218 protein-coding genes, 3 tRNA genes and 1 other RNA gene (2 of these 222 only partly in view) are annotated in these 225509 nt (G+C 66.2%); 111 read left to right on the forward strand and 111 right to left on the reverse strand.

Annotated features, from left to right (window positions below; genetic code table 11):
- On the forward strand, positions 1-1295 hold the 3' portion of the coding sequence (locus tag K3181_RS10775) for a sigma-54-dependent transcriptional regulator (protein WP_221603112.1). 124 nt of this gene lie to the left of the window's left edge; 1295 of the gene's 1419 nt are visible here — the last part of the coding sequence; its start codon lies off the left edge, out of view; its stop codon occupies positions 1293-1295.
- Between the two features lie 22 nt (positions 1296-1317).
- A complete protein-coding gene (locus tag K3181_RS10780) occupies positions 1318-2097 on the forward strand; it encodes an SDR family oxidoreductase (RefSeq protein ID WP_221603113.1) in 780 nt (259 codons plus the stop codon).
- On the opposite strand, the gene folP is transcribed toward K3181_RS10780, so the two are convergent.
- From folP to K3181_RS10810, 6 genes are all read right to left on the reverse strand, one after another.
- Positions 2094-3206 carry a dihydropteroate synthase gene (gene folP, locus K3181_RS10785; protein ID WP_221603114.1) on the reverse strand — a complete coding sequence of 371 codons (1113 nt, stop codon included), beginning with the start codon at positions 3204-3206 and terminating at the stop codon, positions 2094-2096. The genes K3181_RS10780 and folP overlap by 4 nt on opposite strands.
- A gap of 169 nt (positions 3207-3375) precedes the next feature.
- The gene (locus tag K3181_RS10790; protein ID WP_247715073.1) at positions 3376-4698 is read right to left on the reverse strand and encodes a chloride channel protein; all 1323 of its coding nucleotides are present in this window, start codon (positions 4696-4698) and stop codon (positions 3376-3378) included.
- A 51-nt stretch (positions 4699-4749) separates the two neighbouring features.
- Positions 4750-5043: a type II toxin-antitoxin system RelE/ParE family toxin gene (locus K3181_RS10795; protein ID WP_221603115.1), complete on the reverse strand. Its 294-nt coding sequence runs from the start codon at positions 5041-5043 to the stop codon at positions 4750-4752.
- Positions 5033-5287 (reverse strand): type II toxin-antitoxin system ParD family antitoxin, encoded by a 255-nt coding sequence (locus tag K3181_RS10800; protein WP_221603116.1) that lies wholly within the window; start codon positions 5285-5287, stop codon positions 5033-5035. The genes K3181_RS10795 and K3181_RS10800 overlap by 11 nt, the downstream gene beginning before the upstream one ends.
- Before the next feature lie 390 nt (positions 5288-5677).
- A complete protein-coding gene (locus tag K3181_RS10805; RefSeq protein WP_221603117.1) occupies positions 5678-5971 on the reverse strand; it encodes a hypothetical protein in 294 nt (97 codons plus the stop codon).
- A gap of 59 nt (positions 5972-6030) precedes the next feature.
- A complete protein-coding gene (locus K3181_RS10810; protein WP_221603496.1) occupies positions 6031-7170 on the reverse strand; it encodes a site-specific DNA-methyltransferase in 1140 nt (379 codons plus the stop codon).
- A gap of 372 nt (positions 7171-7542) precedes the next feature.
- Here K3181_RS10810 and K3181_RS10815 point away from each other — a divergent pair, with 372 nt between their 5' ends.
- The 3 genes from K3181_RS10815 (at position 7543) to K3181_RS10825 (ending at position 8451) form a co-directional block, all read left to right on the forward strand.
- Positions 7543-7752, forward strand: a complete 210-nt coding sequence (locus K3181_RS10815; protein WP_221603118.1) for a hypothetical protein — start codon at positions 7543-7545, stop codon at positions 7750-7752.
- A 205-nt stretch (positions 7753-7957) separates the two neighbouring features.
- The gene (locus K3181_RS10820) at positions 7958-8170 is read left to right on the forward strand and encodes a cold-shock protein (RefSeq protein WP_221603119.1); all 213 of its coding nucleotides are present in this window, start codon (positions 7958-7960) and stop codon (positions 8168-8170) included.
- 71 nt (positions 8171-8241) lie between these two features.
- The gene (locus K3181_RS10825; protein WP_221603120.1) at positions 8242-8451 is read left to right on the forward strand and encodes a hypothetical protein; all 210 of its coding nucleotides are present in this window, start codon (positions 8242-8244) and stop codon (positions 8449-8451) included.
- On the opposite strand, the gene K3181_RS10830 is transcribed toward K3181_RS10825, so the two are convergent.
- Positions 8448-9089 (reverse strand): ribonuclease HII, encoded by a 642-nt coding sequence (locus K3181_RS10830; protein ID WP_221603121.1) that lies wholly within the window; start codon positions 9087-9089, stop codon positions 8448-8450. The genes K3181_RS10825 and K3181_RS10830 overlap by 4 nt on opposite strands.
- Between K3181_RS10830 and K3181_RS10835 the strand changes: the two genes are divergently transcribed.
- The 6 genes from K3181_RS10835 (at position 9088) to K3181_RS10860 (ending at position 14130) form a co-directional block, all read left to right on the forward strand.
- Positions 9088-10266: a PQQ-dependent sugar dehydrogenase gene (locus tag K3181_RS10835; RefSeq protein WP_221603122.1), complete on the forward strand. Its 1179-nt coding sequence runs from the start codon at positions 9088-9090 to the stop codon at positions 10264-10266. The two genes, K3181_RS10830 and K3181_RS10835, sit on opposite strands and share 2 nt — an antisense overlap.
- A gap of 49 nt (positions 10267-10315) precedes the next feature.
- On the forward strand, positions 10316-10870 hold the full coding sequence (locus tag K3181_RS10840; protein ID WP_221603123.1) for a GNAT family N-acetyltransferase: 555 nt from the start codon (positions 10316-10318) through the stop codon (positions 10868-10870).
- A 145-nt stretch (positions 10871-11015) separates the two neighbouring features.
- Positions 11016-11564 (forward strand): DUF1285 domain-containing protein, encoded by a 549-nt coding sequence (locus K3181_RS10845; RefSeq protein WP_221603124.1) that lies wholly within the window; start codon positions 11016-11018, stop codon positions 11562-11564.
- Positions 11561-12163, forward strand: a complete 603-nt coding sequence (locus tag K3181_RS10850; protein WP_221603125.1) for a CoA pyrophosphatase — start codon at positions 11561-11563, stop codon at positions 12161-12163. The genes K3181_RS10845 and K3181_RS10850 overlap by 4 nt, the downstream gene beginning before the upstream one ends.
- Positions 12160-13338, forward strand: coding sequence for a CCA tRNA nucleotidyltransferase (locus tag K3181_RS10855; RefSeq protein ID WP_221603126.1), 1179 nt, complete (start codon positions 12160-12162; stop codon positions 13336-13338). The genes K3181_RS10850 and K3181_RS10855 overlap by 4 nt, the downstream gene beginning before the upstream one ends.
- 231 nt (positions 13339-13569) lie before the next feature.
- Entirely contained in the window at positions 13570-14130 is a 561-nt protein-coding gene (locus K3181_RS10860) for a hypothetical protein (protein WP_221603127.1), read from the forward strand.
- 96 nt (positions 14131-14226) lie between these two features.
- On the opposite strand, the gene parC is transcribed toward K3181_RS10860, so the two are convergent.
- Entirely contained in the window at positions 14227-16527 is a 2301-nt protein-coding gene (gene parC, locus K3181_RS10865) for a DNA topoisomerase IV subunit A (protein ID WP_221603128.1), read from the reverse strand.
- Positions 16528-16626: 99 nt separating this feature from the next.
- Here parC and K3181_RS10870 point away from each other — a divergent pair, with 99 nt between their 5' ends.
- From K3181_RS10870 to K3181_RS10880, 3 genes are all read left to right on the forward strand, one after another.
- Positions 16627-17184: a type 1 glutamine amidotransferase domain-containing protein gene (locus K3181_RS10870; protein WP_221603129.1), complete on the forward strand. Its 558-nt coding sequence runs from the start codon at positions 16627-16629 to the stop codon at positions 17182-17184.
- A 184-nt stretch (positions 17185-17368) separates the two neighbouring features.
- Complete coding sequence (locus K3181_RS10875; RefSeq protein ID WP_221603130.1) at positions 17369-18319, forward strand: DUF4349 domain-containing protein; 951 nt, start codon at positions 17369-17371, stop codon at positions 18317-18319.
- A 202-nt stretch (positions 18320-18521) separates the two neighbouring features.
- On the forward strand, positions 18522-19430 hold the full coding sequence (locus K3181_RS10880) for a DUF4349 domain-containing protein (protein ID WP_221603131.1): 909 nt from the start codon (positions 18522-18524) through the stop codon (positions 19428-19430).
- Here the strand turns inward: K3181_RS10880 and K3181_RS10885 are convergent.
- Genes K3181_RS10885 through K3181_RS10895 form a run of 3 tightly spaced genes read right to left on the reverse strand, consistent with a single transcriptional unit; the run spans position 19427 to position 21878 of the window.
- The gene (locus tag K3181_RS10885; RefSeq protein ID WP_221603132.1) at positions 19427-19756 is read right to left on the reverse strand and encodes a 2Fe-2S iron-sulfur cluster-binding protein; all 330 of its coding nucleotides are present in this window, start codon (positions 19754-19756) and stop codon (positions 19427-19429) included. The genes K3181_RS10880 and K3181_RS10885 overlap by 4 nt on opposite strands.
- Positions 19753-20829 carry a cysteine desulfurase family protein gene (locus K3181_RS10890; protein WP_221603133.1) on the reverse strand — a complete coding sequence of 359 codons (1077 nt, stop codon included), beginning with the start codon at positions 20827-20829 and terminating at the stop codon, positions 19753-19755. Before K3181_RS10890 ends, K3181_RS10885 begins: the two co-directional genes overlap by 4 nt.
- Positions 20826-21878, reverse strand: a complete 1053-nt coding sequence (locus tag K3181_RS10895; protein WP_345725504.1) for a cysteine desulfurase family protein — start codon at positions 21876-21878, stop codon at positions 20826-20828. Before K3181_RS10895 ends, K3181_RS10890 begins: the two co-directional genes overlap by 4 nt.
- A gap of 126 nt (positions 21879-22004) precedes the next feature.
- Here K3181_RS10895 and K3181_RS10900 point away from each other — a divergent pair, with 126 nt between their 5' ends.
- Together K3181_RS10900 and K3181_RS10905 are read left to right on the forward strand one after the other, a co-directional pair.
- Entirely contained in the window at positions 22005-22661 is a 657-nt protein-coding gene (locus K3181_RS10900; RefSeq protein ID WP_221603134.1) for an alpha/beta hydrolase, read from the forward strand.
- Between the two features lie 149 nt (positions 22662-22810).
- Complete coding sequence (locus K3181_RS10905; RefSeq protein ID WP_221603135.1) at positions 22811-23476, forward strand: energy transducer TonB; 666 nt, start codon at positions 22811-22813, stop codon at positions 23474-23476.
- Between the two features lie 7 nt (positions 23477-23483).
- On the opposite strand, the gene K3181_RS10910 is transcribed toward K3181_RS10905, so the two are convergent.
- Entirely contained in the window at positions 23484-23693 is a 210-nt protein-coding gene (locus tag K3181_RS10910) for a hypothetical protein (protein ID WP_221603136.1), read from the reverse strand.
- A 95-nt stretch (positions 23694-23788) separates the two neighbouring features.
- On the opposite strand from K3181_RS10910, the gene K3181_RS10915 reads away from it, so the two are divergent.
- Genes K3181_RS10915 through K3181_RS10925 form a run of 3 tightly spaced genes read left to right on the forward strand, consistent with a single transcriptional unit; the run spans position 23789 to position 27689 of the window.
- Positions 23789-24166 carry a DUF3597 domain-containing protein gene (locus tag K3181_RS10915; RefSeq protein WP_221603137.1) on the forward strand — a complete coding sequence of 126 codons (378 nt, stop codon included), beginning with the start codon at positions 23789-23791 and terminating at the stop codon, positions 24164-24166.
- Between the two features lie 36 nt (positions 24167-24202).
- A complete protein-coding gene (locus K3181_RS10920) occupies positions 24203-26068 on the forward strand; it encodes a DUF885 domain-containing protein (protein WP_221603138.1) in 1866 nt (621 codons plus the stop codon).
- A 55-nt stretch (positions 26069-26123) separates the two neighbouring features.
- Complete coding sequence (locus K3181_RS10925; protein ID WP_221603139.1) at positions 26124-27689, forward strand: DUF1570 domain-containing protein; 1566 nt, start codon at positions 26124-26126, stop codon at positions 27687-27689.
- A gap of 114 nt (positions 27690-27803) precedes the next feature.
- On the opposite strand, the gene K3181_RS10930 is transcribed toward K3181_RS10925, so the two are convergent.
- Positions 27804-29402 carry a phosphoenolpyruvate carboxykinase gene (locus tag K3181_RS10930; protein WP_221603140.1) on the reverse strand — a complete coding sequence of 533 codons (1599 nt, stop codon included), beginning with the start codon at positions 29400-29402 and terminating at the stop codon, positions 27804-27806.
- Positions 29403-29584: 182 nt separating this feature from the next.
- Between K3181_RS10930 and K3181_RS10935 the strand changes: the two genes are divergently transcribed.
- The 9 genes from K3181_RS10935 to K3181_RS10975 all read left to right on the forward strand — a co-directional run bounded on the left by K3181_RS10935 (position 29585) and on the right by K3181_RS10975 (position 36569).
- A complete protein-coding gene (locus K3181_RS10935; RefSeq protein WP_221603141.1) occupies positions 29585-30355 on the forward strand; it encodes a response regulator transcription factor in 771 nt (256 codons plus the stop codon).
- 17 nt (positions 30356-30372) lie between these two features.
- The gene (locus tag K3181_RS10940; protein ID WP_221603142.1) at positions 30373-31938 is read left to right on the forward strand and encodes an ATP-binding protein; all 1566 of its coding nucleotides are present in this window, start codon (positions 30373-30375) and stop codon (positions 31936-31938) included.
- Entirely contained in the window at positions 31935-32381 is a 447-nt protein-coding gene (locus tag K3181_RS10945) for an HPr kinase/phosphorylase (protein ID WP_221603143.1), read from the forward strand. Before K3181_RS10940 ends, K3181_RS10945 begins: the two co-directional genes overlap by 4 nt.
- Before the next feature lie 11 nt (positions 32382-32392).
- Entirely contained in the window at positions 32393-33289 is an 897-nt protein-coding gene (rapZ, locus tag K3181_RS10950; protein WP_221603144.1) for an RNase adapter RapZ, read from the forward strand.
- 72 nt (positions 33290-33361) lie between these two features.
- Positions 33362-33787 carry a PTS sugar transporter subunit IIA gene (locus K3181_RS10955; RefSeq protein WP_221603145.1) on the forward strand — a complete coding sequence of 142 codons (426 nt, stop codon included), beginning with the start codon at positions 33362-33364 and terminating at the stop codon, positions 33785-33787.
- A complete protein-coding gene (locus K3181_RS10960) occupies positions 33784-34062 on the forward strand; it encodes an HPr family phosphocarrier protein (protein ID WP_221603146.1) in 279 nt (92 codons plus the stop codon). Before K3181_RS10955 ends, K3181_RS10960 begins: the two co-directional genes overlap by 4 nt.
- A gap of 4 nt (positions 34063-34066) precedes the next feature.
- Complete coding sequence (locus K3181_RS10965) at positions 34067-34873, forward strand: TrmH family RNA methyltransferase (protein WP_221603147.1); 807 nt, start codon at positions 34067-34069, stop codon at positions 34871-34873.
- Positions 34870-35568 carry a tetratricopeptide repeat protein gene (locus K3181_RS10970; protein ID WP_221603148.1) on the forward strand — a complete coding sequence of 233 codons (699 nt, stop codon included), beginning with the start codon at positions 34870-34872 and terminating at the stop codon, positions 35566-35568. Before K3181_RS10965 ends, K3181_RS10970 begins: the two co-directional genes overlap by 4 nt.
- 32 nt (positions 35569-35600) lie before the next feature.
- Positions 35601-36569 carry an acyltransferase family protein gene (locus tag K3181_RS10975; RefSeq protein WP_221603149.1) on the forward strand — a complete coding sequence of 323 codons (969 nt, stop codon included), beginning with the start codon at positions 35601-35603 and terminating at the stop codon, positions 36567-36569.
- Positions 36570-36575: 6 nt separating this feature from the next.
- On the opposite strand, the gene K3181_RS10980 is transcribed toward K3181_RS10975, so the two are convergent.
- From K3181_RS10980 to recR, 3 genes are all read right to left on the reverse strand, one after another.
- A complete protein-coding gene (locus K3181_RS10980; protein WP_221603150.1) occupies positions 36576-38021 on the reverse strand; it encodes a DNA recombination protein RmuC in 1446 nt (481 codons plus the stop codon).
- 216 nt (positions 38022-38237) lie between these two features.
- Positions 38238-38804: a peptide deformylase gene (locus K3181_RS10985; RefSeq protein ID WP_221603151.1), complete on the reverse strand. Its 567-nt coding sequence runs from the start codon at positions 38802-38804 to the stop codon at positions 38238-38240.
- Positions 38805-39006: 202 nt separating this feature from the next.
- A complete protein-coding gene (recR, locus tag K3181_RS10990) occupies positions 39007-39603 on the reverse strand; it encodes a recombination mediator RecR (RefSeq protein ID WP_221603152.1) in 597 nt (198 codons plus the stop codon).
- A gap of 52 nt (positions 39604-39655) precedes the next feature.
- Between recR and fmt the strand changes: the two genes are divergently transcribed.
- The 3 genes from fmt to K3181_RS11005 all read left to right on the forward strand — a co-directional run bounded on the left by fmt (position 39656) and on the right by K3181_RS11005 (position 42615).
- Positions 39656-40564: a methionyl-tRNA formyltransferase gene (gene fmt / locus K3181_RS10995; RefSeq protein ID WP_221603498.1), complete on the forward strand. Its 909-nt coding sequence runs from the start codon at positions 39656-39658 to the stop codon at positions 40562-40564.
- Between the two features lie 106 nt (positions 40565-40670).
- Positions 40671-41420, forward strand: coding sequence for a tRNA pseudouridine(38-40) synthase TruA (truA, locus tag K3181_RS11000; protein WP_221603153.1), 750 nt, complete (start codon positions 40671-40673; stop codon positions 41418-41420).
- A gap of 82 nt (positions 41421-41502) precedes the next feature.
- On the forward strand, positions 41503-42615 hold the full coding sequence (locus tag K3181_RS11005) for a zinc-binding dehydrogenase (protein ID WP_221603154.1): 1113 nt from the start codon (positions 41503-41505) through the stop codon (positions 42613-42615).
- A gap of 3 nt (positions 42616-42618) precedes the next feature.
- On the opposite strand, the gene K3181_RS11010 is transcribed toward K3181_RS11005, so the two are convergent.
- Positions 42619-43596, reverse strand: a complete 978-nt coding sequence (locus K3181_RS11010) for an asparaginase (RefSeq protein ID WP_221603155.1) — start codon at positions 43594-43596, stop codon at positions 42619-42621.
- An 87-nt stretch (positions 43597-43683) separates the two neighbouring features.
- On the opposite strand from K3181_RS11010, the gene K3181_RS11015 reads away from it, so the two are divergent.
- A tRNA-Val gene (locus K3181_RS11015) sits at positions 43684-43759 on the forward strand.
- Between the two features lie 63 nt (positions 43760-43822).
- Positions 43823-45106 carry an FAD-dependent oxidoreductase gene (locus K3181_RS11020; RefSeq protein WP_345725505.1) on the forward strand — a complete coding sequence of 428 codons (1284 nt, stop codon included), beginning with the start codon at positions 43823-43825 and terminating at the stop codon, positions 45104-45106.
- Here the strand turns inward: K3181_RS11020 and K3181_RS11025 are convergent.
- A complete protein-coding gene (locus K3181_RS11025) occupies positions 45007-45564 on the reverse strand; it encodes a TlpA family protein disulfide reductase (RefSeq protein WP_345725491.1) in 558 nt (185 codons plus the stop codon). The two genes, K3181_RS11020 and K3181_RS11025, sit on opposite strands and share 100 nt — an antisense overlap.
- A 16-nt stretch (positions 45565-45580) precedes the next feature.
- On the opposite strand from K3181_RS11025, the gene argH reads away from it, so the two are divergent.
- From argH to K3181_RS11045, 4 genes are all read left to right on the forward strand, one after another.
- Positions 45581-46957: an argininosuccinate lyase gene (argH, locus tag K3181_RS11030; RefSeq protein ID WP_221603157.1), complete on the forward strand. Its 1377-nt coding sequence runs from the start codon at positions 45581-45583 to the stop codon at positions 46955-46957.
- Entirely contained in the window at positions 46954-47193 is a 240-nt protein-coding gene (lptM, locus tag K3181_RS11035; protein ID WP_247715076.1) for an LPS translocon maturation chaperone LptM, read from the forward strand. Before argH ends, lptM begins: the two co-directional genes overlap by 4 nt.
- Before the next feature lie 62 nt (positions 47194-47255).
- Positions 47256-48518, forward strand: a complete 1263-nt coding sequence (lysA, locus tag K3181_RS11040) for a diaminopimelate decarboxylase (RefSeq protein ID WP_221603158.1) — start codon at positions 47256-47258, stop codon at positions 48516-48518.
- Between the two features lie 12 nt (positions 48519-48530).
- On the forward strand, positions 48531-49301 hold the full coding sequence (locus K3181_RS11045) for a precorrin-2 dehydrogenase/sirohydrochlorin ferrochelatase family protein (protein ID WP_221603159.1): 771 nt from the start codon (positions 48531-48533) through the stop codon (positions 49299-49301).
- Here K3181_RS11045 and K3181_RS11050 read toward each other — a convergent pair.
- Complete coding sequence (locus K3181_RS11050; protein WP_221603160.1) at positions 49298-50266, reverse strand: MarR family transcriptional regulator; 969 nt, start codon at positions 50264-50266, stop codon at positions 49298-49300. The two genes, K3181_RS11045 and K3181_RS11050, sit on opposite strands and share 4 nt — an antisense overlap.
- Before the next feature lie 122 nt (positions 50267-50388).
- Between K3181_RS11050 and K3181_RS11055 the strand changes: the two genes are divergently transcribed.
- Together K3181_RS11055 and K3181_RS11060 are read left to right on the forward strand one after the other, a co-directional pair.
- Complete coding sequence (locus K3181_RS11055) at positions 50389-50949, forward strand: RNA polymerase sigma factor (RefSeq protein WP_221603161.1); 561 nt, start codon at positions 50389-50391, stop codon at positions 50947-50949.
- Positions 50946-51320, forward strand: coding sequence for a DUF6768 family protein (locus K3181_RS11060; protein WP_221603162.1), 375 nt, complete (start codon positions 50946-50948; stop codon positions 51318-51320). The genes K3181_RS11055 and K3181_RS11060 overlap by 4 nt, the downstream gene beginning before the upstream one ends.
- Here K3181_RS11060 and K3181_RS11065 read toward each other — a convergent pair.
- The gene (locus K3181_RS11065) at positions 51317-51829 is read right to left on the reverse strand and encodes a L,D-transpeptidase family protein (protein WP_221603163.1); all 513 of its coding nucleotides are present in this window, start codon (positions 51827-51829) and stop codon (positions 51317-51319) included. The two genes, K3181_RS11060 and K3181_RS11065, sit on opposite strands and share 4 nt — an antisense overlap.
- Positions 51830-51858: 29 nt before the next feature.
- The gene (locus tag K3181_RS11070) at positions 51859-53148 is read right to left on the reverse strand and encodes an adenylosuccinate synthase (protein WP_221603164.1); all 1290 of its coding nucleotides are present in this window, start codon (positions 53146-53148) and stop codon (positions 51859-51861) included.
- A gap of 182 nt (positions 53149-53330) precedes the next feature.
- Here K3181_RS11070 and K3181_RS11075 point away from each other — a divergent pair, with 182 nt between their 5' ends.
- The 6 genes from K3181_RS11075 to K3181_RS11100 all read left to right on the forward strand — a co-directional run bounded on the left by K3181_RS11075 (position 53331) and on the right by K3181_RS11100 (position 58208).
- Entirely contained in the window at positions 53331-54149 is an 819-nt protein-coding gene (locus tag K3181_RS11075) for an aldo/keto reductase (RefSeq protein WP_221603165.1), read from the forward strand.
- A gap of 71 nt (positions 54150-54220) precedes the next feature.
- Positions 54221-55315: a DUF5694 domain-containing protein gene (locus tag K3181_RS11080; RefSeq protein ID WP_221603166.1), complete on the forward strand. Its 1095-nt coding sequence runs from the start codon at positions 54221-54223 to the stop codon at positions 55313-55315.
- A 307-nt stretch (positions 55316-55622) separates the two neighbouring features.
- Positions 55623-56312 (forward strand): hypothetical protein, encoded by a 690-nt coding sequence (locus K3181_RS11085; protein WP_221603167.1) that lies wholly within the window; start codon positions 55623-55625, stop codon positions 56310-56312.
- Positions 56313-56319: 7 nt separating this feature from the next.
- On the forward strand, positions 56320-56565 hold the full coding sequence (locus K3181_RS11090) for a hypothetical protein (protein WP_247715077.1): 246 nt from the start codon (positions 56320-56322) through the stop codon (positions 56563-56565).
- A gap of 94 nt (positions 56566-56659) precedes the next feature.
- Entirely contained in the window at positions 56660-57610 is a 951-nt protein-coding gene (gene trhO, locus K3181_RS11095) for an oxygen-dependent tRNA uridine(34) hydroxylase TrhO (RefSeq protein ID WP_221603169.1), read from the forward strand.
- Positions 57603-58208, forward strand: a complete 606-nt coding sequence (locus K3181_RS11100) for a glutathione S-transferase (protein ID WP_221603170.1) — start codon at positions 57603-57605, stop codon at positions 58206-58208. Before trhO ends, K3181_RS11100 begins: the two co-directional genes overlap by 8 nt.
- Here the strand turns inward: K3181_RS11100 and K3181_RS11105 are convergent.
- From K3181_RS11105 to K3181_RS11115, 3 genes are all read right to left on the reverse strand, one after another.
- Complete coding sequence (locus K3181_RS11105) at positions 58205-59317, reverse strand: ATP phosphoribosyltransferase regulatory subunit (protein WP_221603171.1); 1113 nt, start codon at positions 59315-59317, stop codon at positions 58205-58207. The genes K3181_RS11100 and K3181_RS11105 overlap by 4 nt on opposite strands.
- A 27-nt stretch (positions 59318-59344) precedes the next feature.
- Positions 59345-60928 carry a phosphoglycerate dehydrogenase gene (gene serA, locus K3181_RS11110; RefSeq protein ID WP_221603172.1) on the reverse strand — a complete coding sequence of 528 codons (1584 nt, stop codon included), beginning with the start codon at positions 60926-60928 and terminating at the stop codon, positions 59345-59347.
- A gap of 91 nt (positions 60929-61019) precedes the next feature.
- Positions 61020-62177 carry a phosphoserine transaminase gene (locus K3181_RS11115; RefSeq protein WP_221603173.1) on the reverse strand — a complete coding sequence of 386 codons (1158 nt, stop codon included), beginning with the start codon at positions 62175-62177 and terminating at the stop codon, positions 61020-61022.
- A 173-nt stretch (positions 62178-62350) separates the two neighbouring features.
- On the opposite strand from K3181_RS11115, the gene K3181_RS11120 reads away from it, so the two are divergent.
- The gene (locus K3181_RS11120; protein ID WP_221603174.1) at positions 62351-63526 is read left to right on the forward strand and encodes a glycosyltransferase family 4 protein; all 1176 of its coding nucleotides are present in this window, start codon (positions 62351-62353) and stop codon (positions 63524-63526) included.
- Between the two features lies 1 nt (position 63527).
- Here the strand turns inward: K3181_RS11120 and K3181_RS11125 are convergent, their stop codons facing one another.
- Together K3181_RS11125 and K3181_RS11130 are read right to left on the reverse strand one after the other, a co-directional pair.
- Complete coding sequence (locus tag K3181_RS11125; RefSeq protein ID WP_221603175.1) at positions 63528-63983, reverse strand: hypothetical protein; 456 nt, start codon at positions 63981-63983, stop codon at positions 63528-63530.
- Between the two features lie 71 nt (positions 63984-64054).
- Positions 64055-64681 carry a PadR family transcriptional regulator gene (locus K3181_RS11130; RefSeq protein WP_247715078.1) on the reverse strand — a complete coding sequence of 209 codons (627 nt, stop codon included), beginning with the start codon at positions 64679-64681 and terminating at the stop codon, positions 64055-64057.
- Positions 64682-64787: 106 nt separating this feature from the next.
- On the opposite strand from K3181_RS11130, the gene K3181_RS11135 reads away from it, so the two are divergent.
- Genes K3181_RS11135 through K3181_RS11145 form a run of 3 tightly spaced genes read left to right on the forward strand, consistent with a single transcriptional unit; the run spans position 64788 to position 67755 of the window.
- A complete protein-coding gene (locus K3181_RS11135) occupies positions 64788-66146 on the forward strand; it encodes a replication-associated recombination protein A (protein ID WP_221603176.1) in 1359 nt (452 codons plus the stop codon).
- A complete protein-coding gene (locus tag K3181_RS11140; protein WP_221603177.1) occupies positions 66139-67017 on the forward strand; it encodes a hypothetical protein in 879 nt (292 codons plus the stop codon). The genes K3181_RS11135 and K3181_RS11140 overlap by 8 nt, the downstream gene beginning before the upstream one ends.
- A 24-nt stretch (positions 67018-67041) precedes the next feature.
- On the forward strand, positions 67042-67755 hold the full coding sequence (locus K3181_RS11145) for a hypothetical protein (RefSeq protein WP_221603178.1): 714 nt from the start codon (positions 67042-67044) through the stop codon (positions 67753-67755).
- 19 nt (positions 67756-67774) lie between these two features.
- On the opposite strand, the gene K3181_RS11150 is transcribed toward K3181_RS11145, so the two are convergent.
- The 25 genes from K3181_RS11150 to K3181_RS11270 form a co-directional block, all read right to left on the reverse strand.
- Positions 67775-67850: transfer RNA gene (locus tag K3181_RS11150), tRNA-Ala, on the reverse strand.
- 87 nt (positions 67851-67937) lie between these two features.
- Positions 67938-68870, reverse strand: coding sequence for a hypothetical protein (locus tag K3181_RS11155; RefSeq protein WP_247715079.1), 933 nt, complete (start codon positions 68868-68870; stop codon positions 67938-67940).
- 128 nt (positions 68871-68998) lie between these two features.
- Positions 68999-69739: a Bax inhibitor-1/YccA family protein gene (locus K3181_RS11160; protein ID WP_221603179.1), complete on the reverse strand. Its 741-nt coding sequence runs from the start codon at positions 69737-69739 to the stop codon at positions 68999-69001.
- A 134-nt stretch (positions 69740-69873) separates the two neighbouring features.
- Positions 69874-70377, reverse strand: a complete 504-nt coding sequence (locus tag K3181_RS11165; RefSeq protein ID WP_221603180.1) for a type III secretion system chaperone family protein — start codon at positions 70375-70377, stop codon at positions 69874-69876.
- 150 nt (positions 70378-70527) lie between these two features.
- A complete protein-coding gene (locus K3181_RS11170; protein ID WP_221603181.1) occupies positions 70528-72126 on the reverse strand; it encodes an SPOR domain-containing protein in 1599 nt (532 codons plus the stop codon).
- A gap of 49 nt (positions 72127-72175) precedes the next feature.
- Complete coding sequence (gene ftsZ, locus K3181_RS11175) at positions 72176-73909, reverse strand: cell division protein FtsZ (protein ID WP_221603182.1); 1734 nt, start codon at positions 73907-73909, stop codon at positions 72176-72178.
- Positions 73910-74043: 134 nt separating this feature from the next.
- Complete coding sequence (ftsA, locus tag K3181_RS11180) at positions 74044-75330, reverse strand: cell division protein FtsA (protein ID WP_221603183.1); 1287 nt, start codon at positions 75328-75330, stop codon at positions 74044-74046.
- On the reverse strand, positions 75330-76238 hold the full coding sequence (locus K3181_RS11185; RefSeq protein WP_221603184.1) for a cell division protein FtsQ/DivIB: 909 nt from the start codon (positions 76236-76238) through the stop codon (positions 75330-75332). The genes ftsA and K3181_RS11185 overlap by 1 nt, the downstream gene beginning before the upstream one ends.
- Complete coding sequence (locus K3181_RS11190) at positions 76231-77205, reverse strand: D-alanine--D-alanine ligase (RefSeq protein ID WP_221603185.1); 975 nt, start codon at positions 77203-77205, stop codon at positions 76231-76233. The genes K3181_RS11185 and K3181_RS11190 overlap by 8 nt, the downstream gene beginning before the upstream one ends.
- Positions 77206-77214: 9 nt before the next feature.
- Positions 77215-78120, reverse strand: a complete 906-nt coding sequence (murB, locus tag K3181_RS11195; RefSeq protein WP_221603186.1) for a UDP-N-acetylmuramate dehydrogenase — start codon at positions 78118-78120, stop codon at positions 77215-77217.
- Positions 78117-79541, reverse strand: coding sequence for a UDP-N-acetylmuramate--L-alanine ligase (murC, locus tag K3181_RS11200; protein WP_221603187.1), 1425 nt, complete (start codon positions 79539-79541; stop codon positions 78117-78119). Before murC ends, murB begins: the two co-directional genes overlap by 4 nt.
- Complete coding sequence (gene murG / locus K3181_RS11205; RefSeq protein WP_221603188.1) at positions 79538-80734, reverse strand: undecaprenyldiphospho-muramoylpentapeptide beta-N-acetylglucosaminyltransferase; 1197 nt, start codon at positions 80732-80734, stop codon at positions 79538-79540. Before murG ends, murC begins: the two co-directional genes overlap by 4 nt.
- Positions 80731-81996 carry an FtsW/RodA/SpoVE family cell cycle protein gene (locus K3181_RS11210; RefSeq protein ID WP_221603189.1) on the reverse strand — a complete coding sequence of 422 codons (1266 nt, stop codon included), beginning with the start codon at positions 81994-81996 and terminating at the stop codon, positions 80731-80733. The genes murG and K3181_RS11210 overlap by 4 nt, the downstream gene beginning before the upstream one ends.
- Positions 81993-83288 (reverse strand): UDP-N-acetylmuramoyl-L-alanine--D-glutamate ligase, encoded by a 1296-nt coding sequence (murD, locus tag K3181_RS11215; RefSeq protein WP_221603190.1) that lies wholly within the window; start codon positions 83286-83288, stop codon positions 81993-81995. The genes K3181_RS11210 and murD overlap by 4 nt, the downstream gene beginning before the upstream one ends.
- A complete protein-coding gene (gene mraY, locus K3181_RS11220) occupies positions 83285-84355 on the reverse strand; it encodes a phospho-N-acetylmuramoyl-pentapeptide-transferase (protein WP_221603191.1) in 1071 nt (356 codons plus the stop codon). Before mraY ends, murD begins: the two co-directional genes overlap by 4 nt.
- Positions 84356-84373: 18 nt before the next feature.
- On the reverse strand, positions 84374-85840 hold the full coding sequence (locus tag K3181_RS11225) for a UDP-N-acetylmuramoyl-tripeptide--D-alanyl-D-alanine ligase (protein WP_221603192.1): 1467 nt from the start codon (positions 85838-85840) through the stop codon (positions 84374-84376).
- Positions 85837-87309 carry a UDP-N-acetylmuramoyl-L-alanyl-D-glutamate--2,6-diaminopimelate ligase gene (locus K3181_RS11230; RefSeq protein ID WP_221603193.1) on the reverse strand — a complete coding sequence of 491 codons (1473 nt, stop codon included), beginning with the start codon at positions 87307-87309 and terminating at the stop codon, positions 85837-85839. The genes K3181_RS11225 and K3181_RS11230 overlap by 4 nt, the downstream gene beginning before the upstream one ends.
- The gene (locus K3181_RS11235) at positions 87306-89006 is read right to left on the reverse strand and encodes a peptidoglycan D,D-transpeptidase FtsI family protein (protein WP_221603503.1); all 1701 of its coding nucleotides are present in this window, start codon (positions 89004-89006) and stop codon (positions 87306-87308) included. Before K3181_RS11235 ends, K3181_RS11230 begins: the two co-directional genes overlap by 4 nt.
- 62 nt (positions 89007-89068) lie before the next feature.
- A complete protein-coding gene (locus K3181_RS11240) occupies positions 89069-89581 on the reverse strand; it encodes a hypothetical protein (protein WP_221603194.1) in 513 nt (170 codons plus the stop codon).
- The gene (rsmH, locus tag K3181_RS11245) at positions 89581-90519 is read right to left on the reverse strand and encodes a 16S rRNA (cytosine(1402)-N(4))-methyltransferase RsmH (protein ID WP_221603195.1); all 939 of its coding nucleotides are present in this window, start codon (positions 90517-90519) and stop codon (positions 89581-89583) included. The genes K3181_RS11240 and rsmH overlap by 1 nt, the downstream gene beginning before the upstream one ends.
- Complete coding sequence (locus K3181_RS11250; RefSeq protein WP_345725492.1) at positions 90516-91016, reverse strand: division/cell wall cluster transcriptional repressor MraZ; 501 nt, start codon at positions 91014-91016, stop codon at positions 90516-90518. The genes rsmH and K3181_RS11250 overlap by 4 nt, the downstream gene beginning before the upstream one ends.
- 343 nt (positions 91017-91359) lie before the next feature.
- On the reverse strand, positions 91360-92079 hold the full coding sequence (locus K3181_RS11255) for a GldG family protein (RefSeq protein ID WP_221603196.1): 720 nt from the start codon (positions 92077-92079) through the stop codon (positions 91360-91362).
- 22 nt (positions 92080-92101) lie between these two features.
- The gene (locus tag K3181_RS11260) at positions 92102-92464 is read right to left on the reverse strand and encodes a hypothetical protein (protein ID WP_221603197.1); all 363 of its coding nucleotides are present in this window, start codon (positions 92462-92464) and stop codon (positions 92102-92104) included.
- A gap of 31 nt (positions 92465-92495) precedes the next feature.
- A complete protein-coding gene (locus tag K3181_RS11265) occupies positions 92496-93512 on the reverse strand; it encodes a cysteine synthase A (RefSeq protein ID WP_221603198.1) in 1017 nt (338 codons plus the stop codon).
- Positions 93513-93659: 147 nt separating this feature from the next.
- On the reverse strand, positions 93660-93977 hold the full coding sequence (locus K3181_RS11270; protein ID WP_221603199.1) for a 2Fe-2S iron-sulfur cluster-binding protein: 318 nt from the start codon (positions 93975-93977) through the stop codon (positions 93660-93662).
- Between the two features lie 91 nt (positions 93978-94068).
- Here K3181_RS11270 and K3181_RS11275 point away from each other — a divergent pair, with 91 nt between their 5' ends.
- From K3181_RS11275 to K3181_RS11285, 3 genes are read left to right on the forward strand one after another with little or no spacing between them, the layout of a single operon-like run.
- Positions 94069-94686: a DNA-3-methyladenine glycosylase family protein gene (locus tag K3181_RS11275; protein WP_221603200.1), complete on the forward strand. Its 618-nt coding sequence runs from the start codon at positions 94069-94071 to the stop codon at positions 94684-94686.
- Between the two features lie 26 nt (positions 94687-94712).
- Positions 94713-95519 (forward strand): SDR family oxidoreductase, encoded by an 807-nt coding sequence (locus K3181_RS11280; protein ID WP_221603201.1) that lies wholly within the window; start codon positions 94713-94715, stop codon positions 95517-95519.
- A 22-nt stretch (positions 95520-95541) separates the two neighbouring features.
- Complete coding sequence (locus tag K3181_RS11285; protein WP_221603202.1) at positions 95542-96588, forward strand: alpha/beta hydrolase; 1047 nt, start codon at positions 95542-95544, stop codon at positions 96586-96588.
- Here the strand turns inward: K3181_RS11285 and K3181_RS11290 are convergent.
- The gene (locus K3181_RS11290) at positions 96577-96870 is read right to left on the reverse strand and encodes a 4a-hydroxytetrahydrobiopterin dehydratase (protein ID WP_221603203.1); all 294 of its coding nucleotides are present in this window, start codon (positions 96868-96870) and stop codon (positions 96577-96579) included. The genes K3181_RS11285 and K3181_RS11290 overlap by 12 nt on opposite strands.
- 57 nt (positions 96871-96927) lie before the next feature.
- Between K3181_RS11290 and ccmA the strand changes: the two genes are divergently transcribed.
- The 3 genes from ccmA (at position 96928) to K3181_RS11305 (ending at position 99933) form a co-directional block, all read left to right on the forward strand.
- Positions 96928-97509: a heme ABC exporter ATP-binding protein CcmA gene (gene ccmA, locus K3181_RS11295; RefSeq protein WP_221603204.1), complete on the forward strand. Its 582-nt coding sequence runs from the start codon at positions 96928-96930 to the stop codon at positions 97507-97509.
- On the forward strand, positions 97506-98159 hold the full coding sequence (locus K3181_RS11300; protein ID WP_221603205.1) for a heme exporter protein CcmB: 654 nt from the start codon (positions 97506-97508) through the stop codon (positions 98157-98159). Before ccmA ends, K3181_RS11300 begins: the two co-directional genes overlap by 4 nt.
- A 61-nt stretch (positions 98160-98220) precedes the next feature.
- Entirely contained in the window at positions 98221-99933 is a 1713-nt protein-coding gene (locus K3181_RS11305; protein ID WP_221603206.1) for a bifunctional sulfate adenylyltransferase/adenylylsulfate kinase, read from the forward strand.
- Positions 99934-99945: 12 nt separating this feature from the next.
- Here the strand turns inward: K3181_RS11305 and map are convergent, their stop codons facing one another.
- Both map and K3181_RS11315 read right to left on the reverse strand, forming a co-directional pair.
- Positions 99946-100773 (reverse strand): type I methionyl aminopeptidase, encoded by an 828-nt coding sequence (gene map, locus K3181_RS11310; protein WP_221603207.1) that lies wholly within the window; start codon positions 100771-100773, stop codon positions 99946-99948.
- Between the two features lie 41 nt (positions 100774-100814).
- Positions 100815-101621, reverse strand: a complete 807-nt coding sequence (locus K3181_RS11315) for a PdaC/SigV domain-containing protein (protein ID WP_221603208.1) — start codon at positions 101619-101621, stop codon at positions 100815-100817.
- 47 nt (positions 101622-101668) lie between these two features.
- Here K3181_RS11315 and K3181_RS11320 point away from each other — a divergent pair, with 47 nt between their 5' ends.
- From K3181_RS11320 to K3181_RS11355, 8 genes are all read left to right on the forward strand, one after another.
- Entirely contained in the window at positions 101669-103057 is a 1389-nt protein-coding gene (locus K3181_RS11320) for a leucyl aminopeptidase family protein (protein ID WP_221603209.1), read from the forward strand.
- A 74-nt stretch (positions 103058-103131) separates the two neighbouring features.
- Positions 103132-103485, forward strand: coding sequence for a hypothetical protein (locus tag K3181_RS11325; RefSeq protein WP_221603210.1), 354 nt, complete (start codon positions 103132-103134; stop codon positions 103483-103485).
- Complete coding sequence (gene argC, locus K3181_RS11330) at positions 103475-104413, forward strand: N-acetyl-gamma-glutamyl-phosphate reductase (RefSeq protein WP_221603211.1); 939 nt, start codon at positions 103475-103477, stop codon at positions 104411-104413. The genes K3181_RS11325 and argC overlap by 11 nt, the downstream gene beginning before the upstream one ends.
- Before the next feature lie 213 nt (positions 104414-104626).
- Positions 104627-104965, forward strand: a complete 339-nt coding sequence (locus K3181_RS11335) for a P-II family nitrogen regulator (protein ID WP_221603212.1) — start codon at positions 104627-104629, stop codon at positions 104963-104965.
- Positions 104966-105023: 58 nt separating this feature from the next.
- Entirely contained in the window at positions 105024-106433 is a 1410-nt protein-coding gene (glnA, locus tag K3181_RS11340) for a type I glutamate--ammonia ligase (RefSeq protein ID WP_221603213.1), read from the forward strand.
- Positions 106434-106664: 231 nt separating this feature from the next.
- On the forward strand, positions 106665-110138 hold the full coding sequence (locus K3181_RS11345; protein WP_247715082.1) for an autotransporter domain-containing protein: 3474 nt from the start codon (positions 106665-106667) through the stop codon (positions 110136-110138).
- A 214-nt stretch (positions 110139-110352) separates the two neighbouring features.
- Positions 110353-111324, forward strand: a complete 972-nt coding sequence (locus K3181_RS11350) for a hypothetical protein (protein WP_221603215.1) — start codon at positions 110353-110355, stop codon at positions 111322-111324.
- 11 nt (positions 111325-111335) lie between these two features.
- Entirely contained in the window at positions 111336-111914 is a 579-nt protein-coding gene (locus K3181_RS11355) for a fasciclin domain-containing protein (protein ID WP_221603216.1), read from the forward strand.
- On the opposite strand, the gene K3181_RS11360 is transcribed toward K3181_RS11355, so the two are convergent.
- The 4 genes from K3181_RS11360 to K3181_RS11375 form a co-directional block, all read right to left on the reverse strand.
- Positions 111911-116119 (reverse strand): translocation/assembly module TamB domain-containing protein, encoded by a 4209-nt coding sequence (locus K3181_RS11360; protein WP_221603217.1) that lies wholly within the window; start codon positions 116117-116119, stop codon positions 111911-111913. The genes K3181_RS11355 and K3181_RS11360 overlap by 4 nt on opposite strands.
- Positions 116119-118224 carry an autotransporter assembly complex protein TamA gene (locus K3181_RS11365; RefSeq protein WP_345725493.1) on the reverse strand — a complete coding sequence of 702 codons (2106 nt, stop codon included), beginning with the start codon at positions 118222-118224 and terminating at the stop codon, positions 116119-116121. The genes K3181_RS11360 and K3181_RS11365 overlap by 1 nt, the downstream gene beginning before the upstream one ends.
- Positions 118225-118258: 34 nt before the next feature.
- Positions 118259-119101, reverse strand: coding sequence for an arginyltransferase (locus K3181_RS11370; RefSeq protein WP_221603219.1), 843 nt, complete (start codon positions 119099-119101; stop codon positions 118259-118261).
- A 125-nt stretch (positions 119102-119226) separates the two neighbouring features.
- Positions 119227-120480, reverse strand: a complete 1254-nt coding sequence (locus tag K3181_RS11375; RefSeq protein WP_221603220.1) for a threonine ammonia-lyase — start codon at positions 120478-120480, stop codon at positions 119227-119229.
- 110 nt (positions 120481-120590) lie between these two features.
- On the opposite strand from K3181_RS11375, the gene K3181_RS11380 reads away from it, so the two are divergent.
- Complete coding sequence (locus K3181_RS11380) at positions 120591-122240, forward strand: amidohydrolase (protein WP_221603221.1); 1650 nt, start codon at positions 120591-120593, stop codon at positions 122238-122240.
- On the opposite strand, the gene tatC is transcribed toward K3181_RS11380, so the two are convergent.
- The 9 genes from tatC to K3181_RS11425 all read right to left on the reverse strand — a co-directional run bounded on the left by tatC (position 122225) and on the right by K3181_RS11425 (position 129422).
- On the reverse strand, positions 122225-123019 hold the full coding sequence (gene tatC / locus K3181_RS11385; RefSeq protein WP_221603222.1) for a twin-arginine translocase subunit TatC: 795 nt from the start codon (positions 123017-123019) through the stop codon (positions 122225-122227). The two genes, K3181_RS11380 and tatC, sit on opposite strands and share 16 nt — an antisense overlap.
- 1 nt (position 123020) lies before the next feature.
- Complete coding sequence (tatB, locus tag K3181_RS11390) at positions 123021-123455, reverse strand: Sec-independent protein translocase protein TatB (protein WP_221603223.1); 435 nt, start codon at positions 123453-123455, stop codon at positions 123021-123023.
- Positions 123456-123479: 24 nt separating this feature from the next.
- Entirely contained in the window at positions 123480-123707 is a 228-nt protein-coding gene (gene tatA / locus K3181_RS11395; RefSeq protein ID WP_221603224.1) for a twin-arginine translocase TatA/TatE family subunit, read from the reverse strand.
- A gap of 59 nt (positions 123708-123766) precedes the next feature.
- Positions 123767-124375: an SMC-Scp complex subunit ScpB gene (scpB, locus tag K3181_RS11400; RefSeq protein WP_221603225.1), complete on the reverse strand. Its 609-nt coding sequence runs from the start codon at positions 124373-124375 to the stop codon at positions 123767-123769.
- Positions 124375-125184 (reverse strand): segregation and condensation protein A, encoded by an 810-nt coding sequence (locus tag K3181_RS11405; protein WP_221603226.1) that lies wholly within the window; start codon positions 125182-125184, stop codon positions 124375-124377. Before K3181_RS11405 ends, scpB begins: the two co-directional genes overlap by 1 nt.
- Positions 125181-126203, reverse strand: a complete 1023-nt coding sequence (gene nagZ / locus K3181_RS11410; protein WP_221603227.1) for a beta-N-acetylhexosaminidase — start codon at positions 126201-126203, stop codon at positions 125181-125183. Before nagZ ends, K3181_RS11405 begins: the two co-directional genes overlap by 4 nt.
- 81 nt (positions 126204-126284) lie before the next feature.
- A complete protein-coding gene (locus K3181_RS11415) occupies positions 126285-126980 on the reverse strand; it encodes an SPOR domain-containing protein (protein WP_221603228.1) in 696 nt (231 codons plus the stop codon).
- A gap of 2 nt (positions 126981-126982) precedes the next feature.
- Entirely contained in the window at positions 126983-128722 is a 1740-nt protein-coding gene (gene argS, locus K3181_RS11420; protein WP_221603229.1) for an arginine--tRNA ligase, read from the reverse strand.
- Positions 128723-128768: 46 nt separating this feature from the next.
- Positions 128769-129422, reverse strand: a complete 654-nt coding sequence (locus K3181_RS11425) for a hypothetical protein (RefSeq protein ID WP_221603230.1) — start codon at positions 129420-129422, stop codon at positions 128769-128771.
- A 97-nt stretch (positions 129423-129519) separates the two neighbouring features.
- Between K3181_RS11425 and ispH the strand changes: the two genes are divergently transcribed.
- The 3 genes from ispH to rnhA are packed head-to-tail and all read left to right on the forward strand — an operon-like array spanning position 129520 to position 131904.
- The gene (gene ispH / locus K3181_RS11430; RefSeq protein ID WP_221603231.1) at positions 129520-130503 is read left to right on the forward strand and encodes a 4-hydroxy-3-methylbut-2-enyl diphosphate reductase; all 984 of its coding nucleotides are present in this window, start codon (positions 129520-129522) and stop codon (positions 130501-130503) included.
- Position 130504: 1 nt separating this feature from the next.
- Positions 130505-131461 carry a homoserine kinase gene (locus tag K3181_RS11435; protein WP_221603232.1) on the forward strand — a complete coding sequence of 319 codons (957 nt, stop codon included), beginning with the start codon at positions 130505-130507 and terminating at the stop codon, positions 131459-131461.
- The gene (rnhA, locus tag K3181_RS11440; protein WP_221603233.1) at positions 131458-131904 is read left to right on the forward strand and encodes a ribonuclease HI; all 447 of its coding nucleotides are present in this window, start codon (positions 131458-131460) and stop codon (positions 131902-131904) included. The genes K3181_RS11435 and rnhA overlap by 4 nt, the downstream gene beginning before the upstream one ends.
- Before the next feature lie 18 nt (positions 131905-131922).
- Here rnhA and K3181_RS11445 read toward each other — a convergent pair whose 3' ends face one another.
- On the reverse strand, positions 131923-133020 hold the full coding sequence (locus K3181_RS11445; RefSeq protein WP_221603234.1) for an NAD(P)/FAD-dependent oxidoreductase: 1098 nt from the start codon (positions 133018-133020) through the stop codon (positions 131923-131925).
- Positions 133017-133982 carry an alpha/beta fold hydrolase gene (locus K3181_RS11450; protein WP_221603235.1) on the reverse strand — a complete coding sequence of 322 codons (966 nt, stop codon included), beginning with the start codon at positions 133980-133982 and terminating at the stop codon, positions 133017-133019. Before K3181_RS11450 ends, K3181_RS11445 begins: the two co-directional genes overlap by 4 nt.
- Before the next feature lie 85 nt (positions 133983-134067).
- Between K3181_RS11450 and K3181_RS11455 the strand changes: the two genes are divergently transcribed.
- The 7 genes from K3181_RS11455 (at position 134068) to K3181_RS11485 (ending at position 141526) form a co-directional block, all read left to right on the forward strand.
- Positions 134068-134784: an A24 family peptidase gene (locus K3181_RS11455; RefSeq protein ID WP_221603236.1), complete on the forward strand. Its 717-nt coding sequence runs from the start codon at positions 134068-134070 to the stop codon at positions 134782-134784.
- A 91-nt stretch (positions 134785-134875) separates the two neighbouring features.
- Complete coding sequence (cpaB, locus tag K3181_RS11460) at positions 134876-135895, forward strand: Flp pilus assembly protein CpaB (protein WP_221603237.1); 1020 nt, start codon at positions 134876-134878, stop codon at positions 135893-135895.
- A 41-nt stretch (positions 135896-135936) separates the two neighbouring features.
- A complete protein-coding gene (locus K3181_RS11465) occupies positions 135937-137520 on the forward strand; it encodes a type II and III secretion system protein family protein (protein ID WP_221603238.1) in 1584 nt (527 codons plus the stop codon).
- A gap of 12 nt (positions 137521-137532) precedes the next feature.
- Positions 137533-138186 (forward strand): CpaD family pilus assembly protein, encoded by a 654-nt coding sequence (locus tag K3181_RS11470; RefSeq protein WP_221603239.1) that lies wholly within the window; start codon positions 137533-137535, stop codon positions 138184-138186.
- Positions 138187-138192: 6 nt separating this feature from the next.
- Positions 138193-139482: a pilus assembly protein CpaE gene (locus K3181_RS11475; protein ID WP_221603240.1), complete on the forward strand. Its 1290-nt coding sequence runs from the start codon at positions 138193-138195 to the stop codon at positions 139480-139482.
- Positions 139483-139536: 54 nt separating this feature from the next.
- Positions 139537-140508, forward strand: a complete 972-nt coding sequence (locus K3181_RS11480; RefSeq protein WP_221603241.1) for a type II secretion system F family protein — start codon at positions 139537-139539, stop codon at positions 140506-140508.
- Between the two features lie 19 nt (positions 140509-140527).
- Positions 140528-141526: a type II secretion system F family protein gene (locus K3181_RS11485; protein WP_221603242.1), complete on the forward strand. Its 999-nt coding sequence runs from the start codon at positions 140528-140530 to the stop codon at positions 141524-141526.
- Positions 141527-141570: 44 nt separating this feature from the next.
- On the opposite strand, the gene K3181_RS11490 is transcribed toward K3181_RS11485, so the two are convergent.
- The 4 genes from K3181_RS11490 to K3181_RS11505 all read right to left on the reverse strand — a co-directional run bounded on the left by K3181_RS11490 (position 141571) and on the right by K3181_RS11505 (position 145175).
- Positions 141571-142041: a MarR family winged helix-turn-helix transcriptional regulator gene (locus K3181_RS11490; protein ID WP_221603243.1), complete on the reverse strand. Its 471-nt coding sequence runs from the start codon at positions 142039-142041 to the stop codon at positions 141571-141573.
- A gap of 68 nt (positions 142042-142109) precedes the next feature.
- Positions 142110-142979: a crotonase/enoyl-CoA hydratase family protein gene (locus tag K3181_RS11495; protein ID WP_221603244.1), complete on the reverse strand. Its 870-nt coding sequence runs from the start codon at positions 142977-142979 to the stop codon at positions 142110-142112.
- A gap of 178 nt (positions 142980-143157) precedes the next feature.
- A complete protein-coding gene (locus K3181_RS11500) occupies positions 143158-143943 on the reverse strand; it encodes an SDR family NAD(P)-dependent oxidoreductase (RefSeq protein ID WP_221603245.1) in 786 nt (261 codons plus the stop codon).
- Between the two features lie 59 nt (positions 143944-144002).
- On the reverse strand, positions 144003-145175 hold the full coding sequence (locus K3181_RS11505) for an acetyl-CoA C-acetyltransferase (protein WP_221603505.1): 1173 nt from the start codon (positions 145173-145175) through the stop codon (positions 144003-144005).
- Positions 145176-145551: 376 nt separating this feature from the next.
- Between K3181_RS11505 and K3181_RS11510 the strand changes: the two genes are divergently transcribed.
- Entirely contained in the window at positions 145552-148575 is a 3024-nt protein-coding gene (locus tag K3181_RS11510) for a TonB-dependent receptor domain-containing protein (protein ID WP_221603246.1), read from the forward strand.
- Positions 148576-148715: 140 nt separating this feature from the next.
- Here the strand turns inward: K3181_RS11510 and K3181_RS11515 are convergent, their stop codons facing one another.
- From K3181_RS11515 to clpB, 3 genes are all read right to left on the reverse strand, one after another.
- The gene (locus K3181_RS11515; RefSeq protein ID WP_221603247.1) at positions 148716-150500 is read right to left on the reverse strand and encodes a putative 2OG-Fe(II) oxygenase; all 1785 of its coding nucleotides are present in this window, start codon (positions 150498-150500) and stop codon (positions 148716-148718) included.
- On the reverse strand, positions 150500-150973 hold the full coding sequence (locus tag K3181_RS11520) for a hypothetical protein (protein WP_221603248.1): 474 nt from the start codon (positions 150971-150973) through the stop codon (positions 150500-150502). Before K3181_RS11520 ends, K3181_RS11515 begins: the two co-directional genes overlap by 1 nt.
- Positions 150974-151170: 197 nt before the next feature.
- Positions 151171-153747 (reverse strand): ATP-dependent chaperone ClpB, encoded by a 2577-nt coding sequence (gene clpB / locus K3181_RS11525; RefSeq protein WP_221603249.1) that lies wholly within the window; start codon positions 153745-153747, stop codon positions 151171-151173.
- Positions 153748-153931: 184 nt separating this feature from the next.
- Between clpB and K3181_RS11530 the strand changes: the two genes are divergently transcribed.
- A complete protein-coding gene (locus K3181_RS11530; protein WP_221603250.1) occupies positions 153932-155107 on the forward strand; it encodes an acyl-CoA dehydrogenase family protein in 1176 nt (391 codons plus the stop codon).
- Positions 155108-155110: 3 nt separating this feature from the next.
- Here the strand turns inward: K3181_RS11530 and K3181_RS11535 are convergent, their stop codons facing one another.
- Positions 155111-156556 (reverse strand): ATP-binding protein, encoded by a 1446-nt coding sequence (locus tag K3181_RS11535; protein ID WP_221603251.1) that lies wholly within the window; start codon positions 156554-156556, stop codon positions 155111-155113.
- Positions 156557-156675: 119 nt separating this feature from the next.
- Here K3181_RS11535 and K3181_RS11540 point away from each other — a divergent pair, with 119 nt between their 5' ends.
- Genes K3181_RS11540 through K3181_RS11550 form a run of 3 tightly spaced genes read left to right on the forward strand, consistent with a single transcriptional unit; the run spans position 156676 to position 162124 of the window.
- Entirely contained in the window at positions 156676-158904 is a 2229-nt protein-coding gene (locus tag K3181_RS11540; protein WP_221603252.1) for an acylase, read from the forward strand.
- Between the two features lie 13 nt (positions 158905-158917).
- On the forward strand, positions 158918-161785 hold the full coding sequence (locus K3181_RS11545; RefSeq protein WP_221603253.1) for a M16 family metallopeptidase: 2868 nt from the start codon (positions 158918-158920) through the stop codon (positions 161783-161785).
- A gap of 39 nt (positions 161786-161824) precedes the next feature.
- Positions 161825-162124, forward strand: coding sequence for a lipocalin/fatty acid-binding family protein (locus K3181_RS11550; protein WP_221603254.1), 300 nt, complete (start codon positions 161825-161827; stop codon positions 162122-162124).
- Positions 162125-162196: 72 nt separating this feature from the next.
- On the opposite strand, the gene K3181_RS11555 is transcribed toward K3181_RS11550, so the two are convergent.
- The 8 genes from K3181_RS11555 to rpsU all read right to left on the reverse strand — a co-directional run bounded on the left by K3181_RS11555 (position 162197) and on the right by rpsU (position 170742).
- Positions 162197-164359, reverse strand: coding sequence for a S46 family peptidase (locus K3181_RS11555; protein WP_221603255.1), 2163 nt, complete (start codon positions 164357-164359; stop codon positions 162197-162199).
- A 91-nt stretch (positions 164360-164450) separates the two neighbouring features.
- The gene (gatB, locus tag K3181_RS11560) at positions 164451-165947 is read right to left on the reverse strand and encodes an Asp-tRNA(Asn)/Glu-tRNA(Gln) amidotransferase subunit GatB (protein WP_221603256.1); all 1497 of its coding nucleotides are present in this window, start codon (positions 165945-165947) and stop codon (positions 164451-164453) included.
- Entirely contained in the window at positions 165940-166131 is a 192-nt protein-coding gene (locus K3181_RS11565) for a hypothetical protein (protein ID WP_221603257.1), read from the reverse strand. The genes gatB and K3181_RS11565 overlap by 8 nt, the downstream gene beginning before the upstream one ends.
- Positions 166131-167615: an Asp-tRNA(Asn)/Glu-tRNA(Gln) amidotransferase subunit GatA gene (gatA, locus tag K3181_RS11570; protein WP_221603258.1), complete on the reverse strand. Its 1485-nt coding sequence runs from the start codon at positions 167613-167615 to the stop codon at positions 166131-166133. Before gatA ends, K3181_RS11565 begins: the two co-directional genes overlap by 1 nt.
- A gap of 118 nt (positions 167616-167733) precedes the next feature.
- A complete protein-coding gene (gene gatC, locus K3181_RS11575; protein WP_221603259.1) occupies positions 167734-168036 on the reverse strand; it encodes an Asp-tRNA(Asn)/Glu-tRNA(Gln) amidotransferase subunit GatC in 303 nt (100 codons plus the stop codon).
- Positions 168037-168093: 57 nt separating this feature from the next.
- Positions 168094-169806 carry a DUF4153 domain-containing protein gene (locus K3181_RS11580; RefSeq protein ID WP_221603260.1) on the reverse strand — a complete coding sequence of 571 codons (1713 nt, stop codon included), beginning with the start codon at positions 169804-169806 and terminating at the stop codon, positions 168094-168096.
- Positions 169807-169889: 83 nt separating this feature from the next.
- Positions 169890-170459, reverse strand: a complete 570-nt coding sequence (locus K3181_RS11585; RefSeq protein ID WP_221603261.1) for an FKBP-type peptidyl-prolyl cis-trans isomerase — start codon at positions 170457-170459, stop codon at positions 169890-169892.
- A 76-nt stretch (positions 170460-170535) separates the two neighbouring features.
- Positions 170536-170742, reverse strand: coding sequence for a 30S ribosomal protein S21 (gene rpsU / locus K3181_RS11590; protein ID WP_007011585.1), 207 nt, complete (start codon positions 170740-170742; stop codon positions 170536-170538).
- Positions 170743-170969: 227 nt separating this feature from the next.
- On the opposite strand from rpsU, the gene crcB reads away from it, so the two are divergent.
- Genes crcB through K3181_RS11620 form a run of 6 tightly spaced genes read left to right on the forward strand, consistent with a single transcriptional unit; the run spans position 170970 to position 174665 of the window.
- Positions 170970-171380, forward strand: coding sequence for a fluoride efflux transporter CrcB (gene crcB / locus K3181_RS11595; protein ID WP_221603262.1), 411 nt, complete (start codon positions 170970-170972; stop codon positions 171378-171380).
- Positions 171377-172507, forward strand: a complete 1131-nt coding sequence (locus K3181_RS11600; RefSeq protein WP_221603263.1) for an RluA family pseudouridine synthase — start codon at positions 171377-171379, stop codon at positions 172505-172507. The genes crcB and K3181_RS11600 overlap by 4 nt, the downstream gene beginning before the upstream one ends.
- Positions 172507-173106 (forward strand): FMN-binding negative transcriptional regulator, encoded by a 600-nt coding sequence (locus K3181_RS11605; protein WP_221603264.1) that lies wholly within the window; start codon positions 172507-172509, stop codon positions 173104-173106. The genes K3181_RS11600 and K3181_RS11605 overlap by 1 nt, the downstream gene beginning before the upstream one ends.
- Complete coding sequence (locus tag K3181_RS11610) at positions 173103-173762, forward strand: HAD-IA family hydrolase (RefSeq protein ID WP_221603265.1); 660 nt, start codon at positions 173103-173105, stop codon at positions 173760-173762. The genes K3181_RS11605 and K3181_RS11610 overlap by 4 nt, the downstream gene beginning before the upstream one ends.
- Positions 173749-173973, forward strand: a complete 225-nt coding sequence (locus tag K3181_RS11615) for a hypothetical protein (protein ID WP_221603266.1) — start codon at positions 173749-173751, stop codon at positions 173971-173973. The genes K3181_RS11610 and K3181_RS11615 overlap by 14 nt, the downstream gene beginning before the upstream one ends.
- Positions 173970-174665 carry an ATP12 family chaperone protein gene (locus tag K3181_RS11620; RefSeq protein ID WP_221603267.1) on the forward strand — a complete coding sequence of 232 codons (696 nt, stop codon included), beginning with the start codon at positions 173970-173972 and terminating at the stop codon, positions 174663-174665. Before K3181_RS11615 ends, K3181_RS11620 begins: the two co-directional genes overlap by 4 nt.
- Positions 174666-174672: 7 nt before the next feature.
- Here K3181_RS11620 and K3181_RS11625 read toward each other — a convergent pair whose 3' ends face one another.
- The 4 genes from K3181_RS11625 to K3181_RS11640 all read right to left on the reverse strand — a co-directional run bounded on the left by K3181_RS11625 (position 174673) and on the right by K3181_RS11640 (position 178511).
- The gene (locus K3181_RS11625) at positions 174673-175257 is read right to left on the reverse strand and encodes an ABC-type transport auxiliary lipoprotein family protein (RefSeq protein ID WP_221603268.1); all 585 of its coding nucleotides are present in this window, start codon (positions 175255-175257) and stop codon (positions 174673-174675) included.
- An 11-nt stretch (positions 175258-175268) separates the two neighbouring features.
- Entirely contained in the window at positions 175269-176219 is a 951-nt protein-coding gene (locus K3181_RS11630) for an MlaD family protein (RefSeq protein ID WP_221603269.1), read from the reverse strand.
- 277 nt (positions 176220-176496) lie between these two features.
- Positions 176497-177399, reverse strand: a complete 903-nt coding sequence (locus K3181_RS11635; RefSeq protein ID WP_221603270.1) for an ABC transporter ATP-binding protein — start codon at positions 177397-177399, stop codon at positions 176497-176499.
- Positions 177399-178511 (reverse strand): ABC transporter permease, encoded by a 1113-nt coding sequence (locus K3181_RS11640; protein WP_221603271.1) that lies wholly within the window; start codon positions 178509-178511, stop codon positions 177399-177401. Before K3181_RS11640 ends, K3181_RS11635 begins: the two co-directional genes overlap by 1 nt.
- A 216-nt stretch (positions 178512-178727) precedes the next feature.
- Here K3181_RS11640 and K3181_RS11645 point away from each other — a divergent pair, with 216 nt between their 5' ends.
- The 3 genes from K3181_RS11645 to K3181_RS11655 all read left to right on the forward strand — a co-directional run bounded on the left by K3181_RS11645 (position 178728) and on the right by K3181_RS11655 (position 183258).
- Positions 178728-181436 (forward strand): valine--tRNA ligase, encoded by a 2709-nt coding sequence (locus tag K3181_RS11645; protein WP_221603272.1) that lies wholly within the window; start codon positions 178728-178730, stop codon positions 181434-181436.
- A gap of 43 nt (positions 181437-181479) precedes the next feature.
- A complete protein-coding gene (locus K3181_RS11650; protein WP_221603273.1) occupies positions 181480-182313 on the forward strand; it encodes a M90 family metallopeptidase in 834 nt (277 codons plus the stop codon).
- Between the two features lie 210 nt (positions 182314-182523).
- On the forward strand, positions 182524-183258 hold the full coding sequence (locus K3181_RS11655; protein WP_221603274.1) for a 7-carboxy-7-deazaguanine synthase QueE: 735 nt from the start codon (positions 182524-182526) through the stop codon (positions 183256-183258).
- Between the two features lie 18 nt (positions 183259-183276).
- Here the strand turns inward: K3181_RS11655 and K3181_RS11660 are convergent, their stop codons facing one another.
- The 5 genes from K3181_RS11660 to K3181_RS11680 all read right to left on the reverse strand — a co-directional run bounded on the left by K3181_RS11660 (position 183277) and on the right by K3181_RS11680 (position 189538).
- Entirely contained in the window at positions 183277-185211 is a 1935-nt protein-coding gene (locus tag K3181_RS11660; RefSeq protein WP_247715084.1) for an ATP-binding protein, read from the reverse strand.
- Positions 185212-185312: 101 nt separating this feature from the next.
- Positions 185313-186065, reverse strand: coding sequence for a TIGR02186 family protein (locus tag K3181_RS11665; RefSeq protein ID WP_370032755.1), 753 nt, complete (start codon positions 186063-186065; stop codon positions 185313-185315).
- Positions 186062-186967 carry a sulfite exporter TauE/SafE family protein gene (locus K3181_RS11670; RefSeq protein ID WP_221603276.1) on the reverse strand — a complete coding sequence of 302 codons (906 nt, stop codon included), beginning with the start codon at positions 186965-186967 and terminating at the stop codon, positions 186062-186064. The genes K3181_RS11665 and K3181_RS11670 overlap by 4 nt, the downstream gene beginning before the upstream one ends.
- A 46-nt stretch (positions 186968-187013) precedes the next feature.
- Entirely contained in the window at positions 187014-188138 is a 1125-nt protein-coding gene (locus K3181_RS11675) for a hypothetical protein (RefSeq protein WP_221603277.1), read from the reverse strand.
- Complete coding sequence (locus tag K3181_RS11680; RefSeq protein WP_221603278.1) at positions 188135-189538, reverse strand: glycosyl transferase family protein; 1404 nt, start codon at positions 189536-189538, stop codon at positions 188135-188137. The genes K3181_RS11675 and K3181_RS11680 overlap by 4 nt, the downstream gene beginning before the upstream one ends.
- 82 nt (positions 189539-189620) lie before the next feature.
- Here K3181_RS11680 and nhaA point away from each other — a divergent pair, with 82 nt between their 5' ends.
- Complete coding sequence (gene nhaA, locus K3181_RS11685; protein WP_221603279.1) at positions 189621-190832, forward strand: Na+/H+ antiporter NhaA; 1212 nt, start codon at positions 189621-189623, stop codon at positions 190830-190832.
- Between the two features lie 10 nt (positions 190833-190842).
- On the opposite strand, the gene K3181_RS11690 is transcribed toward nhaA, so the two are convergent.
- The gene (locus K3181_RS11690; protein WP_221603280.1) at positions 190843-191280 is read right to left on the reverse strand and encodes a VOC family protein; all 438 of its coding nucleotides are present in this window, start codon (positions 191278-191280) and stop codon (positions 190843-190845) included.
- Between the two features lie 136 nt (positions 191281-191416).
- Here K3181_RS11690 and K3181_RS11695 point away from each other — a divergent pair, with 136 nt between their 5' ends.
- The gene (locus K3181_RS11695; protein WP_370032745.1) at positions 191417-192121 is read left to right on the forward strand and encodes an SIMPL domain-containing protein; all 705 of its coding nucleotides are present in this window, start codon (positions 191417-191419) and stop codon (positions 192119-192121) included.
- A 58-nt stretch (positions 192122-192179) separates the two neighbouring features.
- Here K3181_RS11695 and K3181_RS11700 read toward each other — a convergent pair whose 3' ends face one another.
- Positions 192180-192926, reverse strand: a complete 747-nt coding sequence (locus K3181_RS11700; protein WP_221603282.1) for a TorF family putative porin — start codon at positions 192924-192926, stop codon at positions 192180-192182.
- A 273-nt stretch (positions 192927-193199) separates the two neighbouring features.
- Here K3181_RS11700 and K3181_RS11705 point away from each other — a divergent pair, with 273 nt between their 5' ends.
- Positions 193200-194000: a metallophosphoesterase gene (locus K3181_RS11705; protein ID WP_221603283.1), complete on the forward strand. Its 801-nt coding sequence runs from the start codon at positions 193200-193202 to the stop codon at positions 193998-194000.
- Positions 194001-194082: 82 nt separating this feature from the next.
- On the opposite strand, the gene K3181_RS11710 is transcribed toward K3181_RS11705, so the two are convergent.
- Together K3181_RS11710 and rnpB are read right to left on the reverse strand one after the other, a co-directional pair.
- On the reverse strand, positions 194083-194451 hold the full coding sequence (locus K3181_RS11710; RefSeq protein ID WP_221603284.1) for a hypothetical protein: 369 nt from the start codon (positions 194449-194451) through the stop codon (positions 194083-194085).
- A 116-nt stretch (positions 194452-194567) separates the two neighbouring features.
- Positions 194568-194985: RNase P RNA component class A (gene rnpB / locus K3181_RS11715), an RNA gene on the reverse strand.
- Between the two features lie 177 nt (positions 194986-195162).
- Here rnpB and K3181_RS11720 point away from each other — a divergent pair.
- Both K3181_RS11720 and K3181_RS11725 read left to right on the forward strand, forming a co-directional pair.
- A complete protein-coding gene (locus K3181_RS11720; RefSeq protein ID WP_221603285.1) occupies positions 195163-197199 on the forward strand; it encodes a putative bifunctional diguanylate cyclase/phosphodiesterase in 2037 nt (678 codons plus the stop codon).
- 15 nt (positions 197200-197214) lie between these two features.
- Complete coding sequence (locus K3181_RS11725) at positions 197215-197682, forward strand: BLUF domain-containing protein (RefSeq protein ID WP_221603286.1); 468 nt, start codon at positions 197215-197217, stop codon at positions 197680-197682.
- On the opposite strand, the gene K3181_RS11730 is transcribed toward K3181_RS11725, so the two are convergent.
- The 3 genes from K3181_RS11730 to K3181_RS11740 are packed head-to-tail and all read right to left on the reverse strand — an operon-like array spanning position 197679 to position 199514.
- Positions 197679-198428 carry an N-acetylmuramoyl-L-alanine amidase gene (locus K3181_RS11730; protein ID WP_345725494.1) on the reverse strand — a complete coding sequence of 250 codons (750 nt, stop codon included), beginning with the start codon at positions 198426-198428 and terminating at the stop codon, positions 197679-197681. The two genes, K3181_RS11725 and K3181_RS11730, sit on opposite strands and share 4 nt — an antisense overlap.
- Positions 198425-199084, reverse strand: coding sequence for a histidine phosphotransferase family protein (locus K3181_RS11735; protein ID WP_221603287.1), 660 nt, complete (start codon positions 199082-199084; stop codon positions 198425-198427). The genes K3181_RS11730 and K3181_RS11735 overlap by 4 nt, the downstream gene beginning before the upstream one ends.
- 34 nt (positions 199085-199118) lie before the next feature.
- A complete protein-coding gene (locus tag K3181_RS11740) occupies positions 199119-199514 on the reverse strand; it encodes a M67 family metallopeptidase (protein ID WP_221603288.1) in 396 nt (131 codons plus the stop codon).
- 16 nt (positions 199515-199530) lie between these two features.
- Here K3181_RS11740 and K3181_RS11745 point away from each other — a divergent pair, with 16 nt between their 5' ends.
- Positions 199531-200475: an RluA family pseudouridine synthase gene (locus K3181_RS11745; RefSeq protein WP_221603289.1), complete on the forward strand. Its 945-nt coding sequence runs from the start codon at positions 199531-199533 to the stop codon at positions 200473-200475.
- A gap of 122 nt (positions 200476-200597) precedes the next feature.
- The gene (rpoH, locus tag K3181_RS11750; protein ID WP_221603290.1) at positions 200598-201503 is read left to right on the forward strand and encodes an RNA polymerase sigma factor RpoH; all 906 of its coding nucleotides are present in this window, start codon (positions 200598-200600) and stop codon (positions 201501-201503) included.
- A gap of 73 nt (positions 201504-201576) precedes the next feature.
- Here rpoH and K3181_RS11755 read toward each other — a convergent pair whose 3' ends face one another.
- Positions 201577-202917 carry an amidohydrolase gene (locus K3181_RS11755; RefSeq protein WP_221603291.1) on the reverse strand — a complete coding sequence of 447 codons (1341 nt, stop codon included), beginning with the start codon at positions 202915-202917 and terminating at the stop codon, positions 201577-201579.
- A gap of 109 nt (positions 202918-203026) precedes the next feature.
- On the opposite strand from K3181_RS11755, the gene mtgA reads away from it, so the two are divergent.
- The 5 genes from mtgA to K3181_RS11780 all read left to right on the forward strand — a co-directional run bounded on the left by mtgA (position 203027) and on the right by K3181_RS11780 (position 206734).
- Entirely contained in the window at positions 203027-203695 is a 669-nt protein-coding gene (gene mtgA, locus K3181_RS11760) for a monofunctional biosynthetic peptidoglycan transglycosylase (protein ID WP_221603292.1), read from the forward strand.
- Positions 203696-203874: 179 nt separating this feature from the next.
- Complete coding sequence (locus K3181_RS11765) at positions 203875-204786, forward strand: cation diffusion facilitator family transporter (RefSeq protein ID WP_221603508.1); 912 nt, start codon at positions 203875-203877, stop codon at positions 204784-204786.
- Positions 204786-205355 carry a sigma-70 family RNA polymerase sigma factor gene (locus K3181_RS11770; protein WP_221603293.1) on the forward strand — a complete coding sequence of 190 codons (570 nt, stop codon included), beginning with the start codon at positions 204786-204788 and terminating at the stop codon, positions 205353-205355. The genes K3181_RS11765 and K3181_RS11770 overlap by 1 nt, the downstream gene beginning before the upstream one ends.
- Positions 205352-206071, forward strand: a complete 720-nt coding sequence (locus K3181_RS11775; protein ID WP_221603294.1) for an anti-sigma factor — start codon at positions 205352-205354, stop codon at positions 206069-206071. The genes K3181_RS11770 and K3181_RS11775 overlap by 4 nt, the downstream gene beginning before the upstream one ends.
- 93 nt (positions 206072-206164) lie before the next feature.
- Positions 206165-206734, forward strand: coding sequence for a fasciclin domain-containing protein (locus K3181_RS11780; protein WP_221603295.1), 570 nt, complete (start codon positions 206165-206167; stop codon positions 206732-206734).
- A 167-nt stretch (positions 206735-206901) separates the two neighbouring features.
- Here the strand turns inward: K3181_RS11780 and clpX are convergent, their stop codons facing one another.
- Both clpX and K3181_RS11790 read right to left on the reverse strand, forming a co-directional pair.
- Positions 206902-208170, reverse strand: coding sequence for an ATP-dependent Clp protease ATP-binding subunit ClpX (clpX, locus tag K3181_RS11785; protein ID WP_221603296.1), 1269 nt, complete (start codon positions 208168-208170; stop codon positions 206902-206904).
- A gap of 188 nt (positions 208171-208358) precedes the next feature.
- Positions 208359-209054: an ATP-dependent Clp protease proteolytic subunit gene (locus tag K3181_RS11790; RefSeq protein WP_221603297.1), complete on the reverse strand. Its 696-nt coding sequence runs from the start codon at positions 209052-209054 to the stop codon at positions 208359-208361.
- Positions 209055-209318: 264 nt separating this feature from the next.
- Here K3181_RS11790 and K3181_RS11795 point away from each other — a divergent pair, with 264 nt between their 5' ends.
- Complete coding sequence (locus tag K3181_RS11795) at positions 209319-211406, forward strand: TonB-dependent receptor plug domain-containing protein (protein ID WP_221603298.1); 2088 nt, start codon at positions 209319-209321, stop codon at positions 211404-211406.
- Between the two features lie 54 nt (positions 211407-211460).
- A complete protein-coding gene (locus K3181_RS11800) occupies positions 211461-212825 on the forward strand; it encodes a cation:proton antiporter (protein WP_247715086.1) in 1365 nt (454 codons plus the stop codon).
- Positions 212826-212882: 57 nt separating this feature from the next.
- On the opposite strand, the gene tig is transcribed toward K3181_RS11800, so the two are convergent.
- Both tig and K3181_RS11810 read right to left on the reverse strand, forming a co-directional pair.
- A complete protein-coding gene (tig, locus tag K3181_RS11805; RefSeq protein WP_221603299.1) occupies positions 212883-214445 on the reverse strand; it encodes a trigger factor in 1563 nt (520 codons plus the stop codon).
- A gap of 63 nt (positions 214446-214508) precedes the next feature.
- Positions 214509-214593: transfer RNA gene (locus tag K3181_RS11810), tRNA-Leu, on the reverse strand.
- Between the two features lie 160 nt (positions 214594-214753).
- Between K3181_RS11810 and K3181_RS11815 the strand changes: the two genes are divergently transcribed.
- Together K3181_RS11815 and K3181_RS11820 are read left to right on the forward strand one after the other, a co-directional pair.
- The gene (locus tag K3181_RS11815) at positions 214754-214933 is read left to right on the forward strand and encodes a hypothetical protein (RefSeq protein WP_221603300.1); all 180 of its coding nucleotides are present in this window, start codon (positions 214754-214756) and stop codon (positions 214931-214933) included.
- A 39-nt stretch (positions 214934-214972) separates the two neighbouring features.
- Positions 214973-215257, forward strand: coding sequence for a DUF3297 family protein (locus K3181_RS11820; protein ID WP_221603301.1), 285 nt, complete (start codon positions 214973-214975; stop codon positions 215255-215257).
- Here the strand turns inward: K3181_RS11820 and K3181_RS11825 are convergent, their stop codons facing one another.
- The gene (locus tag K3181_RS11825; RefSeq protein WP_247715087.1) at positions 215258-215785 is read right to left on the reverse strand and encodes a CHAP domain-containing protein; all 528 of its coding nucleotides are present in this window, start codon (positions 215783-215785) and stop codon (positions 215258-215260) included.
- A 171-nt stretch (positions 215786-215956) separates the two neighbouring features.
- Here K3181_RS11825 and der point away from each other — a divergent pair, with 171 nt between their 5' ends.
- The 4 genes from der to K3181_RS11845 all read left to right on the forward strand — a co-directional run bounded on the left by der (position 215957) and on the right by K3181_RS11845 (position 220021).
- Entirely contained in the window at positions 215957-217357 is a 1401-nt protein-coding gene (gene der, locus K3181_RS11830) for a ribosome biogenesis GTPase Der (RefSeq protein WP_221603303.1), read from the forward strand.
- Between the two features lie 8 nt (positions 217358-217365).
- Entirely contained in the window at positions 217366-217863 is a 498-nt protein-coding gene (locus K3181_RS11835; protein WP_221603304.1) for a DUF2721 domain-containing protein, read from the forward strand.
- Between the two features lie 106 nt (positions 217864-217969).
- On the forward strand, positions 217970-218176 hold the full coding sequence (locus tag K3181_RS11840) for a hypothetical protein (protein ID WP_221603305.1): 207 nt from the start codon (positions 217970-217972) through the stop codon (positions 218174-218176).
- A gap of 63 nt (positions 218177-218239) precedes the next feature.
- Entirely contained in the window at positions 218240-220021 is a 1782-nt protein-coding gene (locus K3181_RS11845) for a tetratricopeptide repeat protein (RefSeq protein ID WP_221603306.1), read from the forward strand.
- A gap of 1 nt (position 220022) precedes the next feature.
- On the opposite strand, the gene bfr is transcribed toward K3181_RS11845, so the two are convergent.
- The 4 genes from bfr to K3181_RS11865 all read right to left on the reverse strand — a co-directional run bounded on the left by bfr (position 220023) and on the right by K3181_RS11865 (position 223330).
- A complete protein-coding gene (bfr, locus tag K3181_RS11850; RefSeq protein WP_221603307.1) occupies positions 220023-220514 on the reverse strand; it encodes a bacterioferritin in 492 nt (163 codons plus the stop codon).
- Between the two features lie 124 nt (positions 220515-220638).
- A complete protein-coding gene (locus tag K3181_RS11855) occupies positions 220639-220827 on the reverse strand; it encodes a (2Fe-2S)-binding protein (protein ID WP_221603308.1) in 189 nt (62 codons plus the stop codon).
- 70 nt (positions 220828-220897) lie between these two features.
- Complete coding sequence (locus tag K3181_RS11860) at positions 220898-222190, reverse strand: DUF418 domain-containing protein (RefSeq protein WP_247715088.1); 1293 nt, start codon at positions 222188-222190, stop codon at positions 220898-220900.
- A gap of 45 nt (positions 222191-222235) precedes the next feature.
- Positions 222236-223330, reverse strand: a complete 1095-nt coding sequence (locus tag K3181_RS11865) for an SPOR domain-containing protein (RefSeq protein WP_221603309.1) — start codon at positions 223328-223330, stop codon at positions 222236-222238.
- Positions 223331-223585: 255 nt separating this feature from the next.
- Between K3181_RS11865 and K3181_RS11870 the strand changes: the two genes are divergently transcribed.
- The 3 genes in view from K3181_RS11870 to K3181_RS11880 are tightly spaced (at most 38 nt apart) and all read left to right on the forward strand, a layout consistent with a single transcriptional unit that may run on beyond the window.
- Complete coding sequence (locus tag K3181_RS11870) at positions 223586-224302, forward strand: ParA family protein (protein ID WP_221603310.1); 717 nt, start codon at positions 223586-223588, stop codon at positions 224300-224302.
- A gap of 24 nt (positions 224303-224326) precedes the next feature.
- Positions 224327-224845 carry a hypothetical protein gene (locus K3181_RS11875; RefSeq protein ID WP_221603311.1) on the forward strand — a complete coding sequence of 173 codons (519 nt, stop codon included), beginning with the start codon at positions 224327-224329 and terminating at the stop codon, positions 224843-224845.
- 38 nt (positions 224846-224883) lie between these two features.
- Positions 224884-225509, forward strand: the beginning of a protein-coding gene (locus K3181_RS11880) for an SPOR domain-containing protein (protein WP_221603312.1). It continues 721 nt past the right edge of the window; the window shows 626 of its 1347 coding nt (coding positions 1-626); the start codon lies at positions 224884-224886; its stop codon lies off the right edge, out of view.

The following is a 225509-nucleotide window of genomic DNA, read 5'->3' on the forward strand; positions in this document are numbered from 1 at the left end:
CCCTCGCCACGCTCGCCTCCCCCGAAGGTGCCGATGTCCAGGCGATCCTGCTCGACCAGTGGGTCCCCGGCGATGCCGCCTGCGACCTCATTCGCGAATTGCGCACGGCGCGGCCGCAGGCCCCGCTGCTGATGCTCACCGCCAGCACCTCGCCGCTGCTGGCGGTCGAGGCGATGCGCGCGGGTGCAACCGATTATCTCGTGAAGCCGGTCGGCCCCGATCGCTTGCTCCAGGCGCTCGCCAGCGCGAGGAACGCCGCGCGCCCCCGCGCCGAACTCCAGCCGCTGACAGAGAAGCTGCCGCATCCGGTCGATTTCGACGCCATGGTCGGCACCGCCGCGCCGTTCCGCACCGCGCTGGCCAAGGCGGCGACAGCTGCGCGCAGCCATGCGCATGTGCTGGTCGAGGGTGAGAGCGGGACGGGCAAGGACATGCTCACCCGCGCGATGCACGCGGCCAGCACTCGCGCCAAGGCGCCGATGCAGGTAGTCCATTGCGGCGGCATGGCACCCGCCTCGCTCGAATCGCTGCTCTTCGGCCACGAGAAGGGCGCCATCGCGGGCGCCTTCGACCGCCAGACCGGGCTGATCGAGCAATGCGACGGCGGCACGCTGATCCTCGACGAGGTCGACCGCATCCCCTTCGACCAGCAGGAACGCCTCGCCGAGTGCCTCGCCAGCGGCATCGTCCGCCCGACCGGTGCCTCGCACGGCTTCCGCATCGACCTGCGCGTCTTCGCCGCGAGCGATTGCGCGCTCGACGATCTCGTCGCGGCAGGCGGCTTCTCGCAGGCGCTGCTCGAGCAATTGTCCGCCACGCGCATCCGCCTCCCGGCGCTGCGCGAGCGGCTCGGCGACGTCCCTGCGCTGACGCGCTATTTCCTCAGCCGGATCGGCGAACAGCCGGGGCTCAAGCACCATTCGATCGCCGACAGCGCGCTGTCGCTGCTCGAGGCCTACGACTGGCCGGGCAACGTCCGCCAGCTGCAGGCAGTGCTGTTCCGCGCCTGCGTGTTCGAACAGCGCGAGGCATTGACCGCGCACAGCTTCCCCCAGCTCGCCGAACTGCTCGGCGACAATCCCGATCGCGGCGAGAGCCGCTCGCGCGGGCTCGGCGTGCTGCTCTACACCGACGACGGCAACGTTCGCCCGCTCGAGGAGATCGAGGCCGACATCATCCGCCTCGCCATCGGCCACTATCGCGGCCGCATGACCGAGGTCGCCCGCCGGCTCGGCATCGGCCGGTCGACGCTGTACCGCAAGCTCTCCGAACTCGGGATCGACAACGCCGCCTGACCTGCGGTACCCCGCCGGGGTCATGATGAAGCTCGACAATCTGCTCTGCGTCGTCACCGGCGGCGCGCGCGGCATCGGCCGCGCCGTATGCCAAGCCTTCCTGGCCGAGGGCGCGCGTGTCGTGCTCACCGATATCGACGAGGAGGCGGGCAGGCAGGCCGCCGCGGAGCTCGGCTGCGAATGGCACCGGCTCGACGTCGCCAGCGAGGCCGGTTGGGACGCGCTCGCCGAGGCCTTTCCCGCCATCGACGTGCTGGTCAACAATGCCGGCATCACCGGCTTCGAGGACGGCCCCGCCGCGCACGACCCGGAGAACGCCAGCCTCGCCGAATGGCACCGGGTCCACGCGGTCAACACCGACGGCTGCTTCCTCGGCTGCCGCTATGCCCTGCGCGCGATGAAGGCCAAGGGCACCGGCTCGATCATCAACATGTCCTCACGCTCGGGCCTCGTCGGCATTCCCGGCGCGGCGGCCTATGCCGCGAGCAAGGCGGCGATGCGCAACCACAGCAAGTCGGTCGCGCTCTATGCCGCGCAGCAGGGCTGGCAGATCCGCTGCAACTCGATCCATCCCGCCGCGATCCTGACCGAGATCTGGGAGCCGATGCTGGGCGACGGCCCCGACCGCGAGGCCAAGATGGCCAGGCTCGTCGCCGACACGCCATTGAAGCGCTTCGGCACGGTCAAGGAGGTCGCCGCGCTGTGCGTCTTCCTCGCGAGCCCCGAGAGCGCCTATATGACCGGCGCCGAGCTCACGCTCGACGGCGGGCTGCTCGCGGGCAGCGCCGCCTCCCCGGGCTAGCCCGGAAGATCCCCGAAATCGGTCAGTGCGGCGTCGCGCAGGCCGCGCCAGACATTGCGCGCCTGGACGGTTTCCGGGACGTCGTGGACGCGGTGGAGCTGGACGCCCGCGCGCATGCCCTCGAGCGCCAGCGCGAGGCTGCCGCCGAGCCGGTCGCCCGCCTCCGCCTCGTTCGACAGCGCGCCGACCATGCGCTTGCGGCTCGCGCCGAGCAGCAGCGGGTGGCCGAGCGCGTGGAACAGCGGCAGCGCGTTGATCAGCGCGAGATTGTCGGCGAGGCTCTTGCCGAAACCGATGCCCGGATCGAGCAGGATCTTGCCCGCCGCAATCCCGGCCTCGAGCGCGGCATCGCGGCGCGCACGCAGCGCGTCGAACACGTCGAGCACGACGTTGTCGTAGCTCCCGCCTTCGTGGAGGTCCTCGCCCGCGGCACCGGGCGCATGCATCAGCACCACGGGGCAACCGGCGCGCGCAACCACCTCGGCGCTGCGCGGATCATGCGCGAGGCCCGAGACGTCGTTGACCAGATGCGCGCCCGCCTCGAGCGCGGCCTCCATCACCGCGGCCTTGCGCGTGTCGACGCTGATCGCCGCGCCCATGCCGGCGCAGGCTTCGATCGCGGGCACGACGCGCGCGATCTCGTCGCCTTCCCACAAGGGCTTGGCTCCGGGCCGCGTGCTCTCGCCGCCCACGTCGATGATCGCCGCCCCCGCCTCGAGCATCGCCGCGGCATGCGCGCGCGCGCCGTCGGGCCCGTCATGCGCGCCGCCGTCGCTGAAGCTGTCGGGGGTGACGTTGAGAATTCCCATCACCTGTGGCTGGTCGAGCCGCACGGTCCGCGCGCCGAGTTCGAGCGGCGGATGCGCGAGCGTGAGATTGCTCCATTGCGCCTCCGCATCGGCGCCGCAGCCATCGGGCAATTGCCCGAGCACCCCGGCCATGGTGTCGGGCGCGGCGAGCCAGCGTTCGGCGACCACGCCGTCCCTGCGCAGGATCACCGCGAAGCGGCTGGCATAGGCCATCCCGCCGGCGAGGCGGACGGCATTGCCGTGCTCGCTCTGCGGGCCGGGCACGAAGCCGATCGGGCGGATATAGGCCTGCTGGATCATTGTTGGAGCGCCCCGGGGCAAGTCCCGTGACATGGACCGGGTGTTACACGGTCCGGGCGGACAAAAGCCGGGGGCCGAATTCCGGCCGTCCGGAGGTGCGGGCTGGTGGCAGGCGAGCGCGAGGTCATGCGCACAGGTGTAGCGCCGCAAACCCGTGTAGGACAGCGGCTCAGGCCGGCTTTTCCTCGCCCTTCTCGGGCGGCAGGAAACCGCGCGAGAGCACGAGATAGAGCTTGTCGCGGCAGACCATGCTGCCCGCCCAGTCGCCGATCAGAGCGGTGGCGAAGAGCGGCAGGATCACATGGCTCGATCCGGTCGCCTCGCTGAGGATGATGACGGCAGTCAGCGGCGCGCGCACCACGCCGGTGAAATAGCCCGCCATGCCGAGCAGCACGATCACGCCCGCCTGGTCGGCCGGGAACAGCGGGGTGAGCAATTGCCCGAAGCCCGCCCCCGCCGCCAGCGAGGGTGCGAAGATGCCGCCGGGAATGCCGCTGGCGCTGGTCGCCAGCGCGGCGACGAACTTGGCCGGGCCGAACCAGTAATCGCCCTTCTCGCCTTCGAGCAGCGCGGTGGTCGCCTCGTAGCCGGTGCCCGCGGCATTGCCGTCGGTGAGATAGATCAGCAGTCCGACGAGCGTGCCGCAGGCCAGTGCGGTGACCATCGGCCAGCGGTCGAGCAGCGGCGCCCAGCGCCCGTCGGGCCCGCGCAGCATCAGGAACAGGCGCGAGAACAGTCCGCCCAGCACCCCGCCGATGAGCCCGGCAAGCGGCGCAGCCACCAGCACGCTGGTAATCGGCAGGCTGCCGTCGAGCAGGCCGAAATAGACATAGTCGCCCGCCAGCCCCTGCGCGGTCAGGCCGGCGATCATCACCGCGCCCATCACCAGCACCGCGAGCCGCTGTTCATAGGCGACCGCGAGTTCCTCGATGGCGAAGGCGATCCCCGCGAGCGGGGTGTTGAAGGCCGCCGCAACGCCCGCCGCGCCGCCCGCGATAACCACGCCCGGCGTCACGCGCAGGCGGAAGAGCCGGTGGACCTGGACCATGATCGCGCCCGCGAGCTGCACCGTCGGCCCCTCGCGCCCGACCGAGGCCCCGCCCAGCAGCGCGACCACGGTGAGGACGATCTTGGCGATCGCCGCGCGCAGCGACAGCAGCGCCCGCGCGGTGCGCCCCATCGGCTTGCGGCTCGCCGCCATGACCTGCGGAATGCCCGATCCGCGCGCCTCGCGGGCGAAGCGCCGGGTCAGCACGGAGACCACCAGGAAGGTCAGCGGGGTGAGCACCAGCGGCAGGTACACATAGTCCTGCCGGACCGAGAGGAAGAGCGCCTGCGCCGCGTCACCGAGCCGGGCGAAGAGCAGCGCGGCGAGCCCGATCAGCACCGCCGAAACGAGCATGGCGATGCGGCGATGCCAGTCGTCCGCCCTGACCAGTTCCTGCGGCATCTTGCCGGAGAGGAATTCGGGTCTGCGGGGAAGGAGCGCCATCGCGGCGCTCTCTATGGCGATGGCGATGGGGAGTCGAGGGGAGAGTGACGGTTAGAGGTGGCGATCGAAATCCATGCGATGATGCAGCACGCGAACGATCAGCACCGCGTCCGCATCCGCCCGATAGAACACCACATGCGCCTGCTGCCGGATGCAGCGCAGGCCCAGTGCGAGCTCGTCGGCACTGCGGCCGAGCATGGGATTGTCGACCAAGGAATCGAAGCAGCGTTGGAACTGGTCGCGGTATTTTCTCGCCTGTTCGACACCGAAGGCAGCAATGGTGAAGTCGGCTATCCCGGAAAGATCGTCTGCTGCCTTTCCACTGAGACGAAGCCTACGCGCCAACTGCGCCGGCCCGATCCTCCGCCTCTGCCCAGATCGCATCGAGCGACCGATCCGAAAGGTCGCTTTCCAGCCCCTCGGCAATCGCCTGCTTCAGCCCAGCAAGCTTCGCCTGCGCTTCCTGATCGCGGCGCACGAGATCGCGAATGTATTCGCTGTCATTGGTGAACGCCCCTCGCGCGATTTGCCGCTTGATCCAGGCATCCTGCGTATCGCTGAGCGTGATGGTCTTGCGGATGGTGGGCATGGGTTGCTCCTTTGCGGAGCAAGGTATCATACTATTGGTGCACAAGGCAACGGACAGCACGTAAGTGCGGGTGTCCCAACATTCTTAAGGTTCAGATACTTGTGCCGATATCGTGGGTGCGGCTGCCCTAGCTTAGGCGATGTGACCGTCGCGCAGTAGCGGAGCCAATCGCGAAAAGTATTCAGAAATCGCCCATGCTTTCGATTCCAGCTCCGTCTGTCGAGATAGATTTGGAATGCTGAAGCCAGCTTTCTGATAGGCGATCAAGAGTGAGAAAGCCTCACTGACTATGTTCGCCATAGGGTCTAATCTTTCTGCAAGAACGAGCGAGTTCTTGTGCTCATTGAGGCGCCGGACGATGAACATCCCTCTTGTTGCCAAATTCGCAGCTTACTCTTCGATGGTGGGCCTAGAAACTGCTCTTGATGACCAGCCGCTCGCGGCGATGGCACGGCCCACTTGCGGAGCGAATGAAATCAGCAATATGATTGCGATGGTCCACACTAGTGCCGGATGAAATACGAGATTCTCGGTGGCAGCCGCTGCTTTCTGCCATCCGATAACTGAGAGCCAATGGCTGATGTTCGACGTGGCTTCGTCCGGGCCAACGCCCGCTGCAAAGAGCAATACGGCAAGTATTACTCTGACGCTCCAGATAGCGAACTTGCGCACTTCGGTTTGCACCTTAAGCAAGCGGCAAGACCTCGTCGACCCAGTGGTGTGCCAATGGGCCCAAACGCCCCTCAATCCTCCACCGCCAGCAAATACAGCTGCCGCGCGGCGTCGATCGGCTTGACCTCGCCGCCGTTCTCGTAGTGCCAGAAGGTCCAGCCGTTGCAGCTGGGCGCACCTTGCAGCTCCTTGCCGAGGCCGTGGATGCTGCCGGTCTGCTTCTCACAGGCGAGCGAGCCGTCGGCGCGCACGGTGGCGACCCAGCGGCGCTTCTTGTCGAAAACCTGCGTGCCCGGCGCGATAAAGCCGTTCTCGACCAGCGAGCCGAAGGCGACCTTGGGCGCGGCCTTGCGGCTCTGCATGGTGGTGAGTGCGCTTTCGTCGAGCGGCAGCTCCTTCTCGATCCGCTTGTAGGCGGCATCGCGATAGACGGTCTCGCGCTCGCAGCCGATCCATTCGCGACCCAGGCGCTTGGCCACCGCACCGGTGGTGCCGGTGCCGAAGAAGGGATCGAGCACCACGTCGCCGCGCTCGGTGGTCGAGAGCAGGACGCGGTAGAGCAGCGCCTCGGGCTTCTGCGTCGGGTGGACTTTGTGCCCGCCCTCCTTGAGCCTCTCGCCGCCGTTGCAGATCGGCAGGACCCAGTCGCTGCGCATCTGCAATTCGTCGTTCAGCGTCTTCATCGCGCGATAGTTGAACTGGTATTTCGCCTTCTCGCCCTGCGAGCACCACAGCAGCGTCTCGTGTGCATTTGTGAAGCGCGTGCCCTTGAAATTGGGCATGGGGTTCGACTTGCGCCAGACGATGTCGTTGAGGATCCAGAAACCGAGGTCCTGCAGGATCGCGCCGACGCGGTAGATGTTGTGGTAGCTGCCGATCACCCACAGCGCGCCGTCGGGCTTGAGCACGCGCTTGGCCTCGGTCAGCCAGTCGCGGGTGAAGGTGTCGTAGAGCGCGAAGCTGTCGAACTGGTCCCAGTGGTCGGTCACCGCATCGACATGGCTGCCGTCGGGCCGGTTGAGGTCGCCGCCGAGCTGGAGGTTGTAGGGCGGGTCGGCGAAGACGAGATCCACGCTGGCATCGGGAAGCGAGCGCATCGCCTCGACGCAATCGCCGTCGAGGATGCGGCCGAGCGGCAGCAGTTCCTTGGGCGTTTCCGCGGTTTTCACAGTCGCTTTCGCGCGACTCTTCGTGGTCGTGATGACCCCCATCATATGCTTCCCTGTCCTGAGTTATCCACAGGGTGAGTCGAAACCGAGGCGGGGTCAAGCACGAAAATTTCGACGCCTTTCCAATATCTGGACCAGCGCAGAGAGAACAGAAGGTGTCCGCCACAAGATATTGAGTCTGCATCGAATCCGGGGACTCAAGATCGTGCGGTGTGGCGCGGAGGACTCTATCGGATCGCGATTGCGGCCAGGATTAGGTGCCTGTGGCGATCTGTGCTATCCGCTCCGTCGCTATCTGTCGCAATCGATGGCTCTGGGTGTCCGATAGCACCGGCACCCGCTCCCTCCTTTCCGCCTCCTAGCCGCAACCGCGCCACGTGGGCCCGATTGCTTTGCTAACCGAAAGGAATTGTCATGAAACTGAGCCAGCGTCTCGCCACCTTCTTTCGAGCTTCGCGGCTCGATCAGGATCGAGTCAGCGCAAATGATTCGCGACCCTGGGTCGCAAGCGGAGACGACTTCGACCGCCAGATCGCCGAATGGACCGAATTGATCGAGGGCGGCGTTCCGCCCGCCTCGCTCGACGCACCAGCGAGTCCGCGAAACGACAATCATTGCGAATGATCATTAGGTATTGTGCCCGCTGCATGCTAATGCCGCTGCGCTGACGTCGAAATTTGCGACGGACTTCGGATTTTGCCAACCGCCGCTTGCCTTCATTGGCCCCGGCGCAAACCAGACGACGACTTCCTTTCATCGGACGATTTGACGCACGACCACGCCGCATGTCGCGGCGCGGCAACCCCATGCGTTCTTGAAAGGAACCATCATGAGCAAGACCGGAACCGTAAAGTTCTTCAACACCGACAAGGGCTATGGCTTCATCCAGCCCGACGACGGTTCGGACGACAGCTTCGTCCACATCAGCGCCGTGCAGGCCGCCGGCATGCACTCGCTCGATAAGGACCAGCGCCTGAACTACGAGGTCGAGACCGGCCGCAATGGCAAGGCCAGCGCGGTGAACCTCTCGGCCGCCGACTGATTTTCGCCGCGCGCCGCTTCCTCCTCGGATGGCGGCGCGCGGTATCCTCAATATCTTGGCGGAGCACGCAAATGGTAAGCCAGACTTACGAATTCTATGCAGCCCGCGCGCAAGAATCCGCGGCCGAGGCCGAAGCGGCGACGCTCGACAACGTGCGTGAGCGCGCGCTGCGATCGGAAGCCACCTGGCAGACGCTGGCGAAGCAGGCGCGCGATGTCGCCAACCAGCGGCGCAAGCTCGAAGAGCAGAAGGCTGCCGAGCGCGAGAGCGCCGCTTCCTAGGCCGCTTCTCCAGCGAACAAGTCGACCTGCGCGACCGGTGCGAAGCTGCGCCGGTGGAGTGGCGTCGGGCCGTGCGTACGAAGCGCGGCCATATGTTCCGCCGTGCCGTAGCCCATGTTGCGATCCCATCCGTAATGCGGGTGCGCCTCCGCCGCCGCGCGCATCAGCCGGTCGCGGTGCTCCTTGGCGAGGATGCTCGCCGCGCCGATGCATTTCTCCTTGCCATCGCCCCCCACGATCGGGCGCGCCTGCGCCCAGCGCCAGTCGGGATGGCGGCCATGCGGGGTCATATTGCCGTCGATGAGGACTTGCGAGGGCTCGCAACCGAGCGCCTCGACCAGCCGCGCGACGGCCAGCGTCATCGCCAGCATGGTCGCCTGGAAGATGTTGATCCGGTCGATCTCCGCGGGCTCGACAACCGCCAGCCCCCAGCCGCAACGCGCACGGATCTGCGGCTCGAGCTCGGCGCGTCTTTTCGACGAAAGCCGTTTCGAATCGTCCAACCCGGCAGGGCATGGCTTGCACAGCACCACCGCGGCTGCAACTACCGGTCCGGCCAAGGGCCCGCGCCCCGCCTCGTCCACGCCGATGATCAGCGGCGCGGCACCCAGACCTGTCTCGGGAGTTGCACTCAACATGACCCATTTTCCGCAGTTCGCCGCCACCCTAGCGCTCGCCATCGGCCTCGCAAGCTGCGGCAATGCCGCGAGTGTGGATACGCAGCCCGTCTCTTCCCCGACCGTGACCGATCCGGCCCCCTTCGACGGCGACTTCGCGATCGAGGAGATCGGCAGCTACGCCGAACCCTGGGCGGTGGCGGTGATCCCGGGCACCGAGATCGTCGTGGTCACCGAAAAGGCGGGCGGGCTCAAGGGCTATGACGCCGCCAGCGGCAAGGCGTTGTTCTTCACCGGCGCCCCGCGGGTCGATTACGGCGGCCAGGGCGGCATGGGCGACGTCGCCTTCCTGCCGTCCGAAGCCGGCGCTCCGCTGTCGGGCCGCGCGATCTATCTGAGCTGGGTCGAGGCCGGGGAGAACAATACGCGCGGCGCGGTGGTCGGGCGCGGCACGCTGTCGTGCGAGGATCACCAGACCTGCGCAATCGAAGGGCTCGAGGTCATCTGGCGGCAGGACAAGGTGACGGGGCGCGGGCATTATTCGCATCGCATCGCCTTCAGCCCCGACGGCCAGCACATCTTCGTCGCCAGCGGCGAGCGGCAGAAGATGGAGCCGGCGCAGGACACGACCAACAATCTCGGCAGCATCGTCCGCCTCGATCTCGACGGCACGCCCGCGAGCGACAATCCGCTGGCCGGGCAGGACGGTGCTTCAGTCGACATCTGGAGCTGGGGCCACCGCAACATCCTCGGCCTCGCCTTCGATGCACAGGGGCGGCTGTGGGACATGGAACACGGCCCGCGCGGCGGCGACGAGCTCAACCTCGTGCGGCAGGGCGAAAACTACGGCTGGCCGCGCGTCTCGGACGGGATGCATTACGACGGCACCCCGATCCCCAACCACGACACCAGCGATGCCTATGCGCGTCCCGCGATCACCTGGACGCCGGTCATCGCGCCGGGATCGATGATCTTCTATCGCGGCGCGCTGTTCCCGGGGATGCAGGGTGACGCGCTGATCGCAGGCCTGTCGTCCAACGCGATCATCCGGGTCGAGATCGACGGCGAACGCGCGCGGGAAGTCGCGCGCTATCCGATGGGCGCGCGCATTCGCGGCGTCACCGAAGGCCCCGACGGGGCGCTGTGGGTGATCGAGGATGGCGAAGGCGGGCGCTTGCTGAGGCTCACCCCGGGCTAGATAATTTTGATCGACTTGAACCGGTCGCGCCCCTAATCGGCGCGCGCCCATGGCCACGCTCGTCCCCCTTGCCGCGATCGACCCGCACTTGGTCGAAGACCTGCTCGACACCGCTTTCGGTGAAGGCCGTCACGCACGCACCGCCTATCGCATCCGCGAAGGCATGGACTGGCTCGAGGCGCTGAGCTTCGCCGCACTCGACGACGAAGACTATCTCGCGGGCACGATCCAGTGCTGGCCGGTGGCGCTGACCGATCCGAAGGGCCGTGCGCATCCGATGATCATGGTCGGCCCGGTCGCGGTGATGCCCGGGCGGCAGGGCGAAGGCTTCGGCAAGGCATTGATGGCCGCCAGCCTCGGCGCGATCGATGCCGGCTTCGACGGTGGTGCCGCACCGCTGCCGCAGGTGATGATCGGCGACCCCGACTATTACGACCGCTGGGACTTCACCGCCGCCCACACCGGCGGCTGGCACTGCCCCGGCCCCTTCGAGCAGCACCGCCTGCTGGCAAGGTCCGGCAATCCGGCGATCCTGTCTGCCGAGGGCATGCTGGGGCCGTGGGCAACCTCCCCCACCGGGGGAGGGGGACCGCGAGACGCGTAGCGGCTCGGGGTGGAGGGGCACGTGCCCCGATCCGGACCTCCGAGCTCTTGAACTATCGACAATGCCCCTCCACCAGCTGCGCCGGTCCCCCTCCCCGGTCCGGGGAGGATTGAGTCCGCCTCTCCCATATGCCATCGCGCTCGCCGTGCCCTACACTCCGCCCCCCGAACTCGCCGGCATGTCGCTCGCCCAGATCGCAGAGGCGGTCGCCGCGCGCAAGCTACCCCCGGTGGAGCAGTGGTCGCCCGACAATGTCGACGAGAGCCACATGCGCATCGCGGCGGACGGGACCTGGTACCATGAAGGCTCGCCGATCAAGCGCCCCGGCATGGTGCGCGCCTTCGCCGGGCTGCTGAACCACGAGGAGGACGGCAGCTACTGGCTGGTCGTTCCCTACCAGAAGCTCAGCATCGAGGTCGAAGACGCCTGCTTCATCGCCACCGATGTCAGCGAGACCGAAGGCGACCTCGCCTTTCGCCTCAATACCGACGAACTGGTGGTCGCCGGACCCGACAATCGCATTCGCGCCGCGGGCGATCCCGACCAGCCCGCCATCTACCTCCATGTCCGCCGGGGGTGCGAGGCGCGGCTCAACCGTTCGACCTACGAACAGCTCGCCCGCATCGCCCTCGCGCGGGGCGACGACTGGACCGTAACCAGCGGCGGCGAGACCTTCTCGCTGCTGCCCGCATGAGTGCCGTCTTCGACCGGCTGACGCAGCTCTTCGAGCACGGCCACGCACGCGATGTCGCCGATCTCATGTCAGATCGCCGCTTTGCGGACGCCGAACGCACCGCCGATGCCGCCGTGCTGATCGCGGTCACCGAACAGCCCGATCCGACCGTGATCCTGACCCAGCGCCCGCGCACGATGCGCGACCATCCCGGCCAGGTCGCCTTCCCCGGCGGCAAGCTCGACCATGGCGAGGACGCGGTGCAGGCGGCGCTGCGCGAGGCGTGGGAGGAACTGCACATCGCGCCCGAACAGGTGCGCGTGATCGGCACGACCGACCGTTACCAGACGGGCACCGGCTTCGACATCACCCCGGTCCTCGCCACCGTGCCGCCCGACCTGCCGATCCGCCCCGATCCGCGCGAGGTCGAAAGCTGGTTCACCTGCCCGCTCGACAAGCTGATGGATGCATCGCAATGGGGCCGCAACGAAGTCTTCTGGAAAGGGGCCATGCGCGAATATCTCGAGATGGATCACGAGGGGTACAGGATCTGGGGCGTGACCGCGGCGATCTGCTGGAACCTGTCGCGCCGTATCGCCTGGCTGGAGCCGCGCGGATGAGCGAACGCCTGCCCGAGACCGAGTGGACCCGGCGCAAGAGCCTGGCGAGGCTGGTCGCGGCCCTTGGGGTCGAGGACATCCGCTGGGTCGGCGGCTGCGTCCGCGACACGCTGCTCGGCTACCCGGTGAACGATATCGACGCGGCGACGCGGCACCTGCCCGCCGCGGTGATCGACCGCTGCAAGGACGCCGGCATCCGTACCATACCTACCGGTATCGATCACGGCACCGTCACCGCGATCCTCGAGGACGGCAATGTCGAGATCACCACGCTGCGGCGCGACGTCGCGACCGACGGGCGGCGCGCGACCATCGCCTTTTCGGAAGAATGGAAGGACGATGCCGCACGGCGCGATTTCACCATCAACGCGCTCTATGCGCATCCGGAAACGCTGGAGATTTCCGATTATTTCGGCGGTCTCGACGACCTCGCCAAACGGCGCGTGCGCTTCATCGGCGATGCCGCGACCAGGATCAGGGAGGACCACCTGCGGATCCTGCGCTACTTCCGCTTCGCCACCCGCTTCGGCGACAGCTGGGACGACGAGGCGAGCGACGCCTGCAGCTCGCTCGCCCCGACGCTGAAGGGTCTCAGTCGCGAACGCGTGGGGTGGGAAATGCAGAACCTGCTTGTCCTGCCCGATCCGGCCGCAACGCTCGCCAGGATGCGCGAACTCGGCGTGCTGAAGGAGGTGCTGCCCGAGAGCGGCGCGCGCGAGGTCGAACAGCTCGCCACGCTGATCGAGGCGGAAAAGGCAGCAAAGATCGATCCCGATGCGATGCGCCGCATGGCTGCGTTGCTCCCCGCGATCCCGCCGGTGGCGGAGGCGGTTTCGGCCCGGCTGCGGCTGTCGCGCAGCCAGCGCGACCGGCTGGTGTGCGTCGCCAGGCGCGACATGCGCGATGGCGAACATCCGCAGGCGCTCGCCTATGAGGTCGGCCGCGACTGCGCGATCGACCGGCTGCTGCTCACCCATGCCGATCCGGCACCGATCCGCGAGTGGGAAGCGCCCGTCTTTCCCTTGAAGGGCGGCGAGATCGTCGCTCGCGGGGTCGGCAAGGGGCCCGAGGTCGCGCGCATGCTGCAGCGCATCGAGAAACGCTGGGTGGCCGAGCAATTCCCCCCGCGCGAGCGCGTCGAGCAAATGCTCGATGAAGAGCTCGCAGCCCGCTGAACGGGTGTCACGGAGCATCTTCAGCCTGGCTTAAGGTGCAATGCAGCATAAGGGGCTCGCGGTTGCAAAAAACCGCAACCCGTGAGATAGAGCACCCCGTTCTCTCAGGGGGACTTGCGGGTGGCGCTGATTTCCACTCTCGCCCGCTCTTTCCAGTCCAGTCGGTTCGATCGCGCGTTTCGCGTGTGGGAGAGCCGCGTGTTTCGAATAATCAAGTCTTGGAGTTGCCACATGAAAACCGCGAAGCTGGCGCTTGCCGCCATCGCTCTCACCACCGCCGCCGCCATGCCGACCATGGCCGCCGCACAGGAAGCCTCGGCTTCCGTGACTGCCGGCGCGACCGTTTACGGCAATGACGGTGCGGAAATCGGCACGCTCGAACGCATCGAAGGCGAAACCGCCATTCTCGTCGTCGACGGCATGAAGGCGCCGGTTCCGGCCAATGCCTTCGGTACCGGTGAAAAGGGTGCGACGCTCAACGCCACCAAGGCGCAGATCGTCGGCATGCTCCAGGCTGCCAAGCAGCAGGCCATCGCCGCGCGCGACGCCGCGCTGGTCGTCGGCGCCGAAGCCATGACCGCCCAGCATGCGCCGCTCGGCACCGTGCTCGAAATCAACGGCAACAACGTCATCATCGCTCGCGGTGGCGACGAAGCCAACAAGATCACCCTGCTGCGCGAACACTTCGCGGCGGACGCCGACGGCATGCTGATGGCGCTGCTGACCAACGCCCAGATCGACGCTGCCATGGCCGCCCAGGCCGGCGCACCGGCGGGCGGCACCGGCGAGTAATACGCCTTACCCTTGGACGGGTCGCACGAAGGCCGGGGACGAGCGATCGTCCCCGGCCTTTTGCGTTAAGGCGGCAGTTGCGCCAGAGCGCTCCTATCAGCCGAAGCTGTTGTCGCGCGGGAAGCCCTGCGGCGGCATGCGGCCGGCGCCGCCCCGCGCGACCTTCCACTGCCACATCTCGCCTTCGGTCCGCGTGCGCCCTTCCTTGCCGCCCATGGTCCAGCTGAGCCCCTCGGCCAGCGTGAAGGTGGTGGCATCGGACAACCCGCCGTCGCGGTAGCGCTGCAGCGTCACGCCCTGCCCGCGCGCGAGCTGCGGCAGTTCCTCGAGATTGAACACCACCAGCTTGCGGTTGTCGCCGACGCAGGCGACGTGGTCGTGCCCTTCGGCGATCGGGCGCGCGACCACCAGCTTGGAATCTCCCTTGAGATTGACCACCTGGCGCCCCTTGCGGGTTTCGGCGAGCAGCTCGTCGGTGGTCGCGCCGAAGCCCTTGCCGGTATCGGCGGCGAGCAGCAGGCGCTGGCCGGGCCTGTGCACGATCACCGCGATGATCTGCGCGCTGGCATCGATGTCGAGCGTGTTGCGCACCGGCTCGCCGAAGCCGCGCGCGCCGGGCAGCTTGTCGGCGCCGAGCGTGAAGAAACGGCCCTTGTCGGTCGCCAGCAGCAGCTTGTCGGTGGTCTGCGCATGGAGCACGAAGGCGGGTCCGTCGCCTTCCTTGTACTTGAAGTCCTGGTCGAGCGGGAGGTGCCCCTTGGCGCCGCGCACCCAGCCCTTCTGCGAGAGGATCACCGTCACCGGCTCCTTCTCGATCATCGCATCCATGCTGAATTCGACCGCCGGAGCGGCTTCCTCGATGGTCGTGCGGCGCGCTCCGAGCGCGGTATCCTCGCCATACTCCTTGCGCAATTGGTTCAAATCGCGCTTCAGCCGCGTGCGCTGGCGCGCCGGGCTGGCGAGCAGCTTCTCGAGCTCGTCCTGTTCCTTGAGCAGCTCGTCGCGTTCGTTCCGCAGCTGCATTTCCTCGAGCTTGCGCAAGCTGCGCAGGCGCATGTTGAGGATCGCCTCGGCCTGGCGGTCGGTGAGCTCGAACTCCGCCATCATCACCGCCTTGGGATCGTCCTCGTAGCGGATGATCTCGATCACCCGGTCGAGGTTGAGGAAGGCGATGATGTAGCCCTCGACCAGTTCGAGCCGCCGCGCGATCTGGTCGAGCCTATGCTGGCTGCGGCGCTGGAGGATGTCGATCTGGCTGGCGATCCAGTGGGTGAGGACTTCCTTGATCCCCATCACCATCGGCGTGCGTCCGGCATCGAGGACGTTGAGGTTGAGCCCGAAGCGCGTTTCGAGATCGGTCAGCTTGTAGAGGCTTTCCTTGAGCAGTTCGGGATCGACGTTGCGGCTGCGCGGGACGAGCACGATGCGGATCGCCTCGTCGCTCTCGTCGCGCACGTCCTCGAGGATCGGCAGCTTCTTGTCGGCGATTGCCTGCGCGATCTGCTCGATCAGCTTGCCCTTGGCGACCTGGTAGGGGATCTCGCTGATCACCAGCTGCCACTGCCCGCCGCCGAGACGCTCGATGCCCGCGTCGCGATCCTCGGGTTTCTCGGCCTCGGCCGCGTGGAAGCGGCCGCGCACGCGGAACGACCCGCGTCCGGTCTCGTAGGCGGCGGCGATGGTCTCGGCGCTCTCGGCGAGGATCCCGCCGGTGGCGAAATCGGGGCCCTTGAACAGCTCCATCAACCGCGCATGCTCGACATGCGGATTGTCGATCACCTCGAGCGTCGCATCGACGATCTCGGCGACATTGTGGCTCGGGATATTGGTCGCCATGCCCACCGCGATGCCGCTGGCACCGTTGGCGAGCAGATTGGGGAACAGGCCGGGGAAGATTTCCGGCTCCTGCTCCTCGCCATTGTAAGTGGGGACGAAATCGACCGTGCCCTCGTCGAGCCCCTCCATCAGCCGCAGCGCGGTCTTGGTCAGGCGGGCTTCGGTGTAGCGGTAGGCGGCGGCGTTATCGCCGTCGATATTGCCGAAATTCCCCTGCCCCTCGACCAGCGGGTAGCGCAGCGCGAAATCCTGCGCGAGGCGGACCATGGCGTCGTAGACCGAAGCATCGCCATGCGGGTGGTACTTGCCGATCACGTCGCCGACGACGCGGGCCGACTTCTTGAAGGCTGAACTTGGATCGAGCTTGAGCTGTCGCATGGCCCACAGCAGGCGGCGGTGGACCGGCTTCAGCCCGTCGCGCAGATCGGGCAGCGAGCGCGCGGTGATCGTCGACAGCGCATAGACGAGATAGCGCTCGGACAAAGCGCTGTCGAAAGGGGCATCGACGATCGCGTCGAACGGGTCTTTTTCGTTGTCGAGTGTGGTGTCGTTTGCGGCCATACGCCCTGCCCTATCACCGCCACGGCTCGCCTAGAAGAACGGAACGGAGCGCTTTCCCCACGCATTGCAAGAGCAACACCAACTCCAAGGAGGCAAAGCATGACCAAGCGCGTAATGATCCTCGCCACCGACGGCTTCGAACAGTCGGAACTCGAAAAGCCCAAGGCCAATCTCGAGAAGGCCGGAATCGCCACCGAGGTGGTCAGCCTCGAGAAAGGCATGATCCGCGGCTGGAAGGACAAGGACTGGGGCGACGCGATCAAGGTCGACAAAACCGTCGACGATGTGGCGAACTGCGAAGGCTACGACGCCCTGCTGCTACCCGGGGGCCAGATGAACCCCGACATCCTGCGCATGAACGAGCGCGCCATCGCCATCGTCCGCGAATTCGGCATGGCGGGCAAACCGGTCGCCGCGATCTGCCACGCTCCGTGGCTGCTCGCCGAGGCAGGCCTGATCGACGGCAAGACCGTCACCGGCTGGCCCTCGATCCGCACCGATCTGAAGAACGCCGGCGCGAACGTCGTCGACCAGGAGGTCGCGACCGACGGAAATCTTATCACCAGCCGCAATCCCGACGACATCCCCGCCTTCAGCAAGGCGCTGATCGACATGCTCGGCGAAAGCGTCGCGCAGGACCAGCTCGAAGCCGCCTGATCGGCTAGACGGACACTACGAACCGGAGCCCCGTCGCAGCGATGCGGCGGGGCTTTCGCATGCGGGCACGAGAGACCTTGCCCAAATTACGATATGTTGTAACATCTTTATTATGTTTTGATTGTGTTCATATTGTGGCGAAAATAAGGCGCAATTGGGACGGGTGATTTGAGAGGAGTCGGAAATGCGGAAATTTCTCCTGGCTGGTGTCGCCTCGACGCTGGTCCTCGCCGGATGCAGCGGATCCAAGAACGAAGCGACCGAGCGTATGTCCACGGTCGACGGCGAAGCCGAATCGATGGCCAGCTACGACATCGCGGAACCGCCTCCCGCTCCGGCGGCCGTGGTCGAAGAGGCGCGATACGGCGACTCCGGGAGCATGGCCGGGGCAGGCACGATCCCCGTCGGCGTGCCGCAGGTGGCCTATCGCTACGCCTATGGCTTCCGCCTTCCCTCCGACGCGATCCGCCCCCTGCAGGAACGCCATGCCGACATGTGCGAGGCCAAGGGCCCCGACGTCTGCCGGATCATCTCGATGGACCAGGCGGAAAACGAGGGCGACTATGCCCAGGGCAGCCTGACACTCGCTGTCCGCGCCCGCGACGCGCGCACCTTCGGCAAGGAGCTCGCCAATGCGAGCGGCAGGGTGGACGGCGAACTCGTCTCCTCCTCGATCGAGGGCGAGGACCTGTCGAAGAACATCGTCGACACCGAGGCGCGGCTGCGCGCCCGCACCGTCCTGCGCGACCGGCTGATGGAGGTGCTGCGCAATCGCAAGGGCACCGTCTCCGAACTCGTCGCCGCCGAACGCGGCGTGGCGCAGGTCAACGAGGAGATCGACCAGGCGACCAGCTGGCTCACCGAAATGCGCGGCCGCGTCGCCTATTCGAACATGACCGTCACCTATGAAAGCGGCAAGCCCGCCACCGGCAGCTTCGCCGAGCCGATCCGCAGCGCGTGGAATTCGCTGGGCGGCATCTTCGGCACGATGATCAGCCTGCTGATCGTGCTGCTCGCCGTGGTCGTGCCGCTCGGGCTGCTGGTGTGGCTCGGCGCCAAGGCGTCGCGGAAGCTCGGCCTGACGACCGGCATCGGCGCGGGATGGACCCGGCCCGAAGAAGCCGAAAGCGCCTGATCGGAGATTCAACCTGACACAAGGAGCCTCGCCGCAGCGATGCGGCGGGGCTTTTTGAATAGTTGTATCCAGACCGTTCTGTGGCAAAAACATTGCGTAAGCGGAGGGAAATGTGAAGAAATCGATCTGTGTGGCCACACTCGCCCTCGCTCTAATCACAGGATGCAACGACACTTCGGAAGACGAGGCCTCGCCGCGCGCGATGATCGCTCAGGTCGATCCTGATTCAGGGAGAGAGGGTGCTCCGCGGAATTCGTTCGGCTTCATGGAAGCGATGGAACAAGGCGGGGTGGACGTTACAGGCAGGGAAAGCCAGGCGCTCCGCAAGGCTACGCTGCGCAATGCCGTCGACATAATTGAAGAGGACACGCCCACCCTTCCCCAGGCAGAGCGGCCCGAGAAGGGCCAAATCGCCTATTCTTATGGCTTCGGTTTCCGGATCGACGGAGACAAGATCGGCCGGTTGCAGGCGGCCCATGTCGCTATGTGCGAAGCGATGGGGCCAAATTGCCGGATCCTGCGCATGTCAGCGGCGAGCATGGACAGCTGGGACGGCTATGGTGAACTGCAGCTCCAGATCGCAAGCGACAAAGTCAGGACTTTCGGGGACGGTATTGCCGAGCCGGCGGAAGATATTGGCGGGGAACTCGTCTCCTCGGTTCGCGATGGCGAGGATTTGTCCGAACAGATCATCGACACCGAGGCGCGGCTCGCTTCGAGGCTGTTGCTACGCGACAAGCTGACCGCCATTCTCGCCGGCAACCGCGGCTCGGTCGACGAACTGGTCAAGGCCGAGAAAGCGGTCGCCGAAGTCAACGAGGAAATCGACGCCACTCGCACCAAGCTGGAGAAATTCCGCAACCGCATCCGCTTCAGCGACGTGAAGATCGAATACGAGCCATATTTTGGCCAGTCGCAGGTGGGATTCGGGATGCCGGTGATGCAGGCGCTGCGATCGATTGGCTCGACGCTCGGGGGAGCCACCGCAGCGCTGATCTACGCGCTGACCGCGCTTGTTCCGTTTATCCTGTTCGTCCTGTTGCTGCGCTGGGTGCTACACCGGTTCGGAATGCGGCTTCGCTTCTGGAAGGACCGCAGAAACGAGGCCTAGAACCGGCGCATATCGTGGCTTTCCGCGGGGATGCGCACGGTGAGGCCGTCCATCTCCGCAGTGAGGTCGATCTGGCAGGAGAGACGGCTGGTGCGCGCGACGCCGGCGGCGAGGTCGAGCATGTCCTCTTCCTCCTCGCTCGCCTCCTCGAGCCGGTCGAACCATTCCGGGGCGACCACCACGTGGCAGGTCGAGCAGGCCATCTGGCCCTCGCAGGTACCCTCGAGCGGGAGGCCCGCCGCCTGCGCGACGCGCAGGAGGTTGTCGCCGGGTTCGGCCTCGGCTGTGACGGTCTCACCCTTCGAGGTGACGAATTCGATCTTCACAGTCCCTGCGCCTCCGCTGCGGCGTTGATCTTGCCCGCTGCCTGTTCGATGTCCTCGAGCGTGGTGTAGCGGCCGAAGCCGAGCCGGATCGAGCTCTTCGCCTGCTTGTCGCTCAGCCCGATGGCCTTGAGCACATGGCTCGGGCGGCCCGAGCCGCTAGCGCAGGCCGATCCGGCGGAGAACATCACATCGCGCACCTCGCTCATCAGCCGCCCGACGTCGAGCCCCTTGCGGCGGATGTTGAGATTGCCGTGCCAGCGCGCCTCGTCGCTGCCATTCAATGTCCAGTCGCCGAAGAGATCGCGCGCGCGGTGCCAGAGCTTTTCGACATGGTCGCGGTCCTGCTCCATCCGGTCCTTCGCCTCGGCCGCCGCGGCGCCCATCCCCGCGATCAGCGCAGGGCTGAGCGTGCCCGAGCGCAGGCCGAATTCCTGCCCGCCGCCGGTCTGGACCTCGTGCAGGTCGAGCCCGTTCCGCAGCCACAGCGCGCCGATGCCCTTGGGGCCGTGGAACTTGTGCGCCGATATGGCGATCATGTCGGCCCCGGTCAGCTCGATCTTGCCATAGGCCTGCACCGCATCGCACAGGAACAGCGCGTTGTTTTCCTTGGCCTTGCGATGCCACTCGACGGTGGGCTGGATGGTGCCGATCTCGTTGTTGACCTGCATCACGCAGACCAGCCGCGTATCGGCGGGCAGGTCTTGCCTGGTGTTGCACTGGCCGTTCTTCGCGACATTGAGCATGTGGCTCGCCCCCGCATCCTGCGCGGTATCGCCGACCGCCGAATGCTCGATGGCCGAGTAGGAGACTGTACCACCCCGACCCGATCCGCGGATCGCCAGATTGAGCGCTTCGGTCGCGCCGGAGGTGAAGATCACGCGGCCATTGGGCGGGAACAGCGCGGCGACCTGGTCACGCGCCAGTTCGATCGCGGCCTTCGCCTGGCGGCCCATGCGATGCGCGCTATGCGGATTGCCGAAGCCGGTGCCGCCCGGCCCGTCGAGCCAGCGCAGCATGGCATCGCGCGCCTCGGGAGCGAGCGGGGTGGTGGCCTGGTAGTCGAGGTAGATCATGCCTTCGCCAACTCAAGCCATACCTCGCAGAAGCGTTCCACCTCTTCGCGGGTCGTGTTCCAGCCGAGCGAGACGCGGATCGTGTTGGCAGCAACCTCGGGCTCGACCTGCATCGCTTCGAGCACGCGGCTGGTCTTCATCGTCCCGCTCGAGCAGGCGCTACCCTGCGAAACCGCGATCCCCGCCATGTCGAAGCGCATCACCTGCGCTGTGGCGCTCATCTTGGGCATGGCGATGGCGCGGATGAACATGGATGTCATGCCGTTACCATCGACGATTGCCCCCCCTGAGTTCCAGACCGCGTCGGCAAGATCGATGAGAGCGTCGCCAACGCCTTCACTGTCTTCCAAATAGGCCGGAGAACACGCTTCCAAGGCGGCCGCAAAACCAAGTGCCCCCGGCAAATTCTCGGTTCCCTGTCGGTACCCACGCTCGTGGCCACCACTCGGCTCGAGCATGGCAAAATCCTTGACGAGCAACGCCCCGATTCCAATCGGCCCGCCCAACTTGTGCGCTGAAACCACCGCCATGTCGCAATCCGGCATTTCATGCTTGCCCGCATTCTGAGAGCAGTCGCACAGCAGGAGCGAACCGTGCATTTGGGTAATCGGATAATAGTCGAACATCGGCTGGATAACGCCGGTCTCCGAATTGACTGCTTGTATCGCAACCACCGCTTCGCTGCCCTTGGATAGCAAGCCACCAAGGTAGTCAGGGTCGATAAGGGGGATGGCGCCAAATTTCAGGATCTCCGCGCTTGGCGCTGCGCGACCAACGGCATCGTGTTCGATCGGACTGATAATCTGTCGGGAGGGTTTTGCACGCTGCAAGCCGATAGCCAACGCCTCGCTCGCACCCGAGGTGAAGATCACCTCGCCCTGCCAGCCGAGCGTCGCCTTTACCCGCTCGCGCGCGTCCTCGAGCAGGCTGCGCGCCTTGCGGCCCTCGGCATGCGGGCTGCTCGGATTGGCCCACAGCGCGAAGCCCTCCTCCATCGCCTTGCGCGCCTCGGGGCGCAGCGGGCTGGTGGCGGCGTGGTCGAGATAGATGCGGTTCGCGATGGGACATGCTCGAAATGATTGCGATTTGGGCAACAAACCCTATATAGCGCGCAACCTCGCGCAAGCCCTCTCGGGGGCCGAGCCCATGAAAATTTCGACCAGGGTACACCTCCCATGCCGACCGTGATCTTTCCCGGCCCCGAAGGCCGTCTCGAAGGCCGTTTCTCCCCCGCGCCGCGCCCGCGCGCGCCGGTGGCAATGATCCTCCACCCGCACCCGCAGGGCGGCGGCACGATGAACGAGCAGATCACGCAGCGGCTCTACAAGACCTTCGTCAACCGCGGCTTCGCGACGCTGCGCTTCAACTTCCGCGGCGTCGGCCGCAGCCAAGGCAGCTTCGACAACGGCATCGGCGAACTGTCCGATGCCGCCAGTGCGCTCGACTGGGTGCAGCAGGTCCATCCCGAAGCGCAGGTGACCTGGGTCGCGGGCGTGAGCTTCGGCGCGCTGATCGGCATGCAGCTGCTCATGCGCCGCCCCGAGATCCGCGGCTGGATTTCGGTCGGCGCACCGGCGAGCATGTACGATTTCTCCTTCCTCGCCCCCTGCCCGGCGAGCGGCATCTTCATCCACGGCGCGCAGGACACGGTGGTCCAGCCGCAGGCGGTGACCAAGCTGGTCGAGAAGCTGCGCACGCAGAAGCACATCACCGTGCATCACGAGGAAATCCCGCGCGCCAACCACTTCTTCGAGAACGAACAGGCCGAGCTGATGAAGTCGGTCGACAACTATCTCGATTTCCGCCTCGACCCGAGCTGCCCGATCAAGTGATCGGGCGGGCCGCGCGCCCTCCTGACAGTCCGGCAACCCCAAGGTTGCGGAATGCAACGCGAAAACGCTTGCCTCTTGTATGTTACGTTGTAACATTGCTCACATGGAGTCGCACGAACGGCTCCGGCGTTGGAAGAGGAGCACTACCCATGTCCTATATCGACCAGACCCGCAGGCCCTCGCCCGCCAGCATGGCGGCGGTCGTCGGGGTGCATGCGGCGATCGCGGCGGCGCTGATCGCCGGGCTGACGGTGAGCGGGGTAATCGCCACCGAAGACGGACCGCTCGTGTCGACCGAGTACGATCTGCCCAAGCCCCCGCCGCCCGAACGCATCGACCCTATCGAACCGAGCGCGACGCGGCCCGCCAACCCTGTGGTCCACGTACCCAAGCCCAAGTTCGACATCGCCCCGGTCGAACCGACCATCCCCACCACGCCCTTCGTGTTGCCGCCGGTCCCCACCCCGCAGCCGGGCCTCAACCGCGAATTGCCCAAGCCGTTGCCGCAGCCGGGCTTCGATCCGGTCGGTGCCAAGCCGCGCAACGACCCGGCAAGCTGGCTGAGCGACAACGACTACCGGCCCAGCTGGGCGCGGCGCGAACTGACCGGGCTGGCGCGCTTCCGGCTCGAGATCGCCGCCAGTGGCAAGGTCACCCGCTGCACCGTGACCGGCTCGACCGGCCACGACGAACTCGACCAGGCGACCTGCGCGCTGGTCACGCGGCGGGCGCGCTTCGAACCCGCGCGCGGCACCAGCGGCGAACCCGTCGCCGGCAGCTATGCCGGCGCGGTGCAATGGGAGTTGCCGCGCTAGGCGCGGGTCAGCGGGCGCCCTGCTCGAGCTTGTCGAGCGGGGCCTCGCCGCCCGCATCGGGCAGCGTCCAGATCGCGACATTGACCAGCGCGATCGCCGCCAGGAGCACCATCAGCAGGGCGTTCTTCGCATTGCCCGTACGGCGCCAGAGGAAGAAGGCGCCGACGAGCAGGGCCAGCGCAGCGAGAACGGTGATCGAGAGCACGGCATCGAGCATGTGATCGCATTAACCGGTTGCGCTCCTGCGGCAAGTCTCCTCACCGGAACACGGCCATCCTTCACCCGTTCGATTGGGGCAAAGGAGACAATCCCATGAGCATTTTCAGCAAGATCAAGGACGCGATTTTCGGCAAGAAGGCCGAAGCGCGCGAAGCCCCCCGAACTCAGCCTTCCGGCCATGGCACGACCGACGCGCCTGTCATAGAGGCCCAGCCAAGGCCGGTCATCGACGTTGAAAACCACCTCGATTCGATGCCCGGCGCGGACAGCCTCAACTGGCGGACCTCGATCGTCGACCTGATGAAGCTGCTCGGCATCGATTCCGATTACGAAGCACGCAAGGCGCTTGCGATCGAGATGGGCCGCGAGGACTACGCGGGCACCGCGGAAGACAACATATGGCTCCACCGGCGCGTGATGAACGGCCTCGCGGCCAATGGCGGCAAGGTCCCCGCAGAATTCCTCGATTGATTTGACAGGCATGCGCGCGGCCCGCACACCGCGCGCATGACCCAGACCAGCTTCGACATCACCCGTCGCCAGGCCCTTGCCGGGCTCGGCGCCACCTCCGCCCTCGCGCTCACCGGTTGCGCGGCGACCGCGCGCCCCGAGGCCATCGTCCGTGCGCAGGCGATCGGGGCCGAGCGGCTGCTCGAAGTGGTCGGTTACAACCTGCTCGAGCACGAGCCCGGACGGGCCACCGAGCTGGGTGTCGATACTGGCGCGCACTACCATTTGCGCGGCAAGCTCGAGGACCAGTCGCCCGAGGGCCAGCAGGCCTATGCCGCCACGCTGCGACAGGACCTCGCCCGCGTCCGCGCCTTCCCGCGCGAGGGGCTCGACGATGCGACGCTGACCAGCCTCGAGGTGGTCGAGAGCGCCTATGCGCTCGCGCTCGACGGTTTCGCCCTTCCCTATGGCGACACGCCGGTCGGCAACTGGCGGACCGCCCCCTATGTCGTGATCCAGAACGTCGGCGAGTATCTTGCGCTGCCGCGTTTCATGCAGTCGAACCACAAGGTCGAGAACGGCGACGATGCCGACGCCTATATCGAGCGCATGGAGCAAATGCCCGCGACCTTCGCAGGCGAACTCGAGCGCATTCGCGCCGCGCGCGGCATGGGAGTCGTCCCACCCGGCTTCCTGCTCGACAAGGCCATGCGCCAGATGGAACAGACCATCGCCAGCGCGGGGAAGGGCGAACTCTTCGCCGACGACCTGCGCACCAAGCTCAAGGCCAAGGGCATGCCCGAAAGCCATGCCAACCGCGCGCTCACTCTCGAAAGCGGGCCAATCGCCGAAGCGCTGAATAGCCAGCTTGAAGAACTACGCGCGGAGCGCGCGGTGGCGAGCGACGATCCGGGAATTTCGGCGCGGCCGCATGGCGAGCAGTTCTACGACTGGGCGCTGCGGTCGAGCACCACCACGCAGCTCTCGCCCGACGAGGTCCACCGGCAGGGGCTCGAGGAACTCGAGGCGCTGCACGCACGGATGGATCCGATCCTGCGCGATATCGGCTACACCACCGGCTCGGTAGGCGAACGCATGCAAGCGCTCGCAGCGGACCCGCGCTACCAGTTTCCCGAAGGCGATGTAGGCCGGGCCGAGATCATGGATTTCATCCACGAGCGGATCGACTGGATCAGGGCGCAGATGCCGCGCGCCTTCCACACGCTGGTCGACCCCAATCTAGAAGTGGTCCGCATCCCGCCGGCCGAGGAAGTCGGTGCCCCGGGCGCCTATGGCGGCGCGGGCAGCAAGGACGGGACGATCCCCGGCCGCTTCTGGATCAACCTCCGCACGACCGACCTGCATCGGAAGTACGACCTTGCCGACCTGACCTTCCACGAGACCATCCCCGGCCATGTATGGGAGGGCGAATTCTCCAACCGCCTTCCGCTGATCCGCTCGATCCTTGCCTTCAACCCCTTCAGCGAAGGCTGGGCGCTGTACGGCGAACAGCTTGGCGACGAACTCGGCGCCTATGACGATTTCGCGGTCGGACGCCTCGGCTATCTCCAGAGCCTCGCCTTCCGCGCCTGCCGCATGGTCGTCGACACGGGCCTCCACGCCAAGGGCTGGAGCCGCGCGCAGGCGGTCGATTTCTTCGTCACCCGCAACGGCAACAAGCCGACCGAGGTCGACAGCGAGGTCGATCGCTATTGCAGCTGGCCGGGCCAGGCGACCGGCTACAAGCTCGGCCACAGCCGCATCGTCGGCCAGCGCGAGCGTGCGCAGCGAGAACTGGGCCCGGCCTATGATTTCAAGGGCTTCAACGACGCGGTCGTGCTCGGCGGCAATGTCCCGATGGACGTGCTGGAAAAGACCATCACGCGCCATATCGAGCATGCGAAGATGACGCATTCGTCATAGATTTTTCGCGTTCCCCGGCTAGTCTCTACGTCGATACACAGACGGGGGTCGCACCATGCTGAGGATTTTCGCTGCGGTTGCAGCACTTTCGCTCGCTGTACCGGCGCAGGCGGAATGGCACCGCGCCGACAGCCAACACTTCGTCATCTATGCCGACGATAGCGCAAAGGATGTCGCGCGCTTCTCCGAAATGCTCGAACGCTATCACGCAGCCATGGCCTTCGTGACCCAGCGCGAGGTCGAAACGCCCAGCCCTTCGAACCGGTTGACGATCTATGCGGTCGGAAGCGCGCGCAAGATGCTGAAGCTCGCCGGGTCGCGAAACGTCGCCGGGTTCTACTTCGCGCGCGCCGGCGGTTCGGTGGCCTTCGTGCCCGATGTCAGGGCCTCCAGCGGCCAACTCGACTTCTCGATGATCACGCTGCTGCACGAATATGCCCATCACTTCCTGATCGGCAGTTCGCGCTTCGCCATGCCCCGCTGGATGGATGAAGGCGGGGCCGAATTCTTCGCCCCCGCGCGCTTTCCCAGCGATGGCGAGGTGCAGATCGGTCGCCCGGCGCTCCACCGCACCTACGAGTTGAAAAACGCTCCCGACGTCTCCATCGCCCAATTGTTCGAGCGCGGCGGATTTCGGCTCGGCGACGGCATTCCAGAAGACAATTTCTACGGGCGCAGCTGGGCGCTCTACCACTATCTGACCTTCGAGCCGGCACGCAAAGGCCAGCTGCTCGACTACGCGCGCCGGATCGCGGCTGGCGAAGCATCGGGCGTGGCTGCCAAAGGCGCTTTTGGCGATCTCGTCGCCCTCGACCACGAGCTCGACCGATATGTCAAGCAACGCAGGCTCAAGGGCTTCGTCCTGCCACCCGAGCTCATACCGATCCGCCCGATCACGGTAGTGCAGGTAAGTCCGGGCATGGACGAGATGCTTCCCGTGATCATCCGCTCGAAGCGCGGGGTGGACCGGGAAACGGCGCTCGAGATCCTAGAAGACGCGCGCGAGGTCGCGGCGCGTTATCCCGGCGACGCCGGCGTCCTCGCAGCGCTAGCAGAAGCCGAATACGACGCAGGCAACGACGATGCCGCCATCGCGGCCGCCGACGCCGCGCTGGCGATCGACGCCACGGTCAAGAATGCGCTGGTACAAAAGGGATTCGCCCTGTTCCGCAAGGCCGAGGAGGCGGACGACGAAGAGGCCGCCTTCGCCGCCGCGATGCAGCCTTTCTCGGCGCTCAACCAGCTCGAGCAGGACCATCCGCTGCCACTGATCTACTACTACCGCAGCTTCGTCGAACGCGGCGCCGCACCCAACGAAACCGCGCGCCACGCGCTTGAACGCGCAGCACAGCTGTCGCCCTTCGATCGCAGGCTGGCAATGAATGCGGGGTTGATGCAGGCGCGCGAGGGCAAGGTCGCGATTGCCCGCAGCACGCTGGGTCCGGTCGCGGCGAACCCGCATGGCGGACGCATGGCACGCGAGGCGCAGCGCTACATCGATGAACTGGCCGAAGTCGCCGAAGGGACCGAATGGCGTCCAGGCAGCATGGTCGACCTGACCGACGTGCTCGCGGCGATCACCCGCAAGTATGACGAGTACGACGAAGACGAGGGCGAATGACCGCGCTTGGGCGCCCGATCGTCATGGCCTGAAATTTTCGGCCCCCGGTCCGCGATCGCTCGCGGCCGGGGGCCTCCTCTCCAACTCGAGGGCTCCCTTGGGGAGCCGATCTCGTCAGGCGGCGACGGCCGTGTTCGGCGCCGCATCGCGCACGCCCTGGTCGACATGCGCTGCAAAGGGTTCGAAATTGTCGACGAAGAGCTGCACCAGCTTGCTCGCGGTGCGGTCGTATTCGTCCTTGTCTGCCCAGGTCGAACGCGGGTCGAGAATGCCGCTGTCGACGCCATCGACGCTGACGGGCACTTCGAAGCCGAAGTTCGGGTCCTTGCGGAATTCCGCATCGTTGAGCGATCCGTCGAGCGCGGCGTTGAGCAGCGCGCGGGTCGCCTTGATCGGCATGCGGTTGCCGGTCCCGTACTTGCCCCCGGTCCAGCCGGTGTTGACCAGCCAGCAGGCCACTTCGCCCTTGGCGATGCGCTCTTTCAGGAGGTTGCCGTAGACGCTCGGGTGGCGCGGCATGAAGGGCGCGCCGAAGCAGGTGCTGAAGGTGGCCTCGGGCTCGGTCACGCCGATTTCGGTACCCGCGACCTTGGCGGTGTAGCCCGAAAGGAAGTGGTACATCGCGTGGTCGGGCGTGAGCCGCGCGATCGGTGGCAGAACGCCGAAGGCATCGGCGGTCAGCATGATCACGTTCGACGGCGGCGGGCCCATGTTCTCGGCGCTCGTGTTGGGAATCGAAGACAGCGGATAGGCGCCGCGCGTGTTCTCGGCGAGGCTGTTGTCGTCGAGATCGATCTCGCCCGCGTCGTTCATCACGACGTTTTCGAGCACGGTGCCTTCCATCTTGGTGGTGGCGTAGATCTCCGGCTCGGCCTCGGGGTTGAGGCGGATCATCTTGGCGTAGCAGCCGCCTTCGAAATTGAAGACCGCCGTGTCCGACCAGCCGTGCTCGTCGTCACCGATCAGCGTGCGGCTGGCATCGGCCGACAGCGTCGTCTTGCCGGTGCCCGAGAGGCCGAAGAAGACCGCGCTCTTGCCGTCGGGGCCGATATTGGCCGAGCAGTGCATCGGCATGACGCCCTTGGTCGGCAGCAGGTAGTTGAGGATGCCGAAGACGCTCTTCTTCATTTCGCCGGCGTATTTGGTGCCGCCGATCAGGATCAGCTTTTCCGACAGATTGACCGCGATCACGGTCTCGCTGCGCGTGCCGTGGCGTTCGGGGTCGGCCTGGAAGGTCGGAAGGTCGATGATCGTGTATTCGGGCGTGAAGCCCTCGAGCTCGGCCTCGGTCGGGCGGACCAGAAGCGTACGGATGAACTGGTTGTGCCAGGCGAGTTCGTTGATGACGCGCACGTTCACGCGATATTCGGGCTGCGAACCCCCGAACAGGTCGGCGACGTAGAGGTCGCTCTTGTCGGCCACCGCCTTGAGGAAATCTTCCTTGAGCGCGGCGAAATGCGCGCTCGTCATCGAGGCGTTGTTGTCCCACCACACGGTGTTCTCGGTCTCGGCGTCGCGGACGATGAACTTGTCCTTCGCGCTGCGTCCCGTGTGCTTGCCGGTCTCGACCACCAGCGGACCGTCCTTGGCGCGGCGACCTTCGCCATTGGCGAGCGCAGCGGCGGTCAGCTCTTCCGAGGTGAGGTTGGGGTGGATCGTGGCGGCAGTCTCGATGCCCTGGGCGGCAAGCGAGTGGGAAAGCGGAAAGGTCACTGAATTCTCCAGCGCATGGTGCGGGTTCGTCCGGGAATCGCCTGCGCATACGAATGCGCGGCTCTCGCTATCGCCAATAGTCCCGCCGCGCCGCTCCGTCAAACGGCTGCGCGACAACTTGTCTTGAGGAGGGACATGGCCTGCGTTGTTTTGCCTGATTATTGCGGCTAACCAGCATGACGATGGACAGCACAAGCCCAGAGCCCGCACAGGGGCCCGCAAAGGGAATCGAGGAAAACCGCACGGTCATCGCGCTGGTCGACGACGATCGCAACATCCTCACCACGGTCTCGATCGCGCTGCAGGCCGAGGGCTTCGCCACGCGCGTCTATTCGGACGGCGAAGCGGCGCTGAGCGCGCTGCTCTCCAACCCTCCCGACCTCGCCATCTTCGACATCAAGATGCCCAAGATGGACGGGATGGAACTGCTCCGCCGCCTGCGCGAGAAATCGCCGCTGCCGGTCATCTTCCTGACCAGCAAGGACGACGAGACCGACGAGGAAGCCGGTTTCGAGATGGGCGCCGACGACTATATCGCCAAGCCCTTCAGCCTGCGGCTGCTGCTCGCCCGCATCCGCGCGATCCTGCGGCGCAGCGGGGACGATCACCACCCCTTGCTGCTGTCCGAGCAGTTCGACGACACGCCGGGCGAAGTGCTCGAGCGCGGACGGCTCTACATGGATCCGGCGCGGCACCATGCCACCTGGGACGGGCAGGCGGTCTCGCTCACCGTGACCGAGTTCCTCCTGCTCGAGGCGCTCGCCGCGCGGCCCGGAGTGATCAAGAGCCGCAACCAGCTGATGGATGCCGCCTACCCCGACGACGTCTTCGTCGACGACCGCACGGTCGACAGCCACATCAAGCGCATGCGGCGCAAGTTCCGCAGCGTCGATTCCACCTTCTCGGCCATCGAGACGCTGTACGGCGCCGGCTACAGCTTCAACGAAGGCTGAGGCGGGGCAGCCGCGCCATGTCCGAAATCGGCAGCGTCCTCAAAGGCGATCCGCGGCTCGACAAGCTGCGCTGGTCGCGGCGGCTCTCGCTCACCAGCCGTATCCTGTTCGTCAACGTCCTGCCGCTGGTCCTGCTCGGCGGCGGGGTGATCTATGTCGACGCCTATCGCAAGCAGCTGCTCGACGAGCGCTTCAAGCTGGCGTTGGTCGAGGCGCAGATCACCGCCGAGGCGCTTGCCGGGGCGACGCCGCAGCGGCAGGAGGCGCTGCTGATCCAGATCGGCAAGGAACAGCGCCTGCGGCTGCGAGTCTACGGACCCGACGGCAAGCTCGAATCCGACAGTTTCCAGCTTGCCCCGCCGAGCTTCACCCTGCCCGACGCGAGCGAGATCGACCGCGATGCCTTCGCGCTGCGGCTCGATCGCTGGTTCGACCGCATCGTCGGCGCGCCCGCCCTGCCCGACTATGTCGAGCCCGAAAGCGACGATGTCGAGGACTGGCCCGAGCTGACAAGGGCGCGCGAGGACAGCCTCACCCAGATCGTGCTGCGCGACGCGCCCGACGGCACGCATGTGATCAACGCCGCGGCCCCGGTCGGGCTCGACGGCGACACGCTGCTGCTCACACGCAACCCGATCGACATCACCGAACGCGTGCGCGAGGCGCGCTCGACCGTCGCGCTGATCGTGCTGCTGGCGCTGGCGATCTCGACCTTCCTGTCGCTGTTCCTCGCGCAGACCATCGTGCGCCCCCTGCGCGAGCTGGTCCAGGCAGCGGTGCGCGTGCGGCAGGGGCGCGACCGCCAGGTCGAAGTGCCGCGCCTGCCCCAGAGGCGCGACGAGATCGGCATGCTCGCGCGCTCGATCTCGGACATGACCGCGGCGCTGCGCCAGAGGATCGACGCGGTCGAGCATTTCGCCGCCGACGTCGCGCACGAGATCAAGAACCCGCTGGCATCTTTGCGCAGCGCGACCGAATCGCTCGCCAAGGTCGAGGACCCGGACCTGCGCGCGCAATTGCTCGACATCGCCACGCACGACGTCCGGCGGATCGACCGGCTGGTGACCGAGATTTCCGACGCCAGCCGGATCGATGCCGAAATGTCGCGCACCGACTTCGAGCCGGTCGATCTCGCGCACCTGCTCTGTACCATCGCCGAAAGCCGCGCGGCGCGCGACGAGAACGAGGGCCGCCGACTCGAGATTTCGGGCGCCGACCATCCGGCCTGGGTCATGGGCGTGCCCGTGCGGCTCGAGCGCGTGATCCAGAACCTGCTCGACAACGCGGTCTCCTTCTCGCCCGCCGACGGGCGGATCTGGGCCGATATCGTGCGGCGCGACGACTGGATCACGCTGTCGATCTGCGACGAAGGCCCCGGAATCCCCGAGGAAAAGCGCGAGAAGGTGTTCCAGCGGTTCCATTCGGACCGCCCGGCGGACGAGGATTTCGGCAACCACTCGGGCCTCGGCCTCGCCATCGCGCGGACCATCGCCGAGGCCCATGAGGGAACGCTCATCGCGACCTCGCGCGCCAATGACGAGGACGGCGCCTGCCTCGAGCTCGGCCTCCCGGCCAAGCGATGAGCGACCGCGTCCTCGCCAATGTCACCGGCGTGGCGCTGGGCGGTCGGGTGCTGCTGATCGAGGGGCCGCCGGGTGCGGGAAAATCCTCGCTCGCCCTGGCGCTGATCGATCGCGGCGCGGTGCTCGTGGGCGACGATGCGGTGGCCGTAACTGTGCGCGACGGGCGTCTGGTCGCCACGCCTCCACCCAACACTGCGGGGCTGATCGAGATCCGCAATGTCGGAATCGTGGAAATGCCGGTTGCGAAGGGCCCGGTGGCGCTGGTCCTCTCGCTCGATCCCGCCGCGCCGCGCTTCCCGATGGAGGTCGCCACGCGCGAGATCGAGGGTTGCGCAGTGCCCGTGCTGCCCTTCGCCCCGGGCGATGCCATCCAGGCCTTGCGGGCCGAGCAGGCGCTGGCGGTACACGGTCTCCCCCTCCCCAAGCCCGGCGAAAAGGCATAGGCAGCCCGCCGATGGCCGACGATTCGCCCCCCTCGCAACGCATCCTGCTGGTCACCGGCCTGTCAGGTGCGGGAAAATCGACCGCATTGCAGGTGATCGAGGATCTCGGCTGGGAGACGATAGACAATTTCCCCATCCGCCTGCTCGGCGGGCTCGTCGCGAGCGGCGATGCCAATACGCGGCTGGCGATCGGCTTCGATTCGCGCACCCGCGGCTTCGTTCCGGCGGAGATCATCGAACTGTGCCGCCAGTTCTCCGCGCGCGACGACATCGAGCTGACCACGCTGTTCATCGACTGCACCAGCGCCGAGCTCGAGCGGCGCTACAACGAGACGCGCCGTCCTCATCCCATGGCGCGGGGGCGGCCCGCGCTCGAGGGGATCAAGGCCGAACGCGAGCTCCTCGAACCGCTGCGGCGTTGGGCCGACAGCGTCATCGACACTTCCGATTACGCGTCCAACCAGCTGCAGCAGGTGGTGCGCGAGCGCTTCGCCGAGGAGACCGCGCGGCCGATGACGGTCACGGTCTCCAGCTTCGGCTTCGCACGCGGCATGCCGCCGCTGGCCGACCTCCTGTTCGACATGCGCTTTCTCGACAATCCGCACTGGATCGAGGGCCTGCGCGAGAAGACCGGGCTCGACGAGGCGGTGGCCGACCATATCGCCGCCGACCCCGCCTTTGCGCCCGCCTTCGAGCGGATCGTCGCGCTGCTGCAGGAGGTCATGCCGCGTTATGCCGCGCAGGGACGCAGCTATCTCAACATCGCCTTCGGCTGTACCGGAGGGAGACACCGCTCAGTATACAGTGCGGAACGCGCCGCCGAGGTCTTGCGCGAGGCCGGATTTTCGCCCACGGTCATCCACCGAAACCTCGGATCGCGTCCCGCCGACCCGCTCGAGCGCCGCTAGACCCGGGGGCAAGGAATGGTTAAGCGCCACGCAGGCACACTCTTCGGGCATCGCAAACGGAACTGAAGCTGCATGATCGGCATGATCCTCGTCACCCACGGCAAACTGGCCGAGCATTTCATCGATGCGATGGAGCATGTCGTCGGCAAACAGGACGGCGTGGCCACCATCTGCATCGGCCCCAATGACGACATGGAGCGCCGGCGCCAGGACATCGCCGACGCGATCAAGCAGGTCGACACCGGCCAGGGCGCGATCATCCTCACCGATTTGTTCGGCGGCACCCCCTCCAATCTCGCGATCTCGCTGCTCGATACGGGCCATATCGAGGTGATCGCGGGGATCAACCTGCCGATGCTCATCCGCCTCGCCGGCGCGCGCAAGAGCATGAACGTGGTCGATGCGGTCCACGCCGCGCAAACCGCAGGGCGCAACTACATCACCGTGGCCAGCGAATTTCTCGGCCAGGACCTCGCCAGCGCGCGGAAAGCCTCTTGAGCGAACTGCGCAAGAGCATCGAGGTGGTCAACCAGCGCGGCCTGCACGCGCGGGCGAGCGCGAAATTCGTCAACGCCGTCGCCGAGCTGCCGAATGGCTGCAGCGTGCGCGTCGCCAAGGGCGACAACGAGGCCGCGGGCGGCTCCATCCTCGGACTGATGATGCTCGGCGCGGCCAAGGGCGACACGATCGAGCTGATCGTCGCGGGCGACAACGCCGATGCGGTGATGGCCGAACTGTCCGCCATGGTCGAGGATGGCTTCGGGGAGCCGTAAATCCATGGCCGAGCGCCGCCACATCACCGGCTTTTCCAATCCCACCGTCAAGGCGCTGCGGGCGCTGCGCGAGAAGAAGCACCGCAAGGCTGCGGGCAAGTTCCTCGCCGAGGGGCTGCGCCTGCTCACCGACGCGCGCGAATGCGGGCATGTGCCCGAGGTGCTGGTGCTGGCCGACCGGCGCGACCCGCATCCGTTGCTCGACGCGCTCGAGGATGCCGTTGAGGCCGCCGGCGGCGAGGTGATCGAGACCAGCGCCGACATCCTCGCCAAGATCACCGGCAAGGACAATCCGCAGGCGGTCGCGGGCGTCTTCGCCGAATTCGATACCTCGCTCGCCGCGCTCGACCGGTCGGGCGCCGATATCTGGCTGGTCGCACAGGCGCTGCGCGATCCGGGCAATCTCGGCACCATGCTGCGCACCGGCGACGCGATCAGCGCGGGCGGGCTGATCCTGATCGACGATTGCGCCGATCCCTTCAGCGTCGAGGCGGTGCGCGCGAGCATGGGCGCAGTGTTCACGCAGAGGATCGCGCAGGCGCGGTGGGACGAGTTCGAACCCTGGCTTCGGTCGGGCGACGGACAACTCGTCGCGGCGAGCCTGCGCGAGGCGCAACCCTATCGCGGCGCGCCCTATGCCGCCCCCTGCTTCGTCATGGTCGGCAACGAAAGCCGCGGCCTGCCCGAGGACTACGAGATGGCCTGCGACCTGCGCGTGACCATGCCGATGAAGGGCCGCGCCGACAGCCTCAACGCGGCGGTGGCGGCGGCGGTGCTGGGTTACGAGGTGCTGGCGGGGCTCGAGGATTGAGCTTTCCGGAAATCCAGAAGGATTTGAAGCTGAGGCGCAAGGCGCTTTGGAACAGGGTCGATGAAATCGATGCTCGGTGCGGGAATTCGTCGACGATCCGGAGCGATTTGCCCGAACCCGTCAAAGAGATCGGAAGGCAAGCTCGCGAAGCCCTCGAGCGCGATCCCTCGTCCGCGCTCGCGCTCTATGAAGAGGCAGCCAGCCTGGGTGACCCCCATGCCATGGTCGCGGCGGGTTGGATGTACGAATACGCAATCGGAACCGAAAGAAATTCGGACAAGGCATATGACTACTACCACCAGGCGATGGGTCTGGGGTCATGGCAGGCGGTCATATACTACGCCCGGCAAATGGACCGCTTGGGGCACAGGGACATCTGCATCTCGATGCTGGAAGACGCTGTTGAGGTCGACCATCTGGGCGCCTATTTCTGGCTCGCATGGTTTCGCTACAAATATGATCCGACCCGCAGGACGGCAGCCTCGCTCCGGCCCCTTCTCGATCACGCGATCGGCGAAGGTCATCCCGGTGCAAAGTGGTTGCTGGCCCGATTGCTCGTGCGAGGGAAATACGGATTTACCCGCATCGGTGAAGGCATTCGGCTGATCTGGGATCTGAATCTGGACCTGCGGAACGAAGTGGATTTGAAGCTCCGACCCCAACCCGGCAGCGGCGGGTCGGCAAGCGGATCTTAACCACGCGGGGCTAGGCTTAGCGGTCACGGCCCATGAACCAGACCGATCGCTTCATCGCCCTCGACGGCCTGCGCGGGATCGCGGCGATCGCGGTCATGCTGTTCCACGTCTCGCGCGCGAGCATGCCCGGCGGCTATCTGGCGGTCGACTTCTTCTTCTGCCTCAGCGGCTTCGTCATGGCGCTCGCCTTCGGGGATCGCCTCGCGCAGGGCCTCTCCTTCCGTAGTTTCGCCAAGGCGCGCTTCGCCCGGCTCTACCCGATGATGCTGGTGGGCGGCCTGCTCGGCATCCTGCTCCATGGCGGGAATCCGAACATTCTGCTGCTCGTGCCGGACATCATGAGCGACGGTCTGTTCCCGACCAATCCGCCCTTCTGGTCGCTGCTCGCCGAGGTGCTGGCCAATGCGGCTTTTGCACTGGTGCTCGCGGGCCTGTCGACGCGGCGGCTCGTTGCGGTCGCCGCGGTGTCGGGCGCGCTACTCGCCTATGCCATTCTCTCCGGGCCCTGGCCGCGCGAGCTCGGCTCGCATTGGGTCGGCGCCGGCTGGGCGGTGCCGCGCACGCTCTATTCCTTCACCATGGGCATGCTGCTCTATCGCTGGCATGCGCAGGCCGCGCCCGTCCGCCGCAGCGCGAAGCTGGCGCTGGCGATGCCGCTCGTTCTCCTCGGCGCGAGCTGGTTCGGCGGAGCGGAACACGCGCTGTGGGACACGCTTGCGATCCTGGTGGTCCTGCCCGCGCTGGTCTGGGTGGGGACGCGCTACGAGATGCCGTTCCCGCGCTTCTGGCAGCGCATGGGCGCGCTGTCCTACCCGCTCTACTGCATCCACGTGCCGCTGATCGCGCTCGCGGACGACGTACCGACCCGGCTCGCCATCGCCGCACTGCTCGTGCCCGCCGCGCTGGCGCTCGATGCGCTCTACGACAGGCCGGTGCGGAGCTGGCTGGCGAGGCGCCTCGCCCGCCCCCGCCCGAGCCTGGCCGAAGCCGCCGCGACCTGACGCACGCTATTCGGCCGCGTCGCGCCGGTCCTCGATCTGCGCGGTTTCAGGGGGTCGGGGATTCGCTTCGATCATATCGACATCCGCGATCTCGCGCTTTCCGATTTCGATACCCTTGTCCTGCATCTTGCGGGCGGACACCAGCACCCGGCTTTCAAAGCTGCGGGTGAAATCGTTGTAGCTCGAAACTGCACGTCCGAGGTGCGTGCCCATCTTGCCAAGGTCTTCGGTGACCTTCGCCAGACGGTCGTAGAGCTCCGCCCCAAGTCGGCCGATATCCTTGGCTTCTTCTGCCATTTTATCCTGCCGCCAGACCTGCGCCACGGTGCGCGCGATGGCGACGAGATTGGTCGGCGTCGCCAGCAACACCTTGTTGCGGAAAGCGAAATCCCACAGTTCGGGATCGTGTTCGAGCGCTGCGGCCACGAAATGCTCGCCCGGCACGAACATCACGACATAGTCGGGCGTGTCGTCGAACTGGCTCTGGTAGTTCTTCGATCCGAGCGTCTGGACATGGTTGCGCATCGATTTCGCATGCAGGTCGAGATGGCGCACGCGCTCACCCTCGTCGTCGGCCTCGAAGGCTGCCTGGTAAGCGTTGAGCGACACCTTGGCGTCGATCACCAGCTTCTTCTGCCCGGGCACGTGGACCACGGCGTCGGGGCGCAGTCGGCCCTCCTCTGTCTCGATCGAGTGTTCGAGCTGGAAATCGGTGTGCTCGGACAGACCGCATTGTTCGAGGACGTTCTGCAACGCACGCTCGCCCCAGCGCCCGCGCGCCTTGGGCGCGTTGGTGAGGCTGTTGCCGAGCCGCTGCGCCTCGCGCCGGACCTCTTCCTGCCCGCGCTGCATCTCGGTGATCTGCTGGTAGAGCCGCCCGAAGGCGTCGGTGCGCTTTTCCTCCAGCGCGGCGACCTGCTTTTCATAGGCTTCGAGCCGCTTGCCGACCGGATCGAGCAACGCCTTGAGCTTCTCCTCGCTGGTCTTTTCCGAATGGCCCAGCCGCTCGTTGGCGCGTTCGAGAAAGGCCTCCTGCGCCTTGGTCAGGACGGCGGAGCCGGTGTTCTGGAACTCCTTGAGCAATTCCTCGCGCGCCTCGATCAGCAGGCGCTTCTGCTCGTCGAAATTGGCGGTCTTTTCCTTGAGCGTCGCGAGTTCGGCGGTCAGAGCGCCATTGCTGCGGCGCAATTCCTCCATCGCCCCCTCGTGGGTCTTGCGCGTCTCGCGCAGCTCGGCATCGAGCGCATCGGCCCGTTCGGCGCGCACGGTGGCATTCTCGAGGTCGACGATCGCCTGACGGAATTTCTCGTCGAGCGCCTTGGCCTCGGCATCGCGTTCGCCATGGCGAGCCTGCCAGTCCTTGGCGGGCGCAGAGCCAACGCGATTGCCGAGAAAATAGCCCAGCGCGAGACCGAGAAGGAGGGCGATGATGGCGAGAAGAGTGGGATCCATGCCGACACATTAGGCGGAACGGAGAGGGAACGCTAGAGGGTGGTGCGCCCTACCCACAGGCGTCATCCTGAACTCGTTTCAGGATCCATGGCGCAAAAAGCGACCGTACCAAAGAAGGTATGGACCCTGAAACAAGTTCAGGGTGACGGGTCGGTGGAAGCCGGACCCCGGATCAAGTCCGGGGTGACGACGATTTGGGGGTCGGGCGCTGCCAGCCTAGGCCGCTTCGCGCAGCTTTTTCAGCTTCTTCAGCGCCATGTTGCGCTTGAGGCGCGAGAGGTGGTCGATGAAGAGGATTCCCTCGAGATGGTCCATCTCGTGCTGGATGCAGGTCGCCATCAGCCCGTCCATGTCCTCCTCGTGGGTCTCGCCCTCGAGGTCCTGGTAACGCACGCGGCAGGTCGCCGGGCGGTCGACATCGGCGAAGATGTCGGGGACCGAGAGGCAGCCTTCCTGATAGGTCGCGAGGTGCTCCGCCGGGTCGAGGATCTCGGGGTTCACGAAAACCCGCGGTTCCTTCTTCGTCGGATAATGAACGTGTTCGTGCCCGCCGTGGTTGCAGACCTCGCCCTCGGCTTCCTCGTCCTCCGGCTGGAGGTCGATCACCAGCACGCGCAAGGGCACGCCGACCTGGATCGCGGCGAGGCCGATGCCGGGCGCGGCATACATGGTTTCGAACATGTCGGAGACGAGTTCGTTCAGTTCGTCGCCGAACTCGGTGACGGGTTCGGACACGACCTTGAGCCGGGGATCCGGCACTTCGAGGATTTCACGGATAGTCATGGGGTGTCAGATAGGCGCGGCGCGGGGATTCTTCAATTATTCGTTGCGTGCGTGATGCGCCTCCGCGCTTCCCTTGCGGCGGCACCGGCCCACGCCCCCACCCGACCACCCATAAGATACCGTGCCGTGGGTGGTCGGGTGGGGGGCGTGGGCCGGTGACGCAAGCCTTCGACGGAGGTCGAAGGCGCATCCGACAAAAACCCTACCCCACCGGCCGCCTTGCGCGCAAAGCCTGCGCCAGCGTGCCTTCGTCGAGATAATCCAGCTCGCCGCCGACCGGCAGGCCGTGCGCGAGCTGGGTGATCCGCAGCGGATGCTCCTCGAGCCGCTCGGCGAGGTAGTGCGCGGTGGTCTGGCCTTCGAGCGTGGCGTTCATCGCGAGGACGACCTCGTCGACCCCGCCCTCCTCGATCCGCGCCAGCAGGCTGGCGATATTGAGGTCCTCGGGCCGCACGCCGTCGAGCGCCGAGAGCTTGCCGCCGAGGACATGGTAGCGACCGGTGAAGAGTTTCGCCCGGTCGAGCGCCCAGAGATCGGCGACGTCCTCCACCACGCAGAGCGCTTTCGTATCGCGGCGCGGGTCGGCGCAGATGCCGCAGGGGTTGGTGGTGTCGACATTGCCGCAAGTGTCGCATTCGACCAGCGCCTCGCCCACCGTCGCCAGCGCCTCGAGTAAAGCGGGCAGCGCGCTCTCGCGCCGTTTGACCAGCCACAGCACCGCGCGCCGCGCCGAGCGCGGGCCGAGGCCGGGGAGGCGGGCCAGCGCGGCGGCCAGCGTCTCGATCTCTTGCGATGCCATGGCGGCACAGATAGGGGCGCGGGCGGAACAGAGAAAGACCACAAGGCCCTTCATGCGCATAATCTTCATGGGTAGCCCCGAATTCGCGGTGCCGACACTGCAGGCGCTGGTCGATGCCGCGCATGAGGTGGTCTGCGTCTACACCCAGCCGCCCCGCCCCGGCGGGCGCCGCGGGAAGGAGTTGACCCCCACCCCTGTCCACCAGCGCGCGAGCGACCTGGGGATCGAGGTGCGCCATCCGACATCGCTCAAATCCACCGAGGAGCAGGAGGCTTTCGCCGCGCTCGATGCCGACATCGCAGTGGTCGCGGCCTATGGGCTGATCCTGCCGCAGGCCATTCTCGACGCGCCCCGGCTCGGCTGCCTCAACGTCCATGCCTCGATCCTGCCGCACTGGCGCGGCGCGGCGCCGATCCACCGCGCGGTGATGGCGGGCGACCCAGTGACCGGCGTCACCATCATGCAGATGGAGGCCGGGCTCGACACCGGCCCGATGATCGCCTTCGCGCGCACGCCGATCGAGGACAAGACCACCGGCGAGCTGACCGAGGAACTGGCCGAGATCGGCGCGCAGTTGATGGTCGGCACGCTGATCGACTTGAAGGCGCTGCACCCGCTGCCGCAGGACGATGCGGAGGCGACCTATGCCGCCAAGATCGACAAGGCCGAGGCACGGATCGACTGGAGCCGGTCCGCGGAGGAAGTGGTGCGCCAAATCCACGGCCTCTCCCCCTTTCCCGGCGCATGGTGCGAAATGGACGGCCAGCGCGTGAAGCTGCTCCGCGCCGAATTGGTCGAGGGTTCGGGCAAGCCCGGCGAAGTGCTCGACGAACGGCTCGCAATCGCCTGCGGCGAGGGCGCGCTGCGTCCGGTCGAGCTGCAACGCGCGGGCAAGCCGAGGATGGACCTCGACACCTTCCTGCGCGGCAATGCGGTGGCCAAGGGCACGGTGCTGGGGTGAGGTTTGCGACTATGCTTCGACAGGCTCAGCATGAGCGGATGGGGGTACATCGCCAAAACCCGCTCAGCCTGAGCCTGTCGAAGGCCACGCGCCGACGGTTGGACCGATGACCCGTTTCGCGCTCACCCTCGAATTCGACGGCACGCCCTTCTACGGCCTCCAGCGCCAGAAGGACGGGCCGAGCGTGCAGCAGGCGGTGGAGGACGCCGCCTTCCGCGTGCTGGGCGAGGAAGTGCGGCTGCACAGCGCGGGCCGGACCGACACCGGCGTCCACGCGCTCGCCATGCGCAGCCACATGGATATCGCTAAGGACATCAAGCCCTTCCGCCTGATGGAGGCGCTCAATGCGCATCTGCGACCCGATCCCGTCGCGGTGACGCAGTGCGAGGTGGTGCCCGACGACTGGCACGCGCGCTTCTCCTGCATCGGGCGCGCCTATGTCTATCGCATCGCCAACCGCCGCGCACCGCTGACGCTCGACCGCGACCGGCTGTGGCTCGTCCCTCAGGAACTCGACCACGAGGCCATGCACCGCGCCGCGCAGGCACTGGTCGGGCTGCACGATTTCACCACCTTCCGCTCGGTCCATTGCCAGTCGGACAGCCCGGTCAAGACGCTCGACCGGCTCGACGTCGAGCGTGAAGGCGAGGAAGTGCGCATCCATGCCGAGGCGCGCAGCTTCCTCCACCACCAGGTACGCAGCATGGTCGGCTGCCTCGCGCTCGTGGGCATGGGCCGCTGGCGCGAGGAACAGCTCGCCGAGGCGCTCGCAGCGCGCGACCGGCAGGCGCTGGGCCTCAACGCGCCGTCGGCTGGCCTCTACTTCGTCCGGGCGGTCTATCCCGAGGACGATTGACCTAACGTCACCCTAGCCAAGCCCGGTTTCGGGGCGTAGCGAGACGCTCAAAGAGTTTCGTATCGCAACGAAAGGGACCAGGATGACCACCACCGGCAAGCAGCTTTTCACCACGCTCGAAAGCGACGGCACGCTCACCGTAGAGATCGCCACCAGCGAGTTTCCCGATCCCACCGGCAACCAGGTTCTGGTCAAGATGGAAGCCGCGCCGATCAACCCCAGCGACCTCGCGATCCTCACCGGAGCGGCCGATTTCGAGAATGCGGAATACTCGCCGGGCAAGGTCGTCGCCAAGATGCCCGAACCCTTCAACAGCGGCCAGAAGGCGCGCCACGGCCAGCGCCTGCCCGCGGGCAATGAGGGCGCGGGCACCGTCGTCGCCACCGGCGATTCCGACATGGCCAAGGCGCTGATGGGCCAGCGCGTCGCCTGCGTGCCGGGCAGCGCCTATGCCGAATACGCCCTGGCCGATGCGGCCATGTGCCTGCCGCTAGGCGATCACAGCGCCGAGGAAGGCGCCTCGAGCTTCGTCAACCCGATGACCGCGCTGGGCTTTGCCGAGAATGCCAAGATGGACGGCCAGAAGGCGATCCTCCACACGGTCGGCGCCTCGAACCTCGGCCAGATGCTGGTCAAGATCTGCCAGGAGGACGGGCTCGGTCTCGTCAACATCGTGCGCAAGCACGAGCAGGCCGACCTGCTCAAGGGGCTCGGCGCCACGCATGTGGTCGATTCATCCGACGGCGACTTCATGGCGCAGCTCAAGGCGGCGATCGACGAGACCGACGCCTTCTACGGCTTCGATCCCATCGGCGGCGGGCAGATGGTCGACACCTGCTTCAAGGCGATGGAACAGGTCGCGGTGTCGAAGATGACCGAATATTCGCGTTACGGCTCGAACCAGCAGAAGCGCATGTTCATCTATGGCCGCCTCGATTTCGGGCCGACCACGCTGACGCCGAGCTACGGCTTCGGCTGGACGCTGTCGGGCTGGCTGCTGACGCCGTTCCTCCAGACCGCAGGCATGGAAACGGTGATGCGGATGCGCCAGCGCGTGCTCGACAACCTCACCACTACCTTCGCCAGCAGCTACAAGACCAAGGTCGATCTCGAAGGCATGCTGACCAAGGACGCGATCCTCGACTATCGCCGGATGAAGACCGGCGAGAAATACCTCGTCACGCCCAACGGCTGACGATCAGCGCCCGTCGAAGGCGCGCTGGATGGCGGCGGGATCGCTGGTCCCGCCCGCCAGCAGCATCTGCAGCAGGATGCGCGCTTTTTGCGGGTTGAGCGCGCGCGCGGCGACGAAGCCATTGGCCTCGTCCTCGGGCTCGCGGTCGACCAGCCCCTCGTCGAGGCGGCTCGCCCGCACCACCGGAATGCCCTGCGCGGCCAGCTCGACGAGCACGGAGCGTGCATCCTCTGCCATATTGCCCTCACCCACCCCGGCGACCACGATCCCGCGGGTCTCGGGACCGACTTGCCGCCGTACGCTGGCACCGTCGAAACCGGCATAGGCATAGAGGATCACGACCTCGGGCAGGCTGTCGGGCAGCGCGTAGGCGGCGGCGCTGTCGCTGCGCCAAGGTGCACCGAACCATTCGAGCGACGCTGGCGTGACCAGCCCGACCGATTCGCGCGGGAAGCCGCGGAAGGCCTCGGTCCCGCGTGTGCGCACCTTGTGCACGTCGCGCGCGGCGAAAACGCGGTCGCCCATCACCACCAGCACGCCGCGCCCGGCAGCCTGCGGATCGCTCGCCACGCGCACCGCATTGGCGAAATTCCTGAGCCCGTCATAGCCCACCGCATCGGCGGGCCGCATCGCGCCGACCACCACAACAGGCTTGGTTGCGGGCAATGTCAGGTCGAGCAGGAAGGCGGTTTCCTCGAGCGTGTCGGTGCCGTGGGTGACGATCACACCGTGGCAGCCCTCGTCATCCAGCGCCGCCAGCGCGGCGGCATGGAGCGGGTGCCACACCGCGGGCCCGATATCCGCCGAATCGATATTGGCGATCTGCGTGCCCGACAGCTCAGCCCCGAGGCCGAGCCCGCCGACGCGCTCGAGATAGTCCTCGATCCCGATCTCGCCCGCGCGATAATCCTGCGCGATGGCGGAGCCGGCGATCCCGGCGATGGTGCCGCCGGTGGCGAGAACGGTGAGCCTGGTGGTCATGCCGCGCGGCCTAGCCCCCGCGGCGCGATCTCGGCAATTGATTTTGAAGATTTGGACGTTATGTGCAGCACTCCCGCGGAACGGTGCGGGCGCTTAGCTCAGTTGGTAGAGCATCTCGTTTACACCGAGAGGGTCGGCGGTTCGAGCCCGTCAGCGCCCACCATTCCCTGGCAGGAACCCGGAGGCGGCAGCGGGAGGGGGTATCCGCCAGTCATACGACATCGCGATAGTCGGATGCGGCCCGGCCGGGCTTGCCGCCGCGCTGTTGCTGCATCGCGACGGGCACAGGGTCACGCTGTTCGAGCGTTTCGACGAGCCTCAGCCGCTCGGGTCGGGTCTGATGCTGCAACCATCGGGCATGGCGGTTCTCCAGAGGATGGGGCTGGCTGATGACATCGCGGCGCGCGGTGCGCGGATCGATGCCCTGCTCGGCCGCGAAGAGAATGGCCGCATCGCGCTCGACGCGCCCTACGCGAAGCTGGGCCTTGGCGAGGCTTTCGGTATCGGCATCCACCGCGCCGGCCTGTTCAGTGTGCTCTACCAGCGCGTTCAAGAGGCTGGGATCACGATTCTGACTGGTCACGAGGCGCGCGGCAGCACCGTCGACGGCGGAAAGCGCAGACTGACCTTCTTCGACGGCGCTGCATCAGAGCCCTTCGATCTCGTTGTCGATGCCAGCGGGTGGGCGTCACGCATCGAGTTGGGCGACCGGCAGGGCCTCCTTCCCTACGGCGCCTTGTGGGCGACCGTACCGGTTCAGCCGGACGATCCGCATGCGAGGAACCTCCTCGAACAGCGCTATCGCCGTGCATCGCAAATGGTCGGGGTACTGCCGATCGGATCGCGAGGACCGGGCCTACCCGACGAAGTCGCCTTCTTCTGGTCGCTCCGGCGCAGCGACTACCAACGCTGGCGTGCCGCCCCGATCGAGGGGTGGAAGGAGGAAGTTCTGCGCCTCTGGCCCGAGGTAGATTTCCTGCTCGACCGCATTTCCAGTCACGCCGATCTCACCTTCGCGCGCTACGCCCATCGGAGCGCGCATCGCCCGTATCGCGAGCGCCTGGTGCGGATAGGCGATGCCTGGCATTCGGCCAGCCCCCAGCTCGGACAAGGCGCGAACATGGCCCTGCTCGATGCCTGGAGTCTTGCCGCCGGCCTGCGCGAGGGGCGGATCCTGCAGGAAGGCCTGCGCCTGTCGGCCAGCTGGCGGCGCGACCATGTGGCGCTCTATCAGGCGGTCACCGCGGCCTTCACGCCGCTTTTCCAGTCGGACGCGGCACTGTGGCCGTGGCTGCGCGACCGGATCGTCGCGCCGCTTTCTCGCCTTGGACCGGTGGCGCGGTTGCAGGCGCAGCTGATGAGCGGGCTGTTCGGCTTCCCGCTAGCGATGCTCGGACTGGACCTGCCCGACTACTCCGCAATCGCCGCGTCGATGGCGGCGCGCGCTTCTTCGCTTTCCCAGTCGAATTCGCCCTGTACGCGCCACACTTCCTTGCCATCACCATCGTAGAGGACCGTGGTCGGCATCACCCCGCCGCCGATCGCGAAGCCCAGGTTGTTTTCGGGGTCCATCCACGGTTCGAGCCGGGCGAAGCCGCCCTGCGCGAAGAAGGGCTCAACCTTTTCCGCCCCCTGCATGTCCTGGCTGACCGTCACCACCCTCAGGCGCCCATCATATTCGCCCGCCAGGGCGTCGAGAAGCGGCATTTCCTTGACGCAGGGCGCGCACCAGGTGGCCCAGAGATTGAGCAGCACCGGAGTGCCGCGCAGGCTGCCCAGATTGAGGACGCGCCCGTCGGGATCGGCCACATTGGCGGCGGGCATCGGCGCGCCCGCTTCGCCCGTGTCGATTTCGGCCTTTGGCGCCGAAGAAGCGGTGCTTTCTTGCGCCGTCTCGGGTGCGCCCCTATCGCAGCCGGCGACAGCAAGACCGAGGACGATGGCTAGCGTGAACGATAAGCGGGACACCAAGGGCTCCAATTCGATGTGGGGCGGCAGGTTCGCCGAAGGCCCTAGCGCGATCATGCGCGAAATCAACGCCTCGATTCCGTTCGACAAGGCGCTGTGGCGCGAGGATATCGCGGGCAGCCGCGCGCATGTCGCCATGTTGGCGCAGCAGGGCATCGTCAGCGCGGCGGATGCCAAGGCCATCGACGAGGGGCTCCAGCAGGTCGCCGAGGAATACGAACGCGACGGCGTGCCCGAGGACTGGGACCTCGAGGACATCCACATGACGGTCGAGGCGCGGCTGACCGAGATCGTCGGCCCGGCGGCGGGGCGCCTGCATACCGCGCGCAGCCGCAACGACCAGGTGGCGACCGATTTCCGCATCTGGGTGCGCAGTGCGATGCGGCGCGCCGTAGCCGGGATCGACGCGGTGCTCGGTGCGCTGGTCACGCGCGCCGAGGAACATGCCGAGAGCATCATGCCCGGCTTCACCCATCTGCAGACCGCGCAGCCGGTGACGCTTGGCCATCACCTGCTCGCCTATTTCGAGATGCTGATGCGCGACCGCTCGCGCTTCGCCGACGCGCTGGCACGGATGGACGAGTGCCCGCTCGGTTCGGCGGCGCTCGCCGGGACCGGCTTCCACCTCGATCGCGAGATGACCGCCACGGCGCTCGGCTTCGCGCGCCCGACGCGCAACAGCCTCGATGCCGTGTCCGACCGCGACTTCGCGCTCGACTACCTGATGGCGGCGAGCCAGTGCTCGCTCCACCTCAGCCGGCTGGCCGAGGAATTCATCATCTGGGCGAGCCAGCCCTTCGGCTTCGTCAAGCTGCCCGACACGCTCTCGACGGGCAGCTCGATCATGCCGCAGAAGCGCAATCCCGACGCCGCCGAGCTGGTGCGCGGGCACGCCGGGCGCGTGATCGGCTGCGCGACCAGCCTGATGGTGACCATGAAGGGGCTCCCGCTCGCCTATTCGAAGGACATGCAGGACGACAAGCCGCCAGTTTTCGAGGCGGCCGGCCTGCTCGACCTCAGCCTCGCCGCCATGGCGGGCATGGTCGCCGACAGCGCGTTCCAGACCGCGCGCATGCGCAAGGCTGCCGAGGCCGGCCACGCCACCGCCACCGACCTCGCCGACTGGCTGGTGCGGCAGGCCGACATCCCCTTTCGCGAGGCGCACCACATCACCGGCGCGGCGGTCAAGCTGGCCGACGAGAAGGGTGTCGCGCTCGACGGGCTCTCGATCGAGGACCTCAAGGCCATCGACGCGCGGATCGACGAACGGGTCTTCGATGCGCTGTCGGTCGATGCCTCGGTCGCCGCGCGCGCCTCCTATGGCGGGACCGCGCCGGTTCGCGTAAGGGAGCAGGTGGCCGCGGCGAAACAGCGCCTCGGCATGGAGAAATGATGCGCCGCACCCTCGCCCTTGCCGCCCTGCTGAGCCTGTGTGCCTGCGGCCAGAAGACCGCGCTCGAACCGGTCGAGGGGACCGCACTGCCGCCCGCGCCCTATGGCGCGGAGGCGCAGCCGACCTCAGAGGAATTGCTCGCGCTCCCGCCCACCGCAGCGCCCGACCGCAGCGTCGAACTGCGCACGCGGTCGGAAGAACGCGAGGACGACCCCTTCGACCTGCCGCCCGAGTAATTTCGGCGGGGCAAGCAAGGCTTGCTCGACAGGCCGCGCGTCATTGGGCAGAGGCGGCAGCCATGGACCATTTCCAGCTCAGGGACGGCGTGCTCCACGCCGAGGACGTGCCGCTGCCGCGCATCGCGCAAGAGGTCGGCACGCCCGTCTACATCTATTCGCGCGCCACGCTCGAGCGGCATGCACGCGTGTTCCGCGAGGCGCTCGGCGCGCTCGACAATCCGCATATCGCCTTCGCGGTTAAGGCCAATCCCAATCTCGCCGTGCTCAAGGTGCTCGCCAACGAGGGCTATGGCGCCGATGTCGTCTCGGGCGGCGAGCTGACCCGCGCGCTGGCGGCGGGGATGAAGCCGGAGGACATCGTCTTCTCGGGTGTCGGCAAGACGCATGCCGAGCTGCTCCAGGGGCTCGAGGCCGATATCGGCCAGTTCAACATCGAGAGCGAGGAAGAGGGCTACGAACTCGCCGCCATCGCCGCGCGGCATGGCAAGCGCGCGGCCTGCGCGCTGCGGGTCAACCCGGATGTCGATGCGCGCACGCATGAGAAGATCTCGACCGGCAAGCGCGAGAACAAGTTCGGCGTGCCTCTCGACCGCGCGGCAGAGATCTACGCCCGGCTGGCGGAGGAAGACGGCCTCGATATGCGCGGCGTCGCGGTGCATATCGGCAGCCAGCTGGCCGATCTCGAACCGCTCGAGACCGCCTTCGGCAAGGTCGGCGCGCTGATCGCAGAGCTACGCGCTGCGGGTTGCAGCGTGACGCATGCCGACCTCGGCGGCGGGCTCGGCGTGCCCTACAAGGCGGGCGAGGAACTGCCCGCCCCGGCCGAGTACGGCGCCATGGTCGCGCGCGTCACCAGGGACTGGGACGTGCGGCTGATGTTCGAACCCGGCCGCGTCATCGCGGGCAATGCCGGCGTGCTGCTGACCCGCGTGATCCGCGCCAAGCGCAGCGGCAACGGCCCACCCTTCGTGGTGGTCGACGCGGCGATGAACGACCTCGCCCGGCCCGCCATGTATGGCGCGTGGCACGATTTCGACGCGGTCGAACCCAGCGGCGAGCGGATGACCGCGCATATCGTCGGCCCGATCTGCGAGACCGGCGACACTTTCGCCATGGACCGCAACTGCGACGCGCTGGTCGCCGGCGATCTCGCGGTGTTCCGCACCGCGGGCGCCTATGGCGCGACCATGGCCTCGTCCTACAATTCGCGCGGCTTCGTCGCCGAAGTGCTGGTCGATGGCGACCGCCATGCCGTCGTCGCCGACCGCATCGCGGCCTCGGCGATCATGGATGCCGAGCGCGTGCCGGAGTGGCTCGCCTGATGCCCAAGAGCCATGCATAGCCTGCCGCTCTTCCACCGGATCGCGAGGGAGCGCGTCGTGGTGGTCGGCAGCGGCGAGATGGCGGCGGCCAAGGCGCGGCTGGTGACGCGCGCGGGCGGAATTCCCTGCGCCGAGACCGAGGCGCATCACGCGCGGCTCGGCTTCGTCGCGCTGGAGGACCCGCGCGCGGCGGAGGCCGCCGCGCTGCGGCTCAAGCGCGCCGGGCTCCTGGTCAATGTCGCCGACCGCCCCGAGCTGTGCGACTTCACCCTGCCGAGCGTGCTCGACCGCGACCCGGTGCTGGTGGCGGTGAGCACCGGCGGGGCGTCTGCGGGGCTCGCCAAGCATGTCAGGCTGCGGCTCGAAGCGCTGCTGCCGCAAGGGCTTGGCGCGCTCGCGCGTGCGCTCGAGGCGGCACGCGAGACCATCCGCGCGCGCTTCCCGCAGGCCGATGCCCGCCGCCGCGCGCTCGACGAGGCCCTGCGGCAGGGCGGCGCGCTCGACCCCTTCGACGAGCAGGATAACGACGTGGTCGACCGTTGGCTCGCTGGACGCAGCGCGGCGCGCGATGGCGAGGTGCTCGATGTCACCCTCGCCAGCGACGATCCGGACGATCTGACTTTGCGCCAGGCACGCGCGCTGGGCATGGCCGATACCGTGCTGCACGATCCGGACGTCCCCGAAGCGCTGCTGGTCCGCGCGCGCGCCGATGCGACGCGCCTGCCGCTGCCTGCCGATCCGCCCGCCAGCGGGCTGACCGTGATCCTGCAGCGGAAGCCCTAGACCACCGCCAGTTCGCTCGCGCCGACCTCGGCGAAATAGCGCGCCAGCGCATCGGCGGTATTGTCGGCGAGCGCGATATAGGCGCGGCGGCGGTCGTGCGGGTCGGACACGCGCACCAGCAAATCGGCCTCGACCATCTGCCCGATCCAGCGCAGCGCGGTTGTCGCCGGCACGCCCGCGGCAATGCACAGCGAGGTCACGCAGACCTGCTTGCGCTCCGCCCGCGCGGCGGCGAGATCGAGCAATATGTCCCAGGCGGGATCGGCGAACAGTTCGGCATCGAAGAAACGCATCCGCGCCTGGCGCGCCTTGATCAGTTGGCGGATCGTCGCCGCATCGGGCAGCCGCGGCCGCTCGTCCTTGCCCGACACCGCGTAATCCTGCCCTTCGCCGCGCCATCCCGGCGATGGCGTCTCGAGCCGGAAGGCGCCGCCGCCTTCGCGCTGGCCGGGCGAAAGCCGCTCCAGCCGCTCGGCGATCCGACCGACCTGTTCGGTCAGCCGCAGCAGCATCAGCCGATCTTCCTCGCCCATTTCGCGCAGCCGCAAATTGGGAATCCGCGCGAGCACGCGGCCGATGGCGATCACCCGTTCGGCGCGCGCGGGATCGACGAGGATCTGCGGCGCAGACATCGAGAAACAACCGAACACGTCGTCGAGCGCGCCCATGGTGGTCGAGACCACCAGTTGCGCCCCCGCCTTGCCCCCGCGCATGTCGAGCCGCGAGAGCAGCGCCAGCGCGTCGGCGCTCGCCTCTGCGCAATCGACCAGCACGAGGTCGCCCAGCGCGGCCAGCGGCCCCTGCGCATATTCCTCGAGGCTGCAGCAATCGCGCAGGCGAAACCCGGCGGCGAGCGCATCCTCGCGCATTTCCGCCCGCACATGGTCGCGATCCGCGAGGACGGTGACCGACAGCTGGCACCCCGACGCATCGCGCGCCGGCTCATACTCGAAATCCGCCTGCATCGACTCGCACTCCTTGCTCCGATACGGAACATGATGAGAACAAAAAGCGGACAGGTCAAGAAGTGGGGCAAAATGGCCACGGGCGATTGAACCTTTCGGCCCGCTGCTGCGACTATCGCATCATGACAACGACGGGCAGCACGGCCGGACCACCCGCTTCGGCGCGGATCTATGACGAGCTGCTCGTCACGCTGGTGCAGTCGGGCGACCGGCGCGCGGGCGAGCGGCTGGCGGCGCGCTGGCAACCACGGCTCGCGCGGACCGCACGGCGGCTGCTCGCCGAGGACGAGGCGGCGCTCGCCGCGGTGCAGGAGGCGTGGCTGTCGATCCTGCGCGGGATCGGCAGCCTGCGCGATCCCGCGCGCTTCGCCCCCTGGGCCTTCGGTATCTTGCGGCGGCGCTGTGCCGATCGCATCCGCAGGGCGCAGGCGGAAAGGGCGCGGAGCGGCGAGAGCGCGCACGAGCCCGCCCTGCCCGCATCGGCGGAGGAGGCGGTGGCCATCCGCCAGGCCTTCGCCGCGCTGCCGCCCGACCAGCGGCTCGCCGCGCAACTGTTCTTCGTCGAGGGCCTCACCCTCGCCGAGATCGCCGAGGTGCAGGAGGTGCCGCTGGGCACCGCCAAGACGCGCCTCTTCCATGCCCGCCGCAAGCTGAAGGCGGTGCTCACAGGAGACGACACATGACCGATATCGACGACCGTATTCGCGGCGCGCTCGACGCCGACGACAAGGCCTTCCTCGCCGGCCTCGACGAAGGGCGCGGCATGTTCAGCCAGATGGGCGACGTGCTCGCCGGGCCGCTGGGCGGCTGGGCCAAGCTGATCTTCGTCTTCGCCGTCCCGATCGGGATCGCCCTGGTCTATTGCGGCTATCGCTTCATTACCGCACCGGGCCTCGACCAGGCGCTGTGGTGGGGCTTCGTGACGCTCGGCCTGCTGATCATGCAGGGCTTCATCAAGGAATGGTTCTACTCGCGGATGAACCTGCTCAGCGTGCTGCGCGAGGTGAAACGCCTGCAACTGCAGGTGGCGATGCTGGAAGAGCGCGGGCGCTAGGGCCGGATCTCGATCGGCGTGCCGTCGGGCACGAGGCTCCACAGCTCCTCGATCTCCGCATTCGACATGGCGATGCAGCCGTCGGTCCAGTCGCCCGGGATCCGTTCGTCGAAAGCAAGGCCGTTGGGCTGGCCGTGGATGAAGATCAGCCCGCCCGGCGAGCGCCCGCGCGCCTTGGCATAGGCCCGGTCCGCGGCGTTGGGATAGTCGATATGCAGGCTGAGGTAATAGCTCGACTGCGGATTGCCGTAGGAGATGCGATAGCGCCCTTCCGGCGTACGCTCGTCGCCCTGGAAGCGCTTGTGGCCGATCGGCTGGTCGCCGAACTGCAGGCCGGTATAGGCGCGGATGACCTTGCCGCCCTGGTAGAGCCAGAGCCTGCGATCGGACTTGTCGATCAGCACGAAATCGGCCCGCTCGCCCGCGCGCGCCTGCTGCGCCTGCGCACTCGGTGCCGGCTGCAGGCAGGCCGCGAACAGGAGAACCAGCGAAAGGGCGAGAGCGCGCATGGTGCGGGCACCATAGCGCGCATTTCTCATCAATCCATGAACGGATCGCGCATCAGGATCGTGTCCTCGCGCTGCGGGCTGGTGGAGACCAGCGCCACGGGCGTTTCGATCAGTTCCTGCACGCGCTGGATGTACTTCACCGCATTGGCGGGCAGGTCGGCATAGCTGCGCGCGCCGGCGGTCGATTCCTTCCACCCCGGCATGGACTCGTAGATCGGCTCGACCGCGGCCTGATCGGCGGCGTGGCTGGGGAAATAGTCCATGATCTTGCCGTGGAGGCGATAGCCGGTGCAGATCTTCACCTCGTCGAGCCCGTCGAGCACGTCGATCTTGGTGAGCGCGATGCCGGTGACGCCGCTGATAGCGCAGGTCTGGCGCACCAGCACGGCATCGAACCAGCCGACGCGGCGCTGGCGCCCGGTGACGGTACCGAATTCGTGGCCGCGCTCGCCGATGCCCTTGCCCACTTCGTCCTCGAGCTCGGTCGGGAAGGGCCCGCTGCCGACGCGCGTGGTGTAGGCCTTGACGATGCCGAGCACATAGCCGGTCGCATTGGGGCCGAGCCCGCTGCCCGCCGCCGCGGTGCCGCTGACGGTGTTCGAGCTGGTGACGAAGGGATAGGTGCCGTGGTCGATGTCGAGCAGCACGCCCTGCGCGCCCTCGAACAGGATCTTGGCGCCCGCCTTGCGGACCTTCTTGAGGCGTTTCCACACCGGCTGCGCGAACTGCAGCACGAAGGGTGCGATCTCGCGCAGCTGGGCGAGCAGTTCCTCGCGGTCGATCGGCGGCTGGTCGAAACCGGCGCGCAGCGCATCGTGATGCGCGCAGAGCCGGTCGAGCTGCGGTTCGAGATGGTCGAGATGCGCTAGGTCGCAGACGCGGATCGCGCGGCGACCGACCTTGTCCTCGTAGGCCGGGCCGATGCCGCGCCCGGTGGTGCCGATCTTGCCCGAGCCTGCAGCGGCCTCGCGCAGCCCGTCGAGATCGCGGTGGATCGGCAGGATCAGCGGGCAATTGTCGGCCACGGCGAAATTGTCGGGATTGATCTCGACGCCCTGGCCTTCGAGCTTCTCGACCTCGGCCTTGAGATGCCAGGGATCGAGCACGACGCCGTTGCCGACGATGCTGAGCGTACCCGTGACAATGCCCGAGGGGAGCAGCGAGAGCTTGTAGGTCTTATCGCCGACGACGAGCGTATGGCCGGCATTGTGCCCGCCCTGGAAGCGCACGACGGCATCGGCGCGGCTGGCGAGCCAGTCGACGATCTTGCCCTTGCCCTCATCGCCCCACTGGGCACCGATTACGGTCACATTTGCCATGATTACGCCTTTTCCCCTGCCAGGGGATCCACAAGGTCCTTCGACAGGACTCGACCAAGGGATGGAATGGAGAAGCGGGTCTGCCGCTTCAAATGCGGGGCGCGAGGTAGGAGCCTGCGGGTTGGCAGTCAAGCCAAGGAAACAATGCTGCACTGCATCATTGATAGGGCAAAGGAGATCCCATGACCGATTACCCCACTCTCGCCCTCAACGATGGCCGCCGGATTCCGCAGCTCGGCTTCGGCACCTGGCAGATCGAGGAGGAGACGGCACCCAAGGCCGTCGAGACCGCGCTCGAGACCGGCTATGCGCTGGTCGATACCGCCGCCATCTACGGCAACGAGCGCGGGGTCGGGAAGGGATTGGGCGATCGGTCGGACATCTTCCTGCAGACCAAGATCTGGAACGAGAGCCAGGGCTACGACCGCACGCTGAAGGCGGCCGACAAGTGTCTCGAGCGGCTCGGCCGCGAGCATGTCGACATGCTGCTGATCCACTGGCCCTGCCCGGGCAACGACCTGTTCGTCGAGACCTGGAAAGCGCTGATCGAACTGCGCGACCAGGGCAAGGCGAAGTCGATCGGCGTGTCCAATTTCCGCGAGGAAGATCTGAAGCGGATTGTCGACGAGACCGGCGTTACCCCCGCGCTCAACCAGGTCGAACTGCACCCCAGCTTCCAGCAGCGCGAGCTCCGCAAGGTGCATGACGAGATGGGGATCATCACGCAGAGCTGGTCGCCGCTCGGCCAGGGTGGCGGCATGGATGCGAGCACGATCCGCGACATCGCGGGCGAACTGGGGCGTCCGGCCAGCGCGGTCGTGCTGCGCTGGCACATCCAGCACGGGCTGTGTCCGATACCCAAGTCGACCAGCCGCGATCATATCGAGCAGAATTTCTCCGCGCTCTCCTTCGAACTGAGCGAGGAGCAGATGGCGCGGATCGACGCGCTCGATACCGACGACGGACGTCTCGGGCCCGATCCGGCCGCCTTCAACGGCTGAACGAAAGCCCGCTTGCCGAGCATTGACTGTATTACATAGGCATGACACTCCTCCGAAAAACGGAGAGTGTCATGCCCCTGCTTTTCGCCAGCCTGCTCGTAGCCGCAGCGGCGCCCGCGCAGACCGCAGCCGAACCGGCCGACCCGGTCGCCATCGTCGACGCAGCCGCACGCGAGCGGGGCGATCTGAGCGAGGTGCTGGTGCTCGGCACCGCGCATCTCAGCGCGCTGCCCGAGGATTTCGACCGCAGCCGTTTCGCCCCGCTGATCGACCGGCTCGCCGATTGGCAGCCCGAGGCCATCGCGATCGAGAATCTCGACGGGCCGCAATGCGATTACCTGCGCGCCTATGCGCATGCCTATCCCGAGACAGCGGAGAACTATTGCCCCGATCCCGAACCCGCGCGCGCCGCACTCGGCCTGTCGGGGCCCGAGGCGGACCGCGAGTTGCGCACCGTGCTGAGCGACAGTGCTGTCGAGCGGGCGCCGGCGCAGCGGCGGCGTCTGGCCGCGCTGTTCCTCGCGGTGGGCGAACCCGATTCGGCGCTGGTCCAGTGGCTCCGCCTGCCCGAAACCGAGCGCCACGCCGAGGGCCCGCTGACCGCAAAACTTGCCGCGCAACTCGACAAGCGCCTGTCCCGCCGCAACGAATCGAGCCTGATCGCGGCGCATCTCGCCGCCCGGCTCGGCCACGAACGCGTCTATCCGGTCGACGACCATACCGGCGACATCGCCACCGGGCCGATCGAGGACGAGGACCTCTATGCGCGCGAGATCCGCGCCGCGTGGGACAATCCCGCGACCGCCGAGCGCCATGCCGCTTCCGAGGCCTGGAACAAGCAGCTCGAAGCGGGCACGCTGTCGGTGCTCGAATGGTATCGCCTGATGAACCGCAACAGCGAGGCGCGGCTCGCGATGCGCAGCGATTTCGCCGCCGCCGCGGGCGCCCGCCACCCCGGCAATACCGGCCGCAAATATCTCGCCTATTGGGAGACCCGCAATCTGCGCATGGTCGCCAACCTCCGGCAGGTGATCGGCGCCGGCCGCCGCGTGCTGGCCATCGTCGGTTCCTCGCACAAGCCCTATTACGAGCGCTACCTCGGCATGACGAGCGATGTCGAACTGGTCGATACCGAGGCGGTACTGGCAGGCGAGGCCGGGGACTGACATCGAGGGGCACCCCGAGCGACCCGGAGTGTCAACGGGGTGCTATCATGTCGCTGCCCCCATCCGGAGCGCCGCGCTCTACCAGTTCGTGCAGTTCGACGATCTCCGCCTTGTCCTCACCGCCTCACCGAGTGCCAGTTGCGGCTCCGGTGACCTATTGAAATCCCAGAAAGGTGAAGAGACGCGAGACCATAAACCACCATGGAACGAACCGCCCTGCAGGTCCGAACAAAGCTCGCACGCGAGAAAGCGTCGATTTTTCAAGCAATATTGCGTTTTTCAAAGTAGTGCTCTAGATTAATGCCCCATGAACGGGGAATCTACTTTTTTCCTGCTTGCGACCTTGTTGTTTCTGGCACTGCTTGTTCTGGGTTTTCGAACAATTGAGGTGTCGGAAAAACGCGCACGCTATGCGCAAGCGCTGCTCACCCTGGTTGCCCTCGCCACCACAGGTTACTGGTTCTTCCTCGAACGCAAGGGCATGCCGCACGCCGATGTTTCGCAAGAAGTATCCGCGGTTCCGCTTGGTGATGGGCTCATCGCAGTCGAAGCGCACGTAAAGGTTCACAATTTGGGGCAACGCGAGCTTGTCGTCGATCATCTCAAAAGCCGCCTGCAACTCGTCCGAGGCGATGCCTATCGCTACGACCTGCTGAATGCCAAGAAGGGCGACGATTACTGGGCCGCGAAGCGCTCAGGCAAAAGCCACAAGCCCCAATTCAATCAAGCAGAATTGCTATGGCCCATCCATCGGACCTTTGACCGGCGTGTCGAATACAAGATCGAGCCCGGCGAGACCGACTTGGTGGTCGCCACCTTCTTGATGAGCTGCAGCAAGGCGAACTGGATACGCGTGGCGACTGACATTTTCAAACCGAGTGGTGCAGGTCGGTGGTTCGGATGGAAGAATGAGAAGGACAAGGACAAGGCTTGGAAAGCGCGAACCTTCCTCGATGTGAGAAGCGCTTGTGATCAGGAGGAAAACCACGATGAGTAGGAGCAATTTGAAGTTGGTCGTAGCCGCAGCCTGCGTGTTGGGTTTGGCAGCATGTAGCGAAGCCACGGAGGATGCTGCCGAAGCGACCGCGGAGTCCGCGGCTGCCGAGACCGAAGCCAACATGGAAGCCGCCGGCGACGCGATGGAAGCTACCGTCGACGACTACGACGCTGCTGGCGCCGCGGATGACATTGCCGAGGATCAAGCCTCGGACAGCGACGACGACGAAGAATGGGACGACCCGACCGGCTAACAGGACCAAGCCGTGCTGGGGACGATGTGCTTACCATCCACCGCTGCTGAGCAGGGATGCATGTTGATCACACCGCTGCTAAGGGCGCGGCGAAATGTCTGCCCAGCCCATCCGTATCGCCGCGCTCTACCAGTTCGCGCGGTTCGACGATCCTGCCGCCCTCAAGCCGGATCTCCTCGCCTGCATGGAAGGCGCCGGCGTGCGCGGCACGCTGCTGCTCGCGCGCGAGGGGATCAACGGCACCATCGCCGGGTCGGACGCGGGCATCGATGCCGTGCTCGCCCATGTCCGCGCCCTCCCCGGCTGCGCGGAGATCGAGGTCAAGGAATCGCGCGCCGAGGCGATGCCCTTCCACCGCACCAAGGTGCGGCTGAAGAAGGAGATCGTCACCATGGGCCAGCCCGATCTCGACCCGCTGGCGGGCGTCGGCACCTATGTCGCGCCCGAGGACTGGAATACGCTAATCTCCGATCCCGACACGATCCTGATCGACACGCGCAACGATTACGAGGTCCAGATCGGGACCTTCGAGGGCGCGATCGATCCCGAGACCAAGAGCTTCCGCGAATTTCCCGACTGGTTTCGTGCGCAGCGCGCAGCGCTCGAGGCAGAGGGCCGCACGCCGAAGATCGCCATGTTCTGCACCGGCGGCATCCGCTGCGAGAAGTCGACCGCCTTCGCGCGCGCCGAGGGAGTGGAGGAGGTCTACCACCTCAAGGGCGGCATCCTGAACTACCTCGAACACGTGCCCGAGGATGAGAGCCGGTGGCGCGGCGAGTGCTTCGTCTTCGACGAGCGGGTGAGCGTGGGTCATGGGCTGAAGCTCGGCGACCATGCCTTGTGTCGCGCCTGTCGCCGCCCGCTCAGCGCCGAGGACATGGCGCACGAGCATTACGAGGAAGGCGTCTCCTGCCACCGCTGTCACGGCGAACGCAGCGAGGAACAGCGCGCCCGCTATGCCGAACGCCAGCGGCAGGAAATGCTCGCCGAGGCGCGCGGGGCGGAGCATGTGGGACGCAAGGACGACGCCGGGGCCGATGGCTGAGGCCGTCCTCTACAGCTTTCGCCGCTGCCCCTATGCGATGCGCGCCCGCATGGCGCTGAGCGTGAGCGGCGCGCGCTACGAGCACCGCGAGGTGGTGCTGCGCGACAAGCCTGCGGAGATGCTCGAGGTCTCGCCCAAGGGCACCGTGCCGGTGCTGGTGACCGAAGACGGCGCTGTGCTCGAGGAGAGCCTCGACATCATGCGCTGGGCGCTCGGTCAGAGCGATCCCGAAGACTGGCTCGCGCGCGAGGATGCGGCGTTGCTCGCAGCCAATGACGGCCCCTTCAAGCACCATCTCGACCGCTACAAATACGCCACCCGCTACGATGATGTTGACCCGGCGCAGCACCGCGCAGCGGCGCTGGAAATCCTGAGGCGGCTGGAGGATCGCCTCGGCGAAAGCGACTATCTCTGCGGCGACGCGCGCGGCTTCGCCGACATCGCGATCTTTCCCTTCATCCGCCAGTTCGCCAATGCCGACCGCGACTGGTTCGATGCGCAGGACCTGCCGCGCCTGCAGGCCTGGCTCGCCGGGCTGACCGGTTCGGAGCTGTTTGCCGAGGTGATGCACAAGCACCCGCAATGGCGGAGCGCCTAGAGCGGTTTCGGCTCCTTGCCGTCGAGCGCATGCGTGCAGCCCAGCGCGCGCGCATCGTCGCTCTCCGCCACGGCGGCGATGGTCCGCCAGCCGATCCCGCGCAGTCGCGCCGCCGCATCGCGGTCATGGCCCAGCGGCAGGAACAGCGTGTCGCGCCTGTCTGCGGCGATCTTGCCGAGCGCCTCGAGCAGCGGATCGATATAGAGCGAGAAGCCGGTCGCCGGTTCGTCGCTGCCCTTGATCGTATAGGTCCCGCCCCGGCCCAGCGCGCGCCGCGCACCCTCTCCATAAAGCGTGAAGCCGAACCAGCTCTGGTATTCGAAGCCGTGGCGTTCGGTCGGGTCGAGCGTGACGCGCGCGCGGTCGCCGATGGCTGCAGCGATCTCGCGCAGGCCCACGATCCGGCTGGCTAGCGCCCCGCCCGCATCGATCTCCGCGAGTTTGTCGATCGCCTCGCCGAAGGGGCCGGTTGCATAGAGCAGCGGGAGATAGGCCTCGCCGCCGGCATCGCGCAGCCCGCCGGCATCCTTGGTGTCGAGTTCGCGCCGCACCGCCTCGCGCTGCTCGGGATCGAGCGGCATCGCGTCGACCACGAGCGCATCGAGGAGGTCGGGCAGCGTGAAGTCGACCGAGATCTTGGCGACTCCTGCCGCCTTGAGCGCATCGATCGCGACCGAGACAACCTCGCTGGCCGCCGCGACGCTGTCGGCGCCGATCAGTTCGGCGCCCATCTGCAGCCGCTGGCGCGCAGGGTCGAGCTGGTCGGCGCGGAGCAGCGCGACATCGCCCGCATAGCATAGCCGCAACGGGCGCGGCGCGCCGGCCATGCCGGTCGCGGCGATGCGTCCGACCTGCACGGTCATGTCGCTGCGCAGCGCCAGCGTGCGCAGGCTGTCGGGGTCGGTGAAGCGCACCATCCGCCGCGTCGCGACGCCGGCCATGCGCCCGGCCAGCGAGCGTTCGAATTCGACCAGCGGCGGGCGTACGCGGTCGTAGCCATGCGCGTCCATCGCATCGAGCACGGCGCGCATGGCGCGGGTGATCGCGCGGGCCCGCTCGGGAAGAGCGTCTTCGAGGCCGACGGGCAGGAGGTCGTCAGATGTGGTCATCGTGCCGCGCCCCTGCCCCATCGTCCGTCAGAATGCCAGCGGCATCACGACCTTGACGCCTTCGAGCGCGCAGGCCGCCTTGACCACCTCGGGCGGGATCGGCGCATCGACGCTCAGCAGCAGCACCGCTTCACCGCCCGCCTGGCGGCGGCCGAGGTGGAAGGTGCCGATGTTGATGCCGTTTTCGCCCAGCAGCGTCCCGATGCGGCCGATGAAGCCGGGCGCGTCCTCGTTGACGATGTAGAGCATGTCGCCCGACAGTTCGGCCTCGATCCCGACGCCGAACATCTCGACCAGCCGCGGGGCATCGGCGCCGAACAGCGTGCCGGCGACCGAACGGTCGCCCTGTTCGGTGCCCACCGTCACGCGGATCAGCGTGTTGTAGGCGCCTTCCTTCTCGTGCCGGATCGAACGCACGTCGAGCCCGCGTTCCTTGGCGAGATAGGGCGCATTGACCATGTTCACCGTATCCGAATAGCAGCGCATCAGACCCGCCAGCACCGCGCCCTCGATCGGCTTGCCCGACAATTCGGCCGCCGCGCCTTCGCGCTCGATGCTGATCTTGGTAAGGTTGCCATGCGCCAGCTGGCCGACGAGGCTGCCGAGGTTCTCGGCAAGCTTCATGTAAGGCTTCAGCTTGGGTGCTTCCTCGGCGCTCAGGCTCGGCATGTTGAGCGCATTGGTAACGCCGCCATTGACCAGATAGTCGGCCATCTGCTCGGCCACCTGCAGCGCCACATTGACCTGCGCCTCGGTGGTCGATGCCCCAAGGTGCGGGGTGCAGATGAAGTTGGGCTTGCCGAACAGCGGGCTGTCCTTGGCCGGCTCGGTCTGGAACACGTCGAGCGCCGCGCCCGCGACCTGCCCGCTGTCGAGCGCCTCGGCCAGCGCCGCCTCGTCGATCAGCCCGCCGCGCGCGCAATTGACGATGCGCACGCCCTTCTTGGTCTTGGCGAGGTTCTCGGCCGAGAGGATGTTGCGCGTTTCGTCGGTCAGCGGCGTGTGCAACGTGATGAAGTCCGCCTTGGCGAGCAGCGTGTCGAGATCGGCCTTCTCGACGCCCATCTCGATCGCGCGCTCCTCGGTCAGGAAGGGATCGTAGGCGACGACCTTCATTCTCAGGCCGAGCGCGCGGCTGGCGACGATGCTGCCGATATTGCCCGCGCCGATCAGGCCGAGCGTCTTGCCGGTCACTTCGACGCCCATGAAGTCGTTCTTGGGCCATTCGCCCGCCTGCGTGCGCGTGTTCGCCGCGGGAATCTCGCGGGCGAGTGCGAACATCATGGCGATGGCGTGTTCGGCGGTGGTGATCGAATTGCCGAAAGGCGTGTTCATCACCACCACGCCCTTGGCGCTGGCGGCGGGGATATCGACATTGTCGACCCCGATCCCGGCACGGCCGACGACCTTGAGATTGTCTGCTGCTTCGAGGATATCCTTGGTGACCTTGGTCGCCGAACGGATCGCGAGGCCGTCGTACTGGCCGATCACGGCCTTGAGCTCGTCGGGCGTCATGCCCGGCTTCACATCGACGTCGCAGCCGCGCTCTTCGAAGATGCGCGCGGCATTGGGGTCCATCTTGTCGCTGATGAGGACCTTGGGCTTGCTCATGACAGATACTCCTGTCGTTCACCCGGCACGGGCCGGGACATGATTTGGAAAAGGGATTGGCGGCGGCCCGGAACGCGGGCCGCCAGCCGGATCAGCCGTTCTTGACCTGCTCGTAGGCCCACTCGATCCACGGCAGGAGGCGCTTGAGGTCCTCCTGCTCGACCGTGCCGCCGCACCAGATGCGCAAGCTCGGCGGGGCGTCGCGATAGCCGTTGAAGTCGTAGCCGACGTCGCGGTCTTCGAGCAGCTTGACGATCTTCTTCGGCACCGCCGCCTTGTCCTCGTCGGAGAGGCCATCGTACCATTCGCCCTGGAAGACGAAGCACACGCCGGTATTGGTGCGCTTGGCCGGGTCGGAGACCATGTTGCGCAGCCACGGCGTCGCCTCGATCCAGTCGAGCACGATCTTGGCATTGGCGTCGGCGCGTTCGAACATCGCCTTGCGGCCACCGAGCGCCTGCGCCCATTCGAGCGCATCGATATAGTCCTCGGTCGCGAGCATAGAGGGCGTGTTGATCGTCGCGCCTTCGAAGATGCCCGTATTGATCTTGCCGCCCTTCTTGAGGCGGAAGAGCTTGGGCAGCGGCCAGTCGGGATCGTAGCTCTCGATCCGCTCGACCGCCTTCGGCGACAGGATCAGCATGCCGTGCTGGGCTTCGGAGCCCATTACCTTCTGCCAGCTGTAGGTCGTGGCATCGAGCTTGGCCCAGTCCATCTCCATCGCGAAGACGGCGCTGGTGGCATCGTTGATCGTCACGCCTTCGCGGCCCGGGGCAAGCCAGTCGGTATTGGGGATTTTCGCGCCCGAGGTCGTGCCGTTCCAGGTAAAGACGACGTCGCTTTCCTGCGGGATGCTCGCGAGATCGGGGATCTCGCCGTAATCGGCGTCGAGCGTGGTCAGCTGCGGCAGCTTGAGCTGCTTGACCGCGTCCTGGATCCAGACATTGCCGAAGCTTTCCCATGCCGCCACGGTCGCTGGGCGGTCGGGCCGCAGCATCGTCCACATCGCGCATTCGAGCGCGCCGGTGTCCGATGCGGGCATGATGCCGACGAGGTAATCCTCGGGCACGCCGAGCAGCTCCTTCGACAGGTCGATGGCGTATTTCAGCCGCGACTTGCCGAGCGCGCTGCGGTGCGAGCGGCCGAGCGATTCGGTTTTGAGATTGGCGGCAGACCAGCCCTTGTGCTTGGCGGTCGGACCGGACGAAAAGAAGGGGCGCTCTGGCTTGAGCGTCGGTTCGGCAGTCATGTATTCTCTCCTTGCAGAGAGCTCGCGCGGCGTTGGGACCGCGTGGCCCGACAGCCGAACTAATGTTGCGCCGCAGCAAGTCAATGCGAAATACCTATGCAGCGACGAAGCGTAGCTGCGACACGGCAGGCTCCCTCTCGCCAAAGCGGCACCAATTCCCTAAGGGCGCGGCGATGGATGTGACCGATCTCCGCATCGCGCTGTTCAGCGGGAACTACAACTACACCCGCGACGGCTGTAACCAGGCGCTCAATCGCCTCGCCGAATACCTGCTGCGGCAGGGCGCGGCGCTGCGCGTCTATTCGCCCGTGGTCGCCGAGCCGGATTTTCCGCCGACCGGCGACCTCGTCGACGTGCCCAACATGCGCATGCCGGTGAAGAATCGCGGCGAGTATCGCCTCGGCCTGCCGCTCGACGCCAAGGCGCGTGCCGATCTGGAGGCCTTCGCTCCCAACACGGTCCACCTCTCGGCGCCCGACTTCACCGGACATTCGGCACTCAACTGGGCGCGCAAGCATGACGTTCCCGTGCTTGCCTCGGTCCACACCCGGTTCGAAACCTATCCCCAATATTACGGCATGGGCTTCCTCGAACCGGCGGTGATCGCGCTGTTGCGTCGATTCTACCACCGTTGCGACGCGCTTGTGGCGCCGTCGCAGAGCCAGATCGACGAGCTCAAGGCGCAGGGGATGCATGACGACATCAGCATCTGGTCGCGCGGCGTCGACCGGACGGTGTTCCATCCTTCGAAACGCGATCTTGAGTGGCGCCGCTCGCTCGGCCTTGCCGACGACGACGTCGCGATCGTCTTTCTCGGACGGCTGGTGATGGAGAAGGGCCTCGACGTCTTTGCCGAGACCATCGTCCAGCTGCGCAAGCGGCAGGTGCCGCACAAGGTCCTCGTGATCGGCGACGGGCCGGCGCGCGGCTGGTTCGAAAAGGCGCTGCCGGGCGGCATTTTCGCCGGATTCAAGACCGGGGCCGACCTCGGCAAGGCACTGGCGAGCGGGGATATATTCTTCAATCCCTCGATCACCGAAACCTTCGGCAATGTCACGCTCGAGGCCATGGCCTGCGGCTTGCCGGTGGTTGCCGCCGGCGCTACCGGCGCCGCCAGCCTGGTCACCGACGGCGAGACCGGTCGCCTCGTGCCCCCGGGTAAGCCCGATATCTTCGCGCCAGCCTGCGCCGAGGCGCTCGCCCCCTATTGCCTGGACGACGAGCTACGCCTGCGTCACGGCGCCAACGGCGAGAAGGCCGCCGGCGCCTACTCGTGGGACGCGATCAACCAGGCGGTGGTCGACACATATATGCGGCTCCACGAACAGCGCGCCGCCGAAGCAGCCTAGTTCAGCGCAGAACCCCGGCAGCCTTCTGGCTGCGCGCGTACCACCACTGCAGTACGACCGCGAGGATGATCACCAGCGGCATGATCTTGCCCATGGTGTTGTCGGCCAGCTGCGGCGGCAGATCGATGGTGTACTGATAGGCGAAGCTCAGTATCGCGCCGACCAGCGAGACCAGAAACGCGGTGACCGCAAAGCGCGAGCGGAGCAGCAGGAGCACCGAACCGGCGACCGAGCCCCAGACGCCGAGTGCCCACAGGACATCGGCCCAGACCGGGAAGCTGTCGAGGAAGGCGATCGATTGGTCGACCGACATGCCCATCGGCCCCATCGTCGCTTCGAGATAGGCCGGATCGCGCAGTTGCGACATGGTGTAGTCATAGCCGCCGAAAGCATTCCACAGCAGCGATACGAGCCCCACCACCCACAGGTGCCACGGTGCCTTGCCTGGATTGTCCATCGTCTTCCCTCCCTGTGACGAACTGCGGGGAAGGATAAACCTCGCCCCGCGGAACGTAAACAGGGGGACGCTCAGAGCCGCTCGATCTTCTTCGCGAGTTCGTCGACCAGGTCGACGATTTCGCGAATCGTCTCCTCGTCTAGCTTGCCCGAACGCGCACGGTTCTTGAGCACACCCGCGAGATTGCCGATCGCACGGAACATTTCGGGCGTGGCATAGGCGCGGCGGTGCTCGCCGTGACCCGAGAGGCGTTCGAACAGCGCCTCGACTTCGTCGGCCCGCTCGTCCAGTTCGGCGCGGCCCGCCTCGGTCGCTTCATAGGCTTTGCGCGTCTCGTCGCCCGTCGCCTGCGCGATCGCGCCCTCGTCCTCGAGCAGCGCCAAGGTGGGATAGATCGTCCCCGGGCTGGGCGCATAGGCGCCCTCGGTCAGTTCCTCGATCGCCTTGATCAATTCGTAGCCGTGGCGCGGATCGTCGGCGACGAGTTTCAGCAACACAAGCCGCAATTCACCCGATCCGAACATGCGGCGACGGCGACGCCCTCCACCGCGCGGACCGAAGTCGAAGGTCCAGTTCGGCCCGCCGAATCTCGCCGCAGCGCCGAAACCGTCGCCGCAATCGGCCTCCGACATCATCGCCGCCACGAAAGGCCAGCCGCCCATCTTGCGCATCTTGCGCCACTTGTGAGCCTTGTGCATCGCGCTGTTCCTTGTCCTATCTTCGATAGCTCTAAGATATATCGTAAAGAGCGCTACGCAAGAGGGCGATGCAAATCCTCGGCGAAGGCCCTATGTCAGCCGACCAATGGCCGACTTGTTTCCCGACGATACTCCACAGCCCCGCCCCGCCGACACGCCGCGCGAGGATGCGCCGCTCGCCGACCGTCTGCGCCCGGCGAGCCTCGACGAGGTCATCGGGCAGGAGCATCTCACCGGGCCCGAAGGCGCGATCGGGCGGATGGTCGCGGCGGGCCGCCTGTCGAGCATGATCCTGTGGGGGCCGCCGGGCACGGGCAAGACCACCATCGCCCGGCTGCTCGCCGACAGTGTCGGCATGCGCTTCGAAAGCGTCAGCGCGGTGTTCAGCGGCGTCGCCGACCTCAAGAAAGCCTTCGCCGCCGCCGACAAGGCCGCCGAAGCGGGCCAGCGCACGCTGCTGTTCGTGGACGAGATCCACCGCTTCAACCGCGCCCAGCAGGACGGCTTCCTGCCGTTCGTCGAACGCGGCACAGTGACACTGGTCGGTGCGACCACCGAGAACCCCAGTTTCGCGCTCAATGCCGCGCTGCTGAGCCGCGCGCAGGTGCTGATCCTCCAGCGGCTCGACCGCGAGGCGCTCGGCCAGTTGCTCGATCGTGCCGAGGAACTCGAAGGGCCGCTGCCACTCACCGCCGAGGCGCGCGATGCGCTGGTCGCGAGCGCCGATGGCGACGGGCGCTTCCTGCTCAACCAGGCCGAAACGCTCTACAATGCGAAGATCGGCGAGCCGCTCGACCCGGCGGGCTTGGGTGCATTCCTGCAGCGGCGCGTGGCGGTCTACGACAAGGACCGCGAGGGGCATTACAATCTCATCTCCGCACTCCACAAAGCGGTGCGCGGGAGCGACGTGCAGGCGAGCCTCTATTACCTCGCGCGCATGCTCACCGCGGGGGAGGAGCCGCGCTTTCTCGCCCGCCGCCTCGTCCGCATGGCGGTGGAGGACATCGGCATGGCCGACCCGCAGGCGCTGGTGCAGTGCATGGCGGCGAAGGACGCCTACGAATTCCTCGGCAGCCCCGAGGGCGAACTCGCGCTGGTGCAGGCCTGCACCTATCTCGCCACCGCGCCCAAGTCGAACGCGGTCTACAAGGCGCAGAAGGCTGCGTTCAAATCGGCCCGCGAAACGGGCAGCCTGATGCCGCCGCAGAACATCCTCAATGCACCGACCAAGCTAATGAAGAATATCGGCTATGGCGCGGGCTACAACTACGATCACGACGCCGAGGACGGCTTTTCAGGCGACGACTTCTGGCCCGCGGAGATGGAGCCGCAGAACTATTACGAGCCGGTCGAACGCGGCTTCGAGCGCGAGGTGAAGAAACGGCTCGACTATTGGGACAAGCTGCGGCGCGAGCGTGGCTCGCGATCAGGCAGCCATGCGGTAGCGCAAGACAAGGGTGCCTAGCTTCAGCCATTTCCTCGCGATCGACTGGTCGGGAGCGAAAGGTCCGGTCCAGAAGGGCATCGCGCTGGCGCTGGCGCATGCCGAGGGCGGACCGCCGGTGCTGGTCGAGCGCGGACGCGGCTTGTCGCGCGAGGATGTGCTCGCCTTGCTGCGCGAGGATCTGCCCGAGCACACGCTGGTCGGGCTCGATCTCGGCATCGCGCTGCCCTTCGCCGATTGCGGGGCTTTCTTCCCAGGCTCCAGCCACTCCCCAAACGACGCCCCCGAACTCTGGGCGCTGATCGACGATGTCTGTTCGCGTGATGCCAATCTCGGGGCGCAGGCCTTCGTCGACCATCGCGAGTTCCGGCCCTATTTCCGCGACGGGATCGAGACCGGGCCCCATTTCGGCTGCGACGGCGCCGCGCATGGTCGCGGCCGCTTCCGCGTGACCGAACGGGCGCAGGCGGCCATGGGGTGCAAGCCATATTCGAACTTCAACCTCGTCGGCGCGGCGCAGGTCGGGAAATCGAGCCTGACGGGCATGCGCATGCTACATCAGCTGCGCGGGCATCTGCCGGTCTGGCCGGTCGATCCGCTGCCGCGCGAGGGCTCCGCCGTCGTCGAAATCTATACCAGCCTCGCCGCGCTCGAAGCCGGGCGCAGCGCGACCCGGGCGAAGATGCGCAACCACGATGAACTGAATGCCGCCCTGGCCTCGCTGGGAAGCCCACTCATTGCCGGATCGGGGCCGATCGACGACCATTCCTCCGACGCGCTGTTGACTGCCGCCTGGCTCCGCAAGGTCCATCGCGACCCCGCGCGGTGGCACCCGGCCGGACTTTCACCCGGCCTTGCCCGTACCGAGGGCTGGACCTTCGGCGCGCTCTAGGCCACTTCCCATCAGGGAGGGGCCATGGCCGATACCGAACCGCTGATCGAATTCCTGTGCGATCCCGCGCTCGAGGGGAGCATTCCGCCCCCAGAGCGCGCGGTTCGTTTCGCGCCCGAATGGTTCAAGCGGCTCGATCGCGAACTGGGCGTGCCCGATGCGCACGGCCTGCCCGGGCTGACCGTGAAGGCTTGCCTTCCCGTCACCGACGCCTTTTCTCTCGGCTATGTCATCCCGCTGCCCTTCGACGTCATGCTGCGCGTGCCGGAGGATCGCGTTGCGATCCAGCTCGGCTGGGGTCCCGATGTCCCCTTCCAACCGGTCGAGCAGCACCTGCCGGAGCAGATCGGCGCGCCCGAACATCCCTTCGAGAGCGCGATGCCCTTGAAGTTCATCAATCCGTGGCGGATCAAGGTGCCCGAAGGCTATTCGGTGCTCTTCGCGCCGCCGTTCAGTCGGCCCGATCTGCCCTTCACCTGTTTTTCGGGCCTGGTCGATTGCGACCGCTTCGCCACCACGATCAACTTCCCTTTCCTGTGGACCGGCGAGACGGGCGACCACTACCTGCCCGCGGGCACGCCTCTGGTGCAGGCGGTCCCGATCCGCCGCGACGCGCTGCTCAAGCAGGCGCAGGCTCGCGCCGCCACCGAGGAGGAGCTGGCCGAACAGGACGCGGCCAGAGCCCGCAAATATGGCGAGGAATCGGTCTATTCGCGCGAGTGGCGCGAGAAGAAATGAGCGCTGGATTGGAGGGTCCTGGTGGAGCCGAGCGGGATCGAACCGCTGACCTCGTCATTGCGAACGACGCGCTCTCCCAACTGAGCTACGGCCCCGTTCCAGGTTTGCCGCACCGCCGCCTGGCAGCGGTACGAGGCGCGCCGTGTAGCCAATTGCGGCGCGCCTGAAAAGAACCAATATTTTCAATTCTGCGGTGTGTCGTCCTCGCCCGCATCGTTGAGGATCGGCTGGATGACAGGAACCGAAGAGCGCGTCTCGTCGACCGGGACGACGGGAATCTTCGCCCCTGTCTCGGGATCGACCACCTTGGCTTCCTGCAACGGCACGGCGCTGAGCATGGAGGGATCGGCGCCCGGCCCCGGAAGCCGCTGCGCACGCGCCCTCATGACCGCGACATAGCCGGGCTGCGAGGCGCCATAGCGCTCGCCATAGCGTGCATCCCAGGCGGAGGATTCGCGCTCGTATTGCTCATAGGCCTGGAAGAAGCGTTCGAAAGGTCCTTCGAAGGCCGCGAAATTGGCCAGCCCGAAGGCGAGCGGATCGACCTTCTCCGAAGCCAGGTATTGCTGCGAGATGCCCAGCGCGGTGCGGCAGAAGTCGGCCCGTGCGGGCGGCAGCGCGAAATAGTTGTAGACCATCGTCATCTGGCTTTCGCGCGCCTGGATCGCCGACCGGCCCTTGCCGTATTCCTTGCCGTAGGCGGCATCGATCCGGTCGTTCACCTGCTTCAGCGGCCGGGCATAGTCCTTGATGTAACTGCTGTAGGCATCGAGGATCGGCTGGTACTGCGGGTCGAGGCAATTGAGCGCGGCGACGTTCCACGCCGAACGGAAGTGCCACACCTTCTCGTCGTCCGAAATGCCGAGATTGACCGTTTCGCGCAGCCCGAGCGAATTCACCGGGGGGATGTCCATGACATAGGACGCCTGACCCGGCGGCAGCGGGCGGATGGGCACCGCTTCGACCACCGGCGGCGGTGGCGGCGGGGGGGGCGGAGGCGGGGTCGTGCAGGCCCCGAGAGCGGCGAGACCGGCGGCGGTCGCCGCCATGCGAATGGTGATGTTCAAACCGCGGCTCATGGCGCGCAGACCCTCCTCGATAAAGCTGTCGTTCATCCTGCGACCCCCTCCCTTGACGGGGGATGAAGCAGGCCTGCCTAGACGTTGCGCGAACCAAAGAAAATGCCCGGGGTGCTGGTTACGCCCCGGGCACGATCAAGCGATTCCTGTGTGCGACGAGCGGATCAGTCGCGGCTGCCCATGAAGCGCAGCAGGAACAGGAACATATTGATGAAGTCGAGATAGAGGCTCAGCGCTCCCATGATCACCGCCTTGCCGGCAAACTCGGTACCGCGCAGGTACTGGTATTCGCGCTTGAGGCGCTGGGTATCCCAAGCCGTCAGACCGGCGAAGATGAGCACCCCGAGGAAGCTGACCGCGAGCGCCAGCGTGCTCGACTGCAGGAAGATGTTGATCACCATCGCGATCAGCAGGCCGATCAGGCCCATGACCAGGAAGGTGCCGAAGCCCGACAGATCCTTCTTCGTGGTGTAACCGAACAGGCTGAGGCCAGCGAAGGCGCCGGCGGTGGCGAAGAAGGTCGCGGCGATGCTTTCACCCGTATAGACGAGGAAGATCGTCGACAGCGACAGGCCCATCACGGTGGCGAAGGCCCAGAACATCGCCTGCAGCGTGCCCTGGCTGAACTTGTTGATGCCGAAGCTCATCGCGAAGACGAAGACCAGCGGCGAGAGCGCCACCAGCCACATCAGCGGGCCGCTGGCAAAGGTCAGCGCCAGGCCGCTGCGCGCCGTGAGCAGCGCGACCAAGCCAGTCAGCAGCACGCCCGAGGCCATGTAGTTGTAAATCTTGAGCATGTGGGCGCGCAGGCCCGCATCGAAGGTTTCCTGCCTGGCAACGGCGTCGCCGGCGCGCGGCACGGTGCCGAAGCCCAGTCGCTGGTCGGTGTCGTTCCAATTGGCCATCTCTGTGCAACTCCTCTTGGCGGGGCGGCGATACGCCCCGCTCCGTGGGCCGAATATCGGCATTCGGGCCTGCAATTTCAAGCAAAACCGGCCCGGGATCGCCGAGCGCGCATTCCCCCTCGACGAAGGGGCGATCAGGCCTCGCCGGCGGCGTCCACCATGGCCGCTTCGAGCGCCTCGGCCGGCGTCCGGCCGCCCCAGAGGACGAACTGGAACGCCGGATAGAAACGGTCGCATTCGTCGACCGCGATCTCGACCAGCGCCTGCGCCTGGCCGAGGCTCAGCAGCCCCTCGTCGCCGAGCATGGTCCCGTTGCGATAGAGCAGCACGCCGCCATTCGACCAGATGTCGAAATGGCCGAGCCACATCTGCTCGTTGACCAGGCTGACGAGCTCGTGCGCGGGCGCCAGCTTGTCCTTCGAAATGCGGATGTCGGGCAGGCAGAGGATCTGCAGCACCAGGTCCTCCGGGCGCCAGATGCCGCGCAGCTGGTAGGTTGTCCAGCTACCCTGGATTTCACCGCTCATCTCGGTCGGCGTCGATTCGCAGGGCCAGCCGCGCGCCTCGAACAGCGCCACCAGCATGTCGAGCGGCGCCGCGTCCTCTTCCGCCTCGAAGCGGTCTTCTGCTGGTCTCATCGAAGCTGTCCCGTGCCCGTCATAACCTGCTGGATGCAGAAACGCGGGGGCGCTTGGCAATGCGGGCGGGGCTCGACGCTGGGGAGAACCGCGCTGGCTTGTGCAAAGCTTGTGAACAAGTGGGCGCACGGCGTTAACCGTGCTCGTTGGTCACAGCTTGTCGATCTTCTCGCCCTCGGCGCTGGTGAAGGGGAAGGAGTCCAGCCCCAACTTCCTGAGTTCATTCACCATTTCGCGCGCGCTTTCGGCGCTGTCGAAGGGTCCCGAAAGCAGCCGGTTGGCTTCGCCCCACGGGGTGACGAAGGGCCCCTTGCCATCGAGCTTGCCTTCCGCCTTGCGCGTGATCCTGCGCCAGTCGAACTTGAGCGCGTCGGTATCCTTGCCGGTCGCCACCTGCACCCAGTGGCGCGAAGGATATGCAGGTGGAGGCGGCGGCTTGGGGGCCGCGCGCTCGCGCGGGATGTCGATGCGCGTGATATCGACCGCGCCGCTGGCAGCGGGAGCGGGAGCTTGCGGCTCGAGCGTGAAGCCGCTGAAGGCATCGGCGACGCTTGCCGGGCCTGGTTCGGGCGACGGTGTCGGCGCAGGAGATGGTGTCGGCGTGGGCGACGGCGCGGGTGACGGCGGCGGCGCGTTCGTGGCGGACCTTGCCATATCCGGCTCCGCCTGTGCGATCACGACCGGAGTCGCCCGCGACGCCCCTGACTCTCCGGCAGGCGCGGGGTCATTGCCTCCGATGTTCGTGGCTTGCGGCGGAACCGGAGTCGGCGGCGGCGAAGCGGGCGAGGATGGTTCGCGCTCCTGCCGCTGGATTGGAGTGGCGCTGACCGCCCTGCTGCGGGTCATGTCCGGCCGTCGCCGGTTCTGGCGATTGCGCGGATCGCTCGCCGCCGTTGCGGATGCAGAAACGGGCTGCGCTGGTGCCGTATCGGCGCGCGCCAGCTGCGGCGGCGGCGGCGAATAGCCCGCGATCTCGGCATCGTCGGTGCCGATGCTCGCTGTGCGGGGAAAGATGCCGAGATTGGCGGCGGCGGCCTGCTGCGCCTTGGTCAGCCGGGGCATGTAATCGAAATAGGCTGCCATGCGCGACCCGACACCCGCCGGGAGCATCGTATCGGCGATCTCCTTGGCGGCGCGCGCCTCGCCAAGGATCGCCAGCCCGAATGCGCGCGTGCGGTACGCCGTCACGTCACGCTTCTCCAGCAAGGGCAGCAGGGTGGCTTCGAAGCCCTTGCGGTCGCCGGTGATCGCCTGGCTCAGCGCAAGGCGGCGGGTGGCCTCTGCACCCGCGCCATTGGCCAGCGCGAGGCGGTAGAAATGCTGGGCGCTCGCAGCATCGCCGACCAGGTCGAAGGCGAGCCCGCGGTCCTCCGCCATCGACGCCAGCGGGGCCCCTGCCTTTTCCGCTTCGGCGAAGAGGCGCAGCGCCTCTATCGGCCGGCGCGAGCGGGTGTAGGCGCGGGCCAGCCCCAGCTTTGTTCGCGGATTGCCCGGCGAAAGTTCGTTCGCGCGGCCGAAGAAACCTATCGCCGCATCGATGTCGCCAAGCTGGAGCGCGGCCTCGCCCGCATCGAGGAGGGCGTTCGTGTCCGCCGCATTGCGGGCGAGGCGGGACAGCGCCTCGCTCAGCTTGCGCTCGCCTTCCCCGGGCAGGGGCTGGACGATCTCTCGCTGGGCCGCGGCCGGCGGTGCATGCGCAGTTACGGCCAGCAGCGCAGCCGCAGTCGCAAGTCGCCGGTTCGAAATCATATCCCGCTCCCCTCGGCGCGGGCATCATCCCGCGCCGACGCGGCTGCACTTACTGGTTGTTCTGGCGTCCGAGGAAGCGCGGGATGTTGAGACCACCGCCGCTGCCGCCATCGGCATCTTGGTCCTCGTCTTCCTCGCCATCGGAGGTGTTCGCCCCGCGCGAGAGATTGGCCATGCGCTCGAACAGCGTGTTGCCGGGCAGCGAGCCCGAGCCACCGCCTGCCGGAGCACCGCCCTGGTCGCCCGACATGCCGGGCTGACGCTGCGCCGGCTTGGCCGCCAGCGGGCTGCCACCGGCGACATGCTCGTCGCCGAGCTCGAATTCGTCCTGCGACCCAGCATCGGGTTCGCGCATCGCCCCGGACAGGTCGAGCGGCGCACGCTGCTGGCCACCCCCGGTCCCCTGCGGTGCGCCGATGCCGTGGTCATCCACGTCCTCATCCTGCATGTCGAAGCGTTCGGTATGTTCGTTGCGCAGGCCGGCAAGCGGATCGACGATATCGTCGACGTCGTCATAATCCTCTTCGGCATCCTCGCCCGAGGTTGCAGGCGACAGGCCGAAAGGGCGCTCGTCCTCTTCCGCATAGGCTTCATCGGTCAGGTCGAGCGCATCGCCTTCGTCCTCAGCGGGCTCGGGCGAGTGCATGGCAGCGGGTTCGTGCGCGGGCTCCGGCTCGGGTTCGGCCGAGAGTCCTTCATTGAGTTCGAAGGGCTCGTCCTCGGCCACGCTCTCGCTCGGCAGGTCGAGCACCGGACGCTTGGGCGCGCTGCTCTCGCGCATCGAGAAGCTACGCGTCGGCGCGACCGCGACCGAACCGTCTGGTTCGATCCCGGTGGCGACAACCGAGACGCGGATCTTGCCATCGAGATCGGGATTGAAGGCCGAACCCCAGATGATATTGGCATCTTCGTCGACCAGCTCGCGGATGTGGTTCGCGGCTTCGTCGACCTCGAGCAGCTTCATGTCTTCGCCGCCGATGATCGAGATGATCACGCCCTTGGCGCCGGCCATCGAAACGCCGTCGAGCAGCGGATTGGCAATCGCGCGTTCAGCCGCTTCGAGCGCGCGGTTGTCGCCCTCGCCCTCGCCCGTGCCCATCATCGCCTTGCCCATCTCGCTCATGACCGAGCGGACGTCGGCGAAGTCGAGATTGATCAGGCCGGGCATGACCATCAGGTCGGTGATCGAGCGGACGCCCTGCTGGAGGACCTCGTCCGCGAGCTGGAAGGCCTCCTTGAAGGTGGTTTCCGCCTTGGCGACCAGGAACAGGTTCTGGTTGGGGATGACGATCAGCGTGTCGACATGCTTCTGCAGCTCGTCGATGCCCGCCTCGGCTGCGCGCATGCGGCGCGTGCCTTCGAACAGGAACGGCTTGGTCACCACGCCGACGGTCAGCACGCCCTTCTTGCGCGCCGCTTCGGCAATCACCGGTGCCGCGCCGGTGCCGGTTCCGCCGCCCATGCCGGCGGCGATGAAGACCATGTTCACGCCTTCGAGCGCGTCCTCGATATCACCCACGGTTTCTTCTGCGGCGGCCTTGCCCACTTCGGGGCGTGCGCCGGCACCGAGGCCGCCGGTGATGTCGGGGCCGAGCTGGATGCGCTTTTCGGAAGGGGAACTGCTGAGCGCCTGCGCATCGGTATTGGCGACGATGAAATCGACGCCCTCGATCTGCGCCTCCATCATGTTGGCGATGGCGTTGCCGCCCGCACCGCCGACACCGACAACCATGATCTTGGGACGAAGATCGTCGTCCGATGCCGGTCCGATATTGATACTCATCAAGAGTCCCCTGGGTATTCGAAAGTCAATTACGGGCTTTATGTCACAAGTCGGGCACAAAGCGAATCGCGGAGCGATGCGCCGGATGCCTTATCCACAAGGCCTAAAGGCGGGATCGCGCTGTGTAGCAACCCTCAGAAATACTCGCGCACCGCTTGAAAAACACGGTTCACCAAACCCATGCCGCGATAGCGCTTGGTCGGCTGGTAGCGCGGGCCCACCGAACGGATGTCGACCGGGTCGTCGGAGGCATAGAGGCACAGGCCCGCGAGCGTCGCGAAACCGGGCGTCGCATGGGCCTCGGGCAGGCCCTGTAGCGCGGGCGGCTTGCCGATGCGGACCGGGCGGCCGAGTGCGCCCTGCATGAATTCGGCGATGCCATGCAGTTCGGCCCCGCCGCCGGTGAGAACGACCTGACCGCCCTGCGCGCCGGTGAAGCCCATCGCCTTGAGCGCCTTGCCCACCTCGGCGGTCGTCACGCCGAGCCGGTCGGTGACGATCGACACCAGTTCGGCGCGAGCGATGCGGTTGTGCTCGTCGGCGCCGCGCGCAAGCCTTCCGCCGGGCTCCTCGCCCGGGCCGTTCACCGGGATCATCTCGCGGTGGTCGGTCGGCGTGGCGATCGCCGAGCCGGCGACGCATTTGAGCCGCTCCGCCTGGCTGCGACGGATTCCAAGCGAGGAAGCGATGGCGTCGGTGATGTCGTTCGAGCCGACCGGGATCGACTTCAGCCCCAGTAGCATGCCCGCCGCATGGACCGAGACATTGGTCACTTGCGCGCCGATCTCGACCAGAGCCACGCCGAGATCGCGTTCCTCGGCGGTGAGGCAGGCATAGGCGGCGGCGAGCGGGCTCGCGACCACGCCCTCGACATCGAGATGCGCGGTCTGCACCGCCTCGATGAGATTGCGCACCGGCGCGCCCTCGGCCAGCGTCACATGGACGTCGACCCCCAGGGCCTCGGCGTGCAATCCCTTGGGATTGGCGACGCCATGCGCCCCGTCGAGCGTGTAATGCGCCGGTTGCGCATGAAGCACCATCCGCCCGTCGGGATGCAGGTGATCGCGCGCCGCATAGAGCAGGTGCTCGATATCGTCCTCTTCGATGCGTCGCCCGCCGATCGCGATCTCGACGCTCGAGATCTTGCTCGACAGCCCTGCCCCGGCGCAGCCGATCCACACGCTCTGGATCGAGGTGTTGGCATTGGCCTCGGCCTTCTCGATCGCGGTGCGGATCGCGTGGCTCGCGGCGCGCATGTCGGTCACATAGCCGCGCTTGATTCCCTCGCTCGCGCGGTGACTCGACCCGAGCACGACCATCTCTCCGCTCTCGGCCTGGCCCATGATCATCGCCGAGACGCGGAAGGAGCCGATGTTGACTGCGGCGAAGACTCGGGTGATGCGCGGCTGCTGGGTGGCCATCAGTCAGCCTTTCCGTTGAGCGAGGTCAGCTTGGGACAGGGCCCGTCCTCGCAGCGCAGATAGGCGCGATCGGGCACGCGCATGTCGATCGCCACCGGCTTGCCGCCGATCAGCCGGTGCATCCCGTCGAGCTGGGCGAACTTGACCAGCGCCGGCGCGCCGAGATCGCCTTCGGGCAGCGCGAGCAGTTGGCCGGTCTTGAAGGTCAGGTTCCAGCGCCGGTTGCCGACCCATTCGGCTGCCGCAATCTGGGGCTTCAGCGCAGGCGCCGCGTCGAGCAGCCGGCCCAGCTCCTGCACCTGTCGCGCCGCGCCGGGACCTTCGATGAGCAGCATGCCCTTGGCCTTCGCGGCGCTGATCGGTTCGAGTTCGTGACCCTGGCGGTCGATCAGCATCAGCCGGTCGGGCTTGCGCAACACCGCATGCGGCACGCGCTCGACCACGTCGATCTTGAGCGTATCGGGCAGCTGGCGCGAGACGCGCGCATCGGCCACCCAGGGCAGATCGAGCAGGCGTTCGCGCACGCCGTTGAGATCGACGAGCGGCATGGGCTGGTCCTGCTCGGCGAGCACGCGCTCGTAGACCAGCTGTTCGTTCATCCGCTTGACGCCCGAAACCTGCACGCGGCGAACCTCGAAGCCCGAGCGCGAGGCCGATTTGGCCAGCTCGGTCTGGGCGATCTCCGGCAGGCCGGCGAAGCTGGCGATGGTCCATGCGATCCCGAGACCCGCGACAATGATCGCGGAGAGGAAGAACTTGTGCCACTGCTCCTCGGTAAAGGGCAGCGCGGTCATCGCGCGATCGAACAGCCCGCTGGTATGCTGGCGCGCGGCGCGAGCCTTCTGGTTGCGGCTGCGCGTCGCGGCAGAGCGGCGCACGCCGGTCGGCTTGCGCTTGACCTTAGCCATCGCCGCCCCCCGATTTCGCTGCATGGTGGCGCAGCGCGGCGGCAACCACCAGTTCGCACAGCGCACCATATTCGATGCCCGCGTGCTTCGCCTGTTCGGGCACCAGGCTGAGCGGCGTCATGCCCGGCTGGGTATTGGTCTCGAGCACGAACAGCCCGTCCTCGCCCTGCTCTTCGTCCCAGCGGAAATCGGTCCGGCTGGTGCCGCGGCAGCCGAGCACCTTGTGTGCGCGCAGCGCATATTCGAGGCACAGCTCGCGAATGTGATCGGGTATTTCGGCGGGGCAGACATGGTCGGTCATGCCGTCGGTATACTTCGCGTCGAAATCGTAGAAGCCGCTCTTGGGCTTCAGCTCGGTGACCGCCAGCGCGCGCGGCCCATCCTCGAAATCAACTACGGCCGCAGTCATCTCACGGCCCTTGATATAGGGCTCGGCGAGAAGCTCGGCGAATTCCTGCCACGGCCCCTTGGCCTCGCGTGCGATGGGATTGCCGTAATTGCCTTCCGCAGTGACGATGGCGACGCCGACCGAACTGCCCTCGTTGACCGGCTTGAGCACATAGGGCCGCGGCATCGGGTCGCGCTCGTAGAGGTCGGCGCTCTTGACAATCCGCCCGCCGGGCATGGGGATGCCGTGCGGCACGAGCGCCTGCTTGGTCAGCTGCTTGTCGATCGCGATGACCGAGGTGGCGAGACCCGAATGGGTATAGGGTACGCCCATCAGGTCGAGCATGCCCTGCACCGTGCCATCCTCGCCCGGCACGCCGTGGAGCGCGTTGAAGACCACGTCGGGCGCGGTCTCGGCGATGCGCGCGGCGACCTGACGGTCCATGTCGATCCGCGTGACGCGGTGCCCGCGTTCCTCGAGCGCCTTGGCGACGCCCTCGCCCGACATGAGGCTGACCGGCCGCTCGTTGGCCCAGCCGCCCATCAGGACCGCGATGTGGAGTTTGGGGAGATCGCTCATCAAAAGTTCCTAGGGCCGCCCCACTCGTTGAATTTCCCATTCGAGCTCGACGCCCGAATTCGCGCGCACGCGGCGCTTCACCTCTTCGCCCAGGCCTTCGATGTCGGCGCTGGTCGCGTCGTCGACATTGAGCAGGAAGTTGGTATGCTTCTCGCTCACCTGCGCGCCCCCCATCTTGAGGCCGCGACAGCCCGCCGCATCGACCAGTTCCCAGGCCTTCTTCCCCGGGGGGTTCTTGAAGGTCGACCCGCCGGTCTTGGTGCGCAGCGGCTGCGATTGCTCACGTGCCTCGCCGATGGCATCCATTTTCGCACCGATCTCGGCGGGATCGCCCGGCTCGCCCTGGAAGCGTGCGCGCACGACCACCGCGCCTTCGGGCAATTCGGAATGGCGGTAGGTGTAGCGAAGCTCCGCCGCGAGCAGCGTGACCAGTGTCCCGTCGGGCAGGACGACGTCGCAATCGATCAGCACGTCGCTGACCTCGCGGCCATAGGCGCCGCCGTTCATCCGCACGAAGCCGCCGACCGTGCCCGGTATGCCGCGCATGAATTCGACCCCGGCAATGCCCGCGTCGCGCGCGGTCGAGGCGACGAGGATGCCATGAGCGCCGCCCCCGCAGGTCAGCGTGTGGTCGGCATGGGTCTCGATCTTGGCGAAGGGCTTGCCGAGCCGGATCACCACGCCCGGCACACCGCCGTCGCGGACGATCATGTTCGAGCCGAGGCCGAGCGCCATCACCGGCAGGCGGCCGCCGAGCCGCTCGAGGAAGAGCCTCAATTCGTCGAGGTCGGCGGGTTCGAACAACCAGTCGGCCTTGCCGCCGGCCTTGAACCAGACGAGCTTGGCGAGCGGCGCATCGGGCGTCAGCTTGCCGCGCAATCCCGTGGTGTCGACGGGTTCGTCGAGTGCGGTCATGCCGTGGTCGCCCTCGCGATGGCATCGGCGAGCCCTGCCGCCCATTGCGTGATGTCGCCCGCACCGAGGCAGACGACGAAATCGCCCGCGCGCAGATCGCCGGCCAGCTTCGCCGCGAGATCGCCTTCGTCGGCGACCGTCTGCGCGGCGCGGTGGCCGCGCGCCTTGAGACCGGCGACGAGCGCATCGGCATCGACGCCCTCAATCGAGTCCTCGCCCGCGGCATAGACCGGCGTCACATAGACCTGGTCGGCCTCGTTGAAGCAGGACTGGAACTCGTCCATCAAATCGCGCAGGCGGGTGTAGCGATGCGGCTGGACCACGGCGATGACGCGCCCCTCGCCCGCGCTTTCGCGCGCTGCGGCGAGCACCGCCCTGATCTCGACCGGGTGGTGACCGTAATCGTCGATGATCGTCGCCACACCCGTGCCGCTGGGCACTTCGCCGACCTTGGTGAAGCGCCGCCGGACGCCGCCGAAATGGGAGAAGCCGGTGCAGATAACATCGTTGTCGCAGCCCATCTCGATCGCCACGGCGATTGCGGCGAGCGCGTTCTGGACATTGTGCCGCCCGGGCATGGGCAGGCGTACACCCTCGATCCGGCGATCCTCCTGCCCGCGGCGGCGCACGATCACATCGAAGCAATTGCCGCCCGCATCGGGGCGCACGTTGACCCCGCAGATGTCGGCCTGGAGGTTGAAGCCGTAGGTCACGACGTTGCGATCGCGCACCTTGCCGATCACCGCCTGCACCTCGGGATGGTCTATGCACAGCACCGCCGCGCCGTAGAAGGGCACGTTGTGGATGAACTCGACGAAGGCATCCTTCATCCCGTCGAAATCGCCGTAATGGTCGAGGTGTTCGGGATCGATATTGGTGACCACGGCGATGGTCCCGTCGAGCCGCAGGAAGCTGCCGTCGCTCTCGTCGGCCTCGACCACCATCCACTCGCTGTCGCCGAGCCGCGCGTTCGAGCCATATTGTTCGATGATCCCGCCGTTGATCACGGTCGGATCGATCCCGCCGGCATCGAGCAGCGCGGCGATCATGCTGGTGGTGGTGGTCTTGCCATGCGTGCCCGCGACCGCGACAGTCGACTTGAGCCGCATCAGCTCGGCGAGCATCTCCGCGCGGCGCACCACCGGGATGCGGTTTTCGAGCGCATAGGCGACTTCGGGATTGGTCCGCTTGACCGCGGTCGAGGTGACGACGACCGCCGCGCCCTCGACGTTCTCGGGCGCATGGCCGATGGCGATCTGGATGCCGCGCTTGCGCAGCCGCTCGACGGTCGCGCTTTCCTTCGCGTCCGAGCCCTGGACCCTGTAGCCGAGGTTATCCATCACCTCGGCGATGCCCGACATGCCGATGCCGCCGATGCCGACGAAGTGAATGGTCCCGATATCGGTTGCGACGCCTCTCATCGTGCAGTCTCCCGATTGGCGCCTTGCCCCGCCGGAATGCCCTGCGACGCGCCGCGGGCATTGTTGCCGCCCACGCGGATCACATCCATCATCTCGGCACCGCCGAAGCTCTCGACGAGATCGGCGAGGTCCTCGGCCGCCCTCGGGCGCCCGCAGTTCCAGGCAGCATGCGCGGCCTTGGCGAGGCCCTGCGGATTTTCCGCGAGCGCCTTGATCTGCTTGGCCAGCTCCTTGCCGGTGAACCGTTCCTGCCGGATCATCCGCGCCCCGCCCGACTTGGCCAGCTCGCGCGCATTTGCGGCCTGGTGGTCGTCGGTGGCGATCGGCAGCGGGATGAGGATGGCGGGACGGCCCACCGCGGTCAGTTCGGCAATGGTCGAGGCACCAGCGCGACCGATGAACAGATGCGCATCGGCGAGCCGCGCCGCCATGTCCTCGAAATAGGTCGCGAGTTCGGCGGGGATGCCATGCGAGCGATAGCGCTCGCGGACCGTGTCGAGATCCTCGGGCCGGCATTGCTGCGTGACCTGCAGCCGCTGGCGCAGCGCGGGCGGGAGCATGGACAGGCCGTCGGGGACCACTTCGGAAAGGACTCGTGCGCCCTGGCTGCCGCCGGTCACCAGCACGCGCAGCAGCCCGTCCTCGGTGAAGGGAGGGAACGGCTCGTCGCGCAGCGACAGCACGCCCGCACGCACCGGATTGCCGACCAGGTGGACCTTGCCCGCGTGCTTGGCGTCGAGCCGCTCGACCTCGGGATAGGACGTCGCGATCGCATCGACCCTGCGCGCGAACAGGCGGTTGACCCGGCCGAGCACGGCGTTCTGTTCATGCACCACGGTCGGCACGCCCGCGCTGGTCGCGGCGAGGATCGTCGGCAGCGAGGGATAGCCGCCGAAGCCAACCACCGCGCTGGGTTCGAAGCTCTCGAACAGCCGCAGCGCCATCCGGCGCCCTTCGAGCACGGCCCTGATGCCCTTGATCCAGGTGAGCGGGTTCTTGCCGAAGCGCCCCGCGGGAATGACGTGGGCGGGCAGGAAGTCGGGCTTGCCCGGAATCTGCGCGCCGCGCGCATCGGTGATCAGCGCGACGTGGTGGCCGCGCCGGTGAAGTTCGGCGGCGAGCGCGAAGGCGGGCAGCAAATGCCCACCGGTGCCCCCGGCGGCGAGAACATAATGGCGACTGGCACCGGTCATGGGTGAATCTCCCGGCGCGCGGAACCCGACTTTTCTTGCATGGGGGCCATCTGCCCGAAGCCGAGGCGGTCGCCAAGTCCCTTGGTCCGGCTTTTGAGGAAGGGATTGCGCCGCGTGACTGCCAGCAGCAGGCCGACCGTCAGACAGACGGCGATGGTCGAGGACCCGCCATAGCTGACCAGCGGCAGCGTCATCCCCTTGGACGGGAAGAGCTGGAGGTTGACGAGGATGTTGATGAAGGCCTGCCCGCCCAGCAGCGCGGTCAGCCCCGCCCCCGCGAGGAGCGCGAAGAGATCTTCCTCGTCGATCAGCCGCATCAGCACACGGCCGACGATGGCGAGATAGAGCAGCACGATCAGCGCGCAGGCGATCAGGCCGAATTCCTCGCCGATGACGCTGAATATATAGTCGGTATGCGCTTCGGGCAGGCTCATCTTGCGGATGCCGAGGCCGTAGCCCGCGCCGAGCCACCCGCCAGCGGTGAGCGTGCGCGCGCCGAGATCGACCTGGTCGTAGGCGGTACCGCCGCCGATGAAGCTGTCGATACGGTGGCGCGCGTTGTCGTAGAGGAAATAGGTTGCGGTGAGCCCGGCGACCGCCGCGCCGATCACCGCGCCGAGCCGCTTCACGTCGATCCCGGCGAGGATCATCGCCACGAACCACACGCCGGCGAAAAGGATCGTCCCGCCGAAATCGGGCTGCATCATCATCAGCGCCGCGATCAGCCCGACGTAGGCGGTGGCGATGCCGGCCACGGGCATGTTGGGATCGCGCATGCGCCAGGAGAGAATCCAGGCGGTGGCGATGGCGAAGCCGGGCTTGAGGAATTCGGACGGCTGGAACTGCATGCCGAGATTGATCCAGCGCCGCGCGCCGTTGATCTCCGCGCCGATCACGGGGACGAGGAACAGCAGGCCGGTCATCCCTGCCGCGAGCAGCAGGCCGAAACGCCGCGCGTTCTCGCGCCCGAGCATCGAGATGCCGAGCATGGTGGCGATCGCAAGCATCTGCCAGGCAAGGTGGCGATAGAAGAAATAGAGCGGGTCGAGCGTCTGGCTGGAGGTCGACAGACGATCGGCGCTGGCGGGGCTGGCGGCGGCCACCGCGATCGTGCCGAGACCCATCAGCAGCAGCACGAGCAGCAGCAGCACGCGGTCGATCTCGCGCCACCAGATCTTGAGCTCGGTCCAGCGCGAAATCTTGCCCTTGGGCATGTGCGCGGGCTGGCGCTTGCCGGGAACATAGGGCTGCACCGTGTTCATGCGAGCCCCTCCACCAGCGCGCGGAAGTGCTCCCCGCGCGCCTCGAAATCGCGATACTGGTCGAAGCTGGCGCAGGCGGGCGAGAGGAGCACGGTATCACCCGGCGCCGCATTTTCCGCCGCCTTCGCGACCGCACGGTCCAGTGTTTCGCACCCTTCGACGGGCACAATTGGTTCAATCAGCGCGGCGAAGTCGGGCCCGGCCTTGCCGATGGTATAGGCGGCCTTCACATGGCCCATTTCGGCCTCGCACTCGCCCAGCCCCGGCTCCTTGGCGAGCCCGCCGACGATCCAGTGGATCTTGTCGAACGCCGCCAGCGCAGGCGCGGAGGCGGCGGTGTTGGTGCCTTTGCTGTCGTTGACATAGGCGACGCCCGAGATTTCGGCGACGCGCTCCATGCGGTGCGGGAGGCCGGAGTAGCTCTCGAGCCCGTCGCGGATTTGCTTTCCGGATAGTCCCAGAATGTCGCAGACCTCGATCGCGGCTGCCGCATTCTCGAGATTGTGAGGGCCCTGCAGCGACGGCCAATTCGCTTGCTCGCCTGGCTCGACACCCCTGTTCTTGAGTACATCTTCGAGGATGCTTGCTATCGTGCCTTCGGCGAATTGGCCCAAGGCTCGCGCATCGGTGAAGCGGGCGATGGAATTGTGGCCGCGGGTCTGCATCGCCAGCAAGCGCGACTTGCTCGCCGCATATTTCGCGAAGTCCCCGTCGTAACGGTCGAGATGATCGGGCGTGATGTTCAGGAGCACCGCAACGTCGCAGTCGAGCGAATAGGTCAGGTCGATCTGGTAGCTGGACAGTTCCAGCACATATACCCCGCCTTCGGGCAACGGCTCCTGCTCGAGGATTGGCAGACCGATGTTGCCGCCCATGGTGGTCGGCACGCGAGCGGTCTTGAGGATGTGGTGGACCAGCGCGGTGGTGGTCGACTTGCCGTTGGTGCCGGTGATGCCGACGACCTTGTGCGGCGGCAGGTCAGCGCGCGCCTGCGCGAAGAGTTCGATGTCGCCGATCACCGGCACGCCGAAGCTGTCGGCATGCGGCTTGATCGGGTGGGTGTTGAGCGGGACACCGGGACTCACGATAACGCCCGCATAACCGGTCAGGTCCGCGTCCAGCGGATCGGCCACGGCGCAGCGGCCCAGGAAGGGTTCGCGCGCCTCGGCGCGGTCGTCCCACGCCAGCACATCGGCGCCCGACGCCAGCAGCGCCTCGACCGTGGCCCGGCCGGAGCGCGCGAGGCCGAGCACCGCGTACTTCTTGTCCTTCCAGGCAGGCGAGGTGATCATCGTAGCTTGAGCGTTGCCAGCCCCATCAGCGCGAGGATGATGGCGACGATCCAGAAGCGGATAACCACCTTGCTCTCCGACCAGCCCAATTGTTCGAAATGGTGATGGATCGGCGCCATGCGGAAGACCCGCTTGCCGGTGCGCTTGAACCAGAACACCTGGATGATGACCGAGAGCGCCTCGAACACGAACAGCCCGCCGACGATGGCGAGGACCACCTCGTGATGGGTCGATACGGCAATCGCGCCGAGCGCCCCGCCCAGCGCCAGCGAGCCGGTGTCACCCATGAACACGGCGGCCGGCGGGGCGTTGAACCAGAGGAAGGCGAGACCCGCCCCCATGATTGCCGCACAAAAGATCGCCAGCTCGCCCGCACCCTCGACATAGGGGATGCCGAGATAGCTCGAGAAGTCGACGCGGCCGACGAGATAGGCGATCAGCGCGAAGGTGCCCGCGGCGATGATCACGGGCATGGTCGCGAGGCCATCGAGCCCGTCGGTGAGGTTCACCGCATTGCCCGCGCCGACGATCACGATGGCGGCGAAGACATAGTAGAAGAAGCCGAGTTCGATCCCGAAATCGTTGACGAAGGGCACGTAGAGGAAGGTGTTGATCTGGCTCACCGCGAGGTAGCTCGCCACGCCCGCCACCGCAAATTCCAGCAGCAGGCGGACGCGCGCCGACACGCCCTTGTGGCTGGCCTTGGTGACCTTGTCGTAATCGTCGAGGAAGCCGATCAGGCCGAAGCCCAGCGTCACCGCCAACACCGCCCAGATGAACGGGTTCCTGAGGTCCATCCACACCAGTACCGAGAGCGACAGGCTGATGAGGATCATCAGCCCGCCCATGGTCGGCGTGCCGCGCTTGGCGAGATGCGATTGCGGGCCGTCCTCGCGGATCGGCTGGCCCTTGCCCTGGCGCACGCGCAGCATGGCGATGAAGCGCGGCCCGATGACGAGGCCGATGACCAGCGCCGTCATGAGAGTCGCCCCGGCGCGGAAGGTCTGGTAGCGCACGAGGTTGAAGATGCCTTCGAAATTCAACCATTCGGCGAGGAGGTAAAGCAATTCGGCCTCTCGTCGCGCCTATCCGGCGCGGGTGAAATGATCCACGAGCCGGCCGAGCCCGACCGAGTTCGACCCTTTGACCAGCACGGCATCGCCCGCCACGACGCCATAGTCCTCGAGCAGCTCGATCGCCTCGTCGGCAGTTCGGCAATGCGCCCAGGCAAGCGGCTTGCCAAGCGCGGTGTTCTGCGGTTTCCCCAGTTCGCGCGCGAGGGCGAGCATCTCGTCGCCGACCAGCAACGCATAGTCGACATCGGCCTCGACGATGGGTTCGGCCAGCGCGGCATGGAACTGCGGGCCGAAATCGCCCAGTTCCTTCATTGCGCCGAGCACGGCGATCCGGCGCCCCGAGGGCGTCTGGCCGAGCTGCGCCAGCGTAGCGCGCATGCTGGCGGGATTGGCGTTGTAGCTCTCGTCGATCAGCAGCGCCTTGCCGCCGGGGACGTCGATCCCGTGGCGTGCCCCGCGGCCCTTGAGCCCGCCCATTTCGGCAAGCGCGAGGCCGGCGGCGGCCATGTCGCCGCCCGCCGCCCGCACCGCGGCCATCACCGCGAGCGAGTTGACAACCCAGTGGTCGCCGGGCTCGGCTACGGTGTAGCACAGCCGTCCTTCGGGGAATTCGCAGGTCACGAGGCTGCCGCCGTTGGCGCTGGGGATGGCATCGAGCAAGCGGACATCGGCGAAACGTGCCCTGCCGAAGCTGACCACTTTCGCACCCGCGTCGAGTGCGGCCTGCGCGAGGCGCTCGTAATGCTCGCTGTCGGCGGGGATGACGGCGGTGCCGCCGGGTTCGATCCCGGCGAAGATTTCCGCCTTGGCGTCGGCGATCGCCTCTATGCTGCCGAGGTTCTCGATATGCGCCGGGGCGATCGTGGTGATGACCGCCACATGCGGGCGTACCTGGGGGGTCAGCCCGGCGATCTCGCCCGCGTGGTTCATGCCCATCTCGAACACGCCGAAGCGGCTGCGCGCGGGCATGCGGGCGAGGCTCAGCGGAACGCCGACATGGTTGTTGTAGCTGCGGGTCGAGCGATGCGCGGCGCCGCGGCTGGCGCGTTCGAGGCTGGCGAAGATCGCTTCCTTGACCCCGGTCTTGCCGACCGAGCCGGTGACGCCGATGATTTTCGCCTCGACCCGGCTGCGCGACGCGCGGGCCAGCGCCTTCAGCGCCTCGGTCGTGTCGGCGACCAGGATATGCGGCCAGTCGACCGGGCGGTCGACGATCGCCCCTGCGGCGCCATTGGCGAAGGCCTTGTCGAGGAAACGATGGCCGTCCATCGCTTCGCCCTTCAGCGCGATGAAGAGATCGCCATGGACCACGTCGCGGCTGTCCATCTCGACGCCGGCAACCTGGAAGTCATGGCTGGCGGTGCCGCCCACGGCGGCGGCGATGTCCTTCGCCGACCACAGCGTCAGCGGCAGCCGGTCGCGCGGTTCGGCGGGCCATTCGACATAGGCCGGATGGCGCAGGATCGCGGCGCTCATTCCGCAGTCCCGACTATTTCAGCCGCGCACTCACGCGCAACCTCGACATCGTCGAAGGGCAACACCCGCATGTTTTCTCCCGATCCGATGATCTGACCCGTTTCGTGTCCCTTGCCGGCGACTAGGACGATGTCGTCCGCGCCGGCTTCGGCGATGGCCGCGCAAATGGCTTCGCGACGATCCCCTATCTCGCGCGCCTGCGGCGCACCCTCAAGCACCTGGCGACGGATATCCGCAGGATCCTCGCCGCGCGGATTGTCGTCGGTGACAATCACGAGATCGCTCGCCTTGGCAGCAGCCTCGCCCATCGGCGCGCGCTTGCCGTGATCGCGGTCGCCGCCGGCCCCGAAGACCGTGATCAGCCTTCCGGCAACGTGCGGGCGCAGCGCGGCGATGGCCGCCTCGAGCGCGTCGGGCGTGTGCGCATAATCGACATAGACCGGCGCGCCCGACGGCGCGATCACAGCGCGTTCGAGCCGTCCGCGTACCGGCTGGAGGCGTGCGACGCCGTCCCATACCTGGCTGGCATCGATGCCCGTCGCGAGCGCGAGCCCGGCAGCGGTGAGCGCATTGGCCACCTGGTAGGCGCCGATCAGCGGCAGGTTGATCGTCCGGCTTGTGCCCCTGTGCTCGATGGTCAGCGACTGGCCGAGCTGGGTCGGCTCGCGGCGGGTCAGGCGGATCGCCTCGCCCTGCTCGCCGACGGTCATGACGCGGAGGCCGCGGCGGGTCGCATGATCGACGACGCGCGCATTCCAGCCGCTGTCGCCCGACCCCATCCAGATCACCGCCGTCGCGCCATCGGAGACGACCTCGTCGAACAGCCGCATCTTGGCGCGGAAATAGTCCTCCATGTCGGCGTGGTAGTCGAGGTGGTCGCGGCTGAAATTGGTGAAGCCCGCCGCCTCGACCGGCACGCCCTCGTTGCGGAACTGCGACAGGCCGTGGCTCGATGCTTCGTAGGCGACATGCGTCACGCCCTCGCGCGCCAAACCGCTTAGGTTGGAAAGGAAGGTGACGATATCGGGCGTGGTCAGCCCGGTCGAAACGCTTTCGTCAGGCGTCGTCACGCCCAGCGTGCCGATGCTCGCCGCGCGCTCGCCCGCCATGCGCCAGATCTGGCGCGTCATCTCGACTGTGGAGGTCTTGCCATTGGTCCCGGTGACCGCAACGATGTGGTCGGGAACGGGCGTGAAATACTGTGCCGCCAGCGCGGCGAAGGCCCGCCTCGGCGTGACGTCGGCGATATGCAGCGCGCCCTCGACCCTGGCCTCGGGACGCGCGACCACGGCGACCGCGCCGCTCTCGATCGCGGCAGGAATGAAGTCCTCGCCATTGACGCGCGCGCCCTGGAAGGCGCCGAAGACGGTGCCCGGCGCGACCTTGCGGTTGTCGATCGCGAAGCCGGTCACCTGGACGTCCGCATCGCAGGCGATTCCTGCCGCCTTGCACAACTGGGCAAGCTTCACTTGTTGGCCTCCGGGATCAGCGGCTTGATGTCGGAAATGTCGACATCGCGCGTATCGTCGGGGCGCACGCCGATCAGCGGTCCGATGCGCGGGACGAGGCGCCCGACGATCGGGGCGGCATTCCAGGCGGCGGTGCGCTGGTAGGAGCTGGCGAGCGTTCCGCGCGGCTCGTCGAGCATGGCGATCACGACATAGCGCGGACGGTCCATCGGGAAGGCGGCGGCGAAGGTCGAGACGAGCGCGCTCTTCTGGTAGCCGTGCGCGCCGGGCTTTTCGGCCGAGCCGGTCTTGCCGCCGACCCGGTAGCCGGGGGCATCGGCGTTCCTGCCGGTCCCGTAGACCGCGATCGCGCGGAGCAGCTGGCGCATGCGGCTGGAGGTCGAGGCCTTGAACACGCGGCGGCCCTTGGGGGCCTCGCCCGGCCCGAGCTTCTTCAGCGTGGCCGGGCGCCAGATGCCGCCATTGACCATCGCCGCGTAGGCGCTGGCGAGGTGCAGCGGGGTGACGGCGATCCCGTGGCCATAGCCGACGGTCATCGACCGCAGGCGCGGCCATTTCTCGCCCGGCCAGATCGGGAAGCCCTTGGCGGGCAGTTCGATATAGGGGCGCTCGTTCATACCGAGATCGATCATCGTGCGGCGCATGCGTTCCGGTCCGAGCTCGTCGACCACGCGCGCGGTCACGGTGTTCGAGGAATGGATCAGCGTCTCGATCACATTGAGATCGGCACCCAGGCTGTGGCTGTCGCTGATGGTGAAGCGGCCGACCTTGACGGGGGTCGCGTCCCACCGCCGGCCGAGGTTGCGGACCACGCCGGCATCGATCGCCGCCGCGATCGACAGCGGCTTGAAGGTCGAACCGAGTTCGTAGACCTGGTTGGTCACCCGGTTGAACATCAGCTTCTCGCCGCGCGCGTCGATCTTGTTCGGGTCGAATTCGGGGAGCGAGGCCAGCGCGAGGACTTCGCCGGTGTCGACGTCGAGCACGATGCCCGCGCCGCCCTGTGCCTGGACCAGCTTCATGCCGCGGCGCAGTTCGTCTTCGAGCGCGCCCTGGACGCGCGAATCGATCGACAGGGCGACCGGCGTGCCGCGGGTGGCGGGGTTCGAGAGATGCTTGTCGAACACCTGCTCCATCCCGACACGGCCATGCCCGTCGGCGGCGACATAGCCGAGCACATGCGCCGCCATGGACCCCTGCGGGTAGTGGCGATCCTGTTCCATCGGCATCTCGAGCGCGAGTTCGCCGATTTCCTGCACGCGATTGGCCTCCTCGGGCAGCACGCGGCGGCGGATATAGCCCTGCTTGCCGGCCGCGAATTGCGCGGCGACGGCCTTCTGGTCGAGGTCGGGGAAAATCGCCTTGAGCTTGGCGGCAACGGTCGCGGGATCGCGCACCAGCGGCGCGCCGTCGTCGCCCAGCGCGGTCGGGTTGAACCACAGCGCGTAGGCGGGGAAGGCGCGCGCCAGCGGCACGCCGTTGCGGTCGGTAATCTCGCCGCGCGGCGGCAGCAGCGCTTCCTCGAGCGAGGTGCCGCGCAGCCCGTGGTCGGCCATGCCGAGATAGGCGATGCGGACCAGCGCCAAGAGCGCGACGAAGGCAAAACCGAGCGCGACCCACAGCACGCGCCAGCGCGCCGTGGTCAGCGAGCGTTCGCGGATGGTGACCAGCTGGACGCGGCCCGAGGCCACCGCCATGCTCACCGCCCCGTGCCCGCTCCTGCCCGCAGCGATGGCGGGTCCGAAGCCGGAAAAGGCGTTCACTGGCTCACCTCGGCGGCGACGGCCATCGACACCGCCGGGCGGGCGAGGCGATCGGCCAGCCCTTCGGCGGCCGCGGCCGCCAGTTCGCGCCGTTCGGCCTGTGGCCGGGTCTCGGGCTCGTCGCCGTCATCGATCCACTCGGCGAAGAGACCTTCGCTTTCGGCGACCGGTCGGTTGAGCGCGACGCGCACGGGCGCGGGTGCATCGAGGCCGCGCGGCGTGCCCAGCGCGGCAAGCTGGCGCTCGTTTTCGAGATACTGGTCGGCCCGCGGCGCGGAATAGCCGAATTCGACCGCGTTCCAGTCGGAGAGTTGCTGCTGGCTGGCGCGCGTCTCGAACTCGGTTTCCAGCATCAGCTTGGCCTGCTGCGCGGCGATGATCCGGCGCTCGGCCAGCCGCACGTCGCTCTTCACCGCATTGACCTTGAAGGTCAGCGCGAGGAGCAGCGCGAAACAGATGGCCAGCACCAGCGCCCAGCCGATCTGGCGAATGCGCGAACCGCCAACCATCACGCGGCCTCCCGTGCCGGGGTGGCCGTACGCGTGGCATGGCGCAGCACCGAGGAACGGGCGCGCGGGTTGCGTTCGATCTCGGCCTCGCCCGGCTTGATCGCCTTGCTGACACGAAAGAAGACCGGATCGTCCTGCGCCGCCATTGGGACGTGACGCGAGGCGCTCGGGGTTGAGGATGCCTCGCGCAGGAAGCGCTTGACGATCCGGTCTTCGAGGCTGTGGAAGCTGACCACCGCGAGGCGGCCCCCTTCACGCAGCAGGTGTTCGGCAGCCGACAGTGCTTGGGACAGTTCGTCGAGCTCGCCGTTCACGTGAATTCGAATGGCCTGGAAGGTGCGGGTGGCCGGGTCCTTCTTGTCGTGCGGCTTGTGGCCCAGCGCCTTGCGCACGACGCGGGCGAGTTCGCCGGTCGTCTCGAGTGGGCGCGCGGCAACGATCGCGCGTGCGACGCGGCGCGACTGACGTTCTTCGCCATAGGTGTAGAGCACGTCGGCGATCGCCTTCTCGTCCGCCGTATTGAGGAAATCGGCGGCACTCTCGCCCTCCTGGCTCATGCGCATGTCGAGCGGGCCGTCGGCCGAGAAGGCGAAGCCGCGATGCGCCTGGTCGAGCTGCATCGACGAGACGCCGATATCCATCACCACGCCATCGACCTGCGCGACCCCCGCCGCCGTCATGACGTCGAGCATCTCGGAGAAGCGATGCGCGTGCAGCACGAGGCGCGGCGGCTCCTCGCTCGTTTCGGTCCAGGCGCGCCCGGCGGCGATCGCATCGGGATCGCGATCGAAGGCATGGACGGTCGCGCCGCGTTCGAGCAGCGCGCGGGTATAGCCTCCGGCGCCGAAGGTCGCGTCGATCACGACGTCGCCCGGCTGCGGGTCGAGCGCCTCGATCACCTCGTCGAGGAGGACGGGGATGTGCGGGGCGCCGGTCATTTGCCCCCACCCTTCGCTGATTTCGCCTTCGTATCGGCGAGGAAGCTGTCGCAGGCGGCTTTCGCGCCGGCCCAGTCGTCGCCCATCTGGGCAAGTTCTTCCGGGTTCCACAGGGTGAAGAAGCGGCCGCCGCCCTGGAAGTAGAGCCCGTCCTCGATCTTGCCGAGCGCGCGCAGGTGCTCGGGCATGACGAAGCGCCCGCTGTCGTCGAAGGGCAGCTCCTGGAAGCCGAACAGCTGGCTCGAGCGCGTGTCGCGGTCGTATTCCTTGCCGAGCCGGGCGGCGAGTTCTTCCTCGCGATCGAGCTGGGCTTCGAGTTCGGGTTTGCGCGACAGGCCGAAGCCGACGAGGCAGTTCCAAGTCGGGTGCTTCATCAGGCACAGGACGCGGCCGTCGCTGCTGTCCTTCACCGCCTTGCGGAAGAGGGGCGGAAGCACAAAGCGGCCCTTGTCGCCCGCGGGCGAATAGGCCTGACCGCTGTACCCTCCGAATGCCACTTTCCCCGAACCTCTAATAGGGTTTCAATCACCTTCCCACCGCACAAGACCTTCCCCACGCCCGGGCAAACGGGCGAGCCGCCTCGCCTGCCGGCGAAGCGCGCAGTGACAGTGCATGTCCGATGTGAGACCGGTTTATCGCGGGTACGCGGGGGATGAAAGGGAAAATTGCGGGATTTTACGGGATAACCCGTCAAATAACTGTTTTTCCACTATATTTTCACACATGCGATATTCGTATTGGTTACCAAATAGCTAACGAAAGCACTGGGAAGGCACGGATTTTCGCGGGACTCGCGGGCTTTCCCGCGCTTTCCCCGAGCCCCTCCCGCAAAATCCCCAATCAGTCGGCGGGAGTGTCGCCAGTGGCGAGCGGACCGAGCAGGCTCCACAACGCAGCCTTGCGCTCTGCGGGCGCGGGATCGGGACCTTCCCAGTCGAGCAGCGCGGCATCGGCTAGCACCACCGCCGTCCCGTCGCCGATAGCGCACCGGGCAAGCAAGCCGGCATCCCCGACCGTGCAGGCGCGGTCCTTCGCGTCGGCTTCGCGGACCGCGAAGTGCCCGGAGAGATTAATCGGGACGGGAACGCCGTCGATCTCTGCGCTACGCTCTCCCGCGGGCTGGTCTTCGTCGAAGCGCAGTTCGAGGCCCCAATGGGCGAGGATGGGCGAGAGCAGGACGACGTCCTGCGGGCGGCGCCTGTCGCCCAGCGAATAGCGCGAGTGACGCGTCAGCATGGGGTCGGCGAAGATCACCGCCCTACCGCCTGCGACGAGCCACTGGTCGAAGGACACATTCTCCGACGGCGCGAGCGCGCGCGGCTGGGCGAGGATGACCCGGTCGAGCCCGGCGAGCGCCTCGGGCTCGAGCGTATCGAGCGGGACGAGGTCGAAGCGGCCTTCCAACTCCTCGCGCACCCAGTCCTTCTCGTCCGCCCCGTCGATCACGGCGGCGATATCGCCCTCGCCCCAATAGATCGGCAGGGTGGAGAAGAGCCCGACACGCGGTTTTGCCACCGCTTCCTCGCTCGCCGACCCCGCCGAGCACGCGGCGAGGGCCATGGCCAGCGATGTCGCGAACACCCTATTCAGCGGGCGGAGCAGCATTGGGGGCGGTCGTCGATGTCGGAGTGGGCGTCACGCTGGGCTGGGTCGTGGGCTGCACCGGCAAGTCGGGCACCACGCCGGCCTCGACCAAAGGATCGTTCTGAGTTGCAGCCTGCGTCGGCTCGGTTGTCGGGGCCGCCGCGGGCACGGTGGTCGCATCGGTTTCGGCAGCGCGGTTCTGGATGATGCTCGCCAGCCCGACGAGCAGAATCATCATCACGATCCCGGTGATCCCGATCTGCAGGCGCTGGATGGTCCGCTCGCGACGGGCATCGTTGCCGGGCACCTCGGGCAGTTCGCCCACTGGCGGCTTGCGGCTCATGTCGAAGAATTGGGGCACGCGCATAAGCCTAGGGACCGCCGTCTGTCAGTCAATCGTCCGATTGCAACCAATCGAAGACCGGCAGGTTCTTCGCCGCCAGCCATTCGGGATTGTAGAGCGTCGAGAGATAGCGGAAGCCGGTATCGCACAGCATGGTCGCAACGCGCGGGTTCTCGCGTCCTTCGGCGACCAGCTGCTTGCCGAGCGCGACGGCGCCGGCGACATTGATCCCACTCGACAGTCCGAGGCAGAGGCCCTCTTCGCGCAAGAGGCGCGCGACCCAGGCGAGGCCTTCCTCGTCCGAGATGCGGAACTGCGTGTCGATCGGCGCGCCTTCGAGATTGGCGGTGATGCGGCCCTGCCCGATTCCTTCGGCGACCGAGGAACCCTCGGCCTTGAGCTCGCCATGGGCATAGTAATTGTAGAGCGCCGCGCCGTGCGGATCGGTCAGCGCGATGGTGACGTTCTCGTCGAGTTCCTTGAGACCCATGCCGACCCCGGCGATGGTCCCGCCGGTCCCCGCAGCGCAGGTGAAACCGTCGATCCGCCCGTCCATCTGCTCCCACAATTCTTTCGCCGTGCCTTCGATATGCGCCTTGCGGTTGGCGGTGTTGTCGAACTGACCGGCCCAGACCGCGCCGTCGATTTCCTCCGCCATGCGGCGCGAGACGTGCTGGAAGTGGTTGCAGTCGGCGTATTTCGTCGGCGGGACGGTGACCAGCTCGGCGCCCAGCGCGCGGATGGTCTGCATCTTCTCGCGGCTCTGGTTGTCGGGCATCACGATGATCGTGCGATAGCCCAGCGCATTGGCCACCAGCGCGATGCCGATGCCGGTGTTGCCGGCGGTGCCTTCGACCACCGTGCCGCCGGGCTTGAGATCGCCCCGCGCCTCTGCATCACGGATGATGTAGAGCGCGGCGCGGTCCTTCACGCTGGCGCCGGGATTGGCGAATTCGCACTTGCCGAAGATGTCGCATCCGGCTTCCGCGCTCGGACCTGCGAGGCGGACGAGCGGGGTGTTGCCGATAAGGTCGAGCGTCTGCTCGCGTACGGGAGTTGCTGTCATGCTGGCCGAGTTAGGCGAGCCGACCTTAACCCGCAAACAACATCAATCTTCAGGCAGGAAAGCAGGATTCCCTGTCGGATGCACCTTCGACGTCCGTCGCAGGCTTGCCGCAAGGGAAGCGCGGATGCGCTTCACGCACGCAGCAAATCAGTCCTCGGGAGCAATCGTAACCTTCAGCCCGTCCAGTTCCGCCGTGAAGGGGATCTGGCACGATAGGCGCGAGGTCGCTTCGCGGTGATCGGTCGACTCGAGAAGGTCGTCCTCGTCCTCGCTCATTGCGGGCAGCTTGTCGGCGAAGGCCGCGTCGACATGGACATGGCAGGTGGCGCAGGAACAGCAGCCGCCGCACAGCGCGAGCAGCTCGTCGAAGCCGTTGTCGCGGATCGCTTCCATCACGGTCAGGCCGTCGGCGACGTCGATTTCGCTGGTTTCGCCTTCGCGGGTGGTGACGATCAGTTTCGGCATTTGCGTCTTTCCTCGGTTGCAAAGGGCCACTGGCCCAACCTATGCGTCGCGCTGCTATTCAATCGGGACGGGGAAGGCAAGCACGCTCGCCATGGGTCTGACCAATGCACAATTGCGCGAGCATCTCGATGCCGTCGCTGCCGAAGACGCCGTCGTCGCTGCCGCGGTCGAGCGCTGCGGCTATCCCGAGGAACGCATCCGCCCGACCGGTTACCGGACGCTGCTGCGCACGATCGTCGGGCAGCAGGTCAGCGTCGCGGCCGCCGCCTCGGTGTGGAACAAGCTCGAGGCCGAACTGGGCGAGGAGATGCACCCGCACGAACTGCTCGCCCGCGATTTCGACGCCTTGCGCGCCTGCGGCCTCTCACGCCAGAAGCAAGGCTACGCCCGGAGCCTGTGCGAGCTGGTGGCGAGCGGCGAACTGCAGTTCGACAGCCTGCCCGAGGACGATGAAGAGGCGATCGCCGAACTCACGCGGATCAAGGGCATCGGCCGCTGGTCGGCGGAAATCTACCTGCTCTTCGCCGAAGGTCGTCAGGACATCTGGCCAGCGGGCGATCTCGCGGTTCAGGAGGCGGTCGGCCGCCTGCTCGAACTGCCGGCACGGCCGAGCGAGAAGGAGACGCGCACGCTGGGTGACAAATGGCGCCCCTATCGCGGCGCGATGGCCATCTTCACCTGGCACACATACAACAACGCCGCGCTCTGATTGCGCGGCCGGGAGGGAGTGAGAACATGAGCGAGCGCAAAGCGATCTTCATCACCGGTGGCGGGTCGGGAATCGGCCGCGCGGTAGCGGTCTATTTCGGCCAGCGCGGCTGGTTCGTCGGGCTCGGCGATATCGACAAGGCGGGCATGCGTGCCACCGAGGAGATGATCGGCAACGGCTTCGTCTATTCGCATGTCTTCGACGTGCGCGATCGCGCCGCCTGGGACGAGGCGCTCGAAGCCTTCTCGGTTGCGGCGGGGGGCAGGATCGACGTGGTGTTCAACAATGCCGGCATTCCGCTCGGCGGCTCGCTGCTCGAGAACAGCACCGAGGAAATCGAGCGCTGCCTCGACATCAACCTCAAGGGCGTGCTGTTCGGCGCGCAGGCGGCGCATCCGCACCTCAAGAAGAGCGCGCCTGGCTCCTGCCTGCTCAACACCGCCAGCGCTGCCGGCATCTACGGCACACCGGGCGCCAGCGTCTATTCTGCGACCAAGTTCGGCGTCCGCGCTGTGACCGAGAGCCTCGACGGCGAATGGGCCGAGGACGGGATCAACGTCCGGAGCCTGATGCCGAGCTTCATCGACACGCCGCTGCTCGACCACAATCCCAACGCCCGTTCGAACGAGGGCATCCGCCAGCGCGTGACCGAGGCCGGGCTCGAGATCACCCCCGTCGAAGAAGTCGCCGCAGCCGCCTGGGCCGCGGTCCATGGCGAGAAACTGCACACCACCGTCGGCAAGACCGCCAAGAGCATGGCCTTCGCCGCGCGCTGGCTGCCTGGCCGCGTGCGCAAGCAGACGCGTTCGTCCTTCCGCCCGCTGGGCCAGTAAGCGCATCCGGGGAGTCGCAACCATGCTGAAAGCAATGATCTCGGGCGCCGCGCTGGCGCTCGCCCTCGCCGCTCCCGCCGAGGCCCAGCTGACGGACGGAGAACCGCTGGTCGTCGCCACTACCTACACAGTCAAAACCGCGATCCTCGAGGGCGAGAGCCGCAAGGTCAGCGTGCGCCTGCCGACCGGCTATGACGAGGAGCCCGAGCGGAAGTATCCGGTGGTCTATGTCCTCGACGGCGGGCCCGAGCAGGATTTCGAGCACATCGCCGGGATCGCGCAGAGCCGCGACATGAACTGGTCGTTCGAGCCCTTCATCCTCGTCGGGATCGAGAGCGTGAACCGGCACCACGAACTGGCGCCGCCGGTTGTCGATCCCAAACCCTACGAGGACGCCATGGGCGCCACGCCCGGCGGTTCGCCCGACTACCGCCGCTTCCTGCGCGAGGAGCTCAAGCCGCTTGTCGAAGCGAGCTTCCGCACCGACGGGCACGACGCGATCATGGGCGAGTCGCTCGCCGCCCTGTTCGTGGTCGAGACGCTGCTGAAGGATCCGACGCTGTTCGACGACTATATCGCAATCTCGCCCAGCATGTGGTGGGAGCAGATGAAATTCGGCAAGGAAGCGGCAGGCTATCTCGCCAAGCATCCCGCTGGCGAGCGTCGCCTTTACCTCACCAGCGCGAGCGAGGGCGACTGGCACCGCGAGGGGACCGAAAGGCTGATCGCGGCGCTGCGGACCGACGCGCCCGAGGGGCTGGAATGGGCCTTCGTGGAGGCCGGGGACGCCGAGACGCACGGCACGCTCTACCACCCCATGGCGCTCGACGCGTTCCGCCTGCTCTACGGGACACCGACGCGCGAGTATAAGAGCTACCCCCTGATCGGCGGCCCCGACATCGCCGAGCGCACCGAGGAGGAACAGGCGCTGCTCGATACAGAGTGCACGCGCGACAACAGCATCGCGATGACACCGGGCACGGCCGAGCGGGCGCGCGAAAGCCTCTACTACCGTTGCCTGCTGCTGGACCTCGGACCGCGAGCGCGCGAGGGAACGCTAGGCCAGTAGCGCGTCGATCTTGCGCGCCATCTTGACGTCGCGCAGGCTGAGCCCGCCGGCGTCATGCGTGGTCAGCGTGATTTCGACGCGGTTGTAGACGTTGAACCATTCGGGATGGTGGTCGCGCGTCTCGGCGATCATCGCGACACGCGTCATGAAGGCGAAGGCTTCGGAGAAGTCGGCGAACTCGAACGTCCGCTCGATCGCCTTGCCCTCGCGCGCAAGCGCCCAGCCGGTCAGGCCGCGCAGCCAGCTGTCGCGTTCTTCCTCGGTCAGTTGCTCGACGGTCATGGTGAGCGAATCTCCTCTGCTTGTCGCTGCGGGCGCTTTTGCCTATCGCCCCTGCCCATGCAAGCTCGCCTCGTCGCAAAGGATATAGCATGCCGCCGCGGCGAGCGGCTGCTGTTCCGTGGGTTTTCGCTCGAATGCGGCAGCGGCCAGGCGGTGCAGGTCACCGGCGCCAACGGGATCGGCAAGTCGAGCCTCATGCGGATCCTCGCCGGGCTGCTGCGCCCCTTCGCGGGCACGGTCGAGCGCGAAGGCATGATGGGGCTGGTCGACGAACGGCTGGCGCTCGATGCCAATCTCCCGCTCGGACGCGCGCTAGCCTTCTGGCAGGATATCGACGGCTGCCGCGATCCCGGCCGCGCGCTCGAGGTGCTGCAGTTGGACGCGCTGATGGACGTGCCGGTGCGGTATCTATCGACCGGGCAGAAGAAGCGCGCCGCGCTCGCGCGGCTGATCAACCGAAACTGCCCCATCTGGCTGCTTGACGAGCCGCTCAACGGGCTCGACAGCCAGGCGCAGAAGGCCTTCGAGGCGCTGATTGCGCTGCATTGCCAGGGCGGCGGCATCGCCGTGGTAGCCTCGCACCAGCCGATCGCCCTGCCCGCCCCGCGGACGATCGACCTCGCGGAGTATGCCGCATGATCGGCGTACTGCTCCGACGCGATCTCGGCCTGCTGCTGCCCGGCGGACGCGGTGGCGGGAGCGTGTTGCCGCTGCTGTTCTTCCTTGCCGTCGCCATGCTCTATCCTTTCGCGGTCGGGCCCGATGCGCAATTGCTGGCGCGCACCGGCGGCGGGGTGATCTGGGTCGCCGCGCTGCTCGCCGCGATCCTCCCGCTCGAAAAGCTCGTCGCCGGCGACATGGAGGCGGGCGTGTTCGACCAGCTGCACCTGCGCGGCGTGAGCGAGGAACTGGCGATGGCGGTCCGGTTGCTCGCGCACTGGCTCGCCTTCGCACCGTTGTTGCTGCTCGCCACCCTGCCCGCCGCCGCCCTGCTTGGACTGCCGGGCGAGACCACGCGCACCGTCCTGCTCGGCCTGCTCGTCGGTACCCCCGGTCTCGCCGCGGTCGGCCTCGCCGTCGCCGCGCTCACTGCGACGCTGCGCGGCGGCGCGGCGCTCGCCGGCCTGATGGTGATCCCGCTCGCCGTGCCGATCCTGATCTTCGGCGCGGGCGCGCTCTCGACCACCGGCGAGGGCGGGATCGCCCTTGCCGCGGCCATCAGCCTCGGTCTCTGCGCAGCCGCGCCCTTCGTGGCCGGCGCCGCCATCCGCTCGGCACGCGAGGGGTGATCGCCGCGCGATAATATGCTTTGAAGCGGAGTCTAAGATCCAGCCGGGGGGAGAAACGGATTTGGGTGCCCAGAAAGAGCCGCATGGCGGCGAGCTGAAGAACCTCTATCTCAGCGAAGAGGAGGCAGCCGAGGAAAAGGCGCAGTCCAAGGACTGGCCGAGCTGGGACCTTACGCCCCGGCAGCTGTGCGACATCGAGCTGCTGCTCAACGGTGGCTTCTCCCCGCTCGAAGGCTTTCTCGGCAAGGCCGACTACGACAGCGTGGTTGCCGACATGCGCCTCACGGATGGCCTGCTGTGGCCGATCCCGATCACGCTCGACGTCTCGCAGCACTTTGCCGACAGCGTAAGCGAAGGCGATGTCATCGCGCTGCGCGACCGCGAGGGCGTGCTCGTCGCCACCATGACGATCGCGGACAAGTGGACGCCCGACAAGCGCAAGGAATGCGAAGGCGTTCTGGGGACCACCGACGACACCCATCCGGAGGTCGACCGGCTGCTCAACCACTCGGGCCCCGTCTATCTCGGCGGCAGGCTCAAGGGCGTACAGGCGCCGCGCCATTTCGACTTCACCCATATCCGCCACAGCCCGCGGGAAATGCGCGATCTCTTCGCCAAATGGGGCTGGCGCAAGGTGGTCGCCTTCCAGACGCGCAACCCGCTCCACCGCGCGCACCAGGAGCTGACCTTCCGCGCCGCGCGCGAGGCCGAGGCGAACCTGCTGCTGCACCCGGTGGTCGGACTGACGAAGCCGGGCGACATCGACTATTTCACCCGCGTGCGCTGCTACGACCGGCTGATGCAGCACTATCCCGAACAGACCAGCACGCTGAGCCTGCTGCCGCTCGCCATGCGTATGGCCGGCCCGCGCGAGGCGCTGTGGCACGGGATCATCCGCAAGAATTACGGCTGCACCCATTTCATCATCGGCCGCGACCATGCCGGGCCCGGCAAGGACAGCAAGGGCGAGGACTTCTACGGCCCCTATGACGCGCAGGACCTGTTCGTCGAGCACCAGGAGGAACTCGACATCAGTCTCGTTCCTTTCAAGCAGATGGTCTACGTCCAGGAACGCGCGCAGTACGCACCGGTCGACGAGGTCGAGGACCACGAAACGCAGCTCAACATCTCGGGCACCGAACTGCGGCGACGGCTGAAGCACAATCTCGAGCTGCCCGAATGGTTCAGTTTCCCCGAGGTGGTCGCGGTGCTGCGCGAGCGCCACCCACCGCTTACCGAACAGGGCTTCACACTGTTCTTCACCGGCTTCTCGGGCAGCGGCAAGTCGACCATCGCCAATGCGGTGATGACCAAGCTGATGGAAATGGGCGGGCGGCGAGTGACGCTGCTCGACGGCGACGTGGTGAGGAAGAACCTTTCGAGCGAGCTCGGCTTCTCGAAGGAGCACCGCAACCTCAACATCGAGCGGATCGGCTTCGTCGCGAGCGAGATCACCAAGAACGGCGGCGTCGCGATCTGCGCCCCGATCGCACCGTACAGGGGGAGCCGCCGCGTTGTGCGCGAACTGATCGAACCGCTCGGCGGGTTCCTAGAAATCCACGTCAACACGCCGCTGGAGGTGTGCGAGGCGCGCGACCGCAAGGGCCTCTACGCCAAGGCTCGTGCCGGGGTGATCAAGGAATTCACCGGCATCTCCGATCCCTATGAGGAACCGGAAAACCCCGAAATGCGGATCGACACCACCGACATCACCATCGACCAGGCCGCGCAGCAAGTGCTGCTCAAGCTGGAGAAGCTGGGGTATCTGGCGTGAGCTAAGAGCGCCTCAATAAGGCGGCTGGTGCAGGCCCTTGGGGCTTTCGGTGAAGATCTCCACCCCGTCCTCGGTGATCCCGATCGAATGCTCGAACTGCGCCGAGAGCGACTTGTCGCGGGTGACGGCGGTCCAGCCGTCGCCGAGGACCTTGGCATGCGGGCGACCGGCGTTGATCATCGGTTCGATGGTGAAGAACATGCCCGGCTTGATCTGCGGCCCGGTGCCCGCGCGCGCGGCGTGGATCACTTCGGGCGCATCGTGGAACAGGCGGCCGAGGCCGTGGCCGCAGAACTCCTGCACCACGCCATAGCGATACTGGCGCGCATGCGCCTCGATCGCGGCGCCGATGTCGCCCACGCGCGCACCCGGCTGAGAGGCGGCGTCGATCCCGAGCATCAGGCATTCATAGGTCACCTCGACCAGCCGCCTGGCCTTGATCGAAGGTTCGCCGGCGAAGAACATGCGGCTGGTATCGCCGTGCCAGCCGTCGAGCAGCGGGGTCACGTCAATATTGACGATGTCGCCGTCCTTGAGCGCCTTGTCCGACGGAATGCCGTGGCAGATCACATGGTTGATCGAGGTGCAGCAGCTGTGCGCATAGCCGCGATAGCCCATGGTTGCCGGCACCGCGCCGGCATCGAGCGTCATCGTCCGGACGAGATCGTCGATCTGCCCCGTGGTCACTCCCGGCTGGACGAAACTGGTCAGCTCGTCGAGGATTTCGGCGGCGAGGCGCCCGGCCTTGCGCATGCCCTCGAACCCCTCGGGCCCATGGAGCTTGATGGTGCCGTCACGATAGACGGTCTGGTCGCTGTCGATCACCTGATATTCGGTCATGCGCGCCCACATAGCGATTGTCCGGGCATTTTGCGAGCGCGCTAGTGCTTGACGCTGAAGGCCCTCGCATATTCCGGCTTCACCGCGTCGAGGACCGAGGCGGTGACCGGGAAATCGAGTTCGTAGTCCCCCTCGGCATAGGCGCCCGCGACATAGGGGCCGAAATAGACCGTGATGCGGTCGAAGGTCTTGCCGTTGGACGAGCCGATCAGCACTTCGGCCTCGTCGAGGCCGGGGCACTTGTCGAACATGTCGTCGCTCCCCTCGTCAACGGGCTCGCCGCGGCGTTTCTCGCGTACCTTGTTGAGCGTATCGCAGAGCCGCTTGCCCAGCCCCTGCTCCAGCGCCACGGGCGAGTTGAACAGCTCGATCCCCTTCACGGCCCGGTGTTTCTCGCGGTCCCACACCAGCGATTCCGTGCCGTACATGCCGTGCGCCCCGCCCGAATAGGAGGAGAGATGGCCCGAAAGGCTGAGGAAACGCGGCAGGTCGGCGACAACCTTCCATTCCTCGGCGGCGCTGTGCTGGCGCGGGGTCCAGTCTTCGCCCTTCGCCGAGACCCAGTCCTCGTCGGCTTCCTCGCGCAGTCCTGCGAGCATCGCATCGGAGCGCTTCTCGAGATAGTCGGCCAGCTCGGGCTCGGCGGCGACCACGACGGGCCAGGAATAGGCGAACTGGTAGCGCTCGGTCTCCTGCTCGACCGAATAGGCTTCCGCGGCCGGGGCAGCGCTCGCTTCGGCCTCTGCGGTCGCGGTTTCGCTCACTCCCGCCTTCTCCGCATAGTCGGCGCCGTCCGAACAGGCCGCACTCGACAGGGCGAGCGAAATCAGGAACAGGGGCGCACGCATCGCGGTTTCCTTTGCGAAAGACGAATTGATCAGGGGCGATTTTCGATATGGCCGACAAGCAGCCGCTTATCCAGCCCGACCGGGGGCAAGAGGCGATTTCCATCCACCTCGTCAACCGCGACGGCTTCCAGGGCTGGGTAAAGAAGCTCTCCGCCAGCCAGCGCGCCGCGCTGGAGGCGCAGAAGTTCGACGGCAGCGGCTACCAGGTGGGGATCGTACCCGATGGCGATAGCTGGTTTGCGGTCGGCGGTGTGGCCAATCCCGACGAACTTTCGAGCTGGTGCATGGCGCGGCTCGCCGAGAGCCTGCCGGCGGGGACCTATCGCCGGGCCGAGGGCGAACCCGGCCCCGCGCTCCACGGCTGGCAGACCGCGCAATATGTGTTCGACCGCTACAAGCAGCCCGAGCGCCCGGTCGGCCCTCGCGTGCTGCTGACCAAGGAGGTCAAGGCGATCGATCCGGCGATCGCCGAGGCGGAGGCGGTGTGCCTGGTCCGCGACCTCGTCAACACTCCGGCGGAGGACATGGGCCCGGCGGCGCTCGAGGAGCAGTGCGAGGCACTCGCCAAGAAGCATTCGGCCACGCTCAAGGTTACCAAGGGCGATGCGCTGGAGCAGGAATATCCGATGGTCCATGCGGTCGGCCGCGCCGCGGCGCGGCACCACGCACCGCGCATCATGCAGCTGAGCTGGGGCAAGGAGGGCGATCCCGTCCTCGCCATCGTCGGCAAGGGCGTGTGCTTCGACTCGGGCGGGCTCGACGTGAAGAGCGCCGCCGGCATGCTGCTGATGAAGAAGGACATGGGCGGCGCGGCACATGCCATCGCGCTCGCCGATCTCGTCATGGGCGCGGGCCTGCCGGTCCGCCTGCACCTGCTGGTGCCGGCGGTCGAGAACGCCATCAGCGGCAACAGCTTCCGCCCCGGTGACGTGCTCAAATCGCGCAAGGGGCTGACGGTCGAGATCGGCAATACCGATGCCGAGGGACGCCTCATTCTCGGCGATGCGCTCCAGCGCGCGAGCGAGGAGAAGCCCGAGCTGATCCTCGATTTCGCCACGCTGACGGGCGCCGCGAGGATCGCGCTGGGCCCCGACTACCCCGCGCTGATGACGCGCGAGGATGCCACCGCCGAGGCGCTGATCGCGGCGGGCAAGGCGCATGACGACGAACCCTGGCGCCTGCCGCTGCCAGACGCCTATCGCGAATGGCTCAACTCGGACATCGCCGACACCTCCAACGCCCATGCCAATTCCTTTGCCGGAGCGAGCGTCGCGGGGCTGTTCCTCGACAAGTTCGTCGGCGAGGGGATCGACTGGGCGCATTTCGACACCTTCGCGTGGCGCCCGCAGGCGAAACCCGGTCGCCCCAAGGGCGGCGATGCCTATGGCCTGCGCGCCGCCTGGCACATGCTGCGCGCGCGTTTCGGGGGAGGCTGACCCCCGCCGCCTTGCCTGAAAGGCCGCGCGCGGCTAAGCGCCCGCAACATTCACAACCGGATTTACCAGACAGCGTGCCTGCTCCCGCCAGTTATTCCCTCCCCGAGAGCACCGTCGGCCTGAAGGGCCCGGTCGACAGGCCCGCGCCGGGAACGCTCCCGCTGCGCGGCGACCTCGCGCATATCGCGCTAGCCGAACATTATCTTGCCGCCCACTACGTCATCCCGCAGCCGCGGCAGATCGGCGATGCGCCCGCGGTGCTCAAGCTGAACACGCGCGACGATGCCGAAGACGGCGCGACGCTCGCCGCGGGCCAGGCAATCGAGCTGCTCGACTGCGCCGGCGACTGGGCGTGGATCGCCTGCGGCCCGCAAGGCCCGAGCGGCTATGTCCGGCTCGGCCAGCTCGCCCCCTCCAGTGACGCATAAGGTCTTCATCGACGGCGCGGCGGGCACCACCGGCCTCGAAATCGCCGATCGGCTCGCCGGACGCAGCGAATTCACCCTGCTCGCGCTCGACGACGAGCGGCGCAAGGACACCTCGGCGCGGCGCGAGGCGCTGAACGAGGCCGACATCGCCATTCTGTGTCTGCCCGACGAGGCCGCGCGCGAAGCGGTGGACATGCTCGATCCGGCCATGGGCACGCGCGTGATCGACGCCTCGTCGGCGCACCGCACCACCGAAGGATGGTGCTACGGCTTTCCCGAACTGGTCGGCAGCGACCGCGTGGCGGCGGCCCGCAGGGTCAGCAATCCCGGCTGCTATCCGACCGGCTTCCTGGCGCTGGTCGCACCACTCGTGCGCGCCGGCCTGCTGCCCGCCGACTGGCCCTACACCGTCAATGCCGTGAGCGGCTTTTCCGGCGGCGGCAAGGCGCTGATCGAGCGCTTCGAGACCGCAGGCGCCCCGGCCTTCCGCGCCTATGGCTACGATATGGCGCACAAGCACCTGCCCGAGATGCAGGCGCATGCCGAACTCGTGCATCCGGTGCTGTTCGCGCCGGCGGTCGTCCCCGCCTATCGCGGCATGGTGGTCGAGGTCCCGCTGCACCTTGGCGCGATGGAAGGCGAGCCGCACGCCGACAGCCTGCGCGATGCGCTGGCCGAATTCTACGCGGATTCGCCCGTGGTGACGGTTCGCGACAAGGGCCCGGTGGGCGAACTCCTGCTCGAAAAGGATGCCGAGCCCGGCGACGGTCTGGAGCTGTTCGTCTTCGGCAATGAAGGTGGCTGGAACGCGCGCCTCGTCGCCCGGCTCGACAATCTCGGCAAGGGTGCGAGCGGGGCCGCGGTCCAGAATCTCAACCTGATGTGCGGCCTGCCCGAAACCGCCGGCCTCAAGCTCTCCGCTGCCTAAGATTTAGGCACGGCCTGATCGAAGCATAAGCAGCCTCGATCGCGCAAGCGAAGGGGATTGCTCCGGCACCCGCCCACCTATCGCAATAATTGCGCCAAGGGCGTTTGGCGCGCACCGAAACTTCGTCTACCTCCGGACCGGCCCCTTGGCATGATTCTTGGATTGAATCGCGCGAAGGATCGGGTTCCACATTTTCCGGGGGTCGGAGACGACGTGAAAAAGATCGAAGCGATCATCAAGCCCTTCAAGCTCGACGAGGTGAAGGAGGCGCTGCACGAGATCGGCGTATCCGGCATCACCGTCACCGAGGCCAAGGGTTTCGGGCGGCAGAAGGGCCACACCGAACTCTATCGCGGGGCCGAATACGTCGTCGATTTCCTGCCCAAGGTGAAGCTCGAGGTTGTCGTGTCCGACGCCATCGCCGAACGCACCGTCGAAGCCATTGCGGCTGCCGCCCAGACCGGGCGGATCGGCGACGGCAAGATCTTCATTTCCACCATCGAGGGCGCGTTGCGCATCCGCACCGGCGAGCGCGACGACGACGCCATCTGACGACCCACGGGGCGCGCCCCCGCAATTCCAATTTCCAGTTCAAACGGAGGCAATACCAATGTCGAGTGCAAAGAAGGTCCTGAAACAGATCGAGGACGACGGTATCGAGTGGGTCGACCTGCGCTTCACCGATCCCAAGGGCAAGTGGCAGCATCTGACGATGGTCGCGAAGACGCTCGACGAAGACCAGCTCGAAGACGGGCTGATGTTCGACGGCTCGTCGATCGCCGGCTGGAAGGTGATCAATGAATCCGACATGATCCTCAAGCCCGACCTCGAGCGCGTCTACGTCGATCCCTTCAGCGCCGAGCCGATGATGATCCTGTTCTGCGACATCGTCGAACCCTCGACCGGCGAATGGTATGCCCGTGACCCGCGCACCACCGCCAAGCGCGCCGAGGCCTATCTCAAGTCGACCGGTATCGGCGATACCATCTACGTCGGCCCCGAGGCCGAGTTCTTCATGTTCGACGATGTCCGTTTCGAAGACGGCTATGCCGGTTCGGGCTTCACCCTCGACGACATCGAACTGCCGACCAATACCGGCAGGGAATACGAAAGCGGCAACCTTGCCCATCGTCCGCGCGCCAAGGGCGGCTATTTCCCCGTCGCCCCGGTCGACAGCGCCGTCGACATCCGCGGCGAGATGGTCTCGACCATGATCGAAATGGGATTGAACTGCGACAAGCACCACCACGAAGTGGCCGCCGCGCAGCACGAACTCGGCCTCACCTTCGGCACGCTGGTCGAAACCGCCGACAACATGCAGATCTACAAGTACGTCGTGCACCAGGTCGCGCATATCTACGGCAAGACCGCGACCTTCATGCCCAAGCCGATCAAGGACGATAACGGCTCGGGCATGCACACCCACATGTCGATCTGGGACGGCGGCAAGCCGACCTTCGCCGGCAACCAGTACGGCGGTCTCAGCGAAAACTGCCTCTATTACATCGGCGGCGTCATCAAGCACGCCAAGGCATTGAACGCCTTCACCAACCCGACCACCAACAGTTACAAGCGCCTGGTGCCGGGCTTCGAGGCACCCGTGCTGCTGGCCTATTCGGCGCGCAACCGCTCGGCCTCGTGCCGCATCCCGTATGGTGCGGGCGACAAGGCGAAGCGCGTCGAGTTCCGCTTCCCCGACGCGATGGCGAACCCCTATCTCGCCTATGCCGCGCTGCTGATGGCCGGGCTCGACGGGATCACCAACAAGATCCATCCCGGCGAAGCCATGGACAAGAACCTCTACGACCTGCCGCCGGCCGAGCTCGCCGACGTTCCGACCGTGTGCGGGAGCCTGCGCGAGGCGCTCGAGGCGCTCGAGGCCGACCACGAGTTCCTGCTCAAGGGCGACGTCTTCACCAAGGACCAGATCGACGCCTATGCCGAACTCAAGTGGGACGAGGTCCTGCGAGTCGAAACCACGCCCTGCCCGGCCGAATTCGACATGTATTACAGCGCCTGACGCGCTCCGCTCGAAGCAACTCGAACGACAGGGGATTGGGCGGTCGGAGCGATCCGGCCGCCTTTCTCTTTGATGTATATAAAAAGGTGCGACTTTCCCGCCACTATGCAGGGAAAAAGTTGGGCAAGTATCGTAAACAGACCCTTCCCTTTTGATCGCTTCCAGTCCTAGGATGGATCGATGCGCGACTTGGGGCGCGCATTTGCGAACATTTCCTGGAGGGGCTTCGTAATGAAATCTACGTTCAACCGCCGTGGCGGCCGTCTTCTGACGAGCGCTGCGACTATCGCGTTTTCGGCCATGGCGCTGAGTTCGCCTGCCCACGCCATCGTCACGAACGACAATGTAGACAACAACACCGACCGCTCGGACGGCGGTTCGGTCGATGCCGATAACGAATTTGCCGGGGTCGGCATGTTCTATCGCGCAGACGGCTTCGTCTGCACCGGCACCCTGATCAACCCGCGCACGGTCATCTTCGCCGCGCACTGCGTGAACGATCGCGATGCGAGCGAGTACAACCAGGACAATGTGCCTGCCGCTTTCTCGTTCAACGCAAATGCGCTGGACGGCTTCATTTCGTGGATCAATGCCGGGTTCAACACGGTGCTTGCGGACAACGTCTTCAACGTAAACCGCATCTACTATAATCCGGAATCGGTCGAGCGTCCCGATGGCTTCGGCTTCCTGGAAGGCGACGTGGCGATTGCAAGCCTCGACACGCCGGCCGCCAATCTGCCGACGTGGTCGCTGCTGTTCTCGCCGCTCCCGACGCCCGACGAGATTACTGCGGAAGACGGCACCGGTTATCACGTCAATATCACCGGTTACGGTCGTTCGGGCACCGGCACCGGCGGTGCGACGCAGGGGATCGACTGGCGTCGTCGCGCAGCCGAGAACATGGTCGGTTCGCTGACCAGCTTCGACGCGCGCAACACCTTCCTGTTCGGCGCCGCCTTCGGCGACCTGCCGCAGGTACTCTACCGTCTCGATTTCGACGATCCGAACAAGACCAACCCGTTCGACTTCAACCTCTACAAGGACGAACCGCGCGAGCGTGAAGGCACGACCGCCGGCGGCGACTCGGGTGGTCCGCTGATCCTCGACGCGGCCAACAACACGTTGAGCGACGAAGACCTCGTCATTGCAGTTCTTTCGGGTGGTTCGCGCTTCTTCGGCCCGCAGGTTTTCTCGAGCTACGGCACCGAAAGCTTCTACCAGCCGCTGTTCCTGTTCTGGGACTGGATCGCGGCGAACAACCCCTATCGCTACGTCACGGCCAAGGCGGGCGACGGCGCCTGGGAAGACGGCAGCCACTGGGAAACCACGGTCGACAAGAACTATCGCGTCATCAATGCCGATGGTGAGGTCGTCAACGGTATCCCCACCTCGCCGGGCAACGGCCGGATCGGCAGCGAGCCGAACTGGGGTGAAGTCTGTTTCGACCAGGAAGGCGACAATCCGGGTGAAGGTTGCCAGGATCTGTCGACTGGCGAAGACACGCCCCCGGCGCGCAACGCAGACGGGCTCGTCACTTCGGGCATCGGCTCGGTCGACGGCGACGTGATCGACGCCATCGGCGGCGGCAATGCCGTTCGCGTGGCCTCTGCAACCGGAAGCGCCTCCGGCGGTCGCGGCGCGATCACCCGTGATGGCCTGATCAACGCCAACGAAGCCCACGGCAACGGTGTCGAATTTGCGGAAGATACCGCCCATGGAAACGGGGCGGACTTCGCGGAAGATACGCCGCACGACAGCGACGGCGGAAGCCCCGAATTCTCGGACGATCCGCTGCCCGATCCCACGCTCGACAACGGCCTGCCCGGCGCGACCGACTTCGTGCCCGACAACGTCGATCCGGTCCCCAGCGAGGATCCGACCGTCAATGTGGACCCACGCTACTTCGACGTGACGCTCGGCAATGCCGGCACAACGACGCTGAGCAGCGATGTCACCATTGACCGTCTCACCGTGCTCAGCACTGCCGGCCTCAACATCACGGCCGACGGCAGCCTGACCTCGCTGATCGACATCAGCCAGTTCGGCGGCACGATGACGGTCGACGGCCAGCTCACCTCGGTAGGCGACTACACGATCTTCGGCGGTGCACTGCAGGGTACCGGTACGATCACCGCGCCCTTCGTCACCAACATGGTCGGTGCGATCTCGCCGGGTACCGTGGGCGGCATCGGCACGCTGACGATCGACGGATCGTTGGTTATGTCTTCGCAATCGACCCTGCTGATCGACATCGGGCCGAACGGCACTTCTGACACGCTCGCAGTCACGGGTGACGCTTCGCTCGCTGGCGACGTGATGGTTGGCTCCGGTATCACCGGTCAGGTCAACGGCCTAGGCCAGACCTACACCATCATGACGGTCGACGGCGGGATCTATGGTTCGTTCGACGTGAACGACCTCAGTCCGATCCTGCGTCAGCAGTTCACCTACACCGACAACGCTGTGCTGATGCAGATTCGTGCACGCAGCTACAACAACGTGATCGACCTCACGAACTCGGTGCAGCGCGGCTATGCCCAGCTGTTCGACCAGAACCGCAGCAACGCGGCGCTGGCCGAGCTCTATGCACTCGACTTCGCGGACGTCGCCACCATCCAGGCCACCTTCGACGGTCTGGCTCCGGTGTCGGAGAGCGCGGTTCGTCAGCTGGCTGCACAGTCGTACAACCATCTCGGCTCGTTCAACGCCTCGCGCCTGCGTGAGTCGACGCTGGAGCGGTCGGGTGGCACCATCGCCACGCTCGGCAATCCGATCCAGACCGCACAGATGGAAGTCTCGCGCGGCAGCCAGCCGGTCCTGACCGGTGCGCTGGGCCTCGACCAGGGCGACGAACCGACCAGCATGCGTCAGGGTGCCATCCGCGAGGATGTCGGCATCTTCCTGGCAGGCGGCCTGCTCAACGGCAGCGGGGCTCCGATGCCGGGCTACAGCGGCGACACCGATATTGACGGCTACTTCTTCGCCGGCGGTATCGAGTACTTCCCGAGCGAGAGTTCGATGATCGGCCTGTCGGGCTATTACTCGAACCTCGACGCGGATGTTGCGCTGGGCCAGGAAGCCGACTCGAAGATGTTCGCGGTCTCGCTCTATGGTAGTGCCAAGACCGAAGACGGCTTCGTCCTCGATGGCCAGGTGAGCCTGACCAAGGTCGACATGGACACCACCCGGACGGTGGGCTTCCTCGGAACCACGCAGACGCTTTCGAGCGAGAGCAGCGACGGTGGCATCTCCGCCGCGGTCGGAATCTCCTACGACTTCGAAGGTGATTTCGGCACGTTCTCGCCCGGCATCGAACTGCGCTATGCCGACCATTCCTTCGACGTGGTCGAGGAAACCGGCGGGACGCTGGCGCTGCGGATCAACCGCGAGGACTTCGAAAGCCTCCAGGGGCGGATCGGTTTCGACTACCAGAAGTCGACCGGCTCGTTCCAGATCGACCTCAATGCCGACTGGGTCCACGAGTACGAAGACAGCGTCTATGCCGTCGGCGCGCAGTTCGCTGCGGGCACCGGTCCGGCCGTGCCGTTCCGCGTCGCTTCGACGGACAAGGACTGGGGCGAAGTCGGCCTGGCAGCGCAGTTCGTCTCCGGCTCGGCGAAGTTCGGCCTCGGTGTCGACACGACCATCAGCCGCAGCAATGCCAACGCACAGACCTACCGTGCCATGGCGAGCTTCAAGTTCTAAACCAGACCAGGGGCTCAGGCTCAGACAGGAAGGGCCGTCCGGGAAACCGGGCGGCCCTTTTCTTTGGTGCAAAGGCACCAGCGAGCCGATGTCATCCGTCCCGGCCCCGATCCGCGCTCCTGATCGCAGCCAGCGCATGATCGAATGGTTGCTCGGAGATTAACCGGAACCCCATCCTTTCGGCACCGTTGGAGCCCAAAAAGGAGTTTTTGAAATGCGTATCTTGGTCGCAGGCGCCGCGGCGGTCGCACTCGCGGCGGCCGGAGCCAATGCCGAACCGGGCAAAGGCAAAGGAAACGAACACGGCGGCAAGCCACATGCCGCAGCGCAATCCGCAAAGGATCGCGGAAACGGGGGCGCCAAGCGCGCACAATCCCACGAACGCCATTCGTCAGGTTCGAAACCTCATCCGGCATCCCAAAAGCGCGAAGAGTTCCGCGGAAACGGACGGACATCCGCCCGCGGGGACGACCAGCGCAGCGCGCGTCCGGCAGGACGGGAAGACCGGAGCAAACAGGCCCCGCGCACCCGGGTCGAGCGCTATGGCGTCGAGAGGATTCGCGATCGCGAATTTCTGGTCCGTGATCGCAGTCGCGGCCTCATTGCCGGCTGCCCACCGGGTCTCGCGCGCAAGAACAATGGCTGCCTGCCTCCGGGACAGGCCAAGAAGCGGTCCATACGCTCGACCGGCTGGAACGGCTACACCTATCGACCGCGCCTGTTCGGGCTGACGAACTATGCGCCGGGTCCTTACGAATACGCCGGAGGCTATCTGCTGCGCGCCCTGAACGACGGAAGTATCTCCGGTTACATCCCGCTGCTCGGCGGCGCACTGGCGATCGGCAATACCTGGCCCTCGACCTACCAGAGCTACGCCCTGCCCGACTATTACGTCGATTATTACGACCTCGGGCCGTCCAACTCCTATCGTTACGCCGACAACGTCATCTACCGCGTCGATCCGGAGGACGCCGCCATCGCATCGGTCGCCGCCCTGCTGACGGGCGACGAGTTCGTGGTCGGACAGCCGATGCCGCAGGGCTATGACGTATACAACGTCCCCTATTCCTACCGCGACCGCTACCGCGATACGCAGGACGCCTGGTATCGCTACTCGGATGGCTACGTTTACCGCGTGGATCCGACAACGCAGCTGGTCGCAGCCGCAATCGATCTTCTCGTATGAGGTGGCCAACGATGCCCGCAACCTGGAAATCCGCACTCGCGCCGCTGGCGCTGGCCCTGCTCGTTCCGACGACGGCTTGCAGCGACGCTGACAGCTCCGCCAAGGAAAATGGCACGCGGGACGATGGCACGCAGACCCTCGCCTCCGCTCTTGCCTCGGATAACGACCTCCGCAGCTTGCAGGCCGCAGTCGAACGCTCGGACTTATCGGGCGTGTTCGACGGGCCGGCGAGCTATACCGTCCTCGCACCCGACGATGCCGCCTTCGAGGCGCTCGGCGATGAGGGCGAAACCCTGCTCGAGGCCGACCAGCGCCCCATACTGGTGGCGATCCTGCGCGATCACCTGCTCCCCGGCCATCTCACGCCCGAAACGATCGGCGAAGCGATCGAACGCAAGGGTGGGCCGGTCACCATGACCACGCTCGGCCAGACAGAGGTTTCCTTCAGCCGGTCGGGCGACGACATCGTGGTGTCGAGCGGTGACGGAACGACCGCGCAGTTCGCAGGCGCGGCCATTGCCACCAACAATGGCGTGATCATCCCCATCGACACGGTGCTGTTGCCGCCCCGGCAGGATACGGCGTCTTAGTAGTCCCGGCTGATCTCGGCGACGACGCTCTCGCGTCCCACGGTCGAGACGGCGGCGAGGAGCGATAGCCAGCTGGTCACGCGGAATTCCACCTCGGTCGCGCTGTAGCCGCGGCCGTCGGTGATGATCTCGGCATAGAAGCGACGTCCGAAATTCTTGCCCAGCGCCACGCCGGTGCCGCGCCCGAGGGCGGGGTCGGCACTGACGATCCGCAACCGGTCGAGACCGATGGCACTGCGCAGCTGGTTGATCGGATCCATCCCCCCACCTCCGCGCAGGCTCGCGACTGCGGCGCCGAGTTGCAGCGCATCGGTCGCCGAAAGGCTGGTCACCGAGCCGCCGAACAGCAGGCGGGCGAGCAGTTCCTCCTCGGGCAGGGCGGGATTGGAACTGAAGGCGATCTCGGGCTGGGTGGCACTGCCGGTGACCGTCGCCTCTACGGTCAGGCCGTCGCGCTCGGTTTCGGCCCTTATGTCGAGCCGCGGATCGATCGGGACGGTCTCGTCGAAATCGATGTCGCCCCGGGTCAGCTCGAATTGCGTCCCGGCGAAGGTGTAATCGCCGCGGATCATGGTCGCGCTGCCGCCGATCCGCGGATCGTCGGTCGTGCCGCGCAGGAGAATATCGGCCGACCACTCGCTATCGAGCCCCATGCCGTCGACATCGATCCGGCTCGATGCCTTGGCATCGACGAGATAGCGCCACGGGCGCGCGGGGGCGGCGCGCGGCGCGCGATTGGCCGGCGCGTTGATCTCGCGCGTGGCGATCTGCGGTAGGCGCAAGTCGTCCGCCGCGGTGCCCAGCCTCCAGCTGGCACGGTCGACCCGTACCCGACCAGCGATCGTGCCGCCGAGGCCGTTCGACACGATCCGCAGCGGGCCGGTGATCGTCGCGCTGAGGCCGGCGGTGTCGATCAGTCTGGCGTTCCTGGCAGAGGCGCGCAGGTCGATGATCGGCCCGCGGATTTCGAGCAGCCGGCCCTCAACCGTCTCGCCTAGCGTCCTCAGGTCGACGATCCCGCTCCCGCTGACGCTCCCGCCATTGACCGCCGTCCCCGAGAAGCTGGCCAGCTGCAATCGCGAGCCGCTGAACTTGCCGCGCACGGCGAGGTCGCGAATGTCGGTGCCCGAAATGGCGCTGCGCAGATGCAGCGCATCGCCCGCGATCGAGCCGCGCACCGTGGGATCCTGCAGCGATCCGGTTGCATCGGCCGCGATGGCGATCGGCCCGGTGATGTCGAAGGTGTCGAGAGCGGCGAGCCGCCACAGGCTTTCAGCCGCACCGCGATAGCGGAGTTGGCCGAAGAGCCTGCCCGCGCGCAACCGGTCGAGCAGCAGCCCGCTGCCCGGTAGCCCGGTGATCCGCGCCTGCACTCGGCCACGCTGGATATCCTCATTGCCGAGCACCGCCCGCGCGGCGAGTTCGCTTTCCGACAGGCGCGCCACCAACGCGACGTCGACCGGGCGAGAGGTCAGCACTAGGCCCGATCGCGTCAGCCCCTCGATCTTGACCTTGGCCTCGCTCACCGGGAGACCTCTCGCGCCGGCGCGGTAGTCGATGGTGCCTGAAATGGTCCCACCCAGTCCGGTATCCGGACGGACGATGTCGATCAGCGACAGCGGCATGCGGGCAAGCTTGAACTCGAAATCGAGACTGCCGCCGCCGAAGCTGCCCGCCGCGATCATCCCCGCGCTGCCATAGGACAGCTGCGTCGGGGTCAGCCGCCACCCTCCCCCGTCGAGGCTGGTCAGCACGGCGCGGCGCGGCATGGAGATGCGTCGCCCGGCGAATTCCCCCTGCGCCGCCAGTGCCATGCGCTCGGGCGTCACAGTCGCGTTCAGGTCGAGCGCGAAGCGCCCGCTGCGCCGCCCGGCGAGCGAGGCATCGATCCGGCCGACGCCGTCCTCAACCTCGCCCTTGGCGGCGAGTCGGCCGATGAACAGCGAGCCATAGGAAAGCCCCGCCGCCGTGCCCGTGCCGGTGAAACTCGTGTGCCCCTCGCGGATCAGCCCCGCAGCAGTGATGTCGGCGCGGGCGATCCGCATGGCAGGCTCGCCGCCGAAGCGGGCGTTGCGCGCATGCAGGTCGATGTCGAGCCCCTGGCCGCCACCGCGCGGAGCCAGGGCCACCGTGCCGTCGATCCCGCCTCCGGCGAAGGCGAGCTGCCCATCGGCACCACCATCCGCCAGCGAGACGGCGCCGGTCACCTTTGTGTCGGAGACGCGCATCTCCTCGATCGCGATGCGCGTCGGCCCGCCTGCGGGCGCGGTCAGTCCGAGCGTGCCCTCGAATGGCCCGAACAGCGATTGGCCATCGGTATCGATGATGAAGCCGTCATCGCGTGGGGCAATGGCGACCCGGACGTTTTCGAGCCCCGTCGTCGGCTTGGCGAAGACCAGCGCGGCGCTCGGCCCCGCCTTAGTCAGGCTGGCCTCGACGGTGAAGGGCCCGTAATCCACGTGGGTCCCGCGCCCGGCGAGGCGCGTCGCCCCCTCGCGGACGCTGCCATCGAGTGCGAGGTGGACCTTGCTCGCGTCGATCCGCATCCGGTTGAAGTCGAGCGGCGCATTTCCGCCCACCGCCACCCCGCCACGGACGCGGATCGGGGTCCCGGCGAGATTGGCGAGCGTGGCGTTGGTCACCGGCGCGACCCGCGCGTCGAGATCGGCCGAAAGGCGCCAGGGCGTGCCCGACGCCAGTGACAGGTCGATCACCGCTGTGCCGCCCAGCATGCCGACATTCTCGAGCGCCAACCGCTCGGCACGCACCGGACCGCGAAGTTGGTAGTCCCCGCTGGCGAGATCGCCCCGCAGCGCCAGATTGGCCGACGCAGCGGGGAAAGCGAGGCGCAGGTCGTCCGATCTCAGCGTCGCTCCGGTCAGGACGATCGAGCTGCGCGCAACACCGTTGATCAGCCGAGGATCGACCATCGCATTCCCGCTGGACACACGCCCGAGCCGGAGGTCGAGCGGCAGCATCCAACGCGTTCCATCGTAGCGCGCCGTGGCCGCCTGCCGCAGCCCCTTGAGCTTGGTACCGCCGAGATCGAGCTCGCCCACCTGCAGGTCGTGAACGATCGCGAGATTCTTGAACGGCCCGTCAAGCGTTGCCGTAAGCCGCGCATTGCGGAGCGCCATGCCCTCGCCGAGCAGCGCAGGGTCGCGCACGAAGGCCGTGATCTCGAGGTCCTCTGCGCGGTTCTCGGCGAGGTCGAGCAAGCCCTTGGCATCCACGTTCAGGCCCCGGCCGACCATGATCGTGCGACCATCGAAGGCACGATTGTCGATCCCCAGCTCGGCCTTGAGCGCCACGTCGTCACCCAACGCGCGCGCGGGAATCCCGAAAAGGAAGCCCGAGGGATCGATCTTGCCCAGCAGGCCGAAGCGCCCCGAGCGGTTGGTGATGCGCAACGCCGCGACGCGCCCCTCGTCGTTGCGGACGAGCAGCCCGCCCGTCCATTTCGTCCAGCTCCCGTCGCCACGGATACGCGCACTGTGTGCTCCATCGAGCCCCGCGAGCGCGGCGATGGGGCCGTCCTCCGCCGCATCGAGATCGAGCGAGAGGTCGAAATCGTCGCCATCGGGTTCGGCATCGAGCAGCAGCGCGAGCCGGTCACGCTCGCCCAGGCGTCCATCGACATCGACCATCAGCCGGCGGTCGGCGACCTCGGCGCTGCCGGTCAGGTCGACGCGTTGCGGACGGTCGCCGGCGATCCCGCGCGCCAGCATGAGATTGTCGATCTCCAACTGTTCGATCGAGATATCGAAGCCCGGCAGGATCGGATTGTCCTCCTCGCTTGGGAGGAATTCGGGGACCCGCGCGAGATTGGCGCGACGCGCCGCAAAGCTGTCGATCTCCAGCCGGTTGTAGAGCCAGGCGCCGGGATTCCAGTCCACCTCGGCGCGCGGAATGGTCAGGAACACGCCCTTGGGGTCCGACAGGCGGACATCGTGCAGCACCGCCGCGCCGTAGAGATTGCCCTCGATCCGTCCGATTTGGATGTTGAGCCCGTTGGGAAAGGTTCGTTCGGCGATGCGGCTGGCGAGGAAGCGTTCGCCCAGCGGCGTATTGAGCACCACCAGCGCCCCGATGGCGAACAGGACGAGCGCCGCCACCGTGCCGAGCACCCATTTCCCCGCCCGGCCGAGACGTCCACGCCGCGCGCGGCGCGCCGGTCCGGCTTCGACGGCCTGGTCCTCGGCCATCAGAAGGCCTGCCCCAGCGAAATATAGACCCCGACCGCAGCATCCTCTGGCTCCGGGTTGAGCGGAATGCCGACATCGAGCCGGATCGGACCGAAGCCGGTGGCATAGCGCACACCAAGCCCTGCCCCCATCTTGACCTCGCCGAAGTCGGGGGTGGTCGAGGTGGACACGCTGCCGAGGTCGAAGAAGGGCACGATCGACACTGCTCCGTCGAGGAAGCCGGTGCCGATCCGCGCCTCGAGCGAGGCCTCGACGAGGCTGCGCCCGCCGGTCGCTTCCATGAACTCGTTCTTGGGTCCGATCGACTGGTAGCCGTAGCCCCGCACCGAGCCGCCGCCGCCCGCATAGAGCCTCCGCGAGGGCGCGATGCCCACCAGATCGGCCCCCTGGATGCTGGCGAAGGCGCCGCGCGCAGCGATCACCGTCCGCTCGCCGAGGGGCATGTAATAGGACGCGTCGACGCGCGACCGCAGGTAATAGAACTGCTCGCCCTGCGTGCGCGAAGTCTCGGGCGCGAGGAAGCCTGTGACGCGGAAACCGCGTGTCGGGTCGAGCAGCGAATCGCTGGTGTCGAGCGTGGCTCGCCCGAACAATGCCCCGACGAAATAGGTCTGCCGCGGCCGCGCCACACCGTCGACGATGCGGTTGCGTTCGTCCGTCGCCAGAATTTCGGCCCCCACGCCCCAGGCGAGGGGCTTCTGGAACAGGAGTGTCGAGGTGCGTTCGTAGGTTCCCGTCAGCGCGACGGTGCGCGCATCGTAGGCGGTCGTGTCGACGCTGGAAGCATAGGCATCCACCGTCAGCACCTTGTCGCGCCCGCCGAAATTGTTCCTGCGGAAGGTCACGCCCCCCAGTTGCTCGCGCGTGCCCAGAATACCGCGCAGCTTGAGCGCGCCTTCGGGCGGGAAGAGGTTGCGATGCTCCCAGCTCGCCTGAATACGGACGCCCTCTTCCGAACCATAGCCGATGGCGCCGGCTATCGTGCGCAGCTTGGCGCGCTCCACCGTGACGTCCATCGCCACCACGCCCGGCTCGTCGCCCTGCGGCGGGGTTACCTCGCGCGCCTCGACGCCGACGGCGGAGACGAGCCCGGTGGCGGTCACCGCACGGCGCAGGTCGAAGGCGAGGCTGCGCTGGTAGACCTCGCCGGGCTCGAAACGCGCAATCTCGGAGAGATGGCGGCTGGAGAGAAACGCCTCATCACTGCTGACGACTTCGCCGAAGACGTATTTCCCCCTGGGACGCACCGGCAGAGTCAGATCCCCCGCAGTCCGTTCGTGGTCGATCAGCAGTTCGGGCTGGTCGATCTCGGCAAAGGGATAACCGGTCTCGCCCAGCGCCCGATCAAGGTCGAACCGTTCGGCGACGATGGTATCCGATTGGAGGAAGTCGCCCGGGTAGATTTCGAAGGCCTTGCGCAGTCGCGCGGCGTCTGGGGCGCTGTCGAGCTCGCCCAGGTCAACCGTGCCGACGCTGTAGCGCGGTCCCGGGATGACATCGAAACGGACCCGCGGACGCTGTTCGGCAGTGTCCTCGCCGGCATCGCGAGTGCCGATCGTGCGGACGATCTCGCCGTCATAATAGCCATAGACGCGCAGCAGTGTACCGAGCAGCTCCTCGTCCTTGCGTGCGCGGGCGGCAAGCTGGGCAACGTTTTCGTCGCCATCATCCAGTTCCTCGATGGTCGAAAGCGCGGTAAAGCGGTCGACGAAATCGCCCCGCTCGCTGAAGGGCGGCTCCTTTTGCGGGAAGCCCAGCACCAGCGCGTCAGAAATCCGCTCCATATCCGCCTCGTCGAAGGCGATCTGCGGGGAATCGCCGAGCAGGTCGGCGAAGCGGATATCCTCTTCCGGCTCGAGTTCCTGCAGCGGCGCCAGCTCGACCTCCTCGGGCCAGGCGACGGGCATGTCGGGCAGTTCGGATATCGGCGTGTCCGCCTCGGGTTCGCCAAGCGCATCGGATGCAGTCTCGACCGACCCATCGGTCCCCTGCTGCGCCCAACTTTCGGGATCGTCGACCGCGCTGTCTGGGATCAGATCCTCGAGGCTTGCCGGAGCTTCGCGCTCCTGCGCGGCAAGCGCCGGGCCGCCGACGAGAGCAAGCACCGCCAGGGAGTGAACCAGCGCGGTCAGTGCGCGGTCAGTCGGGAATCTTGTAGTCCGCGGACAGTCCGTCCTTGGCCGGAAGAGCATCTTCGCGGCGCTTGCCGCGCGGGGCGGTCGCAGCGGCGATATGGCGCTTCTGCTCGTGGTCGGGCATACGCTCCCATCCGCCGCGGCTGAGCCGTTCGAGCGGGCGGTAGCGGACCTTGTACTGCATCCGCTCGGCGCCTTCGACCCAGTAGCCGAGATAGACATAGGGCAATCCATTGGCGGCCGCGCGGCGGATGTGGTCGAGGATGATGAAGTTCCCAAGCCCGGCGCGATCCTCATGCTCAGGGTCGTAGAAGCTGTAGATCATCGACAGCCCGTCGCCCTGGTAGTCCGTCAGGCACGCCCCGACCAGGCGGCCCGGTTCGGGACCGACTGCCGGCTCCCGATATTCAATCACATAGCTGGTAACACTGGTGTGTTCCACCATGTCTGCAAAGTCGGTTTCCTCCATCTGCGTCATGCCACCACCGGGGTGGCGCGCAGCGAGGTATTTCTGCAGCAGCTCGAACTGTTCGGCAGTCGCCCAGGGGCGGCACTCGGTGGCGACGAGATCTTCGTTCGCCTTGAGCGTGCGCTTCTGGCTAGAGGATGCCTTGAATTCCCCGGCCACGACCCGCACCGAAACGCAGGCCTGGCAATCGAGGCAGGAAGGGCGATATGCGACCGTTTGGCTGCGGCGGAAACCGATCCGCCCGAGCGCTTCGTTCAGCTCGTCGGCATTGTCGCCGCGCAGTTCGGTGAAGACCTTGCGCTCGCTCTTGCCCGGCAGATACGGACACGGCGCGGGGCTGGTCACGAAAAAGCGGGGAAAGCGTATCGGTGCGGTCACTTTCGGCTGCATCCTTCCGGCGGCTAGATCCTACCTCGTATGCATATCAATGCCAGAGCGGGTGATAGGTTAAAACCCTCTTTACCATGAAAACCACAATCGCTCCGCCGAACGTTCGTTCCGGGTCAGGCGAGCTCGGCCACCGACACGCTGTAACCCTTGCCGCGGAGCGCCTGGACCAGCCGGTCGATCTGTTCGGCATCGCGCGCCTCGCACTCGATTTCCGCCGTCAGGCCCTTGGCAGGCAGCGTGGTGAAAATGCGCTGGTGATATATCTCGATGATGTTCACGTTGTGCTCGTTGAACTCGCGCATCACCTTGAACAGCGCACCCGGTCGATCCTGGAGCACGATCTGCAGCCGCGCGAGCCGCCCCGAGCGGGCGAGGTCGCGCAGCAGCACATTGGCGAGCAGGCGGGTATCGATATTTCCGCCGCACAGCACCAGGCCGACCGTCTTGCCGGCGAACTTCTCCGGGTTGGACAGCACAGCGGCAAGCCCGGCCGCGCCGGCGCCTTCGACCACGGTCTTCTCGATCTGCAACAGCAGCGAGACGGCGTGTTCGAGCGTGCCTTCCTTGACCAGCAGCACCTCGTCGACCAGCTCGGCAATGATCTGGCGGGTGAATTCCCCCGGTGCCTTGACCGCGATCCCTTCGGCCAGCGTGTCGCCGCCACAGGGGCGCTCGTCGCCGGTCACCGCGGAATACATCGAGGGATAGAGTTCGGCCTGGACACCGACCATCTCGATTTCGGGCTTCAGCGCCTTGGCGACGGTTGCCATGCCGCTCATCAACCCGCCCCCGCCGATGGGCACGACGAGGCAGTCGAAATCGTCCTTGTCGGCGAGCATTTCGAGCGCGACCGTGCCTTGGCCAGCGGCGACCAACGGATCGTCGAAGGGATGGACGAAGGTCAGGCCGCGTTCGCGTTCGAGCTCGCGCGCATGGGCATAGGCTTCATCGAAAGTCTCGCCGAACAGTTCGACATTGCCGCCCACGCTCTCGGTCTGCATCACCTTCACGCTCGGCGTGGTCTGCGGCATGACGATGGTCACCGGCACGCCGAGCCGGCGTCCGTGATAGCTCAGCCCCTGCGAATGGTTGCCCGCCGAGGCAGCGATCACGCCGCGCGCCTTCTGCTCGTCGGTGAGGTGCAACAAGGCGTTGAGCGCGCCGCGTTCCTTGTAGGCGGCGGTGAACTGGTGGTTCTCGAACTTGAGCCAGATATCGGCTCCTGTAATCTCCGACAGCGTCTGCGAGCGCAGCATCGGCGTCCGCACCACCGCGCCTTCGATGCGCGCGGCTGCAGCCCGCACGTCGTCGAGAGTCAGGAGCTCGGTCGCCGGAGCGGCGGCACGCACGGGGGATGCTTCGGTCATGGTGCCCGGCCCTACGGCGCGCGCGGCTGCGGCGCAATCGCCGAAAGGGTTTGCCTCGGCCAAGCTATGCCTTATCGCGGGCGGCGAATTGCCTGACGGGACCGCCTGACATGAAGCTCAAACTCCTAGCAACCGCGGTTGCTTTCACCTTTGCCCTGCCCGCGCAGGCCGACGTGCTGTTCGACAATGTCGAAGGCCTCACCATCGGCGAGGACGGCAAGGTCCAGCGCTTCACCGCGCTGGTCATCGACGATGACGGTAAGGTCGCGCAGATCCTCCAGGCGAAGGACAAAAAGCCGCAGACCGATTATCGCGAGGACGGCAAGGGCCGGGTGATGATCCCCGGACTGATCGATGCCCATGTCCATGTCATGGGGGTCGGGATCGGTGCGCTCACGCTCGACCTGTCGGACACCAATTCGCTGGCCGAGGCGCTCGACAGGATTCGCGCCTTCGCGGCAGCCAACCCGGACCGTCCGTGGATCCTCGGGCGCGGCTGGAACCAGGAAAAATGGGGCCTCGGCCGCTTTCCCACCGCCGCCGAACTCGACAGCGCGATTGCCGACCGCCCGGTCTATCTCGAGCGGGTCGACGGCCATGCCGGGTGGGCCAACAGCCTCGCCCTGCGCGCGGCAGGCGTCGATGCGGCGACCAAGACTCCGGCCGGGGGGCGCATCGAACGGCTGACCGACGGCAAGACCCCTTCGGGCGTGTTCGTAGACCGGGCGACCGATATCATGCAGGCCGCCGTGCCCGCACCGCGCCCGAAGGAACGCGATCTCGCCTTTGCCGAGGCGCAGAAAGTACTTCATCGCTTCGGCATCACCGCGGTGGCCGACATGGGGACGAGCATCGAAGACTGGCAAGCCTTCCGCCGTGCCGGCGATCGCGGTGCGCTGACGCTGCGGATCATGTCCTACGCAGCGGGGCCCGACCAGATGGATCTCATCGCCGGCTCGGGACCGACCCCCTGGCTCTATGACGACAAGCTGCGCATGAACGGCGTCAAGCTTTACCTCGACGGCGCGCTTGGCAGTCGCGGGGCCTGGCTCAAGCGGCCCTATGCCGACGATCCGGGCAATACCGGCCTGCCGCTGATGAACCCCGCGCAATTCCGCAATATCCTCGTGCGCGCGGCCACGGGCAATTTCCAGCCCGCGATCCATGCGATCGGCAGTGCCGCCAACGAGGATGCGCTCAACGCGGTCGCCGAGATTGCCGAAAGCTTCCCCGGTGACCGCCGCTGGCGGATCGAACATGCGCAGATCGTCGATCCGGTCGACCTGCCCAAGTTCGGGCAGAACGGCATCATCGCCTCGATGCAGCCGGTCCATCAGACCAGCGACCGGGTGATGGCCGAGGCGCGGCTCGGACCAGACCGGCTCGAGGGAGCCTATGCCTGGAACACCATCTTACAGCTCGGCGGGCGGCTCGCCTTCGGTTCGGATGCCCCCGTCGAATCGCCCGATCCCTTCGCCGGCCTCGCCGCCGCGACGACACGCATGGATGCCATGGGCGAGCCCTTCGGCGGATGGCGCCCGCAGGACCGGGTCACCCGCGAACAGGCGCTGGCAGGCTTCACCAGCGATGCAGCCTACGCCGGGTTCGCAGAGGGTCGTTTCGGTCGCCTGTTGCCGGGTGAGCGGGCCGACTTCGTCCTGATCGATCGCGATCCCATGCTGGCAACGCCGAGCGAACTGCGTGCGACCAAGGTGCTCGAAACCTGGGTCGGCGGGCGCAAGGTCTACGACGCGGACTGAGGTTCTTCGGGGCTGTCGACGTCCGCCTTGCGGCGTTTCTCGGTCACGCGCATCAGCAGCAGCGAGCCTTCGAACAACAGCAGGAGCGGGATCGCCAGCAGCAGCTGCGAGCCCGGATCGGGCGGCGTGATGACCGCCGCCAGTGCCACCACCAGCACGATGACATAGCGGCGCGCCGCAACCAGCTGGGGTCGCGTCACGATCCCCGCGCGGTGGAGCAGCAGCAGCAGAACCGGCAGCAGGAAGCTCATCCCGAAGGCGAGAATGAACTGCATCACCAGGCCGAGATATTCATTGGCGGTGGGCAGCGCCTGGATTTCGAGCCCGCCGGCACTGCCTTGGAAGCCCAGGAACCATTTGAAGGCCGTCGGCATGACCACGTAATAGGCCAGCGAGGCGCCCAACAGGAACAGCACCGGGGTCGCCAGCAGGAAGGGCAGGAAGGCCTTCTTCTCCCTGGCGTAGAGGCCCGGCGCGATGAACGCCCAGAGCTGGTTGGCGATGATCGGAAAGCTGAGGCAGAAGCCCGCAAACAGCGCCACCTTGAGCTCGACGAAGAAGACCTCGTAGAGCTTGGTGAAGATCAGCTGGCCCTGCCCGTTAGGAAAGGCGCTCTTGAGCGGCTGGATCAGGAAGCCGAGGATTGGATCGGCGAAATAGAGGCAGATCCCGAAGGCGACGACCAGCGCCGCCACGCAGCGCACCAGCCGCGCGCGCAGCTCGATCAGATGGTCGAGCAAGGGCGCCTGGCTCTCGTCGATGTCCTTGATCACCGCCATATCACGAATCCTTGCTGGGCGGAGGCGGATCGAGCGGGAGCGTGGGCTCGTCGGCATGCTCGGGGGCCTTCACCGGCGCGGCGCGCTTGATCGCGGCTTCCGCCGCGGCAGCGGCATCGGGCACCTCGCCTGCAGCGGCGAGCGGTTCCATTTCGCTGGGCAGGAGGTTTTCCGGCGAGCCTCCTTCCGGCGTCGTGCCGTCGGGATACTTGGCCATGATCTCCTTATTCCGCGCGGACCACTGCTCTTCCATTTCCTCGATCTCGGCCTGGCGGACCATCTCGTCGAGCCCGGCGCGGAAATGGCTCGACATGCGCCGCATCTTGCCGATCCAGCGCCCCGCGGTGCGCATGGCGCGCGGCATGTCCTTGGGGCCGATCACGAGGATCGCCACCACGACGATGACCAGCAATTCGCTGGCGCCGATATCGAACATGGGCGGGCTCCGCCTGTCTGCGGGTTACTTGCTGTCGGTGCTCTGCTTGACCTGGTCGGAGGTCAGCCCCTCGTCGGCTGGTTTGGCGTCGTGCGAAATCCGCTTCGCGGGCGCATCGTCCTCGTTCATGCCCTGCTTGAAGCTTTTGATGCCCTTGCCGAAATCGCCCATCATTTCGGAGATTCGCCCGCGCCCGAAGAGCACGAGGATGACGATGGCGATGATGATGAGCTGCCAGGGACCGAGCGACATTGTGAAACCTTTTTCGTAGCTAGATTGCGAATATAGGCCTGCTGGCGGCCAAGCGCCAGTCAGGCGTGATCGCCGCTGTCGGATTCGACTGTCGCCTCGGCCTCGCCTTCGTCCGCGCCGACCAGCTCGTCATAGGCTTCGTCGATGGGGTCGAGCAGGCCAGTGGCTCGCAATTCGGCGATACCGGGAAGGTCGCGGCGGCTCGAAAGTCCGAAATGCTCGAGGAACTCGGGCGTCGTGGCATAGATCGTCGGCCGCCCCGGCACCTCGCGCCGCCCGGCGATCTTCACCCAGCCCGCTTCCATCAGCACGTCTAGCGTCCCGCCGCTGGTCTGAACGCCGCGGATCGACTCGATTTCCGCGCGGCTGACGGGCTCGTGATAGGCGATGATCGCCAGCACCTCGGTTGCGGCGCGGCTCAGCCGACGGACCTGCTCCTTCTCGCGCCGAAGCAGATGGGCGAGGTCGGGCGCGGTTTCGAAATGCCAGCGCTTGCCACGCTCGACCAAGTGGATGCCGCGCTTCTCATAATCCCCAGCCACGCTGCGCAAGGCCTCGCGTACGTCGCCGACCGGTGCATCGCCGAGGAAAGCCGCCAGCGCCTCCGCCGTCATCGGTTCTTCCGCCGCGAACAGCGCGGCTTCAACGGCGCGAGCGAGTTCGTCCATCAGGCGGGCACCCGGCGCAGGTGCAGCGGGCCGAAGGTGTCTTCCTGCTGCAGTTCGGCCTTGCCCAGCCGCGCCAGTTCGAGCGCGGCGACGAAGCTCGACGCCAGCGCCGAGCGCTTGAGCCGCGGTTCGGCATGCGGCGGGAGGAAATCGCGCAATTCCATCCATTCGAGCGTGACGCCGAGCATGTTCGACACCCGATCGAGCGCCGATTCGAGCGTCATCACGGGACGTTCGCGGACCATGTGGATCGCCGGCGCGGTGCGCGCCTTGACCCGGCCATAGGCCTCGATCAGCGCGAACTGGTCGCATTGCCACAGGTTCTTGCGCGCGATCTCGAGCCCTTCGGGACTGCCGCGCAGGAAGACGTCGCGCCCGATCCGGTCGCCGCCCATCAGCCGCGCCGCCGCATCGCGCATCGCGCCGAGCCGCTGGAGGCGTAATTGCAGCTTGAGCGCCAGTTCCTCGGGGCTCGGATCCTCCTGCTCTTCCTTGGGCAGGAGCATCGCCGATTTGAGATAGGCCAGCCACGCCGCCATCACGAGATAATCGGCGGCCAGTTCGAGCTTCAGCGCCCCCGCGCGATCGATGTAGTCGAGATACTGGTCGACCAGCGCAAGGATCGAGATCGAACGGAGGTCGACCTTCTGCCGCCGCGCGAGGTCGAGCAGCAGGTCGAGCGGCCCTTCCCAGCCGTCGAGCTCGAGGTAGAGCGCATTCTCGTCGACCGATGCTTCGCTTGCCACCTCGTCCCATTCATCCGGCGTTGCGCCGGTTGGATCGGCGAAGAGGAGGCCGTCGCTGGTCATGCCGCGCGATCTTCCGCAATGGCCAGCAAGGCGTCGCGCTTGGCCAGCAACTCGGCGGTGTCGGGTCCTTCCCGAGGCTCGCCCATTGCCGCATGCACGCGGTCGAGCCGTTCGGCGGTCGCGCCACTCATCGATCCGAGCCGCTCGGCAATGGCGGTCTGGTCGTCCATCTTCGCCCAGCAGTTGAGCACGATGTCGCAGCCGGCCGCGAGCGCACGCTCGGCACGTTCGGGAATGGTCCCGTCGAGCGCCTGCATGTCGATATCGTCGGTGAGCAGCAGCCCGTCGAAGCCGATCTTGCCGCGGATCACCTGGCTGATGACCGTCTCCGACAGCGTAGCCGGATGCGCCGGGTCCCACGCGTCGAAGACGATATGCGCGCTCATCCCCAGCGGATGCGAAGCGAGCGTGCGGAAGGGCGCAATATCGGCCTCGAGCTCGTCCGCGCTCGCGCCGACATGCGGCAGTTCCTTGTGCGAATCGCAGGTCGCCCGACCGTGGCCGGGCATGTGCTTCAGGCAGCCGACCACGCCCGCGCGGTCCAGGCCGTCGAGCACCGCGCGGCCGAGCGCCGCGACCTGCATCGGCTCGCTACCGAGCGCGCGGTCGCCGATCACATCGTCGGTCTCGGGCCGACGCACGTCGAACGGCGCGTGGTAATCGACGGTGATGCCCATCTCGGCGAGTTCGCGGCCCATCGCTTCGGCATTGGCGCGCCCTGCCTCGATGGCCGAGGCGGGGGCGATGTCCCACAGTTTCGCGAAGGCTTCCCCGGCGGGGTAGCGCTGCCACACGGGCGGCTTCATTCGCGCGACGCGCCCGCCTTCCTGATCGATCGAGACGATCAGCCGATCGCGCCCGTGGATCGCGCGCAGTTCATCGGTCAGCCGCCGCAGCTGGTCCTTGCTCTCGCAATTGCGCGCGAAGAGGATGTAGCCCGCCGGATCGGCCTCCTTGAAGAAGGCGCTCTCATCGGCCGTCAAATCGGGGCCGGAAATGCCGAAAATGGCGGGTGTCATGGACGGAAACTGTGTCTTTCGCCCCGATGCCGCAAGCTCGCGACCTGCGGGAAGTGTGGAAATTTCGACCGGCCGAGCGCCCTACTTGACGAAACAGGCCAGCCCGTCCGCCTTGAGCGCGGCGCACAGCCGGTTGGCACCGCCGCGATCGCCCGCGACCGCCTGCAGCCGGTAGACGCGTCCGATATCGACCTGTGCCTCGACCACGCGGTGGCTGACGCCGTTGAGCGCCTCGGTCTGGCGCATCAGATTGGCCCAGGCCGCCTCGGCATCGGCGCGGCGGGGATAGGCCCCGACCTGCACCACGGTTCCGGGCGCCGCGGAGGTACGCGGGGGCTCGTTCACCGTCGAGGCGATCGAGGGGCCACTGGCGGCGGGCTTCGCTGCCGCCTTGGGCGGCGCGGTCTCGGCCAGCTTGGCTTCGCGGGTCTGCCCTTCGCCCACTGCGAAGCTGGTATCGCCGGTGCCGGCAAAGGTCTTGCCGCCGGGATCGTCGGGCCGGGTCTTGTAGGGTTCTTCGGGTGCGGCGATCACGCTGCCGTCCGCCTCGGGCTCGTCCGATGTCTGGTTGGCCACGAACCAGATCCCGCCCACGACCGCACCGAGCAGCACCAGCGCGAGCACGCCGACCATCAGCAGACGCGAGGTATCGAACCCGGCCGCCTCGTGCTCGTCCTCGCCCGCTTCCAGCCAGGGCAGGCTTTCGCCATCGGCAAGGTCGAGCTGATCCTCGCCGTCCCAATCCTCATCGGTGTCGTATGGCGTGGACGCCGTCATGCTTACATCTCCTCGACCGCCTCGACCCCCAGGATGGCGAGGCCGTTGCGGATCACCTGCCCCACCTGCGCCGCGAGGAACAGCCGCGCGGCTGTGAGATCGGGATCGCCTTCCTGGATGATCCGCTTCGCCGGATCATCGTTACCCGCATTCCAGAAGCTGTGGAAGGCGGCGGCGAGATCGCCGAGGAAAAAGGCGATGCGGTGCGGTTCGCGCGCCTTGGCCGCGGCTTCGACCACGCGCGGGAACTGCGCGGCATCGCGCACGAGGGCGAGCTCTTCCGCGCCCAGCCGGTCGAGATGGACATCGCTCGGTTCGACCCCGGCCTTGCGCAGCGTCGAGCGGATGCGGGCATGCGCATACTGGACGTAGAAGACCGGATTGTCCTTCGACGCCTCGACTACCTTGGCGAAGTCGAATTCCATCTGCGCATCGGGCTTGCGGGTGAGCATGGTGAAACGGACCACGTCCTTGCCCACTTCCTGCACGACTTCCGCAAGCGTCACGAAGGTGCCCGAACGCTTGGACATCTTCACCGGCTCGCCGTCGCGCAGCAGTTTGACCATCTGGACCAGCTTGACGTCGAAGGGCACGTCGCGCCCGGCGCCCTTGGTCAGCGCAGCGACGGCGGCCTTGATCCGCTTGACCGTGCCGGCGTGGTCGGCGCCCCAGATATCGATCAGCGCATCGGCCTTTTCCGCCTTCTGGAAATGATAGGCGAGGTCGGCGCCGAAATAGGTCCATGCCCCGTTCGATTTCTTGATCGGGCGATCCTGGTCGTCGCCGAACTCGGTCGAACGGAACAGCGGCAGCTCGACCGGCTCCCAGTCCTCGGGCGGTGCCTTGCCCTTGGGCGCCTCGAGCACGCCGTCGTAGACGAGACCCTTCTCGCGCAGCCAGGCCTCGGCCGCCTCGGGCTTCTTCGCCGCCTGGAGTTCGGCTTCGGAGGAGAACAGGTCGTGATGGATACCGAGCAGCGCGAGGTCTTCGCGGATCATCTCCATCATCGCCGCGACCGAGCGCTGGCGGAAGAGTTCGAGCCATTCGCTCTCGGGCGCGTCCCTGTAGGCGGGACCGAATTCCTGCGCCAGCCGCTCGCCGACCGGCTTGAGATAGTCGCCCGGATAGAGCCCCTCGGGGATCTCGCCGATCTCGTCGCCCAGCGCCTCGCGGTAGCGCAGATGCGCCGAGCGGGCGAGGACGTCGACTTGGCCGCCGGCGTCGTTGACGTAATATTCGCGTGTGACACGGTAACCCGCCCATTCGAGCAGGCCGCTCAGCGCATCGCCGACAACCGCGCCGCGACAGTGCCCCATGTGCATGGGGCCGGTGGGATTGGCCGAAACATATTCGACATTGACCGTCTTCCCGTCGCCCATGTGCGAGCGACCATAATCGTCGCCGAGCGTCGCAATCGCCTGCAGCTCGCGCCGCCATACATCGCTCTGCAGGCGCAGGTTGATGAAGCCGGGTCCTGCGATATCCGCCTCGGCGATCGCCGGATCGCGGCGCAAATGCTCGACGATCGTCTCGGCCAGCGCGCGCGGATTGGTCTTCGCCTGCTTGGCGAGCACCATCGCCGCATTGGTCGAAAGATCGCCATGCGCGGGATCGCGCGGCGGTTCGACGGTCACATTGCCGCGATCCGATCCGGCAGGCAGCCCGCCCTCCAGCTCGAGAGCGTCCAATACCGCGTCGATGCGGGCCGCGAAGGCCGCGTGAAGTGTCTGCATGTCAGCCATGGCGCGCGCCTAGACTATCGGCGCGAAATGGCAAGATGTCAGAGGCTCAGCGGGTGACGTTGTAGCGCAATTGCTCTTCGGTCAGCTGGAAGCCGACCAGCAGTTCGAAGGTCGCACGCTGGACCGCCGCGCGCACTGCGGGATCGGCCAGCGGGTCGAGCGCGGCGTCGGGATCGCCCGCCTTGCGCTTGCGGGTGATCTGCTCGCGAATCTCCGCGGGCAGCGTCGCCTCGGCGCGGTTGACATAGGCGCCCGCAGTGCCGCGAGCCATGGCGCGTTCCTGGCCGTCGGCGAACTGCAGCGTCACGCTGCCGACCCGCTTGGTCACGACCGCCGAACCGCCGCGCAGGACGGTGGAGAAATAGGGCAGCGTCACGGTACGGGTGCCGCGCGTGTCGGCGCGGCGTGCGACGACGTCGAAACTCGCCTCGGTATAGACGCGGTCACCCGCGCCCTCGTTGCAGTTCGAGCGCAGATTGGTCATCGCCGCAGTCACGTCGAGATCGGCCAGCGTGGTCGATCCCGGGGTGCGGAAGGTGGTGATATCGCCCGTGTAGTCGGGAATGCCGACCGCGGGGCAGGCGGTCCGCACCGCGCTGACGCCGACGCCCTGGTCGACGATCAGGTCGCCCTCTTTGGCGCAACCGGCCAGCGCCAGGCCGAGAGCAAGCGCGGGAACAAGGCGGGTGCGGATGGTCATGCGGCAAAATTCCCTTTTACGGTCATTCGAATTCATCGCCCGGCCGGGCTGCGCGATGCCCTAGCTTGGGCAGCGCGAAAGCGCTAGAGGGCGGCACATGAATGCCCCCTTTCCATCCACGCCTGCGCCAAGTCCCGGCGAAGCGAGGCTGCCGCTGAAGCTGCTGATCGCGGCTCCACGCGGCTTTTGCGCCGGCGTCGACCGTGCGATCGAGATCGTCGAGCGTGCGCTGCAGAAATACGGCGCCCCGGTCTATGTGCGGCACGAGATCGTGCACAACCGCTATGTCGTCGACAGCCTCAAAGCCAAGGGCGCGATCTTCGTCGAGGAATTGGACGAAGTGCCCGACGACGCGCCCGTGGTGTTCAGCGCCCATGGCGTGCCCAAGACCGTCCCCGCCGAGGCCGAGCGACGCAAGATGCTCTATGTCGATGCAACCTGCCCGCTGGTGAGCAAGGTCCATCGCCAGGCCGCGCGGCAGATCGAAAAGGGCCAGCACATCCTGTTCGTCGGCCATGCGGGCCACCCCGAGGTGATCGGCACCATGGGACAAGTGCCCGCGGGCCGGATCACGCTGGTGGAAACGGTCGAGGATGTGGCGAAGCTCGACTTCCCGGCCGGTGCAGACCTGTCCTATCTTTCGCAGACAACGCTCTCGGTCGACGATACGCGCGACATCATCGCCGCGCTGGAGGCGCGCTTCCCCCAGATCGTCGCCCCCAAGGCCGAAGACATCTGCTATGCCACCAGCAACCGGCAGGCGGCGGTCAAGCAGATGGCGCCGAGCTGCGACCTCGTTCTGGTCATCGGCGCGCCCAATTCCTCCAATTCGCTGCGCCTCGTCGAAGTGGCCGAGCGGATCGGGACCGATGCCCGGCTGATCCAGCGGGCCGACGAGATCGATCCTTCGTGGCTCGAAGGGGTCGGCACGGTAGGCCTGACAGCCGGCGCTTCCGCACCCGAGAAGCTCGTCCGCGAGGTGGTCGACCGCCTGTCGGACTGGCGCGTCGTCGACGAGGAAGTGGTAACCACCGCCGAGGAAAACATGGTCTTCAAGCTGCCCCGCCAGCTGACCGACTAGGGTGGCGGTCTACACCCACCTGGGGGCCGAAGATCTGGCGCAGCTCGTCGCGCAGTACGATGTCGGCGAGCTGGTTTCCTTCAAGGGCATCGCCGAGGGCGTCTCGAATTCGAACTGGCTGGTGGAAACCACGCAGGGCCGCTTCGTCCTGACGATGTACGAACGGCGAATCGAGACCGCCGACCTTCCCTTCTTCCTCGGCCTGCTCGATCACCTTTCTGCGGCCGGCTGCCCGGTACCGCGCACGATCCACGACCGTGCGGGCGATGCCTGGCGGATGGTCGGCGACAAGGCGGTCGCGCTGATCGAGTTCCTCCCCGGCCTATCGCCCAGCCATCCCAGTGCCGCGCAGGCGCATGCCGTGGGCTCTGCCTTAGCGCGCATGCACGGCGCCGCGGGCGATTTTCCGACACAGCGAGAGAACCGGCTTGCGCCACCCGATGCGCTGGCGATCCTGCAGGACTGCGGCGAGGCAGCGCTCGCCGCCATCGATCCGCAATTGCCCGCCATTCTCGACACCGGAGCGGAGATCGTTGCTGCTTGGCCCAACGACCTGCCGCAGTCGGTGATCCATTCGGACCTCTTTCCCGACAATGTCCTGATGCTCGGCGACCGGGTCACCGGCATGATCGACTTCTACTTCGCCTGCAACGGCGCGATGGCCTACGACCTGGCGGTGACACATGCCGCCTGGTGCTTCGACGAGACCGGCCGGAACTGCGACCGGAACCTCGGCCATGCGCTCGTCGAAGGCTACGAGAGTGTCCGCCCGCTCGAAGACCGCGAACGCGCGGCGCTGCCGCTGCTGGCCGAGGGCGCCTGCCTGCGGTTCATCGCCAGCCGCGCGCAGGACTGGCTCGAGACGCCGGCCGATGCGCTGGTCCGGCGCAAGGATCCGATGGAATTCATGCGGCGGCTGGAATTCTACCGCGCGAATGGCCAAGGGGCTTTCGCATGAAGAAGGTCGAATTGTTCACCGATGGCGCCTGCAAGGGCAATCCCGGCCCCGGCGGATGGGGCGCCCTGCTGCGAATGGGGCCGCACGAGAAGGAACTGTCGGGCGGCGAGCCCGATACGACGAACAACCGCATGGAAATGACCGCCGCGATCATGGGCCTGCGGGCGCTGGTCGAGCCTTGCGAAGTCGATCTTTATACCGACAGCAAGTACCTGATCGACGGTATCACCAAGTGGGTCCACGGCTGGAAGAAGCGCGGCTGGGTCAATGCCAGCAGGAAGCCGGTGCGCAATGCCGAACTATGGCACGATTTGATCGAGCTTACCGCGCATCACAAGGTCGAATGGCACTGGGTGAAAGGCCATTCGGGTCATGAGGAAAACGATCGCGTGGACCGCCTTGCGAGCGACGCCGCAGAGCGCGTCGCAAATCCTGTAGGCTGACGCTTCGACCGCGCCTCGCTAGCCGAAGCGCGCGGGCGAATAGAGCTCCGCGTCGAGCCCCTCGGTCATGACGTCGCGCTCTTCGCCGAGCAGCAGCTGGCGGGTGAGCCGCGCCGCCGCGGGCGAGGTCTGGATGCCGAAACCGCCCTGCCCGGCGAACCAGGCGAAGCCTTCAACTTCGGGATCGCGGCCATAGACCGGTCGCCGGTCGGGCGCGAAGCTGCGCAGGCCCGCCCATCTGTGCTCGACCGCCTCGACCCGCCAGTCGACTACCTCGCCGAGTCGCTCGATAGCCTGCGCCACCGCCAGCTCTTCCGGCGCGGCGTCGCAGGGCTCGCTCGGCTCCTCGTCGTGCGGACTGAGCCACAATCGGCCCGATTCGGGCTTGAAATAGAATTGTCCGCGCAGGTCGAGCACGAGCGGCAGGTCGTCGGGCACCGCCGGATCGACCCGCACCTGCACGACGGTGCGACGATAAGGCGTGATCCCCAGGGTCCTGGCGCCTGCGAGACGCGCCACCGGATCGGCCCAGGCGCCGGCTGCATTGACGATCGTTCCGGCGCGATAGTTCTCACCCCGTGCGGTGGTGATCGCCCAGCTTCCCTCGCCCCGCTTCAGGTTCACTACCTGTGCTCGGCATTCGAGCTGCACACCAGCGGCGCGCCCGCGGGCGAGGAAATGTCCGTGCAGCGCGGCGACATCGATATCGGCGCAGACCGGTTCCCAGATCGCGTCGGTCCAGCTGGGGCGCACACCCGGGAGCCGCGACTGCAGTTGGCCGCGACCGAGATGTTCGATCGTCGCGCCGGTGGGGACGAAGCGCTGCATAAAATCGGTGACGAGCGCCTCGTCCCCAGCACGCCCGATATAGAGCGCGCCGCGCTGGTTCAGGAACCCGCCCTCGTGCAGCGGAGGGCCCGAGGCGAGCGTCAGGGGGACGATCTCGGGCCCGCCGTAGCATTCCTCCCAGAAGGCTGCCGAACGGCCGGTGGCATGATAGCCGGGCCGCTCTTCAGCTTCGAGCAGCAGGACGCTCGCGCCGCCCTCGCCCAGCTCGGCGGCAAGGCTCGCGCCGGCGATGCCGGCGCCAACGATGGCGAAGTCGTAGTGGCTCACTGCATTTGCGCGGGCGCCACGCGATCGAGAAAGGCGTCGATTTCCGCCAGTGCGCGGCTGCGCACGGGATCGGCCTCGCGAAGGATTTCGTGGCGGGCCTCGTCGCCGAGGGCAACCAGCTCGCCCTTGGGCAGGCGCTGCGCGGTACGCACCGCCGCTTCATGGCTGACCAGCCTGTCCGCCGAAGTGCTGAGCACCAGCACGGGAACCTGCACCGCCTCCATTGCGCCGGTTTCCTCCAGCCTGCGGCTCGAGGCATAGGCGCGCTCGACCCAGCCCCAGCTACCCGGTCCCATGACCAGTTCGGGGCGTTTCTCGCGCCACCACAGCTCGTCGGCATAGCGTTCGGCGTCGTGCGTCAGCAGGGCGCCCCTGTTGGCCGGCATTTCGCCTGGCTTCTCGCTCCACTTCCATGCCGGACGGGTCGGCGCACCGATCTTCGTCATCAGCTTCGCGACCGCTTGAAGCACTGCCAGCGGCAGCGGCGGACCGGCCATCCCGATCATCGGCGCGCTCAGCACCACGGCGTCGGGATCGACCAGCGGAACGACGAGGGCGCGCATCACCAGATGTCCGCCCATCGAGTGCGCGGCGATTATGTGCGGACCCGGAGTTTGTGCCTTCCAGACCTTCCACAGCTCCGCCAGATCGGCCGTCCACACCGAGAAATCGGCGATATGGCCGGTGATCGCATCGTTCCCGAGCCGCCCCGATCCCGCCTGCCCGCGCCAGTCGGCCGCAGTGACCCGCCAGCCGGCGCGATGCCAGTGATCGAGCGTCTCGAGATATTTCTCGTAGAAGTCGCCGCGACCGGGAAGAAACAGGATCGAACCGCGCCTGCCGCCATCCGCGCCGGGCCAGTCGATCCGCCGGATTGCATGCCCATCTGCCAGGGCAAAAGTGGACTCGGTCGCGCCGGGCGGGATCGAGCGACGGTCGAAGGTCTCCTGTTGCGCTGGCATGCCCGTGATCGCGACCTCCTCTATGGTTACTTTTTGGTAAGCACGTTCCTGTAGCACCGCGCCCGAAGGAGACCCTTGGGCGCCCATGCACAGCCAGACTTTCACCTACGTATTGCTCTGCGGCTTGGCAATCGCGCTGCTCTGGGTAATCGTGACCGACCTGCGGAGCCGGACGATCAGCAACAGACTGACGCTGACGATCGCCGCGGGCGCGCCGCTCTATTGGCTCTCGCTCGGCCTGCCGCTCTGGCCGGGAATCGCGCTCCAGGTGGGTCTGGCGCTGGCCGTTTTCACGGTGTGCTGCGTACTCTTCGCCGTTCGCCAGATGGGCGGCGGCGACGTCAAGCTGCTGACCGCCCTCGCGCTGTGGATCCCACCCTCGCAATTCACCCTGCTGCTGGTCGCCATGGCGATGCTCGGCTGGGTTCTGACGATGGCGGTCGGCGCCTGGCGCGTCGCGCGCTCGAAGGCGGCCGAGACCAGGCCGGTTCTCGATACCGCCCTCCTCGCCATTGGCACGGCGATCGCGGCGGTCTTCGCCAGCGCCGTTCTCGGCGGGCCGACATTGCCGGTGCCCGAAGCGATCGCCAGCCTCGGTGCGACCAGTTCCGCAGCGATGCTGGCGCTGGTGCTGGCACCATTCGTCCTCCTGCTCGCCGTGACTCTGGGATCGATCCGCATCATCCGGCGCCATGAGGCCGATCTGTGGGTGCCCTACGGCCCGGCGATTTCGCTGGCCGCCATCTGGATCCTCGCCAGCGGACAGCTGCTGGCAGGCACGGCAATTCCCGCCGGTGGTTGAGAACGCGATCTTAACCAATTCGCCCTTAGAGGATGCAACCATACATGCCCGCCATTTCGCTACGCGGGCCGAATTAGGGGGCTAGATAGCCATGGATAGGAAGAAGCTGGTTCTGCTGGTCGTCGCGCTGATCGTAGCCATCGGCACGGCACTTGTCGCGCGGAGCATGTTCGCCGGGGCAAGCGCTCCGCAGGCCGACGCCGCGCAAGTCGAACCGCTGGGTCCCAAGGTACTCGTCGCACAGCGCGCGCTGCCGGTGGGCACGATCATCACCGCCGATGCGCTCGGTTTCCAGCCGTGGCCCGAAGAACTGGTCCAGGATGCCTATTTCCTCGACGGCGAAACCGACATGAGCAAGCTGCTCGGTACGGTGGTGCGCAATCCGATCACCGCGGGCGAACCGGTCACGCAGGGCTCGCTGGTCGCGCCCGGCGACCGTGGCTTCCTCGCCGCCGCGCTGGCCCCGGGCATGCGCGCGATCACCGTTCCCGTAAACGTCCAGTCGGGCGTCGCCGGCTTCGTCTTCCCAGGCGACCGCGTCGACATGGTCCTGACGCAGCAGGTCGAAGGCGAAGGTCCCAGCCTGAAAGCGTCGGAAACCATCCTTCGTAACCTTCGCGTGCTTGCCACCGACCAGTCGACCGTTTCGGAAAAGGCCGAGGACGGGACGACCGTGGTCAAGGAATTCCGCACCGTCACGCTCGAGGTCACGCCGGTCATCGCCGAAAAGGTGGCGGTCGCGCAGACCATCGGCACGCTGAGCCTCTCGCTGCGCTCGCTCGCCGACAACCAGAGCGAACTCGAACGCGCGATCGCCGAAGGCGACGTGACCATTCCCGACAATGCCTCGCCCGAAGAGGAAGAACGGATCCTGCGCCAGGCCATGTCGCGCCCGGTCGACGGCAAGAGCACCTATGTGACGGGTGGCGACGTGTCGCGCTTCCAGCGCCGCACCGCACCGGCGCAAGCACCGTCGAGCGCAGCGCAGCAGGCCGCGCCTGCGCCCGGAGTTGCGCCGGCAGCCGGGGCACCCGCTCCGGTTCACAGGGGTCCGAGCGTCCGCGTCACCCGCGGCAAGGAAACCGAAGAAGTACCAGTGGGCGGCAAATGAGCCGGACCGGAAAAATGAAGAGCCATTCAGGGGGCAATTCGATGAAGCGTCGTCTTACCACGAAACTGCTGCTCGCCAGCATGGCCATCGCGCCGCTGGCGGCCACACCGACCAGTGTGGCGACAGCCCAGTCGGTCGTCCGCCCGAACTCGGAGATCGTCCTTTCGATCGGCCGCGGCGAACTGGTCAACGTACCCGGCACCATGGCCGACGTCTTCGTCGCCGACGACAATGTCGCCGACGTCCAGGTCAAGTCGCAGCGCCAGCTCTACGTCCTCGGTAAGGCCGGCGGCGAAACCACGATCTACGCCAGCAATGCCGCCGGAGACATCATCTGGTCGGCCAATGTCCGCGTCGGCTCCAACATCGGCAGCATCGACCAGCTGCTCGCCCTCGCCATGCCCGAAGCCAAGATTTCGGTGGCGACCATGGGGTCGAATGTGGTCCTGCTGACCGGCACGGTCGCCGGACCCGAAGACGCCGAGGAGGCCCAGCGCCTGGTCGAGGCTTTCGTCGGCGAAGAGACCAACGTCATTAGTCGGCTGCGCATGGCGACGCCGCTGCAGGTCAACCTGCAGGTCCGCATCGCCGAAGTCAGCCGCAGCGTCGTCCGCGCCATCGGGGTCAATCTGACCAGCATCGACAGCACCAGCGGGTTCCAGTTCGGTGTCGGCCAAGGTCGTACCGGCTTCATCACCGGGGGCACACTGCCTGCCCTGGGCGTCGGCAACACGCCCAGGGGTTACATCCCCGACCCGACCGATCCGACCAAGCTGATCGAGGCTGTCGGCACCACGATCACCCGCGCCTCGCCCGGCACCACGCTCGGGGCGATGGGCAAGTTCCTCGGCCTCGATGTCGGCGCCGCGCTCGATCTCGCCGAGACCGAAGGCCTGGTGACCACGCTGTCGCAGCCGAACCTCACCGCCCTGTCGGGCGAAACGGCCGAATTCCTCGCCGGCGGCGAGTTCCCGATCCCGCTCAGCCAGGGCCTCGGGACGACCACGGTCGAATACAAGAATTACGGTGTCAGCCTCGCCTACACCCCGACGGTGCTCGCCAACGGCCGCATCTCGATGCGCGTCCGCCCCGAAGTTTCGGAACTGTCGAGCCAGGGCGCGATCACGCTGAACGGCTTCCAGGTCCCGGCACTGGTGACGCGCCGGGCGGAAACCACCGTCGAACTCGGCTCGGGCCAGAGCTTCATGATCGCCGGCCTGCTGTCGAACAACGCGACCAACTCGGTCGACAAGGCGCCCGGTCTCGGCGACATCCCGATCCTCGGCAATCTGTTCCGCTCGTCGACCTACCGCAAGGGCGAGACGGAGCTGGTGATCGTCGTCACGCCGTATCTGGTGAAGCCGGTCGACGGCAACGACATCAAGCTGCCGACCGACGGCTTCCGTACGCCGACCGAATTCCAGCGCCTGCTCGGCTATCAGCAGAGCGATGGCGTGACCGGTGGCGACCGTCCGAAACCGAGCGCTGTGGAGGCGGCTCCCGCGGCGCCCGGCTTCTCGCAGGGACAACCCACCGACGACGGCAATCGGCAGGCGAAGGGCAAGCCCGACACGGGTCGCAACGAACGCACCGCATCGGCCGAACCCGGCTTCAGCTTCGAATAGGGGACGAGTACCATGGCCAAGGCAATCAATCGCAAGCTCGCCGGGACGCTGACCGTCTCGCTCAGCCTCGTGCTCGGCGCCTGCGTGGGCGGCATGCCGACCGACAACCGGTCGCTGGAAAGCGCCCGCCAGCCGGTCGTCGAACGCACCAATTTCACGCTCGACGTCAGCACTTCGGGTGACGGCCTTCCCGTCAGCGAACAGCAGCGCGTCTCCGGCTGGTTCGAGGCCATGGGCCTCGGCTACGGCGACCGCATCTCGCTCGAAGATCCCACCGCCAACCCCGCGGTGAGGGAAGATCTCGCCGCGCTTGCCGGGCGCCACGGCCTGCTCGTCAGCGAAGGCTCTCCGGTGACCGCCGGCTATGTGAACCCGGGCCAGGCGCGGATCGTCGTGACCCGTTCGACCGCCAGCGTACCCGGCTGCCCCGACTGGGCGGCCAACAACGAGGCCAACACGTCCAATGCGACCTATCCCGGATACGGCTGTGCCGTGAACGGAAACCTGGCCGCCATGGTCGCCAATCCCGAAGATCTGATCGCCGGCCAGAAGGGCACTGGCGAAACCACGGTCACGACCTCGACCAAAGCCATCAAGGCCTATCGTGAGCAGGCACCGACCGGCGCCGGCGGCCTGGCCGAAGTCAGCACCAAAGAAGGAGGCTAAACAGCCATGAGCGCTTCACTCAAATCCAGCATGCCGGGCAATCGCGACGTTTTTGCGGCGTATGTCTGCGACGAGAATGCTCTCGACGTGCTGCGCCCGGTGGTGATCGAACTCGGCTGGGCGCCCGAGAAGTGCAACAAGGGCGGCCTGCGGAACGCGGTGCAGTCGCTGTCGGTGTCGGCCAGCCCGAACATCCTGATGGTCGACCTCTCCGAAAGCGGCGATCCGCTCAACGACATCAACGCGCTCGCCGAAGTCTGCGAACCCGGCACCGTCGTGATCGCGATCGGCCAGGTCAACGACGTGCGCCTCTATCGCGACCTGCTCGCGAGCGGCATTCACGATTATCTGCTCAAACCGCTGTCGGCCAACATGCTGCGCGATTCGCTCACCCAGGCACAGGCCGTCTTCATGGCACCGCGTAGCGGCGAGGACGAAGGCGTGAAGCGCCACATCTCGTCGGCGGTCATCGGCACGCGGGGCGGGGTCGGCGCATCGACGCTGGTCACCTCGCTCGCCTGGCTGTTCTCGGTCGACAAGCGCATGCCCACCGCGCTGCTCGATCTCGACGTGCATTTCGGCACCGGCGCGCTGACACTCGATCTCGAGCCCGGCCGCGGTCTCACCGACGCGATCGACAATCCGAGCCGCATCGACGGGCTGTTCATCGAACGCGCCATGATCCGCGCGAACGACAATCTCGCGATCCTCTCTGCCGAAGCGCCGATCAACCAGCCGCTGATGACCGACGGCGCGGCCTTCATGCAGCTGCAGGAAGAGTTCAAGCACACGTTCGAAATGACCGTGCTCGACATGCCGCGCAACATGATGATCAATTTCCCGCACCTGCTCAACGACGTGAACGTCGTCGTGCTGGTCACGGAAATGTCGCTCGCCTCGGCGCGCGACACGATCCGCATCCTGTCGTGGCTGAAAACCAACGCTCCGCATGCTCAGGTCCTGATCACCGCGAACAAGGTCCAGCCGGGCGTCGCAGAAATCAGCAAGGCCGATTTCGAAGCCTCGATCGAGCGCAAGATCGATATCGCGATCCCCTTCGATCAGAAAGCCGCCGCCAATGCCGCCAAGCTCGGCAAGACCTTCGTCGATGCCAATGGCAGCACGAAGGCCACAGCGGCGATCAAGCAGCTCGCCTTGCAGATCATGGGCGCCGGGGAAGAGGACGCCCCGGTTTCGAACGATGCCGGTGCGAAGAAATCGCTGCTCGGCTCGCTCGACCTGAAGGGGCTGCTGGCGAAGAAGAAGACCGATCAGGTGGCAGAGCCCGCCGAGTGACGGCTTCGGCGGCCGTTCCCTGGTCGCCGGGCTCTGAAGAAACGGAGTTGACGCATGAACATCATCCAGCTGGTGCTGTTTGCCGTCGGGGTCCTGGCGTTGCTGGCGATCGGCTATGCGATGCTCTCCGGCCCCAATGCGTCCAAGGCGAGCCAACGCCGCCTGCAGCAGGTGCGTTACCGGCACTCGGAAAGCACTGACGCCAAGGTAGAATCGCAGCTCAAGAAGGCCATCGCGGCGCGCAGGCCCAAGATGCACCGTGTCGCGGGCTCGTCCTCGCGCATCGAAGCCCTGGTCAACCGCCTCGACCAGACCGGCAAGGGCTGGACGCTCAGCCAGTATGCCTATGCTTCGCTGGGGCTCGGTGTCACCATCGCCCTGTTGATGTACCTGCGCAGCGGTTCGCTCGCCCTGTCGTTCGCCATCGGCGTGTTCGTCGGCGCGGGCCTGCCGCACTTCATTGTCGGACGGGCGATCAAGAAGCGCACCGCCGCCTTCAACGCCAAGTTTCCCGACGCGATCGAACTGCTCGTGCGCGGCCTCCGCTCGGGCCTGCCGGTGACCGAGACGCTGGCGGTCGTGGCACAGGAAGTTCCGGGCCCGGTGGGCGTGGAGTTCAAAGGCATCGTCGAACGGATCAAGATCGGCCGGACCATGGAGGAATCGCTCCAGGAAACCGCCGACCGGCTGAACATCCCGGAATTCAACTTCTTCTGCATCACGCTCGCGATCCAGCGCGAAACCGGCGGCAACCTTGCCGAGACGCTGTCAAACCTCGCAGACGTGCTGCGCAAGCGCGCGCAGATGAAGCTCAAGATCCGGGCGATGAGCTCCGAATCCAAGGCGTCGGCCTACATCGTCGGCGCGCTCCCCTTCATCGTCTTCACGATGATCTGGTGGATCAATCCCGAATATATCGGCGGCTTCTTCGAGGACGATCGCCTGATCGTGACCGGCCTCGGCGGCCTCGTGTGGATGAGCATCGGCGGCTTCATCATGGCCAAGATGGTCAGCTTCGAAATCTGAGTGGGAAAAGAATAGCGCAATGGACCCTGCAACCGGCCCCACCCTTCTCGGCTTCGACGTCTTCCTGGTCGGCTCGATCCTCGCCGGGATCGCCGCCATGGCGATGGTATTCGCGATCTACACCGCGCTGACCATCAAGGACCCGATGAGCAAGCGCGTGAAAGCGCTCGAGGGCCGGCGCGAAGAGCTCAAGATGGGCCTCGTCACTTCGAACGCGAAGAAGCGGCAGAGCCTGGTCCGCAAAACCGACACCACCGAGAAGATCAAGGACACGCTCGGCAACCTCAAGGTGCTGCAGCAGAGCCAGGTCGAAATCGTCCAGCAGAAGCTGGCGCATGCGGGTATCCGCAACAAGGAATTGGCGATCGTCATCATCGGCCTGCGTGCGGTGTTGCCGATCCTGCTCGGCGGCTTCGCCTTCGTCATGCTGTACATCGTCCAGGTCTATCCGGACTGGCAGATGAAGCGCGTCGCCGCGCTCGCGCTCGCCGTTTTCGTCGGGTACAAGGGTCCCGAACTCTACATCGGCAATATCGCCAAGAAGCGCTCGGACGCGATCCGCAAGGGCCTGCCCGACGCGCTCGACCTCCTCGTCATCTGCGCCGAGGCCGGCCTGACGGTCGATGCCGCCTTCAACCGCGTGGCCAAGGAACTGGGCCGCGCCTACCCCGAACTGGGCGACGAATTCGCGCTGACGGCGATCGAGCTATCGTTCCTCAACGAGCGCAAGAAGGCCTTCGACAACCTTGCCTATCGCGTCGATCTCGATGCGGTGAAGGGCGTGGTCACCACCATGATCCAGACCGAGCGCTACGGTACGCCGCTGGCCAGTGCGCTGCGCGTGCTCTCGGCCGAGTTCCGCAACGAGCGCATGATGCGCGCCGAGGAAAAGGCCGCGCGCCTGCCGGCGATCATGACCGTGCCGCTGATCATGTTCATCCTGCCGGTGCTGTTCATCGTCATTCTCGGCCCGGCGGCCTGTTCGATCGCCGACGCCTTCAGCGGCGGTATCGGCTAACCCGCTTCTCCTGCGCAGCTTCGCAAAGGAAGCCCGGTCGACGCCTAGTCGGCCAGGCTTTCCGCGTCGAAATCACCCGCCTGGTCGCGCACGCGGCCGAGCATGTCGAGCAGGCTGGCGCGCTCTTCCTCGCTCAGCACCGAAAACAGCTCGCTTTCGATCTTGAGCGCGAGCGGCATGATCCCGGCATGCACTGCGCGCCCTTCGGCAGTCAGTTCGAGCAGGTGCGAGCGGCCGTCGCTGGCATTGGGCGAGCGCTGCGCCAGCCCGCGATCCTCCAGGCGCCGGCAGGCCCGGTTGACCGGCACCTTGTCCATCAGCGTTTCCTGCGTCAGTTCGCGCTGGGTCAGCGCGCCATGATCGCCAAGCACCGCCATGACCCGCCATTCGGTGGTCTTGAGCGCGAAGCGCTTGCGGTACTGCTCGGCGATGCGGGTCGAGACCGCGTTCGAGGCGATCGACAATTGGTAAGGCAGGAATTCTGCGAGGAGCTTTGCTGGCTGACGTCGGGACATGACGCCAACCTTGGATACCCGAACGCGGCTTGGCAAGGCCGTTACCGCTGTAACCGTCACAAGCGCAACTATCGATAGGCGGGCTCGTCCCACCAGGGGTAGAAATCGGGCATGTCCGCGCTGACTGTGTCGGGATAGGCAGGTGGGCGCTTCTCCAGGAAGCTGGCGATCCCTTCCTTCGCATCGGCGCTGCGGCTGAGGCGATAGATCGCGCGGCTGTCGATCCGGTGCGCATCCATCGGATGCCCGCCAGCGCCAAGCCGCCACAGCATCGCGCGCGTCATGGCCACCGACACGGCCGAGGTGTTGTCCGCGATCTCGCGCGCGATGCCCAGCGCCGCATCCATCAGTTCGCCCTGAGGATGGACCGAGCGCACCAGGCCGCGCTCTTTCGCCTCGGCTGCATCGAAAATCCGCCCGGTCATGCACCATTCGAGCGCGGTCTGCATGCCGACCAGCCGCGGAAGGAACCAGCTCGAGGCGGCCTCGGGCGTGATCCCGCGCCGCGCGAAGACGAAGCCGAAGCGGGCGTTGTCGCTGCACAGGCGGATGTCGAAGGGGAGCTGCATCGTCGCGCCCACGCCCACCGCCACGCCGTTGCAGGCGCCGATCAGCGGCTTCTTCGAATTGAACAGTCGCAAGGTCAGCCGCCCGCCCCCGTCGCGCACGCGCTCGTCGGAAAGATCGTCGACCGGGTTCGGGTCGGAGAAGACATGGCCCCCGCCTTCGGGAGTCAGGTCCGCCCCCGCGCAGAAAGCTCGGTCTCCATGCCCGGTGACGATCACCGCACGCACGCTGTCGTCGGCATCGGTGGTGTCGATCGCGTCGATCACCTCGTCCATCATCACCCGGGTGAAGGCGTTCATCTTCTCGGGACGATGGAGCGTGATCGTGGCCACGCCGTCGGCGATGTCGAGCTTGATCTGCGTGTAGGACATGTGTTGGTTTTCTCCTCGATCAGTCCCGTGACTTGGACCGCGTGTTACACCCTCAATTGGCAAAAAAGTTCGGCGCCCCTTTCCGCCTGCCGAAGCAAAGGGAAAGAAGCGCCGAATTGGTCATGCCGCCGAGCCTAGCGCGCCGGCAGCGAGTAGGAAAACGGACAGCGAGGCAGCCTCACCGAGGCGCCATGCGGATGGCGCCGTCGAGGCGCACGTCCTCGCCGTTGAAATAGCCGGTCTCGATCATGCACATGGCGAGTTTGGCGTATTCCTCCGGATTGCCGAGGCGCTTGGGGAACGGCACGCTGGCGGCGAGCGCTTCCTTCACCTGCGGCGGCGCGGCGTTCATCAGCGGAGTGTTGAAGATGCCCGGCAGGATGGTGTTCACGCGGATGCCTTCGCGCATCAGGTCGCGCGCGATCGGCAGGGTCATGCCGACGACGCCCCCCTTCGAGGCCGAATAGGCCGCCTGACCCATCTGGCCGTCCTCGGCCGCGACCGAGGCGGTGTTGACGATCGCCCCGCGATCGCCCTCGTCGGTCAGCGGGTCGAGGGTCATCATGCCCGCGGCCGACTTGGCGATGCAGCGGAAGGTGCCGATCAGATTGACCTGGATGACGAAGTCGAACGCGCTGATCGGGAAGCTCTTGATCTCGCCGGTCTGCTTGTCGCGGCTGGCGGTCTTGATCGCATTGCCGATGCCCGCGCAGTTGACGAGGATGCGTTCCTGGCCATGCGCCTCGCGCGCCTTGGCGAACCCTGCATCGACGTCCTCGTCGCTGGTCACGTTGACCTTGCAGAACACGCCGCCGATGTCCTTGGCGACCGCCTCGCCCTTCTCCTCGTTCATGTCGAAGATGGCGACCTTGGCGCCTTTTGCGGCGAGCGCACGAGCGGTGGCTTCGCCGAGACCCGACGCGCCGCCGGTTACGACCGCAGGGGTTTTGCTGCTGACTTCCATTTCAGATTTCCTCTTGATTCAGTGAATTATAGCGCCTCGGCGCCCGAGCACGGATGTGCTCAGAGCGCCTCGATGATGGTGACGTTGGCGACGCCGCCGCCTTCGCACATCGTCTGCAGGCCGTATTTCTTGCCCCGCGCCTTGAGCGCGTGGACGAGCGTCGCCATCAGCTTGGTGCCGCTCGCGCCGAGCGGGTGACCGAGCGCGATCGCACCGCCGTTGACGTTGAGTCTGTCCGGATCGGCGCCCGTGTGCTTGAGCCAGGCAAGCGGGACCGGGGCGAAGGCCTCGTTGACCTCGTACAGGTCGATATCGCCGATATTCATGCCGGCGCGCTGCAGCGCCCGATCGGTGGCGAAGAGCGGCTCTTCGAGCATGATCACCGGATCGCCCGCGGTGACGGTGAGATTATGAATCCGCGCCATCGGCGTAAGACCGTATTCCTTGAGCGCCTTTTCCGAGACGACCAGCACCGCGCTGGAGCCGTCGCAGATCTGGCTGCTGGTGGCCGCAGTGATCGTGCCTTCGGGGCTGAGCAGCTTGACAGACGAAATGCTTTCGAGCGTCGCATCGAAACGGATGCCTTCGTCGACCGTGTGCATCTCGGTGCCTTCGGGGGTTTCCACCTCGACCGGGACGATCTCGGCCTCGAAGGCGCCCGACTTGGTCGCCTCGATCGCCTTCTGGTGGCTCGACAGCGCAAAGCGGTCGAGATCGTCCTTGGTGAAGCCGTGCTTCTTGACGATCATCTCGGCGCCCATGAACTGGCTCCACTGGATGCCGGGATACTTCTCCTCGAGCCCCGGAGATTTGTAGTTCCCCAGGCCTTCCTTCATGTGGAACATCGCGGTCGAGCCCATCGGCACGCGGCTCATGCTCTCGACACCGGCGGCGATCACCACATCCTGGGTCCCGCTCATCACCGCCTGCGCGGCGAACTGGATCGCCTGCTGCGAGGAACCGCACTGGCGATCGATCGTAACCGCGGGTACGCCTTCGCCGAGATGCTTTGCCGCGAGCACGGCATTGCGGCCGACCTGCATGGCCTGCTCGCCGCCCTGGCTGACGCAGCCCATCACCACATCGTCGATGGCCTTGGCCTCGAGCCCGCTGCGCTCCATGATCGCATCGAGCGATTTGGCAGCCAGATCGACCGGGTGGACCCCGGCGAGGCGACCGCCGCGCCGCCCCCCGGCAGTACGGACGGCTTCGACTAGATAAGCTTCGGGCATCGTCATCCTCTTGTAGCTTTTCCGAAACCATTAGGTTTCGATTAGGTACCGTTTGCCTAGGCCCGCCTTACGTGAACGTCAACCGGAACGGGTCGCTTTCGCCGCGGCGGGTTTTCGAGTCCGTGCGAGTCGTGCGCTTCGCGCGAAATTTAGCCAAACCGGCAGGTGTGACTTAGGCGTCACACCCCTTACGCCAAACCGCGCAAAATGTAACAAAAGCTTTGCATTCGGCGCGTCCCTAAAGGCACATGCGAGCCTCCACTGGAGGGATTGTGCATACGTATGGGCCTTGGCCGCGTGCGGATTCCCGTCCCTCGCAGGGGTTCCTTGGAGATCCGACCTCAGGGGTCGGTCGATCAATAGAGGGATTAACAGAGTGAAACTCCACACCTATTTCAAAGCAAGCGCGGCTCCTGCTGCCCTTGGCCTTGCCCTGCTTTCGCAGCCGGCAATGGCTCAGGACACGGGTGACGATGCTGAAGCAGCACCGACTGGTGGTGCCATCGTCGTTACCGGTTCGCGTATCGCGCGTCCGGACGTCGAAAGCGCCAGCCCGGTCACCGTCGTCGGCGCTCAGGAAGTTGCCGATACCGGTACGGTCCGCGTCGAAGACCTGGTCAACTCGCTGCCGCAGGTTCTCGGTGGCCAGAACGCCTTCGTCGCCAACGGCGCCTCGGGTACGGCCACGGTCGACCTTCGCGGTCTCGGCACTGCGCGTACCCTGGTCCTGGTCAACGGCCGTCGCCTGCAGCCGGGTGACCCCGCGCTGCCCGCAGCCGACCTTAACCAGATCCCGGCTTCGCTCATCGAGCGCGTCGAAGTTCTGACCGGCGGTGCATCGGCTACCTACGGTGCCGACGCTGTGGCCGGCGTTGTCAACTTCGTCATGGACACCGACTTCGAAGGCGTCCGTCTCGATGCGACCTACGGTTTCTACCAGCACAACAACGACACCAACCAGGTCGTTCGTGGTGACGGCCAGACCGTCAACGATCGCCAGGATGCTCGCGGCTTCGTTGCTCCCAAGGGCAATGACGTCGGCGGTTCGCAGTACAATGTCGAACTCACCCTCGGCTCTGCCTTCGACGATGGCCGCGGCCACGTCACCGGCTATGTCGGCTATCGTGAAGTCGAAGCGCTGCTCCTCGGCGACCGCGACTATTCGTTCTGCGCCCTGACCGGCGGCGGTGCTCGCGACAACACGTCGTGCGGTGGTTCGGCCAACGCCATCAACGCTACCGTGGCTGACCCGTTCTTCAACTTCTTCGGCGCACTCGTCGCCGACGGTTCGGACGACTTCAGCGGCGCGTATCAGCCGTACAACTACAACCCGATCAACCACTTCCAGCGTCCGGACACTCGTTACACCGCAGGCTTCTTCGGTGATTACGAGATCTCGCCGGCGGTCACGGCCTATGCCGAGTTCATGTTCATGGACGACCGCTCGCAGGCCCAGATCGCTCAGTCGGGTACCTTCTTCGCCGAACAGTACAACCTGTCGTGCGACAGCCCGCTGTTCAACGCTGCCCAGGGCGACTACCTGTGCGGCCTGATCGACGGCAATGAAGATGCCGGTGACTTCGTCGATACCGACGGTGACGGCGTGGCCGATACCGATCCGACCGGTGCCGGCGTGGTTCCGATCTACATCGGTAAGCGTAACATCGAAGGCGGCCCGCGTTTCGACGACCTGCGTCACACCGCGTATCGCATCGTGGCCGGCCTGCGTGGTCCGATCACCGATTCGATCCGTTACGATGCGTCGTTCCAGTACGGCACGACCATCTTCCAGCAGAAGTACAACAACGACTTCTCGGTCTCGCGTCTGCGCAACGCCCTTCAGGCGACCACCGATGCCGACGGCAACGTGGTCTGCCAGTCGGTCGTGAACGGTTCGGACCCGAACTGCGTGGTCTACAACCCGTTCCAGGGCCCGGGCATCGTTGCCAGCGGCGATCCGCGTGACGGCATCACCCAGGCAGCCATCGACTATGTCAGCATCCCGCTGCTGTCGACCGGTGAAGTCGAAGAAGTCGTCGCCAATGCGTACATCGCCGGCGATCTGGTTTCGATCGGCAACGCCAGCCCGATCGGTTTCGTCCTCGGCGCCGAATATCGTGAAGAGCTCATCTCGACTCGCAACGATGTCGGCTTCCAGACGCAGGACGGCGCCGGCCAGGGTAGCCCGCAGCTGGACGTGTTCGGTAAGTTCGATGTGAAGGAAGTCTTCGGCGAACTTCGCATCCCGCTGATCGAAGACGGCTTCGTGGACATGCTCGCCCTCGAACTCGGCTATCGTTATTCGGACTACAGCACCGGCAACTCGACCGACACCTACAAGATCCTGGCCGAGTTCGCTCCGGTCGACTGGATCAAGTTCCGTGGCGGTTACAACCGTGCGGTCCGCGCCCCGAACATTCTCAACCTGTTCTCTCCGAACCGTGTTGCCCTGTTCGGCGGTAGCGATCCGTGCTCCGGCGCCACCCCCGACTTCACTGTTGCACAGTGCGTCAACCTGGGTGTTCCGGCAGCTCGCTACGGTACCGTTACCGGTAGCCCGGCTGCTCAGTACAACCAGTTCATCGGTGGTAACCCGAATGCAGAGCCCGAAAAGGCCGATACCTACACCGTCGGTGTGGTCATCGAGCCCGATCAGTTCATTCCGGGTCTCACGCTGGCGGTCGACTACTACGACATCTCGGTCGAAAACGCGATTTCGACCCTGGGTGCGCAGACGATCATCAACCAGTGCGGTCTCACCGGCGATCCGTTCTACTGCGACCTGGTTACCCGTGCTCCGGGCAGCCTGACGCTGTGGACCAACGGCGGCTTCGTGACCAACACGACGCTGAACGTCGGTGGCTTCTCGACCTCGGGTGTCGATATCGCTGCCGGATACAACCGCTCGATCGGCGCAGGCCGCCTGAACTTCCAGTTCAACGGTACCTGGCTGAACGAATACGCCTTCGACACGGGTATCCCGACGGCGACCACCGACGGTATCGGCGATTGCGCCGGCTACCACGGTACCGTCTGCGGCACCCCGGCTCCGGAATGGCGCCACACCATGCGTCTCGGCTACACCTTCGACTTCGGTTTCGGTGCGTCGGTTCGCTGGCGTCACTTCGGCGCGGTCGATTGGGACCAGCGCAGCACCGACGGCGACGTCGGCACGGGTGCAGCAGCTTCGGTTGGCGACATCGGCCAGCAGAACTACTTCGACCTGACGCTGTCGTATGACCTCGATCCGGTGATGCTGCGCCTCGGCGTCAACAACATCTTCGACAAGGAACCGCCGGTCATGGGTGCCAACTACGGTGGCAACAACGGCAACACCTATGTCGAAACCTATGACCCGGTCGGTCGCCGCATCTTCATGAGCGCGACCCTCCAGTTCTAAGCTTCGGCAGAAGAACAAGCGGAAAGGCGGGCTTCGGCCCGCCTTTCTTTTTGCCCGATCGCGTTCTGGCATGGCGTGCCACACACGATCGTCCAGGCCCGGCCTACGGCCGAACTAGGCGTGCACAGTTTTTGCGGAAGTCAGCGCAGCGCGACGTCGAAGGCGACGGTCAGCCGTTCGCCCGCCGTGAAGGGGCGTGTGCCGTGCCAGGCCCAGGACGGGAACAGCGCGAGCCTGCCCACCTCAGGCTCGATCAGCCTGACCGGCCCCCAGTCGAGGCCGAACTCGCGCGGCGGCTCACCCACCGCGAGCCAGCCGTCAGTACCGTTCCCATCGGCACCCAGCGCTTCGGGCAGAGCGATGTAGCAGGCCGAACTGACGTCGCCGAGATTGTGGATATGGGCGACGTGGAACCCGGCGTCCTGCAGCCGTACCGACCATGCTCCGCTGAAGCGCTTGATCTCGCGCGGGAGCGAAAGCCACGGATGCTTCGGATCGCGCGGCGGAAGACCGGCGAGATAGTCCCGCACCGCGTCCTCGATCGCCGCCTTCAGCTCGACGATTTCCGGGGCCGTCCGGGCGAACAGCATGCCGTCGGTCTGCGTGCCCCCGCGCAACGACTGCTCGAGCGGCTGGCGCTGGGACTGGTGGATGCTTCTGAGGTACCCGGCGAGCGCATCGATGTCCTTGAGCCGCGAACTGATATCGAGTGCGCCGACGAGGTTGCCATCGCGTTCGAGCCAGTGCCAACGCTCCGGGTCGCTGCCGCGCCAGGCCAGCGAGAGATAGGGCAGGATGTCGCGCTGCAAGCCGGCGCGCAGCAAGCGTTGGCCAAGCGTCGCCAGTTCGTCCCAGCGGTGCATCCGCGCGAGCCAGCGCGCACGCAGCATGTCGGCATAGGGATCCTTCCAGTCCGCCAGTGCTGCGATGGCATCTTCCCGCTCGGCAAAATCGTCGGCCTCGCAGGCTGCCTGGGCGGCCATCAGAGCGACGTCGCGCGTGTTACCCAGCGATGCCCGCGCGCGCTTCACGATCTCCAGCGCCGCTTCTGCACCGCTCTGCCGTTCGATCAACCGCGCATACTCGCGCCAGATCTCGGGCGGGCAGCCGGGACGCGCCACGGCCTGTTCGAAGCCCTCCATCGGATCGCCCCCGAGAGCGGCTTCCCAGCGCAATTGCGCCCGGGTGCGGAGCGCATCGAGATGAAAGGGCTGAGAGGCGAGGATTTGGCCCAGCAGCCTGTCGCCATCCTCGCTACGGCCTTCGCCATGGAGGGCTGCGGCATATTTCGTGGCAAGTGCCGCATTGCCCGGATCGGCCGCGCAGGCCCGGGCGAAAAAATCGGCACTCGGCTCGCCCGAATCGAACTGGGCGAAGGCGCGCGTCGCCAGTGCCGAAGCGTCGCCCGGCGCCGTTGCCAGCACGTGGTCCGCGGCCGTGATGGCCCGCTCGGTAGCGAAGGCTTCGCGTTCGAGCATCGCGAGATTGCGCCAGCAGCGGAGATGCGCCGGGTTGTCCCGCGCAATCCGCCGCAAGTCCTCGATCATCGCGGGACGATCGAGTTTCCTTACCTGCAGCACCGCCCGGTCGATCGCGGCATCGACCAGCCGCGGTTCAAGCTGCAGCGCGCGATCATAGGCCTTGACTGCCTCTTCCGGGCGCCCCGCATCGTCGAGCGTGCTGGCATATTCCGCCCATAGAGATGCCTCTCGCGGAGAAGCACGCAGGGCCTTCTCGAACAGTTTCGCCGCCCCCCTCGGGTCGCCCTCCGCGCGGGCGAGGCGCGCCGAGAGATAGAGCACCGCCCTCTCCCGCGGGAACGCCTTGCGCAGTGCGGCGAGCAGCCCGCGGGCCTCGGCAGGCCGCCCCTGCTGGAGCGCCGCCTGCGCTGCCTGGAGCGCCCGCTGCGCTGTCGCTGTATCCATCAGTCGATGCGCTTGACGCCGCGCCAGCCCTTCTTCCCGGCAACCGAGAGCTTGAACGTGCCGAGAGCGCCCTTCTCGATCGTCACCTGCTCGCCCGGCTGGAGGAAACCGAGGTTCAGCGAGCCCGAGGTCTTGGCTTCCCAGATGCTGCCATTGTCGAGCTGGAGCCGCAGAATCCGGTATGTCTGGTTGAAATCGACATGGGTGATCGTTCCGCTGTAGGCATCGGCCGTGTCCTGTTCCTCGGCCGCGAGATTGCCGAAATTGTCACGGCGCAATTGCTCGCGTTCGGCCTCCGCCACCTCGTCGACGCCGAAAATGGTGTCCATCGCATTGTCGAAACATTCGAGACGCTGCGATTTCTTTTCGAGGGCGCGGCACTGCAGCAGCAGGGCGTCGTTGCCCGTGGCCTGTGCATTCAACGCGACCGGGCTGGCAACGAGGATGGCCGCGAGGCCGATGAGACGCAGCATCAGGTTGTTTCCTCTCTCGAAAGCGGATCATGGGATCGGCCGCGATCCTAACAGATTGCCCTGAGGCGACAAGACGAGGCGAGCGTCTCTTTCGGGTCGGGCACAGGTTTCTCCTGCGTGCGGAAACGGACACACCAAGAAGAAAGGGCCTCGCGTTTTGCGGGGCCCTTTCCTTTCGGACGAGGAGATCACCGGGATCAGGTCACGGTCATCGCCAACTCGCCATCGCCTTCGTCGATCTTCACCGTCGAGCCGTCGGGCACCTTGCCCGAAAGGATCATGTCGGCGAGCGGATCCTGCACGTAGCGCTGGACCGCGCGCTTGAGCGGGCGCGCGCCATAGACCGGATCGTAACCCACGCGGCCGAGCCATTTCTTCGCGCCTTCGGTGAGGTCGAGCACGATCTTGCGGTCCTTGAGCAGCTTCTGCACCCGCGCCACCTGGATATCGACGATCGGCGCCATGTGCTCCTGCGCCAGGCGGTGGAACAGGATGATCTCGTCGAGCCGGTTGAGGAATTCGGGGCGGAAATGCCCGCGCACCACGTCCATCACCTGCGGTTCGACGCTCTCGACGTCCTGCCCGTCCTCGATATTGGCGAGATACTGGCTGCCGAGATTGCTGGTCAGGATGATCAGCGTGTTCGAGAAATCGACCACGCGGCCCTGCCCGTCGGTCAGGCGTCCGTCGTCGAGCACCTGCAGCAGCACGTTGAACACGTCGGCGTGCGCCTTCTCGACCTCGTCGAACAGCACGACCTGGTAGGGTCTGCGCCGCACCGCTTCGGTCAGCACCCCGCCCTCTTCATAGCCGACATAGCCCGGAGGCGCGCCGATCAGCCGGGCGACCGCGTGCTTCTCCATGAATTCGCTCATGTCGATACGGACCATCGCCGAATCGTCGTCGAACAGGAAGCCGGCGAGCGCCTTGGTCAGCTCGGTCTTGCCCACGCCGGTGGGGCCGAGGAAGAGGAACGAGCCCAGCGGACGGCCCGGATCCTGCAGGCCCGCGCGTGCGCGGCGCACGGCCTTGGACACGGCATCGATCGCCTGGCTCTGCCCGATCACGCGCTTCGACAGGATGTTCTCCATGTCGAGGAGCTTCTCGCGCTCGCCTTCCATCATCTTGTCGACCGGGATGCCCGTCCAGCGCGATACCACGCCGGCGATGTCGTCCTCGGTGACCTCTTCCTTGAGCAGGGCGTTGTCGGTGTGACCCGAGGCTTCTGCGAGCTTCTTCTCGAGCTCGGGAATGCGCCCGTATTGCAGCTCGCCCGCCTTGGCGAGATCGCCGCCGCGCTGCGCCTGTTCGAGTTCGAGCCGCGCCTGGTCTAGCTCTTCCTTGATCCGCGCCTCGGCGTGGATCTTGTCGCGCTCGTTCTGCCAGCGGGTGGTCAGCTCGGAAGATCGCTGTTCGAGTTCGGACAGCTCCTTGCGCAGCGCCTCGAGGCGGTCCTGCGAGGCGCTGTCGGTTTCCTTCTGCAGCGCCTGCTCCTCGATCCGCAGCTGGATGATGCGCCGGTCGAGCCCCTCGATTTCCTCGGGCTTGCTCTCCACCTCCATGCGGATGCGGCTCGCCGCCTCGTCCATCAGGTCGATCGCCTTGTCGGGCAGGAAGCGGTTCTGGATGTAGCGGTTCGACAGCTGCGCCGCGGCGACGATCGCGCCGTCGGTGATGCGCACGCCGTGGTGCAGTTCGTACTTGTCCTTGATGCCGCGCAGGATGCTGATCGTGTCCTCGACGCTCGGCTCGTCGATGAAGACGGGCTGGAAGCGTCGCTGCAGCGCCGGGTCCTTCTCGACGTATTTCTGGTATTCGTCGAGCGTGGTCGCGCCGATGCAGTGCAACTCGCCGCGGCTGAGCGCGGGCTTCAGGAGATTGCCCGCATCCATGCTGCCTTCGCTGGCGCCGGCGCCGATCAGCGTGTGCATCTCGTCGATGAACAGGATGATCTGGCCCTCGGCGCCCTTCACCTCGTCGAGCACGGCCTTGAGCCGTTCCTCGAACTCGCCGCGATATTTCGCGCCCGCAATCAGCGCGCCCATGTCGAGCGCCATCAACGTGCGGCCCTTGAGGCTGTCGGGCACGTCGCCATTGGCGATGCGCAGCGCAAGGCCCTCGGCGATCGCGGTCTTGCCGGTGCCGGGTTCGCCGATCAGCGCCGGATTGTTCTTGGTCCGGCGGGCGAGGATTTGCACCGTGCGACGGATTTCCTCGTCGCGGCCGATGACAGGATCGAGCTTGCCGTCGCGCGCGGCCTGGGTCAGGTCGCGGGCGTATTTCTTCATCGCATCATAAGCTTCCTCGGCCCCGGCGCTATGCGCGGCGCGGCCCTTGGTCACCTCCTGGATCGCCGCTTCGAGCGCCTTGGCATCGACCCCGGCCGCCTTGAGCGCCTTGCCCGCAGCGTTGTCGGCCAGCGCCAGCGCCTGGAGGATGCGCTGGACGGGGACGAAGCTGTCGCCCGCCTTCTCGGCCAGCTGCTCGGCCTGATCGAGCGCGCGCACCGCGTCGTTGTCGAGACCGGGCGTCTGCTGCGCGCCGCCGCCCGACACCGCCGGCACCTTGGCCAGCGCATTGTCGATCTCGGTGATCGCCACGCCCGGATTGCCGCCCGCGCGCTGGATCAATTGTGCGGCCATGCCCTGATCGTCGTCGAGCAGCGCCTTGAGCAGATGCGAAGGCGAAATCCGCTGGTGGCTGTTGCGGATGGCAACGGTCTGCGCCGCCTGGAGGAAGCCCTTGGCGCGATCGGTGAACTTTTCGAGATTCATGCAAACACCCCAATCACAAGATACCGCCGCGATATGGTGTGGCGATAATGCAACACAAGCCCTCCCCCGCAAATTTCACGAGGTGTATTAGCGAGATATAGGGGTGTCTTCGCGGTTGGCGAGGGGGCAGAGGAAATTTTTGTCGCGGATTGACCGCGCATCCTCTCCGCGCAACTCTTCCGCCATGACTGCATTCGACGACTGGCGCTCCCGCTCTCCCTTCTACGACGACAGCCACGAGGCGCTCGCCATGAGCGTCCGCCGCTTCGTCACGCGCGAGATCGCTCCGCATATCGACCGCTGGGAAGCCGAGGGTGAACTGCCGCGCGATCTACATCGCAAGGCGGCCGAGGCGGGCATACTCGGGCTGCGCTATCCCGAGCAATACGGCGGCCACGAGGAAGGCTTTGACATCTTCCATTCGCTAGTGGTCACCGAGGAACTCGCCGCCTGCGGCGCGGGCGGGCTCGGCGCCTCGTTGATGACACACGGGATCGGCCTGCCGCCGGTCCTCGCGCTGGGTTCGGATGACTTGAGGCAGCGCGTGGCTCCGCCGGTGCTCGCGGGTGAGAAAATCATCGCACTCGGCATTACCGAGGCCAGCGGCGGATCGGACGTCGCAAACCTGTCCACCACCGCCGTGCGCGACGGAGACCATTACGTCGTCAACGGCGGCAAGATGTTCATCACCTCCGGAATGCGCGCCGACTGGCTGACCTGCGCGGTGCGCACCGGCGGCCCCGGCGCGGGCGGGATTTCGCTGCTGCTGATCGACATGGAAAGCGAAGGCGTCGAACGGACGCGGCTCGACAAGATGGGCTGGCGCTGTTCGGATACCGCCGCAATCCATTTCAGCGATGTTCGCGTTCCGGCAGCGAACCTGATCGGCCCCGAAAACGGCGGCTTCATCGGGATCATGCGCAATTTCAACGGCGAGCGCCTGGGCATGGCGATGGGCTGCTGTGCCTTCGCCCGTGTCGCCATGGCCGAGGCTGCCGACTGGGCGCGAGAGCGCGAAACCTTCGGCAAGCCGCTGGTCGGGCACCAGTCGATCCGCATCAAGCTGGCCGACATGGAGCGCCAAATCGAGGCGACGCAGGCCTGGGTCGACCTGTGCGCCTGGCAAGTACGCGAAGGGCGCGACCGCCCGGCCGATTTCGCCATGCTCAAGGTGCAGGCGACGCGCATGCTCGAAGCTGTCGCGCGCGAGGCCGCGCAGGTCCTCGGCGGGGTGAGCTACATCACCGGCAGCAAGGTCGAGCGGATCTATCGCGAGGTGCGCGTCAATGCGATCGGCGGGGGAAGCGAGGAGATCATGCTCGACCTCGCCGGGCGGCAACTCTTCGGTGGCAAACGCTAGCGACTAGCCGGCGGCTACGCCATCCAGCCCCGGCACCATCACCGTCCGGTCGCCGCCGAAATCCTCGCGCACCACGATCAGCCCCTGCCGCTCGAGATGGTCGAGCAGGCGGCGGATGCGACCCGGCGAGCTGGTGCCATAGGCGCGTGCGAGCGCGTGTTCGTCGACCTGCGTCTCGCCCGCATGCGCCGCCTTGGCGATCACGAGGAAGGGGCCGAGCAGGTCTTCCTCTACCGCGCCCGCCAGCTGCATGATCCGCGCCTGCACGTCCTCATCGAGCTCGCCCAGCCCCGCCCCCGCCACCGCGAAGCGGCGACGGAAGGCACGCATGTCGGGCATCGGACCGATCAGCCGCTCGCGGCGGCAGCGGGTGAGGAAGGTCTGGAACTGCGCGCTCGCCGACTGGAAGGCGACGCCTTCCTCGCGTGCGAGCTCCTCGATGATCTCGGCGATCCGCGTCGCCACGACCGAGCTGTCGACCGGCTCGGGCGGAGCGACCTGCCGCTCCTCGGCCTGCGCGATGCTGTCTGCCATCTCCTCGACGCGCGGTGCGGGCGGGGGTGCGGGCGGCGGCGGGGCCTTGGCGACTTCGCTCGCGAGGTCGCTGGTCAGCAGCGCGGCCATGTCCTCGGGCGCGGTGTCGGGCAGCGCCATCAGCCCCTCGCTGCGTGCCTGGTTACCGGTCTTCACCGGGCCGATCTTGCACGCCAGCGGCAGTCGTGTGATCGCCGGGCCGAGCGCGAGGAAATGCCCGCGCTCGAGTTCGCGGATGCGTTCGGCCTGCCGCCGGTCCATGCCCAGCAGGTCCGCCGCGCGGACCATGTCGATATCGAGGAAGGTCCGTCCCATGAGGAAGTTCGAGGCCTCGGCCGCCACGTTCTTGGCGAGCTTGGCCAGTCGCTGCGTCGCGACGATACCGGCGAGCCCGCGCTTGCGCCCGCGGCACATGAGGTTGGTCATCGCCGAGAGCGTCATGCGGCGCGTGTCCTCGGCGATCTCGCCCGCCACCGCGGGGGCGAACATCTGCGCCTCGTCGACCACCACCAGCACCGGGTACCAGTGCTCGCGCGGGGCATCGAACAGCGCGGTGAGGAACTGCGCCGCGCAGCGGATTTGCTGTTCCACCTCGAGCCCGTCGAGATCGAGCACCACGCTCGCACGATGCTCGCGGATGCGGCGCGCCAGTGCTTCGATCTCGGCCGGCGAATAGGCCGATCCGTCGATCACCACATGGCCGAATTTCTCGGCGAGGCTGGGGAAGTCGCCCTCGGGATCGATCACCACCTGCTGGACCAGCCCGGCGCTCTCTTCGAGCAGGCGGCGCAGCAGATGCGACTTGCCGCTGCCCGAATTGCCCTGGACGAGCAAACGGGTCGCGAGGAGCTCCTCGATGTCGAACTCGACCGGTTTGCCGGAGGATTCGTGGCCGATGGTGATCTGCGCTGTCACTATGGGGTGATTAGCCAGCCGAATCCGCCGCGGGGAACAGCCGCGATGCGGTTTTGCCCAATCACATTGCCTCGCGCCCGTACGCTCGCTACGCCAGTTGCAAGAGAGGACGGGTTTTCATGAAAAAGTGGCTGGGGCGCATCGGATTCGCGCTGCTCGTGGTGGTGCTGGTGGCATTTGTCGCGCTGGCGAGCTGGGAGCCCATCTGGGCGAAGCGCGACGGGGTCGCGGTTGCGCAGGAAGCCTATGAGGCGGAAATCGTCCGCGACGAATTCGGCGTCCCGCATATCTACGGCATGCGCGACCGCGACGTCGCCTACGGCGTGGCCGTGGCACATGCCGAGGACGATTTCTCGACGCTGCAGGACGTGATCGCGATGAGCCGCGGCCGCTACGGCGCGATCGCGGGCGAGGAAGGCGCGCAGATCGACTACGTCTACCACCTGCTCGACGCGCGCGGCACCGCCGAGCGCCACTATCCCGAACTGCCGGCCGACACCCGCGCGCTGTTCGAAGCCTATGCCACCGGGCTCAACGACTATGCGGACAAGCACGCCGACGAGATCAAGCTCGCCAACCTCTTCCCCGTCGACGGGACCGACGTCGCCGCCGGTTTCGCGCTGCGCCAGCCGTTCTTCTTCGCGCTCAACAACACCATCGGCCCGCTGGTGGCCGGCGAAGAGCTGCTGCCCGAGTTCGGTCCGCGAATCCCGCTCGATAAAGAGGCGCAGCAGCCCGCAGCCGACGGCGTCGAGGTGATCCGCGAGGAGAAGGTCGCGGAGGCCCGTGCCCTCCCGCTGCCCTGGGGCGAGGACGGCGCGCTGTCGGGCTCCAACGCCTTCGCCATCGCGCCGCAGAAGTCCGACGACAACGTCACCCGGTTGGTCTCGAACAGCCACCAGCCCTGGCGCGGCGGCGTCGCCTGGTACGAGCTCGTCGTCGAAAGCGGCGAAGGCTGGCACTATGCCGGCGCCAATTTCCCGGGCAGCCCCTTCCCCTTCCTTGGCCATAACGAGGATCTCGGCTGGACCAATACGGTCAACCGCCCCGACATGACCGACGTCTACAAGCTGGTGCTCGACGAGAGCGGCAAGAAGTACCGCATGGGCGACCGCTGGTTCGACCTCGAGGAAGAGACGGTGACGCTGCCGGTGCGCTTCGGCCCTGTCGTCTTGCCCGTCCGCCGCACGGTCTATCGCAGCGTCCACGGGCCGGTGATCAAGAACGACAAGGGCGCTTTCGCCATCCGCTATGGCGGGATCGACAATCTCGGCCAGCTCGACGCCTATTACCGGCTCAACAAGGCCGAGACGCTCGAACAGTGGCAGGACATCCTCGCGCGGATGGACATCCCCTCGACCAATTTCCTCTACGCCGACAAGGCGGGCAACATCGCCTATGTATACAACGCCGCCATCCCCGACCGGGCCAAGGGCTACGACTGGCGCGGCGTGCTGCCGGGCGACGATCCGCGCGCGCTGTGGAGCGGGCCGGTGCCTTACGAAAAGCTGCCCAAATACATCAACCCCGCCTCGGGCTGGCTCTACAATTCGAACAACACGCCTTTCACCGCCGCGGGCGAGGCCAGCGATCTCTCACCCGACAGCGTGGCGCCCGAACTGGGCGTCGAGCTCAAGCAGACCAACCGCTCGCGCCGCGCGTGGAAACTGCTGAGCGAGGCGGGGCCGATCTCGCTCGAACGATTGAAGCGGGTCAAATACGATACTGGCTACGAGCGCGCGGGCTATGTCGCCGACCTGTGGGATGCAGTCGAAGCGCTCGACCTCGACCCGGACAGCGATCTCGGCCGTGCGCGGGCGCTGCTGCTCGACTGGGACTTCACCGCCGACAATATCGGCCGCGGCGATGCCCTCGCGCTGCTGATGATCAAGGATTTCATGTCGGCCGAATACCAGAACAAGCCGCTCCCCGACGTGCGCGAGCAGCTCGAATGGGCGGTCGACCATCTGCAGACGCATTTCGGCGGCATCGACCCGCCGATGGGCGATCTCCTGCGGCTGCGGCAGGGCGACGTCGACCTGCCGTTGGACGGCGGATCGGACACGCTGCGCGCCTCGACAACCTGGGACGTGGACGACGACGGGCGGTTGTCGGTGAGACACGGCGACAGCTTCATCCAGTTCGTCGAATGGGCGCCGGGCAAGCGGGTCAGTTCGCAGTCGATCCAGCCTTATGGCGCGGCGACCACGCGACCGCGCTCGCCGCATTACGCCGATCAGGCTGTGCTGTTCGTCCAGCACCGCTTGAAGCCGGTGCATTTCTGGCGACAGGACGTGCTTGCCAATGCCAAGCGGCGCTATACCGTCGCCCACCAGCCCACGCGCTAAACTGGAGTATCCGATGCGTCGCAATTTGTTGAGCGGCATCGCCGCGGTCGCCCTCGCCGGACTAGCCGTCGCGCAGCCGCTGCCGCTCGCGGCGCAGGACACCGCCGAGGCCGCGCCGCTAGCCGAGCTGGTCGACGAGGTCGACATTCCCTACGAGCAGTTCACGCTCGACAACGGGCTCACCGTGCTCGTCCATACCGATCGCAAGGCGCCGATCGTCGGGGTGACGACCTATTACCGCGTCGGCTCTAAGCACGAACCGCGCGGCCGCACGGGCTTCGCGCATCTGTTCGAACACCTCATGTTCGGGGGCAGCGAGAACGTCGAGAATTTCGATATCCCGCTCGAAGCAGCCGGATCGACGAGCACAAATGGTTCAACCGACTTCGACCGCACCAATTACGTCGAGGTGGTCCCGACCGGCGCGCTCGACCTCGCGCTGATGATGGAAAGCGATCGCATGGGCTACCTCCTCGGCGCGATCAGCCAGGAGAAGCTCGATAAGCAGCGCGGCGTGGTCCAGAACGAGAAACGCCAGGGCGACAACCAGCCCTACGGCCTGTCCTTCTATGCCATGCTCGAAGGGCTGTTCCCCGTCGGCCACCCCTATCGCCACTCGACCATCGGCTCGATGGCCGATCTCGATGCGGCGAGCCTTTCCGATGTGCGCCAGTGGTTCCTCGACAATTACGCGCCCAATAATGTCGTCCTCTCGCTGACCGGCGATATCGACGCGGCGACCGCGCGACCGATGGTCGAGCGCTGGTTCGGCGCCATCCCCGCCGGGCCCGAGGTCCGCTCGGTCGAGGCGCCGCCGACCACGCTCGCCGCCGAGACATCGCGCGAAATGGTCGACCAGGTGCCGCAGCCGCGCATCTACAGGCTGTGGACCGGCCCCGCGCTGACGCATCCCGATGCCGAACCGCTCGACCTCGGCATGACGGTGCTCGGCGGTCTCGCCAGCTCGCGGCTCGACAACGTGCTGGTTCGCGACGAGCAGCTCGCCACCGGCGTCTCGGCCAGCAGCTACCAGTCCGAACAGGTTTCGATCCTGTTCGCCCAAATGGACGTGAAACCCGGCGTCGACCGCGCGCAAGCCGAGAAGCGCTTCGACGAAGTGATCGCGCAGATGGTCGCCGAAGGCCCGACAGCGGAGGAACTCGCGCGCGCATCGACCAGCATGGTCTCGGGCGAGATCGACTCGCTCGAACGCGTCGGCGGCTTCTCGGGCAAGGGAGCGACGCTGGCCGAGGGCCTGCTCTATGCGGGCAGCCCGGCGAACTACAAGAAGCAGCTCGAGGCGATCGCCGCGGCGACGCCCAAAAGCGTGACCGAGGCGATGCAGCGCTGGCTGACTCGCCCGGTCTATCGCCTTGCCATCGTGCCGGGTGAGCGGACCGAGGACGGCGCGACCATGGGCGGCTGGGGCGACGAGGCGACGAGGTCCGCACCCGAACCCGACGCCAAGGAGCCGATGGAAATCGAGCGCACCGGGCCGCCGCGCGAATTGCCGACCCCCGAACCGGTCGGCCCGCTGACCTTCCCCGAAGTCGAGCGCGCCAAGCTGTCGAACGGCATTCCCGTGATTCTCGCACGCCGCACGGCAGTGCCCAAGGCGGTGATCAGCGTCGAATTCGACGCCGGCTACGCCGCGGACGGCGCCGCGCATGCGGGCACGCAGTCGCTGATGATGGACCTGCTCGAGGAAGGCACCGAGACACGCAGCGCGGTCGAGATCGCCGAGGAGCAGGAGCGGCTCGGCGCCTCGATCTCGACCGGCAGCTCGCTCGACACCAGTTCGGTCACCATGAACGCGCTGACGGCCAATCTCGCGCCCTCGCTGACGCTGATGTCCGACATCGTGCGCAACCCCGCCTTCGCCGAGACCGAAGTCCAGCGCGTGCGCGACCAGCGGCTCGCGGCGATCGCACAGCAGCTCTCCTCGCCCGGCGGGCTCGCCAGTCGGACCTTGCGTCCGCTCGTCTTCGGCGAGGCGCACCCCTATGGCACGGTCGGCGGGCTCGGCACGGTCCCGGTCGTCAAAGCGATCATGCCCGATACGCTCGAAGAAGAGCACGACCGCTGGATCCGGCCGGAGAACGCCGCGATCTACGTCGTCGGCGATGTCACCATGGCGGAGATGAAGCCGCTGCTCGAACAGGCCTTCGGCGACTGGCAGGGCACCGGCGAGGCGGCACCTGCCAAGGTGCTCGACAGTGCCACCCCTCCCGCGCAGACGCGGCTCGTCGTCATCGACCGGCCCAATTCGCCGCAATCGGTGATCTATGCCGGGCGCGTGCTGCCACTGACCGGCCCGACGCCGGGGCTCGAGGCGCTCGATCTCGCCAACGAAGTGCTCGGCAACGGCTTCCTCAGCCGCATCAACATGCTGATCCGCGAGGAAAAGGGCTGGAGCTACGGCGCGCGCAGCGGGGTCGACGCCCCGGCCGGCCCGCGCCTGTTCACCATCAGCACCTCGGTGCAATCGGACCGCACGGCGGATTCGGTCGAGCTGATCCTGCAGACCGCGCGCGAATTCGCCGACGGCACGAAGGGCGTGGACGACACCGAATTCACCCGCGTCACCGACGGCAATATCCGCGGCCTGCCCAATCGTTTCGAGACTAATGGCCAGGTGCTGGGGGCGATCGTCGAGAACGACGAACTCGGCCGGCCCGACGACTATTACGTCACCCTGCCCGCGACCTATCGGGCGATCGACAAGGCCGCGATCGATGCCGCCGCGCGCGACTATCTGGGGGCGGACGACCTTACCATCGTGGTGGTCGGCGACCGCAAGGAAATCGACGGCCAGCTCGAAAGGCTCGCCCTGCCGACGACCTATCTCGATGTTGACACCGGTGTCAGTAGCGCCGATTGAAACGCCAGTTCAAACCCTCAAGCGAAGAGAGGAATTCCCATGTCTGTAGCCGGTACCTATGACACCACCGTCAAGAGCCCGATGGGCGACCAGAAGGGCACGCTGACTGTCAATCCCGATGGCGACAGCTGGACCGGCCAGATGGCCGGCGGCATGGGCTCGATGGACATCACCGACGGCAAGGTCGACGGCAACACCATCACCTGGTCGATGAACATGACCGTGCCGATGCCGATGACGCTCAACTGCACCGCCACGATCGACGGCGACGCGCTGACCGGCACGGTCAACGCCGGCGCCTTCGGCGACATGCCGCTGACCGGCACGCGCCAGGGCTGATCCTCGCGATCCCAACAGAAAGGGCCGCCGGAGCGATCCGGCGGCCCTTTTCGTTTGCCTTGTGGCGGGTCTCTAGCGGACCACGTCCATTTCCTCGATCAGGTTCTGCGCCCCGTCGACCTTGTCCATCACCCACAGCATGTAGCGTGTGTCGACATGGATCGTGCGCGTGGTGCGCGGGTCGAAATCCCAGTCCGAATTGACGCTCTCGAAGGTCCCGTCGAACAGCAGGCCGACCAGCTCGGCGCGCGCGTTGAGCGTGGCCGAGCCGCTGTTGCCGCCGGTCGAGTCGAGATCGGAGAGGAAATTCACCGGAACCGAGCCGATGCTGTCGAGCGCGTAGGCGCCGTAGTCCTTCGTCGCGATCGCATCGAGCTGGCGCTGCGGCGCGTTGAAGGGGTCCTCGCCCGTGTCCTTCTCGGTGATGCCTTCGAGCGTGGTGAAGGGCAGATAGGCCATGCCGTCGCGCGGGGAGCCGCCGAGCACTTTGCCATAGGTCACGCGCAGCGTGCTGTTGGCGTCGGGATAGGTCGCCTGGCCCTGACTGCGCTGCCACTGGGTGATCGCGTCCATATAGGCCGGGCGCAGCGCCAGCGCGCGACCCGCGCGTTCCTCTTCCTCGTCCTCGAGCTTGCGCTCGTAGGGATAGAGCGCCACCGCGAGCTGCATGAAGGGATCCTCGCTCGCCTCGAGTTCGGCGGGCGTAGCGTCCATCAGCGCGAGGCGGGTTTCGCTCTCGTCGAGCGAGGTGCCGGCGTAATAGCCGTCGACGATCGCCGCGAGCTGCTTGGCATCGTCGACACCGTCGAGGCCCAGCGCCTTGTCGAACACGGCGACGCGTTCGGCGTCGGGCTGCGCGAGGTAGCCGTTCAGGAACAGCAGCCATTCGGCCTTGTCGACCGAAGCGTCGTAGCGGCGGTCGAGCGCCTGAAGGCCCTGGCGGAAGAACGCCATGTCGCGTTCCTGGTAGCCGCTCTCGCGCTCGGCGTTGGGCTTTTCCTTCTCCTTGGCGAGACGGTAGAGCCGCTGCGCCGCCGCAAGCAGCTGCGGGCGGGTGACGTTGCCGTACCAGAAATGCGAGCGATCGGCGGTGGCGCTTTCCTGCGACAGCGAGTCGAGCGCGGTTATCGCCTTGGCATAGCTGGCACGCGTGCGATCGGCGGCGATCCAGGCGTTGAGCGCGGCTTCACGCTGGCGGCGCCGGTCGACCAGGCCGACGCGGCGCGCGCCGTCGATCTGGCCGCGCAGGTTCTTCTCGTAATTGTTGAGGCCCGCGAGGCGCGATTCGTACTTCACCCGCGCATCCGAGCCCTCGGGGGCCGCCGCCTCGATCGTGTCGATCCAGTCGTTGAGCAGCGTGACGAAGGTCGGATAGGTCCATTCGAAGGTATTCTTCACCTCGCCGAGGCGGGTGTAGCGATTGGTCGAGCCCGGGTAGCCCGCGGCCATCACGAAATCGCCGTCGTCGAGCCCCGCGGCGCTGACCTTGAGGTGATGCTCGGGGCGATAGGGGACATTGTCTTCCGAATATTCGGCCGAGCTGCCGTCGGGCGCCACATAGGCGCGGTAGAAGGAAAAATCGCCGGTGTGGCGCGGCCACATCCAGTTATCTACGTCGCCGCCGTATTTGCCGACCGAATCCGCCGGGGCATAGACCAGCCGAACGTCCTTGACCTCGAGCCGCTTGATCAGCGTGTATTCCTTGCCGCCGTAGAAGCTGGCGACGAGGCAGCGATAGCCCACCTCCTGTTCGCATTCGGCAGTGATGTCCTTCACCCGCTGGTCGACCGTGTCGTAGCGCGCGTTGGGCGAGAGCCTGTCGATCCCGTCGCGCACGCGCGCGGTCACGTCGCTGATCGCGGTGGTCACATAGACGCGCGATCCGGGCGCTGCGGGCAGTTCCTCGGCCTTGGTCTTCGCGAGGAAGCCGTTCTCGAGATAATTGTTCTCGGCGGTCGAATTGTACTGCACCGATCCGCGCGCGCAGTGGTGGTTGGTGACCACCAGCCCCTCGTCGGAGACGAAGCTGCCCGAGCAACCCTGCAGCTGGACGATCGCGCCCATCGGGAAACCGGTCAGGTCGGCGAGCGCCTCGGGCGCAACCTCGAGCCCGGTTTCGCGCAGGTCATCGGCGATCTCGGGCAGCTGGCCGGGGGTGAACATCCCCTCCTTGGCGGCAAGCGGTGCAGCGGCGGCGCAGGCCAGCAAGGCCGCGACGGTGGAAATATGGCGCATGGGTGCGACTCCCCCTCTGTTTTTCTCTCTTGGATTGAAAGGGTGGGCGCGCCCTGATGCGCCCACCCGAATTGATGCGTTCTGCCGGGCTTCAGCCCAGCTTGTCCTTGAGGATCTGGTTGACGACGGCCGGATTGGCCTTGCCCTGCATCGCCTTCATCGTCTGGCCGACGAAGAAGCCGAACAGCTTGTCCTTGCCGCCGCGATATTCGGCGACCTTGTCCTCGTTGTTGGCGATGATCTGGTCGATCGCGGTCTCGATGGCGCCGGTATCGCTGACCTGCTTGAGGCCCTCGCTATCGGCGATTTCCCCGGGATCGCGACCGGTCTTGAGGACGATCTCGTAGATTTCCTTGGCCTGCCCGCCCGAGATTTCGCCCTTGGCCTGCATGTCGAGGATGCTCGCCTGCGCCTCGGCGGTGGCATGGGCCGGATTCGCCTCCTCGCCGAGCGACTTCATGACGCCGGGCGCGACAGAGAGCGCCCAGTTGGCGACCTGCGTCGCGACCTCGGCCTCGGGCTTGCCGATACCCTTGGCGGTGGCGGCGAGCAGCGTCTCGAAGCGCGCGAAGGTCTCGACCTCGGCGGTCAGCTCGCGCGCATTGTAGGGCGTCAGGCCCAGCTCGGTCTCGTAGCGCGCGCGCTTGGCGTCGGGCAATTCGGGCAGCGAGGCGCGGCATTCGTCGAGGAAGCCGTCCTCGAGCTCGAGCGGCAGCAGGTCGGGATCGGGGAAATAGCGATAGTCATGCGCGTCTTCCTTGCTGCGCATGGTCCGCGTGGTCCCGGTGTTCGGATCGAACAGGCGCGTTTCCTGGTCGACGCTGCCGCCGTTCTCGAGCACGTCGACCTGGCGGTTGGCCTCGTATTCGATGACCTGCATCACGAAGCGCACCGAGTTGACGTTCTTGGTTTCGGTCCGCGTGCCGAAGGGCTCGCCCGGCTTGCGAACGCTGACGTTGACGTCGGCGCGCATCGAGCCTTCTTCCATGTTCCCGTCGCACGATCCGACATAGCGCAGGATGCTGCGCAGCTTGCGGACATAGGCGCCAGCCTCTGCCGGGCTGCGCATGTCGGGCTTCGACACGATCTCCATCAGCGCCACGCCGCTGCGGTTGAGATCGACATAGGACATGGTCGGATGCTGGTCGTGCATCAGCTTGCCCGCGTCCTGCTCGACATGGATGCGCTCGATGCCGATGACCTTGTCCTCGGGAATGCCGGCCTTCTCGTCGGCCTCGATATGCAGCGAACCCTCGCCCACGATCGGGTGGTAGAGCTGGCTGATCTGGTAGCCCTGCGGCAGGTCGGCGTAGAAGTAGTTCTTGCGGTCGAAGCGGCTGTATTTGTTGATCTCGGCCTCGATCGCCATGCCGGTGCGCACCGCCTGGCGGATGCATTCGCGATTGGGCACGGGCAGCATGCCGGGCATCGCCGCGTCGACGAGGCTGACCTGCGAATTCGGCTCGGCGCCGAAGGCGGTGCTGGCGCCGCTGAACAGCTTGGCTTTCGAAGTGACCTGCGCATGGACCTCGAGGCCGATCACGACCTCCCACTCGCCCGTTGCGCCCTGGATGCGATAACTACTCATCAATTTTGCTGCCCTGCTTGATCGATACCTTCATATCGGAGCGATCCCTGACTGGCGGTTCATAGGGAGGAAGTTGACCATCTGGCCCGAACCGCGCCTCTCCATGCTCGACATTGCGCGAGATGAAGAGCGCGACCATTCCGGTAAGGAAAACCGAGCCCACGATGATCAGGATCATCGTCATTACCACCACTTCTCCGGCTTCGCCTCGAACTCGGCGCGCTGCTGGATCGCGAGGCCCACGTCGAGCACGCCCTGCTCGTCGAAAGGCTTGCCGACCACCTGCAGGCCGAGCGGGAGGCCATCGGAATTGAGCATGGCGGGCACGCTCATCGCGGGCAGGCCGGCGAGGCTCGCCGGGACCGCGAAGACGTCGTTGAGATACATCGTCAGCGGGTCTTCGTTGAGCGAATTGAGCGGGAAGCTCGCGGTCGGCGTGGTCGGCGCGAGGATCGCGTCGCACTGGCCGAAGGCATTGGCGAAGTCCTGCGCCACCAGTGTGCGGATCTTCTGCGCCTGCGTGTAATAGGCGTCGTAGAAACCGGCGCTCAGCACATAGGTGCCGATCAGGATGCGGCGCTTGACCTCGTCGCCGAAACCGGCGGCGCGGGTCGCGGCATACATGTCCTGCAGCCCCGCCCCGTCGGGCAGGTCGCGCAGGCCGTAGCGCACGCCGTCATAGCGCGCGAGATTGCTCGAGGCTTCAGCGGGCGCGACGATGTAATAGGCGGGCAGCGCATATTTGGTGTGCGGCAGGCTGACGTCGACGATCTCGGCGCCGGCATCGCGCAGCCACTCCTTGCCCTGCTCCCAGCTCTTGAGGATTTCCTCGTCGGTCCCGTCCATCCGGTATTCCTTCGGGATACCGATCTTCTTGCCCTTGAGGTCCGCCGACAGCGCGGCTTCCCAATCGGGCACGGGCATGTCGAGGCTGGTCGCGTCCTTGGGGTCGAAGCCGGCCATGGCTTCGAGCATGATCGCGCAATCTTCGACGCTGCGCGCCATCGGCCCGGCCTGGTCGAGGCTGGAGGCGAAGGCGACCACGCCCCAGCGGCTGCAGCGGCCATAGGTCGGCTTGATTCCGCAGATGCCGGTGAAGGCGGCGGGCTGGCGGATCGAACCGCCGGTGTCGGTGCCGGTGGCGGCGGGCGCAATGCGCGCGGCGACCGCGCTCGACGAGCCGCCCGAGGAGCCGCCGGGCGACATGTCGGTGTTGGCCCCGCCGGCCTTGCGCCAGGGCGAGACGACATTGCCGAAATAGGAGGTCTCGTTCGAGCTGCCCATCGCGAACTGGTCGAGGTTGAGCTTGCCGAGCATGCCCGCGCCCGCATCCCACAGGTTCTGGCTGACGGTGCTCTCGTATTCGGGCTTGAAGCCTTCGAGGATGTGGCTTGCGGCACTGGTCTGGACGCCCCTGGTGGCGAACAGATCCTTCATGCCGATCGGCACGCCGCCCATCGCCCCGAGCGCCTCGCCCCTGGCGCGCTTGGCATCGACCGCATCGGCGGCAGCGAGCGCGTGGTCGGGCGTGGTGACGATGAAGGCGTTGAGTTCCGCGGCCTCGGCGACCGCGGTGTTGAAGGCCTCGGCCACCTCGCGCGCGGTGAAATCGCCACCGGCGACACCATCGCGGATCGCCTTGACGCCCAGATTGGTCAGTTCGGTCATTTCTCTGTCTCTTCCGTCAGCGCGTGGCCTTCGACAAGCTCAGGCTGAGCGGGTGTAGTAATTTCGGCAACCAAATCCGCTCGTCCTGAGCCTGTCGAAGGACAGTCACGACGCCGCATTATTCGATCACCTTGGGCACGCCGAAGAAGCCGTGCTCGGCGGCGGGGGCATTGGCGAGCACGTCGTCGCGCCGGCCGCCGGCGGTTTCGGGGATGGCATCGACCACGTCGTCGCGCAGCCGCAGCGTGTTGGGGATGACCGCGGTCATCGGTTCGACGGCGGAGGTGTCGACCTCACCCAGCTGTTCGACCCAGGCAAGGATGCCGTTCAATTCGGGGACCATCCGGTCGAGCTCGGCATCGCCCATCCTGATGCGGGCGAGCGAGGCGATCTTGGCCACTTCTTCGCGTGTAACTGACATGGCTCGCGCGTTAGCGGCACAGGCGGCGAGCTTCAAGCGCGATGCTGCAGCGCAATGCTATTCGAAGGGCTCGCCGGCGGGCTGGCCATCGATATAGATTCGCCGCCCGGTCCAGTCGCGGATTTCGACCGTGGAATCGGCCGACTGCGGCGGCGGGTCCGGATCGACCCCTTCAGGCATCTGAACAGCAACCGAAAACGAGTCGCCCTCTTCGCGTCGGACTGGCGGCGCTGCGAGCACGCGCTTGCTGACTTGCCCTGACTCGACAAAAGCAATCGTGTGCCCGCCCTCGTCGCTCGGTCCAAGGTCGAGCGCGACGCAGGGCTTGTTACAAATCCAGGCATTGTCGCGCACTTCGGCCTCGACCGCGTCGCGCAGGCTCCCCGCGGGGATGTCGGCACGCAAGTTGGCCAAGCGTGCTTGACGTTTGTAGCTATCGTCGGCCTGCCAGCGATTGGGACGATTTTGGCGCTCCTGTGCTTCTTTCGCCAGCTTGGCGACTTCGGCGTCCTTGCTTCGAGCAAGCTGCGCCAGCGCCCTCCTCCCCGCATCGCCGAAATCCCAGCGCAGCGCGTCGAAGTCGAATTCCTCGACCGCCACCTTGCCGCTTTCGAGCCGCTCGACCTGGTTGCGCGTCGATACCGCGCCGAAGTCGAACAGCGGCAGGGCGAGGAGGAAGGCGAGTACGCAGGTGCCGACCGCGAGGTGCATGTTGGCGCCGCGCACGCGCGCCATCCAGCCGGCCATCCGTCCGCGGATCGGGGCGACGAAATAGGCCACGCCATAGGCCACCGCGACGGCCACCGCGATCACGCCCCAGATGCGCTCGGGGCTGAGGCCGTATTGGGCGATCCGCGTTCCGGTGGAGATCGCGGCGAGCAGCGCCAGCGGGAATATCGCCAGCGCCAGCGCCAGCGCCGCCCAGCGCATCACGCGGTTGCCGCTCGCTTCTTCCTCGCCATTGCGGATCACCGCATTGACCAGCACGAAGCTGGCGACGGCGACCGAGAGCAGCAGCGGCGTCGGGCTTTGGGTGGCGTTCCACAGGACGGATATCCCGCTCGCCAGCACGGCGGCGAGGAAGATCGCCAGCGCGATCGCCAGCGGCACGGCGATGATGGCGAAGACCAGCATCACCACCGACTGGAGCGTGCCGATCACCTTCAACTGGTTGCGCAGCACGCCCAGCGCCGCGCCGAAGGCCGCCCCCGAGAAGGTCCAGCCGAACCAGCCCTTCTCGATCAGCTCCTTGAGCAGGTCGATCTCGATCGCGGCGAAAAGTTGCGAGAGCAGGAACAGGAGCAGCCACGAAAGCCCGGTGAAAGCGAGCGCGCCCGCCGCGCTGATGGCGTCGGTCCAGACGTGGAAATGCGTCGCGTCGTAGGGCGTGCGCCAGCGCAGGCGATGGAAGCCCGCCTGGAACAGCGGCAGCGCCAGCGCGATCGCTACCACCGCCGCGGCGAACCAGAAGGGCGCATCGGCGTGCTGTTCTCCGCCCGCCGCGACCCGCCAGGCGATCCCCGCCATGACCAGCGCGACCAGCGCCGCGAAGGCCAGCGGCTCCCGCCACCGGGCGCGATCGAGCGTGAAGGCGAAGGCCAGCGGACCAAAGGCCACCGCGGCGGTCAGCGCCGCGCGCCATGGCGCCCAACTGTCCGCATCCCACTGGGCGAGGAAATGCACGCCGAGGCCGGCGAGACCCAGCAGGCCCGCCAGCACCCAGGGGCGCAGCGCCCAGTCCTCGTGCTGCATTGCAACGGTATCGGTCATGCGCGGCCTCCCTCGCCTCGCACGACCTTTAGCGCATCACGCGGCGCCCCGCATGGGCAAACCGCAGAAAACGCGGGGAAACCCTATTGCGGCGCTGCGGGAGCCGGTGCGTCGCCGCCCTGGCCCTGCTGCTGCTGTCCCATCATCTGCTGGAGCGCGGCGGCGCGCGCCTGGAAATCGTCGCGGCTCATGAAATCGACCACTTCGACCTCGAACACCAGATCGGCATTGGCCGGGATCGGCGAGCCCGGGGGCGGTTCGGCGCCATAGGCCTGCTCGGCGGGGATGGTGAGGACGTATTTGCCGCCCTTCTGCATCTGCCCCAGCCCCTCGATGAAGCCGTCGATGATCGCGCCTTCCTCGAGCAGCAGGGGGTTGCCTTCGGGGAACAGCCCCGGGGGCACGGGCAGCGGCTGCGAGCGGTCGAATTCGGTGCCGTCGGCGAGCTTGCCGACATATTTGACGAAGACCACGTCGCCCACCTTGGGCGAATCGCCCGTGCCAGCGGTGACGACCTCGACGTTGAGGCCCTTGGGCACGGCGGCCCAGGCGAGGCCGGCCCCGAACAGCACGGCGACGATCACGCCGAGCCACAGCTTGGTCAGCGAGCCCTTCTTGATGGGCTGGAGGGGAACGCGGGTAATCTCGGTCATCGAACTCGTCCTGATACGCAAAGGGCGCGGATTTCTCCGCGCCCTCATGGCTTAGCTTGGATTTGCTGGCAACGGCTTACTTGACGCCGTCACGCTCCATGCGCTTGCGCTCGAGCTTGCGGGCGCGGCGAACGGCGGCAGCCTTTTCGCGGGCGCGCTTTTCGCTCGGCTTCTCGTAGTGGCGACGCAGCTTCATTTCGCGATACACGCCTTCACGCTGCAGCTTCTTCTTGAGCGCGCGGAGGGCCTGGTCGACATTGTTATCGCGAACCATGATCTGCATAAACTTCAATACCTCGACTTTGCGGGCCAGAGCCCGCAGCGCGGGTTTTGCCTCCTTGAAACGGTTTCGCCAAAAGAACGAAAAACGCGCCGAATCCGTTCCGGACCGGCTCGAACGGGGGCGCACATAAGGATTCTCCAGCACAAAGGCAAGTCTTTGTCGCATTCGCCGCATGGCCGCGCACATCGGGATGACGAACGGGCAATTGGCGGCTAAGGGCTGCGGCAATGTCCTCATTTTCTCCCTATGTGGCCGCGCTGCACGTCTTTCTGGGCGGCGGCTTCGGCGCGATGCTGCGCTGGCAGCTGGGCCGCGCGATGACGCAGTGGCTCGGCCCGCAGATGGTCACGACCTTCCCCTTCGCCACGCTCGCCGCCAATGCCGCGGGCAGCCTCGCCATGGGTCTGCTGGCCGGCTGGCTGGCGCGCCACGGTAGCGGCGAAGGCGAACAGTTGCGCCTGCTTCTGGGCGTCGGCCTGCTCGGCGGCTTCACCACTTTCAGCGCCTTCAGCCTCGAAATGGTGCTGATGATCGAGCGCGGCCAGTATCTCTTCGCGCTGCTCTATGTGGTGCTGTCGATCGCGCTGGGGCTCACCGGAATGATGGCCGGGCTCAACCTGATGAGGATGGTCGGATGAAGACCTCGGACGAAGTGCGCAGCTTCACCGTCGAAGCCGACGACGACGGTATCCGCGTCGACCGCTGGTTCAAGCGGCATCTGCCGCAGGTCGGCTTCGGTACGGTCAGCAAATGGGCTCGCACCGGTCAGGTGCGGGTCGACGGCAAACGCGTGAAGCCCGACGACCGGCTGGCGCAGGGCCAACAGATCCGCGTACCCCCCGGCGGCGATGCGCCGCACAAGAAGGACAAGCCCAAGCGCGAATTGTCGAAGGCCGAGATCGAACAGGCCGAGGCGATGGTCATCCACCAGACCAAGGGCGCGCTGGTGCTCAATAAGCCGCCCGGCCTCGCGACGCAGGGCGGGACCAACACTTTCAACCATGTCGACGGGCTGCTCGACGCCTTCGCCCCCGGCGAGGAAGACGTCCGCCCGCGGCTGGTCCACCGGCTCGACAAGGACACCAGCGGCGTGCTGCTGGTCGCGCGCACGCCGGGCAGCGCGGCGTTCTTCTCGAAGCGCTTCTCGGGCCGCTCGGCGAAGAAGATCTACTGGGCGCTGGTGATGGGCGTGCCCGACATCAAGGAAGGCGTGATCGAAGCGCCGCTCGCCAAGCAGCCGGGATCGGGCGGCGAGAAGATGCATGTCGATCACGAGGGCGGCCAGTCGGCAAAGACAAAGTATCGCGTGGTCGACAGCGCGGGCAAGAAGGCCGCCTGGCTCGAACTGCAGCCAATGACCGGCCGCACGCACCAGTTGCGCGTCCATTGCGCGGCGATGGGCCACCCGATCGTCGGTGACGGCAAGTATGGCGGCAAGGACGCCTTCCTGACCGGCGCGGTCAGCCGCAAGATGCACCTCCATGCCCGGCGGCTGATCATCGACAGCCCCGATGGCGGCAAGCTCGACGTGACCGCCGAATTGCCCGAACATTTCGCTGGCAGCATGGAGCATCTCGGTTTCGAGGAAAGCGCCAGCGATGCGACCCCGATGCGCGACGATCCGCCGCCCAAGAGCCGCGAGGAAAAGAAGCAGCAGGCGCGCCAGCACGCCAAGAACTTCCGCAAGTCGCAGCGTTCGCCGCGCCGTTCGCGCGGCGCCGCAGGCAAGCCGGGTCCGAAGCCCAAGCCCAAGGGCAAGCGCTGATGCACCCCAACCCGCTGTTTCGCACCGATGACCACGCGCAGATGCGCGCCACCGTCGAGCGGATCGGCTTCGGCATGATCTTCCTCACCACCCCGCAGGGACCGCGCGTGGCACACACACCGCTGCTGTGGACGGGCGAGGACCGGCTCCGCTTCCACCTCGCGCGCGGCAATGCGCTGGTGCGGCATCTCGACGGCGCCACCGCGCTGGCCACGGTCAATGGCGCGCACGGCTATGTCTCGCCACGCTGGTATGAAAATCGCGATACGGTGCCGACCTGGGACTATGTCGCGATCGAGCTCGAGGGACTGGTGCGCCGGCTGGACGATGCCGAGCTCGACGGTCTGCTCTACGACCTCATCGACACGCATGAAGACCGCCTCGAAGGCGAGCGCTGGAACGCCAGCGAGGCGAGCGAGGACATGTGGAACGGCCTGTTCAAGGCGATTGTCGGTTTCGAGCTCGAGGTGCGCGAATGGCGCCCGACCTACAAGCTGTCGCAGAAGCGCAGCGCCAGCGAGCGCGAGGCGATCGCGGCGGGGCTCGCCGTTGGCGGCAACGAGGAGCTCGCCGCAACGATTCGCGGGCTCGCCGGATGAGCCGTCTCGTCGTCTTCGATTGCGACGGTACGCTGGTCGATGGCCAGGCGGCGATCTGCGAAACCATGGAGCAGGCCTTCGCCAGGACGGGCCTGGTCGCCCCCGAACGCCATCACGTGCGCCGCATGGTCGGGCTGAGCCTGCCCTACGCGCTGCGCGAACTGGCCCCCACCGCCAGCGATGAAGAACGCCACGCGGTGGTCGAAGCCTACAAGTCCGGCTTTCGCGATCTGCGCCTCTCGGGCGCGTTGCGCGAACCGCTGTTCGAAGGCATCAGCGCGCTGATCGACGAACTGGGTGACGCCGGACATCTGCTCGCGGTCGCCACCGGCAAGAGCGATCGCGGACTTCACGCCTGCCTCGACACACATGGCATCCGCGAGCGTTTCGTCTCGCTGCAGACCGCCGACCGGCACCCATCGAAGCCGCACCCCGCCATGCTCGAGGCGGCGCTGGTCGAGGCCGGTGTCGCGCCCGCCGAGGCGGTGATGATCGGCGATACCAGCTTCGACATGGAGATGGCGGTGGCCGCGGGCGTGCGCGCGATCGGCGTGTCCTGGGGCTATCACGAGCCGCACGAATTGCTCGACGCGGGGGCCAGCGCGGTGGCCGAAACCGCGCGCCAATTGGGAGACCTGATCCGTGGACCAGCATGACCCTTCCGCACATGATCCGGCCAAGGCACGCTTCCTGACGATCCAGGCGGTGCGCCTCTCGGGCGTGGCGCTGGCGGTGCTCGGCGCGCTCGTGCTGGCGCTGGTCCTGCCGCTGCCCGAGGTGGCAGGTTATGTCCTGCTCGCGCTCGGTGCGCTCGACGTCTTCGTCCTCCCGCTGGTCCTCGCCAGGCGCTGGAAGAGCGGCGAATGAAGCGCTTCTACAAGCAGGTCAGCGTCGAGAAGAGCGATCCCGGCCACTACGTCGCGCTCGACGGCAGGCCGATCAAGACGCAGGGCGGCAAGCCGCAGGTGGTTGCCTCCGAAGGACTCGCGCAGGCGCTGGCGGCCGAATGGGCCGCTCAGGGCGAGACGCTCGACCCGGCGCATTTCGCCTTTCGCGACATGACCGACTACGCGCTCGACGTGGTGCCCGAGGCGCGCGAGGAGATCGTCGCCAAGCTGCTGCGCTACGCCGACACCGATACGCTGTGTTATCGCGCGCATCCCGACGAGCCGCTGTGGCATCGCCAGCGCGAGGTCTGGGACCCGCTGGTCGAGGCTCTCGAGGCGCGCGAAGGCGTGCGCTTCGAACGCGTCAGCGGGATCCTCGCCAAATCGCACCCGCCCGAGACGCTCGAGCGCCTGGGGGCACGCCTCGAGAGCCTCGACGACTTCACCCTCGCCGCGCTCGAACAGCTGACCGCGCTCGCCGCCTCGCTGTGCATCGGGCTCGCCGCGCTCGAGGACGGGGCCGATGGCGAAGCGCTGTGGGCCGCGGCCAATCTCGAGGAGGACTGGCAGATCGAGCAATGGGGCGAGGACGAGGAAGCGAGCGCACGCCGCGCCCGGCGGCTGGGCGAATTCCTCAAGGCGATGGAGTTCGTGCGGCTGGCGCGAGCCTAGTCGCTTCTCAGCCGATCCAGCTGGCGACGTCGGCCGCGACCTTGTTGGCCGCTTCGTTGAGCGCCGGACCGACGAAAGCCGTCTCGGGTGCTGCCACGGGCACTCGCGCCTCGAACCGGCGCGTCACGACGGCCGAGCCCGCGCCGTTGCGCACCGCATCGAAGGTCACGACGGCTTCGCGCGTACGGGCGTCGTAGCCGAAGCTGCGCAGGCTTCCCTGCAAACGGTCGTTGGCGCTCACGCCCGGATCGTCGCCGTCGATCACGACGCGGTTGGAGCGCGTGCGGATCGTTTCGGCGAGCAGGCGGCGGAACAGCCGCGCGGGCCGTTCGACCCACACCGCGTCCTGGAGATAGGCGATCTCGGTATCGGTGACCTGAACCGGTACGCGGGTGACGTCGAGCGCCTTGGGCACTTCGAATTCTGACAGCACCAGCGCACTGTTCTGCGAACCGCTCGCGCCGGTGCCTGCGGGCGCCGTGGTCGCGGGCGTCAGCGTCAGCAGGCTGTCGGGCGCCTCGCCGCCGAGGCTGAGACAGCCGCCGAGCAACAGGGCCGGGGCCAGCGCGGCGAATTTGATGGTGCGTGTCATGCTCAGGCCCCTCACGGCTTGTAGTCGGGCAGCGGCTGGCTCGATAGCAGCGCGCCCGCGCCCTTTTCGTCGATCTTCTCGGTCACGTCGCGCAGCGCCTTGCTGGTTGCGCGCAGGTCCTTCAGCGTCGCCTCGGCGGCGGGCAGCGTGCTTTCGGTAAGCTGCTTGGTCGCGGGCCGCGCCTCGTTGAGTGTGTCCTCGAGCGCCTTGGCCGCGCCGCTCGCCGATTTGAGCGTCGCGCGCAGGTCCTTGGCGATCGCCTCGCCTTCCTCGTTGAGGATGCGGTCGGTGGTCGCGGTGACCTTCTCGAACTGGTCGAGCGCCTCGCTCGCTTCGCGCAGCGTGACCTGCAGCTCGGCCATGGTCCGCTCCATCTGCGGCGCGGCCGAAGCGAAGCCGGCGCTGGCGGCATTGGTGTTGGCGAGGATCTGCGAGATCTCTTCCTGGTTGCGGTCGCTCAGCAGCATGGTGAGCCGCTCGGTCAGCGTCGCCAGCCGCTCGAGCAGCAACGGCGCGCTCGCCAGCACCGCGCCGAAGCCGCCGCCGGCGGTCGGCGGGATGATCGGGACGCCCTCGGTGCAGGCGGTAGTCTCGCAGGAGATCGGCGGCGCCCCGCTGCGCGCGCCGTCGAGCGTGATCGTCGAGACGCCGGTGAAGCTGCCCTGGATCGTGGCGGTGGTGCCGACGAGGATCGGCACGCTTTCCTTGACCTTGATCCGCACGCGGACGAACTCGGGGTCCTTGTCCCACAGCTCGATCTGGTTGACCTGGCCCACGGGAACGCCGGCGAAATCGACCGAGCTGCCGTTGGCAAGACCGGCGACCGACTGCTTGAAGAAGATGTCGTATTCGTTCTGCGCCCCGCCGCCGAGCCGCGCGAGCCAGACTATGAACAGCGCGAGCGCGCCGAGGATCAGCAGCGTGACCGCCCCCACCCAAACGTGATTTGCCCGCGTTTCCATTTTTGAGGCTATGCCCCCCTACCTGCGGCCCCGAGGCGCCAAAATGGCGAACATATCGGGCGAAAATGCACGCCACAAAGGGCGTAACCCTTTGGAAGCGCATTTTTGTTCGAGATGGAAGCCATTTTGTCGTCCCTCCGGGATCTGGTCGATTTGGCCCCTCGGCGCGTCGACCGACCTTGAATTATTGACATAGTCCTGCGCTCGGCCTCCTCCCGAGGAGCCAAATCGCTCCAGACCTCGGTGTCGCAGGTAGGGGGGCGTAGCCTCATCGGCCCTATGCCTTGCCCGCAGGCGGTTTGTCCAACGCTTTGACCGCATGCGCCGCGACCGGCTCGTCCATATGCTTGCGCAATTCGTCGAGCGCCTGCGCGGTCAATGCGGCGCGTCCGCGCGGGCCGTTGAAATATTCCTGGATCCAGGGATGGTCGAGTTCCATCAGCTTGGGCACGGTGTCGACCGCGATCACCTTCTGGTCGGCGATCACCGCGACGCGGTCGCAGATCTCGTGCAGCGTATCGAGGTCGTGGGTGATCAGGAAAACGGTCAGGCCGAGCGTTTCCTTGAGCTCGCGCGTCAATCGGTCGAAGGCCGCCGCGCCGATCGGGTCGAGCCCGGCGGTGGGCTCGTCGAGGAACAGCAGTTCGGGGTCGAGCGCCAGCGCGCGGGCGAGCCCGGCGCGCTTCTTCATCCCGCCCGACAGTTCCGACGGATACTTGCTCACCGCCTCTTCGGGGAGGCCCGAAAGCATCACCTTGTAGCGCGCGATCTCGTGCCGCAGTTCGGGCTCGATATCGGGGTAGAACTGCTTGAGCGGAACCTCGACGTTCTCGCCCACGGTCAGCGTGCTGAACAGCGCGCCGCCCTGGAACAGCACGCCCCAGCGGTTGCGGATGCCGATATCGTCTTCGGGATCGCTGTCGGTGATCGAGCGACCGAAGACACGCACGTCACCCGCGGTCGGCTTCTGCAGCCCGATGATCGAGCGCATCAGCACGCTCTTGCCCGTGCCCGACCCGCCGACCACGCCGAGAATCTCTCCGCGGCGGACCTTGAGGTCGAGGTCCCGGTGGACGACCTGTTCGCCGAAGGCATTGGTCAGCCCCTCGACGACGATCGGAAATTCGCCGCGATAGCGTTCGTGCCGGCCCAGCTCGCGCCCGGTTTCGTCCTGCGCCATCAGCCCCACCCGACTTCGGTGAAGAACACCGCGAAGAAGGCGTCGATCACGATTACCGCGAAGATGCCGGTAACCACCGCCATGGTGGTGCGCAGGCCGACGTCTTCCGAATTCCCCTTCACCTGCATGCCGTGATAGCAGCCCGCCAGCGCGACGATCAGGCCGAAGACCGGCGCCTTGATCAGCCCGACCCACAGGTCGTGCAGCGGCACCACTTCCTGGATGCGCAGAAGGAAGGTCCAGAAGGGAATGCCGAGCATGAACTGGCCGACGACTGCGCCGCCGACGATCGCCACGCCCGCCGAATAGAAGCCGAGCAGCGGCATCATCAGCACCGCGGCGAGGATGCGCGGTACCACCAGCGCCTCCATCGGCGAGATGCCGATGGTCTGCATGGCGTCGACCTCTTCGGTCAGCCGCATGGTGCCGATCTGCGCGGCGAAGGCGCTGCCCGATCGGCCCGCGACCATGATCGCGGTCATCAGCACGCCCAGTTCGCGCAAGGTGATCCGCCCGACCAGATTGACCGTCAGCGTCTCGGCGCCGAACTGCGCCAGCTGCACAGCGCCCTGCTGCGCGATGACGATGCCGATTAGGAAGCTCATCAGACCGATGATCGGCAGCGCGGTGACCCCGACCAGTTCGAGCTGGCGGACCAGCGCAAGAACGCGAAAACGACGCGGGTGGCGCACCAGGCTGGCGCTCGAAACCAGCAGCGCGCCGAGAAAGCCGAGCACGCCGTAGACCCCGCGCCGCGCACCGTAGACCTTGTCGCCCATCGCCTGCGGCACGCGTTCCCACACCGGCAGGCGCGGCGCGCTCAGATCCTCGTCGGCCGGAGCATCCGTGAGTGCACCGATCAGCCGCTTCGCGCGGTCGCTCGCGCCGGTGATCTCGGCGCCATGAGCATTCGCCAGCCAGCGCGCCATCCACGCGCCGACGGTGTCGATTTCGGTGATGGCGGAGAGATCGATCCGGTCCAGCGGGCCATCGAGCCCGCGCAGATCCTGGTCGATCTCGCCGATGGTCGAGACGAGGTACGGCCCCGACAGCACGAGCGCCGTGCCGCCGTCGTCCCCCTCGACAAGTTCGTATTCGGCGAAACCACCCATTGCGCGCGCGGTATGCGGACAAATCAGTCGCTTGCCAAGCGGCTATCCATGCGCATCACCTCCGGCGTTGCATCGCAGCATGGGCGCTGGCATGGGCGTCCTATCAATTTACCGGCACCGGCCCGCTCCCCCACCCGGCCACCCATAAGATACCGTGCCGTTGCGGCCCGGGGGGGAGCGGGCCGGTCCCGCACACAAGCGCCAGCGACGAGATAAATGACCACCGAGCTACCCAAGACCTTCGACCCCGCCGAAATCGAGAAGCGCTGGTACGCGCATTGGGAAGACAACGGCCTGTTCCGGCCCGAGCGCCCCGAGGCGCAGCCCTATACCATCGTCAACCCGCCGCCCAACGTCACCGGCAGCCTGCATATCGGCCACGCGCTCGACAACACGCTGCAGGACGTGATGATCCGCTACGAGCGGCTGCGCGGCAAGGATGCGCTGTGGGTGGTCGGCACCGACCACGCCGGCATCGCGACGCAGATGGTGGTCGAACGCCAGCTCGAGGAGCGGCAGGACAAGCGCACCAATTACAGCCGCGAGGATTTCGTCGCCAAGGTGTGGGAATGGAAGGAGGAAAGCGGCGGCACGATCACGCGCCAGCTGCGCCGCCTTGGCTGTTCGATGGACTGGAGCCGCGAGCAGTTCACCATGGACGAGCATTTCAGCAATGCCGTGCTCAAGACCTTCGTCGACCTCTACAACGACGGGCTGATCTATCGCGACAAGCGGCTGGTGAACTGGGACGTCAAGCTCAAGACCGCGATCTCCGACCTCGAGGTCGAGACGCAGGACGTCAAGGGCGGGTTCTGGCACTTCAAATATCCGCTCGCGGACGGCGTGAAGACCGCCGAGGGCAAGGATTACCTTGTCGTGGCCACCACGCGCCCCGAAACCATGCTGGCCGACATGGCGGTGGCCGTGCATCCCGACGACGCGCGCTATGCAAGCGTGGTCGGCAAGGAAATCCTCCAGCCGATCACCGGTCGCCGCTTCAAGGTGGTGGCCGACGAGCATGCCGATCCCGAACTCGGCTCGGGCTGCGTCAAGATCACCCCGGGGCACGATTTCAACGACTTCGACGTGGGCAAGCGCGCCGGGATGAAACCCGCCGAGATGCTCAACATGCTCGATGCCGAGGGTAATGTCTGCCAGACGGCTGACGGGCTGGTTCCAGAGGAATTCCTCGGCCTGCACCGCTTCAGGCGCGACGGCGTCGACGGCGCGCGCGAACTGGTGGTGGCGCGGATGAAGGAACTCGGCTTCCTCATCCCGCACGTGACCAAGGACAAGGATGGCGAGCCGGTCGAGAGCGATTTCGAGCCGCGCACCATCGCAACGCCCTTCGGCGACCGCGGCGGCGTGGTGATCGAACCCTGGCTGACCGACCAGTGGTATGTCGATGCCGAGACGCTCGCCAAGAAGCCGATCGAGGCGGTGAAGAGCGGCGACATCGAGATCGTCCCCAAGAGCTGGGAGAAGACCTTCTTCAACTGGATGGAGAACATCCAGCCCTGGTGCGTCAGCCGCCAGCTGTGGTGGGGCCACCGCATTCCGGCGTGGTACGATACCGAGGGCAAGGCCTATGTCGCCATGACGGAGGAAGAGGCGCAGGCACAGGCGGGGGAAGGCGTGGCGCTGACCCGAGACGAGGACGTGCTCGACACCTGGTTTTCCTCGGCGCTGTGGCCTTCGGCGACGCTCGGCTGGCCCGAGCAGACCGACCTGCTCGCCAAGCACTATCCCAACGACCTACTGATCAGCGGCTTCGACATCCTGTTCTTCTGGGATGCCCGCATGATGATGATGGGGCAGTACAACACCGGCCAGAACCCGTGGCCCAAGCTCTACCTCCACGGCCTCGTACGCGCCGCGGACGGGCAGAAGATGTCCAAGTCCAAGGGCAATGTCGTCGACCCGCTCGGCCTCATCGACCAGTACGGCGCCGATGCGCTGCGCTTCTTCATGGCGGCGATGGAAAGCCAGGGCCGCGACATCAAGATGGATGACAAGCGGATCGAGGGCTATCGCAATTTCGCGACCAAGCTGTGGAACGCGACGCGCTTCTGCCAGGCCAACGGGATTGGTGCCAGCACCAACATCGCGGCGCCCGAGGCCAGCCACGCGGTCAACCGCTGGATCATCGGCGAGGTGGTCGAGACCAAGCAGGCACTCGACGCTGCACTGGCAGAGCTGCGCTTCGATGCCGCCGCAAATACGATCTACCACTTCGTGTGGGATCGCTTCTGCGACTGGTATATCGAGCTGATCAAGGGCAATTTCGACGACGAAACGAAAGCCGTCGCCGGCTGGGCGCTCGACCAGATCCTCGTCATGCTCCACCCCTTCATGCCCTTCATCACCGAAGAGCTGTGGTCGAAACAGGGCGCGCGCGCGGACTACCCGCTGATCACCGCCAAGTGGCCCGATCCTCAGGCCGAGGTCGATACGGAGGCCAAGGCCGAGATCGACTGGCTGATCGCGCTCACCTCCGCCGCACGCACGGCCAAGAACGAGCTGGGAATCGCGCCGGGCGCCAAGCTGGCGGCATTCGTCGCCGCGCCCTCGCCGCTCGGCAAGCGCGTCGTCGAAGCGAATGCCGCCTCGATCGAGCGCCTCGCGCGCCTGACGCCGGTGACTTTCGGCGAAACACCCGCCGGCCCCGCCATGCAGATCGCCGCGGGCGAGGACGAGTTCGTTATCCCGCTCGAAGGCGTGATCGACATCGATGCCGAGAAGACGCGTCTCGAAAAGGCGCTCGTCGCCTCGCAGAAGGAAGCCAGGTCGCTCGATGGACGCCTGTCGAATGCGAACTTCGTCGAACGCGCCAAGCCCGAAGCGGTCGAGAAGGCCCGCGCCGACCATGCGCATCACCTGGCCGAGATCGCCCGCCTCGAAGCGGCGCTCGCGCGGCTGGGGTAAGGTCGAACCTACCAATCCCGGCAGCGCATCCTACGTTTGACGAATGACGTCGTGGCTCGTCCCTGGGGGTATCCTGCTCGTCGCAGGCCTGCTGACTTACCGTTGGTGGTGGCGGCGTCGAAGACGCAAAACGCTGTTGGCGACGCCACTTACCGCCGAACAGCGGGAGGTGGTGGAAAGACTGGTGCCGCTGGTGAAGAGATTGCCTCAACCCCTGCGCCAGGCGCTCGAAGGCAAGATGAACCTCTTCTTCGACCAGATTACCTTCAGGGGCATCAACGGCCTCGAAGTGACCGAGGCGATGAGGCTTTCCATCGGGGCGCAGGCCTGCCTGCTGATCGTCAACAGCCCGGTCTGGTACGACACACTCAGAAACGTGCTCGTCTATCCCTCGGCCTTTCTTACCGAGCGCGGCACGCACGACGGCCATTTCGTCCACGAAGGCCACCATGCGACGCTCGGCGAAAGCTGGGCGCGCGGCCCGGTCGTCCTGTCATGGGACGACGCATTGCAGGGCGGGCTCGATGCGCAGGACGGGCACAATGTGGTGATCCACGAATTCGCCCACCAGCTCGATGGCCTGAGCGGTCACGTCGATGGCATCCCCATCCTGCGCAAGGGCCAGACCTATGCCGGGTGGGAGCAGGCGATGCTGGACGCCTATCACGATCACGGCGAACGGCTGGACCGGGGAGAGCGGACCCTGATCGACCCCTATGGCGCGACCAACCATCAGGAATTCTTTGCCGAAGCTATCGTCGCCTTCTTCGAGAAGCCGACGGCCCTGCGCAGCGAAGAGCCCGCGCTCTATGCGCAACTGGCGCAGCTTCTGGCGCTCGATCCCGCGCAATGGGACCTGGCGGTGGGCGTTCGCTGATTTGCAGGCGCCGGCTCCAGGAAGAATTTTCCTACTCCCCCCGTTTCGTGCCATAGGGCCGCGCATCATGGACCTCGGCAATCGCCCCTTCCCCTCTCGTGGGCATCTTCGATCGAAGTGCACTTTCGGGACCGGTGGAATTTTTGCGCTTGGACCGTGGTCCATGCGGTCCATCCGTTCCGTGGCAACGACCAGTCGAGGCTTTTCCCTGTGCCCTTAGTCCTTGCCACCGACGACACCGGCGGACCCGAGATCTTCGCCAGTGTACAGGGCGAAGGGCCGAGCGCGGGCATGCCCTGCACTTTCCTGCGGCTGTCGCGCTGCAACCTCGCCTGCGTGTGGTGCGACACCGCCTATACTTGGCACTTCGAAGGTGACGATCGTCCGCATCGTGACGGTGTGGAGTTCGAGCGCAAGGCCAACCAGCTGACGCTGGACGAGGAGGAGGTTGCTGCCCGGATCACCGCGCTCGGCCAGACGCGCCTCGTCCTCACCGGTGGCGAACCGCTGCTGCAGGCCCCCGCCCTCGCCCGCCTGCTCGAGCTGCTGCCCGACGTGCGCGTCGAGATCGAGACCAACGGCACGACCAAGGCGCCGGCGCGGCTGGATATCCGCATCGACCAATTCAACGTCAGCCCCAAGCTGGCGCATAGCGGCAACCCGCCCGAGCTCGCGCTGTTGCCCGAACGGCTCGACGCCTATGCGACCGACCCGCGCGCCTGGTTCAAGTTCGTGATCGCCGAACCGGCGGATGTCGAAGAGGTCCTTGCGCTGCGCGAACGCTATCGCTTCAGGCCCGGCCACGTCTTCCTCATGCCCGAAGGGACCGACAGCGAGACGCTCCGCACACGCGAGAAATGGCTCGCCCCGCTCTGCGTCGAGCACGGCTTTCGCATGAGCGACCGGCTGCACATCCACCTGTTCGGGGATACGCGGGGGACGTAATCCCCCGCACGGGACCTCTTATCCCTGGCTGCGCCAGCGCTTGACCGTGCGCTGGACGACGTCCTCTTCGCCGCCCGTGCGGTTCCACAATTCGATGAAGCTCGGGTCGTCCGAGGCCGGACGCTTGGCTTCCTCGAGATTGTCGAAGCTCACGCGGATCGGGATGGCGACGCCTTCGCCGCAGATGATGCACTCGCGGTTGCGCAGTGCCGGGATCGCATCGAGGAAGCCGCGCGCGCCTTCGGGCATCGCCGCGCGGACGAATTCCTGGTCGCGGTCGTTGTTGAGGCGCATGGCGATGATCGTGCCGCACTGCGACAGCACGCCTTCGGCGAGGTCGGACGGGCGCTGCGTGATCAGGCCCAGGCTGATGCCGTACTTGCGGCCTTCCTTGGCGATCCGGCTGAGGATGGTGCCGACCGAATTGCCGTCGGCGTTCTTCTCGTTGGGGACGTAGCGATGCGCCTCTTCGCAGACCAGCAGGATCGGCGAAGTGCGTTCCTCGCGGCCCCAGATGGCGAAGTCGAACACCAGCCGGCTGAGCACCGCGACCACGGTGGCGGTGATGTCGGACGGCACGCCCGAGACGTCGATGATCGAGATCGGCTTGCCGTTCGAAGGCATGCGGAAGATCTTCGAGATGAAGTCGCTCATCGTGTCGGCCACCAGCATGCCCGAGAACAGGAACTGGTAGCGCGGGTCGCCCTTGACCTCGTCGAGCTTGGTCTTGATCCGCATGTAGGGCGCCGAGGTGGTCGACTTGTCGAGCTTCCCCATCGCGTCCTGCAATTCGCTCGAGAGATCGGACAGCAGGTACGGGATCGGCGAATCGACCGTGATCTTGCCCATGTGTTCGGCCAGCCGGCTCTTCTGCCGCGCCTTGAGCAGGCATTTGGCGAGAATGTCGGCATCGACCTGGCGTTCGTTGCCGGCACTGGTGAGCAGCACCTCGCAATGCTCCTCGAAATTCATGATCCAGTAGGGCATCTGGAGGTTCGAGACGTCGAGGATCACGCCGGTGTTGCGGAAGGCCGAGGCATATTCGCCGTGCGGGTCGATCATCACGATGTGACCCTCGGGCGCTGCCTCGCAGATGCGATGCAGGATCAGCGCGGCGCTGGTCGACTTACCCGTACCGGTCGAGCCGAGCAGCGCGAAATGCTTGCCCAGCATGGCATCGACATAGATGCCCGCACGGATGTCCTTGGTCGGATAGACCTTGCCGATGGTGACTGCACTGCGCCCATCGCTGGCGTAGACCTGCTGCAGATCCGCCGTCGAGGCGGGATAGACCATCGCGCCGGGCACGGGGTAGCGGGTCACGCCGCGGCGGAAGGCGTGCAGCTTTCCGGTCAGCTTCTCCTCCATCCCCTCGCCGAGGAAGTCGATATGCGCGAGGATCGAGCCAGCCTGGCGATCCTGCCGCTGGTTGCGGACGCTGGCGAGCAGCCAGCTGTTGCCGACGCGAATCTTGATCTGCGAACCGACCTGGCCGGCCATGGCGATCGAGGGATCGGGGTCTTCGGCACATTCGTTGAGCCGCTGGAGATCGATCGCGATCTGCGAACTCGACCCGGCGATTTCGAGCACCACGCCGATGGGCTGGGTCGAACAGTCGGTGGGCACGGGCGTCGTGTCCTTTGGCTTCGTGCCTTCGCCGCCGCCCTTGTTCACAGGCGATTGTCGGCTGTCTGCCTCGACAGCGGGCGATGTGCTTGCCTCTGCAGGAGCTTCGGCCTGCGCAGCTTGTGGCGCCGAAGGGCGCGAGGCATCGGTGGCAGGAGGCCGCGAGGGCTGGTGGAGATAGCCCGAGGGAGAGGCCGCTGGACCGGCACTTTCCGTGTTGCGGCGAATGCGATCGCGTAGCGAGGCGCTCCGCGGCTCGGGCGGTTCGGCACCGTCTTCTTTCGAAGGATCGAAAGTACGGAAATTGGTTTGCCCAAAATCGGTCATTGCCCTGGCTGGTTCCCACATAGCGCGCGCGACCCATGCGCACGGTTCCTGCCTGCAGCAAACTGCTTAAGATGTGGTCAACGTGCGCCTCAGGGAAGCACTCAGATGAGCGCGAAAAGCCGACCTGCCGCCCAGCCCATCCCGACCGAAAGCGCCACCGCCATGAGGCCGTAGATCAGCGACCACTGCTGCGAATAATCGGCAACGAGTCGTTCGAATCCCACCTTCTTCACTTCGACCTCGGCCAACGCCGAGGCGATCACCCGTCCATCGCGCACTGCGAAGGTCTCCGCAGTATAGGTGCCCGTGGCCACGTTCGACGGCAGCGAGATACGCGCCTGGTAAAGCACCTGCTGGCTGATCTGCACGCCGCCGAAATCCTGCTTGTAGAGCTGCTGTCGGGTTTTCAGATCGACCAGCCCGTCCTTGAAGCGGGCCTGTTCCTCCGGATCGATCACCCCGCTGGGCGAGAGCTGGATGTAGTCGGTGCCGAATTCGTAGATCGCAGCGGTCTTCTCGTCGACGATCTGCGCAATGGGCCGCGAGGAGGCGACCGCGAAATAGGAGGGGACCGAGCGGAAATCGCTGCTCGCGGCGTTGATCCAAACCCCCGCGAAGCGTTCCTTCTCGCGCAGACGCACGGGTTCGGACGGCCCCTTGAGCACGACCACGATGTCGTAGTCGCTTCCCGCCGCGCGGCCCTGCGGGTCGAGCACAGCGCCGAACAGCAGCAATTCGGTGCCGGTGAAACCCTGGCGCACCCTCACCTCGTGCTGGCTGACCTCGGGCACGAGGATCGGATCGCGCTGGCCCATCAGCACGAAGGCGAAGAGGAGGAGCAGCAGCGCCCTCACAGCGGCGTGACCGTGTAGATTTCGTCCGGCCGGTAGAACAGGCGGAGGAACATGTTGAAGGCGATCACCAGGACGATCGCGGCAAGGATCAGGCGCAGCAGTTCGGGCTTGGCCTTCACCGCCATCTTCGATCCCAACTGTGCCCCCGTGACCGAGCCGAGAAGCAGCAGGAAAACCAGCACGATGTCGACCGCCTTGGTGGTCAGCGAGTGCATCATCGTCGTCGCCATGGTGACGAAGAGGATGTTGTAGAGCGAGGTCCCGACGACGACATTCGCGCTCATTCCGAGGATGTAGAGCATGGCGGGCACGAGAATGAAGCCGCCGCCGACGCCCATCAGCATGGTGAGCATGCCCACCACCATGCCGACGATCAACGGCGCGAGCGGCGAGATGTAGAGACCCGAGCGATAGAATCGCCAGCGCAGCGGCAGGCTGGCGACCAGCGGGTGGTGCCGGCGGCGCGGCGCCTGGGTGCTGCCGGTCCCGCGCAGCGTCTGCACCGATTCCCGCGCCATCAGCAGCCCAATCCCCCCGAGCAGGACGACGTAGAGCGCGTTGATCACCACGTCGATCTGGCCGATCGAGCGGAAGAAGCGGAACAGCAGCGCGCCGAAGCCCGAGCCGATGATCCCGCCACCGACCATCACCGCGCCCATCCGGTAGTCGACCCCGCCGCGCCCGCCATGCGCCAGCACGCCGGTGACGCTCGCGCCGGTGACCTGCGTCGAGGCCGATGCCGCAGCGACGGTGGGCGGAATTCCGTAGAAGATCAGCAGCGGCGTGGTCAGGAACCCGCCGCCGACACCGAACAGGCCCGACAGCACACCGGTGATGGCCCCCAGCGCGACGATCCACAGTCCATTTACGGACAGGTTCGCGATGGGGAGATAGACGTCCATGGCTGCGCCCTATCGCAGGGGCGCGGCGGATAAAAGCGGGACGATGTCAGAAGCCGGTCGAAAGCGTCACGACACCGCCATTCCCCGGCTCGGCACCGCCAGCCACGCGCCAGCGATAGTCTGCCTCGATCCGGGCAGGAGCGCCGCCCAGTTCGAGCTTCACCGAGAGGCTGGGGCCAAAGTCGAGCCGCGCCGCGCCCCGCTGCGCACCGCCCCAGGCTCCTGCCCCGAGCGAGACGGTGGCGAGGTCGAACCGCGCGAGCTCGCGTTCGGCGACGACTGCACCATCGGCGAAGGCAGTCGCGAAGTCGCCGGCGACATAGCCAGCCTGACCATAGCCCCGCGCCGTAACCTGTCCGGGGAGGCGCAGCGAATCGAACCCGCCGGCAAGGAAGGCGGCCGGGCGGATCTCTGCGCTCCGCCCGGGTCTTTCGGTCACGCGCATTTCCGCATGGAAGGCGATAGGGACACCGGGAAGGGGACGCGCCCGAATCCCGAGAGCTCCCTCGGTTTCGCCGCCATCGACCAGCGAGCGCGCAACGCGCGCATAGGCAACCGGTTGGTGCGCTGCGCCGGTGGGCGCGAGGCGATAGGCGAGTACTGCACCCAGCTGGCTCGCGCCGTAACTGGCAGGCCGCTCGCCTCCCCCGGTCAGCCGCACACCACCCTCGCGCAGCAAGGCCCACGCGTCGACGTGCCAGGGCGAGGCCGTTAGCGGCTGCGGCGCCCTCGCGATCGAACGCGCAACGCCCGGCGCACCGTCGAGCAAGACCGCGACGCTGCGCGGCATGGGCAGGCTCGCCATTCCGGCGGCGAAAAGCAGATTATGTCCCACCGCGCGGCGATGCGTATCGAAATAGGCCGCGAAATCGGGCTGCGGCGACGTTGGGGGTATGTTCGAGTCTAGGGGCACATGGTTGGTGCGGAGAGCCACATGCGGTTGCGCCCGTTCTGCCTTAGCGAGGTGCACGTCTTTCAGAGGGTCGCTCACACGCGCGACGGGGGCCGCCTCCGTCGAGATCGCATCGGTCAGTTGCAGCAACTCGGGCAAGTCGAGCTGCTCGGGCCAGGGATTGTGCCAGGTGAGCACGCGCAGCAGGCACCAGCCGGCGAACAGCAGTCCGAGGAAGAGGACCGGCTGTCCCTCGCGTCTGGCAAATCCCCCGATCATGCTCCCTCACCTGCCGCCTGCGCCAACAGCGGATGGTCCCGATGTTCGGTCTTGTCCCACACAACGGGCGCGCCGCGAAGCGTCCCGACATAGGCAGTCAGCGCGCGCCGCCCGGCCATGATCGCGATGACGTTCGATACGAGAATGCGCGGGATCGCGAGCAGGCCCTGACGCCACCCGAATTCGCGCGCAGTGAAGCAGGCGCGCACGAACAGGCGCAGCATCAGTCCGCCGACATTCAGCAGCAGCAGCGCCGACAGCAGCGCGGTGGCGGGAGGCGGAGTGACGATCCCGGCTTGCTGCAGGACCATGCCGACCGAAAGCAGGCAGACGAGCAGATAGGCGATCACCAGCAGGATCGAGGCCAAGGGCCCACGCCGGTCGCGCAATTGCATCCACAGCTCGACCGGCTCGCGCCCCCAGCCGAGCCGGTCCCAGCCCTGCAAGGCAATGCCATGCATCCAGCGCGTCTTCTGGCGGACCGCCGCTTCCAGCCGCGCAGAAAAGTAGGACCGCGTGGCGATCAGTCGCCCATCCAAGGTGCGCACGCGCAGGAACCGGCCCGTGCCACCGTCCTGCGCGACTTTGAGACCCAGCTCGTAGTCCTCGGTGAGGGACTCCTCGGCAAAGGGCTTGCCCCCCTGCCGGTCCGCAAGCCGGGCGAGCGCGCCACGGGCGATCGCGCAGCCGACCCCGGCCCCGGGAATGGCGGCACCCAGTGCGTCGCGCACAACGAGCGCCTTTCCATGCGATTCGGCGAATTCGTCGGCATAGTGCGAACCGATCCATGCCGAATGCTTTTGGGGGAGTGCGATGACGGGCAACTGCACGAAATGGGCGTGCCACAGCGCTGCGTCGAGCAGATCGAGCGCAGCCGGATCGACCATGTCCTCGGCATCGTGCTGCACGACCATACGGAAATCGGCGCCCGTCCGTTGCTCGTCCTCGGCCATCGCAAGATAGATCCGGTTCAGGCAATCGGCCTTGGAGGTCGGCCCCTTCCTATCGTGCACCACCAGCCGTACCCGCGGATCGCCCCGAACGGATGCCATCACGGCGGCCATGGTAGCGGGATCGTTGCGATAGCAACCGACATAGACGACCAATTCGTCCTGGCGCCAGACATCGAGCATATGCGTCAGCGTGGGGCCGATCACCGCTGCTTCCTGCCACGCGGGAATGAACACGACGGCGCGGCCCGCGAGGCTACGGGGCTCTGCGAGGCTGCGTTCGTCGACGCGCTGCGTGCGGATGCGCCCGGTCAGGCGAAACCACGCATAGAGGCAATCGAGGGCGAGTTCGTCGATCATGCCGAGCGCAAAGAAGGCTGCGGCGAACAGCAGCAATTCGTGCTGCACGAGCACGAACCATTCCGCCAGCGTGAAGCCCCCCAAAAACAAGCGCCACCCCCCTCCCTTTCTGACTACTCCGATACCTCAAGACTTGCAACGCGGGCAGCTTTGCGAAAGAGAGCGGCCCAAGATGACCGAACGTCCTTCCGCTTTCCGCCTCGTTTTCGCCCCCGTCCGCGCGCTCTTCGTCAGCGACGCATCGGCGGGCATCCTCCTCATCCTGGTTGCCGCAGCGGCGATGTTCGCGGCCAATTCGCCTTTCGCCGGCGAATATGAGGCCCTGTTCTACGGCGAGCTCGCCTGGACGCCGATCGCCAAGCTGGATGACCTGCACCTGTGGATCAACGACGCACTAATGGCGGTGTTCTTCTTCGTCGTCGGTCTTGAAGTGAAGCGCGAATGGATCGAGGGCCAGCTCTCGAGTGCGCAGGCGCGGCGCCTGCCCATCCTCGCCGCCGCCGCGGGCATGATCCTTCCGGCGCTGGTTTATGTCGGCGTGGCAGGCGGCAATGCCGAACTCCTGCGCGGCTGGGCGATCCCCGCCGCGACCGACATCGCTTTCGCCATGGGCGTGCTCGGCCTACTCGGAAACCGCGTCCCGGCATCGTTGCGGCTGTTCCTGCTCACGGTGGCGATCGTCGACGATATCGGCGCGGTGGTGGTCATCGCGCTGTTCTACACCGCCAATATCAAGCTCGGCTGGCTAGCAGCCTCGGCTGCGGTGGTGATCGCGATGATGGCCCTCAACCGGATGAAGGTGGCGCGCTTCTGGCCCTTTATCGCGCTGGCCGTGGTGCTCTGGTACTGTGTTCTTCATTCCGGGATCCATGCCACCATCGCCGGCGTCGTCGCGGCGCTGTGCATTCCGATGGTCGGGCCCGACGACCAGACGATGGTCGAGCGCATGGAACACAGCCTCGCCCCCTGGAGCGCCTATCTGGTCGTCCCGGTGTTCGGCTTCGCCAATGCGGGCGTGCCCTTTGCCGGACTCGGGCTCGAACAGGTGCTGGCGCCGCTGCCGCTCGCGATCGCCGCGGGTCTGTTCGTCGGCAAGCAGGTGGGCATTTTCCTGGCCATTCTGGCAGCCGACAAACTCGGCTTTGCACCTCGCCCCGATCAGGCAACCTGGCCGGAAATCTGGGGCGTCTCGATCCTCTGCGGGATCGGCTTCACCATGTCGCTGTTCATCAGCGGGCTGGCCTTCGCCGACCAGCAATTGCTGATCAACGAGGCCAAGATCGGCATCCTGCTCGGATCGCTGATTTCAGCGGTCGTCGGGTTCGTCATCCTGCGGATGACGACGACGCATCCCGACGACGTGAAGTCGCCCTATCTGGGCTGACCCGCGCGGCCTACCAGCTGCCGGTGTTTTCCATGCTCGCCCAAGGTTCCTGCGGGTCGAGATAGCCGTCCTGCAACAGCTCGATTGAGATGCCGTCGGGCGTCCTCACGAAAGCCATGTGCCCGTCGCGCGGCGGACGGTTGATGGTGTGGCCCGCATCGACGAGCGCCTGGCAGGTCTCGTAGATGTTCTCGACCCGGTAGGCGAGGTGGCCAAAGTTCCGCCCTCCAGTGTAGGTTTCAGGTGCGCTCCCGTTTTCGGACGGCCAGTTATAGGTCAGCTCGACCTCGGCGACTCCTTCCTGCCCCGGCGCGGCGAGGAAGATCAGAGTGAACCGGCCCTTGTCATTGTCGAACCGGCGCACTTCCTCGACACCGATCAGTTTGAAGAAAGCCACCGTGGCATCGGGGTCTGCGACGCGGATCATGCTGTGCAGGTATTTGGGCACGGACAAACTCCATTCATCTATATTAAAGCACGGTTCATCGCAGAAGTCCTAACCCTTATCAGGGAGGAACAGAGCAGAGAGGACTGCGATGATGTCAGAGGAAGCCGATAACACCGATAGCCGGGGAGTGCAGCCAGTGGATTTCACCCTGCGGCGTTGGCTCGCCAGCGCTGGCATATTGGCCATCGGCCTGGTCGTCGGAGGATTCGTGCTGGGCGACGGTCTCGTGCGAATGAAGGCCGCCGAACGCAGCGTGACCGTGCGCGGTCTTGCCGAACGCGAAGTCACCGCCGACCTCGCGACCTGGACCCTGTCCTACGCCTCCACCGCCACCGACCTGCGAACTGCCCAGACCAGCACCGATCGCGACGCGGCGGCGGTGCGCCAGTTCTTCAAGGAACTGGGCTTTCCCGAAGCCGAACTGACCCCGGCGGGCGTGAATGTGTCGAACTACACCGACAATGGCACCGTCTTCTACACGGTCCGCCAGCGCAGCGTGTTGCGCACCAAGGACATCGAGCGCGCCCAGCGCGCGGTGCAGCGGCAAGCCGAACTCGTCCGCAAGGGCGTTGTGCTAGAGGATGGTTCGGGCATCAGCTACACCTTCACCGGCCTCAATGCGATCAAGCCGGAAATGGTCGCCGAGGCCACCCGCGACGCCCGCGCCGCTGCGGAGCAGTTCGCCAAGGACAGCGGCGCCGATGTGGGCAGCATTCGCAACGCGACGCAGGGCTATTTTTCGATCGAGGCCCGCGATGGAGAGGCGGGTGGCTGGGGTATCGGCGACACGCCCTTCAAGAAGGTCCGCGTCGTCACCACGGTCGATTTCGCACTCGACTGACAAAAAGAGGGGTGCGCCGGCACAGCGCACCCCCCACGGATTTCCCGCCAGTGAATTCTCAGAAACTGGCGGAAATCGTTCCCACGATGGCATCGTCGGTGAAACCGTCAATCGACGGTCCCTCGACGCCGATGTAGGCGACGCCGACCTCGAAATTGCCTTCGCTCACGCTGGCACCGATCGACCAGTCGAGGCCGGTATCGTCGGTGGTGCCGGCGAGCAGCGGCGGCGCAAGGGCGCCGTCCGTATAGCCGAGGTGGCCCGTGAGGCTCACCGGCGTGCCCGGCAGCCCGAAGCCGACGTCGGTGTAGAGATAGAGATTGTCATCCCCGCCGAGCGAATCCTGCTTGGGCGCATAGGCGACACCGAAGGTCGCTTCGGCCGGACCGAGGTTGGCGCTGATCGAGGCATAGGGTTCGATGTAATCGGTATCGAGGCCCAGATCCTCGGTCGGATAGATGTAGTAGAGCACGCCGACATCGACGCTGACGGCATCGGTCAGTTGGCCGCCCCAGCCGGCATAGATATCGAACTCGAGATCGCCATAAGCCGGACCGCCCTTGATCGAGGATGCCCAGGTGCCGATGTAGAAGCCGCTGTCATGGGCGACGTCAAAGCCACCCTGGATGGCAGGATCGCCCCCGGAGAGCGAGACGCCGCGAAAGCGATAGTCGGTGGTCAGCGCAACATTGGCCGAGGTACTGAACCCGCTTTCCTCTTCGGACTGTGCCATGGCCGGCGTTGCGAGAGAAAGACCCGCCGCAGCGAGCGAAACGGCCATGAGGCCGCGAAAGGACGTGAGCATTACAAACTCCTGTACGAGTGTCGCTTCGTCCCACCTGCGAATCCGACTGGACCATTTTGCATAGCCTCTGGTTCGGATACGGTCATAAACCTGCATGACTCAGGTCATTTGCGCAAGATCGCATCGTGCGGTTTTCGCATTCGCAACAAATGCTGTGCCTTTTTCGCAACTGCAAAAAGTGGTCCGGTGCGGGTTTGTTGCCCCCGCGGCGGCTTGCGCCTATCTGCTTCCGACCCCCCCCCCGCAGCAAATTCAAGATTGCCCATAGTTTCCATGCTGAACCTCGCGAGATTCTTCAGAAAGGACGTGCCTGCCGCTCCAAGGCCTAAAGTCCCGGCGGGCGAAAGGTATTACGTCATCGGCGACATCCACGGCCGGTGCGATCTGCTCGACGAGCTCATCGTCGCGATCGAGGAAGACGACCAGCAAATGGGCGAAGCCGACACCACCGTGGTACTGCTCGGCGATCTGGTCGACCGCGGCCCCGAAAGCGCGCGCGTGATCGAAACCGCACGGCAGTGGGGCGAGCGGCGCAAGTTGCGCTACATCGCAGGCAATCACGAGGAAATGTTCCTCGAAGCCTTCACCGACAAGGAGATGCTGCGCCATTTCCTCAAGCATGGCGGCAAGGAGACCGTGCTCAGCTACGGGATCAAGAAGAAGCGCTACAGCGAGCTGACGATGAAGGAACTGCAGGCCGAGTTGCACGAACTCGTGCCCAAGAAGCACCGCAAGTTCCTCGCCGCGATGGAGGACATCATCGTCGCTGGCGACTATGTCTTCGTCCATGCCGGGATCAATCCCAAGTTCAGCCTCGAAGAGCAGCGCAAGTCCGACTTGCGGTGGATTCGCGAACGGTTCCTCAAGCACCGCGAGCCGCTCAGCCATGTCGTGGTCCACGGGCACACGATTTTCGACGATGTCGAAAGCACCGAATACCGGATCGGGATCGATACCGGAGCCTTCCGCACGGGCAAGCTCACCGCGCTCGTCCTCGAAGGCGACCAGCGCCGCTTCATCCAGGCGCACGAGGTCGACGGGAATATCATGGTGATGCACAGCGGATTCGCCTAGCCACCCCAGCGGTCCGGCCGCACCGCCGCCGGGCAGGCGGGAGCGAATTGCCCTGGTCTCGCGTTTTGTCCTTGCTTGCCTCCTAAGGAGTACCCTCGTGCCGCTCGATCATTCCGAAGGCCTCGAAAACCCCGCCGCAAAATGGACCGTCGTGGCCACGATGGTCGCCCTGGTGCTGCTGATCGGCCTCTCGATCTGGGCTGCCTTCTCGATCCGGCTGGACACCTTCGCCCGGATCGACGCGGGGACCGACCGCATCCATATTCGCGGGACCGAGACCAAGTTCGTCGGCTTCGCCAAGGGCAGCTATGCCGGCCGAGAGGTCCTGGTCGAGGGCCTGCCCACGATCGAACAACTCGAGGAACTGCCCATCGCCTGGCGGGCCCTGTGCGTCGTGCGCGACGATCCGCGCACCGACTGGAGCAAAGCCGATCCGATGATGAAGGTCCACCTCCATTCGGAGAAGATGAAGGAAGCCTGCCGTCCGTTCGAAGGGCTCGAGGTAGAGGGCCAGATCGTGCCCAAGGAAGCACCGCCCAAGACCTCGATGCTGCCTGCTGTCGAGGATTTGCCAGGGGACCTGTAAGCCGGGTTCTGTCCCGCACGCGGTATGCTTGCACACCAGCCGCGCGGGGGCAGCCATTCGTCTAGGCCGCGGATTGCTCCGCGGCTCCAGCAGCCAACCCGGGCGGTCGATGCGAAACGCACCTGCCCGCTTGCGCGGACGCGCCGCCCCTATTCGGCCTTGCTCCGGGTGGGGTTTGCCATGCGGACCGCGTTGCCGCCGCCCCGGTGCGCTCTTACCGCACCCTTTCACCCTTGCCTGAGCCTGCAAGCAGGCCATCGGCGGTATGCTCTCTGTGGCACTTTCCCTCGACTCGCACCCCGAAAGGCACTTCGCCGGGCGGGCGTTACCCGCCACCCTCGTTTCGTGGAGCCCGGACTTTCCTCGTACCTCGCGGCACGCGGCTGCCCGGCCCCCTGGCGCCGGGTCAGATAGGGCATCGCACGCCGTTCGCCAAGCGCGAGCCTCCATCGCATTGTAGTATACGTGAATCTACGAATTCCGCGCTGCGGAGAGCCGGCCCGACGATTTCGTTAAACTTTGTTCCCTAGGCGAATCGGGGCCTGCGATCATTCGCGGGCCGTATCCGAGGACCGCATGCGAATCATCAGCTGCCTGGTAGAAGACCACAACATCGCCTTCGTGGTGATGGCGGCTCTGATGTGCATCGCCGGCTCGATGGTCTCAGCGACGCTGTTTCGACGGACGCTGACCGAAGGCGGCACTTCCCGCGTCCACTGGTGCTTCCTCTCGGCAGTCACCGCGGGTGCCGCGACCTGGGCGACCCACTTCATCGCCATGCTCGGTTACCAACCCAATGCGCCGGTAACGCTGGACGGGGTATTGACGGTAGTCTCGGCGCTGATCGCTGTGGCAGGCATCGGCCTCGGCCTCATCCTGGCATCGGTGCAACTGCCGCGCTTCGCGCCGCTGATCGGGGGCTCGACGATCGGGCTGTCGATCGGCGCCATGCATTATGTCGGCATGTTCGCCTATCGTGTCGATGGCATCGTCCAGTGGGACTGGCGCTACGTGATCGCCTCGCTCGTTGTCGCCATGGCCTGTTCGATCTACGCCCTCCGCCTGCTGCGCGACGATGCGGGGCACCACCGATCGATGCAGGCGGGCGCCGTTCTGGCACTGGCCATAGTCGGCCTACACTTCGCCGGTATGGCGGGCTTCTCCGTTTCCGCCATGGAGGGCTATTCCCAAGGTCCCGACAGCGAGGCCTTCGCCGCGATGGCCGCGGCCATAGGCATGGTGGCGCTGCTGATCATCGGAACCGGGGTTTCGACCTATCTGCTCGAACGCAGGACCAGCACGGAAGGCGAGAGCCGGATCGCTCATATCGCGATGCACGATGCGCTCACCAATCTTGCCAACCGCCACCAGTTTACCGACGCACTGCACAGCCAGTGCGCAGCTCTCGGTGACGAAGGGGCGCCTTTCGCGCTGATGATGGTCGATCTCGACCGCTTCAAGCCGATCAACGATACGCTCGGACATCCGGTGGGCGACCAGGTACTCCAGCGGATCGCCCGGCGTCTGCGGATCGCCGTGCGCGATCACGACATGGTCGCGCGGATCGGCGGCGACGAGTTCGCCGTTATCGCGTTCGACGGGATGGAACGCGGGACGGCCACGGCCATCGCCAAACGCATCATCGAAATTCTCGCGCGTCCGATGGTGATCAACGGCAATGTCATCGAATTGAGCGGCAGCGTCGGGGTGGCGATCGCGCCCGAACACGGCGCGACGCCCGAAGCGTTGATCCAGCACGCAGACATAGCCCTCTATTCGGCCAAGAATAACGGGCGAGACACCTATCGCGTATTCGAACCGATGCTGATGGAAACGATCAAGCGCCGCCGTTCGCTCGAGGCAGCGCTGCGTCGTGCCTGCATGCGTGACGAATTCACCATCGTCTATCAGCCGGTATTCTCATCGTTGAACGACGAAATCACCGCAGCCGAAGCCCTGCTGCGCTGGACCTGCCCCGACCATGGCGAAATTCCGCCGAGCGAATTCATCCCCATTGCCGAGGAACTCGGTCTGGTCTCGCGGATCGGAGCGGACGTGTTGCGCCAGGCCTGCAAGGATGCGGCTGGGTGGCCCGACCACATCGACCTGGCCGTCAATGTCTCGCCGGTACAATTGCTCGATCCGCGGCTGCCGCAAATGGTCGCACAGGCGCTGGCCGATTCCGGCCTTGCCCCCGAGCGCCTCGAGCTCGAGATCACCGAAACCGCGCTGCTCAACAACGACGAGGCTGCGCTGCGCACGCTCACGCAGATCCGCAAGCTCGGCGTGAGCATTTCGCTCGATGACTTCGGGACCGGCTACTCCTCGCTCAGCTATCTGCACCGCTTTCCGATCAGTCGCATCAAGATCGACAAGAGCTTCATCCAGAGGGTCCCCGGCGACAGTGGCAGCGTCTCAATCGTCAGGGCCATCACCCAGCTCGGCTCCAGCCTCAACATGCAGATCACTGCCGAGGGAATTGAGACCGAATCGCAGCTGGCTTTCATCCGCGAGCAGGGTTGCGACCACGTCCAGGGTTTCCTGACCGGGCGCCCGATCGCCTCCGCCGACTTTCTTGCCCGGACCGGCAAGCGCGTCGTCGTCAACGCCTAGTTCTGCGAGGGAACCATGCCGATCAGAAGGCTCCTCTATACCAGCGCTTCATGCCTCGAACCCACCGAACTGACGGTCGAAGAACAGGTTGGGGACATCGTGCAGCAGGCAGCAAGGCGCAACAAGAAGGCCAGGATTACCGGTCTGCTCGTGTTCGTCGAAGGCCAGTTCATCCAGATACTCGAGGGCGAGAGCACTGCCGTGGAAGCGACCTTCGAGCGCATCTGCTGCGACTTCAGGCACGCGCAGGTAAAGCTCGTCGACCTGGTCGCGGTGAAAGAGCGCCTCTTCGCGAGCTGGAGTATGGCTCGCCTGTGCGAAAGCGAAGATCCCGAATCGTCGCTCGACGAAGACCTTCGCAGCGTTCGCTACCTGTTGGGGGTCAATGCGCGCGTCGCGGTGGAACGCATGCATGAATATCTTCTCGGTCGCACCGAAGTCCCGACCATCGCGCCTGTCGAGGGCGAGCAGCTGCCCGGCTAGCGCGAATGGCCGCGGTCGCGGTCGAGCAGCAGCTGGAACAGGATCGCGCGTACTTCGCCGTCGATCTCGCCGTTGATCTTTTCGGGGCGCCACCGGCGCTGGAAGGCCTCTACGGCCTTGTGTCCGTCGGTTATGTCGTAGCCGAAGCGTTCGAGCCCGAGGTAGAACGCGGCGTCGTTGTCGAACGGGTCGCCGCGATCGAGCTTTTCCGGGCGCGGCAGGCACAGCCCGTATTCCGCGAGCCGGTCCCACGGGAACAACTCGCCCGGGTCGATCTTGCGCGCCGGCGCGACGTCCGAATGGCCGACCACATTGGCGCGCGGGATGTCGTATCGCTCGACCATCCGTGCCACCAGCGGTACCAGCGCCTCGAACTGCGCCTGATTGAATTCGCGATAGCCGTACTTGTGACCCGGGTGGTCGAGTTCGATGCCGATGCTTGCCGAATTCACGTCCTTGTGGCCACGCCAATAGGACAGTCCGGCGTGCCACGCGCGCTTCTCTTCGGGGACAAGGCGCACGACTTCGCCCTGCTCGCCAATGAGGTAATGCGCCGAAACCTTTGCTTCGGGGTCGCACAGCCGCTCGATGGCGAAACCCTTGTCCTCCATCTCGGTGTAGTGGATCACGACCATCGAAATGGGCGTGCTACGCTCGTCGAAATTGGGGGACAGGACCTCGCGGTCGACCAACTCGTCCTTGCTTACGGGAAGACCCTCGCCGAGCTTGCCGAAGTCCGAGCTCAACCGATCAGCCCTTCGCCTTCGGGCAGAGCTGCGCCCAGCACCAGCGCATCTTCGCCCCGGTGATACTGCAGCCCGCCTCCGCTCTCGCTGGCGAGCAGGTGGATCATATGCGCCGCCGCCGTGCGACTGCTGAGGTCGGACCGGTCGAGCGAACCGTCGAGCGCCTTGCCGATGGTCTCGTCGAAGGCGATCTTGGGGCCCGATGCCCGCACCACGATCTCGCACGCACCGTCGCGGCGCTCTGCGCCGATATCGAGCGTCCCGCCGCGTACGAGCGCGTCGATGGCGATCTGCGCAAAATTGAGCAGGACTTTGACCGCCGGCTTGCCCAGCGTGGTATCGGCCAGCGCCCAGTTGATCGTAATCTTGGCCTTGTCAGCTACCAGCGCCTCGATAAGCGCCTTGGGCTCCTCGACGTCGACGCGCTCGCCGAAGCCGCCCGCGGCGCCGAAAGCGAGACGGAAGAACTTGAGCTTGTTGGTGCTGATGTGCGCGCTCTGCTCGAGCAACTGCATGACATTGGCACGCATTTCCTGATCGGTTTCCATCGCCAGCAGCTCGAGCCCGTTGGAGAGTGCCCCCACGGGGCTGAGCATGTCGTGGCAGAGGCGCGAACACAGCATCGCGGCAAGATCGATCGATTGGCGGTCGTCCATTGGGGTTCCGGCTGGTGAATAACGGGTTACGGTCTTAGCGGGGGGCGACCTCATAGGGAAGCGCCGCGAAACCCGCATCCCCCGATCGCCACAGCGTGATTCGCCCCGCCGCGATTATCGCCCAGATCGCCCCGTCGGACGCCGCCAGCGATCGGTCTGTGGCCGATGGACGCGGCAGGCCGTTGGGATGCGAATGATAATAGCCGAGCACCTGCGGCCCGCCCGAACGCGCCGCGCGGAGGGCATCGATCAGCGCCTGCGGGTCGATCTCGAAATGCCGTTCGGATTGCGGGTGAACATTATCTACGGGGCGAATCGCTGCGATCGCATCGCCTTCGCCCAGCAGGATGCCGCAACACTCCAGCGGATGCGTCCGCTCCGCCTCGGCAAGCAGGCTGGCAACGACATCGCTTGAGACTTGGATCGGCATCGCGCATGGCCCTAGCATGGCCGAGAGCGAAATCATCACCGGAACGCTGGCAACGAGCGCGAGGCTCGACAAGGCGCTCGCCGAGGCGACGAGCCTGTCGCGCGAGCGGATCAAGGGACTGATCGCCGACGGCATGGTCGAGATTGCAGGCAGCACGGCCAGGAGCGGCTCGGCGAAGGTCGATGCCGGGACAGCCTTCTCCATCTCCCTGCCCCCGCCCGAGCCGCTGACCGCCGAACCGCAGGACATCCCGCTCGAGGTCGTCTTCGAGGACGAGCACCTGATCGTGATCGACAAGCCCGCCGGCATGGTGGTTCATCCTGCCGCAGGCAATCGCGACGGCACGCTGGTCAATGCCCTGCTGTTCCACTGCAAGGGGCAGCTCTCGGGCATCAACGGCATCGCACGGCCGGGGATCGTCCATCGCATCGACAAGGATACCAGCGGCCTGCTGGTGGTGGCCAAATCGGATGCCGCGCACGAGGGACTGGCAAAGCAGTTCGCCGACCATTCGATCGTTCGCCGCTATCTCGCCGTCTGCGCAGGGCATCCCAACCCGTCGTCGGGCACGATTTCGGGGCGCATCGGGCGCTCGGACAAGGACCGCAAGAAGATGGCGGTCCTGTCCGACGATGCCAGTCGCGGTAAGCATGCGGTCACCCATTTCGAAACGCTGCAACGGCTCGATCACGCCGCCCTGATCGAGTGCCGGCTCGAAACCGGGCGCACGCACCAGGTCCGCGTTCACTGCGCGTCAATCGGTCATGCGCTATTGGGAGACCCTGTCTATGGACGCACTCCCAAGGCCCTCAAGCCGCTGCTCGACGAGCTCGGTTTCCGCCGCCAGGCGCTCCACGCCGCCCGGCTCGGATTCAGACATCCTATCAGCGCTGAAACCTTGGATTTCTGCGCCGAATTGCCCCGCGACATGCGGGAACTGATCGACCAAACCGCTCGTTGAAATCGATGAAAGACGTGTGCAATCCGGACCGTGTCCGCTATACGTAACCGTAGTGGCCCGAAGGTCGGATGCCCATCAGGGGTCCGGCGAACGAGGTCGACGCTAGAAAGGTCAGGGTACAAGTGAGCAATACCAAAACTTTGAGCGTTCCGGCGCTCGGCGGCGAGCAGAGCCTCAACCGCTATCTTTCCGAAATCAAGAAGTTCCCCGTGCTGACGCAAGAGCAGGAATACATGCTCGCCAAGCGTTACGAGGAACATGAAGACACCGAAGCTGCGGCGCAGCTCGTGACCTCGCACCTGCGCCTCGTGGCCAAGATCGCCATGGGTTACCGCGGCTACGGCCTGCCAGTTTCGGACCTCATTTCCGAAGGCAATGTCGGCCTGATGCAGGGCGTCAAGAAGTTCGAAGCCGATCGCGGCTTCCGCCTGGCGACCTATGCCATGTGGTGGATCAAGGCGAGCATCCAGGAATACATCCTGCGCAGCTGGAGCCTCGTGAAGATGGGCACTACCGCCGCGCAGAAGAAGCTGTTCTTCAACCTGCGCCGGATGAAGAAGAACCTCGACGCCTACGAAGACACTGACCTCCATCCCGACGACGTGAAGAAGATCGCGACCGATCTCGGCGTGCCCGAGCAGGAAGTGGTCAACATGAACCGTCGCATGCTGATGGGCGGCGACGGCTCGCTCAACACGCCGATGCGTAATGGCGAAGAAGGCTCGGGCGAGTGGCAGGACTGGCTGACCGATGACACCCCGCTGCAGGACGAGCTGGTCGCGGACGCGCAGGAATCGGAAGTACGCCACGACATGCTGGTCGAGGCCATGGACAGCCTCAACGATCGCGAGAAGCATATCCTCACCGAGCGTCGCCTGACCGAAAACCCGCAGACGCTCGAAGAGCTCAGCCAGGTCTATAACGTCAGCCGCGAACGCATCCGCCAGATCGAGGTGCGCGCCTTCGAGAAGCTGCAGAAGGCGATGAAGGCGATCGCCGGCGAAAGGCTGTTGCCGGGCGTCGCGTAAGCTCCTCGCACAATGGACACGAAGAGGCCGCCTGCTCCGAGTGGAGCTAGGCGGCCTTTCCTTTGGCACTCGCTCAGCTTGCGGGTGCGAGATCCAGCACAGCCGCCACCATCGCCTCGGTGCCGAGCGTCACGCTCTCGCGCGGGGCGATCTTGAATAATGGAGAATGGTGCGAGGGGACCGGAGGGCCTCCCGCGTCTTCGGCGTCGAAGGCCGCCTGCGGTGTGCCCCCGACAGCGAAATAGTAGCCCGGCACGCCGTATTCTTCGGCCACGAAATAGGCGAAATCCTCCGCCCCCATGCCCTTCTGTTCCCACGGCTCGAACACGTCCTCGCCGAGATCGCGCTTCATCACCGCGTTGAGGCGGCGGGCGAGTTCGGGATCGTTGTTGGTCACCGGCGTCCCCTCGGACACGGTGACGGTAACCGGCAGTTCGTCTGGCAGGCCATGGACTTTGCCCATGTTGATCGCGATCCGCTCGATCGCCGCGAGCAGTTGCGCGCGCGTCTCCTCGTCATTGGCCCGAACGGTCAGCTGCAGGTCGGCGCGGTCGGAAATGATGTTGTGCTTGGTGCCCGAATGGAAAGCACCGACCGTGATGACGCCAGGCTTCAGCGGCTCGATCTCGCGGCTGACGATCGACTGCAGCGCCGTGACGATCTGCGAGGCGATGTAAACCGGATCGCGGCCCATGTGCGGGCTCGCCCCATGCGCTCCGACGCCGGGGACCATGATGTCGACCGAATCTGCGCTCGAATACTGGATGCCTTCGGAAGCGGAAATCTTGCCCGTCGCGAGCCCCGAGGAGACGTGGAAGGCAAGTGCGTAGTCGGGCTTGCCGAACCGGTCGTAGAGGCCGTCCTTCAGCATCATTTCCGCCCCTCCGACGCGTTCTTCGGCGGGCTGGACTACGAACATCAGCGTGCCCGCCCACTGGTCCTTCATCGTCATCAGGCGGCGTGCGGTCCCGACCATCGAGGTGATGTGAACGTCGTGTCCACATGCATGCATGACGGGGTATTCCTGCCCGTCCTGACCGGTCTGGGTGACCGTGGACGCATAGTCGAGCCCGGTCTTCTCGGGCAGCGGCAGTCCGTCCATATCCGCACGCAGGAGGATCAGGGGCCCCTCGCCATTGCGCGCCATGCCGACGACTCCTGTGCCCCCGACGCCCTCTGTTACCTCGAGCCCCGCGGCACGCAGTTCGGTAGCCATGCGCTTGGCGGTTTCGGTCTCGAGGAAGGAAAGTTCCGGATGCGCATGGAAATGGAGGAACAACTGCTCGAGATGGTCGTCATAATCGGCTTCCACCGCCTGCTCGATCGCAGCGGGATCCGCCGCCGCCGGCGACGCCGCCAGTGCCACTGCCAGTGAGACGACCGCAGCCGTCGTTCCGAAAATTGCCTTGCGCATGAAGTACTCTCCCTGGGCCCCTTGATCGGCGGGTGAGAAAAGCACGCGCGGCACCGCACCGCAAGTTGGCAGATTGCCTAGGCGACTCGGCGCGGCTAGAGGCGCCTGCATGCGCTTGGTCGTCCGCTTCCTGTTCAAGACACTGGTCGGCTTCCTCGGCCTCAGCCTCGTGCTCGTCCTCCTGTTCAAATTCGTGCCTGTCCCGGTCACCGCAACCATGGTCATGGACGGTAACGGCATCACCAAGGACTGGACCTCGCTTTCCAATATCGATCGCAACATGGTGCGCGCCGTCATAGCGGCGGAGGACGGCAAGTTCTGCACGCATGACGGCTTCGACCGCGAGGCGATCGAGAAGGCGATCGAGAACAATGCTCGTGGCGGCAGGATCAAGGGCGGTTCGACCATCAGCCAGCAGACTGCGAAGAACGTCTTCCTGTGGCAGGGCGGCGGATACGTCCGCAAAGGGTTCGAAGCCTGGTTCACCGTCCTGATCGAGCAAATCTGGGGCAAGCGGCGGATCATGGAAGTCTATCTCAATGTCGCCGAAACCGGGATCGGCACCTATGGGGTTGAAGCGGGTGCGCGACGCTATTTCGGCAAGTCAGCCGCTTCGCTGACGCCGCTCGAAGCGGCACGGATGGCGGCGGCTCTGCCGCTGCCCAAGGAACGCTCGGTCAAGAACCCGCGCGGCTGGCTGGCGCGCCACGGCGGCACGATCGCCGCGCGTGTCGGCGTAGTGCGCCGCGACGGACTCGACGCCTGCATTTACCAATAGGCTTCGGAAGGTCCCGAATAACAACGGGTTGCAAGCTTTGCAGATAACGATATGCTATATCATGTCTACGCAATGATATTCCGTATCGTCTTGTTTTTAATTGTTTTTCTTGCCGCACCACGGAACGTTGCGATAAGCGAGACAAAACTGGTGTGGCAGATGGAGTGATCGAGCGGGTTATGGGAGCAGGTCACAGCCACACGCATGATCACGGGCATGGTCATGGCCATCCGCCGGCGGATTTCGGCAATGCCTTTCTGCTCGGTATCGTCCTCAATACCGGTTTCGTGGCGATCGAGGCGATCTACGGATGGCTGTCCGGATCGATGGCCCTGATTGCAGATGCCGGGCACAACCTCTCCGACGTCCTCGCGCTACTGCTCGCCTGGGGTGCGAGCGCCGCCGCCAAGCGCCCGCCGTCGGAGCGCTTTACCTACGGATTCACGAGCTCGACCATCCTTGCCGCGCTGCTCAACGCCGGGCTGCTGCTGATCGCGATCGGCGCAATCCTGTTCGAGACGCTGCACCGGATAGCCGAGCCCGCCTTGGTGCAGGGAGAGACGATGGCAATCGTCGCGGGGATCGGCATCGTCATCAATGCCGGCACCGCGGCGCTGTTCATGCGCGGACAGCACGACATCAACATTCGCGGCGCCTTCCTGCACATGGCGGCCGACGCGCTGGTGAGCCTCGGCGTCGTGATTGCCGGCTTGGCGATCATCTGGACCGGTGAGCGTTGGATCGACCCGGCGGTGAGCCTCGCGATAGTGCTGGTGATCGCGTGGGGTACCTGGGGCTTGCTCAAGGACAGCATCGCGATGAGCATGCTCGCGGTGCCCAAGGGCATTTCCGAGACCGAAGTGCGCAGCTTCCTTGCCGCCCTGCCCGGGGTCGAGGCGCTGCACGACCTCCACATCTGGCCGATGAGCACGACCGAGACCGCACTGACGGTCCATTTGGTGATGCCTGGCGGACATCCCGGCGACGCCTTCCTTGCCGAGGCAGCGCAGGAACTCGAACAGCACCACCGCATCGGCCACGCGACGTTCCAGGTCGAAACGAGCCGCGCGCCCTGCGTGGCCGCCTGCTGATGAACCCGGCAAGCGTCGATGCCCGCAATCGCCTGATTGCCGCCATGCGACGCTTGGCGCAGGGCGAGCGTGCCGCGCTCGAGGAGGTCTATCGCGCAACCTCGGCGAAACTATTCGGCATCTGCTACCGTATCTTGGGCGACGAAAAGGAAGCCGAGGACGCATTGCAGGATGTCTATCTCACTCTGTGGCGCCGCGCCGATCGCTACGACCCCAGGCGCGCCAGCCCCATTGCCTGGCTGGCGACCTTTGCGCGCAATCGGGCAATCGACCGGCTGCGCACAGGCAAGGTGCGGCGTGGAACGGTGGCAGAAGATGAAGCGACCCAACTCGCCGACGAGGCCCCGTTGGCAGATGCCATCCTGATCGACGCCGAGCGGGAAGCGCGCGTCCATACATGCCTGCAGTCGCTCGACGACGCACCCAGGGTAGCCATAAGGACGGCCTTCTTCGAAGGCCGCACTTATACCGAGCTGGCTGAAAGCATGGAAGTTCCGCTCGGAACGATGAAGAGCTGGATCCGCCGCGGGCTTGCCAAGCTCAAGACTTGTATGGAGGCCGGGGAATGACCGAAGACCGGATCCTTGCCGCCGAATATGCGCTAGGCCTTCTCGAAGGCGAGGAATTGCTCGCCGCGCGCGCACGTGAAGCCAGCGACACCGCCTTTGCCGCGGACGTTGGTCAATGGCAGGATCGCCTCGCCCCCCTCGCCGATGCCATTCACCCGCGCCTTCCACGTGCAGAGGTCTGGCAACGGATCGAAGCCCAGCTCTCAAGCAATGGCGGCACGGCAAACATCGTTGCATTGCAGCGTAGCCTGCGCCGTTGGCAATGGGCGGGTGGCCTGAGCGCAGCGGCGGCCTTGATCCTCGCCTTCCTCGCCCTGCCTCAGATGCTCGGTTCGTCGGAACCGGCGCAGGGCATAGCGCAAGGCCCCACCGCCGATCAGCCGATCCTGGCAGCCAACATGCCAATCGAAGGGACGCCGCTGAGGCTCGATTTCACCTATCTACCGGGGGAAGACAGCCTGCTTGTCGGTGCAGTCGGCCTGACCGCTGACGGAGTTCACGACCACGAGATCTGGTTCGTCCCCCCAAAAGGGGACCTCGTTTCGCTCGGCATCGTAACCCCGGGCAAGATTGTCGCACATTCGGTGCCCAACGCTGTTGCACGAGCCCTGCACGATGGATCCCAACTGGTGCTGACCCGCGAACCGCTCGGCGGCAAGCCCGCCGGGGCTGATGCCGGGCCGGTCGTCGCCGAAGCCCGCTTCACCACAATCTGAAATTTTTTCGGTGCGCCTGCATCCCCGAGGGTGCGGCTTTCGTAACTTACCGCACAGGCAGGACGGGGCCTAGTGCAAGAAGGAGTGTTACGAATGCCGATTTCCAGCCAGTTGAAAATTGCCGCCATGGCCTCGGTTGCCGCAATGGGCGCCTTCGCCCTGGCCGCCGGAACGCCGGCTTTGGCGAACCACCACAATAAAGCGGCCGAACAGAGCCAACCCAACATCGTCGAGGCGGCGATGGGCACCGGCGTGCACAACACCTTGGTGGCGGCGGTGAAGGCTGCCGGGCTGGTGGACACGCTGGTCTCCCCTGGCCCCTTCACCGTTTTCGCGCCCACCGACGATGCCTTCGGCAAGCTTCCCGCCGGCACGGTCGACACGCTGCTGAAGCCGGAGAACAAGGGGCAACTGGCCAATGTTCTGACGTATCACGTCGTGGCCGGTCGCGTTCCGGCTGCGGCCCTGGGCAACGCCATCCACGAAGCCGGCGGTACCTATGAATTCGAGACGGTTGCCGGAGAAACCCTGAGCGCCAGCCTGTCGGGCGACACAATCGTCATTACCGATGGGGCAGGCCGCACCAGCACCGTCACCATGGCCGACGTGAAGACCACGAACGGCGTGATCCACGTCACCGATGGCGTTTTCCTGCCGGCGTAACCGAACCCCCAAGGGTGCCGTCCGGGCGACCCCATCACGGTGCGGCACCCCATACTGTCCCCGTTCGACCCCACTATGGTCGGACGGGGATTTTTCCATCCCGACAATGTAGTGCGCCGCGCAGCCCGAGGTTACGCGGCGCGACCGATCTTGCTGTGGGAGGAGGCTTAGGCAGCCTCTTCCTTCTCGTCCTTCTTGCCGCCGTGGACCTGGATGGGCTCCTTCTTGCCCTCGACTACGTCCTTGTCGATCACGATCTCGGTGACCCCGTCCATGTCGGGCAGGTCGAACATCGTATCGAGCAGAATCGCCTCGACGATCGAGCGCAGGCCGCGTGCACCGGTCTTGCGCTTGATCGCTCGCTCAGCGATGGCGCGCAGCGCCTCGTCGGTGAAGGTCAGCTCAACATCCTCGAGCTCGAACAGCTTGTGATACTGCTTGGCGATGGCGTTCTTCGGTTCCTGCAGGATCGTGACCAGCGCATCGACATCGAGGTCGTGCAGCGTCGCGATGACCGGCAGACGGCCGACGAATTCGGGGATCAGGCCGAACTTGAGCAGATCTTCCGGCTCGCTCTTTTCGAGCAGCTCACCAACGCGGCGCTTGTCCGGATCGGCGACATGCGCGCCGAAGCCGATCGAACGCTTCTGCAGGCGGTCGGCGATAATCTTGTCGAGGCCGGCGAAGGCGCCTCCGCAGATGAACAGGATATTGGTGGTGTCGACCTGGAGGAATTCCTGCTGCGGGTGCTTGCGGCCGCCCTGCGGGGGGACCGAAGCAGTCGTGCCTTCCATCAGCTTGAGCAGCGCCTGCTGCACGCCCTCGCCCGACACGTCGCGGGTGATCGAAGGGTTTTCAGCCTTGCGCGTAATCTTGTCGATCTCGTCGATGTAGACGATGCCGTGCTGCGCCTTCTCGACGTTATAGTCCGAGGCTTGGAGCAGCTTGAGGATGATGTTCTCGACGTCCTCGCCCACATAACCGGCTTCGGTCAGCGTGGTGGCGTCGGCCATGGTGAAGGGCACGTCGAAGGTCCGCGCGAGCGTTTGTGCCAGCAGCGTCTTGCCCGAGCCGGTCGGCCCGACCAGCAGGATGTTCGACTTCGCCAGCTCGACATCACCGGCCTTGGCCCCGTGCTTCAGCCGCTTGTAGTGATTATGCACCGCGACCGAAAGCACGCGCTTGGCGCGCTCTTGGCCGATGACGTAGTCGGCCAGCGTGGCGCAGATCTCGGCCGGCGTCGGAACATCGCCGTCCTTCTTGCCGCTTAACCCCGCCTTGGTTTCCTCGCGGATGATATCGTTGCACAGCTCGACGCACTCATCGCAGATGAACACCGTCGGGCCCGCGATGAGTTTCCTCACTTCGTGCTGCGACTTGCCGCAGAAGCTGCAATACAGGGTCGATTTGCTGTCGGTACCGCTCAACTTGGTCATATCCTAACGTCTTCCCCGCGTGGCCGCCGGCAGATTTCCGACTGTAGGCCGCACGGGATATGGGTCAATATCATAGGTAGCGCATACCCCTTGCCACAAGCTGAAGCGGCAAGGTTGCCCAATTCCTACGACAAATTTGTAACAGTCCCGCGAGGGTACAGGTCCCGCGCGCGAACTCGAGAGCCGGATCAGTCGGGCGCGCCGCCCGACCCATCGGCCTCGCCGCCTTCCGATTCGGGGCGGGTTTCGAAAACCTTGTCGACGATGCCGAACTTCATCGCCTCGTCGGCCTCGAGGAAAGTGTCGCGGTCCATCGCCTTCTCGATCTCGTCGAGGCTCTGGCCGGTATACTTCACATAGAGATCGTTCATGCGCTTCTTGATACGCAGGATCTCGCGTGCCTGGATCTCGATGTCGCTAGCCATGCCGCGGGCACCGCCCGAGGGCTGGTGAACCATGATCCGCGCATTGGGCAATGCGATACGCATGCCCGGTTCGCCCGCTGCAAGCAGGAACGAGCCCATCGATGCGGCCTGGCCCATGCACACGGTCGACACGCGCGGCTTAATATATTGCATCGTGTCATGGATCGCCATGCCGGCCGTCACCACGCCCCCGGGCGAATTGATGTACATGCTGATCGGCTTGGAGGGATTCTCGCTTTCGAGAAACAGCAGCTGTGCGGTAATCAGCGACGCCATGCCGTCTTCGACCTGCCCGGTCACGAAGACGATGCGTTCGCGCAGCAGGCGGCTGAAGATGTCAAAGCTGCGTTCGCCGCGGCTGGTCTGCTCCACGACCACGGGCACAAGCGCACCAGTTGCGGGGTCGCGGGTGAACTGGCCTTGGGCACCGTGGGCATCGCTGCCGAACAGGTCGATCATGAAGAATCCTCTTGTCGGGTCAATCGGGCGCCTATGTCGCCATGACACCCGCGATGTTCAAGGGCCTTAACCCTCGAAAGCAGCGGATATGTCGCTCGTCGACAGGATCGGCGCGGATTTGCCCTCCATCGGTTGCCCCATGCCGCCGGTCCCAACACGAAAACCGTTGGTCGGACGGCGAGCGCTCCCGGTCGAGGCGTAATTGGCGCTTTCGGCTACAAGCGTAAACGACCCCCAGAAAGACCATCGGGGGAGCCCAGTTTCATGACCTTACGTTCGCTCACATTGGCCGCATCCACCCTTGCGTTGGCTGCCGCCGCGAGCGCACCTGCCCTTGCCCAGGACACGGGGGAAGCCGCACCTGCCGTGCCCGCCGCGACCGCGGGTGCGCAGGTATTCGAGCCCCCCTTCTTCGCCCAGTTTGCCCCGCGCAACGCACTCGACATGGTCGACCGCATTCCCGGCTTTTCGATCAGCGGCGGCAACAACCAGGGCCAACGCGGGCTCGGCCAGGCAACGCAGAACGTGATCGTCAACGGCGAGCGCTTTTCGAGCAAGTCCGAAAGCGTTCGCGACCAGCTTCGCCGCATTCCCGCATCCGACGTCGTCAGGATCGAGATCCTCGACGGCAATGCGACAAACATTCCCGGCCTCACCGGCCAAGTCGCCAATGTGGTCTACGAGACCAGCGGCGCATCGGGGCAGTTCCGCTGGGTCACCGGCTTCCGCCCGCACAATACCGAAGCGCAGCTTTATGGCGGCGAAATCTCGGTGACCGGAAGCAGCGGCAAGCTCGACTACACGGTCTCGCTGTCGAACGACAATGATCGCTTCGGCGCCGACGGCCCCGTCGTCATCACCGATGGCGACGGGACCCTGATCGAGGAACAGTATTCGAAGTTCTCGGGCAAGTTCGACAATCCCAAGCTGTCGACCACCTTCGCCTACGATTTCGGCGGGAACGTGCTCGCCAATCTCAACCTCAGCTATGGCGAGGACTTCTTCTGGCGCAACGAACCGGAAATCGCGACACCCGCTGCCGGTCCAGTCCGCACCCGCGATTTGCGCACGCACGAGGACGGCCCGGAATACGAGATCGGCGGCGATCTGCAGTTCCCCCTCGGCCCCGGAACGATGAAGCTGATCGGCCTCGAACGCTACGAGCGCGACAATTTCTCCGCCATGCTGGTGGACAGCTTCTCCGACGGCAGCACCTCGACCGGCTACCGCTTCGAACAGACCAATGGCGCGGGCGAACGCATCGGCCGTTTCGAATATGGCTGGAAGCTGTGGAATGCCGATTGGCAGCTGTCGGGCGAAGCGGCCTTCAACAGGCTGGATCGTCGATCGAAACTGTTCGAACTCGCGCCCAACGGCGAATTCCAGCAGCTTGCCTTCCCGCAGGGCAATGGCGGCGTGACCGAGGACCGCTACGAAACCAGCCTCAGCTTCTCCCGCGCACTCTCGAAAACGCTCTCGATCCAGGTGATCGGGGCGATCGAGTTCTCCAAGATCGAGCAGACCGGTTCGGCCGCCAATTCGCGCAGCTTCAAGCGGCCCAAGGGATCCTTCGCCGCGACCTGGAAGCCGTCCGACGATTTCGACATCTCGCTGACGCTGGCCAAGCGCGTCAGCCAACTATCGTTCGGCGACTTCCTCGCCTCGGTTTCGCTCAACGACGACAACGAAAATGGCGGCAACAACGAACTGGTCCCCTACCAGAGCTGGAACGTCGAGCTCGAAGCGAACAAGAAACTCGGCCCTTGGGGCTCGATCAAGCTCCAGGCGCGCCAGGCGTGGTTCCAGGATTTCATCGACTGGTTCCCGCTCGCCAACGGAGGCGAGGCGCGAGGTAATATCGGCGACGCCAAGCGACTTCACCTGCAGGCCAATGCAACGATCAATCTCGACCCGATTGGCTTCAAGGGCGCGCGGATCGACGCGGAGGTGGTCAAGCGCTTCATGAGCGTCAACGACCCCTTCACCGGGCTCGACCGACCGTTTTCCTATGATCAGGAAGGCAGCTTCGACATCGACTTCCGTCACGACATCCCGTCGAGCGACTGGGCCTGGGGTGCAAGTCTCAGCCACTTCGACCAGGCACCCTATTCGCGCCGCTACGAAGAGGGACGTGAATGGGAGGGTCCAGTGTTTGGCTCGCTATTCATCGAACACAAGGATGTACTCGGCCTCACGGTACAGGCGCGTGCGGGCAACCTGCTGGGTGCACGCAATTACTGGCGGCGCACGGTCTATGACGGCTCTCGCCCCGATGGCGACATCCTGTTCCACGAATATCAGGACCGCCGGATCGGGCCCATCTTCCGCCTGACTGTCAGCGGAGATTTCTAGCCTCAGAGGACCTCTCCCGAACCCGGCGCGTTATGTTGGGCAAGGGAGAGGTCCTTGGAAATCGATCCGCGTATTCTGATGTTCGTGGTGTTCGGCGCGGGACTGACCCTCGCCGTCACGATAGAACGCTGGCTGGCACGCATCTGGCTTTCGCTGCCGATCGTCTATGTCGCAGCAGGATTCGCCATTTGGTCGCTTCCGCTGGGGCTCCCGCATTTCAATCCGACGGTCGACGGTTTTGATGCGATGACGCTCGAATATGCGACCGAATTCATCGTCATTGCGTCTCTGATGGCGGCAGGCATTGCCATCGACCGGCCGGTCAGCTGGACCAACTGGCGGCAGATCTGGCCTCTCCTGATAATCGCGATGCCGCTGACCATCCTGGCCATGGCCTTGCTCGGTTGGTGGGCGCTGGGGCTGGCGCCAGCAAGCGCCCTCCTACTCGGCGCCGTGCTGGCGCCCACCGATCCCGTACTCGCGCGCAGCGTCCAAGTCGGACCGCCGGGAGAGGATCAGCGCCATGATGTCCGCTTCAGCTTGACCGCGGAAGCCGGCCTCAACGACGGGCTGGCCTTCCCCTTCACACACCTCGCGATAGCGGCTGTCGGAATGACGGCCTTGGGTAGCTGGGCCTGGGAATGGGCAGCTATGGATCTGGCATGGCGGATCGTTGCTGGTTGCGCCCTCGGCTGGGTGGTGGGGCGCATCGGTGCCTGGTACGTGTTCGAGCGAGAGGCCGACGCGCCGATGTCGGACATCGACGAAGCCAGCGAAAGCTCGGCCAACCCAGTCTATTCGACCAGCGAAGGCCTGATCGTCCTCGGCACCCTGCTACTAGCCTACGGATTGGCAGAACTGTTCCAGGGATACGGATTTCTCGCCGTGTTCGTGGGCGCGGTCACCGCCCGACAGCGCGAAAATCGGAGCCGCTACCATAAGATAAGTCACCATTTCATCGACCAGATCGAGCAGATTGTCCTGGTCGCGGTGCTGTTCGGCTTCGGCGCGATGCTGGCCAGCGGCGTGCTGGGAGCGCTGACCTGGCCCGCGGTGCTGGTCGGGCTCGCGCTGATCCTCATCGTTCGCCCCGCCTCGGGGATGATAGCGGAAATGAACAGTGGCTTGCCCGCGATCGGAAAGCTCGCGGTCGCATTTCTGGGCGTGCGTGGGATGGGTTCGATCTACTATCTCGCCTACGGCCAGAACCACGGAGCCTCTGGACAGATCGACGTGCTGTGGGCAACGGTGAGCTTCACGATACTCGGCTCGATCGTCGTGCATGGCATCGTCGCCGGTCCATTCATCCGGCATGTCGAGCACCCCAGGGCCCACATCCATCGGGGTCAGGACCCGAACATGGAATCGCTCTCGCCCGACTGGCCCCGCCGGGGACCCCACTCAAGGGCGCAAGGCTGACACGACGAAGGGCGGCGAACCGAGATTCGCCGCCCTTCGCATGGTCAGCGTTGCCGATTACTTCTTCGACGCGGCTTTCTTGGCCGGAGCCTTCTTGGCAGCGGGTTTCTTCGCAGCAGGCTTGTCGTCGGCCTTGGCGGTAGCCGCCTTCTTCGCGGGAGCCTTCTTGGCCGGGGCCTTTTTGGCGGCCGGCTTTTCGTCGGCGTCCTTGGCTGCTGCCTTCTTGGCCGGAGCTTTCTTGGCGGCAGCCTTCTTCGCGGGAGCCTTCTTCTTCGGCTTTTCCTCGGTCGTATCGTCGGCTTCGATCGCGGCTTCGAGCTCTTCGCGCGTCACTTCGCGGTCGGTGATATCGGCCTTGTCGAAGAGGAAATCGACGACCTTGTCTTCATAGAGCGGGGCGCGCAGCTGGGCGGCGGCCATCGGCTCCGAACGGACGTACTGGACGAAACGCTCGCGGTCTTCTGCGCGATACTGCTGGGCCGCCTGCTGGATGAGCATGTTCATCTCGTTGGCATTGACCTCGACGCCGTTCTTCTGGCCGATTTCCGAGAGCAGCAGGCCCAGACGGACGCGACGTTCGGCGATCTTGCGGTAGTCGTCCTTCTCGTCTTCCATTTCCTTGAGCATGGCTTCGGCATCGTCCGACTGCGCGGCTTCCTGCTGCAGCTGGGCCCAGATCTGCTGGAATTCCGCATCGACCATGCCTTCGGGCACGGCGAAGTCGTGGCCGGCGGCCAGCGTGTCGAGCAGCTGGCGCTTCATCTGGGTCCGGGTGAGGCCGGCGGTTTCCTGCTCGAGCTGGCCGCGCAGGAGTTCCTTGAGCTTGTCGAGGTTTTCGAGGCCGAGGTCCTTGGCGAATTCGTCGTCGACCTTGGTCTCGGTCGGCACCTTCACTTGCTGGACCTTGATCGCGAACTGCGCTTCCTTGCCCTTGAGGTTTTCGGCCGGATAATCCTCGGGGAAGGTCACGGTGATGGTCTTCTCATCGCCGGTCTTCACGCCCGCGAGCTGTTCCTCGAAGCCGGGGATGAACTGGCCCGAACCGATCACCAGCGGGGTGTTCTCCGCCTTGCCGCCCTCGAACTCGACCCCGTCGATGCTGCCGACGAAGTCGATGATCAGCTGGTCGCCATCACCCGCCTTCTTGGTCTTGGCAGCGTCCTTGTAGCTCTTGTTGTTGGAAGCGATCCGTTCGACCGCTTCCATCACCTGCTCGTCGGTCACCGGAACCGTCAGGCGTTCGAGCTCGAGGCCTTCGACTTCGGGCGCCTCGATTTCGGGCAGCACTTCGACTTCGACGCTGAGCGAGGCGTCCTTGCCTTCCTCATAGCCGTCACCGAGCTCGACCTTGGGCTGCATCGCCGGACGCAGCTTGTTGTCGGCCATCACCTTGTCGACCGATTCGCGGATCATGTCGTTGACCGTCTGGGCGTGAAGCTGTTCGCCGTGCATCTTGCGCACGAGATTCGCCGGCACCTTGCCCGGGCGGAAGCCGGGCATCTTCACCTGCGGGGCGATCTTCTTCACTTCGCTGTTGACGCGCTCGTCGATTTCCTTGGCCGGAATGGTGACGGAATAGGCGCGCTTGAGGCCCTCGTTGGCGGTCTCTTTGATCTGCATGGGTTGAAACTCGTGACTTTCCAAATGCGATATGTGCGATGAGGCTTCGCGCGGCGGCGGCACTGGTGCGGGCGAAGGGACTCGAACCCCCACATCTTTCGATACTGGTACCTAAAACCAGCGCGTCTACCAGTTCCGCCACGCCCGCTAACCCGAACGAAGCTGCGCGAGGAGCGCCCAAGACTTGCCCAGGCCCTTCGCGTGTAGGCGCGTGCCTCTAGTAGAGAGCGAGAGATTGCGCAAGCGTGGCGAAGTGCGGGAACCCGCATAGGCTTCCCAAGCGTTCCAGATCGGAAAGGAACCAACCCATGGCAACCCCACCAGAGCCCCAACCCGACACGATCGAACCCGGTTCGCCGGACGAAATACCTTCGGCCCCGCCGCCCGATGAAGCACCGATGGAAGACCCTCCCGGCTTCGAACCGCCGCAGCCCGATTTCGACGAGCCCGACCGCGGACCGGCCGAAACGCCGCCACCGGCGGATTGATCTTGCCCGCGAGGGCGTGCCGCATTATCGGCGCGCCCCATGAGCGAAGAAACCAAGAGCCAGACTCCGCCCGACCACCTGTCGGTCAATCCTGAAAGCAAGCATTTCGACGTCGAGGTGCTGAAGCGCGGCGTGGGCATCCGGTTCAAGGGCAAGCAGCGCACAGATATCGAGGAATATTCGATTTCCGAAGGATGGGTGCGCGTCCAGGCGGGCAAGACCGTCGACCGTCACGGCAAGCCGCTGACGCTCAAGCTCAACGGCCCGGTCGAAGCCTGGTTCGAGGATCTCGGCGACAACCCGCCGGTTGCCAAGGCCGACTGATTATCTTGCGAATTCGGCGAAGGCGCTGAGAAACCGCCGCGAGGTTTCCTTGCGCGCCGGAGCCATCGCGACCTGGGGGCGCGGCTGCGCCCGACGGTCGGCATAGATGAAGCCGGAAACCGGCCATACGGTCGTGCCGACCTTGCCCAGCGGAGCGTACCAGACGCGCACCGCGCTCCAGTCGTTGGCCTGCGAGACGTCGATCGCCAGCGCGCCCTTCTCGATCTGTCCCCGGCGCCCGTCGATCGGCGACCAGTTGGCATGGTCGAGCAGGACGCGCCGCGAATCGAGAATGCGGCTCACGGTGGCGACGTGGCCGAGCGGCATGTTCTGGGTCTGGCGGAAGGCCATGACCGCGCCCACCAGGGGCGTCCGGCCCGTCGCATAGCGCCCCTGCGCCTGCTCCCACCAGGTATAGGCATCGCCATAGAGCTGAATCCCCGACACCTCTCGCGCGTAGGGCACGCACTGGAGATAGGCGTCCAGCTCGGCGCCGTTGGCGCCGAAGGTGTCGAAATCGTCCGCCATCACCGGAGAGGCGCAGGCGAGTAGAGCGAAAACGGCAAGATTCTTCCTCATTCCGGCAGGATTATGCCGCCCGATCTTGCCGCTACCCTTCGCATTAAGGTTAACGTGAATTAACCAGATAAAGTGCGATGCTTGCAATGCAGCGCGCAAAGCGCCACTTGCCGCGCCATCATGTTACCCTCCTCTTCCAAGCCCACGGTGATCATCATCGGCCGGCCAAATGTCGGCAAGTCGACGCTGTTCAACCGGCTCGTCGGCAAGCGTCTCGCGCTGGTCGACGACCAGCCCGGCGTTACGCGCGACCGCCGCTTCGGCGATGCGACGATAGCGGGGCTCGACTTCCAGGTGGTCGACACCGCCGGGTGGGAGGACGAGGATGCCGAGAGTCTTCCCGGACGGATGCGTAAGCAGACCGAGGTTAGCCTCGAAGGCGCCGATGCGGCGATGTTCGTGTTCGATTCGCGCGTCGGCCTGACCCCGCTCGACGAGGAAATCGCCCGCTGGCTGCGCGAGCAGGAAGTGCCCGTGGTGCTGGTCGCTAACAAGGCAGAAGGCAGCCAGGGCGACGCTGGCATCTTCGAAAGCTTCGAGCTCGGCTTCGGCGAACCCGCTGCGATCAGCGCCGAACACGGCGAAGGGATTGCCGATCTGTTCGACCATCTCTGGCCGATCATCGGGGCCAAGGCCGAAGCCGCCGACATCGAGGCGGAGATCGACGAGGAAGACGAGGAAGCCCTGCTCGCAGGCCCGCTCAAGCTGGCCATCGTGGGCCGCCCCAATGCCGGCAAGTCCACGCTCATCAATCGCCTGCTGGGCGAAGACCGCCTGCTGACCGGGCCTGAGGCCGGGATCACTCGCGATTCGATCGCCGTCGATTGGGAATGGCGCGATCCGCGTGATGGCGAGATGCGCGACATCCGCCTGATCGACACCGCCGGCATGCGCAAGAAGGCGCAGGTTACCGACAAGCTCGAACGCCTTTCGGTAGCCGATGCCCGGCGTGCGGTTGATTTCGCCGAGGTTGTCGTGCTGCTGCTCGACGCCACCCGCGGGCTCGAATCGCAGGACCTCAAGATCGCCAACATGGTGCTCGAGGAAGGTCGCGCGCTGATGATCGCGATCAACAAATGGGACGTAGCCGAAGGCGCGAGCGCGCTGTTCAACGGGATTCGCGAGGCGCTCAACGAAGGACTCGCGCAGGTCCGCGGCCTGCCGCTGTTCGCGGTCAGCGCGAAGACCGGCAAGGGGCTCGACCAGATGCTCTGCGCAGCCTTCGAGCTTCGCGCCGCATGGAGCCGCCGCGTCCCCACCGCCGCGCTCAACCGCTGGTTCGACGATGCGCTCGAAGCCAATCCGCCACCCGCGCCCAAGGGCAAGCGCATCAAGCTGCGCTATATCACCCAGGCCAGCGTCCGGCCGCCGCGGTTCGTCGTCTTCGGGACGCGGCTCGACATGCTGCCCAAGAGCTACGAGCGCTATCTCGTCAATGGCATTCGCGACAAGCTGGGCTTCGAGGCGGTGCCCGTGCGCGTCGTGCTCAAGGCGCCCAAGAACCCCTACCAGAAGGACTGAGCCGGGTGATGCTCGACATCCTTGCGGGCACGGGCGCGATCGACCTGATCGAGCGAACCAGTTCGAGCATGCGCGTGCAGCAGGTCGTGCAGCTCAGCCTGGCACCGGCCTTCCTGCTGGCCGGGATCGGGGCGGTCATGAACGTCATGACCAACCGGCTGATCTGGGTCGCCAACAAGATCGAGCGTATTCTCGAGGCCGGCGAGGAAGGCGACATCGAGGCCATGCGGGCCGAACTGCCCGCACTCGAGCAGCGCCGGATCTATGCCCAGCGTGCCGTCATGTTCAGCACCGCATCGGCTCTGGCCATCAGCGTGGTCATCGTGTTGCTGTTTTTCAGCGCCTTCGTCGAGGCCGCGCTCGGCACGCTTGTAGCGATCACCTGGGTGATCTGCATGGGGCTGCTGGTGGCCGGGCTGAGTTCCTTCCTGATGGAAACGCGCACAGCCGCCCGCCGCAACCGCGAGCGTATGCGCGAGCGCAGGGCTTCAGCGGACCAAATCTGAACGTTACGCGACCAACGGAAGGCTATTCCGCGTCGAACCGTGCCGATGCTTCGCCGCTGGTTCATCTTGCTGTGCGATATTCGTCTCCGAGGCCAAGGAGGCCAGCATGAGCAGATTGCGCATCGCAATTCACGGTTCGACAAGTCGCGAAGAAGAAATCGTCGCCTTGGAGGCGCTGGATATCGCCACGGCCCTGACGATTGCCGACATCAATCTCGGCAGCGGCGGGGCGGAAATCTGGGAAGGCGATCACCGCCTCGCGCGCCTCGCCAAGCTCGGCGGCGAACACGCGACCTTCTGGCGCGTCGGCTGAGCGCCCTTTGGGGCGACTCCATGGCCCGTGTTATCTCCCTTCTCGCAAGGGGGGAGATGTCAGATGGCTCGAACACTCATCTATGCCGCGCTGGTTGCGGGCGGATCTGCGCTAGTCGGACCCATGTCCGGTGAAGCCAAGGCCGGACTTTCGCAGGCGACGCTCGATGCGCTCGATCCCACGCGTCCGGGACGGCTTGCCTGTAGGGGCTTCTTCGATTCTGCGGCCGCGCTCGACCGGCGGTTGGCGATGGCGCAGGATTATGCAACCAAGCTCGGCGCGACCGGTGGCTCGATCCGCCTGTTCGAGCATATCGGAACCAACCAGCTTCCGGCGACGGGGCTGTCGCCGGAAGCTCGGAAGTATTTCGATCAGGGTGTCGCGCTCGTCTTTGGTTTCAACCACAAGGCAGCGATACGCAGTTTCGCGCAGGCCGCGCGCCTCGACCCGAATTGCGCGATGTGCTGGTGGGGGATTGCACTCGCCAACGGCCCCAACATCAATGCCGGAATGGATGACGCAGCCAATCGCGCCGCGCTCGAAGCACTCGAGCAGGCCGATGATCTCGGAGCCGAACTCACGTCCCTCGAACGCGAGCTGATTGCCGCGCAGAAGTTGCGCTACTCCGCTGCCGGGAAAGAGCGTGTCGAACTCGACGCGCAATATGCCGACGCCATGATGTCCCTCGCGAAGGCCAACCCGGTCAATGACGACCTGCAGATCCTCGCATCCGAAGCGGCGATGAACACGCGGCCCTGGGACTACTGGACGCAGGACAAGCAGGCCCAGCCGCGCATCGCCGAAGCGGTTTCGCTGATCGAGACCGTCATCGCACGCAACCCGCTGCATCCACAGGCGTCGCACCTCTATATCCACCTGATGGAAAACGGCCCCGATCCGAAGCGTGCCGAATCGGCGGCAGACGAACTGGCGCGGAGCGGGCCCGCCTCGCTCGGCCATCTCGTCCACATGCCGGCGCACATCTACTATCGTATCGGGCGCTACGCGGATTCGATGGAGGCGAACATCGCTGCCGCGCGGGCGGATGAGCGATATCTCGCGATTGCTGGCGACGACGGGCTGTATCGATACGGGTACTATCCGCACAACGTCCACTTCCTGCTCACCTCGGCGCAGATGGTAGGCAACCTCAATGCCGTGGCGAGCGAGACCGAACGGTTGAGATCGATCATCGATGAGGAAGTCGCGAAGCAGCTCCCCTGGGTGCAGGCCATCCATGCGGCTCCCGCCTTCGCTCTGGCACAGTACGGTTCGCCCGAGGCGATTCTCGCTTTGACAGGGAAGTCCACCGAGCTCGCCTATGTCGAGGCAATGCGACACTATGCCCGTGCCGTGGCGCAGGCGCTGGCAGGCAACGAAGCGGCGTTCGGCACCGAGATTGCGGCGCTTGAGGCGGCGGCATCGTCATCCGAACTTGCAGCCATGGGCGAACAGGGATTTCCGGCGCCCGATCTCGTCACTCTCGCGAGCCATGTGGCGCGGGGTCGCCACGCGCTGGCCACGGGAGACCCTGCCGCCGCACTGGTGCATTTCGAGAAGGCCGAAGCGATCGAGGCGACCATTCCCTACAACGAACCGCCCTATTGGTACTATCCGGTCGCGCAGTCGCGCGGCGCGGCACTTTATGCATTGGGACGCCACGGCGAGGCGAGCGCCGCTTTCCGCAAGGCCCTGTTCCAGGCGCCCAACAATGGCTGGGCGCTATATGGTCTCTCGAAGTCGGAAGCCGGGGCCGGTCGCCGTCTCGAGGCCAGAGCTGCGAAGGCGAAGCTCGACGAGGTGTGGCAGGGAGACAGCTCGTGGTTGAGAATGACGCGGCTATAGATCAGCCGTCCTCGCCCTCGCCCGCCGGCCTGCTGTTGAGCTGGACATAGTTTTCCAGACCCATGCGTGCGATCATGTCGAACTGGGTTTCGAGGAAGTCGACATGCTCTTCCTCGCTTTCGAGGATGCGCTCGAAGATCTCGCGGCTGGTGTAATCGCGCACGCTTTCGCAATGCGCAATGGCATCCTTGAGCAGCGGAATCGCTTCCATTTCGACCGCCAGATCGGCCTTGAGGATTTCCTCGACCGTTTCGCCGACCTTCAGCCTGTGGATCGCCTGAAAGTTGGGCAGGCCGTTGAGGAACAGGATGCGCTCCGCAAGCATGTCGGCGTGCTTCATCTCGTCGATCGATTCGTGCCGCTCGTAATCTGCGAGCTTGGTCACACCCCAATCGGCGAGCACGCGATAGTGGAGCCAGTACTGGTTGATCGCGGTCAGTTCGTTGGTGAGCGCCTTGTTGAGGAACTCGATGACCTTGGAATCGCCTTGCATGGCCTGGTCTCCTTGCTGCGGGGCTGGCGCAGCCTATGCGCTTTCGGGCCGCCGCTTGGCAAGGGTCGGAGAGCAAAAAATGGCAGAAATCCGCCAGTTGCGAGCGATTGTCGTTAGCGACTCGTCAGGCCGCGGCGGGCACCATGCCGAACTCGCGCTCTTCCTGGAGGATCGCATCGGCCTCGTCGAGGCAGGTGCCGCAGCAGGCCGGCTTGCCGAGTGCAGCGTAGCACGCTTCCGCATCGCCCGAGACGTGACGCGCGGCGTGGCGCAACTCGCTTTCCCGGATCGCATTGCAGATACAGACGTACACTCGACAACTCCTGCGACTGATTCGCAAGAGCATATCTAGTGAGAACCGTTCTCATTAGCAAGCTCAGTCTTCATCGGCGCAGGGGAAAGGGCCGGCGATAGGTCAGACAGCGCCACAGCCATTCGAGCGGGCCGAAGCGAAAGCGGTCGAGCCAAGGCTTCGACCACAGCAACATGAGTGCGCAGGTGGCCAGCGCCACGAGATAGAGCTCGGTCCGCCCGAGCCTGCCGAACAAGCCGCCCGCCCAGCCATGGAACAGCAGCAGCATCAGCACCGAAGTGCCGAGATAGTTGGTAAAGGCTGCCCGACCCGCCGCCGCAATCCGCGCAACCAGCGAGCCGCGCGCGTGCTGCCCCCACGCTGAGAGCAGGGTGACGAGACCGAGGATCGCCAGCCCCCTCGGCAGCATCGACCAGCCCACCACTGCGGCGAGCGTGCCGTAATAGGTCAGCCCACTCGCCTTGGCCCACAGTGCCACGGGTGCGGTGAGCGCCGTCCCAGCCAGAAACAGCGTCCATCCCCAGAACCGCTGTCGGCGCGGATCGAGGCGACCGTCGAACAAGCCGTAGCGATAGGCGGCCATGCCGATCAGCATCAGTGGCAGCGTCTCGAACCAGGACATCAGCAGATTGAAGACCAAATCGCCGCCATGTGCGGCGAGATTGTGTGCGACCCATTCGTGATAGTCGCCGCCCGCTATCAGCTCGGTCTCGAAGCGGCCGTCTGCGAGATTGGCCTGCTTGTCGGCTTCGAGATCCGTGGCCATCTGCGAGTAGGCGGGGCGCTGTCCGAGATCGCCATCGGCGACCAAGGGCAGGAACCCCACGAAACCCGCATAGAGTAGCGCTCCGCCGATATAGCCGAGCACCCCCAGCACCAATTGGTGGAGCCGTGGCAGACCCACAAACAACAGTGCCGCGGTTCCTGCGCAGGCGTAGAGGAACAGGATGTCGCCGCGCCATACGAAGAAGAAATGCACCAGGCCGAAGAGCCCCAGCCAAAGCAGGCGCTGAACCTGCAGCCAGATCCCCTGCCCGCGCGCCCAGGCCTTTTCGAGAAAGAGGTACATCCCCGCCCCGAACAGCAGCGTGAAGAGGCCACGCATCTTCCCGTCGACCAGCACGAGTTGCGCGACCCACATCCAGTCCTCGGCCACGCTATGCGGGACCGTAAAGGCAGCCGGGTACATATAGGCCGTCATCGGCTGGCCGAAGGCGATGATATTGGCGAACAGAATGCCCATGACGGCAAGCCCGCGGATGAGATCGAGGCTTGCGATGCGGCCATCACCCGCAATTGCGACCGGGGTGGCGCTCTGGCCCTCAGCTATTGCGCGGGCTGATCCGTCATCGTGGTCCTGCATGAGGCCGCATTAGCGCAGCTCGCGCTAGTGCCAAGCCAATTGGTCTCAGCGCGTGACGAGGCAATCCTGACCGCTGCGCTTGAGCGAGGTGCAGGCGGCGATGGCTGCGCCTTCGGTCGCGTAGCCGTCGGCCAGCAGTCGTGTCAGCTTGCCCGATTTGAGCAGCAGGCGGCTGTGCCCGGCCACTTCCGGCCGACCCGCGAGCCGGCTCCACAGCCGTTCGGCATTGCCAGGCACGCCGAAGGCACCAAGCTGGACCTTCCACGGGCCTCCCGCTGATGCAGTGCGGGTTGTCGCAGCGGGGCTCCGCGACGTAGCGGCGGGCGGGGGCGATGCAGTCGCAACTTCACGCGCAGGCGCTGGCGCCGGGGTTGCCTCGGCCTGCCGGGCAATCACCGTGGGGCGCTGTGCCGGCAAGGTATAGTCCGCCCCTGCCGCCTGCGATGCGGCCGAAGTGCCGGCGACCCTCGGGGTCCCGGACGGGCGGGCTGCGACGGATTGCGAAGCGGGCGCGGTGACCACCGGACCGGTCGGCGCATCGTTGCCGAGCCCGAGGTCGGCTGCCGCAAGCTGGCGGGAGCGAGCCGCATCGGCTTCGGCCTTGAGCGAGGCCGCAAGCGGCTGCGCCGCCTGCCGATCCTCGAGCGAGATGTATTCGTCCATCTGGGCCAGCGCGCCGCGCGCCTGCGGCAGGCCGGCGGAGTTGGCCAGCGTCAGCAGCGCATAGGCGCGTCGCCAGTCCTTGGCGACGAGGTCGCCGTTGAAATGGGCGATGCCGAGCAAATATTGCGCCCGCGGATCGCCCCGCGACGCAGCGGCGGAAATATAGGGCATTGCCTGCTCGCGCGCGCCGCGCTGGAACAGCAGCAGGCCGTAATTGTCGGCCGCCTTCACGTGACCCTGCGCCGAAGCCTTGGCGTAGAGCGCCTCCGCCTGCGCGAGATCGGTATCGACCCCGCGGCCGAGGCGATAGGCCTGAGCCATGTTGAACTGCGCGTCGGGATCACCTTCGGATGCCGGCCCGGCCCATTCGCGCACTGCAGTGGCGAAATCGCCATTGGTCCAGGCATCGACGCCCGCCTTCACATCGGCATGTGCCGGAACAGAGACCAAGGTCAGCGCGGCAATCGAACCCGCCATCAATCCCGCTTTCGCCCAAGCTCGCATCGCCAATCTTCCCATCCAGCATACCGGCGAACGGGCCGGTTCCGCGCCATCCTATAGTAAATCGCCCGTTAGCAAAGTGTTGCTGCCGATTTCGCCCTCTCTCCAAGTACCAAAACCGAACCGGCTTAACCCTAAATTAGGGGTAGTCTGCGATTGCCATGGCAAGACCGCGGTCGATGATCGCAGCTTTCTGAACTGGATACTGGCGCAAACCAGGGGGACCAAGTCTTGCGTGTACTGGCATTGGCATCGCAGAAGGGCGGATCGGGTAAGACCACGCTCTCGGGACATCTGGCGGTTCAGGCGCAACGCGCCGGCGCCGGTCCCGTCGTCCTGATCGATATCGATCCGCAGGGATCGCTAGCCGACTGGTGGAACGAACGAGCGGATGAATATCCTGCTTTCGCGCAGACCACCGTCGCCCGTCTTGCAACCGATCTGGCGATCCTGCGCCAGCAGGGATTCAAGCTGGCCGTCATCGACACGCCGCCGGCAATCACCATGGCCATTCAGTCGGTGATCTCGGTTGCCGAATTGATCGTCGTCCCGACCCGTCCCAGCCCGCACGATCTGCGCGCCGTGGGCGCCACGGTCGACCTGTGCGAGCGCGCCGGCAAGCCGCTGGTGTTCGTGGTCAATGCGGCGACGCCCAAGGCCAAGATCACCTCCGAAGCCGCCGTCGCCCTGTCGCAGCACGGCACGGTTGCTCCGATCACGCTTCACCACCGCACCGATTTCGCAGCCTCGATGATCGACGGCCGCACGGTGATGGAAGTCGATCCCGAAAGCCGCAGCGCCGCCGAAGTCACCGCACTGTGGAAGTACATCGCCGACCGCCTGGAAAAGAATTTCCGCCGGACGGTCTTCGCCGCGCCGCATTCGCAATCCGCGATTGCCGGCATTCATCGTCCTGTCGGCGGCTTCGGTCGCCGCGTGGCCCAGTAATCCCGGAAGGGCGGAGGCAGCCGGATGTCTGACGCCAATTTCGCCTCGCTCTCCTCCACCCTGCTCGCGCGCAAGGGCGGTGCCAAGCCGGCGATGCGTCCCCAATCGGGAATCATCGGACCGGTCGATGGTCGCGAAGCCGCGGCCAATCTCGAGGATCTGGGCTGGAATGACATGGGTGACGAGGAAACGACCCGGCGCAAGCCTGCCGCTGCCGCAGACAACCTCTTCGCCATGGTCCCGCATCCGACCGGCGAAGCGGAAGCGCCCAACCAGGTGCGCGAATCGCTCACCCGGATTCAGGCACAGCTAGAAAAGCCCGCCGAGCCTGCACCCGTTTCGCGCAAGCCCGCCAGCACGCAGGGCAAGCGCGCAGCCTTCACGCTGCGACTCGATCAGGAACGCCATCTCATGCTGCGTCTCGCCTGTACCGTTCGCGGACGCAGTGCTCAGCAGCTGGTGACCGACGCGCTCGACGCGCTGCTCGCCGAAATGCCCGAAATAGCAAGTCTCGCTGCACAGGTGCAGCAGGGCACAAAATGAAGTCTTACGAGGCACTTACGCCTTCGAAGGGGGTTAGAATGAGCACCGAGACGAAAGCCAGGACCAAGCGGTTCGTCCAGCTCGCGGTTACCACTGCGCTGGCTGGCACCGCGCTCACGGCGTGCACCGGCAAGGCCGCGCCAAGTCATGCCTATTCGGCCGAACATGCCGAAGCGGCCCTGATGAAGGGCAAGGCATCGAAGGCCGTCGAGCACGCCGAAGCGGCTGTGCTGGCGAGCCCGCGCGATGCCTATAGCCGCACACTGCTGGCCAATGCCTATCTCGAAGACGGCCGCTTCGCCTCGGCCGCGACGACCTTCTCCGAAGCTATGGAACTGGGCGATACCGCTCCGCGCACCGTCATTAGCCATGCGCTGGCACTGATTGCCATCGGAGACCACGTCGGCGCGCGCGAGACGCTCCAGCGCTTCGAGAGCTCGCTCGACCCGGCCGATTTCGGCCTGGCGATCTCGCTCGCCGGTCGGCCAGACCAGGGCGTACACGTCCTCAGCAATGCGCTGCGTGCCGGGCAGAACACGGCGAAGGTGCGCCAGAATCTCGCCTATGCCTATGCGCTGCAGGGCAATTGGCGCGCAGCTCGCGTGATGGCGGCGGAAGACGTGCCCGCCGGCGAAGTCGGCGACCGCATGGCCCAGTGGGCAGC

The sequence above is a fragment of the Qipengyuania mesophila genome, assembly GCF_019711655.1.
Taxonomy (GTDB): domain Bacteria; phylum Pseudomonadota; class Alphaproteobacteria; order Sphingomonadales; family Sphingomonadaceae; genus Qipengyuania; species Qipengyuania mesophila.

Excerpts from the sequence above, each read along its gene's own strand:
- K3181_RS10780 (WP_221603113.1), top strand. The coding sequence starts at position 1,318 with ATGATGAAGCTCGACAATCTGCTCTGCGTCGTCACCGGCGGCGCGCGC.
- folP (WP_221603114.1), bottom strand. The coding sequence starts at position 3,206 with ATGATCCAGCAGGCCTATATCCGCCCGATCGGCTTCGTGCCCGGCCCG.
- K3181_RS10790 (WP_247715073.1), bottom strand. The coding sequence starts at position 4,698 with ATGGCGCTCCTTCCCCGCAGACCCGAATTCCTCTCCGGCAAGATGCCG.
- K3181_RS10800 (WP_221603116.1), bottom strand. The coding sequence starts at position 5,287 with ATGCCCACCATCCGCAAGACCATCACGCTCAGCGATACGCAGGATGCC.
- K3181_RS10810 (WP_221603496.1), bottom strand. The coding sequence starts at position 7,170 with ATGGGGGTCATCACGACCACGAAGAGTCGCGCGAAAGCGACTGTGAAA.
- K3181_RS10815 (WP_221603118.1), top strand. The coding sequence starts at position 7,543 with ATGAAACTGAGCCAGCGTCTCGCCACCTTCTTTCGAGCTTCGCGGCTC.
- K3181_RS10820 (WP_221603119.1), top strand. The coding sequence starts at position 7,958 with ATGAGCAAGACCGGAACCGTAAAGTTCTTCAACACCGACAAGGGCTAT.
- K3181_RS10825 (WP_221603120.1), top strand. The coding sequence starts at position 8,242 with ATGGTAAGCCAGACTTACGAATTCTATGCAGCCCGCGCGCAAGAATCC.
- K3181_RS10835 (WP_221603122.1), top strand. The coding sequence starts at position 9,088 with ATGACCCATTTTCCGCAGTTCGCCGCCACCCTAGCGCTCGCCATCGGC.
- K3181_RS10830 (WP_221603121.1), bottom strand. The coding sequence starts at position 9,089 with ATGTTGAGTGCAACTCCCGAGACAGGTCTGGGTGCCGCGCCGCTGATC.
- K3181_RS10840 (WP_221603123.1), top strand. The coding sequence starts at position 10,316 with ATGGCCACGCTCGTCCCCCTTGCCGCGATCGACCCGCACTTGGTCGAA.
- K3181_RS10850 (WP_221603125.1), top strand. The coding sequence starts at position 11,561 with ATGAGTGCCGTCTTCGACCGGCTGACGCAGCTCTTCGAGCACGGCCAC.
- K3181_RS10855 (WP_221603126.1), top strand. The coding sequence starts at position 12,160 with ATGAGCGAACGCCTGCCCGAGACCGAGTGGACCCGGCGCAAGAGCCTG.
- K3181_RS10860 (WP_221603127.1), top strand. The coding sequence starts at position 13,570 with ATGAAAACCGCGAAGCTGGCGCTTGCCGCCATCGCTCTCACCACCGCC.
- parC (WP_221603128.1), bottom strand. The coding sequence starts at position 16,527 with ATGGCCGCAAACGACACCACACTCGACAACGAAAAAGACCCGTTCGAC.
- K3181_RS10870 (WP_221603129.1), top strand. The coding sequence starts at position 16,627 with ATGACCAAGCGCGTAATGATCCTCGCCACCGACGGCTTCGAACAGTCG.
- K3181_RS10875 (WP_221603130.1), top strand. The coding sequence starts at position 17,369 with ATGCGGAAATTTCTCCTGGCTGGTGTCGCCTCGACGCTGGTCCTCGCC.
- K3181_RS10880 (WP_221603131.1), top strand. The coding sequence starts at position 18,522 with ATGATCGCTCAGGTCGATCCTGATTCAGGGAGAGAGGGTGCTCCGCGG.
- K3181_RS10890 (WP_221603133.1), bottom strand. The coding sequence starts at position 20,829 with ATGATCTACCTCGACTACCAGGCCACCACCCCGCTCGCTCCCGAGGCG.
- K3181_RS10900 (WP_221603134.1), top strand. The coding sequence starts at position 22,005 with ATGCCGACCGTGATCTTTCCCGGCCCCGAAGGCCGTCTCGAAGGCCGT.
- K3181_RS10905 (WP_221603135.1), top strand. The coding sequence starts at position 22,811 with ATGTCCTATATCGACCAGACCCGCAGGCCCTCGCCCGCCAGCATGGCG.
- K3181_RS10910 (WP_221603136.1), bottom strand. The coding sequence starts at position 23,693 with ATGCTCGATGCCGTGCTCTCGATCACCGTTCTCGCTGCGCTGGCCCTG.
- K3181_RS10915 (WP_221603137.1), top strand. The coding sequence starts at position 23,789 with ATGAGCATTTTCAGCAAGATCAAGGACGCGATTTTCGGCAAGAAGGCC.
- K3181_RS10920 (WP_221603138.1), top strand. The coding sequence starts at position 24,203 with ATGACCCAGACCAGCTTCGACATCACCCGTCGCCAGGCCCTTGCCGGG.
- K3181_RS10925 (WP_221603139.1), top strand. The coding sequence starts at position 26,124 with ATGCTGAGGATTTTCGCTGCGGTTGCAGCACTTTCGCTCGCTGTACCG.
- K3181_RS10935 (WP_221603141.1), top strand. The coding sequence starts at position 29,585 with ATGGACAGCACAAGCCCAGAGCCCGCACAGGGGCCCGCAAAGGGAATC.
- K3181_RS10940 (WP_221603142.1), top strand. The coding sequence starts at position 30,373 with ATGTCCGAAATCGGCAGCGTCCTCAAAGGCGATCCGCGGCTCGACAAG.
- K3181_RS10945 (WP_221603143.1), top strand. The coding sequence starts at position 31,935 with ATGAGCGACCGCGTCCTCGCCAATGTCACCGGCGTGGCGCTGGGCGGT.
- rapZ (WP_221603144.1), top strand. The coding sequence starts at position 32,393 with ATGGCCGACGATTCGCCCCCCTCGCAACGCATCCTGCTGGTCACCGGC.
- K3181_RS10955 (WP_221603145.1), top strand. The coding sequence starts at position 33,362 with ATGATCGGCATGATCCTCGTCACCCACGGCAAACTGGCCGAGCATTTC.
- K3181_RS10965 (WP_221603147.1), top strand. The coding sequence starts at position 34,067 with ATGGCCGAGCGCCGCCACATCACCGGCTTTTCCAATCCCACCGTCAAG.
- K3181_RS10975 (WP_221603149.1), top strand. The coding sequence starts at position 35,601 with ATGAACCAGACCGATCGCTTCATCGCCCTCGACGGCCTGCGCGGGATC.
- K3181_RS10980 (WP_221603150.1), bottom strand. The coding sequence starts at position 38,021 with ATGGATCCCACTCTTCTCGCCATCATCGCCCTCCTTCTCGGTCTCGCG.
- K3181_RS10985 (WP_221603151.1), bottom strand. The coding sequence starts at position 38,804 with ATGACTATCCGTGAAATCCTCGAAGTGCCGGATCCCCGGCTCAAGGTC.
- recR (WP_221603152.1), bottom strand. The coding sequence starts at position 39,603 with ATGGCATCGCAAGAGATCGAGACGCTGGCCGCCGCGCTGGCCCGCCTC.
- fmt (WP_221603498.1), top strand. The coding sequence starts at position 39,656 with ATGCGCATAATCTTCATGGGTAGCCCCGAATTCGCGGTGCCGACACTG.
- truA (WP_221603153.1), top strand. The coding sequence starts at position 40,671 with ATGACCCGTTTCGCGCTCACCCTCGAATTCGACGGCACGCCCTTCTAC.
- K3181_RS11005 (WP_221603154.1), top strand. The coding sequence starts at position 41,503 with ATGACCACCACCGGCAAGCAGCTTTTCACCACGCTCGAAAGCGACGGC.
- K3181_RS11010 (WP_221603155.1), bottom strand. The coding sequence starts at position 43,596 with ATGACCACCAGGCTCACCGTTCTCGCCACCGGCGGCACCATCGCCGGG.
- argH (WP_221603157.1), top strand. The coding sequence starts at position 45,581 with ATGTGGGGCGGCAGGTTCGCCGAAGGCCCTAGCGCGATCATGCGCGAA.
- lptM (WP_247715076.1), top strand. The coding sequence starts at position 46,954 with ATGATGCGCCGCACCCTCGCCCTTGCCGCCCTGCTGAGCCTGTGTGCC.
- lysA (WP_221603158.1), top strand. The coding sequence starts at position 47,256 with ATGGACCATTTCCAGCTCAGGGACGGCGTGCTCCACGCCGAGGACGTG.
- K3181_RS11045 (WP_221603159.1), top strand. The coding sequence starts at position 48,531 with ATGCATAGCCTGCCGCTCTTCCACCGGATCGCGAGGGAGCGCGTCGTG.
- K3181_RS11050 (WP_221603160.1), bottom strand. The coding sequence starts at position 50,266 with ATGCAGGCGGATTTCGAGTATGAGCCGGCGCGCGATGCGTCGGGGTGC.
- K3181_RS11055 (WP_221603161.1), top strand. The coding sequence starts at position 50,389 with ATGACAACGACGGGCAGCACGGCCGGACCACCCGCTTCGGCGCGGATC.
- K3181_RS11060 (WP_221603162.1), top strand. The coding sequence starts at position 50,946 with ATGACCGATATCGACGACCGTATTCGCGGCGCGCTCGACGCCGACGAC.
- K3181_RS11065 (WP_221603163.1), bottom strand. The coding sequence starts at position 51,829 with ATGCGCGCTCTCGCCCTTTCGCTGGTTCTCCTGTTCGCGGCCTGCCTG.
- K3181_RS11070 (WP_221603164.1), bottom strand. The coding sequence starts at position 53,148 with ATGGCAAATGTGACCGTAATCGGTGCCCAGTGGGGCGATGAGGGCAAG.
- K3181_RS11075 (WP_221603165.1), top strand. The coding sequence starts at position 53,331 with ATGACCGATTACCCCACTCTCGCCCTCAACGATGGCCGCCGGATTCCG.
- K3181_RS11080 (WP_221603166.1), top strand. The coding sequence starts at position 54,221 with ATGCCCCTGCTTTTCGCCAGCCTGCTCGTAGCCGCAGCGGCGCCCGCG.
- K3181_RS11085 (WP_221603167.1), top strand. The coding sequence starts at position 55,623 with ATGAACGGGGAATCTACTTTTTTCCTGCTTGCGACCTTGTTGTTTCTG.
- trhO (WP_221603169.1), top strand. The coding sequence starts at position 56,660 with ATGTCTGCCCAGCCCATCCGTATCGCCGCGCTCTACCAGTTCGCGCGG.
- K3181_RS11100 (WP_221603170.1), top strand. The coding sequence starts at position 57,603 with ATGGCTGAGGCCGTCCTCTACAGCTTTCGCCGCTGCCCCTATGCGATG.
- K3181_RS11105 (WP_221603171.1), bottom strand. The coding sequence starts at position 59,317 with ATGACCACATCTGACGACCTCCTGCCCGTCGGCCTCGAAGACGCTCTT.
- serA (WP_221603172.1), bottom strand. The coding sequence starts at position 60,928 with ATGAGCAAGCCCAAGGTCCTCATCAGCGACAAGATGGACCCCAATGCC.
- K3181_RS11115 (WP_221603173.1), bottom strand. The coding sequence starts at position 62,177 with ATGACTGCCGAACCGACGCTCAAGCCAGAGCGCCCCTTCTTTTCGTCC.
- K3181_RS11120 (WP_221603174.1), top strand. The coding sequence starts at position 62,351 with ATGGATGTGACCGATCTCCGCATCGCGCTGTTCAGCGGGAACTACAAC.
- K3181_RS11125 (WP_221603175.1), bottom strand. The coding sequence starts at position 63,983 with ATGGACAATCCAGGCAAGGCACCGTGGCACCTGTGGGTGGTGGGGCTC.
- K3181_RS11130 (WP_247715078.1), bottom strand. The coding sequence starts at position 64,681 with ATGCACAAGGCTCACAAGTGGCGCAAGATGCGCAAGATGGGCGGCTGG.
- K3181_RS11135 (WP_221603176.1), top strand. The coding sequence starts at position 64,788 with ATGGCCGACTTGTTTCCCGACGATACTCCACAGCCCCGCCCCGCCGAC.
- K3181_RS11145 (WP_221603178.1), top strand. The coding sequence starts at position 67,042 with ATGGCCGATACCGAACCGCTGATCGAATTCCTGTGCGATCCCGCGCTC.
- K3181_RS11155 (WP_247715079.1), bottom strand. The coding sequence starts at position 68,870 with ATGAACGACAGCTTTATCGAGGAGGGTCTGCGCGCCATGAGCCGCGGT.
- K3181_RS11160 (WP_221603179.1), bottom strand. The coding sequence starts at position 69,739 with ATGGCCAATTGGAACGACACCGACCAGCGACTGGGCTTCGGCACCGTG.
- K3181_RS11165 (WP_221603180.1), bottom strand. The coding sequence starts at position 70,377 with ATGAGACCAGCAGAAGACCGCTTCGAGGCGGAAGAGGACGCGGCGCCG.
- K3181_RS11170 (WP_221603181.1), bottom strand. The coding sequence starts at position 72,126 with ATGATTTCGAACCGGCGACTTGCGACTGCGGCTGCGCTGCTGGCCGTA.
- ftsZ (WP_221603182.1), bottom strand. The coding sequence starts at position 73,909 with ATGAGTATCAATATCGGACCGGCATCGGACGACGATCTTCGTCCCAAG.
- ftsA (WP_221603183.1), bottom strand. The coding sequence starts at position 75,330 with ATGGCCACCCAGCAGCCGCGCATCACCCGAGTCTTCGCCGCAGTCAAC.
- K3181_RS11185 (WP_221603184.1), bottom strand. The coding sequence starts at position 76,238 with ATGGCTAAGGTCAAGCGCAAGCCGACCGGCGTGCGCCGCTCTGCCGCG.
- K3181_RS11190 (WP_221603185.1), bottom strand. The coding sequence starts at position 77,205 with ATGAGCGATCTCCCCAAACTCCACATCGCGGTCCTGATGGGCGGCTGG.
- murB (WP_221603186.1), bottom strand. The coding sequence starts at position 78,120 with ATGACCGCACTCGACGAACCCGTCGACACCACGGGATTGCGCGGCAAG.
- murC (WP_221603187.1), bottom strand. The coding sequence starts at position 79,541 with ATGAGAGGCGTCGCAACCGATATCGGGACCATTCACTTCGTCGGCATC.
- murG (WP_221603188.1), bottom strand. The coding sequence starts at position 80,734 with ATGACCGGTGCCAGTCGCCATTATGTTCTCGCCGCCGGGGGCACCGGT.
- K3181_RS11210 (WP_221603189.1), bottom strand. The coding sequence starts at position 81,996 with ATGAACACGGTGCAGCCCTATGTTCCCGGCAAGCGCCAGCCCGCGCAC.
- murD (WP_221603190.1), bottom strand. The coding sequence starts at position 83,288 with ATGATCACCTCGCCTGCCTGGAAGGACAAGAAGTACGCGGTGCTCGGC.
- K3181_RS11225 (WP_221603192.1), bottom strand. The coding sequence starts at position 85,840 with ATGAGCGCCGCGATCCTGCGCCATCCGGCCTATGTCGAATGGCCCGCC.
- K3181_RS11235 (WP_221603503.1), bottom strand. The coding sequence starts at position 89,006 with ATGGCGGTGGCCTCGGGCCGCGTCCAGCTGGTCACCATCCGCGAACGC.
- K3181_RS11240 (WP_221603194.1), bottom strand. The coding sequence starts at position 89,581 with ATGGTTGGCGGTTCGCGCATTCGCCAGATCGGCTGGGCGCTGGTGCTG.
- rsmH (WP_221603195.1), bottom strand. The coding sequence starts at position 90,519 with ATGACCGGCGCCCCGCACATCCCCGTCCTCCTCGACGAGGTGATCGAG.
- K3181_RS11255 (WP_221603196.1), bottom strand. The coding sequence starts at position 92,079 with ATGGCCCTCGCCGCGTGCTCGGCGGGGTCGGCGAGCGAGGAAGCGGTG.
- K3181_RS11265 (WP_221603198.1), bottom strand. The coding sequence starts at position 93,512 with ATGACAGCAACTCCCGTACGCGAGCAGACGCTCGACCTTATCGGCAAC.
- K3181_RS11270 (WP_221603199.1), bottom strand. The coding sequence starts at position 93,977 with ATGCCGAAACTGATCGTCACCACCCGCGAAGGCGAAACCAGCGAAATC.
- K3181_RS11275 (WP_221603200.1), top strand. The coding sequence starts at position 94,069 with ATGGGTCTGACCAATGCACAATTGCGCGAGCATCTCGATGCCGTCGCT.
- K3181_RS11280 (WP_221603201.1), top strand. The coding sequence starts at position 94,713 with ATGAGCGAGCGCAAAGCGATCTTCATCACCGGTGGCGGGTCGGGAATC.
- K3181_RS11285 (WP_221603202.1), top strand. The coding sequence starts at position 95,542 with ATGCTGAAAGCAATGATCTCGGGCGCCGCGCTGGCGCTCGCCCTCGCC.
- K3181_RS11290 (WP_221603203.1), bottom strand. The coding sequence starts at position 96,870 with ATGACCGTCGAGCAACTGACCGAGGAAGAACGCGACAGCTGGCTGCGC.
- ccmA (WP_221603204.1), top strand. The coding sequence starts at position 96,928 with ATGCAAGCTCGCCTCGTCGCAAAGGATATAGCATGCCGCCGCGGCGAG.
- K3181_RS11300 (WP_221603205.1), top strand. The coding sequence starts at position 97,506 with ATGATCGGCGTACTGCTCCGACGCGATCTCGGCCTGCTGCTGCCCGGC.
- map (WP_221603207.1), bottom strand. The coding sequence starts at position 100,773 with ATGACCGAATATCAGGTGATCGACAGCGACCAGACCGTCTATCGTGAC.
- K3181_RS11315 (WP_221603208.1), bottom strand. The coding sequence starts at position 101,621 with ATGCGTGCGCCCCTGTTCCTGATTTCGCTCGCCCTGTCGAGTGCGGCC.
- K3181_RS11320 (WP_221603209.1), top strand. The coding sequence starts at position 101,669 with ATGGCCGACAAGCAGCCGCTTATCCAGCCCGACCGGGGGCAAGAGGCG.
- glnA (WP_221603213.1), top strand. The coding sequence starts at position 105,024 with ATGTCGAGTGCAAAGAAGGTCCTGAAACAGATCGAGGACGACGGTATC.
- K3181_RS11345 (WP_247715082.1), top strand. The coding sequence starts at position 106,665 with ATGAAATCTACGTTCAACCGCCGTGGCGGCCGTCTTCTGACGAGCGCT.
- K3181_RS11350 (WP_221603215.1), top strand. The coding sequence starts at position 110,353 with ATGCGTATCTTGGTCGCAGGCGCCGCGGCGGTCGCACTCGCGGCGGCC.
- K3181_RS11355 (WP_221603216.1), top strand. The coding sequence starts at position 111,336 with ATGCCCGCAACCTGGAAATCCGCACTCGCGCCGCTGGCGCTGGCCCTG.
- K3181_RS11360 (WP_221603217.1), bottom strand. The coding sequence starts at position 116,119 with ATGGCCGAGGACCAGGCCGTCGAAGCCGGACCGGCGCGCCGCGCGCGG.
- K3181_RS11375 (WP_221603220.1), bottom strand. The coding sequence starts at position 120,480 with ATGACCGAAGCATCCCCCGTGCGTGCCGCCGCTCCGGCGACCGAGCTC.
- K3181_RS11380 (WP_221603221.1), top strand. The coding sequence starts at position 120,591 with ATGAAGCTCAAACTCCTAGCAACCGCGGTTGCTTTCACCTTTGCCCTG.
- tatC (WP_221603222.1), bottom strand. The coding sequence starts at position 123,019 with ATGGCGGTGATCAAGGACATCGACGAGAGCCAGGCGCCCTTGCTCGAC.
- tatB (WP_221603223.1), bottom strand. The coding sequence starts at position 123,455 with ATGTTCGATATCGGCGCCAGCGAATTGCTGGTCATCGTCGTGGTGGCG.
- tatA (WP_221603224.1), bottom strand. The coding sequence starts at position 123,707 with ATGTCGCTCGGTCCCTGGCAGCTCATCATCATCGCCATCGTCATCCTC.
- scpB (WP_221603225.1), bottom strand. The coding sequence starts at position 124,375 with ATGGACGAACTCGCTCGCGCCGTTGAAGCCGCGCTGTTCGCGGCGGAA.
- K3181_RS11405 (WP_221603226.1), bottom strand. The coding sequence starts at position 125,184 with ATGACCAGCGACGGCCTCCTCTTCGCCGATCCAACCGGCGCAACGCCG.
- nagZ (WP_221603227.1), bottom strand. The coding sequence starts at position 126,203 with ATGACACCCGCCATTTTCGGCATTTCCGGCCCCGATTTGACGGCCGAT.
- K3181_RS11415 (WP_221603228.1), bottom strand. The coding sequence starts at position 126,980 with ATGACGGCGTCCACGCCATACGACACCGATGAGGATTGGGACGGCGAG.
- argS (WP_221603229.1), bottom strand. The coding sequence starts at position 128,722 with ATGGCTGACATGCAGACACTTCACGCGGCCTTCGCGGCCCGCATCGAC.
- K3181_RS11425 (WP_221603230.1), bottom strand. The coding sequence starts at position 129,422 with ATGACCATCCGCACCCGCCTTGTTCCCGCGCTTGCTCTCGGCCTGGCG.
- ispH (WP_221603231.1), top strand. The coding sequence starts at position 129,520 with ATGAATGCCCCCTTTCCATCCACGCCTGCGCCAAGTCCCGGCGAAGCG.
- rnhA (WP_221603233.1), top strand. The coding sequence starts at position 131,458 with ATGAAGAAGGTCGAATTGTTCACCGATGGCGCCTGCAAGGGCAATCCC.
- K3181_RS11450 (WP_221603235.1), bottom strand. The coding sequence starts at position 133,982 with ATGCCAGCGCAACAGGAGACCTTCGACCGTCGCTCGATCCCGCCCGGC.
- K3181_RS11455 (WP_221603236.1), top strand. The coding sequence starts at position 134,068 with ATGCACAGCCAGACTTTCACCTACGTATTGCTCTGCGGCTTGGCAATC.
- cpaB (WP_221603237.1), top strand. The coding sequence starts at position 134,876 with ATGGATAGGAAGAAGCTGGTTCTGCTGGTCGTCGCGCTGATCGTAGCC.
- K3181_RS11465 (WP_221603238.1), top strand. The coding sequence starts at position 135,937 with ATGAAGCGTCGTCTTACCACGAAACTGCTGCTCGCCAGCATGGCCATC.
- K3181_RS11470 (WP_221603239.1), top strand. The coding sequence starts at position 137,533 with ATGGCCAAGGCAATCAATCGCAAGCTCGCCGGGACGCTGACCGTCTCG.
- K3181_RS11475 (WP_221603240.1), top strand. The coding sequence starts at position 138,193 with ATGAGCGCTTCACTCAAATCCAGCATGCCGGGCAATCGCGACGTTTTT.
- K3181_RS11480 (WP_221603241.1), top strand. The coding sequence starts at position 139,537 with ATGAACATCATCCAGCTGGTGCTGTTTGCCGTCGGGGTCCTGGCGTTG.
- K3181_RS11485 (WP_221603242.1), top strand. The coding sequence starts at position 140,528 with ATGGACCCTGCAACCGGCCCCACCCTTCTCGGCTTCGACGTCTTCCTG.
- K3181_RS11490 (WP_221603243.1), bottom strand. The coding sequence starts at position 142,041 with ATGTCCCGACGTCAGCCAGCAAAGCTCCTCGCAGAATTCCTGCCTTAC.
- K3181_RS11495 (WP_221603244.1), bottom strand. The coding sequence starts at position 142,979 with ATGTCCTACACGCAGATCAAGCTCGACATCGCCGACGGCGTGGCCACG.
- K3181_RS11500 (WP_221603245.1), bottom strand. The coding sequence starts at position 143,943 with ATGGAAGTCAGCAGCAAAACCCCTGCGGTCGTAACCGGCGGCGCGTCG.
- K3181_RS11505 (WP_221603505.1), bottom strand. The coding sequence starts at position 145,175 with ATGCCCGAAGCTTATCTAGTCGAAGCCGTCCGTACTGCCGGGGGGCGG.
- K3181_RS11515 (WP_221603247.1), bottom strand. The coding sequence starts at position 150,500 with ATGGATACAGCGACAGCGCAGCGGGCGCTCCAGGCAGCGCAGGCGGCG.
- K3181_RS11520 (WP_221603248.1), bottom strand. The coding sequence starts at position 150,973 with ATGCTGCGTCTCATCGGCCTCGCGGCCATCCTCGTTGCCAGCCCGGTC.
- clpB (WP_221603249.1), bottom strand. The coding sequence starts at position 153,747 with ATGAATCTCGAAAAGTTCACCGATCGCGCCAAGGGCTTCCTCCAGGCG.
- K3181_RS11530 (WP_221603250.1), top strand. The coding sequence starts at position 153,932 with ATGACTGCATTCGACGACTGGCGCTCCCGCTCTCCCTTCTACGACGAC.
- K3181_RS11540 (WP_221603252.1), top strand. The coding sequence starts at position 156,676 with ATGAAAAAGTGGCTGGGGCGCATCGGATTCGCGCTGCTCGTGGTGGTG.
- K3181_RS11545 (WP_221603253.1), top strand. The coding sequence starts at position 158,918 with ATGCGTCGCAATTTGTTGAGCGGCATCGCCGCGGTCGCCCTCGCCGGA.
- K3181_RS11550 (WP_221603254.1), top strand. The coding sequence starts at position 161,825 with ATGTCTGTAGCCGGTACCTATGACACCACCGTCAAGAGCCCGATGGGC.
- K3181_RS11555 (WP_221603255.1), bottom strand. The coding sequence starts at position 164,359 with ATGCGCCATATTTCCACCGTCGCGGCCTTGCTGGCCTGCGCCGCCGCT.
- gatB (WP_221603256.1), bottom strand. The coding sequence starts at position 165,947 with ATGAGTAGTTATCGCATCCAGGGCGCAACGGGCGAGTGGGAGGTCGTG.
- K3181_RS11565 (WP_221603257.1), bottom strand. The coding sequence starts at position 166,131 with ATGACGATGATCCTGATCATCGTGGGCTCGGTTTTCCTTACCGGAATG.
- gatA (WP_221603258.1), bottom strand. The coding sequence starts at position 167,615 with ATGACCGAACTGACCAATCTGGGCGTCAAGGCGATCCGCGATGGTGTC.
- gatC (WP_221603259.1), bottom strand. The coding sequence starts at position 168,036 with ATGTCAGTTACACGCGAAGAAGTGGCCAAGATCGCCTCGCTCGCCCGC.
- K3181_RS11580 (WP_221603260.1), bottom strand. The coding sequence starts at position 169,806 with ATGACCGATACCGTTGCAATGCAGCACGAGGACTGGGCGCTGCGCCCC.
- K3181_RS11585 (WP_221603261.1), bottom strand. The coding sequence starts at position 170,459 with ATGACCGAGATTACCCGCGTTCCCCTCCAGCCCATCAAGAAGGGCTCG.
- rpsU (WP_007011585.1), bottom strand. The coding sequence starts at position 170,742 with ATGCAGATCATGGTTCGCGATAACAATGTCGACCAGGCCCTCCGCGCG.
- crcB (WP_221603262.1), top strand. The coding sequence starts at position 170,970 with ATGTCCTCATTTTCTCCCTATGTGGCCGCGCTGCACGTCTTTCTGGGC.
- K3181_RS11600 (WP_221603263.1), top strand. The coding sequence starts at position 171,377 with ATGAAGACCTCGGACGAAGTGCGCAGCTTCACCGTCGAAGCCGACGAC.
- K3181_RS11605 (WP_221603264.1), top strand. The coding sequence starts at position 172,507 with ATGCACCCCAACCCGCTGTTTCGCACCGATGACCACGCGCAGATGCGC.
- K3181_RS11610 (WP_221603265.1), top strand. The coding sequence starts at position 173,103 with ATGAGCCGTCTCGTCGTCTTCGATTGCGACGGTACGCTGGTCGATGGC.
- K3181_RS11620 (WP_221603267.1), top strand. The coding sequence starts at position 173,970 with ATGAAGCGCTTCTACAAGCAGGTCAGCGTCGAGAAGAGCGATCCCGGC.
- K3181_RS11625 (WP_221603268.1), bottom strand. The coding sequence starts at position 175,257 with ATGACACGCACCATCAAATTCGCCGCGCTGGCCCCGGCCCTGTTGCTC.
- K3181_RS11630 (WP_221603269.1), bottom strand. The coding sequence starts at position 176,219 with ATGGAAACGCGGGCAAATCACGTTTGGGTGGGGGCGGTCACGCTGCTG.
- K3181_RS11635 (WP_221603270.1), bottom strand. The coding sequence starts at position 177,399 with ATGGCGCAGGACGAAACCGGGCGCGAGCTGGGCCGGCACGAACGCTAT.
- K3181_RS11640 (WP_221603271.1), bottom strand. The coding sequence starts at position 178,511 with ATGGGTGGTTTCGCCGAATACGAACTTGTCGAGGGGGACGACGGCGGC.
- K3181_RS11645 (WP_221603272.1), top strand. The coding sequence starts at position 178,728 with ATGACCACCGAGCTACCCAAGACCTTCGACCCCGCCGAAATCGAGAAG.
- K3181_RS11650 (WP_221603273.1), top strand. The coding sequence starts at position 181,480 with ATGACGTCGTGGCTCGTCCCTGGGGGTATCCTGCTCGTCGCAGGCCTG.
- K3181_RS11660 (WP_247715084.1), bottom strand. The coding sequence starts at position 185,211 with ATGACCGATTTTGGGCAAACCAATTTCCGTACTTTCGATCCTTCGAAA.
- K3181_RS11670 (WP_221603276.1), bottom strand. The coding sequence starts at position 186,967 with ATGGACGTCTATCTCCCCATCGCGAACCTGTCCGTAAATGGACTGTGG.
- K3181_RS11675 (WP_221603277.1), bottom strand. The coding sequence starts at position 188,138 with ATGATCGGGGGATTTGCCAGACGCGAGGGACAGCCGGTCCTCTTCCTC.
- nhaA (WP_221603279.1), top strand. The coding sequence starts at position 189,621 with ATGACCGAACGTCCTTCCGCTTTCCGCCTCGTTTTCGCCCCCGTCCGC.
- K3181_RS11700 (WP_221603282.1), bottom strand. The coding sequence starts at position 192,926 with ATGCTCACGTCCTTTCGCGGCCTCATGGCCGTTTCGCTCGCTGCGGCG.
- K3181_RS11705 (WP_221603283.1), top strand. The coding sequence starts at position 193,200 with ATGCTGAACCTCGCGAGATTCTTCAGAAAGGACGTGCCTGCCGCTCCA.
- K3181_RS11720 (WP_221603285.1), top strand. The coding sequence starts at position 195,163 with ATGCGAATCATCAGCTGCCTGGTAGAAGACCACAACATCGCCTTCGTG.
- K3181_RS11725 (WP_221603286.1), top strand. The coding sequence starts at position 197,215 with ATGCCGATCAGAAGGCTCCTCTATACCAGCGCTTCATGCCTCGAACCC.
- K3181_RS11735 (WP_221603287.1), bottom strand. The coding sequence starts at position 199,084 with ATGGACGACCGCCAATCGATCGATCTTGCCGCGATGCTGTGTTCGCGC.
- K3181_RS11740 (WP_221603288.1), bottom strand. The coding sequence starts at position 199,514 with ATGCCGATCCAAGTCTCAAGCGATGTCGTTGCCAGCCTGCTTGCCGAG.
- K3181_RS11745 (WP_221603289.1), top strand. The coding sequence starts at position 199,531 with ATGGCCGAGAGCGAAATCATCACCGGAACGCTGGCAACGAGCGCGAGG.
- K3181_RS11755 (WP_221603291.1), bottom strand. The coding sequence starts at position 202,917 with ATGCGCAAGGCAATTTTCGGAACGACGGCTGCGGTCGTCTCACTGGCA.
- mtgA (WP_221603292.1), top strand. The coding sequence starts at position 203,027 with ATGCGCTTGGTCGTCCGCTTCCTGTTCAAGACACTGGTCGGCTTCCTC.
- K3181_RS11765 (WP_221603508.1), top strand. The coding sequence starts at position 203,875 with ATGGGAGCAGGTCACAGCCACACGCATGATCACGGGCATGGTCATGGC.
- K3181_RS11770 (WP_221603293.1), top strand. The coding sequence starts at position 204,786 with ATGAACCCGGCAAGCGTCGATGCCCGCAATCGCCTGATTGCCGCCATG.
- K3181_RS11775 (WP_221603294.1), top strand. The coding sequence starts at position 205,352 with ATGACCGAAGACCGGATCCTTGCCGCCGAATATGCGCTAGGCCTTCTC.
- K3181_RS11780 (WP_221603295.1), top strand. The coding sequence starts at position 206,165 with ATGCCGATTTCCAGCCAGTTGAAAATTGCCGCCATGGCCTCGGTTGCC.
- clpX (WP_221603296.1), bottom strand. The coding sequence starts at position 208,170 with ATGACCAAGTTGAGCGGTACCGACAGCAAATCGACCCTGTATTGCAGC.
- K3181_RS11790 (WP_221603297.1), bottom strand. The coding sequence starts at position 209,054 with ATGATCGACCTGTTCGGCAGCGATGCCCACGGTGCCCAAGGCCAGTTC.
- K3181_RS11795 (WP_221603298.1), top strand. The coding sequence starts at position 209,319 with ATGACCTTACGTTCGCTCACATTGGCCGCATCCACCCTTGCGTTGGCT.
- tig (WP_221603299.1), bottom strand. The coding sequence starts at position 214,445 with ATGCAGATCAAAGAGACCGCCAACGAGGGCCTCAAGCGCGCCTATTCC.
- K3181_RS11815 (WP_221603300.1), top strand. The coding sequence starts at position 214,754 with ATGGCAACCCCACCAGAGCCCCAACCCGACACGATCGAACCCGGTTCG.
- K3181_RS11820 (WP_221603301.1), top strand. The coding sequence starts at position 214,973 with ATGAGCGAAGAAACCAAGAGCCAGACTCCGCCCGACCACCTGTCGGTC.
- K3181_RS11825 (WP_247715087.1), bottom strand. The coding sequence starts at position 215,785 with ATGGCGGACGATTTCGACACCTTCGGCGCCAACGGCGCCGAGCTGGAC.
- der (WP_221603303.1), top strand. The coding sequence starts at position 215,957 with ATGTTACCCTCCTCTTCCAAGCCCACGGTGATCATCATCGGCCGGCCA.
- K3181_RS11835 (WP_221603304.1), top strand. The coding sequence starts at position 217,366 with ATGCTCGACATCCTTGCGGGCACGGGCGCGATCGACCTGATCGAGCGA.
- K3181_RS11840 (WP_221603305.1), top strand. The coding sequence starts at position 217,970 with ATGAGCAGATTGCGCATCGCAATTCACGGTTCGACAAGTCGCGAAGAA.
- K3181_RS11845 (WP_221603306.1), top strand. The coding sequence starts at position 218,240 with ATGGCTCGAACACTCATCTATGCCGCGCTGGTTGCGGGCGGATCTGCG.
- bfr (WP_221603307.1), bottom strand. The coding sequence starts at position 220,514 with ATGCAAGGCGATTCCAAGGTCATCGAGTTCCTCAACAAGGCGCTCACC.
- K3181_RS11860 (WP_247715088.1), bottom strand. The coding sequence starts at position 222,190 with ATGCAGGACCACGATGACGGATCAGCCCGCGCAATAGCTGAGGGCCAG.
- K3181_RS11865 (WP_221603309.1), bottom strand. The coding sequence starts at position 223,330 with ATGGCGGGTTCGATTGCCGCGCTGACCTTGGTCTCTGTTCCGGCACAT.
- K3181_RS11875 (WP_221603311.1), top strand. The coding sequence starts at position 224,327 with ATGTCTGACGCCAATTTCGCCTCGCTCTCCTCCACCCTGCTCGCGCGC.